The sequence below is a fragment of the Castellaniella sp. MT123 genome (assembly GCF_039614765.1).
Lineage (GTDB): Bacteria > Pseudomonadota > Gammaproteobacteria > Burkholderiales > Burkholderiaceae_B > Castellaniella.
On the sequence record NZ_CP154879.1, the window covers coordinates 571,858 to 799,626 of the forward strand.

214 protein-coding genes and 2 pseudogenes (2 of these 216 cut by a window edge) are annotated in these 227,769 nt (G+C 63.4%); 123 read left to right on the plus strand and 93 right to left on the minus strand.

Annotated features, from left to right (window positions below):
• Positions 1–1,353, minus strand: partial view of an aminopeptidase N gene (gene pepN, locus ABCV34_RS02570; RefSeq protein ID WP_345797698.1) — the 5' portion only. Its footprint begins 1,350 nt before the window's first position; only the first 1,353 of its 2,703 coding nucleotides appear in the window; the start codon lies at positions 1,351–1,353; the stop codon falls past the left edge of the window.
• 172 nt (positions 1,354–1,525) lie between these two features.
• Between pepN and ABCV34_RS02575 the strand changes: the two genes are divergently transcribed.
• Positions 1,526–2,143: a DUF4136 domain-containing protein gene (locus ABCV34_RS02575; protein ID WP_345798675.1), complete on the plus strand. Its 618-nt coding sequence runs from the start codon at positions 1,526–1,528 to the stop codon at positions 2,141–2,143.
• Between the two features lie 67 nt (positions 2,144–2,210).
• Here the strand turns inward: ABCV34_RS02575 and ABCV34_RS02580 are convergent, their stop codons facing one another.
• Positions 2,211–2,579 (minus strand): H-NS histone family protein, encoded by a 369-nt coding sequence (locus ABCV34_RS02580; protein WP_345797699.1) that lies wholly within the window; start codon positions 2,577–2,579, stop codon positions 2,211–2,213.
• A gap of 159 nt (positions 2,580–2,738) precedes the next feature.
• Here ABCV34_RS02580 and ABCV34_RS02585 point away from each other — a divergent pair, with 159 nt between their 5' ends.
• Together ABCV34_RS02585 and tldD are read left to right on the plus strand one after the other, a co-directional pair.
• The gene (locus ABCV34_RS02585) at positions 2,739–3,551 is read left to right on the plus strand and encodes a carbon-nitrogen hydrolase family protein (protein ID WP_345797700.1); all 813 of its coding nucleotides are present in this window, start codon (positions 2,739–2,741) and stop codon (positions 3,549–3,551) included.
• A 19-nt stretch (positions 3,552–3,570) separates the two neighbouring features.
• Positions 3,571–5,025 carry a metalloprotease TldD gene (tldD, locus tag ABCV34_RS02590; protein ID WP_345797701.1) on the plus strand — a complete coding sequence of 485 codons (1,455 nt, stop codon included), beginning with the start codon at positions 3,571–3,573 and terminating at the stop codon, positions 5,023–5,025.
• 21 nt (positions 5,026–5,046) lie between these two features.
• Here the strand turns inward: tldD and pncB are convergent, their stop codons facing one another.
• Together pncB and ABCV34_RS02600 are read right to left on the minus strand one after the other, a co-directional pair.
• Positions 5,047–6,276 (minus strand): nicotinate phosphoribosyltransferase, encoded by a 1,230-nt coding sequence (gene pncB, locus ABCV34_RS02595; RefSeq protein ID WP_345797702.1) that lies wholly within the window; start codon positions 6,274–6,276, stop codon positions 5,047–5,049.
• 40 nt (positions 6,277–6,316) lie between these two features.
• Positions 6,317–9,151, minus strand: coding sequence for a valine--tRNA ligase (locus ABCV34_RS02600; protein WP_345797703.1), 2,835 nt, complete (start codon positions 9,149–9,151; stop codon positions 6,317–6,319).
• Positions 9,152–9,332: 181 nt separating this feature from the next.
• Between ABCV34_RS02600 and ndk the strand changes: the two genes are divergently transcribed.
• The 19 genes from ndk (at position 9,333) to rpoD (ending at position 29,996) form a co-directional block, all read left to right on the plus strand.
• Complete coding sequence (ndk, locus tag ABCV34_RS02605; RefSeq protein ID WP_345797704.1) at positions 9,333–9,758, plus strand: nucleoside-diphosphate kinase; 426 nt, start codon at positions 9,333–9,335, stop codon at positions 9,756–9,758.
• A gap of 98 nt (positions 9,759–9,856) precedes the next feature.
• On the plus strand, positions 9,857–11,020 hold the full coding sequence (rlmN, locus tag ABCV34_RS02610) for a 23S rRNA (adenine(2503)-C(2))-methyltransferase RlmN (protein WP_345797705.1): 1,164 nt from the start codon (positions 9,857–9,859) through the stop codon (positions 11,018–11,020).
• Entirely contained in the window at positions 11,017–11,520 is a 504-nt protein-coding gene (locus ABCV34_RS02615) for a helix-turn-helix domain-containing protein (RefSeq protein ID WP_345797706.1), read from the plus strand. Before rlmN ends, ABCV34_RS02615 begins: the two co-directional genes overlap by 4 nt.
• On the plus strand, positions 11,517–12,827 hold the full coding sequence (gene ispG / locus ABCV34_RS02620; protein ID WP_345797707.1) for a flavodoxin-dependent (E)-4-hydroxy-3-methylbut-2-enyl-diphosphate synthase: 1,311 nt from the start codon (positions 11,517–11,519) through the stop codon (positions 12,825–12,827). The genes ABCV34_RS02615 and ispG overlap by 4 nt, the downstream gene beginning before the upstream one ends.
• A gap of 5 nt (positions 12,828–12,832) precedes the next feature.
• Positions 12,833–14,116 carry a histidine--tRNA ligase gene (gene hisS / locus ABCV34_RS02625; RefSeq protein WP_345797708.1) on the plus strand — a complete coding sequence of 428 codons (1,284 nt, stop codon included), beginning with the start codon at positions 12,833–12,835 and terminating at the stop codon, positions 14,114–14,116.
• Positions 14,117–14,124: 8 nt separating this feature from the next.
• Positions 14,125–14,763 (plus strand): tetratricopeptide repeat protein, encoded by a 639-nt coding sequence (locus ABCV34_RS02630; protein WP_345797709.1) that lies wholly within the window; start codon positions 14,125–14,127, stop codon positions 14,761–14,763.
• A 5-nt stretch (positions 14,764–14,768) separates the two neighbouring features.
• Entirely contained in the window at positions 14,769–15,920 is a 1,152-nt protein-coding gene (gene bamB, locus ABCV34_RS02635) for an outer membrane protein assembly factor BamB (RefSeq protein WP_345797710.1), read from the plus strand.
• Between the two features lies 1 nt (position 15,921).
• Positions 15,922–17,313 carry a ribosome biogenesis GTPase Der gene (der, locus tag ABCV34_RS02640; RefSeq protein WP_345798676.1) on the plus strand — a complete coding sequence of 464 codons (1,392 nt, stop codon included), beginning with the start codon at positions 15,922–15,924 and terminating at the stop codon, positions 17,311–17,313.
• Positions 17,310–18,386: a histidinol-phosphate transaminase gene (gene hisC, locus ABCV34_RS02645; protein WP_345797711.1), complete on the plus strand. Its 1,077-nt coding sequence runs from the start codon at positions 17,310–17,312 to the stop codon at positions 18,384–18,386. Before der ends, hisC begins: the two co-directional genes overlap by 4 nt.
• Positions 18,387–18,474: 88 nt before the next feature.
• Complete coding sequence (gene hfq, locus ABCV34_RS02650) at positions 18,475–18,711, plus strand: RNA chaperone Hfq (RefSeq protein WP_043681925.1); 237 nt, start codon at positions 18,475–18,477, stop codon at positions 18,709–18,711.
• Positions 18,712–18,894: 183 nt separating this feature from the next.
• Positions 18,895–19,998, plus strand: coding sequence for a GTPase HflX (gene hflX / locus ABCV34_RS02655; RefSeq protein ID WP_345797712.1), 1,104 nt, complete (start codon positions 18,895–18,897; stop codon positions 19,996–19,998).
• Positions 19,967–21,283 (plus strand): FtsH protease activity modulator HflK, encoded by a 1,317-nt coding sequence (hflK, locus tag ABCV34_RS02660; RefSeq protein WP_345797713.1) that lies wholly within the window; start codon positions 19,967–19,969, stop codon positions 21,281–21,283. Before hflX ends, hflK begins: the two co-directional genes overlap by 32 nt.
• Before the next feature lie 9 nt (positions 21,284–21,292).
• The gene (gene hflC, locus ABCV34_RS02665) at positions 21,293–22,183 is read left to right on the plus strand and encodes a protease modulator HflC (protein WP_345797714.1); all 891 of its coding nucleotides are present in this window, start codon (positions 21,293–21,295) and stop codon (positions 22,181–22,183) included.
• Positions 22,184–22,293: 110 nt separating this feature from the next.
• Complete coding sequence (locus ABCV34_RS02670; protein WP_345798677.1) at positions 22,294–23,460, plus strand: ATP phosphoribosyltransferase regulatory subunit; 1,167 nt, start codon at positions 22,294–22,296, stop codon at positions 23,458–23,460.
• 56 nt (positions 23,461–23,516) lie between these two features.
• The gene (locus tag ABCV34_RS02675; RefSeq protein ID WP_345797715.1) at positions 23,517–24,812 is read left to right on the plus strand and encodes an adenylosuccinate synthase; all 1,296 of its coding nucleotides are present in this window, start codon (positions 23,517–23,519) and stop codon (positions 24,810–24,812) included.
• 78 nt (positions 24,813–24,890) lie between these two features.
• On the plus strand, positions 24,891–25,451 hold the full coding sequence (locus tag ABCV34_RS02680; RefSeq protein ID WP_345797716.1) for a phosphoribosyltransferase family protein: 561 nt from the start codon (positions 24,891–24,893) through the stop codon (positions 25,449–25,451).
• Positions 25,452–25,595: 144 nt separating this feature from the next.
• Positions 25,596–25,808 carry a 30S ribosomal protein S21 gene (rpsU, locus tag ABCV34_RS02685; RefSeq protein ID WP_345797717.1) on the plus strand — a complete coding sequence of 71 codons (213 nt, stop codon included), beginning with the start codon at positions 25,596–25,598 and terminating at the stop codon, positions 25,806–25,808.
• Positions 25,809–27,701, plus strand: a complete 1,893-nt coding sequence (gene dnaG, locus ABCV34_RS02690) for a DNA primase (RefSeq protein WP_345797718.1) — start codon at positions 25,809–25,811, stop codon at positions 27,699–27,701.
• A gap of 114 nt (positions 27,702–27,815) precedes the next feature.
• Complete coding sequence (gene rpoD / locus ABCV34_RS02695) at positions 27,816–29,996, plus strand: RNA polymerase sigma factor RpoD (RefSeq protein WP_345797719.1); 2,181 nt, start codon at positions 27,816–27,818, stop codon at positions 29,994–29,996.
• Between the two features lie 123 nt (positions 29,997–30,119).
• Here the strand turns inward: rpoD and ABCV34_RS02700 are convergent, their stop codons facing one another.
• The gene (locus ABCV34_RS02700) at positions 30,120–31,949 is read right to left on the minus strand and encodes a sigma-54-dependent Fis family transcriptional regulator (RefSeq protein ID WP_345797720.1); all 1,830 of its coding nucleotides are present in this window, start codon (positions 31,947–31,949) and stop codon (positions 30,120–30,122) included.
• 303 nt (positions 31,950–32,252) lie between these two features.
• Between ABCV34_RS02700 and ABCV34_RS02705 the strand changes: the two genes are divergently transcribed.
• Both ABCV34_RS02705 and adhP read left to right on the plus strand, forming a co-directional pair.
• The gene (locus tag ABCV34_RS02705) at positions 32,253–33,779 is read left to right on the plus strand and encodes an aldehyde dehydrogenase family protein (RefSeq protein WP_345797721.1); all 1,527 of its coding nucleotides are present in this window, start codon (positions 32,253–32,255) and stop codon (positions 33,777–33,779) included.
• 23 nt (positions 33,780–33,802) lie between these two features.
• Positions 33,803–34,831 carry an alcohol dehydrogenase AdhP gene (gene adhP, locus ABCV34_RS02710; protein WP_345797722.1) on the plus strand — a complete coding sequence of 343 codons (1,029 nt, stop codon included), beginning with the start codon at positions 33,803–33,805 and terminating at the stop codon, positions 34,829–34,831.
• Positions 34,832–34,924: 93 nt separating this feature from the next.
• Here the strand turns inward: adhP and ABCV34_RS02715 are convergent, their stop codons facing one another.
• Positions 34,925–36,286, minus strand: a complete 1,362-nt coding sequence (locus ABCV34_RS02715; RefSeq protein WP_345797723.1) for a dicarboxylate/amino acid:cation symporter — start codon at positions 36,284–36,286, stop codon at positions 34,925–34,927.
• A 277-nt stretch (positions 36,287–36,563) separates the two neighbouring features.
• Here ABCV34_RS02715 and ABCV34_RS02720 point away from each other — a divergent pair, with 277 nt between their 5' ends.
• A complete protein-coding gene (locus ABCV34_RS02720) occupies positions 36,564–38,447 on the plus strand; it encodes an ATP-binding protein (RefSeq protein WP_345797724.1) in 1,884 nt (627 codons plus the stop codon).
• Positions 38,444–39,841: a sigma-54 dependent transcriptional regulator gene (locus ABCV34_RS02725; protein ID WP_345797725.1), complete on the plus strand. Its 1,398-nt coding sequence runs from the start codon at positions 38,444–38,446 to the stop codon at positions 39,839–39,841. The genes ABCV34_RS02720 and ABCV34_RS02725 overlap by 4 nt, the downstream gene beginning before the upstream one ends.
• Here the strand turns inward: ABCV34_RS02725 and ABCV34_RS02730 are convergent.
• Positions 39,817–40,740 carry a helix-turn-helix domain-containing protein gene (locus tag ABCV34_RS02730; RefSeq protein WP_345797726.1) on the minus strand — a complete coding sequence of 308 codons (924 nt, stop codon included), beginning with the start codon at positions 40,738–40,740 and terminating at the stop codon, positions 39,817–39,819. The two genes, ABCV34_RS02725 and ABCV34_RS02730, sit on opposite strands and share 25 nt — an antisense overlap.
• A 119-nt stretch (positions 40,741–40,859) precedes the next feature.
• Here ABCV34_RS02730 and pobA point away from each other — a divergent pair, with 119 nt between their 5' ends.
• Positions 40,860–42,041 (plus strand): 4-hydroxybenzoate 3-monooxygenase, encoded by a 1,182-nt coding sequence (pobA, locus tag ABCV34_RS02735; RefSeq protein WP_345797727.1) that lies wholly within the window; start codon positions 40,860–40,862, stop codon positions 42,039–42,041.
• Here pobA and ABCV34_RS02740 read toward each other — a convergent pair.
• The gene (locus tag ABCV34_RS02740; protein WP_345797728.1) at positions 42,023–43,072 is read right to left on the minus strand and encodes a helix-turn-helix domain-containing protein; all 1,050 of its coding nucleotides are present in this window, start codon (positions 43,070–43,072) and stop codon (positions 42,023–42,025) included. The two genes, pobA and ABCV34_RS02740, sit on opposite strands and share 19 nt — an antisense overlap.
• Positions 43,073–43,221: 149 nt before the next feature.
• On the opposite strand from ABCV34_RS02740, the gene ABCV34_RS02745 reads away from it, so the two are divergent.
• Positions 43,222–43,581: a protocatechuate 4,5-dioxygenase subunit alpha gene (locus ABCV34_RS02745; RefSeq protein WP_345797729.1), complete on the plus strand. Its 360-nt coding sequence runs from the start codon at positions 43,222–43,224 to the stop codon at positions 43,579–43,581.
• A 2-nt stretch (positions 43,582–43,583) separates the two neighbouring features.
• Positions 43,584–44,435 carry a class III extradiol dioxygenase family protein gene (locus ABCV34_RS02750; RefSeq protein WP_345797730.1) on the plus strand — a complete coding sequence of 284 codons (852 nt, stop codon included), beginning with the start codon at positions 43,584–43,586 and terminating at the stop codon, positions 44,433–44,435.
• Positions 44,436–44,451: 16 nt separating this feature from the next.
• Here the strand turns inward: ABCV34_RS02750 and ABCV34_RS02755 are convergent, their stop codons facing one another.
• Complete coding sequence (locus ABCV34_RS02755; protein WP_345797731.1) at positions 44,452–45,171, minus strand: alpha/beta fold hydrolase; 720 nt, start codon at positions 45,169–45,171, stop codon at positions 44,452–44,454.
• Between the two features lie 173 nt (positions 45,172–45,344).
• Here ABCV34_RS02755 and ABCV34_RS02760 point away from each other — a divergent pair, with 173 nt between their 5' ends.
• The 6 genes from ABCV34_RS02760 to ABCV34_RS02785 all read left to right on the plus strand — a co-directional run bounded on the left by ABCV34_RS02760 (position 45,345) and on the right by ABCV34_RS02785 (position 51,371).
• The gene (locus ABCV34_RS02760; RefSeq protein ID WP_345797732.1) at positions 45,345–45,860 is read left to right on the plus strand and encodes a MarR family transcriptional regulator; all 516 of its coding nucleotides are present in this window, start codon (positions 45,345–45,347) and stop codon (positions 45,858–45,860) included.
• 125 nt (positions 45,861–45,985) lie between these two features.
• Complete coding sequence (locus ABCV34_RS02765) at positions 45,986–47,035, plus strand: aromatic ring-hydroxylating dioxygenase subunit alpha (protein WP_345797733.1); 1,050 nt, start codon at positions 45,986–45,988, stop codon at positions 47,033–47,035.
• A 54-nt stretch (positions 47,036–47,089) separates the two neighbouring features.
• Positions 47,090–48,064, plus strand: coding sequence for a PDR/VanB family oxidoreductase (locus tag ABCV34_RS02770; protein WP_345797734.1), 975 nt, complete (start codon positions 47,090–47,092; stop codon positions 48,062–48,064).
• Positions 48,065–48,178: 114 nt separating this feature from the next.
• Positions 48,179–49,348, plus strand: a complete 1,170-nt coding sequence (locus ABCV34_RS02775) for an ABC transporter substrate-binding protein (protein ID WP_345797735.1) — start codon at positions 48,179–48,181, stop codon at positions 49,346–49,348.
• Between the two features lie 72 nt (positions 49,349–49,420).
• Positions 49,421–50,419 carry an aldo/keto reductase gene (locus tag ABCV34_RS02780; RefSeq protein WP_345797736.1) on the plus strand — a complete coding sequence of 333 codons (999 nt, stop codon included), beginning with the start codon at positions 49,421–49,423 and terminating at the stop codon, positions 50,417–50,419.
• A 58-nt stretch (positions 50,420–50,477) separates the two neighbouring features.
• The gene (locus tag ABCV34_RS02785) at positions 50,478–51,371 is read left to right on the plus strand and encodes a DUF1932 domain-containing protein (RefSeq protein ID WP_345797737.1); all 894 of its coding nucleotides are present in this window, start codon (positions 50,478–50,480) and stop codon (positions 51,369–51,371) included.
• Between the two features lie 73 nt (positions 51,372–51,444).
• On the opposite strand, the gene ABCV34_RS02790 is transcribed toward ABCV34_RS02785, so the two are convergent.
• On the minus strand, positions 51,445–52,359 hold the full coding sequence (locus ABCV34_RS02790; protein ID WP_345797738.1) for a LysR substrate-binding domain-containing protein: 915 nt from the start codon (positions 52,357–52,359) through the stop codon (positions 51,445–51,447).
• Positions 52,360–52,496: 137 nt separating this feature from the next.
• Between ABCV34_RS02790 and ABCV34_RS02795 the strand changes: the two genes are divergently transcribed.
• The 13 genes and pseudogenes from ABCV34_RS02795 to ABCV34_RS02855 all read left to right on the plus strand — a co-directional run bounded on the left by ABCV34_RS02795 (position 52,497) and on the right by ABCV34_RS02855 (position 63,898).
• Positions 52,497–53,639 carry a 4-oxalomesaconate tautomerase gene (locus tag ABCV34_RS02795; protein ID WP_345797739.1) on the plus strand — a complete coding sequence of 381 codons (1,143 nt, stop codon included), beginning with the start codon at positions 52,497–52,499 and terminating at the stop codon, positions 53,637–53,639.
• 58 nt (positions 53,640–53,697) lie between these two features.
• Positions 53,698–54,726 (plus strand): amidohydrolase family protein, encoded by a 1,029-nt coding sequence (locus ABCV34_RS02800; RefSeq protein WP_345798678.1) that lies wholly within the window; start codon positions 53,698–53,700, stop codon positions 54,724–54,726.
• 22 nt (positions 54,727–54,748) lie between these two features.
• Positions 54,749–55,444 carry a 4-carboxy-4-hydroxy-2-oxoadipate aldolase/oxaloacetate decarboxylase gene (gene ligK, locus ABCV34_RS02805; RefSeq protein ID WP_345797740.1) on the plus strand — a complete coding sequence of 232 codons (696 nt, stop codon included), beginning with the start codon at positions 54,749–54,751 and terminating at the stop codon, positions 55,442–55,444.
• Between the two features lie 11 nt (positions 55,445–55,455).
• The gene (locus ABCV34_RS02810; RefSeq protein WP_345797741.1) at positions 55,456–56,373 is read left to right on the plus strand and encodes an amidohydrolase family protein; all 918 of its coding nucleotides are present in this window, start codon (positions 55,456–55,458) and stop codon (positions 56,371–56,373) included.
• A 3-nt stretch (positions 56,374–56,376) separates the two neighbouring features.
• Entirely contained in the window at positions 56,377–56,769 is a 393-nt protein-coding gene (gene ligA, locus ABCV34_RS02815) for a protocatechuate 4,5-dioxygenase subunit alpha (RefSeq protein ID WP_345797742.1), read from the plus strand.
• Entirely contained in the window at positions 56,766–57,632 is an 867-nt protein-coding gene (locus ABCV34_RS02820) for a class III extradiol dioxygenase subunit beta (RefSeq protein WP_345797743.1), read from the plus strand. Before ligA ends, ABCV34_RS02820 begins: the two co-directional genes overlap by 4 nt.
• Positions 57,632–58,591 (plus strand): Gfo/Idh/MocA family oxidoreductase, encoded by a 960-nt coding sequence (locus ABCV34_RS02825; protein ID WP_345798679.1) that lies wholly within the window; start codon positions 57,632–57,634, stop codon positions 58,589–58,591. The genes ABCV34_RS02820 and ABCV34_RS02825 overlap by 1 nt, the downstream gene beginning before the upstream one ends.
• A 44-nt stretch (positions 58,592–58,635) precedes the next feature.
• On the plus strand, positions 58,636–59,811 hold the full coding sequence (locus ABCV34_RS02830) for an ABC transporter substrate-binding protein (protein ID WP_345797744.1): 1,176 nt from the start codon (positions 58,636–58,638) through the stop codon (positions 59,809–59,811).
• Between the two features lie 112 nt (positions 59,812–59,923).
• Entirely contained in the window at positions 59,924–60,784 is an 861-nt protein-coding gene (locus ABCV34_RS02835; RefSeq protein WP_345798680.1) for a branched-chain amino acid ABC transporter permease, read from the plus strand.
• A gap of 9 nt (positions 60,785–60,793) precedes the next feature.
• Positions 60,794–61,834 (plus strand): branched-chain amino acid ABC transporter permease, encoded by a 1,041-nt coding sequence (locus tag ABCV34_RS02840; RefSeq protein WP_345797745.1) that lies wholly within the window; start codon positions 60,794–60,796, stop codon positions 61,832–61,834.
• A complete protein-coding gene (locus ABCV34_RS02845; protein ID WP_345797746.1) occupies positions 61,831–62,580 on the plus strand; it encodes an ABC transporter ATP-binding protein in 750 nt (249 codons plus the stop codon). Before ABCV34_RS02840 ends, ABCV34_RS02845 begins: the two co-directional genes overlap by 4 nt.
• Positions 62,573–63,238, plus strand: a pseudogene (locus ABCV34_RS02850) (ABC transporter ATP-binding protein); the annotation flags it as partial. The gene ABCV34_RS02845 and the pseudogene ABCV34_RS02850, both read left to right, overlap by 8 nt.
• Positions 63,239–63,376: 138 nt before the next feature.
• Positions 63,377–63,898: a hemerythrin domain-containing protein gene (locus ABCV34_RS02855; protein ID WP_345798681.1), complete on the plus strand. Its 522-nt coding sequence runs from the start codon at positions 63,377–63,379 to the stop codon at positions 63,896–63,898.
• 24 nt (positions 63,899–63,922) lie between these two features.
• On the opposite strand, the gene ABCV34_RS02860 is transcribed toward ABCV34_RS02855, so the two are convergent.
• Positions 63,923–64,825, minus strand: coding sequence for a LysR family transcriptional regulator (locus tag ABCV34_RS02860; RefSeq protein ID WP_345797747.1), 903 nt, complete (start codon positions 64,823–64,825; stop codon positions 63,923–63,925).
• 128 nt (positions 64,826–64,953) lie between these two features.
• Here ABCV34_RS02860 and mdlC point away from each other — a divergent pair, with 128 nt between their 5' ends.
• The 7 genes from mdlC to ABCV34_RS02895 all read left to right on the plus strand — a co-directional run bounded on the left by mdlC (position 64,954) and on the right by ABCV34_RS02895 (position 73,733).
• Positions 64,954–66,573: a benzoylformate decarboxylase gene (gene mdlC / locus ABCV34_RS02865; RefSeq protein ID WP_345797748.1), complete on the plus strand. Its 1,620-nt coding sequence runs from the start codon at positions 64,954–64,956 to the stop codon at positions 66,571–66,573.
• A gap of 40 nt (positions 66,574–66,613) precedes the next feature.
• Entirely contained in the window at positions 66,614–68,065 is a 1,452-nt protein-coding gene (locus ABCV34_RS02870; RefSeq protein WP_345797749.1) for an aldehyde dehydrogenase, read from the plus strand.
• 9 nt (positions 68,066–68,074) lie between these two features.
• The gene (locus ABCV34_RS02875; protein ID WP_345797750.1) at positions 68,075–69,475 is read left to right on the plus strand and encodes an FAD-binding oxidoreductase; all 1,401 of its coding nucleotides are present in this window, start codon (positions 68,075–68,077) and stop codon (positions 69,473–69,475) included.
• Between the two features lie 62 nt (positions 69,476–69,537).
• Positions 69,538–70,101, plus strand: coding sequence for a TRAP transporter small permease (locus ABCV34_RS02880; protein ID WP_345797751.1), 564 nt, complete (start codon positions 69,538–69,540; stop codon positions 70,099–70,101).
• Positions 70,098–71,432, plus strand: coding sequence for a TRAP transporter large permease (locus tag ABCV34_RS02885; protein ID WP_345797752.1), 1,335 nt, complete (start codon positions 70,098–70,100; stop codon positions 71,430–71,432). The genes ABCV34_RS02880 and ABCV34_RS02885 overlap by 4 nt, the downstream gene beginning before the upstream one ends.
• A 77-nt stretch (positions 71,433–71,509) precedes the next feature.
• A complete protein-coding gene (locus ABCV34_RS02890) occupies positions 71,510–72,577 on the plus strand; it encodes a TRAP transporter substrate-binding protein (RefSeq protein WP_345797753.1) in 1,068 nt (355 codons plus the stop codon).
• Positions 72,578–72,677: 100 nt separating this feature from the next.
• A complete protein-coding gene (locus ABCV34_RS02895; RefSeq protein ID WP_345797754.1) occupies positions 72,678–73,733 on the plus strand; it encodes a TRAP transporter substrate-binding protein in 1,056 nt (351 codons plus the stop codon).
• Between the two features lie 81 nt (positions 73,734–73,814).
• Here ABCV34_RS02895 and ABCV34_RS02900 read toward each other — a convergent pair whose 3' ends face one another.
• Positions 73,815–75,005 carry a benzoate/H(+) symporter BenE family transporter gene (locus ABCV34_RS02900; RefSeq protein WP_345797755.1) on the minus strand — a complete coding sequence of 397 codons (1,191 nt, stop codon included), beginning with the start codon at positions 75,003–75,005 and terminating at the stop codon, positions 73,815–73,817.
• A complete protein-coding gene (locus ABCV34_RS02905; RefSeq protein WP_345797756.1) occupies positions 75,002–76,282 on the minus strand; it encodes an HDOD domain-containing protein in 1,281 nt (426 codons plus the stop codon). Before ABCV34_RS02905 ends, ABCV34_RS02900 begins: the two co-directional genes overlap by 4 nt.
• 246 nt (positions 76,283–76,528) lie before the next feature.
• Here ABCV34_RS02905 and ABCV34_RS02910 point away from each other — a divergent pair, with 246 nt between their 5' ends.
• Positions 76,529–77,656, plus strand: coding sequence for an aminotransferase class V-fold PLP-dependent enzyme (locus ABCV34_RS02910; RefSeq protein WP_345797757.1), 1,128 nt, complete (start codon positions 76,529–76,531; stop codon positions 77,654–77,656).
• A gap of 18 nt (positions 77,657–77,674) precedes the next feature.
• Here ABCV34_RS02910 and ABCV34_RS02915 read toward each other — a convergent pair whose 3' ends face one another.
• Both ABCV34_RS02915 and ABCV34_RS02920 read right to left on the minus strand, forming a co-directional pair.
• Positions 77,675–78,436 (minus strand): ABC transporter permease, encoded by a 762-nt coding sequence (locus ABCV34_RS02915; RefSeq protein ID WP_345797758.1) that lies wholly within the window; start codon positions 78,434–78,436, stop codon positions 77,675–77,677.
• Positions 78,433–79,380: an ABC transporter ATP-binding protein gene (locus ABCV34_RS02920; RefSeq protein ID WP_345797759.1), complete on the minus strand. Its 948-nt coding sequence runs from the start codon at positions 79,378–79,380 to the stop codon at positions 78,433–78,435. The genes ABCV34_RS02915 and ABCV34_RS02920 overlap by 4 nt, the downstream gene beginning before the upstream one ends.
• Positions 79,381–79,485: 105 nt before the next feature.
• On the opposite strand from ABCV34_RS02920, the gene baeS reads away from it, so the two are divergent.
• Both baeS and ABCV34_RS02930 read left to right on the plus strand, forming a co-directional pair.
• Entirely contained in the window at positions 79,486–80,868 is a 1,383-nt protein-coding gene (gene baeS, locus ABCV34_RS02925) for a sensor histidine kinase efflux regulator BaeS (RefSeq protein WP_345797760.1), read from the plus strand.
• Positions 80,868–81,563, plus strand: coding sequence for a response regulator (locus tag ABCV34_RS02930; protein WP_345797761.1), 696 nt, complete (start codon positions 80,868–80,870; stop codon positions 81,561–81,563). The genes baeS and ABCV34_RS02930 overlap by 1 nt, the downstream gene beginning before the upstream one ends.
• 7 nt (positions 81,564–81,570) lie before the next feature.
• On the opposite strand, the gene ABCV34_RS02935 is transcribed toward ABCV34_RS02930, so the two are convergent.
• Together ABCV34_RS02935 and ABCV34_RS02940 are read right to left on the minus strand one after the other, a co-directional pair.
• On the minus strand, positions 81,571–82,527 hold the full coding sequence (locus tag ABCV34_RS02935; RefSeq protein ID WP_345797762.1) for a c-type cytochrome: 957 nt from the start codon (positions 82,525–82,527) through the stop codon (positions 81,571–81,573).
• Complete coding sequence (locus tag ABCV34_RS02940) at positions 82,524–83,174, minus strand: c-type cytochrome (RefSeq protein ID WP_345797763.1); 651 nt, start codon at positions 83,172–83,174, stop codon at positions 82,524–82,526. Before ABCV34_RS02940 ends, ABCV34_RS02935 begins: the two co-directional genes overlap by 4 nt.
• Positions 83,175–83,355: 181 nt before the next feature.
• On the opposite strand from ABCV34_RS02940, the gene ABCV34_RS02945 reads away from it, so the two are divergent.
• Positions 83,356–83,838, plus strand: coding sequence for a C40 family peptidase (locus ABCV34_RS02945; protein ID WP_345797764.1), 483 nt, complete (start codon positions 83,356–83,358; stop codon positions 83,836–83,838).
• A 143-nt stretch (positions 83,839–83,981) separates the two neighbouring features.
• On the opposite strand, the gene ABCV34_RS02950 is transcribed toward ABCV34_RS02945, so the two are convergent.
• Together ABCV34_RS02950 and ABCV34_RS02955 are read right to left on the minus strand one after the other, a co-directional pair.
• A complete protein-coding gene (locus ABCV34_RS02950) occupies positions 83,982–84,473 on the minus strand; it encodes a Spy/CpxP family protein refolding chaperone (protein ID WP_345797765.1) in 492 nt (163 codons plus the stop codon).
• 122 nt (positions 84,474–84,595) lie between these two features.
• A complete protein-coding gene (locus ABCV34_RS02955) occupies positions 84,596–85,384 on the minus strand; it encodes a YggS family pyridoxal phosphate-dependent enzyme (protein WP_345797766.1) in 789 nt (262 codons plus the stop codon).
• Positions 85,385–85,462: 78 nt separating this feature from the next.
• On the opposite strand from ABCV34_RS02955, the gene recC reads away from it, so the two are divergent.
• From recC to ABCV34_RS03005, 10 genes and pseudogenes are all read left to right on the plus strand, one after another.
• Positions 85,463–88,996 carry an exodeoxyribonuclease V subunit gamma gene (gene recC, locus ABCV34_RS02960; protein ID WP_345797767.1) on the plus strand — a complete coding sequence of 1,178 codons (3,534 nt, stop codon included), beginning with the start codon at positions 85,463–85,465 and terminating at the stop codon, positions 88,994–88,996.
• 14 nt (positions 88,997–89,010) lie between these two features.
• The gene (gene recB / locus ABCV34_RS02965; protein WP_345797768.1) at positions 89,011–92,700 is read left to right on the plus strand and encodes an exodeoxyribonuclease V subunit beta; all 3,690 of its coding nucleotides are present in this window, start codon (positions 89,011–89,013) and stop codon (positions 92,698–92,700) included.
• On the plus strand, positions 92,693–94,813 hold the full coding sequence (recD, locus tag ABCV34_RS02970; protein ID WP_345797769.1) for an exodeoxyribonuclease V subunit alpha: 2,121 nt from the start codon (positions 92,693–92,695) through the stop codon (positions 94,811–94,813). The genes recB and recD overlap by 8 nt, the downstream gene beginning before the upstream one ends.
• A gap of 73 nt (positions 94,814–94,886) precedes the next feature.
• Positions 94,887–96,533 (plus strand): acyl-CoA synthetase, encoded by a 1,647-nt coding sequence (locus ABCV34_RS02975; protein ID WP_345797770.1) that lies wholly within the window; start codon positions 94,887–94,889, stop codon positions 96,531–96,533.
• Entirely contained in the window at positions 96,530–98,044 is a 1,515-nt protein-coding gene (locus tag ABCV34_RS02980) for an NAD(P)H-hydrate dehydratase (protein ID WP_345797771.1), read from the plus strand. Before ABCV34_RS02975 ends, ABCV34_RS02980 begins: the two co-directional genes overlap by 4 nt.
• Entirely contained in the window at positions 98,037–98,885 is an 849-nt protein-coding gene (locus ABCV34_RS02985) for an HAD family hydrolase (RefSeq protein ID WP_345797772.1), read from the plus strand. The genes ABCV34_RS02980 and ABCV34_RS02985 overlap by 8 nt, the downstream gene beginning before the upstream one ends.
• Positions 98,797–99,429: pseudogene (tadA, locus tag ABCV34_RS02990) on the plus strand (tRNA adenosine(34) deaminase TadA); the annotation flags it as partial. The gene ABCV34_RS02985 and the pseudogene tadA, both read left to right, overlap by 89 nt.
• Before the next feature lie 135 nt (positions 99,430–99,564).
• On the plus strand, positions 99,565–100,563 hold the full coding sequence (locus ABCV34_RS02995; protein ID WP_345798682.1) for an LD-carboxypeptidase: 999 nt from the start codon (positions 99,565–99,567) through the stop codon (positions 100,561–100,563).
• Positions 100,564–100,658: 95 nt separating this feature from the next.
• Complete coding sequence (locus tag ABCV34_RS03000) at positions 100,659–102,260, plus strand: ABC-F family ATPase (RefSeq protein ID WP_345797773.1); 1,602 nt, start codon at positions 100,659–100,661, stop codon at positions 102,258–102,260.
• Positions 102,261–102,331: 71 nt separating this feature from the next.
• Positions 102,332–102,922 (plus strand): YigZ family protein, encoded by a 591-nt coding sequence (locus ABCV34_RS03005; RefSeq protein WP_345797774.1) that lies wholly within the window; start codon positions 102,332–102,334, stop codon positions 102,920–102,922.
• On the opposite strand, the gene trxA is transcribed toward ABCV34_RS03005, so the two are convergent.
• Together trxA and ABCV34_RS03015 are read right to left on the minus strand one after the other, a co-directional pair.
• Positions 102,905–103,285, minus strand: a complete 381-nt coding sequence (gene trxA / locus ABCV34_RS03010) for a thioredoxin (protein ID WP_345797775.1) — start codon at positions 103,283–103,285, stop codon at positions 102,905–102,907. The two genes, ABCV34_RS03005 and trxA, sit on opposite strands and share 18 nt — an antisense overlap.
• A gap of 136 nt (positions 103,286–103,421) precedes the next feature.
• Positions 103,422–104,714 carry an NCS2 family permease gene (locus ABCV34_RS03015; protein WP_345797776.1) on the minus strand — a complete coding sequence of 431 codons (1,293 nt, stop codon included), beginning with the start codon at positions 104,712–104,714 and terminating at the stop codon, positions 103,422–103,424.
• Positions 104,715–104,822: 108 nt separating this feature from the next.
• Here ABCV34_RS03015 and tsaD point away from each other — a divergent pair, with 108 nt between their 5' ends.
• Positions 104,823–105,866, plus strand: coding sequence for a tRNA (adenosine(37)-N6)-threonylcarbamoyltransferase complex transferase subunit TsaD (gene tsaD / locus ABCV34_RS03020; RefSeq protein ID WP_345798683.1), 1,044 nt, complete (start codon positions 104,823–104,825; stop codon positions 105,864–105,866).
• Here tsaD and plsY read toward each other — a convergent pair whose 3' ends face one another.
• Positions 105,867–106,508: a glycerol-3-phosphate 1-O-acyltransferase PlsY gene (gene plsY / locus ABCV34_RS03025; RefSeq protein WP_345797777.1), complete on the minus strand. Its 642-nt coding sequence runs from the start codon at positions 106,506–106,508 to the stop codon at positions 105,867–105,869.
• Positions 106,509–106,645: 137 nt separating this feature from the next.
• Here plsY and surE point away from each other — a divergent pair, with 137 nt between their 5' ends.
• From surE to ABCV34_RS03055, 6 genes are read left to right on the plus strand one after another with little or no spacing between them, the layout of a single operon-like run.
• A complete protein-coding gene (gene surE / locus ABCV34_RS03030) occupies positions 106,646–107,392 on the plus strand; it encodes a 5'/3'-nucleotidase SurE (protein ID WP_345797778.1) in 747 nt (248 codons plus the stop codon).
• On the plus strand, positions 107,389–108,210 hold the full coding sequence (locus tag ABCV34_RS03035) for a protein-L-isoaspartate(D-aspartate) O-methyltransferase (RefSeq protein WP_345797779.1): 822 nt from the start codon (positions 107,389–107,391) through the stop codon (positions 108,208–108,210). Before surE ends, ABCV34_RS03035 begins: the two co-directional genes overlap by 4 nt.
• Before the next feature lie 13 nt (positions 108,211–108,223).
• Positions 108,224–109,075 (plus strand): peptidoglycan DD-metalloendopeptidase family protein, encoded by an 852-nt coding sequence (locus ABCV34_RS03040; RefSeq protein WP_345797780.1) that lies wholly within the window; start codon positions 108,224–108,226, stop codon positions 109,073–109,075.
• A complete protein-coding gene (locus tag ABCV34_RS03045; RefSeq protein ID WP_345797781.1) occupies positions 109,072–109,854 on the plus strand; it encodes a 3'-5' exonuclease in 783 nt (260 codons plus the stop codon). Before ABCV34_RS03040 ends, ABCV34_RS03045 begins: the two co-directional genes overlap by 4 nt.
• Positions 109,844–111,169: a 23S rRNA (uracil(1939)-C(5))-methyltransferase RlmD gene (gene rlmD / locus ABCV34_RS03050; protein WP_345797782.1), complete on the plus strand. Its 1,326-nt coding sequence runs from the start codon at positions 109,844–109,846 to the stop codon at positions 111,167–111,169. The genes ABCV34_RS03045 and rlmD overlap by 11 nt, the downstream gene beginning before the upstream one ends.
• A 25-nt stretch (positions 111,170–111,194) precedes the next feature.
• Positions 111,195–112,535: a mechanosensitive ion channel domain-containing protein gene (locus ABCV34_RS03055; protein WP_345797783.1), complete on the plus strand. Its 1,341-nt coding sequence runs from the start codon at positions 111,195–111,197 to the stop codon at positions 112,533–112,535.
• Here the strand turns inward: ABCV34_RS03055 and argH are convergent.
• Entirely contained in the window at positions 112,532–113,950 is a 1,419-nt protein-coding gene (argH, locus tag ABCV34_RS03060) for an argininosuccinate lyase (protein WP_345797784.1), read from the minus strand. The genes ABCV34_RS03055 and argH overlap by 4 nt on opposite strands.
• 84 nt (positions 113,951–114,034) lie before the next feature.
• Between argH and ABCV34_RS03065 the strand changes: the two genes are divergently transcribed.
• Together ABCV34_RS03065 and ABCV34_RS03070 are read left to right on the plus strand one after the other, a co-directional pair.
• Positions 114,035–114,373: a P-II family nitrogen regulator gene (locus ABCV34_RS03065; protein ID WP_345798684.1), complete on the plus strand. Its 339-nt coding sequence runs from the start codon at positions 114,035–114,037 to the stop codon at positions 114,371–114,373.
• 133 nt (positions 114,374–114,506) lie between these two features.
• Entirely contained in the window at positions 114,507–115,238 is a 732-nt protein-coding gene (locus tag ABCV34_RS03070) for a pseudouridine synthase (protein ID WP_345797785.1), read from the plus strand.
• Here the strand turns inward: ABCV34_RS03070 and rlmJ are convergent.
• Entirely contained in the window at positions 115,211–116,191 is a 981-nt protein-coding gene (rlmJ, locus tag ABCV34_RS03075) for a 23S rRNA (adenine(2030)-N(6))-methyltransferase RlmJ (RefSeq protein ID WP_345797786.1), read from the minus strand. The genes ABCV34_RS03070 and rlmJ overlap by 28 nt on opposite strands.
• A 9-nt stretch (positions 116,192–116,200) precedes the next feature.
• On the minus strand, positions 116,201–116,968 hold the full coding sequence (gene ugpQ, locus ABCV34_RS03080) for a glycerophosphodiester phosphodiesterase (RefSeq protein ID WP_345797787.1): 768 nt from the start codon (positions 116,966–116,968) through the stop codon (positions 116,201–116,203).
• Positions 116,969–117,251: 283 nt separating this feature from the next.
• Between ugpQ and ABCV34_RS03085 the strand changes: the two genes are divergently transcribed.
• Positions 117,252–119,207: a SurA N-terminal domain-containing protein gene (locus ABCV34_RS03085; protein WP_345797788.1), complete on the plus strand. Its 1,956-nt coding sequence runs from the start codon at positions 117,252–117,254 to the stop codon at positions 119,205–119,207.
• Between the two features lie 80 nt (positions 119,208–119,287).
• Positions 119,288–120,130 (plus strand): trimeric intracellular cation channel family protein, encoded by an 843-nt coding sequence (locus tag ABCV34_RS03090; RefSeq protein WP_345797789.1) that lies wholly within the window; start codon positions 119,288–119,290, stop codon positions 120,128–120,130.
• A 10-nt stretch (positions 120,131–120,140) separates the two neighbouring features.
• On the opposite strand, the gene ABCV34_RS03095 is transcribed toward ABCV34_RS03090, so the two are convergent.
• From ABCV34_RS03095 to ABCV34_RS03120, 6 genes are all read right to left on the minus strand, one after another.
• Positions 120,141–122,405 (minus strand): bifunctional (p)ppGpp synthetase/guanosine-3',5'-bis(diphosphate) 3'-pyrophosphohydrolase, encoded by a 2,265-nt coding sequence (locus ABCV34_RS03095; protein ID WP_345797790.1) that lies wholly within the window; start codon positions 122,403–122,405, stop codon positions 120,141–120,143.
• Positions 122,406–122,423: 18 nt separating this feature from the next.
• Positions 122,424–122,627 carry a DNA-directed RNA polymerase subunit omega gene (gene rpoZ / locus ABCV34_RS03100; RefSeq protein WP_345797791.1) on the minus strand — a complete coding sequence of 68 codons (204 nt, stop codon included), beginning with the start codon at positions 122,625–122,627 and terminating at the stop codon, positions 122,424–122,426.
• Between the two features lie 11 nt (positions 122,628–122,638).
• On the minus strand, positions 122,639–123,286 hold the full coding sequence (gene gmk, locus ABCV34_RS03105) for a guanylate kinase (RefSeq protein WP_345797792.1): 648 nt from the start codon (positions 123,284–123,286) through the stop codon (positions 122,639–122,641).
• A 33-nt stretch (positions 123,287–123,319) separates the two neighbouring features.
• The gene (locus ABCV34_RS03110; protein ID WP_345797793.1) at positions 123,320–123,652 is read right to left on the minus strand and encodes a hypothetical protein; all 333 of its coding nucleotides are present in this window, start codon (positions 123,650–123,652) and stop codon (positions 123,320–123,322) included.
• Positions 123,653–123,700: 48 nt separating this feature from the next.
• Positions 123,701–124,486, minus strand: a complete 786-nt coding sequence (gene xth, locus ABCV34_RS03115; RefSeq protein WP_345797794.1) for an exodeoxyribonuclease III — start codon at positions 124,484–124,486, stop codon at positions 123,701–123,703.
• A gap of 137 nt (positions 124,487–124,623) precedes the next feature.
• Positions 124,624–124,851 carry an excisionase family DNA-binding protein gene (locus ABCV34_RS03120; protein WP_066452519.1) on the minus strand — a complete coding sequence of 76 codons (228 nt, stop codon included), beginning with the start codon at positions 124,849–124,851 and terminating at the stop codon, positions 124,624–124,626.
• 894 nt (positions 124,852–125,745) lie between these two features.
• Here ABCV34_RS03120 and ABCV34_RS03125 point away from each other — a divergent pair.
• Complete coding sequence (locus ABCV34_RS03125) at positions 125,746–125,982, plus strand: YdaS family helix-turn-helix protein (RefSeq protein ID WP_066459935.1); 237 nt, start codon at positions 125,746–125,748, stop codon at positions 125,980–125,982.
• A gap of 69 nt (positions 125,983–126,051) precedes the next feature.
• Here ABCV34_RS03125 and ABCV34_RS03130 read toward each other — a convergent pair whose 3' ends face one another.
• From ABCV34_RS03130 to ABCV34_RS03225, 20 genes are all read right to left on the minus strand, one after another.
• On the minus strand, positions 126,052–126,537 hold the full coding sequence (locus tag ABCV34_RS03130; protein WP_084386836.1) for a cytochrome c: 486 nt from the start codon (positions 126,535–126,537) through the stop codon (positions 126,052–126,054).
• Between the two features lie 80 nt (positions 126,538–126,617).
• A complete protein-coding gene (locus ABCV34_RS03135) occupies positions 126,618–127,199 on the minus strand; it encodes a M23 family metallopeptidase (RefSeq protein ID WP_084386835.1) in 582 nt (193 codons plus the stop codon).
• 155 nt (positions 127,200–127,354) lie between these two features.
• Positions 127,355–127,594 carry an SHOCT domain-containing protein gene (locus ABCV34_RS03140; RefSeq protein WP_232305139.1) on the minus strand — a complete coding sequence of 80 codons (240 nt, stop codon included), beginning with the start codon at positions 127,592–127,594 and terminating at the stop codon, positions 127,355–127,357.
• Positions 127,595–127,604: 10 nt separating this feature from the next.
• Positions 127,605–128,078, minus strand: a complete 474-nt coding sequence (locus tag ABCV34_RS03145; protein ID WP_084386795.1) for a DUF302 domain-containing protein — start codon at positions 128,076–128,078, stop codon at positions 127,605–127,607.
• Between the two features lie 10 nt (positions 128,079–128,088).
• Positions 128,089–128,589, minus strand: coding sequence for a hypothetical protein (locus ABCV34_RS03150; RefSeq protein ID WP_066459611.1), 501 nt, complete (start codon positions 128,587–128,589; stop codon positions 128,089–128,091).
• Between the two features lie 685 nt (positions 128,590–129,274).
• Positions 129,275–129,949 (minus strand): isoprenylcysteine carboxylmethyltransferase family protein, encoded by a 675-nt coding sequence (locus ABCV34_RS03155; protein ID WP_066459612.1) that lies wholly within the window; start codon positions 129,947–129,949, stop codon positions 129,275–129,277.
• Between the two features lie 305 nt (positions 129,950–130,254).
• Complete coding sequence (gene lgt, locus ABCV34_RS03160; protein ID WP_345797795.1) at positions 130,255–131,052, minus strand: prolipoprotein diacylglyceryl transferase; 798 nt, start codon at positions 131,050–131,052, stop codon at positions 130,255–130,257.
• Positions 131,053–131,112: 60 nt separating this feature from the next.
• Entirely contained in the window at positions 131,113–132,135 is a 1,023-nt protein-coding gene (locus ABCV34_RS03165; RefSeq protein ID WP_066459617.1) for a bifunctional enoyl-CoA hydratase/phosphate acetyltransferase, read from the minus strand.
• Between the two features lie 8 nt (positions 132,136–132,143).
• Positions 132,144–133,334, minus strand: a complete 1,191-nt coding sequence (locus ABCV34_RS03170; protein WP_066459618.1) for an acetate/propionate family kinase — start codon at positions 133,332–133,334, stop codon at positions 132,144–132,146.
• A gap of 4 nt (positions 133,335–133,338) precedes the next feature.
• Positions 133,339–134,973, minus strand: coding sequence for a DUF3141 domain-containing protein (locus ABCV34_RS03175; protein WP_232305141.1), 1,635 nt, complete (start codon positions 134,971–134,973; stop codon positions 133,339–133,341).
• A 242-nt stretch (positions 134,974–135,215) separates the two neighbouring features.
• Positions 135,216–137,648, minus strand: coding sequence for a copper-translocating P-type ATPase (locus ABCV34_RS03180; protein ID WP_180984224.1), 2,433 nt, complete (start codon positions 137,646–137,648; stop codon positions 135,216–135,218).
• Between the two features lie 343 nt (positions 137,649–137,991).
• Positions 137,992–138,492, minus strand: coding sequence for a TPM domain-containing protein (locus ABCV34_RS03185; RefSeq protein ID WP_066459619.1), 501 nt, complete (start codon positions 138,490–138,492; stop codon positions 137,992–137,994).
• Between the two features lie 2 nt (positions 138,493–138,494).
• Positions 138,495–139,325 (minus strand): TPM domain-containing protein, encoded by an 831-nt coding sequence (locus tag ABCV34_RS03190; RefSeq protein ID WP_066459661.1) that lies wholly within the window; start codon positions 139,323–139,325, stop codon positions 138,495–138,497.
• A 23-nt stretch (positions 139,326–139,348) separates the two neighbouring features.
• Positions 139,349–139,981 carry a LemA family protein gene (locus tag ABCV34_RS03195; RefSeq protein WP_066459621.1) on the minus strand — a complete coding sequence of 211 codons (633 nt, stop codon included), beginning with the start codon at positions 139,979–139,981 and terminating at the stop codon, positions 139,349–139,351.
• A gap of 36 nt (positions 139,982–140,017) precedes the next feature.
• The gene (locus tag ABCV34_RS03200) at positions 140,018–141,085 is read right to left on the minus strand and encodes a cytochrome D1 domain-containing protein (protein ID WP_066459622.1); all 1,068 of its coding nucleotides are present in this window, start codon (positions 141,083–141,085) and stop codon (positions 140,018–140,020) included.
• 238 nt (positions 141,086–141,323) lie between these two features.
• Positions 141,324–143,279 (minus strand): protein-disulfide reductase DsbD, encoded by a 1,956-nt coding sequence (dsbD, locus tag ABCV34_RS03205; RefSeq protein WP_084386798.1) that lies wholly within the window; start codon positions 143,277–143,279, stop codon positions 141,324–141,326.
• Between the two features lie 33 nt (positions 143,280–143,312).
• Positions 143,313–144,284: a F510_1955 family glycosylhydrolase gene (locus tag ABCV34_RS03210; RefSeq protein WP_066459623.1), complete on the minus strand. Its 972-nt coding sequence runs from the start codon at positions 144,282–144,284 to the stop codon at positions 143,313–143,315.
• Between the two features lie 233 nt (positions 144,285–144,517).
• On the minus strand, positions 144,518–144,925 hold the full coding sequence (locus ABCV34_RS03215; protein ID WP_066459625.1) for a hypothetical protein: 408 nt from the start codon (positions 144,923–144,925) through the stop codon (positions 144,518–144,520).
• A 5-nt stretch (positions 144,926–144,930) separates the two neighbouring features.
• Positions 144,931–145,290: a hypothetical protein gene (locus ABCV34_RS03220; RefSeq protein ID WP_298016075.1), complete on the minus strand. Its 360-nt coding sequence runs from the start codon at positions 145,288–145,290 to the stop codon at positions 144,931–144,933.
• A gap of 17 nt (positions 145,291–145,307) precedes the next feature.
• Positions 145,308–145,745 carry a cupin domain-containing protein gene (locus ABCV34_RS03225; protein WP_066459632.1) on the minus strand — a complete coding sequence of 146 codons (438 nt, stop codon included), beginning with the start codon at positions 145,743–145,745 and terminating at the stop codon, positions 145,308–145,310.
• Positions 145,746–145,958: 213 nt separating this feature from the next.
• Here ABCV34_RS03225 and ABCV34_RS03230 point away from each other — a divergent pair, with 213 nt between their 5' ends.
• From ABCV34_RS03230 to ssb, 9 genes are all read left to right on the plus strand, one after another.
• A complete protein-coding gene (locus ABCV34_RS03230) occupies positions 145,959–146,645 on the plus strand; it encodes a heavy metal response regulator transcription factor (protein ID WP_066459634.1) in 687 nt (228 codons plus the stop codon).
• A 3-nt stretch (positions 146,646–146,648) separates the two neighbouring features.
• The gene (locus ABCV34_RS03235) at positions 146,649–148,046 is read left to right on the plus strand and encodes a Cu(+)/Ag(+) sensor histidine kinase (protein ID WP_066459636.1); all 1,398 of its coding nucleotides are present in this window, start codon (positions 146,649–146,651) and stop codon (positions 148,044–148,046) included.
• A gap of 54 nt (positions 148,047–148,100) precedes the next feature.
• Entirely contained in the window at positions 148,101–148,325 is a 225-nt protein-coding gene (locus ABCV34_RS03240) for a hypothetical protein (RefSeq protein WP_066459637.1), read from the plus strand.
• Complete coding sequence (locus ABCV34_RS03245) at positions 148,315–149,265, plus strand: LssY C-terminal domain-containing protein (RefSeq protein WP_345798686.1); 951 nt, start codon at positions 148,315–148,317, stop codon at positions 149,263–149,265. Before ABCV34_RS03240 ends, ABCV34_RS03245 begins: the two co-directional genes overlap by 11 nt.
• Positions 149,262–149,477, plus strand: a complete 216-nt coding sequence (locus ABCV34_RS03250) for a diacylglycerol kinase (RefSeq protein WP_084386800.1) — start codon at positions 149,262–149,264, stop codon at positions 149,475–149,477. Before ABCV34_RS03245 ends, ABCV34_RS03250 begins: the two co-directional genes overlap by 4 nt.
• Before the next feature lie 433 nt (positions 149,478–149,910).
• Positions 149,911–150,441 (plus strand): JAB domain-containing protein, encoded by a 531-nt coding sequence (locus ABCV34_RS03255; protein WP_066459643.1) that lies wholly within the window; start codon positions 149,911–149,913, stop codon positions 150,439–150,441.
• Positions 150,442–150,829: 388 nt separating this feature from the next.
• Entirely contained in the window at positions 150,830–151,012 is a 183-nt protein-coding gene (locus tag ABCV34_RS03260) for a hypothetical protein (protein WP_345797796.1), read from the plus strand.
• A gap of 90 nt (positions 151,013–151,102) precedes the next feature.
• Positions 151,103–151,909 (plus strand): DUF3560 domain-containing protein, encoded by an 807-nt coding sequence (locus ABCV34_RS03265; RefSeq protein WP_345797797.1) that lies wholly within the window; start codon positions 151,103–151,105, stop codon positions 151,907–151,909.
• A gap of 71 nt (positions 151,910–151,980) precedes the next feature.
• On the plus strand, positions 151,981–152,454 hold the full coding sequence (gene ssb, locus ABCV34_RS03270) for a single-stranded DNA-binding protein (RefSeq protein WP_345797798.1): 474 nt from the start codon (positions 151,981–151,983) through the stop codon (positions 152,452–152,454).
• 644 nt (positions 152,455–153,098) lie between these two features.
• Here the strand turns inward: ssb and mobF are convergent.
• Complete coding sequence (mobF, locus tag ABCV34_RS03275; protein ID WP_345797799.1) at positions 153,099–156,008, minus strand: MobF family relaxase; 2,910 nt, start codon at positions 156,006–156,008, stop codon at positions 153,099–153,101.
• A gap of 309 nt (positions 156,009–156,317) precedes the next feature.
• Between mobF and ABCV34_RS03280 the strand changes: the two genes are divergently transcribed.
• Positions 156,318–157,151: a DUF3825 domain-containing protein gene (locus tag ABCV34_RS03280; RefSeq protein WP_345797800.1), complete on the plus strand. Its 834-nt coding sequence runs from the start codon at positions 156,318–156,320 to the stop codon at positions 157,149–157,151.
• A gap of 189 nt (positions 157,152–157,340) precedes the next feature.
• Here ABCV34_RS03280 and ABCV34_RS03285 read toward each other — a convergent pair whose 3' ends face one another.
• From ABCV34_RS03285 to ABCV34_RS03400, 24 genes are all read right to left on the minus strand, one after another.
• Positions 157,341–158,729, minus strand: coding sequence for a HEPN domain-containing protein (locus ABCV34_RS03285; RefSeq protein ID WP_345797801.1), 1,389 nt, complete (start codon positions 158,727–158,729; stop codon positions 157,341–157,343).
• A gap of 160 nt (positions 158,730–158,889) precedes the next feature.
• The gene (locus ABCV34_RS03290) at positions 158,890–160,488 is read right to left on the minus strand and encodes a type IV secretion system DNA-binding domain-containing protein (RefSeq protein ID WP_345797802.1); all 1,599 of its coding nucleotides are present in this window, start codon (positions 160,486–160,488) and stop codon (positions 158,890–158,892) included.
• A gap of 16 nt (positions 160,489–160,504) precedes the next feature.
• The gene (locus tag ABCV34_RS03295) at positions 160,505–160,951 is read right to left on the minus strand and encodes a hypothetical protein (protein ID WP_345797803.1); all 447 of its coding nucleotides are present in this window, start codon (positions 160,949–160,951) and stop codon (positions 160,505–160,507) included.
• A 7-nt stretch (positions 160,952–160,958) separates the two neighbouring features.
• Complete coding sequence (stbB, locus tag ABCV34_RS03300; RefSeq protein ID WP_345797804.1) at positions 160,959–161,666, minus strand: StbB family protein; 708 nt, start codon at positions 161,664–161,666, stop codon at positions 160,959–160,961.
• A 4-nt stretch (positions 161,667–161,670) separates the two neighbouring features.
• Positions 161,671–162,153 (minus strand): hypothetical protein, encoded by a 483-nt coding sequence (locus ABCV34_RS03305; RefSeq protein ID WP_345797805.1) that lies wholly within the window; start codon positions 162,151–162,153, stop codon positions 161,671–161,673.
• A gap of 19 nt (positions 162,154–162,172) precedes the next feature.
• Positions 162,173–162,643: a hypothetical protein gene (locus tag ABCV34_RS03310; protein WP_345797806.1), complete on the minus strand. Its 471-nt coding sequence runs from the start codon at positions 162,641–162,643 to the stop codon at positions 162,173–162,175.
• A 432-nt stretch (positions 162,644–163,075) separates the two neighbouring features.
• The gene (locus ABCV34_RS03315) at positions 163,076–163,996 is read right to left on the minus strand and encodes a TrfA (protein WP_345797807.1); all 921 of its coding nucleotides are present in this window, start codon (positions 163,994–163,996) and stop codon (positions 163,076–163,078) included.
• A 126-nt stretch (positions 163,997–164,122) separates the two neighbouring features.
• The gene (virB11, locus tag ABCV34_RS03320; RefSeq protein ID WP_345797808.1) at positions 164,123–165,142 is read right to left on the minus strand and encodes a P-type DNA transfer ATPase VirB11; all 1,020 of its coding nucleotides are present in this window, start codon (positions 165,140–165,142) and stop codon (positions 164,123–164,125) included.
• On the minus strand, positions 165,120–166,238 hold the full coding sequence (gene virB10 / locus ABCV34_RS03325; RefSeq protein ID WP_345797809.1) for a type IV secretion system protein VirB10: 1,119 nt from the start codon (positions 166,236–166,238) through the stop codon (positions 165,120–165,122). Before virB10 ends, virB11 begins: the two co-directional genes overlap by 23 nt.
• Complete coding sequence (locus ABCV34_RS03330; protein ID WP_345797810.1) at positions 166,235–167,152, minus strand: TrbG/VirB9 family P-type conjugative transfer protein; 918 nt, start codon at positions 167,150–167,152, stop codon at positions 166,235–166,237. Before ABCV34_RS03330 ends, virB10 begins: the two co-directional genes overlap by 4 nt.
• A 27-nt stretch (positions 167,153–167,179) precedes the next feature.
• Positions 167,180–167,866 carry a VirB8/TrbF family protein gene (locus ABCV34_RS03335; RefSeq protein WP_345797811.1) on the minus strand — a complete coding sequence of 229 codons (687 nt, stop codon included), beginning with the start codon at positions 167,864–167,866 and terminating at the stop codon, positions 167,180–167,182.
• 3 nt (positions 167,867–167,869) lie between these two features.
• Positions 167,870–168,007 (minus strand): conjugal transfer protein, encoded by a 138-nt coding sequence (locus ABCV34_RS03340; protein ID WP_345797812.1) that lies wholly within the window; start codon positions 168,005–168,007, stop codon positions 167,870–167,872.
• Between the two features lie 81 nt (positions 168,008–168,088).
• Positions 168,089–168,976, minus strand: coding sequence for a type IV secretion system protein (locus ABCV34_RS03345; RefSeq protein ID WP_345797813.1), 888 nt, complete (start codon positions 168,974–168,976; stop codon positions 168,089–168,091).
• 72 nt (positions 168,977–169,048) lie between these two features.
• Positions 169,049–169,759 (minus strand): type IV secretion system protein, encoded by a 711-nt coding sequence (locus ABCV34_RS03350; RefSeq protein WP_345797814.1) that lies wholly within the window; start codon positions 169,757–169,759, stop codon positions 169,049–169,051.
• A gap of 85 nt (positions 169,760–169,844) precedes the next feature.
• Complete coding sequence (locus ABCV34_RS03355; RefSeq protein WP_345797815.1) at positions 169,845–170,228, minus strand: hypothetical protein; 384 nt, start codon at positions 170,226–170,228, stop codon at positions 169,845–169,847.
• Positions 170,229–170,418: 190 nt separating this feature from the next.
• Positions 170,419–170,994: a hypothetical protein gene (locus ABCV34_RS03360; RefSeq protein ID WP_345797816.1), complete on the minus strand. Its 576-nt coding sequence runs from the start codon at positions 170,992–170,994 to the stop codon at positions 170,419–170,421.
• Between the two features lie 104 nt (positions 170,995–171,098).
• Positions 171,099–173,528 (minus strand): VirB4 family type IV secretion/conjugal transfer ATPase, encoded by a 2,430-nt coding sequence (locus ABCV34_RS03365; protein WP_345797817.1) that lies wholly within the window; start codon positions 173,526–173,528, stop codon positions 171,099–171,101.
• The gene (locus tag ABCV34_RS03370; RefSeq protein ID WP_345797818.1) at positions 173,525–173,926 is read right to left on the minus strand and encodes a VirB3 family type IV secretion system protein; all 402 of its coding nucleotides are present in this window, start codon (positions 173,924–173,926) and stop codon (positions 173,525–173,527) included. The genes ABCV34_RS03365 and ABCV34_RS03370 overlap by 4 nt, the downstream gene beginning before the upstream one ends.
• A 3-nt stretch (positions 173,927–173,929) precedes the next feature.
• Positions 173,930–174,190, minus strand: coding sequence for a TrbC/VirB2 family protein (locus ABCV34_RS03375; RefSeq protein WP_345797819.1), 261 nt, complete (start codon positions 174,188–174,190; stop codon positions 173,930–173,932).
• A gap of 160 nt (positions 174,191–174,350) precedes the next feature.
• Complete coding sequence (locus ABCV34_RS03380; RefSeq protein ID WP_345797820.1) at positions 174,351–174,986, minus strand: lytic transglycosylase domain-containing protein; 636 nt, start codon at positions 174,984–174,986, stop codon at positions 174,351–174,353.
• A 12-nt stretch (positions 174,987–174,998) separates the two neighbouring features.
• On the minus strand, positions 174,999–175,682 hold the full coding sequence (locus tag ABCV34_RS03385; RefSeq protein ID WP_345797821.1) for a TrbM/KikA/MpfK family conjugal transfer protein: 684 nt from the start codon (positions 175,680–175,682) through the stop codon (positions 174,999–175,001).
• Between the two features lie 57 nt (positions 175,683–175,739).
• Positions 175,740–176,033: a hypothetical protein gene (locus ABCV34_RS03390; RefSeq protein ID WP_345797822.1), complete on the minus strand. Its 294-nt coding sequence runs from the start codon at positions 176,031–176,033 to the stop codon at positions 175,740–175,742.
• Between the two features lie 48 nt (positions 176,034–176,081).
• Positions 176,082–176,981 carry an Abi family protein gene (locus ABCV34_RS03395; RefSeq protein WP_345797823.1) on the minus strand — a complete coding sequence of 300 codons (900 nt, stop codon included), beginning with the start codon at positions 176,979–176,981 and terminating at the stop codon, positions 176,082–176,084.
• A gap of 151 nt (positions 176,982–177,132) precedes the next feature.
• Positions 177,133–178,449: an integrase arm-type DNA-binding domain-containing protein gene (locus ABCV34_RS03400; protein WP_345797824.1), complete on the minus strand. Its 1,317-nt coding sequence runs from the start codon at positions 178,447–178,449 to the stop codon at positions 177,133–177,135.
• Positions 178,450–178,918: 469 nt separating this feature from the next.
• Here ABCV34_RS03400 and ABCV34_RS03405 point away from each other — a divergent pair, with 469 nt between their 5' ends.
• The 7 genes from ABCV34_RS03405 (at position 178,919) to ABCV34_RS03435 (ending at position 185,005) form a co-directional block, all read left to right on the plus strand.
• Complete coding sequence (locus tag ABCV34_RS03405) at positions 178,919–179,185, plus strand: hypothetical protein (RefSeq protein WP_345797825.1); 267 nt, start codon at positions 178,919–178,921, stop codon at positions 179,183–179,185.
• 618 nt (positions 179,186–179,803) lie between these two features.
• On the plus strand, positions 179,804–181,066 hold the full coding sequence (locus ABCV34_RS03410) for an ABC transporter substrate-binding protein (protein WP_345797826.1): 1,263 nt from the start codon (positions 179,804–179,806) through the stop codon (positions 181,064–181,066).
• Positions 181,067–181,096: 30 nt separating this feature from the next.
• Complete coding sequence (locus ABCV34_RS03415) at positions 181,097–181,969, plus strand: branched-chain amino acid ABC transporter permease (protein WP_345797827.1); 873 nt, start codon at positions 181,097–181,099, stop codon at positions 181,967–181,969.
• A gap of 59 nt (positions 181,970–182,028) precedes the next feature.
• Positions 182,029–182,913 (plus strand): branched-chain amino acid ABC transporter permease, encoded by an 885-nt coding sequence (locus tag ABCV34_RS03420; RefSeq protein ID WP_345798687.1) that lies wholly within the window; start codon positions 182,029–182,031, stop codon positions 182,911–182,913.
• On the plus strand, positions 182,910–183,668 hold the full coding sequence (locus ABCV34_RS03425) for an ABC transporter ATP-binding protein (protein WP_345797828.1): 759 nt from the start codon (positions 182,910–182,912) through the stop codon (positions 183,666–183,668). Before ABCV34_RS03420 ends, ABCV34_RS03425 begins: the two co-directional genes overlap by 4 nt.
• Entirely contained in the window at positions 183,655–184,380 is a 726-nt protein-coding gene (locus ABCV34_RS03430; protein ID WP_345797829.1) for an ABC transporter ATP-binding protein, read from the plus strand. Before ABCV34_RS03425 ends, ABCV34_RS03430 begins: the two co-directional genes overlap by 14 nt.
• Before the next feature lie 124 nt (positions 184,381–184,504).
• Positions 184,505–185,005, plus strand: a complete 501-nt coding sequence (locus ABCV34_RS03435) for an SRPBCC family protein (protein WP_345797830.1) — start codon at positions 184,505–184,507, stop codon at positions 185,003–185,005.
• A gap of 62 nt (positions 185,006–185,067) precedes the next feature.
• Here the strand turns inward: ABCV34_RS03435 and ABCV34_RS03440 are convergent, their stop codons facing one another.
• The 4 genes from ABCV34_RS03440 to ABCV34_RS03455 all read right to left on the minus strand — a co-directional run bounded on the left by ABCV34_RS03440 (position 185,068) and on the right by ABCV34_RS03455 (position 188,248).
• Positions 185,068–185,748 (minus strand): hypothetical protein, encoded by a 681-nt coding sequence (locus ABCV34_RS03440; RefSeq protein ID WP_345797831.1) that lies wholly within the window; start codon positions 185,746–185,748, stop codon positions 185,068–185,070.
• 192 nt (positions 185,749–185,940) lie between these two features.
• A complete protein-coding gene (locus ABCV34_RS03445) occupies positions 185,941–186,624 on the minus strand; it encodes an ABC transporter permease subunit (protein WP_345797832.1) in 684 nt (227 codons plus the stop codon).
• The gene (locus ABCV34_RS03450) at positions 186,621–187,337 is read right to left on the minus strand and encodes an ABC transporter permease subunit (protein ID WP_345797833.1); all 717 of its coding nucleotides are present in this window, start codon (positions 187,335–187,337) and stop codon (positions 186,621–186,623) included. The genes ABCV34_RS03445 and ABCV34_RS03450 overlap by 4 nt, the downstream gene beginning before the upstream one ends.
• A gap of 95 nt (positions 187,338–187,432) precedes the next feature.
• On the minus strand, positions 187,433–188,248 hold the full coding sequence (locus ABCV34_RS03455; protein WP_345797834.1) for a transporter substrate-binding domain-containing protein: 816 nt from the start codon (positions 188,246–188,248) through the stop codon (positions 187,433–187,435).
• A 172-nt stretch (positions 188,249–188,420) separates the two neighbouring features.
• Here ABCV34_RS03455 and ABCV34_RS03460 point away from each other — a divergent pair, with 172 nt between their 5' ends.
• Positions 188,421–189,437 (plus strand): alkene reductase, encoded by a 1,017-nt coding sequence (locus ABCV34_RS03460; protein WP_345797835.1) that lies wholly within the window; start codon positions 188,421–188,423, stop codon positions 189,435–189,437.
• A 39-nt stretch (positions 189,438–189,476) separates the two neighbouring features.
• Here the strand turns inward: ABCV34_RS03460 and ABCV34_RS03465 are convergent, their stop codons facing one another.
• Positions 189,477–189,965, minus strand: coding sequence for a GatB/YqeY domain-containing protein (locus ABCV34_RS03465; protein ID WP_345797836.1), 489 nt, complete (start codon positions 189,963–189,965; stop codon positions 189,477–189,479).
• Between the two features lie 33 nt (positions 189,966–189,998).
• On the minus strand, positions 189,999–190,826 hold the full coding sequence (locus tag ABCV34_RS03470) for an NRDE family protein (protein ID WP_345797837.1): 828 nt from the start codon (positions 190,824–190,826) through the stop codon (positions 189,999–190,001).
• Positions 190,827–190,847: 21 nt separating this feature from the next.
• Here ABCV34_RS03470 and ABCV34_RS03475 point away from each other — a divergent pair, with 21 nt between their 5' ends.
• From ABCV34_RS03475 to fabB, 3 genes are all read left to right on the plus strand, one after another.
• Entirely contained in the window at positions 190,848–191,318 is a 471-nt protein-coding gene (locus tag ABCV34_RS03475) for a hypothetical protein (protein WP_345797838.1), read from the plus strand.
• 102 nt (positions 191,319–191,420) lie between these two features.
• On the plus strand, positions 191,421–191,936 hold the full coding sequence (gene fabA / locus ABCV34_RS03480) for a 3-hydroxyacyl-[acyl-carrier-protein] dehydratase FabA (RefSeq protein ID WP_345798688.1): 516 nt from the start codon (positions 191,421–191,423) through the stop codon (positions 191,934–191,936).
• Positions 191,937–191,947: 11 nt separating this feature from the next.
• A complete protein-coding gene (fabB, locus tag ABCV34_RS03485) occupies positions 191,948–193,165 on the plus strand; it encodes a beta-ketoacyl-ACP synthase I (RefSeq protein WP_345797839.1) in 1,218 nt (405 codons plus the stop codon).
• A gap of 120 nt (positions 193,166–193,285) precedes the next feature.
• On the opposite strand, the gene ABCV34_RS03490 is transcribed toward fabB, so the two are convergent.
• Positions 193,286–194,509: an MFS transporter gene (locus ABCV34_RS03490; protein ID WP_345797840.1), complete on the minus strand. Its 1,224-nt coding sequence runs from the start codon at positions 194,507–194,509 to the stop codon at positions 193,286–193,288.
• On the minus strand, positions 194,506–195,741 hold the full coding sequence (locus tag ABCV34_RS03495; protein ID WP_345797841.1) for an MFS transporter: 1,236 nt from the start codon (positions 195,739–195,741) through the stop codon (positions 194,506–194,508). The genes ABCV34_RS03490 and ABCV34_RS03495 overlap by 4 nt, the downstream gene beginning before the upstream one ends.
• A 150-nt stretch (positions 195,742–195,891) precedes the next feature.
• Between ABCV34_RS03495 and ABCV34_RS03500 the strand changes: the two genes are divergently transcribed.
• Both ABCV34_RS03500 and ABCV34_RS03505 read left to right on the plus strand, forming a co-directional pair.
• Positions 195,892–196,764: an urea transporter gene (locus ABCV34_RS03500; protein WP_345797842.1), complete on the plus strand. Its 873-nt coding sequence runs from the start codon at positions 195,892–195,894 to the stop codon at positions 196,762–196,764.
• A 47-nt stretch (positions 196,765–196,811) separates the two neighbouring features.
• Positions 196,812–198,731, plus strand: coding sequence for a chloride channel protein (locus ABCV34_RS03505; RefSeq protein ID WP_345797843.1), 1,920 nt, complete (start codon positions 196,812–196,814; stop codon positions 198,729–198,731).
• Positions 198,732–198,740: 9 nt separating this feature from the next.
• On the opposite strand, the gene ABCV34_RS03510 is transcribed toward ABCV34_RS03505, so the two are convergent.
• Positions 198,741–199,649 carry a DUF1732 domain-containing protein gene (locus ABCV34_RS03510; RefSeq protein WP_345797844.1) on the minus strand — a complete coding sequence of 303 codons (909 nt, stop codon included), beginning with the start codon at positions 199,647–199,649 and terminating at the stop codon, positions 198,741–198,743.
• Positions 199,650–199,711: 62 nt separating this feature from the next.
• Between ABCV34_RS03510 and rph the strand changes: the two genes are divergently transcribed.
• From rph to ntrC, 6 genes are all read left to right on the plus strand, one after another.
• Positions 199,712–200,458, plus strand: a complete 747-nt coding sequence (gene rph / locus ABCV34_RS03515) for a ribonuclease PH (protein WP_345797845.1) — start codon at positions 199,712–199,714, stop codon at positions 200,456–200,458.
• Positions 200,455–201,072, plus strand: a complete 618-nt coding sequence (gene rdgB / locus ABCV34_RS03520; RefSeq protein WP_345797846.1) for an RdgB/HAM1 family non-canonical purine NTP pyrophosphatase — start codon at positions 200,455–200,457, stop codon at positions 201,070–201,072. The genes rph and rdgB overlap by 4 nt, the downstream gene beginning before the upstream one ends.
• Positions 201,069–202,289, plus strand: coding sequence for a radical SAM family heme chaperone HemW (hemW, locus tag ABCV34_RS03525; protein WP_345797847.1), 1,221 nt, complete (start codon positions 201,069–201,071; stop codon positions 202,287–202,289). Before rdgB ends, hemW begins: the two co-directional genes overlap by 4 nt.
• A 309-nt stretch (positions 202,290–202,598) precedes the next feature.
• Positions 202,599–204,011, plus strand: coding sequence for a type I glutamate--ammonia ligase (glnA, locus tag ABCV34_RS03530; RefSeq protein ID WP_345797848.1), 1,413 nt, complete (start codon positions 202,599–202,601; stop codon positions 204,009–204,011).
• Between the two features lie 8 nt (positions 204,012–204,019).
• On the plus strand, positions 204,020–204,973 hold the full coding sequence (gene glnL, locus ABCV34_RS03535) for a nitrogen regulation protein NR(II) (RefSeq protein ID WP_345797849.1): 954 nt from the start codon (positions 204,020–204,022) through the stop codon (positions 204,971–204,973).
• Entirely contained in the window at positions 204,970–206,532 is a 1,563-nt protein-coding gene (ntrC, locus tag ABCV34_RS03540; RefSeq protein ID WP_345797850.1) for a nitrogen regulation protein NR(I), read from the plus strand. The genes glnL and ntrC overlap by 4 nt, the downstream gene beginning before the upstream one ends.
• Before the next feature lie 24 nt (positions 206,533–206,556).
• Here ntrC and ABCV34_RS03545 read toward each other — a convergent pair whose 3' ends face one another.
• From ABCV34_RS03545 to ABCV34_RS03555, 3 genes are read right to left on the minus strand one after another with little or no spacing between them, the layout of a single operon-like run.
• Entirely contained in the window at positions 206,557–207,336 is a 780-nt protein-coding gene (locus tag ABCV34_RS03545; RefSeq protein ID WP_345797851.1) for an ABC transporter ATP-binding protein, read from the minus strand.
• A 10-nt stretch (positions 207,337–207,346) separates the two neighbouring features.
• Positions 207,347–208,954: an iron ABC transporter permease gene (locus ABCV34_RS03550; RefSeq protein WP_345797852.1), complete on the minus strand. Its 1,608-nt coding sequence runs from the start codon at positions 208,952–208,954 to the stop codon at positions 207,347–207,349.
• Between the two features lie 55 nt (positions 208,955–209,009).
• Positions 209,010–210,053, minus strand: coding sequence for a Fe(3+) ABC transporter substrate-binding protein (locus tag ABCV34_RS03555; protein ID WP_345797853.1), 1,044 nt, complete (start codon positions 210,051–210,053; stop codon positions 209,010–209,012).
• Positions 210,054–210,295: 242 nt separating this feature from the next.
• On the opposite strand from ABCV34_RS03555, the gene ABCV34_RS03560 reads away from it, so the two are divergent.
• The 6 genes from ABCV34_RS03560 to ABCV34_RS03585 all read left to right on the plus strand — a co-directional run bounded on the left by ABCV34_RS03560 (position 210,296) and on the right by ABCV34_RS03585 (position 216,465).
• Positions 210,296–211,072: a ferredoxin--NADP reductase gene (locus tag ABCV34_RS03560; RefSeq protein ID WP_345797854.1), complete on the plus strand. Its 777-nt coding sequence runs from the start codon at positions 210,296–210,298 to the stop codon at positions 211,070–211,072.
• Positions 211,073–211,141: 69 nt separating this feature from the next.
• Complete coding sequence (locus ABCV34_RS03565) at positions 211,142–211,528, plus strand: Rid family detoxifying hydrolase (RefSeq protein ID WP_345797855.1); 387 nt, start codon at positions 211,142–211,144, stop codon at positions 211,526–211,528.
• Positions 211,529–211,551: 23 nt separating this feature from the next.
• Positions 211,552–213,615 (plus strand): ATP-dependent DNA helicase RecG, encoded by a 2,064-nt coding sequence (recG, locus tag ABCV34_RS03570; RefSeq protein WP_345797856.1) that lies wholly within the window; start codon positions 211,552–211,554, stop codon positions 213,613–213,615.
• Between the two features lie 16 nt (positions 213,616–213,631).
• The gene (locus ABCV34_RS03575) at positions 213,632–214,588 is read left to right on the plus strand and encodes a LysR substrate-binding domain-containing protein (RefSeq protein WP_345797857.1); all 957 of its coding nucleotides are present in this window, start codon (positions 213,632–213,634) and stop codon (positions 214,586–214,588) included.
• 106 nt (positions 214,589–214,694) lie between these two features.
• A complete protein-coding gene (locus ABCV34_RS03580; RefSeq protein WP_345797858.1) occupies positions 214,695–215,219 on the plus strand; it encodes a Dps family protein in 525 nt (174 codons plus the stop codon).
• Between the two features lie 124 nt (positions 215,220–215,343).
• Complete coding sequence (locus ABCV34_RS03585) at positions 215,344–216,465, plus strand: branched-chain amino acid ABC transporter substrate-binding protein (protein WP_345797859.1); 1,122 nt, start codon at positions 215,344–215,346, stop codon at positions 216,463–216,465.
• A gap of 108 nt (positions 216,466–216,573) precedes the next feature.
• On the opposite strand, the gene ABCV34_RS03590 is transcribed toward ABCV34_RS03585, so the two are convergent.
• From ABCV34_RS03590 to ugpB, 4 genes are read right to left on the minus strand one after another with little or no spacing between them, the layout of a single operon-like run.
• The gene (locus ABCV34_RS03590; protein WP_345797860.1) at positions 216,574–217,653 is read right to left on the minus strand and encodes a sn-glycerol-3-phosphate import ATP-binding protein UgpC; all 1,080 of its coding nucleotides are present in this window, start codon (positions 217,651–217,653) and stop codon (positions 216,574–216,576) included.
• A 15-nt stretch (positions 217,654–217,668) separates the two neighbouring features.
• The gene (gene ugpE, locus ABCV34_RS03595) at positions 217,669–218,511 is read right to left on the minus strand and encodes a sn-glycerol-3-phosphate ABC transporter permease UgpE (RefSeq protein WP_345797861.1); all 843 of its coding nucleotides are present in this window, start codon (positions 218,509–218,511) and stop codon (positions 217,669–217,671) included.
• A gap of 51 nt (positions 218,512–218,562) precedes the next feature.
• Complete coding sequence (ugpA, locus tag ABCV34_RS03600) at positions 218,563–219,444, minus strand: sn-glycerol-3-phosphate ABC transporter permease UgpA (protein WP_345797862.1); 882 nt, start codon at positions 219,442–219,444, stop codon at positions 218,563–218,565.
• Between the two features lie 3 nt (positions 219,445–219,447).
• Positions 219,448–220,758, minus strand: a complete 1,311-nt coding sequence (gene ugpB / locus ABCV34_RS03605) for a sn-glycerol-3-phosphate ABC transporter substrate-binding protein UgpB (protein WP_345797863.1) — start codon at positions 220,756–220,758, stop codon at positions 219,448–219,450.
• Positions 220,759–220,911: 153 nt separating this feature from the next.
• On the opposite strand from ugpB, the gene proC reads away from it, so the two are divergent.
• The 6 genes from proC to ABCV34_RS03635 all read left to right on the plus strand — a co-directional run bounded on the left by proC (position 220,912) and on the right by ABCV34_RS03635 (position 226,782).
• Entirely contained in the window at positions 220,912–221,745 is an 834-nt protein-coding gene (gene proC / locus ABCV34_RS03610) for a pyrroline-5-carboxylate reductase (RefSeq protein ID WP_345797864.1), read from the plus strand.
• Between the two features lie 210 nt (positions 221,746–221,955).
• Positions 221,956–223,074, plus strand: a complete 1,119-nt coding sequence (locus ABCV34_RS03615) for a high-affinity branched-chain amino acid ABC transporter substrate-binding protein (RefSeq protein WP_345797865.1) — start codon at positions 221,956–221,958, stop codon at positions 223,072–223,074.
• A gap of 87 nt (positions 223,075–223,161) precedes the next feature.
• Positions 223,162–224,091, plus strand: a complete 930-nt coding sequence (locus tag ABCV34_RS03620; RefSeq protein WP_345797866.1) for a branched-chain amino acid ABC transporter permease LivH — start codon at positions 223,162–223,164, stop codon at positions 224,089–224,091.
• A complete protein-coding gene (locus ABCV34_RS03625; RefSeq protein WP_345797867.1) occupies positions 224,091–225,317 on the plus strand; it encodes a high-affinity branched-chain amino acid ABC transporter permease LivM in 1,227 nt (408 codons plus the stop codon). Before ABCV34_RS03620 ends, ABCV34_RS03625 begins: the two co-directional genes overlap by 1 nt.
• Complete coding sequence (gene livG / locus ABCV34_RS03630) at positions 225,314–226,078, plus strand: high-affinity branched-chain amino acid ABC transporter ATP-binding protein LivG (protein WP_345797868.1); 765 nt, start codon at positions 225,314–225,316, stop codon at positions 226,076–226,078. Before ABCV34_RS03625 ends, livG begins: the two co-directional genes overlap by 4 nt.
• A 2-nt stretch (positions 226,079–226,080) precedes the next feature.
• Positions 226,081–226,782 carry an ABC transporter ATP-binding protein gene (locus tag ABCV34_RS03635; protein WP_345797869.1) on the plus strand — a complete coding sequence of 234 codons (702 nt, stop codon included), beginning with the start codon at positions 226,081–226,083 and terminating at the stop codon, positions 226,780–226,782.
• Positions 226,783–226,813: 31 nt separating this feature from the next.
• Here ABCV34_RS03635 and ABCV34_RS03640 read toward each other — a convergent pair whose 3' ends face one another.
• On the minus strand, positions 226,814–227,425 hold the full coding sequence (locus ABCV34_RS03640; protein WP_345797870.1) for a glutathione S-transferase N-terminal domain-containing protein: 612 nt from the start codon (positions 227,423–227,425) through the stop codon (positions 226,814–226,816).
• 267 nt (positions 227,426–227,692) lie between these two features.
• On the opposite strand from ABCV34_RS03640, the gene ABCV34_RS03645 reads away from it, so the two are divergent.
• A protein-coding gene (locus tag ABCV34_RS03645; RefSeq protein ID WP_345797871.1) for a D-2-hydroxyacid dehydrogenase crosses the window boundary here: on the plus strand, positions 227,693–227,769 show its beginning. Its footprint extends 898 nt past the window's final position; 77 of the gene's 975 nt are visible here — the first part of the coding sequence; it begins with the start codon at positions 227,693–227,695; its stop codon lies off the right edge, out of view.

Sequence of the window (227,769 nt, forward strand, 5' to 3'; positions counted from 1 at the left end):
ATGTTGCCGGACATAGATCGATTCCATGGCATTGACGAAATCGTCGCAGGTGACGGCCTGGCCGTCGTGGCGGCGAAAATACTCGTCCATGCCGGCCCGAAAGCCGGATTCGCCCAGCAGCGTGTGCTGCATGCGAATGACCTCGGCGCCCTTTTCGTAGACCGTGGCGGTATAGAAATTACCGATTTCCTGATAGCTGTCCGGGCGGATCGGGTGTGCCATCGGGCCGGCATCTTCCGGAAACTGCATCATGCGCAGCACGTGGACGTCGTCGATACGCTTGACGGCCCGGGCGCTGGCGGCTTCCGCGGCAGGCAGGCCGTCGGCCAGCATATCAGCGGAGAATTCCTGCTCGCGAAAGACGGTCAGGCCTTCCTTCAGCGAGAGCTGAAACCAGTCGCGGCAGGTAACGCGGTTGCCGGTCCAGTTGTGGAAGTACTCGTGCCCGATCACGTCCTCGATGCGGCGGTACGCGCCGTCGGTCGCGGTCGCCGGGTCCGCCAGCACGTAAGCGGCATTGAAGACGTTGAGGCCCTTGTTTTCCATGGCGCCCATGTTGAAGTCGCGGGCGGCCACCACCATGAAGCGGTCCAGGTCCAGTTCCAGCCCGAAGCGGCGTTCGTCCCAGTGCAGGGCGCGTGCCAGGCAGTCGAGTGCCCAATGGGTCTGTTCGCGGCAGCCCCGGTCGCTGTACACCTGCAGCAGGACCGAGCGGCCGCTGCGGGTGGTCTCGGTGCGTTCGATGCAGTCGAAGTCGCCCGCCACCAAGGCAAACAGATAGCAGGGTTTGGGATGGGGGTCGCGCCACAAGGTCTGGTGGCGGTCGTCGGGCAGTGTTGTTTGTTCGACCAGGTTGCCGTTGGACAGCAGGGTCGGATAGGCCTTGGGGTCCGCCCGCAGGACGACCTCGTAGCAGGCCATCATGTCCGGGCGGTCGGGAAACCAGGTGATGCGCCGGAAACCCTGGGCCTCGCATTGGGTGAAGAGCTTGTCGCCGGATACGTACAGACCCATCAACGTGGTGTTGCGCGCGGGATGGCAGAGGCTGGTGATGCTGACGGTGAAGGGCTTGCCGGATGCCGGAGGCGTCAGGCGCAGAGTTTCGTCATCGAGATAGTATTCGTTCGCACTCAGCGCGTGGCCGTCGATCTGGACGTCGATGAGTTCCAGGTCTTCGCCCTGCAGGACAATGGGCGCGCCTGGTGGAGTGTTCCTGTCGGGTTCGAAGCGCAGCACCGAGCGTACCCGGGTGGTTTGGGCATCCAGATCGAATTCCAGCCTGACCTGGGGTAGCCGATAGGGATAGGGGGTGTAATCCTGGCGATGGATCGTCTGGGCGATGTCGGTGCGCATGAGTCGTTCCGTAAGGCTTTCATCAAGCGTCCATTGTAGTCGGCTGACGGAACCCGGGAGATTCCTTTACTTCGGCGGCCTTCCGGTTTTGGAATACGGGGGGCGGGCTTTCGGAATATTTTGGCAGCGCCTATGATGAAGCTGTGAGTTTTTTCTGGATATTGTGAACGTGATGAAACGTCTGGGTGGTTTTGGGCGGATGGCGATGCAGTGGCTGGGCGTTGCATTCTTTGCATTGTCGCTGGGGGGGTGCGCCAGCGTGTTTTCCGCGCAGGTCACGCGCTACCAGCAATGGCCTGACCACACCGTGGGGGCCACCTACTGGATCGAACCAGAGGCAGCCCAGCGGAATAATCTGCAGTACCAGACATTTGCGGATACTGTGCGGGCCGCCTTGGGGCCGACGGGGCTGGTCGAGGCGCGGTCCTTGTCACAGGCGCGTTTCATTGTGCACATGGATTATGGCAGCTCGCAAGAACGCGAGTGGCGCGAACGCATGGTCGATCCGTATTTCTACCCGGGTTTTCCGGGGCCTGGTTTTCACCACCCCTGGGGATGGGGATATGGGCCGGTGACCGAGACTGTGCCGGTGGTGGTGACCCGGCTTCATCTGTCTGTGCGGATCGATGATCAGACGCAGCAAGGACGCGAGGTCTATCGGGCCAGCGCGGTCACGGCCGGCCCGGAAGATCAGCTTGGGGCAGCCATGCCGTATCTGGCTCGCGCGCTGTTCGACCGGTTTCCCGGTCGTAATGGTCAGGTCGTCCAGGTGCGCTATCCGCGTCAGTGAGGTGGATAGCGGCGGCTCGTGAAATCAGGATCCCAGGCCAACGGGGCTGGCCGGGGCGCCTGGTTTTTCAGGCGGCCTTTTCAATCAGAAAGGTGTCGCGCGACGTGCCGGCTGTTTCGGCTTCGGTGATCCAGCGCGGTGGCTTGCCGCGACCCGTCCATTCGGCGTGCGTGTCCGGGTGGCGGTATTTCGGTGGAATCACGCGCTTGGCTGCCGGAGCCGCCTTGCGGGGTGCGCCGGATGTGCGACTGGGGGCCTTGTGGTCGAATGCCGCCGCAATTTCTTCAGGGGTGATGCCATAATCACGCATCGATCGGACGATCGACGTCACAACCGGTTTGCGTTGTTTGGCCTGCAAGTTCTGCAGTTGCTTTTCGATTTTCGCCTTTTCTTTTTCCAGGCGGGTTTTCTGAGAGGCGTAGCTGGTGCGTGCCATTCATTGCTCCGTGCAGAGTTGTATTTATGGCCCGGATACTTTTATATCCGGGACGGACTCAGATTTTAAGCTGATTTTCCCCCGTTTGGGGTAATTGAATAGGTACGTGGTTGATCGAATATTGAATCGTGAATTCAAGATCGACAGAGGCGGATGAAAATGCGGGACAAGACACTTTCCGTGGCAGCGGTTCAAATGGTTTCCGGACTGTCGCTTCAGGATAATTTGAAACAGGCGGCGTACTGGATCGAACAGGCTGCCCGGGGTGGGGCCTGCCTGATCGCCCTGCCGGAATATTTCTGTTTCATGGGCCGGCACGACCAGGATAAGCTGGCCTTGGCCGAAATGCCGGGGCAGGGCCCTATCCAGGCATTCCTGTCAGAGCAGGCGCGGCACCATGCGGTCTGGCTGGTGGGGGGGACGCTGCCCCTGCGCAGCCCCGATGCGCATCGAATTTACAATACCTGCCTGGTTTTCGACCCGCAGGGAAGACCCTGCGCGCGCTACGACAAAATCCACCTGTTCAACTTCCAGCGCGGGACCGAATCCTATGACGAATCCCGGGCGATCCGTCCGGGTGACGATGCGCCCCAGGTTTTCGATCTGCCGTTCGGTCGGGTTGCACTGGGGATCTGCTATGACCTGCGGTTCCCGGAATTTTTTCGGGCGCAGGGAGACGTGCGCCTGATGGTGTTGCCGGCCGCTTTCACCTGGACCACGGGTTCAGTACACTGGGAAGTGTTGCTGCGCGCGCGCGCTATCGAAAATCAGTGCTATGTCCTGGCCAGTGCCCAGGGCGGCACTCACGAAAACGGCCGTCGCACCTGGGGGCATTCGATGCTGATCGATCCCTGGGGCGACGTGCTCAGTTGTCTGCCCGAAGGTCCGGGGCTGGCCGCCGGTACGCTCGACTCCGACCGCCTGGAGTCGGTGCGCGAGTCCTTGCCGGCCCTGCGGCACCGGGTCTTGTGATGTTTTTGGATATTGTCAGATGAAAATGATCGAACCGGGCCTGGAAGCCCTCAATACCGCCCGCTCGCTGCTGCTGGATCCCTGGGGGCTGGATGAATCCCATCTGGCCCGTGCCTTGTCCGAGATCCATACCCATCGGGTCGATTACGCCGATCTGTATTTCCAGTACAGCTGCTCCGAAGGCTGGAGCCTGGAAGAAGGCATCGTGAAGACCGGCAGCTTTTCCATCGATCAGGGGGTCGGTGTGCGGGCGATCAGCGGTGAAAAAACCGCCTTTGCCTATTCCGACAGCCTGTCGCCCGCGGCGCTGCTGTCGTCCGCCCAGGCGGTGCGCACGATCGCGCGCCAAGGATCGGGCCGGCGCCGGGTGGATGGTGGCAGCGACACGCCGCATCGTCTTTACGCGCCAGTCAATCCGGTCGATTCCCTGTCGGCCCCCGACAAGGTCGCCCTGCTCGAACGGGTCGAGGCTATGGCCCGGGCCGCCGATCCGGAGATCATCCAGGTCATGGCAGGCCTGGCCGCCGAATATGACGTGATTCTGGTGGCCGGCAGCGATGGCCGGCTGGTAGCCGATGTGCGGCCGCTGGTGCGGCTGTCCGTGACCGTGATCGCCGAACGCAAGGGGCGCCGGGAAATGGGGCATGGCGGCGGGGGCGGGCGCACGGGTCTGGCCTATTTCACGGATGATATCTTGCGGGGCTATGTCGACCGGGCGGTCCACGAAGCCCGGGTCAACCTGGAAGCCCGTCCTACGCCAGCCGGACAGATGACCGTGGTCCTGGGGTCTGGCTGGCCGGGGATCCTGCTGCACGAGGCCGTGGGGCATGGCCTGGAAGGCGATTTCAACCGTAAGGGGTCCAGCGTCTTTTCAGGGCGGATCGGCGAACAGGTGGCGTCGCGTGGCGTGACCGTGGTCGATGACGGTACCCTGCCGGATCGGCGCGGATCGCTGAACGTCGACGACGAAGGCCATCCCACGCAGCACAACGTCCTGATCGAGGACGGTATCCTGCGGGGCTATATGCAGGACTCCATGAATGCGCGGCTCATGAAGCAGGCACCCACGGGCAACGGGCGCCGTGAATCCTATGCGCATCTGCCCATGCCGCGCATGACCAATACCTACATGCTGGCGGGAAAGGCCGATCCCCAGGACATCATCGCGTCAGTGGATCGGGGGCTGTATGCCGTGAATTTCGGCGGCGGGCAGGTGGACATCACCAGCGGAAAGTTCGTGTTTTCCGCATCCGAGGCCTATGTGATCGAGAAAGGCAAGGTCACTTATCCAGTCAAGGGCGCGACGCTGATCGGCAGCGGCCCGGAGGCCATGCGCCGAATCGGCATGATCGGCCATGACCTGGCCCTGGATTCCGGCGTGGGCACGTGCGGCAAGGAAGGCCAGAGCGTGCCGGTCGGGGTCGGCATGCCGACCTTGCGTATCGATGGGCTGACCGTTGGGGGCACCGCCTAAAAACCAGGCCCCGGCGGATTTTCAGGTGCCGGGGCTCGCGGCGCCGTCCACCGCGCGCCCGAATACCTGCCGCAGGTAGGCCAGGAACGTCGCGTCGGTGCAGTGTTCCTTGCCCGGGCTATCGGCCAGTTTAGCGGTGGGCATGCCATTGCACTGGAACAGCTTCATGACGATGTTCAGCGGCTGCGGCCCCAGATCGTTCGTCAGGTTGGTGCCGATTCCGAACGCCAGCTGGACCCGGTCGGCAAAATGGCGGTAGATATCCAGCGCGCGAGGAATGTCCAGGCCGTCCGAAAAGACAAGGCGTTTGCTGGTCGGGTCGATGCGCAGGGTCTGATAATGGGCCAGGGCCTTTTCCCCCCAGGCGATCGGGTCGCCCGAATCGTGGCGCAGGCCGTCGAACAGCTTGGCGAAATACAGGTCGAAATCCGCCAGGAAGGCATCCGTACCGACCACGTCGGTGACGGCGATGCCCAGATCGCCGCGATATTCCTGTACCCAGTCCTCCAGCGCGGCCCGCTGGAAATCCCGCAGGCGGACTTTCCCGAACGCCTGGTATGACTGCAGATATTCATGGGCCATGGTCCCCACCGGCACCAATCCGTGGGATTTGGCCAGCGCGACATTGGACGTGCCGGTGATGTATTGTGGGACGGCCGTTCGCAACCGTTCCACGACTTCGGTCTGCCACACCTTGGAAAATCGGCGGCGCAGGCCAAAATCGGAAATCTGCAATGGAAAGCGCCGTGCCGGTTCGCGCGAAAAATCCCGCAGCAGTTCGATTTTCGCCTGCAGCCGGCGCCGGCCTTCTTCCAGTACGTCGTCCGCCTGATAGCGTCGAAAATAAATCTCGTTGACGATGGCCAGCACGAAGATTTCGAACCCCATGACATGCACCTGGGGACCTCGGGCGATGATGGTCAGGGAATCCCCCTGAGTGCCGATCTGAATGAAGCGGCGCTGAAAATGAAACAGCGACAGAAAATCGACGAAATCCGATTTGATGTAGCGCAGCCCGCCCAGATAATCCAGTTCGTCCTGGCGGAAGCGCAGGCTGCATAAATGATCGATCTGCCGTTCGATCTCTGGTGCCAGTTCCGCCAGTGAATGTTCGGGCCGGCTGCGGCAGATGAACTGATATTCTGCCTGGGCCGCCGGGTGACGGTGCAGCATGGCCTGCCACATCGTGAATTTATACAGATCGGTGTCCAGCAGGGATTCGATCACCGGTCGAAATTTATCGGAGCTCATGGGCATATGCCGTGACATTCAGGGGATGGGGGTGTGGGGTTCAGTCCTGCAGCCGCGTCCGCTGCGCCCTGACCCGGTCCAGTGTTTCGCCGAATTGCAGCAGGCGGGCTTTTTCCTGCTCCACGACGGCTGCGGGTGCCCGCTCGACGAAGCTGGCATTCGACAGCTTGGCGCCGGCTTTTGCGATTTCCTTTTCCAGGCGGTCGATTTCCTTGTCCAGGCGTGCGCGTTCGGCCGCGACGTCGATTTCCACGTGCAGCATCAGTTGCGTGGTGCCCACGACCTGCACCGGGGCGCCCAGGTCGGGCAGGTGGTCCACGGCCTGGACGGTGTCCAGGCGGGCGAGAGCCGTCAGATAGGGAGCCAGTTCGTCCAGGCCGGCATCCGCGCCCTGAACCAGCAGCGGGACACGCTGGCTCGGGGCCAGATTCATTTCGCCGCGCAGGGCACGGATGGCCTCGGTCAGGGATTTGAGCGCGGCCATGCGGGCGACGGCGGCGGTATCCAGCAGGGACTCCTGGGCCATGGGGTAGGGCTGGGTGCTGATGCTGGCCTCGGCGCCAGCTGCCCGGACCCCGGCGGCCACCGAGACTTTCTGCCAGAGCTCTTCCGTGATGAAGGGCATGATCGGATGGACCAGGCGCAGCAGGGTTTCCAGTACATGGATCAGGGTGCGGCGCGTGGCCGCCTGTTCCACGGCGCCGCCTGTCTGCAGGCGGACCTTGGCCAGTTCGACGTACCAGTCGCAGTATTCGTCCCAGATGAAGTGGTAGAGACGGTCGGACACCTGATCGAAGCGGTACTGGGCAAAGCCCGTGTGGACTTCCGTGATCAGTCGCTGCAAGCCGTCGATGATCCAGCGGTCGGCAAAGGACAGGTCGCCGGGCTGGGCGTGCCCCAGGTCGTGTCCTTCGACGTTCATCAGCACGAAACGGGTGGCGTTCCAGAGCTTGTTGCAGAAATTGCGATAGCCCTCGCAGCGCTTCAGGTCGAAATTGATGTTGCGCCCCAGGGTGGCATAGGCCGCCATGGTGAAGCGCAGCGCATCGGCGCCGTAGGCCGGGATGCCGTCGGGGTAATCCTTGCGCGTGCGCTTGCGGATGGTCTCGGCCTGCTTCGGGTTCATCAGGCCGGCCGTGCGCTTGGCCAGCAGGGATTCCAGGTCGATGCCGTCGATCAGGTCCACCGGATCGATGGTGTTGCCCTTGGACTTCGACATCTTCTTGCCTTCCATGTCACAAACCAGGCCGTGCACGTACACCGTGCGGAAGGGCACCTGGCCGGTATGGTGCATGCTCATCATGATCATGCGGGCGACCCAGAAGAAAATGATGTCGAAGCCCGTGACCAGCACGCTGGAGGGAAGATAGCGGGACAGGTCCGGCGTCTGCTCGGGCCAGCCCAGGTCGGTGAACGGCACCAGGGCGGATGAGAACCAGGTGTCCAGCACGTCAGGATCGCGGGTCAGCGGCCCGGCGACACCCGCCGCGCGGGCCTGACGCTCGGCGTCCTCGGCCGAGCGGGCGACGAAGATCCTGCCGTCGTCCGCATGCCAGGCGGGGATCTGGTGGCCCCACCACAGCTGGCGGGAAATACACCAGTCCTGGATGTTGTCGAGCCACTGGTTGTAGGTGGTGGTCCAGTTTTCCGGGACGAATTTCACGCGGCCGTCGGCGACGACTTCCAGTGCCACTTCGGTGATGCTCTTGCCAGGGTGCAGGCTGCCTTCGGGTGCCGGCTCGCTCATGGCGACGAACCACTGATCCGTCAGCATGGGTTCGATGACGCTGTTGGTGCGGTCGCCGCGCGGCACCATGAGCTTGTGCGGTTTCACCGCCTGCAGGAGATCCTGGGATTCCAGGTCGGTCACGATGCACTGGCGGGCCTCGTAGCGGTCCAGGCCGCGGTAGGGCGCAGGGGCCTGTTCGTCGATCTTCGCGTCCAGGGTCAGCACGCTGATCATCGGCAGGCCGTGGCGTTGGCCCACTGCGTAGTCGTTGAAATCGTGCGCGGGAGTGACCTTGACGACACCGGTGCCGAATTCGCGGTCCACGTAATCGTCCGCGATGATGGGGATCTCGCGGCCCACCAGTGGCAACGTCACGGTGCGTCCGATGAGATGCGCGTAGCGCTCGTCCTCTGGGTGCACCATGACGGCGACGTCGCCCAGCATGGTTTCGGGCCGGGTGGTGGCGACCACCAGGTGGGTCAACCCGTCGGCCGGCGTCGTCAGCGGGTAGCGGATTTCCCACATGTGGCCGTCTTCTTCCGAGCTGACCACTTCAAGGTCGGAGACGGCCGTGCCCAGAACCGGGTCCCAGTTCACCAGGCGCTTGCCGCGGTAGATCAGGCCCTGTTCGTACAGGCGCACGAAGACCTCGATCACGCCTCGCGACAGGCGATCGTCCATGGTGAAGTATTCACGTGACCAGTCGCAGGAAGAGCCCAGCCGCCGGAATTGGCCTGTGATGGTGCTGCCGGATTGCTCCTTCCATGCCCAGACTCGCTCCAGGAACTTGTCGCGACCGAGGTCGTGGCGCGATACGCCTTGTGCATCCAGCTGTCGTTCGACCACGATCTGTGTGGCGATGCCGGCGTGGTCGGTGCCGGGAATGAACACCGTATCGTCGCCGCTCATGCGGTGATAGCGGATCAGGCCGTCCATGATGGTCTGATTGAACGCATGGCCCATGTGCAGGGTGCCGGTGACATTGGGCGGCGGAAACTGGATCGCGAAGGGAGCCGATGTGTGCCCGGCCGCCGGTTCGACGTGCTGCCCGCCACTGAACAGGCCCCGTCGATTCCATTCGTCATACCAGCGGGACTCGATGTCCTGGGGTTCGAAGCTTTTGGGAAGGGAGATGGAATCGCTCATGGGTTCGGACAGCGAAAAAAACGATCATTGTAGGCGGATGCCAGGGAAACCGCGCATGGTAAAATGCACGGTTCACCGCGGGCACGGGCAAATATCCCCATCCGATGGGGCTGCGCCGCGCGGGATTCATTCTACCTTTTCATCGGGAAAGCTCCTTTCCTGTTCTACACCGGAAACCTCCATGGCTATCGAACGTACCCTTTCCATCATCAAGCCTGATGCCGTCGCCAAGAACGCAATCGGCCAGATCGTCGCCCGTTTTGAACAGGCTGGCCTGAAGGTCGTGGCGGCTCGTCTGCAGCAGTTGTCGCGCGGCGAGGCCGAGCGCTTCTACGCCGTCCACAAGGAACGTCCCTTCTTCAAGGACCTGGTCGATTTCATGGTCTCCGGTCCCGTGTTCGTGCAGGTTCTGGAAGGCGAATCCGCCATTGCCAAGAACCGCGACCTGATGGGCGCCACCGACCCGAAGAAGGCCGCGCCGGGCACCATCCGTGCCGACTTCGCCGACAGCATCGACGCCAACGCCGTGCATGGCTCCGACGCCGCCGAGACCGCTGCCGTTGAAATCGCCTTCTTCTTCCCTGAAAGCAACATTTTCGGCCGCTGATCGCGGCTTGTGTCCCGTCTGGCTCGACGCGTCGGCCGGGCGGAGCACCCCGGGTTGCCCCGGGGTCTCGAGTTCTCCTCATCTGTCGATCGTTTTCTATGTCTGGTACTGAATCCGTTCAGAGTTCCGTCAATGTCCTGGGCCTAGACCCGGCCGCCCTGGCGTCACTGGTGGCGCAGTGGGGGGGCAAGCCCTTTCGCGCGCGCCAGCTGTCGCAGTGGGTGCATCAGCGCGGGGTGGACCGGTTCCAGGACATGAGCGATCTGGCCAAAGATTTCCGGGCCCAGCTGGAAACCCATTGTGTCGTGCAGGCGCCGCCCCTGAACATCGAGAAGCGTTCGACGGACGGCACCCGCAAATGGCTGTTCGACATGGGGGCGGGCAATGCCATCGAAACCGTCTTCATTCCCGAAGACGATCGGGGCACACTCTGCATTTCCAGCCAGGCGGGCTGCACCGTCGCTTGTCCCTTCTGTTCCACGGGCTATCAGGGGTTCAGCCGCAATCTGACGACGGCCGAAATCATCGGCCAGCTGTGGTATGCCAACCGCGCCTTGCGCGATGACCCGCAGGCGGCGCGCCTGGACGGGCCGACCGATGAATCGCAGCGGGCGGTCAGCAACGTGGTCATGATGGGTATGGGCGAGCCCCTGCTCAATTACGACCAGGTCCTGGGCGCCCTGCGCCTCATGGTCGACGACCATGCCTATGGTCTGTCGCGGCGGCGCGTGACGGTGTCCACCTCGGGGGTGGTCCCGATGATCGACCGGCTGGCGCAGGATTGCCCTGTGGCGCTGGCAGTGTCGTTGCATGCCCCCAATGATGCATTGCGCGACCGGCTGGTTCCGTTGAACCGCAAGTATCCGCTGGCGGAATTGCTGGACGCCTGCAACCGCTACCTGGAATATGCCCCGCGTGATTTCATCACCTTCGAGTACATCATGCTCGATGGTGTCAACGATTCCGACGAACATGCGCGCGAACTGACCGGGATTGCCCGTCAGGTGCGCTGCAAGTTCAATCTGATCCCCTTCAATCCCTTCCCACAGTCGGGGTTGCGGCGCTCGCCAGCGGCGCGCGTGCGTTTGTTCGCCCAGCATCTGACCGACGCCGGGCTGGTGGCGACCGTGCGCAAGACGCGCGGCGACGATATCGACGCCGCCTGCGGCCAGTTGGCCGGCGAGGTGCGCGATCGCACCCGCATCAACGAACGGCTGCCCGATCGGGCACGCGTCGTCATACGCAAAAAGGAACACGGATGAGCGATTCCCCAAGTGACAGCCAGTCATGGCAGGACAGGCCAGACGGCCAGGCTATGCCGCCCGTCGGCGACACCCTGAAGACCTTGCGCGAAACCCGGGGCCTGACGCTGTCCGAGGTCTCTGCGCGCATCAAGTATTCCTCGGTGCAGCTGGGCTACCTGGAATGCGGAGACTGGGCGCGCCTCCCCGATGGCGTTCCGCTGCGAGGCCTGGTGCGCAACTATGCGCGTTTCCTGGAGGCTGACGTGGACGCCGTGCTGCGCCTGCTGGACGACGCTGTGGGGGCGGCACGTCCGCGTCTGACGGTGTCTTCCGCGGGCACGCGGCGGGCTATCCCGCCGGCCGACATGACGCCCAGGGGCGAACCTGCACACCGCACCTGGGCCTGGGTGCTGCTGATCCTGGTCTTGTTCTGCGTGATCGGCTTGTATGCCATCAACCGGGGCTGGGTCCCCGATCAGTGGCTGGCTCTTGATTGGCTGAAGGCGCTGCGCCAATGACTTCCTCTTCTGTGAATTCCGAACCGTCCGTCGCGGACCGGCGGCCCACGCGCTCAGTGGATGTACGCTGGGGCAGCCATGTGGTCCGGGTGGGCGGCGATGCGCCGGTCGTGGTCCAGTCCATGACCAACACCGACACGGCAGACCCCGAAGCCACCGCGCTGCAGGTGCGTGAACTCTGGCAGGCGGGGTCCGAACTCGTCCGGGTCACCGTGAATACCCCGGAGGCGGCTGCCCGCGTGGCCGATCTGCGCAATGCGCTGGACCGGATGAGTGTGCCCGTGCCGCTGGTGGGTGATTTTCATTACAACGGCCACAAGCTGCTGACCCAGTTCCCGGACTGCGCTCAGGCCTTGTCGAAATATCGCATCAACCCCGGCAATATGGGTGGCGGGAAGCGGCGCGACGACAATTTCGCGCAGATGATCGAGGTGGCCTGCCGCAACGACAAGCCCGTCCGGATCGGTGTGAACTGGGGCAGTCTGGACCACGAGCTGCTGGCGCGGATGATGGACGAGAACGCCGCGCGCCCTAGCCCCTGGACAGCCAACGCCGTGATGCGGGAAGCCCTGGTGGTCTCCGCCATCAGCAACGCGGAACGCGCCCAGGAACTCGGCCTGCCCGCCAACGCCGTGATTCTGTCCTGCAAGGTCAGCCACGTCCAGGATCTGATCGCGGTCTATCAGAGCCTGTCGCAGCGTTGCGATTATCCGCTGCACCTGGGCCTGACCGAGGCAGGGATGGGCTCCAAGGGCATCGTGGCATCGACGGCCGCGCTGGCCGTTTTGTTGCAGCAGGGAATCGGCGACACAATTCGCATTTCGCTGACGCCCGAACCGGGCGGCGACCGTTGCCGCGAAGTCGTGGTGGCGCAGGAAATTCTTCAGACCATGGGGTTGCGGGCTTTCACGCCGATGGTGGTGGCGTGCCCGGGGTGCGGGCGCACCAGCAGCACGGTGTTCCAGGAACTGGCCGCCAGCATCCAGGCTTATCTGCGCGCCCAGATGCCCGTCTGGAAGGCGCGGTATCCAGGGGTCGAGAACATGCACGTGGCCGTCATGGGCTGTGTGGTCAACGGCCCGGGGGAAAGCCGTCATGCGGATATCGGCATCAGCCTGCCCGGTACCGGCGAGGTCCCGGCCGCTCCGGTCTATGTCGATGGCCAGCGCACCGTCACCCTGAAGGGTGATTCGATCGCTCAGGAATTCAAACAGATTGTCGAAGACTATGTGGCACGGCGCTACGGGCAGGGCGCGGGCACGGAGCCCTCGCACCGTCCTGGCGTGGTGCCGCGTCACGCGGATTGAGTTGCATGTCCGAATTCAAGAAAGTCGCCGGCCTGACCGGCATGAAAGACACCCTGCCGCCCGAGTCGGCGCACTGGGAACGACTGGAAGCCCTGGTGCGCGACTGGTTGGCCGCATATGGCTACCAGAACATGCGCACGCCGGTGCTCGAGCACACCCGCTTGTTTACCCGGGGCATCGGCGAGGTCACCGATATCGTCGAAAAGGAAATGTATTCCTTCGTCGATCCCCTGAATGACGAGCGCCTGACCATGCGCCCTGAATTCACGGCTGGCATCGTGCGCTCGGCTATCGAACAGAACTTCCTGTATGACCGGCCGCGCCGTATTTACGCGATGGGGCCGGTGTTCCGCCACGAACGTCCGCAGCGCGGGCGCTATCGCCAGTTCCATCAGATCGACGTCGAGGCCCTGGGGTTCCCCGGTCCCGATGTGGACGCGGAACTGATCCTGATGCTGGCGCGCCTGTGGCGTCTGCTGGGGCTGAGCGACATCCGTCTGGAACTCAACTCCCTGGGGCAGGCGTCCGAACGCGCCGCGCACCGGGCCGCTTTGATTGCCTATCTGGAAAGACATGTCGACGTGCTCGACGAGGAAGCCCGTCGGCGCATGCACAGTAATCCGCTGCGCGTGCTGGACACGAAGAATCCGGCCATGCAGGATATGGCCAACGGCGCGCCGCGCCTGTTCGATTTTCTGGGGCCGGAATCGCTGGCCCATTACCAGGGCCTGTGCGCCCGGCTGGATGATGCCGGTGTAGCCTATACCCTGAATCCCCGTCTGGTGCGCGGACTGGACTACTACAACCTGACGGTTTTCGAGTGGGTGACCGATCGCCTGGGGGCCCAGGGGACGGTCTGCGGTGGTGGGCGCTACGACGGCTTGATCGAACTGCTGGGCGGTAAACCGGCGCCCGCTGTCGGTTTTGCCATCGGCATGGAGCGCCTGCTGGATCTATGGCTGCAGGATGCGCCACCGCCGACACCCGACGAGTGCCAGGTCTATCTGGTGCATCAGGGCGATGACGGGCAGCGCCGCGCGGCCCGCCTGGCGGAGGGCCTGAGAGACGCCGGATTGCGGGTACTTGTCCATGCCGGCTCGACTGGGTTTAAATCACAGTTTCGTCGCGCTGACGCCAGTGGCGCCATAGCAGCCGTCATCGTCGGCGGCGACGAACTCGTTTCGGGCGCCGCGACCGTGAAATGGCTGCGTACCGAGGCTTCCGGCGAATCTCAGCAGGAGTCGATCGCGTTCGACCAGCTGGCCCAGCATCTCAAGCAAAGGATCTGACTACAGGCATGGCATACGATCTCGAAGAACAGGAAAAAATCGACGCACTGAAGGCCTGGTGGGAACGCTATGGCACGCTCGGCATGACCGCAGTGCTGGTCGTCGTGGCCGTGTTCGCCGGCTGGCGCGGTTGGCAGTGGTACGAGTCGCATCAGGCTGGTCAGGCCATGGGCTACTACGAGGCATTGGAAACCGCTACCAGCCAACAGGGTGATGATGCGGTGACCCGCATCAAGGCCGCCAGCACGGCACTGCGCAGCGATTACGCCAGCTCCGGCTACGCCGCGCGTGGCGTTCTGGTGGCCGCTTGGGCGCTGCAGGAACGCAAGGATCTGGATGGGGCCCGCGAGCAGCTTGAATGGCTGGTGCGCGATGGTTCCGAGCCGGCCCTGCAGGCAGTGGCTCGTCTGCGTCTGGCAGGCGTCCTGCTGGCACAGAAGCAATATGAACCGGCCCTGGCCCAGTTGCAGGGGACGGCGCCCGAAGGGTTCGCCGCCCTGTATGCCGATCGCCGTGGCGACGTGCTGGCGGCCCAGGGGCATGCCGACCAGGCGGTGCAGGCCTGGCGCGACGCGCTGAAGGCCTTGGGGGCCGATCCCGCCGCGCAGATCATCCAGCTGAAGATTGACGCCTTGAACGGAGCCTGAGCCCCATGCGTACCCCTGTTCGTTTGTTTCGCGCCGCCGTCATCAGCCTGTCGGTGGTGGGTCTGGCAGGCTGCGGCCTGTTTTCTCGCACGGATGCCCGCTTCGACCCGGCGCCGCTGACCGAATACGCGCCTTCGTTGGCCGTCGCGTCCCGCTGGTCGGTGTCGATCGGCAGCGGCGGAGATTACGGTTTTTCGCCGCAGGTGGTCGGTGACACGGCCTATGCCGCTACGCCTTCGGGGGCTGTCGCGGCGCTGGATCTCGCCAGCGGGGCCGTCCGCTGGCGCGCGGGCAAGGATCCCTTGTCGGCGGGTGTCGGCACGGATGGTCGCACAACGGCCGTCGTGACCCAGACGGGGATGGTCGTGGCTTACGACGCCCAAGGCAACGAGATCTGGCGCAGCCAGGCGGCCAGCGCGGTGAACGTGCCACCGGCCGTCGGCAACGGTATTGTGGCGGTCCGCACCACCGATTACCGGGTCCAGGCCTTCGACGAATCCACGGGCAAGTTGCGCTGGAACGTCCAGCGCCCGGGTCCCGCGCTCGCCTTGCGGACCAGCATGCGCATGGCGATGGTGCCGGGCACGGTGATCGCCGGGATGCCCGGCGGCCGCCTGCTCGTGATCGATGCGGCGTCCGGTGCCGTGCGCTGGGAGGGTTCCGTGTCGCCATCGCGCGGCGCCTCGGATCTGGAACGGATCAGCGACGTCGTGGGCGAGCCCGTGACGGTCGGGCCGCTGCTGTGTGGCGTCAGCTATCAGGGCCACACCACCTGCTTCGATGTTTCGCAGGGTGGGCGCCCGATCTGGTCGCAGGAAGTCTCCTCGGCCACCGGGATGGCGACCGACGGCCAGCATATTTATCTGCCGGATCTGCGGGATACGGTCCATGCGCTGGATCTGCGCGATGGTCACGAAGTCTGGAAACAGTCCGCCCTGCTCAATCGCCGCCTGAGCTCTCCGGCCGTGGTGGGCAGCGCGGTGGTGCTGGGGGACTATCAGGGATACCTGCACTTCTTGTCGCGTGCCGACGGCAGCCTGATGGCCCGTCTGCAAGTCGGCGGTGGCCCGATCACTTCCGCCCCGCTTTCGACACCGCGCGGGGCGTTGATCCAGACGGGCAGCGGCAATCTGATGTTGGTGACCACCGGTGGCTGAACTGCATTTCAAGCCGGTGGTGGTCCTGGTCGGGCGCACCAACGTCGGCAAATCGACCCTGTTCAACCGGCTGACGCGGTCGCGCGCGGCGCTGGTGGCCAACATCTCGGGCTTGACCCGCGATCGGCACTACGGCGAAGGGCGAATGGGCGATCATCCCTTCATCGTCGTGGATACCGGCGGGTTCGAACCGGTGGCGACCCAGGGCATCCTGGTCGAGATGGCGCGCCAGACCGCGCAGGCGATCGCCGAGGCGGACGTCGTGCTGTTTCTGGTGGATGGCCGCGAGGGCATCAACGCCCACGACCATGAGATCGCCCGGCTGTTGCGCAAGGCCGGTCAGCGCGTCCTGCTGGCCGTCAACAAGGCCGAGGGCATGCGTCACCACGCCGATCTGGCCCAGTTTTATGAACTGGGGCTGGGCGATCCGCACCCCATATCCGCCGCGCATGGCGACGGTGTGTCGGCGCTGGTGGACGAGGCCCTGGGTCCGCTGCTGGTTCCCGAGCCGAGCCACTCGCTGGACGCGGATCCGCTTGCAATCACCGAGGAAGCCGAAGATGAGGCCGATGTGCCTGATCACCGGATCAAGCTGGCTATCGCAGGGCGCCCGAACGTTGGCAAGTCCACGCTCATCAACACGCTGGTGGGTGAAGAACGCGTCATCGCGTACGATTTGCCCGGCACGACGCGGGATGCGATCGAAATCGAATTCGAACGCAACGGTCGCCGCTATACCCTGATCGACACGGCGGGGCTGCGCCGGCGCGGCAAGGTCTTCGAAACTGTCGAGAAATTTTCTGTCATCAAGACGCTGCAGGCGATCGAGGCATCCAACGTGGTGCTGCTGCTGATCGATGCGCAGGCAGGCATTTCGGACCAGGATGCGCACATCGCCGGTTTCGCCACAGAGGCGGGGCGCGCCTTGGTCGTGGGGCTGAACAAGTGGGACGCGGTGGATAGCGAACAGCGCGAATGGGTGCAGCGCGAATACGAGCGCAAGCTGCGTTTTCTGTCCTTTGCGCGGGTCCTGCATCTGTCGGCCCTGAAGGGGCAGGGCGTCGGGCCGGTGCTCAAAGCCGTCGAGGCCGCCCATGCGGCGGCCTTCGCCAAGCTGTCCACACCCAAACTCACACGCACCCTGCAGGCGGCCATCGAGCAGCAACCGCCGCCGCGCAAGGGTATCTTCCGGCCCAAGATGCGGTATGCCCACCAGGGCGGGCAGAATCCGCCGCGCATCATCATCCATGGCAATGCCCTGGATGATGTCCCCGATTCCTATCGGCGCTATCTGGAAAATCAGTTCCGCGAGGCATTCAATCTGGCAGGCACGCCGTTGAGCATCGAGTTCAAATCCTCGCACAATCCCTATCTGAAGGACGCCAATCCGTGAGCACGCTCTGGAGCGATCACATCGCTGGGCTGACCCCCTACGTCCCCGGCGAGCAGGCGCGGATCCCGAACCTGCTCAAGCTCAATACCAACGAGAATCCGTACGGGCCATCGCCCAAGGCCATCGAGGCCATGCGGGCGATGCTGGACGATGACCTGCGCCTCTATCCGGACTACAAGGCGCAGGCGCTGCGTCAGGCGATTGCCAAACGCTATCGTCTGGCGGCCGACCAGGTGTTTCTGGGCAACGGCTCCGACGAGGTGCTGGCGCATATCTTCAACGCCCTGTTCCGGCGCGGTGATCGTGCCTTGTGGCTGCCTGATGTCACCTACAGTTTCTACCGGACCTATTGCCGTTTCTACGACGTGCCGCACCGGCTGATTCCGCTTGCTGACGATTTCACCCTGCGCGTCGAAGACTACACGGGTCCCGTTGACCAGGAACCGGCTGGCGTCATCTTTGCCAATCCCAATGCCCCGACGGGTTGCGCGCTCGGGCTGGACGCCATCGCGGCCATTGCCGAGGCCCGGCCGGACTGCGCCGTGGTGGTCGACGAAGCCTACGTCGATTTCGGCGCCGAGTCGGCTGCCTCGCTGATCGGCCGCTTTCCGAATCTGATGGTGGTGCATACCCTGTCGAAATCCCGCTCGCTGGCCGGCCTGCGCGTCGGTTACGCGCTGGCCTCGTCGGAACTGATCGACGGGTTGCTGCGGGTGAAGGACAGCTTCAATTCCTATCCGCTGGACCGGATTGCCATGGCCGGCGCCCAGGCGTCGATCGAAGACGAAGCCTGGTTCGACCGTACCCGGCGGGCGGTCATCGGCGCCCGAGATCATCTGGCACAGAACTTGCGGGTGCTGGGCTTCACGGTGCTGCCATCTCAGGCAAATTTCGTCTTCGCCCGTCATCGCAGCGAAGATGCCACCGTCATTGCGCAGCGCCTGCGCGACCAGGGCATCCTGGTGCGGCATTTCCAGGCACCGCGCATCGACCAGTATTTGCGCATCACAGTAGGCACACCAGAGCAGTGCGCCCGGCTCTGTGATACGCTGAAGACCGTTCTTTCCACCTGAGCGACTCAGGCTGGCGGCCTCGTGCTGCAGTGCATGATTCGCATTAAAATAACCACCCACCATAACTTCAATAACCGGAGCCTCGTCCATGAGCAACAAAGGGCAAATTCTCCAAGACCCGTTCCTGAATGCATTGCGCAAGGACCACGTGCCCGTCTCGATCTACCTGGTCAACGGGATCAAACTGCAGGGCCAGGTCGAATCCTTCGACCAATATGTCGTGTTGCTGCGCAACACAGTCACGCAGATGGTCTACAAGCATGCCATCTCGACGGTGGTGCCGGCCCGGCCGGTTTCCTTCCAGGTGGACGACTCTGCTGAATAAATCCGCTTTCAGCCCGGATCCATTCTCGCCCGCCATGCCCCCCGCATCGGCGGGCATTCGTTTTTACGCGCCGGCTAGCGCCACGAGGTTGGATCTCTTTGGGGCGCCGGGCCGCCCCAAGCCCCAAAGGGCCCCCTTGGGGGGCAGCAAGCGGGCGCCAGCCTGCGCAGCGTGGGGGCTTATATGAAATCCCTGGTCATCAGCGTCGATCTCGGCGAACCCGACTACACAGCGCATGCCGAGGAATTCCTGATGCTGGCCAGCGGGGCCGGCGCGGATATCGTCGAAGTCCTGACGGCGCGCCGTAGTCGCCCGGATGCGGCGGGTTTCATCGGCTCCGGCAAGATCGAAGAGGCCGCCGCGCTGGTCAAGGCCACCGGAGCGGAGGTCGTGCTGTTCGATCAGCCTCTCAGCCCCGCCCAGCAGCGTAATCTCGAGCGCCAGTTCGAGGTCCGCGTCGTGGACCGCGTCGCGCTCATCCTGGATATCTTCGCCCTGCGTGCCAAAAGCCACGAGGGCAAGCTGCAGGTCGAACTGGCGCAACTGCAGCATTTGTCCACGCGCCTCACCCGCTTGTGGACCCACCTCGAACGTCAGCGTGGCGGGATTGGGGTACGGGGCCCCGGCGAATCCCAGCTGGAAACCGACCGGCGCCTGATCGGCGTGCGGGTCCGGGCGCTGCGCGAGCGCCTGGATCGGCTGCAGCGCCAGCGCCTGACACAGCGTCGCGCGCGGGTGCGGGGACAGACCTTGTCGGTGTCGCTGGTCGGGTACACCAATGCCGGCAAATCGACCCTGTTCAACGCCCTGACCCGGGCCGACGCCTACGCGGCCAATCAGCTGTTTGCAACGCTGGATACGACGACACGTCGGGTCTGGATCGAGGGGGCGGGGCAGGTGGTCGTATCCGATACGGTGGGCTTCATCCGGGCCTTGCCGCCGATGCTGATCGCGGCCTTTCGTGCCACCCTGGAAGAAACCGTGCATGCCGACCTGCTGTTGCACGTCGTCGATGCGGCCAGCCCGCAGCGCGACGAGCAGGCCTTCGAGGTCAACAAGGTTCTGCGGGACATCGGCGCGGACGAGATTCCGCAGATCCGCGTCTATAACAAAATCGACATGGCTGGATATGATCCCCGGGTCGAAAGAAATGAACATGGTACGATTGCGCGAGTCTTTGTCAGTGCGCTGAAACGCAGTGGCTTGGACGGTTTGCGACAGTCGATCGCTGAATTTGGGGGGCTAACGGGAAACGATGCGCGGAATGAAACTGTTCAACCTGAATGATCCGGGCTGGGGGCGCGGTCAGCAAAATCAGGACAACGATCCCGCCAATAAACCCAATCCGTCCGGCGGTCCACCCGATCTGGACGAGGTCTGGCGTGATTTCAACAAGCGGCTGACGGGTCTGTTCGGCAAACGTGGCGGTCGTGGGCCGCGCCTCCCCTCGGGCGGCGGTCTGCCGACTCTGCCGGGGCCTTCGCCGCGCTTTATCATGCTCGTCATCATTGCGGCGATCCTGTTGTGGCTGGCCAGCGGCTTCATGGTTGTCCAGGAAGGCCAGGTGGGTGTCGTGACGCGATTCGGCAAATACACCCGCACGCTCACGCCAGGTCTGCAATGGCGCATGCCGTATCCCATCGAGGCCTCGCAGGATGTGAACATTGCACAGCTGCGTACCTTCGAAGTCGGTTTCCGCGGATCCTCGCGCAACAAGGTCCTGCCTGAATCCCTGATGCTGACCAACGACGAGAACATCGTCGACGTGCAGTTCGTCGTTCAGTACCGTCTGCGCGCCGATGGCGCGCCCGCCTATCTGTTCAACACCAGTCAGCCCGATGAATCCGTGCGCCAGGCGGCGGAAACCGCCATGCGCGAGATCGTGGGCCGCAAGCCCATGGATTTCGTCCTGTATTCGGGGCGCACCGAGGTCGCCTCCGAGGTCCACACGCTGGCGCAAAGCATTCTTGACCGCTACGAGACCGGCATCCAGATTTCGACCGTTGCCATCCAGAACGTGCAGCCGCCCGAGCAGGTGCAGGCCGCCTTCGATGACGCGGTGAAGGCCGGGCAGGACCGCGAGCGCCAGATCAACGAAGGCAATGCGTATGCCAGCCAGGTGATCCCCGAGGCCGAAGGCCAGTCCGCCCGCATGGTCCAGGAGGCCGAGGGTTACAGTGCCAAGGTCATCGGGCAGGCGCAGGGTGACACGTCGCGTTTCGACAGTGTCGTGACCGAATACACCAAGGCGCCGGCGATCACGCGCGAACGCATGTACCTGGAGACGATGCAGAACATCCTCAGTGATTCCGCCAAGGTCATGGTCGACGTGCCTTCCAGCAGCAACATGCTGTATCTGCCTCTGGACAAGATCATGCATCAGGCGGCCCGCACGACCGCTCCCGGGGGTTCGTCGGCGGTCTCGTCCGGCTCCTCGTCGAGTACCTCGGCGGCTGGCGCGGCCGGTGCGGCCCAGACGACCAGGAAACCGGCGCCACAGTCCGGCAGCCCGGCGTCGCGGGGCGTTCCGTCCGGCCTGGATTCTCTGATGACCAGCCCGTATTCGAACTAGGAGCCGATGATGCAACGTTTTTTTCCTGCCCTGGTCGGTCTGGTCCTGCTCGTGGCGATCCTGTCCTCCAGCATGTTTATCGTGCGGGAACGGGATGCCGCGCTGCTGTTCGCCCTGGGCGAGGTCCGCGAGACGATCACGCAGCCGGGCTTGTATTTCAAGTATCCGCCACCCTTCGAAAATGTGGTCTATCTGGACAAGCGCCTGCAGACCATCGAGACCCGGGATCCCGAGCGCATCCAGACGGCCGAAAAGAAAAACCTGCTGATCGATTCCTTCGTCAAATGGCGGATCGCCGATCCCCGGCTGTATTACGTGACCTTCGGCGCCAACAGCGGCGCGGCGGTCGAGCGCCTGCAGGCGCAGATCCGGGATGCCCTGAATGCGGCGGTGAACGTGCGCACCGTCAAGCAGGTGGTGTCCAGTGACCGCGACACCATCATGAAGGAAGTCCTGTCGGCCGTCGCCCAGCGTGCCAAGCCATTGGGGGTCGATGTGGTCGATGTCCGCCTGCGCCGCATCGATTTCACGCCAGAGATTTCCGACTCGGTCTATCGCCGCATGGAAGCCGAGCGCAAGCAGGAAGCCAACCGCCTGCGCGCCGGCGGCGCGGCTGATGGCGAGCGGATTCGCGCCGAGGCCGACCGCAAACGCCAGGAGATCCTGGCCAAGGCCTATGCCGAATCCCAGGCCAAGCGTGGCGAGGGTGACGCCACCGCGGCGGCCATCTATGCCAAATCCTACGGCAAGGACCCTGAGTTCTACAGTTTCTACAAGAGCCTGGATGCCTATCGCTCGGCGTTCTCCGGGCAAAACAGCACGTTGGTGCTGAGTCCCGGTTCGGATTTCTTCCAGTACTGGGATCGCGCAAAGGGTAGTACCAAGCCGGCGTCGCGCTGACGCCCAGGCGGACGGCCTGGCCACTCGTATGCCGCGCGGATCAACCAACCCGCCTACGAGAAGGAGCCAGGTCGTTTTTTTTTGGCTGATTTTGGAATGAACAGAACATGATGTCGAACTGGCTGCTGCCGGAAAATCTGTCGGACATCCTGCCCGCTGAAGCGCGCCGCATCGAGGAATTGCGGCGTGAACTGCTCGACCTGTACCGGACCTACGGCTTCGAGCTGGTGGCTCCGCCCATGGTCGAGTATCTCGACTCGCTGATGCCCGCCAAGGACGAAGCGCTGCGTCTGCGCACCTGCAAACTGGTCGATCAGCTCTCGGGTCTGACCATGGGTGTGCGTGCGGACATAACAGTGCAGGTTTCGCGTATCGACGCGCACCTGCTCAATCGGCCAGGGGTGACGCGGCTGTGCTACTGTGGGCCCGTCGTGCATGCCCGGCCTTCCGGCCTCATGTCGGATCGCGAGCTCCTGCAGATCGGCGCCGAGATCTTCGGCCACGCGGGCGTTCAGGCGGATATCGAGAGCGTGCACCTGGCACTGGAATCCGTGCGGCGCGCAGGTGTGCTGCAGCCGCGCCTGGACCTGAATCATCCGGGGGTGGGGCGCGCTTTGGTGGATGCGGACCCGGCGCTTGCCGAGGTTGCCGATACGGTGTTCGACCTACTCAGTGCCAAGGACGCACCCGGGCTCGAGGCGCTGTGTGCGGAATCCCAGGCGCAACCCGAAAGCCTGCAGGCCTTGCGGGCGCTGACAACTCTGTACGGGGATCTGTCGGTCGTCGATCGGGCCCGCCAGTGCCTGCCCGACCTGCCTGCGGTGCATGCGGCACTGGATGCCCTGCGCACGCTCTGTACGGCCTTGCCCGATGCCCCCATCGCCATCGACCTGGCCGACATGGGTGGCAATTACGGCTATCACTCGGGAGTGGTGTTTTCGATCTATGCCGCTGGCTGGCATGATGCCCTGGTGCGCGGCGGCCGTTACGATGGCATCGGCCGCAAGTTCGGGCGCGCACGGCCGGCCACCGGCTTCAGCCTGGATCTGCGCAAACTGTCCGCCGGCCTGCCCGATGCCCAGCCCGCTCAGGCGATCCGGGCACCCTGGTCCGATGATCCCGCGCTGGCTCAGGCCATCGGCACGCTACGCTCCCAGGGGCATATCGTCATCCAGAGTCTTCCTGGCGAACCGCAGCAGTTCGACGAGTTCCGGGTGGATCAGGAACTGGTATCGGCCGACAGTGGCTGGGTGCTGCGAACGGTTGCCATTCGTTAAGATGGTATAAACTTATTCGTTTCCATGGTGGCATAGTGCCGCCGCATGCAAGGCTTATGAGCAAGAACATCGTCGTGATCGGCACCCAGTGGGGTGACGAAGGCAAGGGCAAAATCGTGGATTGGCTCGCCGAGTCCGCCCAGGGCGTGGTGCGCTTCCAGGGTGGGCACAATGCGGGCCACACACTGTGGATCAATGGCCGCAAGACCATCCTGCGGCTGATTCCCTCGGGGATCATGCATCCGCACGTGACCTGCTATATCGGCAACGGCGTGGTGATCTCGCCAGAGGCGTTGCTCGGCGAAATCGCCGAACTCGAAGCGGCCGGGCTGGACGTGCGTTCGCGCCTGCAGATTTCGTCGGCCTGCCCGCTGATCCTGCCCTACCACATTGCCCTGGATCAGGCGCGCGAGGCGCGCAAGGGCGAGGGCAAGATCGGCACCACGGGCCGCGGCATCGGCCCGGCCTACGAGGACAAAGTCGCCCGCCGCGCACTGCGCATCCAGGATCTTTACGATCCCGCCGTCTTCGACGAAAAACTCGCCGAAGTGCTCGATTACCACAACTTCGTGCTGACCCAGTACCTGGGGGCGAAGGCCGTGGATGCGAATCAGGTGCGCGATCAGGTCATGGCGCTGGCGCCGCAAATCGAGCCCATGGTGGCCGATGTGTCCAGCAACATCCATATCGCCCGCAAAGCCGGCCACAACCTGCTGTTCGAGGGTGCGCAGGGTACCTTGCTGGATATCGATCATGGCACGTATCCGTTCGTGACCAGCAGCAATTGTGTCGCCGGTGCGGCTGCGGCCGGCACGGGCGTGGGCCCCCAGGCGCTGGATTATGTGCTGGGTATCGCGAAGGCCTACACCACGCGGGTAGGGTCCGGGCCGTTCCCCACAGAACTGCTCGATGACACCGGTCTGCGCCTGGCCACGGTCGGCAAGGAATTCGGTTCCGTCACGGGTCGTCCGCGCCGCTGCGGATGGTTCGATGGCGCGGCCATGAAGCGCTCGGTCATGATCAATGGCCTGACGGGGCTGTGCATCACCAAGCTCGACGTTCTCGACGGAGTCGAGCAGATCAAGATCGGCGTGGGTTATCGCTACAAGGGTCAGTTCCTGGATGTGCTGCCCTATGGTGCGCACGCCGCCGCCGAAGCCGAGCCCGTGCTCGAGGAAATGGCCGGCTGGTCCGAATCCACGGTGGGCATCACCGAATACGACAAGCTGCCGATCAACGCACGGCGCTATCTGGAACGCATCGCCGAGGTCTGCGACGTGCCGATCGATATGGTCTCGACCGGTCCCGACCGACTGGAGACCATCGTGCTGCGTCACCCATTCCAGGGCTGATCCGGTCTGGCACCGAAAACCGCAAGTCGCCTTGCGGTTTTTTGATTTCAATTCATTCGAAGACGACAGGAACACGACATGAGCATCCCGCAGAGCACCGACCGCGATCTCTGGGTGAGCTGGGAACAGTACCACGCGCTGATCGAGCATCTGGCGCTGCAGGTGCACGAATCCGGGTGGGCCTTCGACAAGATCCTTTGTCTGGCGCGCGGTGGCGTGCGTGTGGGCGACGTGCTGTCGCGCATTTTCGACGTGCCGCTCGGAATCCTGGCCACCAGCAGCTACCGCGAGGCCGCCGGCACCGTGCAGGGGCAGATGGACATCGCCCAGTTCATCACCATCACACGCGGCACACTCGACGGCCGGGTGCTGCTGGTCGATGACATGGTCGACACCGGGCTGACCTTCACCCGCGTGCGGGACCATCTGGTGCGGCAGTTTCCGGATATTTCCGAATTGCGTACCGCCGTCCTATGGTGGAAGGGTCATGCCCAGGTCTGCCCCGACTATTACGCCCAGCAGCTGCCCACCAACCCCTGGATCCACCAGCCCTTCGAGGACTATGACAGCCTGCGTCCGCATCAGCTGGAATCCTGGATCCGCAAGGGCGTTCGTACCGCATATCCAGACTCGAAGTGATGGTTTAGTGCCCTGATTCGTGATAGAATCATCTGCTGTCCATCAGGATATTCTTTAACCCAACCGTGGGTGCACCGGCCAAGTGTGCCGATCAGAAGCGTTTTCGCCGACACCCATGATTTTTACAGGCTTTCAAGGATTTACATGACGATTGTCCGCCTCAAAGAAAACGAGCCCTTCGAGGCCGCCCTGCGGCGCTTCAAGCGCACCATCGAAAAGACCGGGCTTCTGACTGAACTGCGCTCGCGCGAATTCTACGAAAAGCCCACCGCGGAACGTAAGCGCAAGCGTGCTGCCGCCGTGAAGCGCCACTACAAGCGCATCCGCAGCCAGCAACTGCCGCCGCGACTCTATTGATTGATTCCTGAATCCTTCATCCAGGAACTGCTTGCGCGCGTCGATATCGTCGACGTAGTCGGTCGGTATGTTCAGCTGCGCAAAGGGGGCGCAAACCTGCTGGGTTTGTGCCCTTTTCACACTGAAAAGACGCCGTCCTTCACGGTCAGCCCCACCAAACAGTTCTATCATTGCTTCGGCTGTGGTGCCCATGGCAGCGCGATCCACTTCCTGACCGAGCATACCGGCGCCCCGTTTCCCGAGGCGGTGCGCTCGTTGGCCGCCAGCGTCGGCATGACCGTCCCCGAAGAGCCGCGCAGCCCGCGTCAGCGGGCCGCCGAGCGCGAGCGCCGCGAAGAGGGCTCCCGTCAGCGGGACATTCTGCGGCAGGCCCAAGCCCATTACCGTGCGGCGCTCAAGCAAGCGCCGCAGGCCATCGCCTACCTGAAAAAACGCGGCCTGAGTGGCGAGATCGCTGCGCGCTATGGGCTGGGCTGGGCTGGCGCGGATCGCCGGGGCCTGGCGAGTGTGTTCGAACACTACGAGGATCCCTCGCTCATCGAGTCCGGGCTTGTCGTCGAATCCGAGGACGGGCGGCGGCACGACCGCTTTCGCGGCCGGGTCATGTTTCCGATTCACGACGGCCGCGGTCAACTGATCGGTTTTGGCGGGCGGCTGATCGAGCCCGGTGAGCCCAAATACCTGAATTCGCCGGAAACCAGCCTCTTTTCCAAGGGCAATGAGCTCTACGGGCTGCACGAGGCGCGGGCGGGCATCCGGGCCGAAGGCTGCGTCCTGGTGGTCGAAGGCTATATGGATGTGGTGGCGCTGGCGCAGTTCGGGCTGGGCAATGCCGTGGCGACGCTGGGCACTTCGACGACCGCCACGCACATCCAGAAACTGTGCCGGGCCAGCGACCGGATCATCTTCAGTTTCGATGGGGATGGCGCGGGGCGCAAGGCCGCCTGGCGCGCCCTGCAGGCTTGCCTGCCCTGGGTGGCCGAGGACGTGTCCATGCGCTTCCTGTTTCTGCCCGAAGGGCAGGATCCGGATTCCTATGTGCGGGCCTACGGCGTCCAGGCTCTGCGTGCGTATCTGGACGAGGCCTTGCCCCTGTCGCGTTTCCTGCTCGAAGAACTGGGCACGCGCCACGATCTGCGCGAGGCGGAAGGCCGGGCTGCGTGCGTGCACGAAGCCCGGCCGCTGTTTGCACAGATGCCCGACGGTGGATTTCGCCTGCAGGTCGAGCGGGAATTTGCGCAGCAGGTGAGGTTGACGCCCGATGAACTCAGCCGGATGTTGAGTGCGGGCCCGGTTGTGGCGCCGTCGGGGACGCCGGGGACGCAGCCTCCGGGCGCATCCGTCGGCTCGAAGCCCAGGGCACCCGCATCCGACGAGCCGCCCTGGCTGGCCGATGGGTCGGGACACGCGCCAAGCGAAGCCAGCACCGTTTCCCCGAGCGGCTCGCGGCGCGGACGGCGCGGTGGGGCACGCACGGTCACCCCGCTGGCACGACGGCTGTTGCGTTTGCTGCTGGCACATCCGGCGCTGGTTGACGGCCTGGGCGATCAGCAGCTTGAATTATTGGCGCATCATCCCCATCTGATCTTGGTCAGGGAACTGATTGGACTGGCCTGCGCCTGCGGTGGCCGGCACGCCGGTGCGCTGCTCGAGGCGGCGGAACCCGGTTCGGACCTGGCCCAGGCGATCCGTGATCTCTCGACCGAGGTCATGATGCAGGAATTGCCGGATCCCGAAGCCGAGTGGCGGGATGCCTTGCGACATATCGAACTGCAGGCGGTGCAGGAACAGTGCGATCGACTGATCGACGCGGGAATCGACAGCGAGACCCAGCGCCGCCGGTATCAGGACTTGAGCCGGCAGCTGGCCCGGCTGAAGGCCGGGGCAGGATGAATCTTCCTGTCAGGTGAAGTAAACTATATGGTTTTCAATAAGTTGAACGTATCGGCTGAACGGCGGCGGGACGGGCAACGGAACGGACAACGGAACGGAAACGGAACTGAGCACATGACCCAAGGAACTGGCAAGACATCTGCCGTAGCCAAGAAAACGGCTGCCAAAAAAACCAAGGCTCAGAGCGCCGAGCTCGAATCCGTGGTCAAGGCCGGCAGTGTGACGGCAGCCGCTGAGTCCATAGCGGCGACAACGGTCAAGAAAGTGGCCAAGAAGGCGGGTGAAGCGCGCGCGCCCAAGGTCGCCGGGGGGCGCAAACCCGGGCGGCCGGCCAAGAACGCCAACAACGACGGCGCGGATTTCGTCGATGACGACAGCGACGGCGGCGAGGTCATCCCCGATCTGAAGCCGTTGCCCAAGCGCGGTGGCAAGCGCGCCAAGGGCGAGAAGGAAAGTCCGTCGCGTAGCCAGATGACCCCCGAGGAACAGGAAGCCCGGCGCAACCGCCTGAAAATCCTGATTAAGCTCGGCAAGGATCGCGGCTACCTGACCTATGGCGAAATCAACGACCATCTGCCGGACGATCTGGTGGACGCCGAAGCCATCGACGGCATCATCAGCACCTTCAGCGATATGGGCATCTCGGTCTACGACCAGGCGCCCGATGCCGAAACGCTGTTGATGAGCGACAACGTGCCCACGGCCGCCAGCGACGACGACGTCGAGGACGAGGCCGAGGCTGCGCTGACCACGGTCGATTCCGATTTTGGCCGCACCACCGATCCGGTGCGCATGTACATGCGTGAAATGGGCACGGTGGAACTGCTGACTCGCGAAGGCGAGATCGAGATCGCCAAGCGGATCGAGGACGGCCTGAAGCATATGGTCATGGCCATTGCCGCCTGCCCGACCACAGTCAACGAGATCCTGGAGCACATCCGTCGCGTACGCGACGGGTCGGCGCAGATTGACGAAGTGGTCGATGGTCTGATCGACGACGAAGGCGAGGAATACGCCGGCTCCGGGGTGTCCTCGGATGATGACGACGGTCCGGCTGGCGGCATGAGCAGCAAGCAGCTCGAATACCTGCGCACCAAGGCCCTGAAGAAATTCGACCTCGTCGAGTCCTGGTTCGACAAGATGCGGGTGGCCTTCGAGACCGACGGCTACAAGTCGCCCGCCTACACCGAGGCGCGAGAAGCCATCCACTCCGAATTGATGGGCGTGCGCTTCACCGCCAAGATGGTCGAGCGGTTGGCCGACGCCTTGCGTGCCCAGGTGGCCGAAGTCCGCACCCACGAGCGCGCCGCGATGGCGATCTGCGTCAATCGCGCGGGCATGCCGCGCGCGCACTTCATCAAGGCCTTCCCGGGCAATGAAACGGATCTGGACTGGGTCGCGCACGAAGTCGCGGCCGGTTACGCGTATTCGGAAACCCTGTCGCGCCACGAACCGGCCATCCAGGAAGTGCAGCAGAAGCTCATCGAGCTGCAGCGCAGTGTGGTGTTGCCCCTGAAGGACCTGAAAGACGTCAACAAGCGCATGGCCACGGGCGAAGCCAAGGCCCGCAAGGCCAAGCGCGAGATGACCGAGGCCAATCTGCGGCTGGTGATTTCCATCGCGAAAAAGTACACCAATCGCGGCCTGCAGTTCCTGGATCTGATCCAGGAAGGCAACATCGGCCTGATGAAGGCCGTGGACAAATTCGAATATCGTCGCGGGTATAAATTCTCGACCTACGCGACCTGGTGGATCCGCCAAGCCATCACCCGTTCGATTGCCGATCAGGCGCGCACCATCCGCATTCCGGTGCACATGATCGAGACGATCAACAAGATGAACCGGATCAACCGCCAGATCCTGCAGGAAACGGGTTCCGAGCCGGATCCCGCCACCTTGGCGCAAAAGATGGACATGCCCGAGGACAAGGTCCGCAAGATCCTCAAGATCGCCAAGGAACCGATCTCGATGGAAACGCCCATCGGCGACGATGACGATTCCCACCTGGGTGATTTCATCGAGGACAATGCCACGGTTTCACCGTCGGATTCCGCACTGCACGGGTCCATGCGCGATGTGGTCAAGGAAGTCCTGGATTCGCTCACCCCGCGCGAAGCCAAGGTCCTGCGCATGCGGTTCGGTATCGAGATGAGCACCGACCAGACGCTGGAAGAAGTCGGCAAGCAGTTCGACGTCACGCGCGAGCGCATTCGCCAGATCGAGGCCAAGGCGCTGCGCAAGCTGCGCCATCCCAGCCGCGCCGACAAGCTCAAGAGCTTTCTGGAAGGCCAGTGATCCTGGTGTGATGCAGGGACGGGCCGCCTTCGGGCGGCCTGTCCATTTCCGTGACGTCTACGGGCCTGGATGATCGCCCTGGGTTCACGCGGCCCATCGTCTGCCGTGCGCTTCGTGCACGCGTCAGCCGTTCAGTTTCCGGTGCAACGTACTGCGGTGAATGCCAAGGCGGCGGGCCGCCCGGCTGACGTTGCCTTGGCAGGCCAGCAATGCCTGCTCGATGGCCTGGCGCTCCAGTGTGCGCAGGCTGGCGGCGCGATCACCGGCCGCTGCCGCCGGCGCAGCCACGATGTCGAGGCCTGCTTGCGCCGGGACGGGCACGGCGGGATCCGCCCGCGCCGTTCCCGGGAGCAGCCCGTCGGCTGCGACGGGTTCCCGATCCGGATGCTGGCAGCGCAACCGCCTCAGGACGCTGAGCAGCTCGCGGTAGTTGCCGGGCCAGGTATATCCGGCCAGCGTGGCGATCGCGTCCGCGGACAGGCATCCCCCGAGTTCCCGGTAGGCATCCCGGATGAACGTCGCCAGATCAGGCCGGTTGCGCAGGGGCGGCAGGGCAAGCGGCATGTCCTGCAGCCGGTAGTACAGATCGGCGCGGAACCGCCCCTGGGCCACCAGCGATTCGAGATTCTGGTGGCTGGCGCTGATCAGGCCGAATTCCAGGGGGATTCGCTTGTCCGATCCCAGGGGTTGGACCTCGCGTTCCTGCAGGACTCGCAGCAGCCGGGTTTGCAGTGTCAGGGGCATGTCGCCGATCTCGTCCAGGAACAGGACGCCGCGGTGCGCCTGGCGCAGCAGGCCGCGCGCCCCTTCGCGTCGCGCGCCGGTGAAGGCGCCGGGTTCGTAGCCGAACAGTTCGGATTCGATCAGGTGCTCGGGCAGCGCGGCGCAATTGATGGCCACGAAGGGCCCGGCGCGCCAGGCGCCGCCGGCATGGATATGGTGCGCCAGGACTTCCTTGCCGGTGCCGGTTTCGCCCTGCAGCAGTACGGCCAGGCCCGCGTCCAGCGCGCGGATGGCTTGGTCCAGCAGAGGGATGCTGACCGTGTCGGGGTCGGGCAGGACGCGGAGGGCCGCCGGCGGCGGGACTGCGGGAACCGGTGCCTGCCGTGGCGACACGCGCGGAGGATGCGCCAGGCGGCCCGTCATGGGGCGACCGTCGTGGCGGCGCAGAGGCGCGTCGCGGGTGTGCAGCGGTCCGTCTATCCATTGCGCGCAGGGTGTGCCGATGAGGCGCCAGTCGGTGTCCAGTGCCTGCAGGGCGGCATCGTTGGCCCCGGCAATGCGGGCGTCGTCGTCCAGCAGCAGGATGGCGTGGCTGGAGTCGTCGTCCGGCCCCTGGCCCAGACGGAAATCGAGCCGGCGCAGGGGGCTCTCGTCCAGGATCCGATCAGCGATGCCCCGCGCCATGCGCTGAACCAGGGTCAGCGAGTGGCCCCGCATGTCGTCGGCCGGGCCGGACAGGTCCAGGATACCCAGGATTTCGCCCGTAGGCGAGAAGATGGGCGCGGCGTGGCAGCTCAGGATGCTGTTGCAGGCCAGGAAGTGTTCCGCGCCATGGACGCGCACAGCGCGGCCGTCGTGCAGGGCGGTGCCGATGGCGTTGGTGCCCCGCTGAGGTTCGGCCCAGCTGACGCCGGGTTGCAGCGCGACACGGTGCGCCTTGTCCAGAAAGCTACGATTGCCGTATTCCCGGAGGATGAGACCGCTGGAGTCGGCCAGCACGACGACACCGCGGGTCGAATCGGCCAGAGCACCCAGTGCGCAGAGACTGGGCTCGGCCCATTGCAGCAGGATCCGGTGCGTTTCGAGCCGGATGTTCAGGTCGGCGCGCGGCAGCGGGTTCGGATCGGCCAGCAGGACGGGATCCAGGCTGGCGCAGCGCGCCCAGGACTGATGGATGCGGGGGGCGGCCCGTGTTCCGGGGGCCAGGGCCAGTGGCGGTGGGTTCTGCATGGGGTGTCTCCGTCCGGAAACGCGACCCTGGTGGCGCACGGTGCGCCAGGGGTGTCGCAAGATGCCGTATCGACTGTCGCAAAATGCGACAAATCCCTGTTTTTAAAGCAGCTTTCAGGCAGTATGCCATCGATGCGGCGCCTTTGAAAACCACCCTGATGGCCTAGTGTGTTGTCTGGTTAGTTCGGTCACCAGGGCACTAGGTTGGCACGATGCTTGCTTTGAATGACACATCACGACGCATCGTGACGGCGTGTCAGAGCCCGGCATCGGCCGGGCACCGCCCCATCCAAGGAGACAGACATGGATATGACCGACCTGAAGCATTTTGGCATCGACATCGGCTTTCCCTACAAGAAACACTACGAAAATTACATCGGCGGACGCTGGGTCGCGCCGGTTGCCGGCAACTATTTCGATAATCTGTCGCCGATCACCGGGCAGGTGTTCTGCGAGGTGCCCCGTTCCGATGCAGCGGATGTGGAGGCAGCGCTGGATGCCGCGCATGCCGCGCGCAAGGCCTGGGGCGAGATGGCGGTGGCCGAGCGGGCCGGCATCCTGCTGCGGATGGCCGACCGCATGGAGCAGAACCTGCGCCTGCTGGCGGTGGCTGAAACTATCGATAACGGCAAGCCTCTGCGCGAAACGATGGCGGCCGATCTGCCGCTGGCCATCGACCATCTACGCTATTTCGCCGGCTGCATCCGTGCCCAGGAGGGCGGCATCTCGGAAATCGACAAGACCACCGTGGCCTATCATTTCCACGAGCCCATGGGTGTCGTGGGGCAGATCATCCCCTGGAATTTTCCCTTGCTGATGGCGGCCTGGAAGCTTGGCCCGGCGCTGGCGGCGGGCAATTGCGTGGTACTCAAGCCAGCCGAGCAGACGCCCGCATCGATCCTGGTGCTGATGGAACTGATCGGCGACCTGCTGCCGCCGGGTGTGCTGAACATCGTCAACGGCTTTGGCAAGGAGGCCGGCGCGGCGCTGGCCTCCAGCAAGCGGATCGCCAAGATCGCCTTCACCGGATCGACGCCGACCGGCAAGCACATCCTGCACGCGGCCGCCGATAGCCTGATTCCCAGCACGGTCGAACTGGGCGGCAAGAGCCCGAACATTTTCTTCGCCAACGTCATGGATCAGGACGATGCCTTCTTCGACAAGACGCTGGAGGGCCTGAGCATGTTCGCCCTGAACCAGGGCGAAGTCTGCACCTGCCCCTCGCGCATCCTGGTGCAGGAATCCATCTACGAACGCTTCATCGAACGCGCCGTCCGGCGGGTGGAAGCCATGAAGACCGGCCATCCGCTGGATGCGGCGACCATGCTGGGGGCGCAGGTGTCGAAAGCGCAGATGGACAAGATCCTGGGCTACATCGACATCGGCCGGGAAGAGGGGGCCCGTTGTTTGACCGGTGGCGCGCGCAATGTGCCGGCCGCGGGCCTGGACCAGGGGTATTACGTCAAGCCGACGCTGCTGTTCGGAGACAACAGCATGCGGGTGTTCCAGGAAGAGATCTTCGGTCCCGTGGCCTCGGTCTCGACCTTCAGAGATGAGGATGAGGCAGTGGCCATCGCCAATGATACGGACTACGGGCTGGGCGCCGGCGTCTGGACCCGCGATGGGTCGCAAGCCTATCGGGTCGGACGTCAGATTCAGGCAGGCCGGGTCTGGACCAACTGCTATCACCTGTATCCAGCTCATGCGGCATTCGGTGGCTATAAGCAGTCCGGCATCGGACGTGAAACGCACAAGATGGCGCTCAACGCCTACCAGCAGACCAAGTGCCTGTTGGTCAGTTACAGCCCGGATGCCCTGGGATTCTTCTGATCCATAAAAAAGGAGGAGAACTGATGGAAACCACTATGAAAGCCGCCGTCGTGCGTGAGTTCGGCAGGCCGCTGACGATTGAGGAGGTTGTCGTGCCCAGGCCGGGTCCTGGACAAATCCTGGTGCAAATCGAAGCTTCAGGGGTCTGTCACACGGATCTGCATGCCGCTCACGGCGATTGGCCGGTCAAACCCAAGCCCCCCTTTATCCCGGGCCATGAAGGTGTGGGGTATGTAGTCGGCCTGGGCGCCGGTGTGCGCCATGTGAAGGAGGGGGACCGCGTCGGCGTCCCCTGGCTGTATTCGGCGTGTGGGCATTGTGAACACTGCCTGGGAGGCTGGGAGACCCTGTGCGAGACTCAGCAAAATACAGGGTATTCGGTCAATGGCGGTTTTGCCCGTTATACCGTCGCCGAGGCGGATTATGTCGGACGTCTGCCTGATAATGTTGGCTTCGTCGAGATTGCTCCAGTCCTGTGTGCCGGTGTCACCGTCTACAAGGGGCTAAAAATGACCGATACTAAGCCCGGCGACTGGGTGGTGGTTTCGGGGATCGGAGGCCTGGGGCACATGGCAGTTCAGTATGCCAGAGCGATGGGGCTGAATGTCGCGGCGGTGGATATCGACGACGGCAAGCTTGCGCTGGCGCAGCGCCTCGGGGCGGAGGTGCTGGTTAATGCGAGGAAGGTCGATCCCTCTGCCTATCTCAAGCGGGAAATCGGCGGCGCCCATGGTGTCCTGGTGACCGCTGTCTCTCCGAAGGCCTTCGAGCAGGCGCTGGGTATGACGCGGCGTGGCGGCACGATTGCCCTGAACGGTCTGCCACCGGGGGATTTCCCCTTGCCGATCTTCGATATGGTACTCAATGGCATTACGGTGCGGGGCTCTATTGTGGGAACACGCCTCGATCTCCAGGAGGCGCTTGAGTTCGCTGGCGCTGGCAAGGTCGCCGCCACGGTCGCAACCGAGACACTGGAGAATATCAATGGCGTTTTCGAGCGGATGCTCGCGGGTCGGATCGACGGACGCGTAGTGCTTGACATGACGGCGTGACCTCCCGTCTGACCGCAGAACGGCGCTCACCGCTGCGGTCTGGGCGCCATCTCCGATGATGTATCGGAGATGGCGCCCAGCGTGGCGCAATGTTCAGGCCGCTGCGCGTGTGACTTCAGTTTCAGGCGCAAGATGCAGCGGAGTGAGTGCATTGGCATCCGCTGTTGCCGTGCCGCCCGCCAGTGCCAGGTCCAGCTGGTGCTTGTCCAGTTCGCCCTCCCATCGGGCGACCACGACCGATGCTGTGGCGTTGCCCACCAGGTTGGTCAGTGCGCGGCATTCCGACATGAAGCGGTCCACACCCAGGATCAGCGCCATGCCGGCCACTGGCACCGAAGGCACGACCGACAGGGTGGCTGCCAGCGTGATGAAGCCGGCGCCAGTCACGCCGGCCGCGCCCTTGGAGCTGAGCATGGCCACCAGCAGCAGCAGGATCTGGTCACCCAGGCTGAGTGGAATATCGCAGGCCTGGGCGATGAACAGGGCGGCCATGGTCATGTAGATGTTGGTGCCGTCCAGATTGAAGGAATACCCCGTGGGGATCACCAGACCGACCACGGATTTCGAACAGCCGGCGCGTTCCATTTTCTGCATCAACGTGGGCAGCGCGGCTTCCGAGGAGCTCGTGCCCAGGACCAGCAGCAGTTCCTCGCGGATGTAGCGCACCAGCTTGAGGATGGAAAATCCGTTGTAGCGGGCCACTGCGCCCAGCACCACGACGACGAACAGCACCGCGGTGGCGTAGAAGGTGCCGACCAGCATGGCCAGGTTCAGGACGGACTCGATGCCATACTTGCCGATGGTGAACGCCATGGCACCGAAGGCGCCGATGGGTGCCGCCTTCATCAGGATCTCGACGACCTTGAAGACCGGGCTGGCCAGCGCGGTGAGCAGGTCAAGCACGGGACGCGCGCGTTCGCCGATGATGGCCAGTGCGATGCCGAACAGGATTGCCACGAACAGGACTTGCAGAATGTCGCCGCTGACGAAAGGGCTGAATATCGTGGTGGGGATGATGTTCATCAGAAAGCCCGAGATCGTGGACGCATGGGCCTTGGAGACGTAGGTCGCCACGGTGCCCTTGTCCAGCGTCGCCGGGTCGATGTGCATGCCCGCGCCAGGTTGGATCAGGTGGCTGACGAGCATGCCGATGATCAGCGCCAGCGTCGAGAACGTCATGAAGTACAGCATGGCCTTGCCGGTGACGCGTCCGACCTTTTTCAGATCGCTCATGGCGGCAATGCCGGTGGTGACAGTCAAAAAGATGACTGGCGCAATGATCATCTTGACCAGCTTGATGAAGCCGTCGCCCAGCGGCTTCATCGATTCGCCCAGGGACGGCGCGTAGTGGCCGAGCAGAATCCCCACCACGATGGCGAAGATGACCTGCACATACAGGATCTGATGGAAGCGCTGCTTCTTTGCGGGCGGCGTGCCGCTTTGGATGTCGAACATGGTCTGCGTCTCCAGACGGGTGGCCGGATGCGGTGCGATGATGGCACCGGAAACAGCCTTATTGTGAAAGAAGAGGGGTCTCCTGCCGGAGACCTTCCCTGTTCCTCCAAGCAAACCGCGTGCCAGTTTTTCAGCTTTCCCTGTCTGAAATGTATCGCTTTGATTGGACAGGTGTTTTCCCAATTTTCCAATGTCTGGATTCATGCTCGGCTGGACATGGTGTGCGGATTTCCGCTCATCAAAAAGGTAAAATGTCCGGAAATTCACCCAGGCGATGATGTCCGATCCCTCTTCGAATCCTCCGCTGGCCTCCCCTGAATCCCGGTTGGCGACGCTGTCTCCCGGTTGGCGGGTCTGGCTGGCATGCGCGCTGGCGCTGGTGGTCGTGCTGGCACTGCTGTGGGGGGCTGGCCTGTGGGCCCGGGATCGGGCCATGCGCGACCTGAGGTCGCAGGCCCAGGCATCCGCGCAACTGAGCCTGACCGCACTGGATCACAAGCTCGACAAGTTTCGCGCGATCCCCCGGATCCTGGCGCAGGATACGGCCCTGATCGATATCCTGCAGGCACCGTCGCCGGCCGGGCAGGATCGTCTGAACCGACGCCTGGAGGCCCTGGCCCAAAGCCTGGGGGCTGCCATCCTCTACGTGATGCGGGCCGATGGCGGCGATACCTTGGCGGCCAGCAACTGGCAAGAGCCGGATTCCTTCGTGGGTCATGACTATCGGTTCCGCCCCTACTACCGGGATGCCATCACGTTCGGGCAGGCGTCCCATTTCGCGCTTGGCACTATCAGCCGCGAGCCGGGCCTGTACCTGGCCCGACGGGTAGACGGGCCAGGTGGCCCCCTGGGGGTCGTGGTGCTCAAGATCGGTTTCCAGGATCTGGAATCCGTCTGGACGCGCAGTGGCATGCCCCAGTTCGTGACCGATGCACAGCGAGTCGTGCTGCTGGGCTACCCGGCGGACTGGCACTATCACGTCATCCGTCCATTACCGTCGGCGCATGCCGCACGGGTACGTGAAAGCCTCCAGTTTGGCGCGGCGCCTCTGGATCCCTTGCCGATCGATCCACCGCTCGACGACGATGCGTCGCATCCGGTTGCGCTGGTCCGCCTGACGCAGGCGCAGGCGGGGTTGCGGGCGGGAGCCCTGCTGCTGCATGTCGAACAGCCTGTCCCTGGAATGCCAGGCTGGCACCTGCATCTGTTGCGGCCCGTCTCCAGCGCGCTGGATGCCGCGGCGCTGACCGCCCGGGTCATTGTGCTGCTGGTCGTACTGCTGTCGTCGTTGGCCGGCTGGGGGTTGGCGCGGCGCCATCGACGCGCCGCGCGGCTGCTGGCCGCCCGCCAGGCGTTGGAATCCGAAGTGCGGCTGCGCACGCGTGAGCTGTGGGATGCCAATGCCAGGCTGCAGGCGGAAATGGACGACCATCGTCGCACCGAGGCCCGACTGCATGAGATGCAGGATGAGCTCGTTCAGGCCAACCGTCTGTCGCTGCTGGGGCAGGTGGCGGCGGGCGTGGCGCACGAGATCAATCAGCCCGTGGGCGCCATCCGCACTTACGCCGACAATACCGGCGAGTTCCTGCGGCGCGGCCAGCTGGATCGCGTGCGCGACAATCTGGCGGCGATTGCCCGGCTGACCGAGCGCATCGGTGGCATTACCCAGGAATTGCGCGCCTTCTCCCGCAAACGAGCGGCCCGTATCGAAGCCATTGATCTGGATGCCGCGCTGGCAGGAGCATTGTTGCTGATCGGTCCGCGCCTGGACCGTCTGGGGGTCGATCTGCGGGACCTGCGTGAGCGGCCGTCCCCCCGGGTCCGGGCTGACAGCATGCGTCTGGAGCAGGTATTCGTCAATCTGCTCTACAACGCGCTAGAGGCGCTGGAAGACTGCCAGCAGCCGCAAATCGTCCTGTCGGTGAACGCCGTGGACGGTCAGGTCAGCGTGCGGATCGCTGACAATGGCCGGGGCATCGACCTCACGACGCGCGAGCGTCTGTTCACGCCTTTCTATACGACGCGGGCGCAGGGAGTGGGCCTGGGGCTGGTCATTTCACGGGATATCGTCACCGAGTTCGGTGGCACGCTGCAGGCGCTGGAAACGGACCAGGGAGCGATTTTCGAGGTATTGCTGATGTGCGAGGAGAGCCAGACGTGAGCTCGGTCGATGTGGTGTTCGTCGATGACGATGAGGATGTGCGGGATGCCAATACGCAGGCGCTGGATCTGCAGGGAGTCGTGGTGCATCCCTGCGCGGGCGCGCGCGAGGCGTTGGATTACCTGACGCCGGATTTTCCCGGCGTGCTGGTGACCGATGTGCGCATGGCCGATATGGATGGCCTCACCCTGTTTCGCCATGTGCGGCGTCTGGATGCCGACATTCCCGTCATCCTCATTACCGGGCATGGCGACATCGAGATGGCGGTTGGCGCCATGCGCGAAGGCGCTTACGATTTTCTGTCCAAGCCCTACGCCCCCGAGAGGCTGCTGGCCGCCATCCGCCATGGCGCCGCGCAGCGTCACCTGGTGCTGGAGAATCGGCGGCTTCGGGCACAGGCCGCTCAGGTGCCGGATGCGGCGTCGATGCTGATCGGCAATGCCCCGGCGATCGTGCGTATTCGGGAACTGCTGCGCCATGTGGCCGATGCCGACGTCGACGTGCTGGTCCATGGGGAAACCGGTAGCGGCAAGGAAGTCGTCGCCCAGGTCCTGCACCGGCTCAGCCGCCGGCGTGATGGGCCATTCGTGGCCATCAATTGCGGGGCCTTGCCGGAATCGGTGATCGAGAGCGAATTGTTCGGTCATGAAGCCGGCGCGTTCACGGGTGCCCAGAAGCGGCGGGTAGGCCGCATCGAGCACGCCGATGGCGGCACCCTGTTTCTCGACGAGATCGAGAGCATGTCGGCAGCCATGCAGGTGCGCATGCTGCGGGTGCTGGAAACCCGGCAGGTCATGCCCCTGGGAACCAATGAGCACCGGGCCGTCGATGTGCGCGTCGTCGCGGCTACCAAGACCGATCTGGGGGCGCCCGAGATCCGATCCCGCTTTCGCGAGGATCTGTACTACCGGCTCAATGTCGTGACCGTGGAGATCCCGCCGTTGCGGGCGCGCCGGGAAGACATTCCGGTGCTGTTCACGCATTTCGCCGCCCGGGCCGCGCAACGCTTCAACTGTCCCGTACCGCCGGTCGATCCGGTATTCTGGCGGCATCTGATGCGGCATGATTGGCCCGGCAACGTGCGCGAACTGGCTCATGCGGCCGATCGTTATGTGCTGGGGGTGCACCGGATTGCCGACGAGGGCGGCTCCCAGGCGGATGAGCCGGCTGGCAGCCTGCCCGAGCGTGTCGACCACTACGAAGCCGAACTGATCCGCGAGGCGCTGGCCGCGCATGGCGGCGAGATCAAGGCCACGCTGGCGGCGCTGGGCTTGCCGCGCAAGACCCTGTACGACAAGCTGCGACGGTATGGTATCGACCGGCAGGCCTTTGCGCGGCCGGGCTTGCCGGATGATGCGGGCGTTGGGGATCAACCGGACGAAGCCGGGGCCTGAGCGGGCTGAGCCGATGCGTCCGCCCGCCCCTGGAGACGCTGGCGGAAGTCGCGCGGGGACGCGCCGGCGACCTTGCGAAAGAACCGCGTGAAGTGCGCCGGCTCGGAAAAACCCAGCATGTCGGAGATCTCGCCGATGGTCATCGTGGTGTAGACCAGGCTGCGGCTGGCTTCCAGCGCTAGGCGTTCATGAATCAGCTGCAGGGGGGTTTTGCCCGCGTGGGTGCGTGTCAGGAGGTTCAGGTGGGTAGTGCTCAGCCCCAGTTGCCCCGCGTACCACGCGACCCCGTGGTGCCGGCCATGTGCCTGCTCCACGAGCTCGCCGAACCGGGTGTAGTGATTCAGCCCCCGGGATGCGGGGCGGCGTGTGCCGCCATCCGGCGAGCTGCTGCGCAAGCGGGCATAGAGCAGGGTCAGCCAGGCTTCGATCCGGGCCTCGCGGAATGGCTGATCGCCCGCGTGCTGGAGATTGAGCTGGGCGCAGGCCTCATGCAGGTCGGATCCCCCGTCCGCCGCTGTGAGCCGGTGCAGCACCGGGCGGCCGGGTGGGGTGGCCAGTGATCCGAGTTGCTGGGCCAGCCGCATCAGCAGGGCGTTGGTGATCGTGATGACATAGCCGGTGCAATCCGTGTCGAATTCGAAGCCGTGGATGAACGTCTGGGGCACCTCGACGGCGGTGGGCCCCTGGATGGTGTGGCGCGCCTCGTCCAGGCTCACGGTGGCCTGTCCCTGATGCAGGTACAGGATCTGGTAGAGACCCGCATGGCGATGCGGGCGGATGTGCCAATGATGCAAGCGGCTGCGGGAAGCGATGGTTTCGCAATGCAGCATTTCCGCCAGCGGCCAGTCGGCCTGCTCGCCATAGAGCTGAAAGAGTGGGGCACGCTGAAAATGGTTCATATCGGTAATTTTATGCTTCAAAAGTCCATTCCAGAATAGTCCGGAAACGGGCACCATGGACGACATGCCCGAAAACAGGACGCGCCAAGGGGGCGCGAGGATCGGGACGGAGGAGAATCATGAAGACACAGGTCGCCATTATCGGCGCTGGCCCGTCGGGGCTGCTGCTGGGCCAGTTGCTGCATCGCTGCGGCATTGACAACGTCATCCTGGAGCGTCACACGCCGGAATATGTCCTGGGGCGGGTTCGCGCGGGCGTGCTGGAATACGGTTTCGTCGATCTCATGCGCGAGGCCGGGGTGTCCGCCCGGATGGATGCCGATGGACTGGAGCACACGGGTTTCACCCTGGCGTTCCAGGGCGACCGGCATCGGGTCGACATGCATGGCCTGACCGGAAAGTCCGTGCTGGTCTACGGGCAGACGGAAGTCACGCATGACCTGATGGATGCCCGTCGGGAGAGCGGTGCGCCGATTTACTACGAAGCGACCGACGTGCAGCTGCACGACTTCCTGGAAGGCGACAAACCCCGGGTGACCTTCCAGCACGAGGGGAAACAGCACGTGCTGGAGTGCGATTACATCGCGGGTTGCGACGGCTTCCATGGGGTGTCGCGCAAATCCGCGCCCCAGGACAAGATCCATAATTTCGAGCGGGTGTATCCCTTCGGCTGGCTGGGTTTGCTCACCGAAACACCGCCCGTCGAGGACGAACTGATTTACGTCCACAATCCCCGGGGTTTCGCGCTGTGCAGCATGCGTTCTCACACGCGCAGCCGCTATTACATTCAGTGCAGCCTGGCCGAGCATGTCGAGGACTGGTCCGATGACCGCTTCTGGACGGAATTGTCGGCACGCCTGCCCGAGGATGTCGCAGGCAAGCTGCAAACCGGCCCTTCATTCGAGAAGAGCATTGCGCCGTTGCGCAGCTTCGTTGCCGAGCCGATGCGTTTCGGCCGGATGTTCCTGGTGGGGGATGCGGCGCACATTGTGCCGCCGACCGGCGCCAAGGGGCTGAATCTGGCCTCCAGCGACGTCTATACCCTGTACCATGCCTTGCGCGGCGCCTATCACGAGAATCGCCCCGAGCTGCTGGACCGCTACTCGGAAATCTGCCTGCGGCGCATCTGGAAGGCCGAGCGTTTTTCCTGGTGGATGACCTCGCTGCTGCACACGTTTGACGAGGGCGGCTTCAACCAGCGCATCCAGAAGGCCGAGCAGGACTACTACACCAGCACGCAGGCCGGGCTGATGACGATCGCGGAAAACTACGTGGGCCTACCCTACGAACCGGTCGTCTGATCGGTTGCCGGTTCGTCCTGGGCATCGTCCGGCGGGTTGGCTCCCGGACGATGCCCCCCGGTGCCCAGGGCGCCGCGGCGGAAGTCCTTGGGCGAGACCCCAGCCAGCCGCTTGAAGAACCGGGTGAAATATCCCGGATCGGCAAAGCCTAGCGAATCGGCGATTGTGCCGATGGTGCGCGTCGTGTAGATCAGCTCACGGCGCGCCTCCAGCAGCAGCCGGTCGTGGATCAGCTGCAGTGCGGTCTTTCCGGCCAGGGCCTGGACGATGCTGTTCAGGTGTGCGGGCGTCACGCCGATGCGCCGCGCATACCAGGCCACCTGATGCTGGCGGGCGTAATGGGCCTCGATCATGTGGGCGTAGCGTGTGAGGTGCTGGCTGCCGGGGTCCGCCCCCGCCTGGGTCGCGCCCGCAGGCCGGTGGTGCTGATGGATCCAGACCAGAACGATGCCCAGCAAGGCCTCGAGCAGCGGACCGCGCTGGGGACTGCGCAGGCTGCGATATTCCTGGTCCATGCGGTGGAAGGTCAGCGCGGTGTGAGCGTCGCCGGCATCTCCCGCCTTCAGCTGCAGCGTCGCCGGATCCGTCAGGGTGTTCAGGTTCAGGCCATGGCGTTCGCACAGTGGATGCAGCAGGGCGTAGGTCAGCGTCAGGATGTAGCCGCTGGAACCTGGGCGGAAGATGAATTCATGCACGACCTGCTGGGGCACCACCACGATGTGTCCGCCGTCCGCCAGGCCCTGCTCGGAATCGTCCGGGGATGGGGGCCGGGCGACGGTTGGCCCGGCCACGAGGGTGCTGGCCTGGCCGTCCAGCCGTACGGTGACCGCCCCGGATTCCAGGAACAGAACCTGGAAGAGATCTGCGTGTTTGTGGGCGGTCACATGCCAATTGTGCAATTTCTCCTGGGCCGCAATGGTTTCGCAAAACAGCGGATCGGGTGTCGTCCAGACATTGCCGTAACCGTAGAGTTTATAGATCGGAATGGCGGTGTGGTCATGGGCGGGCGGGGCGGGCGTGAGTACCTCCATGACCGTCTCCTGATGACATGAATCCATTAAATGTACATTTTTAAAGTATAAAAATCCATTCCTGGGATGCGCCGGCTGATTCATGATGGGCCTGTCTGATTTCCCTCGGCCGATAACATCCGGTCGGGCTACTTTCAAGGAGACAAGTCATGACAGCCACTACACGACAGCGCCGGCGCAAGATCCCCGGCACGGTGATTTTCGATGGTGACCTGGCCCGCATCGGGTATGCGCTGAACCGTATGTGTTTCAGCTTCAATGCGGCGGAATGCCGGGCCGCGTTCCTGAGCGACGAAGAAGCCTACATGAACCGCTACGGCCTGTCCGAAGCGCAGAAGGAAGCCGTGCGCAGCCGGGAAGTTCTGCGCATGATCGCGGCCGGCGGCCACCCCTATTACCTGGCCAAGCTGGCCGGGATTTTCGGCCTGGACATGCAGGACATCGGCGCCCAGCAGACGGGATTGAGTAAAGAGGCCTTCCGGGCCAAACTGGCTTCGGCAGGAGCATGATCATGGCACACATCATCGGCAGTATCAGCACGTCTCACGTCCCCGCCATTGGCGGCGCCCTGGCCCGCCAGAAACAGGAAGACCCATACTGGAAACCGTTTTTCGACGGGTACGACAAGGCCCGCGAATGGCTGGCTCAAACACGCCCCGACGTCGTGGTCATAGTGCACAACGACCACGGCCTGAATTTCTTTCTCGACAAGATGCCGACCTTTTCGGTGGGGGCGGCCGACGTCTACCAGACCGCCGACGAGGGCTGGGGCATTCCCGCCCTGGTGCAACCGAAGGGATGCGTGGACCTCTCCTGGCAGATCGTCGAAACGCTGGTCGAGGACGATTTCGACATCACCACCTGCCAGGAAGCGCTGATCGACCATGCGGTATCGCTGCCGCTGGCGTTGCTGTGGCCCGAAGGCCAGGCAGCGGGCGCCTGGCCGGTGGAGATCGTGCCGGTCTGCATCAATACGGTGCTGGCACCCTATCCGTCGGCGGCGCGTTGCTATCGGCTGGGCCAGTCGTTGCGCCGTGCGATCGAGTCCTGGGATGACGACCGGCGGGTGCTGGTGATTGCCAGCGGTGGCCTGTCGCATCAGCTGGATGGCGAACGGGCCGGGTTCATCAACAGGTCCTTCGATCAGCAGTTCATGGACAGCCTGGTGGACGATCCCACCTGGATCACCCAATACACCAACGACGAACTGGTCGAGCTGACCGGCACGCAGGGGATCGAGCTGCTCATGTGGGTCGCGGCGCGGGGCGTGCTGGACGATACGCCGGTGCGCAAGCTGCATTCGCACTACCACGTGCCGATTTCCAACACGGCCACGGGGTTGGTGGTGCTCGAGCAGGCCTGATCCGGCGCGTCCTCCATCAGTCCGCCAGGGCCCAGCGCGAAAGCCAGCCCGAGATGGCGGACAAGCAGGCCGCTGGCGCCTCGAACGGTGCCATGTGGCCTGCGCCCGTCACAGCTTCCAGCGTTGCGTCGGATATCAGGTCCGCCATGTCGGCGTGCCTGGCGATCGGACTCCATCGGTCCTCCGTGCCGCTCATGAGCAGTACGGGACAGTCGATTCGGCTCAGCAGTTCCGTGGCGTCGGGCCGGTCGATCAGGGCCCCCATCTGACTGGCGAAAGAATCCGGTGTCGAGCGCAGGATCATCGTGCGCATCCTGTGCATCAGCGCCTCGTCGTCCCGAGTTTCGGGTGCGATCATGCCGGCGAGCCAGTCGGCTGCAATCGCCTCGATGCCGCAGGCCCGTGCAGCGCGCACCAGGGCGAGTCGCTTTTCGGCCTCTCCGTTGCCCAGCCCCTGGTAGCCGGTGTTCATGAGCACCAGGGCCTGACAGCGCTTCGGCGCCTGACGGGCCATTTCCAGTGCGATGCGCCCACCCATCGAATGCCCTGCCACGATTAGCGGACCGGTCGTCCGAGCCAACACATCGCGTGCCGCATCGGGCAGCGAGGTGATGCTGCTCAGGTCTGCCGCCAGGACATGGCCCAGGCGCGAAAGAGGGCCGATGAAATCGGACCAGGTATCCGCGTCGCATAGCAGGCCGTGCAGCAGGACGAAGGTGGGGCGAATGTCGTTCATAGGTATTCCGGATTGATTGGGAGCAAAAAAACAGGGAAGGGAAAGCCGGGCTCCCAGTGGGCCTGCTGGCATCCCGCTCGCGGACTGGACGATAATCGAAACTGGACGCAGGGGCGGTGTCCATTGCTGCTTTCCCTGGCCGCTTGCCCGGCGGCATCCGGCGAGAAACCCACATGTCCGATTCGATCCTGTACGAACCGCTGTATACCCAGCCTGGCCACCTGCTGCGGCGCGCCCAGCAGATTTCGGCGTCGATCTTCCATGACGAGATCGGTGCCCTCGTCACGCCCATGCAGTATGCGGTGTTGTGCGTGCTGCTGGACCATCCGGGGGTTGACCAAGTGTCCTTGGCGGGCCTGGCGGCGATCGACACGTCCACGGCGGCCAGCGTGGCGACCCGGCTCGAGGAAAAGGGCCTGCTGTCGCGTCAGGTCGATCCCGCCAATCGCCGCCAGCGTATCGTGATGCTCACCGATCAGGGCAGGGATCTGCTGCTTCTGGTCAACGATGCCATTGGTCGCTTGCACCGACGCATCTTCGAGAAATTCTCGCCCCAGGAGGAAACCCAGTTCATGGCGCTGCTGCGAAAGCTCGTGGACGTGAACAATCATCAAAGTCGGGCGCCGTTGACAGCGGCACGGTCTGCGCACGAGGGGGTGGGTGAAAACCTTGTAGTTGACAAGGTCTAGGGGTAAGCACCGATGTTGCATCGACGTCTCGAGAAATAGCATATGTCTAAACGTTCAGTGTACTGAATATTCTTTAATCAAACATCGATCCGTTCTTCTGCGGATCGCTTCGCAGGAGATGGCGCATGTTTCCCAAGAATGCCTGGTACGTAGCCTGTACACCCGATGAGATCGGTGACAAGCCGCTGGGTCGCATGATTTGCGGGCGGCCGATCGTGTTCTATCGGGGAGAAGGCGGCAAGGTCGCTGCGCTGGAAGATTTCTGTCCCCACCGGGGCGCCGCGCTCTCGCTCGGTGCCGTGGTCGATGGCAAGTTAATGTGCGGCTATCATGGTCTGGTCATGGGCTGCGATGGCAAGGCGGTGTCCATGCCCATGCAGCGGGTGGGCGGTTTTCCCTGCATCCATAGTTATCCCGTCGCGGAGCTGCACGGTTTCATCTGGGTCTGGCCGGGCGATGCGGGGCTCGCTGACGAGTCGGCCATTCCTGACCTGTTCTGGTCCGATCACCCCGAGTGGGCCTTTGGTGGCGGGCTTTATCATATCCAGAGCGATTACCGGCTGATGATCGATAATCTGATGGACCTGACCCACGAGGCTTACGTGCACGTCGGCAGCATCGGGCAGGATGAAATCGATGAATCCCCCGTCCGGACTCAAATGGAAGGCGATCAGGTGGTCACCCGCCGCGAAATGCAAGGGATCGTCGCGCCCCCGTTCTGGCAGGCGGCGATGCGGGCTCATGGCCTGGATGATCAGGCACCTGTCGATCGCTGGCAGGTGTCGCGCTTCACCGCGCCAGGTCACGTCCTGATCGAGGTCGGTGTGGCACTGGCGGGCAAGGGCGGGATCAACGCGGATCCGCGCGACAAGGTCTCGGCGATCGTCGTGGATTTCATGACGCCCGAGACCGAGTCCTCGCACTGGTATTTCTGGGGGATGGCCCGGCATTTCCAGGCGAATGATCCCGCCCTGACTGACACTATCCGCACTGGACAAGGTCAGATCTTCAGCCAGGACCTGGCCGTGCTGGAGGCCCAGCAGCGCAACCAACGGCTGTTTCCGAATCGGCGCTTGCTGGCCCTGAACATCGATGCCGGCGGTGTACGGGCGCGGCGTCTTCTGGATGACCTGGTCCGGGGCGAGGGCGAAGCCGTAGGTACCGCCGCCAATTGACCTTTTACGCGGGACACGGCATTTTTGCGGGTCCCGATATGAAACGAGAATGACATGATCACAGAATCCCTGTCCGTACGGGTGGCCAGCAAGCAACAGGTGGCTCAGGACGTCGTCAGCCTGGAGCTGGTCGATCCCGATGGAGGCCTTCTGCCGGAGTTTTCCCCGGGGGCGCACATCGACGTGCATCTTCCCGGTGGTTACATCCGCCAGTACTCCCTGCTCAACGATTGCGTGCAGCGCGGCCATTTCTTGATCGGCGTGCTGCGTGAGCCGCAGTCCCGGGGGGGCTCGGTCGCGGTTCACGATCAGGTGCGGGTGGGGGATCTGCTGCACATCAGCCCGCCACGCAATCGCTTCCCGCTGGTCCCTGCGGAGCACAGCCTGCTGTTTGCCGGCGGGATCGGGATTACGCCGCTGCTGTGCATGGCTCGTAGCCTCCAGGCGACGAGCGCGGCCTTCGAACTGCACTACAGTTGCCGCTCGCGGGGGCGCGCCGCTTTTCTGGACGAAATCCTGGGGCCATCGCTGGCCGGCCACGCACGGGTGCATTTCGATGACGAGCCGGAGACGGCCCTGGATGCGCGGGCCGTGCTGGAGCGGGCCAGGTCGCAGGACCACGTCTATGTCTGCGGGCCGTCGGGCTACATCGACTTCATCCGGACGCAGGCCCGGGAAGCAGGCGTGGACGAGTCACACGTCCACTTCGAGCGCTTCGCGCTGGATGACGTCGAGCGTCCGGTGGCACCCGCGGCGGGTGACGTCGCCTTTCAGGTCAAGCTCGCCAGTACCGGAGAGGTCTTCGATATCCCCGCTGATGAGACGGTGACCGCTGCACTGGACCGCCAGGGTGTGTTCATCCCCGTGTCCTGCGAGGAGGGGATCTGCGGAACCTGCCTGACGGGGGTGGCGGAAGGCCTTCCTGATCATCGCGACACCTACCTGACGGATGCGGAGCACGCGGCCAACGACCAGTTCACCCCTTGCTGTTCCCGTGCCAGGACCCCGATGTTGGTGCTGGACCTCTGATGCGCAGTCCGGATTGACCAGACGGCGCGTGAGTGCTCCGTCCGGTCGATTCAACAGGCTGCCGGGACCCGCGTGTTTTCCCAATTTACGAGAACGAAGTCAAAGGAGACATACGTGAAGCATTTCATAGGCAAACTGCTGGCCGCCTGCATCCTGGCGGCAACCGGGGCGGGTGTGGCTCAGGCCCAGGACCTGAAGGTCGGTCTGGTCCTTCCGCTGTCAGGGCCGTTCGCCTCGACCGGGCAGCAGATGATGAACGGCGCCCAGCTCTACCTGAAGGAACATGGTGACACTGTCGCGGGACGCCGGATCGTGTTGATCCCGAAGGATGACACGGGCGTTTCGCCGGCAATCAGCAAGCGTCAGGCACAGACCCTGCTGATTCAGGACAAGGTCGAGGTGCTGGCCGGATTTGGTCTGACGCCGGGGGCTTTTTCGGTGGCTCCGCTGGCCACTGAGGCCAAGGTGCCGATGGTCGTCCTCAATGCCGCCACATCGTCGATCACGACCAAGTCGCCCTACATCGTGCGTACGTCGATGACCTTGCCGCAGGTGGCTGCGCCTATGGCCAGCTGGGCGGTGGCCAACGGAATCCGGCGTGTGTACGTTGCGGTGGCGGATTACGGTCCAGGGCACGACGCGGCTGCGCAGTTCAAGAAGACCTTTTCCGCGGCGGGTGGGGACGTGGTCGGTGAAGTGCATACGCCGTTGACCAGCCCGGATTTTGCCCCCTATCTGCAGAAGATCAAGGACGTTCGTCCGGACGCGGTGTTCCTGTTCGTGCCCAACGGCGAACAGGGCGTGGCCTTCGCCAAGGGCTACCGGGAACGCGGCCTGTCCGAGGCCGGCATCCGCCTGCTGGCGACCGGGGATGTCGTTACAGAGGACGTGCTGGCGGCCATGGGCGATAGTGCCGTGGGCATGATCTCGGCGTTCCATTATTCCGAGGCGCACGAATCACCCGAGAACAAGTCTTTTGTGGACGCCTATGCGAAGGCCTATCCTGGCACCCGCCCGAACATGGTGGCTGTGGCCGCTTACGACGGCATGCGTCTGATCCGTGAAACCCTGTTGAAGACGGGCGGCAACGCCCAGGGCGATGCCTTCATCGCGGCGGCCGAGGGGCTGGAATGGACCAGCCCGCGCGGTCCGGTCCGGATCGATCCCAAAACCCGCGACATCGTTCAGAACGTTTATATTCGCAAGGTCGAGCGGGTGAACGGCGTCCTGCAGAACGTTGAGTTCGATACCGTTGCGATGGTCAGGGATCCAGGCAAGGAATAGCAGACCGCTATAGCTGCTAGTTCTCCCCAGGGTCTTATCTCGCCGGCGGGATTTGGGGATAATCGGGGCACTATGACGAAAAAGCGCACGATCGCCGGCATGCCGGTCTTTCCCATCGGCCTGGGGTGCATGGGCCTGAGCCACGGCTATGGTCCGGCGGTGCCGCCGGACCAGGCCGAGTCCCTTCTGCTGGGGGCGCTGGATGCCGGTGTCACGCTGTTCGATACGGCGGCGCTCTACGGCTTCGGTCACAACGAGGAACTCGTTGGCCGGGTGCTTGCGCCGCATCGCAGCCGTTTCTTCCTGGCCAGCAAGTGCGGGATCTTCCGGGACAATGGGCAACGCCGCATCGATGGCCGCCCCGAGACCCTGCGCCGCACCTGTGAAGATTCCTTGCGGCGTCTGCGTACTGACGTCATCGATCTGTATTATCTGCATCGCTGGGACAAATCCGTACCGATCGAAGACAGTGTGGGGGCATTGGCGGATATGGTCCAGGCGGGCAAGGTCCGCCACATTGGCCTGTCCGAGGTCTCTGCGAACACACTGCGCCGTGCCCATGCCATCCACCCGATCGCCGCCGTCCAGAGCGAATATTCCCTCTGGGTGCGCAACGTCGAAATCGCCGTGCTGCAGGCCTGCCGCGATCTGGACATCGCGCTGGTGGCCTTCAGCCCATTGGGTCGGGCTTTTCTGGCCGATGGCCTGCCGCCCCTGGATGCCCTGGACGAGCACGATCTGCGGCGGCGCATGCCGCGTTTCCAGCCCGAAGCCCTGCGACATAATCTGGCGCTGCTCGATCCGTTGCGGCGCCTGGCACGCGAACGGGATTGCACGCCGGGCCAGCTGGCGCTGGCCTGGCTGCTGCATCAGGGCGAGCACGTCATCCCGATTCCGGGCACGACCCGGCTGTCGCATCTGCGGGAAAATCTGGCTGCGGCCGATCTGTCGCTGGACGACGCATCGTGCGTGGAACTGGCCGCCTGTTTCCATCGCGCGCGGGTCGCGGGCGATCGCTACGGGCCGGCGACGCAGGCGGAAATCGATACGGAACAGTTTTCAGCGTCCTGACGGACCATCGACGTATCCGTGGCCGATGGCGGGCCACGGGTCAGAGGAGGATTCACTCATGCAAGCAACACATCTGGGACTGATCGGCTATGGCGAGGTCGGCGGTATCTTCTGCGCGGGGCTCGGTCCGCAAGTGGACGGAGTTCGTGCCTGGGACGTGAAACTGGCCGATCCGGCCGCTGCGGCCCCGCTGCGCGAACGGGCAGGGCAGGATGGCGTGACCTTGTGCGCTTCCTCGGCCGAGCTCTGCGCGGCGAGCACGCTGCTGGTGTCGGCGGTCACCGCGTCCAACACGGTGGCGGTCGCCCGCGAAGCGGCGGCGCATCTGCTGCCGGGCACGGTCTTTCTGGACCTGAATTCGGCGTCTCCGGGCGCCAAGCGCGAGGCCGCGGGTCTCATCGAGGCGGCGGGCGGCCATTATGTCGAAGCCGGGGTGATGACCTCGGTGCCGCCGTATGGCATCCGGGTGCCGATGCTGCTGGGCGGGCCGCATGCGGAATCGCTCGCCCGGCGGCTCGCGTCGTTTGGCATGGACGCCAAGGCGGTGTCGGCTGAACTGGGTGTGGCCTCGGCGATCAAGATGTGCCGCAGCGTCATGATCAAAGGATTGGAGGCGCTGGTGATCGAGAGCTACACCGCGGCCCGGGCCTATGGGGTCGAAGAACACGTCCTGCCAACGCTGCAGGAAACCTTCCCGTCCATCGACTGGACCGAGCAGGGGCGCTATTTTTACAGCCGGGTCGTCCAGCACGGCCGCCGTCGCGCCGAGGAGATGCGCGAGGTCGCCAATACCGTACGGGAAGCGGGCTTCGAGCCCTGGATGGCAGCGGCAACGGCGGAAAAGCAGGACTGGGTGGCCGGCCTGGCCGCGCAGGGGCTGTTCGACGGCGTACAGCCCTCGGACGGCTGGCAGGGCTATGCCGACCGTTTGATCGCTCACGCGAAGGCGTGATCCTCCTGCTGGAACGCACCCCCTGAAATGGGGTGCGGTCAGCCGGATCGTCGCTGGCGGGCCACCGGCGCCATCAAGCGGACTGGATCATCGACGCCGGATAGACTTCACCAACCGTCGAGCGGATCAGTTCCAGCATGGCTTGCTGAGTCAGTGTCGTGATGCGCCCGGCGGCCGTCGCCAGATAGAGCCGGCTGGGCAGTTCGGGCTGGGCGATGGGCCGGATGTGGTAGCGCTCGGGCTGCGACGAGGTCAGGACCGCATGTTCGGTGAGCACGGCATAGCCCACACCATCGGCGACCAGGTCCAGGATCGCCGGGACCCCGTCGATTTCCAGGCGGATGTTGGGCCGGCAGCCCATGAGCGCCATCTGCGATTCGAGCAGCATGCGCACGGTATGCGGACGGTTGGGAATGACCAGCGGAATGTTGGCCAGCGAGCGCAGTTGCACGGGCTGGTGCGACGGATGCGGGCCCAGGGGGCCGACCAGGTACAGCAGTTCGCTGGTCAATGGGCTGAGATCCAGTTCCGCCGACGGTGTCGGATTGTAGATCAGGGCGATGTCCAGCCGCCCCGCCAGCAGCCATTCCTGCATCATCAGGGACAGGCCTTCGCTGATCGAGAGGGTGGCATTGGGCAGCTGTTTGCGGAATTTTCGCGTCAGCTGCACCGTCAGCATCTTGGATGCGCTGGGTGGCACGCCCAGGGCTACCCGGCCGGCCAGTGCGCCCTGAACGCGTCCCATGTCTTCCTTGGCCCGTTCGATCTGATGCAGGATCCCCCGACAGTGATCCAGCAGCAGCTTGCCTGCTTCGGTCGTCGTGACGCCGCGGCCGTTGCGGTTCAGCAGGTTCTGGCGCAACTCGACTTCCAGCAGGCGCACCTGCCGGCTGAGCGCGGGCTGTGCGATGTTCAGGGCATGGGACGCCTGGGTGAAGCTTCCCAGTTCGGCCACGCGCGCGAAATATTCCAGCTGCTTGAGATCCATATCAGGGTTTACCCTAAAGTTCGTTATCGCACCCATTGAAGTATATCATTCCGATATAGCAGCTAGTGCTTCCATGCCCTTATTCGTGGGGGTGTCTGCGCCCATAATGAGTCCAACACAGCAACGGTGGTGATGTGATGCAAAAGCCAGTTCCGACCCTGTTCATGCGTGGAGGCACCTCGCGCGGGCCCTTCTTCCTGGAGTCCGACCTGCCGTTGGACACGGCGGCGCGCGATCGCGTGCTGCTCGCCGTCATGGGGTCACCCGACCGCCGGCAGATCGATGGCCTGGGCGGCGCGCATCCCCTGACCAGCAAGGTCGGCATCGTGCGTGCCGGAACCGTACCGGGTGTGGATCTGGAATTTCTGTTCGCGCAGCTGCAGCCGGATCGCGACACGGTCGATACCACGGCCAACTGTGGCAACATGCTGGCGGCTGTCGTCCCCTTCGGTCTCGAGCGCGGCTTGATCCAGGCGCAGGGGGACGAAACCACGGTGCGCGTGCTGACGCGCAATACCGGCATGCAATGCGACATCACGGTGCAAACTCCCCTGACCCCGCAGGGGCGTCAGGTCAGCTACGAAGGCTTGGCCCGCATCGACGGCGTACCGGGCACGTCGGCGCCCATCACCATCAATTTCCTGGATACCGCCGGATCGGTCTGCTCCAGCCTGTTGCCGACGGGCAGGGTGCGAGACCAGGTCCATGTCGAGCCGCCGGCCGGGGCCGATTTTCCCGCCTTCGATATCGATGTGACCTGCATCGACAACGGCATGCCGCTGGTGTTGTTCCGGGCCGGCGATCTGGGCTGCACCGGCCAGGAAACTCCGGCACAATTGAATGCCGATTCGGCCCTGAAAGCCCGCATCGAGGCGCTGCGCCTGAAGACGGCGCAACTGATGGGGCTGGGCGACGTCACGTCGCGCAATTATCCCAAAATGACCCTGGTGTCGGCGCCTCAGGCGGGCGGCGCGATCAACACGCGCTGTTTCATCCCCCATGTTTGTCACGAGGCGATCGGCGTCCTCGCGGCTGTCACCGTCGGCACCGCCTGCGTCCTGGAAGGCTCCGTGCCGCATGCGCTGACGCGGCTGCCCGAGGGCGCCCGCAAGGCCGTCTCGATCGAACACCCCAGTGGGGAATTCACGGTCGACCTCGAGCTGGACGCCGAAGATCCCCAGAAGGTCGTGCGTGCCGCGTTGCTGCGCACCGCACGTCTCATCATGCGCGGCGAGGTCATGGTTCCCGCCGCCGCCTGGCCCGATGCCGCACAACCCTGAACCGGGCCAGGCCGAGTCTCGTCACCACAAGGAATTTGCACACATGAGCCGAAAACCTCTGATCATCGATTGCCACGGGCATTACACGACCGCGCCCCAGGCCCTGGCGGACTGGCGCGAGCGGCAGATCGCCGGCATCCAGGATCCGGAGCACAGCCCGAAGGCCTCGGATCTGCGCATCAGCGACGACGAACTGCGCGAGAGCGTCGAAACCAATCAGCTGCGCCTCATGCGCGAGCGGGGTTCGGACCTGACGATCTTTTCGCCGCGCGCCAGCTTCATGGCCCACCACATCGGGGATTTCCAGGTCTCCAGCACCTGGTCGGCGATCTGCAATGAACTTTGCCATCGGGTGGCCACGCTGTTTCCCGATCATTTCGCAATGGCCGCGATGCTGCCGCAATCGCCCGGCGTGGACCCGGCGACGTGCATTCCCGAACTGGAAAAATGCGTGCGGGAATACGGTGCCGTCGGGATCAATCTGAACCCCGACCCGTCCGGCGGGCACTGGACGGCCCCGCCGCTGTCGGACCGCTCCTGGTATCCGATCTATGAAAAGATGGTCGAACACGACATCCCGGCGATGATCCACGTGTCCACCAGCTGTAATGCCTGTTTCCACACGACGGGCGCCCACTATCTGAATGCCGATACGACGGCGTTCATGCAGTGCCTGACGTCCGACCTGTTCAAGGATTTCCCGACGCTGCGCTTCGTGATTCCACACGGGGGCGGGGCGGTGCCGTACCATTGGGGGCGGTTCCGCGGTCTGGCTCAGGCGCTGAAAAAGCCCCTGCTCGACGAGCATCTGCTCAACAACGTCTTCTTCGACACCTGTGTCTATCATCAGCCGGGCATCGATTTGCTGACCCACGTGATCCCCGTGAAAAACGTGTTGTTCGCCTCGGAAATGATCGGCGCGGTGCGCGGCATCGATCCTGAAACCGGTCATTATTTCGACGACACCAAGCGCTATATCGATGCGGCCGGGACGCTCGACGACGCCGACCGTTTCCAGATCTACGAAGGCAATGCTCGCCGTGTCTATCCGCGCCTGGATGCCGCCCTGAAGGCCAAAGGCCTTTGATGATTGTTGGAGGACTTAAAAAATGACCACTCCCCTGAACCAGCTGGGCATCGTTCACCGGACGATTCAGCGCGCCGACGCCGCCGCTGTCGAGCACTTGTCGCATTTCGGCGTGGCAACCATTCACGAGGCCATGGGGCGCGTCGGATTGATGAAGCCCTACATGCGTCCGGTCTGGCGCGGCGCGCGGCTGTGCGGCACGGCCGTCACGGTGCTGCTGCAGCCGGGCGACAACTGGATGCTGCATGTGGCCGCCGAGCAGATCCGGCCCGGCGACGTCGTGGTGGCCGGCTGCACAACGGACAGTACTGATGGCTTTTTTGGCGATCTGCTGGCGACCTCCTTCAAGGCGCGTGGGGCGCGCGGCCTGGTGATCGATGGCGGTGTGCGTGACGTCGATACGCTGGAATCCATGGATTTCCCTGTGTTCAGCCGCGAGATCAGTTCCAAAGGGACCGTCAAGGGCACCCTGGGTTCGGTCAATGTCCCCGTGGTGTGTGCGGGCGCGGTGGTGATGCCGGGCGACGTCGTGATCGCGGACACTGACGGCGTGGTGGTGGTGCCGGCGGCGATCGCCGCCGAAGTCGCCTCCAAGGCGCAGGCCCGCGAGGATAACGAGGGTGCCAAGCGCGAGATCTTTGCTTCCGGCGTGTTGGGACTGGATTACTACAAGATGCGGGAAGGCCTGGAAAAGGCTGGTCTCAAGTACATCGACTGAGGACGAATCCGATGAGCACCACGGAAACCTTTACCAAAACCCCCGGCTGGCTGGATTATTACGATGGCCCCAGCCGTCCGCGTTTCCGGCTGCCGGCCGACGCCGTGGATGCGCATTGTCACGTCTTCGGGCCCGGGGCCGTGTTCCCCTATGCGCCGCAGCGCAAATACACGCCCTGCGACGCCCCGAAAGAGGCCCTGTTCGCGTTGCGCGATCACCTGGGGTTCGCCAGAAATGTGATCGTGCAGGCCACCTGTCACGGCACGGACAACCGGGCGCTGATCGATGCCTTGCAGGCATCGGGCGGACGGGCGCGGGGGGTGGCCACGGTGGCACAGGACGTCACCGATGCCGAACTGCGTGCCATGCATGAAGCCGGTGTGCGCGGCACACGCTTCAACTTCGTCAAGCGGCTGGCGGATTTCACGCCACGCGAGGTGCTGGCCGACATTGCTGCGCGCATCGCGCCGCTGGGCTGGCACGTGGTGGTTTACTTCGAAGCCCAGGATCTGCCCGAACTCTATGATTTCTTCACCACGTTGCCGACGACGGTGGTCGTGGACCACATGGGCCGGCCGGATGTGACCAAGCCGGTGGATGGTCCGGAATTCGGCTTGTTCGTGAAAATGATGCAGGACCATCCCAACATCTGGAGCAAGGTCACTTGTCCCGAACGGCTCAGCCAGTCCGGGCCGCCCGCGCTGAATGGCGAACAGCACCCCTACCGCGACGTGGTCCCGTTCGCGCGTCGCCTGGTCGAGACCTTTCCGGATCGCGTCCTGTGGGGCACCGACTGGCCACACCCGAACCTGAAGTCCCACATGCCGGATGACGGCCTGCTGGTGGACTACATTCCCCAGATTGCCCTGACCGCGGAGTCGCAGCGCAAGCTGCTGGTCGACAATCCTCACCGCTTGTACTGGAGTTGAGCCATGTCCCTGAACAAGCCTTATACCGACGTTCCCGGCACCACGATTTTCGATGCCGACCAGTCCCGCAAGGGCTATCACCTGAATCAGTTCTGCATGTCGCTGATGAAGGCGGAAAACCGCACCCGTTTTCTGGCCGACGAGCGGGCCTATCTGGATGAATGGCCGATGACCGAGGACCAGAAACAGGCCGTGCTGGCGCGCGACCTGAACCGCTGCCTGGAACTGGGGGGCAACATCTACTTTCTCGCCAAGATCGGCGCCACCGACGGACGTTCGTTCCAGTACATGGCGGCCAGCATGACCGGCATGTCGCAAGAGGAATACGCCGCGATGATGCTGGCGGGTGGCCGTTCCATCGACGGCAATCGGAAAATCGGAGAAAAGAAGCCATGAGCCAGACCCACGCACGCATCACGGCCAGTGTCTACACCTCGCATGTGCCGGCCATCGGCGCGGCCATCGACCTGGGCAAGACGGGCAATGACTACTGGGCCCCGCTCTTCAAGGGCTATGAATATTCCCGGCAATGGATGCGGGACAACCGGCCCGATGTGATCTTCCTGGTCTACAACGACCATGCCACCGCCTTCAGCCTGGATATGATCCCGACCTTCGCCATCGGCTGTGCGGCGCAGTTTCAGCCCGCCGACGAAGGCTGGGGCGCGCGTCCGGTGCCGCCGGTGATCGGCCATCCGGAACTGGCGGCGCATATTGCACAGTCGGTCATCCAGCAGGATTTCGATCTGACCATCATCAACAAGATGGATGTGGACCATGGCCTGACGGTGCCGCTATCGCTGATGTGCGGCCAGCCGCAGGCCTGGCCATGCCCGATCATCCCCTTCGCGGTCAATGTGGTGCAGTACCCGGTGCCGTCGGGGCGGCGTTGCTTCGAACTGGGACGCGCCATCCGGCGCGCCATCGAAACCTATGACCGGCCGCTGAACGTCCAGATCTGGGGCACCGGCGGCATGAGCCACCAACTGCAAGGCCCGCGTGCCGGCCTGATCAACCAGGACTTCGACAATGCCTTCCTGGATCGTCTGATCGCAGACCCGGCCGCTCAGGCGGCGGTCCCGCACATCGATTACGTGCGCGAAGCGGGCTCCGAGGGCATCGAGCTGGTCATGTGGCTGATTGCCCGGGGCGCCATGGCCGACGCGGCGGGCGGGCCGGCGCCGCGTGTCGCGCATCGCTTCTACCATGTGCCGGCTTCGAATACGGCTGTGGGACATCTGATTCTGGAGGAACAATGATGGCGGAACGCACACTGAAAGTCGCACTGGCCGGGGCCGGCGCGTTTGGCATCAAGCACCTGGACGGTATCGCCCGGATCGACGGTGTCGAGGTCGTCTCGCTGGTGAGCCGCGATCTGGACAAGACCCGCGAAGTGGCGCGGAAATATGGCATCGAGCACTCGACGACGGATCTGGCCGACGCGTTGTCGCGCCCCGAGATCGATGCGGTCATCCTTTGCACGCCCACGCAGATGCACGCGTCGCAGGCCATGGCCTGCCTGCGCGCCGGCAAGCACGTCCAGGTCGAGATCCCGATGGCCGACAACCTGAAGGATGCCCAGGCGCTGGTGGCGCTCGCCCGCGACAGCGGCAAAATCGCCATGTGCGGCCATACGCGCCGCTTCAATCCCAGTCACCAATACGTGCACCAGCGGGTCCAGCGGGGCGAATTCAACATCCAGCAGATGGATGTGCAGACCTATTTCTTCCGGCGCACGAACATGAACGCACTGGGCGAGCCGCGCAGCTGGACGGATCATCTGCTGTGGCACCATGCGGCGCACACGGTGGACCTGTTCGCCTATCAGTGCGGCAGTCCGATCGTGAAGGCCAATGCGCTGCAGGGGCCCATCCATCCCACGCTGGGTATCGCGATGGACATGTCCATTCAGCTGCAGGCGGCCAATGGGGCCATCTGCACGCTGTCGCTCAGCTTCAACAATGACGGCCCGCTGGGCACGTTCTTCCGCTATATCGGCGATACCGCCACCTACATCGCGCGCTACGACGAACTGATCACTGGCCGCGACGAGGCTATCGACGTGAGCCAGGTCGCCGTGTCGATGAACGGGATCGAATTGCAGGACCGCGAATTCTTCGCAGCCATCCGTGAAGGACGGGAACCCAACGCCAGCGTGGCGCAAGTCCTGCCTTGTTATCAAGTGCTGCATGATCTGGAGCGGCAGCTGGCCAACTGATCGGCCGGAGCCTTTTCCCAAAATTAACCACCAGGAGTGAGACCATGAAGTTCATCAAGACCCTCGGGGCGATGGCCTTGGCGTTGAGTACCGCCGCCGCCTTCAGCCCTGCCCAGGCCAAGGATCTGAAGATCGGCCTCGTGATGCCGATGTCCGGCCCGTTCGCTTCGCATGGCAAGCAGATCGGCCACGGCGTCGACTTGTATCTGGCCGAACATAACGGCATGCTGGGCGGGCGCAAGGTCCAGCTGATCATCAAGGACGACACCGGCATTTCCCCCGCCGTGGCCAAGCGCCAGGCGCAGGAACTGCTGATCAAGAACAAGGTCGACGTCCTAACCGGCTTCTCGCTGACACCCAACGCTTTCTCGGTCGCCCCGCTGGCGACCGAAGCGAAGGTTCCGATGGTGGTGCTCAACGCGGCGACGTCGTCCATCACCGAGAAATCGCCCTACATCACCCGCGTCTCGATGACCTTGCCCCAGGACACCGCGCCGTTGGCGCAGTGGGCCTACGCCAACGGCATCCGCTCGGTCTACACGCTGGTGGCCGATTACGGTCCGGGCCACGACGCGGAAAAGCAGTTCCAGAAGACCTTCACCAGCCTGGGCGGCAAGATCATCGGTGAAGTGCGCACCCCGGTCGCCACGCCCGACTATGCGCCGTACCTGCAGCGTATCAAGGACGCCAAGCCGGATGCCGTCTTCCTGTTCGTGCCCAACGGCGAGCAGGGTGTCGCTCTGGCCAAGGGCTTCAAGGAGCGCGGCCTGGAAAAGGCAGGCATCAAGGAACTGGCAACGGGTGACGTGACCGACGAGGACGTTCTGAACGCCATGGGCGATGCCGCGATCGGCATGATCACGTCGTTCCATTATTCGGCCGCGCATGATTCGCCGGAGAACAAAGCCTTCGTTGCCGCCTACCATAAAGCCTATCCCAACGATCGCCCGAATTTCATGGCGGTTGCCGGTTATGACGGCATGCATCTGATCGACATGGCCCTGGAAAAGACCAAGGGCGATGCCAGCGGCGAGGCGTTCATCAACGCGGTCAAGGGCATGAAGTGGGTCAGCCCGCGGGGCCCGGTGGAAATCGACCCGCAGACCCGCGACATCATCCAGAACGTCTACATCCGCAAGGTCGAAAAAGTGGATGGCGTGCTGCAGAACGTCGAGTTCGACACCATCAAGGACGTCAAGGACCCCGGCAAGCAGGGGTGATCGTTTCCCGGTCCTGGGTGGCGGTGCCTGCGCGCCACCCAGGACCGCCGCTTTCCTGACTGCGGGGACTGTGCCCGGGCCGGTGTGCAGTCCGTCTTACCCTCCAGGGTGAATCATGACTATACTTTTCGATGGCATCGCGTACGGCATGCTGTTGTTCCTGATCAGCGTCGGTTTGTCGGTGACGCTGGGGTTGATGAATTTCGTCAACCTGGCACACGGTGCATTTGCCATGCTGGGTGGCTACGCCTGTGTGATCCTGCTCAATGATTACGGGGTGCCGTTTCTGGCGACCCTGCCGGTCGCGATCCTCGTGCCGGCGATCGTGGGGGCGATTCTGGAGCGGGTGCTGTACCGGCGCCTGTATGCGGCCTCCGATCTGGATCAGGTGCTGTTTTCCATCGGGCTGGTGTTCATGGCGGTGGCGGCGGCGCATTATTTCTTCGGCGCCCAGCAGCAGCCGCTGCATCTGCCCGAATTCCTGTCCGGCCAGATCCATGTGATGCAGGGGCTGGATGTCGGCGTCTATCGCCTGTTCCTCATCTTCGCAGGCCTGTTGGTGGCGCTGCTGCTGCAGTGGTCGGTGATCCGGACTTCGTTTGGCGCGCGTCTGCGGGCCTCCGTGGACAATCAGCGCGTGGCGCGCGGATTGGGGATCGACGTCAGCCGGGTGTTCAGCCTGACTTTCGCGCTGGGGTCCGCCTTGGCGGGGCTCGGTGGCGCCCTGGGGGTCGAAATGCTCGGCCTGGACCCGGAATTCCCGGTGAAGTATCTGGTGTACTTCCTGATCGTGGTATCGGTGGGCGGCAGCGGCAATATCCTCGGATCCCTGTATGCTGCGATCCTGCTGGGGGTGGCCGACGTGGCCGGCAAGTACTACGTACCGCAGATCGGGGCCTTCATCATCTATGCCGTCATGGTGGCGACGCTGATTTACCGTCCGCATGGCCTGTTCGGCCGGGCGCACAAATAGGACTCTGACATGACGACCTCTTCCCTTCCCGGAACCGGTTCCGTGCCGCGGCGCGAGGATCTGCTCGACCGCTATCGCCGCACGGCGCACTGGAAGCCGCTGGAATACGTGTTCTGGTGCCTGCCGATCCTGGCGTATTTCGCCTTTCCCGGCAATTACCTGCTGCTCAGCCAGATCGCCATCACGGGGCTGTTCGCGCTGTCGCTGGATCTCATCTTCGGCTATGCGGGGATCATCTCGCTGGGCCATGCCGCGTTTTTCGGCGTCGGCGCCTATACCGTGGGACTGCTGGGTTCCCACGGCCTGGGAGATCCGCTGCTGGGGCTGCTGCTGGCCGCCGTCTTCGCAGGGCTGCTGGGTTTTCTCAGCAGCTTCCTGTTGCTGCGGGGCAGCGACCTGTCGCGCCTGATGGTCACCCTGGGTGTGGCCCTGATGCTCTACGAGCTGGCCAACAAGTTCACCCGCATCACCGGAGGGGTGGACGGCATGCCGGGCATCGAGATCAAACCCATCCTGGGTGTGTTCGATTTCGACATGTTCGGCCGGGTGGGGTTCATCTATTCGGTCGTGGTGCTCTTCGTGCTGTTCTGGGTGGCCCGGCGGCTGGTGTATTCGCCCTTCGGGCAGAGCCTGCGCGGCATTCATATGAACGTCCTGCGCATGCCCGCGCTGGGGGTGCCGGTGAACCGCCGTCTGGTGCAGATCTACACGATCGGCGCGGCCTACGCGGGGGTGGCCGGGGCGCTGCTTGCCCAGACCAACCAGTTCGTGTCCCTGGACGTGCTCAGCTTTCAGCGTTCGGCCGATCTGCTGCTGATCCTGATCCTGGGGGGCGCCGGCCATCTGTACGGTGGGCTCATCGGTGCCGTCGTCTTTGTCATGATCAATTATTTCCTATCCGACATGAACCCGCAGTACTGGCAGTTCTGGCTCGGCCTGATCCTGGTGCTGGTCGTGCTGTTCGCGCGCGGCGGCATCCTCGGCACGGCGCAGCAGTGGATCCGTTCCTCCCGGCAGCGGGCGCAGGCCAAAACGGAGACCTCCGCATGAATCCCGTCTTGCAAACTCACGACCTGATCCGGCGCTTCGGCGGTTTCGTGGCGACCGATCAGGTGAACCTGGCGATTGCGCCGGGCGCGCGTCACGCCCTGATCGGACCCAACGGCGCGGGCAAGACGACGCTGATCAATCTGCTGACTGGTTTTCTGGAACCGTCCTCGGGAAGCGTCTCGCTGATGGGGCGAGACGTCACCCGGATGCCGCAGCACGAACGCTGCCGGCAGGGGCTGGTGCGTACCTTCCAGATCAACCAGCTGTTCATGGGGATGACCGTGCTGGAATCGGTTGCCCTGGCGGTCAGCGAACGTCAAGGCCTGGGGACCCAGTGGTGGAAGCCGCTGTCGGCCCACGCGGAAGTGGTCGACGAGGCCGCTGCCATCCTGGAGCAGCTGAAGCTCCTGCCCGACGCCTACGAAACCACGCGCGATCTGGCCTATGGCCGCCAGCGTCTGATCGAGATCGCGCTGGCCCTGGCCCTGCGCCCCAAGGTGCTGCTGCTGGACGAGCCGGCGGCCGGGGTGCCGACGGGCGAGAGCCGCGAACTCTTCGACACCATCGCGCAGTTGCCACGTGATGTGACCATCCTGTTGATCGAGCATGACATGAATCTCGTGTTCCGCTTTGCCGAACGTATTTCCGTGCTGGTATCGGGCGCTCTGCTGCTCGAGGACACGCCCGAGGTGATTGCCCATCATCCTCGGGTCAAGGAAGTCTACCTGGGAGAAGCCCATGGCTGATTTGCTGCGGATGGAGAACGTCTGGGCCGGGTACGGTGATGCCGTCATCCTCGAGGACCTGTCCTTCTCGCTGGAGGAGGGCGGCAGCTTGGCCCTGCTGGGGCGCAACGGCATGGGCAAGACGACATTGCTGGCTACCTTGATGGGCGTGACGCGTTTGCGCCAGGGGCGGATCGTTTTCGAGGGCCGTGACATCGCTCGCGTGCCCAGCCACCAGCGGGCCCGGGCCGGTCTGGGGTGGGTACCCCAGGAACGCGATATCTTCCGGTCGCTGACGGTCGAGGAAAATCTGATGGTGGTCGCCCGGCCGGGGGAATGGACGCTGGATCGCGTCTACGACATGTTCCCTCGGTTGCGCGAGCGGCGGGCCAATCTGGGCAATCAGCTGTCCGGGGGCGAGCAGCAGATGCTCGCCATGGGCCGCGCGCTGATGCTCAATCCGAAGATCCTGCTGCTGGACGAACCCCTGGAAGGCCTGGCTCCGCTGATCGCACAGGAACTGCTGCACATCATCGACCGCATGGTCACAGAAGGCCGCATGGCCGTCATTCTGGTCGAGCAGCATGCCCGCCAGATCCTGCCCATCACCCGTCAGGCCCTGGTGCTGGAACGCGGCAAGGTCGTCTATGCGGGTGGTAGCGCCGAGCTGCTGCGGGATGGACAAGCCCTGGACCGCTGGCTGGGAGCGGGCTCGACCGAAGAATCCCCTGGCCCGGCTGTGGCGTCGCCTGTGCCGGTGCCGGCGATCGAGGTCATCCACGAGGAACATCGGGCCATCGCGGCGATTCTGAATGCCATGTCCCGCGTCCTGGAAGGCATCGAGGCCGGTCGCCTGCAGCCCGATTTCACGCTGTTGGCCACCATGGTCGAATACATCGCCGAAATGCCGGACAAACTGCATCACCCCAAGGAAGACCAGATCTTCGCGTTGTTGCGCACCAAGACCCACGAGCTCGATGCACAGCTCGATCGCCTGGAGGCCGAACACCGCGACACGGTTCCGGCGACCAGCCGGCTGGATCGGGCGCTGGTTAGCTACGTGCAGGGCGGGGCGGCGGCTTTCGGCGGATTCCGGGATGCCGTGCAGACGTATATCGCCGATGAATGGGTGCATCTGAACACCGAGGAAGGCGCCGTGCTGCCGGCGGCCAGGCGCCTGTTCAGCCCCGAGGAATGGCAGGAGATCAATGCCGATTTCGCCCGCAATGGCGATCCCTGGTCCGGTGCGGACAATCGCTACGCCGAGCTGTTCAAGCGGATCGCCAATCTGGCGCCGGCGCCGGTCGGCGTGGGCGCATCGGGCCTGGATGCGACCTGAGTCGATGCGGGCCATACCTGATAGTCAGGCGTCCTGGTAGAGCTCCAGGGCCAGACTGCGTAGCCAGCGGTGGGCCGGGTCCCCGTCCTGCCGATGGCTCCAATGGATGGGGACGTCGAATTCCCGCAGCGGAAAGTCGGCCTCGACGATCGCGTACCGTTCCGGAGGGACGAACGATCGTGCGATGTTGCGCGGAATGATGACCGCCAGGTCGCTGGTTTCGATCACGACGGGCAGGGCCATGAAGTGTTCCGTGGTCAGGCGGATGCGGTCGGCCATGTGCAGGGCTTCCAGCGCCGTGTGCGTATAGGCATGGGTGCGTACGGCGATGAATTCCAGCGCCCGGATGTCGTCGAGCGGGACGGGGGAAGGCCGCGCGGTCAGCGCGAAGGGGTGGCTGTGGCGCATCAGGATGATGTAGCGGTCCTGGAACATGACGGCCGAACGCATGCCCTGCAGCCCGGGCAGAAACCCAAAAGCCAGATCTACCCGTCCGTGGTCCAGGGCGACGCCCAGCTCCGGCACGGGCAGACGCATGGTTTCGATCCGTGCGCGGGGCGCGCGCTGGCGCATGGCCTGAATCAGCCTCGGCAGGAACTGTCCTTCGCCGATGTCGGTCATGTGCAGACGAAAGCGACGATCAGACTGTGGCGGATCGAAAGGCGCGGAATCCGTCGCCGCATTTTCCAGGACCCGCAGGGCATCGTGAATCGATAGCGCCATGCGTTGTGCCCGGGGTGTCGGCGCAACCCCGCCCGCCGCACGAATGAACAGCGGATCACCCACCAGATTGCGAAGGCGGGTCAGTCCCTGACTCACGGCGGGCTGGGTCAGGTTCAGTGCGATAGCGGCCTGGCTGACGCTGCCTACTGTGTAGACCGCATCGAAGACACGCAGCAGATTCAAATCGAAGTTTTTAATATTCATGTCTCTAATAATAGATATCTAAATCATTTTATTGATTTATATCATGGGGGCTTTCATCATGCTTCAAACCCGTGCGAAGTGGGCATGAGGACAATGCAACTGGCTGGATGAATGGCCCGGAGGATGACATGCAAGCAGACGCGGTGATAGCGCGCGTACAGGACAACGAACAGACCGGGCTGGTGCCGGTCCGCCAGGCCGTCACGGATCTGCTGCGGCAATTCGGCATGACGACGATGTTCGGCAATCCGGGTTCGACCGAACTGGGCCTGTTCCTGGATTTCCCAGCGGACTTCCGTTACGTCCTGGGGCTGCAAGAATCCGTCGTGGTCGGTATGGCCGACGGATATGCGCAGGCGACGCACAATGCCGCCTTCATCAATCTGCATTCGGCGGTGGGAGTGGGGCACGCCATGGGCGCCATCTTTACGGCGCACAAGAACCGGACTCCGCTGGTGATCACCGCGGGCCAGCAATCGCGGGCCATCCTGCCTTACGATCCGTTCCTGTTCTCCAGCCAGGCCACGGAGCTGCCCAAGCCTTACGTCAAATGGAGCATCGAGCCAGCACGCGCCGAGGACGTGCCCCTGGCGATCGCCCGGGCCTATTACATGGCGATGCAGCCGCCGTGCGGACCCGTGCTGGTGTCGGTGCCCGCCGACGACTGGGGCCGCTTGTGCGAGCCCGTGCAGGCGCGCCAGGTCAGCCGCTCGGTGCGTCCGGATCCGGTGCTGCTGGACCGGATCGGCGGCCAGCTGGATGTGGCCGGGCGCCCGGCCTTTGTCCTGGGCGCGGCGGTGGACCGGGACGGTGCCTGGGACGATGTGGTCGCCCTGGCGGAGCGTCATCGCGCCGCAGTCTGGACCGCGCCCATGTCGGGACGCAACGGTTTTCCCGAAGACCATCCTCTGTTCGCCGGCTTCCTGCCGGCAGCGCGAGAGCGCATCGTCAGCCTATTGGACGGGCACGATTTCATTCTGGCCTTGGGCGCCGCCGCCTTCACCTATCACGTCGAGGGCGAAGGGCCACACGTGCCGCCGGGCAGCGTCCTGGCGCAGATCGTGGACGACCCGAACACCTTGTCCTGGGCTCCGGTGGGCACGGCGGTGCAGGGGAGCGTGCGCCAGAGCGTGCGCGATCTGCTGGCCCGGCCGCAGCCTGCCGCGCGGCAGGATCCGCCGCGACGCGTGCCGGCCCCGCGTGCCGAGCCATCGCCGCTGATGTCCGTGGCGTACGTGCTGCAGACGTTGGCGGAAGTCCGCGCGGCCGATTCGATCGTGGTCGAGGAAGCGCCCAGTGCGCGACCGGTCATGCAGCGCTATCTGCCGATCCTGCAATCCGGAACCTTCTATACGATGTGCAGCGGCGGCCTGGGATTCGGTCTGCCCGCCGCCGTCGGGGTGGCGTTGGGCAAGCCGGGCAGCAAGGTCATCGGCGTGCTGGGGGATGGTTCCAGCATGTATTCGATCCAGGGGCTCTGGAGCGCCGCGCAGCTGGGCTTGCCCATCACGTTCCTGATTCTGAAGAACCGCAGCTATGCGGCATTGCGGGAATTCGCACCGGTCTACGGCTTTACCGCCAAGGACGCGCTGCATGGCGTCGATCTGCCCGACATCGATTTCGTCGCCACGGCCCGGGGCATGGGCTGCGAAGCCATGCGGGTATCCGAGCCGGATGCCCTGCCGGTCATCCTGCGCAAGGCGCTGGGCATGAAACTGCCGGTGCTGGTCGAGATCGACGTTGCTTGACGACTGCATATAAAAACACATTACCTTCCAGGAGGACACCATGAGCACCATTTCTCTGCTGATCCGGGGTCGGCATCGGCAAGCCAGCGGGGGCAAGACCTTCGAACGCCGCAATCCGCTCGATAGCGGTGTGGCCACGGTGGCGCCGGCCGCCACGCCCGCGGATGCGCAGGAGGCCGTGCAGGCGGCGGCCGATGCCTTTGCGCAGTGGTCCCAGACCGGCCCCAGCCAGCGACGCGCCCTGCTGAGCAAGGCTGCCGATGCACTGGAAGCCCGCGAAGCCGATTTCGTGGCCGCGATGGCGGCTGAAACGGGGGCATCGGCCCTCTGGGCCGGGTTCAACGTCCATCTGGCAGCCGGCATGCTGCGCGAGGCGGCGGCGCTGACCTCGCAGATCGGCGGCGAGGTCATCCCGTCCGACGTGCCGGGCAATCTGGCCATGGCGCAGCGCGTGCCGGCAGGCGTCGTGGTGGGCATGGCTCCCTGGAACGCGCCAATCATCCTGGGGGTGCGGGCGATCGCCACGCCGCTGGCCTGCGGTAATACTGTGGTCCTGAAGGGCTCCGAACTGTGTCCCGCCACGCATGGCCTGATCATCGAGTCCTTGCAGGAAGCCGGGATGCCCGAGGGGGTCGTGAATTTCATCACCAATGCGCCGGATGACGCGCCCGCCGTGGTCGAGGCGCTGGTGGCCCACCCGGCCACACGGCGCGTGAATTTCACCGGTTCGACCAAGGTCGGGCGGATCATTGCCGGTCTGTGCGCGCAGCATCTCAAGCCGGTCGTGCTGGAACTGGGCGGCAAGGCGCCCCTGGTGGTGCTCGACGACGCGGACCTGGAGTGCGCGGTCAATGCCGCCGCTTTCGGCGCTTTCGCCAATTCGGGCCAGATCTGCATGTCGACGGAGCGCATTGTCGTCGATGAAGCCATCGCGGATGCCTTCGTCACCCGGCTGGCCGACAAGGTGCGCGGGTTGCCGGTCGGCGATCCGCGCAAGGGGCCGGTGGTGCTGGGGTCGGTGGTGGACATGGCCGCCGTTCATCGCTGCAACGCCATGATCGACGATGCCCTGTCCAAGGGCGCGAAGCTGCTGTGCGGCGGCAAGTCGGACGACACCCTGATGCCGGCTACGCTGTTGGACCACGTGACGCCGGACATGCGGATCTATGCCGAGGAGACGTTCGGCCCGGTCAAGGCCATCGTCCGGGTCGAAGGCGAGGATGCCGCGGTCGCCTGCGCCAACGACAGCGCCTATGGCCTGTCGTCCGCTGTGATCAGTCGGGACGTCGCACGCGCCATGCGCATTGCCGGACGGATCCAGTCGGGGATTTGCCACATCAACGGCCCGACCGTCCATGACGAGCCGCAGATGCCGTTCGGCGGCGTCAAGGACAGCGGCTACGGCCGGTTCGGCGGCAGGGCGGGGATCGATGCTTTCACCGAACTGCGCTGGATCACGGTCCAGACGGCGCCGCGCGCCTATCCGTTCTGAGGATCCGCCATGACGGAAAATCTGCTCGATACGCTGCGTGCTGTCGTCGGCGCAGGCCAGTGCTTCACGGAAGGTGCCATCGAGGATCGCTTCCTGCATGACTGGATGATCAAAACGCCGCTGGGCCAGCCGCTGGCCGTGGTCCGACCGGCCGACACCGACCAGGTGTCCGCTGTCCTGCGCGCCTGCCACGCCGCCCGGGTGCCGGTGGTACCCCAGGGCGGACGCACGGGTCTGGCGGGCGGTGCCCTGCCGATCGAAGGCTGCGTCGTGCTCTGTCTGGAGCGGCTCGACGCCATCCACGAAGTCGATACGGCGGCGGCCACCATGACGGTCGGGGCGGGGACCGCGCTGGAGACGATCCAGCGCGCGGCCCAGCACGCCGGGTTCCTGTTTCCGCTGGATCTGGGAGCCCGGGGTTCCTGCCGCATCGGCGGCAACCTGTCGACCAACGCGGGCGGCAACCGGGTGCTGCGCTACGGCATGACCCGCGACCTGGTGCTGGGGCTGGAAGCCGTGCTGATGGACGGCACCGTGCTGACCCAGATGAACAAGATGCTCAAGAACAACACGGGCTATGACCTCAAGCAGCTGTTCATCGGCAGCGAGGGTACCCTGGGCGTCATCACGCGGGTGGTGCTGCGCCTGTTCCCGCAGCCGCGCAGCCGCTGCACCGCGCTGTGCGCGCTGGCGGACTATTCCGCCGTGGTCCGTCTGCTGAATCATGCCAAATCGGGTCTGGGTCCCAGCCTCTCGGCCTTCGAGCTCATGTGGCCGGATTTCTACGAACTGGTGACGACGCAGCTGCCGTCGTTGCCCACCCCCGTGTCGCATGGACATGGCGCCTATGTGCTGCTGGAGTCCATGGGGACTGACCAGCAGGCGGATCAGGCCCGCTTCGAGGCGGTGCTGGGCGAGGCCCTGATGTCCGACATCGTCCAGGATGCGGTGATCGCACAGTCCGAGGCGCATGCGATGACCCTGTGGTCGGTGCGTGATGCGTCAGGCGAGTTGCAGCGCATCTTCTGGCCGCACGCCGGCTATGACGTCAGCATTCCGACCGGGCAGCTGGGGGACTTCATCCTGGCCTGCACGCGCGCAGTGAAGCGGCGCTGGCCCGATGCGCGGACCGTGTTCTTCGGGCATGTGGGTGACTCCAACATCCATATCGGCGTCAAGGTCGATCAGGATCCCTTTCCCGAGTCGAAGATCGACGAAATCGTCTACGGCCTGGTGCGCGACTGGGGCGGCTCGGTGTCGGCCGAACATGGAATCGGCGTGCTCAAGCGGCCCTATCTCGAGTTCAGCCGCAGTCAGGCCGAACTGAGCACCATGCGCGCCTTGAAGGCCACGCTGGATCCGCTGGGTCTGCTCAACCCCGGCAAGGTCCTGCCCGAACCTGTCGGCTGACGGAGCCCCGGCCTGGAGGCCGGGGCCCTCAAAAGAAAAGACATCCGACATCTGGAGACACCATGCACACACCCTCGGCTGACGAGGCTCACGTCCCGCCCGTCCTACTCCCGGCCCAGTTCGGTCCGTATGGCCGGGCCCTGCTTCTGCTATCCAAATTCCTGGCAACCCTGGGGGGCTTGGCCTTCGTGGCGCTGGTCGGCATATCCCTGATTTCCGTCGTCGGGCGCAAGCTGCTGGCCATGCCCGTGCCGGGCGACATGGAAGTCCTGATGATGGTGGCGGCAACGGCCTCGGCTACCTTCTTCGCCTACTGCCACCTGGAAGGCGGCGATGTGAAGGTCGACTTTTTCACCGCGCGCGCCCGGCCGGGAACCGTCCATCTGCTGGACGCGTTCGGCTCGCTGCTGGTCGGGCTGTTCGGCGTCCTGATTGCCTGGCGCAGCTGGGTCGGGGCCATGTCGCTGTTCGACGCCGGCGAGACCTCGGCCATCCTGGGCTGGCCCGTTTGGCTGGCTCAGGTGGGCATGGTCCCGGGTTTCGTCCTGCTGGCGCTGGCCGGCTTTTACATGTGCGGCCTGCATCTGCAGGCATCGTGGGCCCGTCGCGCGGAGGTTCGGTCATGAGCGGCATCACCATCGGTTTCGTCATGTTTGCGGTCCTGCTGACCCTCATGGTGGTCCGCGTTCCCATCGGGATCTCCATGTTCGTCGTCGGGGCCGGGGGGTATGTCTACCTGACGGGCAGCAACTGGGCGCCGCTCATGGCGTCGCTGAAGAATCTGGCCTATGCCCGGCTGTCGAATTACGACCTCGTGGTGATTCCGCTGTTCCTGCTGATGGGGCAATTCGCCACCCACGGCGGCCTGAGCCGCAGCCTGTTTCGGTTCGTCAGCGCCTTCATCGGCCATCGGCGAGGCGGCGTGGCGATGGCCGCGGTCGGCGCTTGTGCTGGTTTCGGCGCCATCTGCGGATCTTCCCTGGCCACCGCCGCGACCATGGGGCAGGTCGTGCTGCCGGAACTGCGCCGCTACGGCTATGCCGGCAGCCTGGCCACCGGCACGCTGGCTGCGGGTGGGACGCTGGGCATCATGATCCCGCCGTCCGTGCCGCTGATCATCTACGCCATCCTGACCCAGGAATCCATTGGCAAGCTCTTCATGGCGGCGGTCATCCCGGGCCTGATAGCCATGATTGGCTACATGATCGTGATCCAGATCATCGTGCGCCGCAAGCCAGAGATGGGGCCCGCCGGCGCACGGACAGCCTGGTCGGAGCGCCTGAAGGCACTGATCCAGGTCGGGCCGGTGCTGGCGGTGTTTTTCATCGTCATCGTGGGCATCTATGCGGGGTGGGCGACGCCCACCGAAGCCGCAGCCATCGGGGCGGCGGCCTGCGGGATCATTGCGGTGGTGTCGGGCGGCCTGCGCTGGAAAGGCCTGCTCGAGAGCGCCCTGGGCACGGCGCAGGCCACGGCCATGATCTATCTGGTGCTGCTGGGAGCGGACATGCTGAACGTGTCCCTGGCCCTGTCGCAGATGCCGGCGGAACTGGCCTCCTGGGTGCAGCACAGCGGCCTGTCGCCTTTCCTGGTGATCGTGTCCATTCTGCTGGTCTATATTTTTCTGGGCTGTGTGATGGATTCGCTGGCCATGATCCTGCTGACGATTCCCATCTTCTATCCGATGGTGATGGGGCTGGATTTCTATGGCATGGGCCACGACGACAAGTCGATCTGGTTCGGGATCCTGGCCCTGATGGTCGTGGAGATCGGTCTGGTCCACCCGCCCGTCGGCATGAACGTCTACATCATCAACCGCCTGGCCAAGGACGTCCCGCTGACGGAAACCTTCAAGGGGGTCATCCCTTTCCTGGCGTCGGACTTCATTCGCATCGCGGCCCTGATGCTGTTCCCCAGTATTTCCCTGGTCCTGGTAAAGACCTTCGGGGCGCTCTGAACCATGGCCCGGCGTTCAAGGTTGCACCAACTACACATAAAGAGAAGCAATTCCCACTTATCCACGAGGAGACAAGCATGACGCAGCAGTACTTGACAACATCACGTCTTGGCAAGGCCCTGGCGGCGCTGGCTCTGGGCCTGACTGTAGCCACGGGGGCGCAGGCAGCCGATCAGGTCGTCCTGCGTGTAGCCCATTTCCTGCCGGCGACTTCCAGCGCCCAGGTGAACCTGATCCAGCCGTGGTGCAACAAGATCGCGCAGGAATCCAATCAGCGCATGGTCTGCCAGATCTACCCGGCGATGCAGCTGGGCGGCACGCCCGCGCAACTGTTCGACCAAGCCAAGGACGGCGTGGCCGACATTGTCTGGACCGTGCCGACCTACGCGGCGGGCCGCTTCGTGAAGAGCGAGGTCTTCGAGCTACCCTGGATCGCGGTGAAGGCCGAAGCCGGCAGCCAGGCGCTGTGGGAATACGTCCATCAGTATTCGATGGACGAGTTCAAGGGCGTGCATCCGATCTTCATGCATCTGCATGACGGGGCGCTGTTCCACTTTTCGAGCAAGCAACCCAGGACGCTGGAGGATCTGAAGGGACTCAAGATTCGGGCGGCGACGCGTTCGAATTCCCGCACTATCGAGGCGCTGGGTGCCGTGCCGGTGCAGATGCCGATGCCGGCCGTGCCCGAAGCACTCAGCAAGGGTGTAGTGGACGGGGTAACCGTCCCCTGGGAAAGCGCTCCGGCGATCAAGCTGTCCGAGATCTCCAACTATCACTTCGACGTGCCCGAAGGCGCCCCCCGTCTGTCGAACACGATCTTCTTGTTCGGCATGAACCAGGCCCGCTACGACAGCCTGCCGGCCGACCTGAAGAAAATCATCGACGACAACAGCGGCCTGAAGGCCTCCGCCTGGGCCGGCCGGGTCGGTTTCGACGAGATCATCCCCAAGTTCAAGGAGCAGGCCAAGGCCGCCGGTAATCGGTTCTACAACATGCCGGATTCAGAATACCGCCGCTTCGTCGAGGCCACTCAGGGCGTCAGCAAGGACTGGATCAAGACGGTCGATGCAAAGGGTGGTAACGGCGCCGAACTGCTGGCCGCAGCCCGCAACATGATCAAGGAGCATGCCGCTTCGGGGCAATGATCTCGGCACGACGACCCGCGCCACTTCGCGCGGGCCATCATCGACACCCCGGAATTCCCGCTTCCGGGCTGACGCGGGTTTTATCAAAAGGAGACACTCAATGAAACGACACCCTCTGAAACCGACAGTGCGCCTGCTGACGGGAATGGCCGCCAGCCTGATGCTGGTCGCCGCCGCTCACGCTGAGCAGATCGTCCTCAGGGTCCATCATTTTCTGCCGTCCACATCCAATGCCCAGGTGAACATGATCCAACCCTGGTGCGACAAGATCGCCAAGGAGTCGAATCAGCGACTGGTCTGCCAGATCTATCCGGCCATGCAGCTAGGCGGCACGCCTGCGCAGCTGTTTGATCAGGCCAAGGACGGGGTGGCCGATATCGTCTGGACCTTGCCGACCTACGCGGCGGGCCGCTTTACCAAGAGCGCCGTCTACGAATTGCCCTGGTTGGTGCCAAATGCTGAATCGGGCAGCCGCGCCCTGTGGGAGTTCACCCAGAAATACGCCCTGGACGAATACAAGGGCGTGCATCCGATCTTCATGCACACGCATAGTGGCACCCTGATGCATTTCGTCAACAAGCAGCCCAAGACCTTGGCGGACATGAAGGGCATGAAGATCCGCTCGGCCAATCGGGTCAATTCTCAGATGCTGGATACGATCGGCGCCGTCCCGGTGCAGATGCCTTTGCCGGCTGTCCCGGATTCGCTGGCCAAGGGGGTCGTTGATGGCGCAGCTGTTCCTTGGGAAGGTGTCCCGGCCATCAAGCTCGACGAGATTTCCCGCTACCACCTTGACGTGCCCCAGGGCAAGCCGCGCATGGGCAATTCGATCTTCCTGTTCGGGATGAACCAGGCGCGTTACGACAGCCTGCCTGCGGATCTGAAGAAGGTGATCGACGACAACAGCGGCGCCGATGTGTCCGCGTGGGCTGGCCGCACGGTCTTCGATGAGCGTGAAGCCGAGTTCATGAAGACATCCAAGGAGAACGGCAGCACGTTCCACTACATGGATGACGCCGAATACCAGAACTGGATCAAGGCGACCCAGGGCGTGCGCGACCTGTGGATCCAGGCGGTCGACAAGAAGGGCGGGAAGGGCGCCGATCTGTACGCGGCGGCCCGCAACATGGTGAAGCAGTACGCGACGCGCCAGTGATCCTCGTTCGATTCACGGCCGTGCCCCAATCCGGAATCGCGACATGACCCGATAAGCCCGGCGGGAAACCGCCGGGCTGTTTCATGAGTGCTTCCGCCGCAGGGCGAAGTGGCAGACGCCCCCCAGCACCAGCCCCCAGAAGGCGCTGCCGATACCGAGCAGGCTCATGCCGGATGCCGTGGCCAGAAAAGTGACCAAGGCGGCGTCCCGGTGTTCGGGGGCTTGCAGGGATTCATGGATGCTGGTGCCCAGGGTGCCCAGCAGGGCCAGGCCGGCGATGGCGGCGACCAGTTCGTGGGGGAACGCCGCGAACAGCGCCACGACGGTCGCCCCGAAAATGCCGGTCAGCAGATAGAACACCCCTGCCCAGACGGATGCCTTGTAGCGTTCCCGGGCGTCCGGGTCGGCATCCGGGCTCATGCAGATGGCCGCGGTGATGGCCGCCAGGTTGTAGGCGTAGCCGCCGAAGGGCGCCAGGATCATCCCGGTGACGCCCGTCCAGGAAATCAGCGGTGAAGCGGGCACACGCGCGTAGCCGTTGGCGCGCAGCACCGCCAGGCCGGGAACGTTCTGCGAGGTCATGGTGACAATGAACAGCGGCAGCGCGACCCCGATCATGGCGGACAGCGAGAACGACGGCGCCATCCAGACCGGGTGAGCCGGTGTCCAGTCCAGCCCGGCCAGGGGCAGCCCGCCTTGCAGGCTGGCGCAGACGATGCCGGCCAGTAGCGCCAGCGGCACGCTGTAGCGGGGCAGAAAGCGGCGAGCCAGCAGGAACGTGGCGAACATGGCGATGACCAGCGCCGGGCGCCCGTGCATCGAGGTGAACAGATCCATGCCAAAGCGCAGCAGGATCCCCGCCAGCATGGCCGACGCCAGGTGTCGCGGGACCCAGTCCATGATCTTCTGGAACCAGCCGGTGATGCCGCATAGGGTGATCAGCGCGGAGCTGACCATGAAGACGCCGATGGACTGGGCCAGGCCGATGTCGCCGAGGCTGGTGGCCAGCAGGGCGGCGCCGGGCGTCGACCAGGCGGTCAATACCGGTGCGCGCCAGGCCAGCGACAGGCCGATGCAGGTGATCCCCATGCCAAGTCCCAGGGCCCACATCCAGGAAGCCAGTTGGGCGTCGTGCGCGCCGGCTGCGCTGGCCGCCTGGAAAACGATGGCGACTGAACTGGTGTATCCCACCAGCACGGCAATGAAGCCGGATGACACATGCGAGATCCGCAGCCAGCCGGCAAGCCGCCCGCCGAGGCTGGACGCGGTCATGGTGCGGCGCGGGTGATGCCGTGCGCCCAGGTGAACGCCTGCTGGATCAGCGGATCGAGCTGTTCCGCGCTGACGCCCAGGGCCTGCAGCAATGGAGCCGGGTTTTCTTCGACGTCACGGTCGGACGGGAAGATCAACGTGGCCAGGCGCAGGTCGGGCCCCAGCGCGCCTTCGCGTCGCAGCAGCGCCTCGCGCACGGGGACGTCCACGCTCACCTGGGACATCAGGTCGGCCATGGAACTGCTGAACAGCTGGTCCATGATGGACAGCATCCCGGTGGTGAAGGCGGCATCCGCGCGCACGGTCTGTTCCGGGTGACGCAGCACCGACAGCGATTCCATCAGACGGGCGCGGGCACTGGCCTGGATCAGGGTGGGCGACAGGTATCCAGCCGGACGGCCGGATTCGGTGTACATCAGGGCCTGGATCCAGCGTTGCAGTTGCCGCCGGCCCAGCAGCATGATGGCCTGGTTCAGGGATTCGACTTCCTGGCTCAGGCCGTAGGCCGGGGTATTGACCATGTCCAGCAGGGTCTTGACCAGCTCGGCATCCTGCTGCAGGCAGGCCTGGATTTCGGGCGTTTCGCCCTCGCCCATGATGAGCGTGATCAGGCGCAGCAGGGTCTTCTGGCGGGGTGTGAGGGATGCGGCCGACACCAGATCGGAGGGCCATCGTCCCTGGAATAGGGTGAAACCCAACAACAGGAAATTGTCCAGGGATGCCTTGTCGGGCACGTTGGCGGCCATCAGCAGGCGGCCTGCCTGCTTGTGCTGGAAGCTCTGGCGGAAGATGTCGGCCTTTGTGCTGAAACCCGGATCGAAGCACACCACCTTGCAGAAGGGTGTCAGGGCGCTGCGCTCGGGCTGGGCGGCCAGGTCGCCGCGCATGGAGAACTTCAGGCCCCCATGCGCCAGCCCCTGCAGCGACGGGATCAGTTCCGGCGTGATTTCGAGCGATTCGGGAAATTCGATGTAGCAGCGGTTACGCGGCAGGGTCGCCGTAAAGACGTTGTGCAGCAGGGCCGGGGTGCCGTCGATCCAGTGCGGCGCATAGGCCAGAAAGTTGTTGACTCCATGCGCGCGCGCGGATTCGATCAGCGCGGCGCCGGCATCGGGATTCGAGGGGGGCTCCGTGGCCCACAGGATCTTCAATCGATAGCCATGCAGGCCGCGATTCTGATCCAGCACGGGTTCGCGGCGGATCAGATAAGGCGGCAGCGGTTCCTGGGTGTCCTCCCCGGTTTCAGGCCGGGGGTCGGACGTCAGGGTGGTCTCCATGCTTACTCCTCGACGGGGGCTTGCCGGACAGGCGAGAGGCCTTTTCAGGGCAGGCGATTCGGATCTTTTATTGTCATGGTTCGCCGGCCGTCACGGACCAGGGCGCATGACATTATAGGGAGTCGCCGGTCAGAGTGATCGGCGGGACTGACCCCATTCATGGGGTCATGGCTGGCGTTTGCGGCGGTTCGCAATCGCGTCCAGCCCCTGGACTACAATCGGGGCGTCCTCACACCGGAGAAGCTCATGCCAGGATTGCTCCCCCAAGTCGACCCGGAGGGTCTGCTGGAATATTCCGTCGTCTATACCGACCGCGCGCTGAACCATATGTCCCAGTCGTTTCAGGGCGTCATGCGGGATATCTCGCGCACGCTGAAATCGGTGTATGGCGCCCATTCGGCCATCGTCGTGCCGGGCAGCGGCACTTTCGGCATGGAAGCCGTGGCTCGCCAGTTCGCCACCGGCAAACGCTGCCTGGTGATTCGCAATGGCTGGTTCAGCTATCGCTGGACACAGATCTTCGAGGCCGGCGACATCCCGTCCGAATCCCGCGTGCTGAAGGCCCGCCCGGTGGAACCGGGCAATCAGCCGTATTTCGCCCCGCCGCCCGTCGACGAGGTCGTCGCGGCCGTGAAAGAATTCAAGCCGGACGTCGTGTTCGCGGCCCACGTGGAAACGGCATCGGGCATCATGCTGCCCGATGACTACATCCGCCGGGTCGCCGATGCCGTGCATGCGGTGGGCGGGCTGTTCGTGCTGGACTGCATCGCCTCGGGCACGATCTGGGTGAACATGCGCGACACGCATGTGGATGTGCTGATCTCGGCGCCCCAGAAAGGCTGGACGTCCTCGGCCTGCTGCGGCCTGGTGATGCTGGGCGAGACCGCCCGCCAGCGCATCGACTCCACGCAAAGCACCAGCTTCGCCTGCGACCTGCGCAAGTGGCTGGGGATCATGGAAGCCTATGAAAAGGGTGGCCACGCATACTACACGACGCTGCCGACCGATTCCCTGATCGTGCTGCGGGACGTCATGGCCGAAACCGACTCTTATGGCTACGACCGGGTGCGCGCCGAACAACAGCAGCTGGGGGATGCCGTGCGCGCCCTGCTGCGCGAGCGCGGCTTCAAAAGCGTCGCGGCACCTGGTTTCGAAGCTCCGGGCGTGGTGGTCAGCTACACCACCGACGACGGCATCCAGTCCACGCGGAAATTCGCCGAGGCCGGGCTGCAGGCCGCCGCCGGCGTGCCGCTGGCCTGCGACGAGCCGGAAGGATTCAAGACCTTCCGTATCGGCCTGTTCGGGCTGGACAAGCTGCACAACGTTCAACGTACAGTGGATACCCTGGCCCGGGCCCTGGACCGCATCCAGTAAGTCCACTCAGCGCGGCCCCTACGGCCGCAGCCGGTACCCGGTGCGGAAGATCCAGGCAACGATGGCCAGGCAGACCGCCAGGAACAGCATGGTCACCGCCAGGCTCAGCCAGACGTTGACGTCGGCTAGTCCGAAAAAACTCCAGCGAAATCCGCTGACCAGGTACACCACAGGGTTGAAGAGTGTCACTTTTTGCCAGAAGGGCGGCAGCATGTCGATGGAATAGAAGCTGCCTCCCAGAAAAGTCAGCGGGGTGACGATCAGCAGCGGCACGAACTGCAGTTTTTCGAAATTGTCGGCCCAGATGCCGATGATGAAGCCCGCCAGACTGAAGGTGAAGGCTGTCAGGATCATGAAGACGATCATGGTCAGCGGATGGTCGATCCGCAGCGGTACGAACAAAGCAGCCGTCGCCAGGATGATGACGCCCAGGATGATGGATTTGGTGGCGGCGGCGCCGACATAGCCCAGGAGAATTTCCCCATAGGAGATGGGGGCGGACAGGATCTCGTAGATGGTGCCTGTGAATTTCGGGAAATAGATCCCGAAGGCCGAATTCGAGATGCTGTGCGTGAGCAACGACAGCATGATCAGTCCCGGCACGATGAAGGCCCCGTAGCTGACGTCGCCCACGTGCTGGATGCGCGACCCGATGGCGGTGCCGAACACCACGAAATACAGCGACGTGGAGATCACCGGCGCGACGATGCTCTGCATCAGGGTGCGCCGGGTACGCGCCATTTCGAAACGATAGATGGCCTGGATGGCGCGCAGATTCATGCGGGTCTCCCGATCAGGTCGACGAAGATGTCTTCCAGCGAGCGCTGCTCGGTTTCCAGGTCGGTCACCGTCAGCCCGTTGGACTGCAGCGCAGCCATCAGGGCGGGGACCGCTTCGCCAGCCTGGGGCGATTCGTAGCGGTAGCGCAGCTGGCGCGTGTCCGTGCCGAGTTCCAGCGGCCAGTCCTGAAGGCCGGGCGGCAGCCCCGGCAGGGGGTCGCGCAGGTGCACGGTCAGGAATTTCTGCCCCAGCTGGCGCATGAGGCGGGACTTTTCCTCGACCAGCAGCAGCCGGCCGTGATTGATGATGCCGATCCGGTCCGCCATTTCCTCGGCTTCCTCGATGTAGTGGGTCGTCAGGATGACGGTCACTCCGGTCGCTCGCAGCGAGCGCACCAGATTCCACATGTCCTTGCGCAGCGCCACGTCCACGCCCGCCGTGGGTTCGTCCAGGAACAGGATCGACGGTTCGTGCGACAGGGCCTTGGCGATCATGACGCGGCGCTTCATCCCGCCCGACAGCGTGATGAGGTTGCTGTTGCGCTTGTCCCAGAGTGACAGAGCGCGCAGGATGCGTTCCAGGCCGGCGGGGTCGGGCGCCTTGCCGAACAGGCCCCGCGTGAAACTGACGGTGTCCCAGACGGTTTCGAAGGCGTCGGTGGTCAGTTCCTGGGGCACGAGCCCGATAGCGGAGCGGGCGGCCCGATAGTCGCGTACGATATCGTGACCTGCGACCCTGACTGTGCCGCTGGTGGGGTTGACCAGGCCACAGACGATGCTGATGAGTGTCGTCTTGCCGGCGCCGTTGGGGCCCAGCAGGGCGAAAATTTCCCCTGCGCGGATCGTCAGGTCGACCGCGTCGAGTGCGCGGTGCCCCGAGGCATAGGTCTTCCCGAGCTGTCGAATGGCAATGATCGGATCGGATTCATCCGGAGATGTCGTCATGAATGTCTCGTTGGCAGGCCGGTTGCTTGTCCGGTGATCCGGCGGGCGGGCGCCAGGGAACAGGACATCTGCCTGACATCATAGAGCATGGTTGGAGAAGGACAATTGCGATCCAGCATCACGTTCAAGCTGTTTCTGGCCATTCTGGCGACGTGCCTCGCGGTGGCGCTGGCCATGGGCATGGCGGTGCGCTACAGCTTCGACAGCGGTTTCGACGACTATGTCCAGGAACGCGAGCATCAGCGCCTGGATACCTTGTCCCAGTTGCTCGCGTCCGATTACGCGGAATCGGGGGGCTGGCAGTTCCTGGCGGGCCGCCAGGACCGCTGGTGGCGCAGCCTGCGTCTGTCGCGGCGCGATCTGCCCCTCGGTGAACACCCGCATGGGGCGCAGCCGCTGCGCGTCACCCTGGTTGATGCGCAGGGCGACTGGCTGGCGGGGCCGCGCGCGCGGCCTGGCGCCGACATCCGGCGGGTGCCAGTCGTGGTCGAGGGTCAAACAGTGGGCTGGCTCATGACGCCGCCGCTCGTGTCCAGAGCCGTCAACGACGAGATCGACCGCCAGTTCCAGGCCCGACAGCTACGCGCGACCTGGGTGATCGTCGGGCTGTCCGTGCTGCTGGCTGCCGTGGTCAGCCTGTTGCTGGCCCGGATCCTGCTTGTGCCGGTGCGGCGGATGGCCCGGGCCACGCATCGGCTCGCCAGCGGCGACTATCAGACACGGGTGCGTGTGGGCACGCCCGACGAACTGGGCCGATTGGCGCGGGACTTCAACCGGCTGGCGCACAATCTGGAACGCCATGAACAATGGCGTCGCGAACTGATGGCGGATGTATCGCACGAGCTGCGAACCCCGCTTTCCGTGTTGCGCGGCGAGATCGAGGCGCTGCAGGATGGGCTGCGTCCACTGGATGCGGGCGCGCTGGGGTCGCTCGCCCACGAGGTCAAGCAGCTCAGCGACCTGATCGACGACCTTTACGAATTGTCCCTGGCCGATGCGGGTGCGCTGAACTATCACATGAAACCAGTGGACCTGAGTGTCCTGGTGGCGCAAGCGGTCGATGCCGTGCGGGATCGTTTTCAGCGCGGCGGCTTGTCGATCGATGTGCGCATCGAACCGGGCCTGGCGCTGCAAGGCGATGAGAAACGGCTGTTGCAGCTCATGAGCAATCTGCTGGAGAACAGTCTGCGCTACACCGACAGCCCGGGTCAGGTAAAGATACTGGCCTGCCGGACACGCGACGCGATCGAACTGGAAATTGCCGATAGCGCGCCCGGTGTCGGGGCGGAACACCTGCCCAGGCTGTTCGAGCGTCTGTATCGGGCCGAGGCCTCGCGCAGTCGCCAGCATGGCGGCGCCGGCTTGGGGCTGGCGATCTGCCGCCGCATCGTGCAGGCGCATGGCGGGCGGATCGCGGCGTCGCCATCCGCGCTGGGTGGGCTGGCGATCCACATCACATGGCCTGCCGTCCCGGGGAAGGAGTCCTGATGAAGATTCTCGTCGTCGAAGACGAACCCAAGCTGGCCGAGGTTCTGCGCACCTATCTGGAAGCGGCGGGTTACGAGGTGCGCTGTGTGGACAATGGCTTGCAGGTCATGGATCTGGTGCGCGAATGGGAGCCCTCGTTGGTGCTGCTGGATCTGATGCTGCCCGGACGCGACGGACTGGATGTCTGCCGCGATATCCGTGGCCATGCCGCGATCCCGGTCATCATGGTGACCGCCCGGACCGAGGAGATCGACCGCCTGCTGGGTTTGGAGCTGGGGGCGGACGATTACATCTGCAAGCCATACAGTCCCCGTGAAGTGGTGGCCCGGGTGCGCGCGGTCCTGCGTCGGGTCGAAGGGGATTCAGGCAACGGCCGGGCCCGCGATGCCAAGCAGGGTTTACGGATCGAACCGGATGCCTGGCGGGCTTGTCTGGATGGGGTGAGTCTCGATCTGACGCCCGTCGAGTTTCGCCTGTTGGCGCTGCTGGCCAGCCAGCCTGGGCGCATTTTCTCGCGGGATCAGGTCCTGGACGGGCTGTATGACGATCACCGAATCGTCACGGACCGCACGGTCGACAGCCATGTCAAAAATCTACGCCGCAAGCTGGCGGCTGTGCGTCCGGGGGACGAACTGATCCGCTCCGTGTATGGGGTGGGGTATCGGCTGGAGCTGGCCGGCCAATCCCCACCCTGATGCGCGCTTATTGCGTGGATTTCGCGGGTGCGTGGCCGGTCAGACGCCCACCTGCCGGGGGCGAGTCCGCACCCAGGACCTTGCCGTTGATCTCGCGGCCGTACAGGTCGTTCTTCCCGCCGTGGTGTTCCTTGATCGTGGCCTGCAGGTCGCCCGCATAACGGGGGTCTTGGGGACGGTCGTGTCCGTCCATGTAGTAGGCCACATCCCAGGATTCCTGTTCGGTGAGGGTGCCGCCACGGCTCAGGGGCATGTTGGCGTGTATGAAGGCCGCCGCCGTGCTGACGGAATGCATGCCCGCGCCCCAGTTGAATGAATCATCACCCCACAGCGCCGGAAAGACCATGCGGCCGGTGGCATCGTGCTGGCCCTGGCCCTGGGCGCCATGGCACAGCGTGCAGTGCTGCTCGAATACCTTCTGGCCGCGGACGTAATCCGGTTCCTGGGCGGGCTTGGGCAGTGCGGGAAAGCCCTGTCCGGCCAGCTTGACGCCGGTGGGGGCGCCCTTGGCCATCCAGTACATATAGCTTTCCAGATCGACGATCGTCTGGCTGTCGGCCGCCGGCCTCTTGCCGTTCATGCTGAACTGGAAGCAGCCCTGCAGGCGTTCGGCCAACGTGTTCACGTGGCCGTTCTTGGCCCGGTAGGCGGGATACAGGACATAGGCCGCCCACATTGGCGAGGCACCCGGCTGGCGTCCAGCGTCCATGTGGCAACTGGCGCAGTTCAGGGAATTGCCCGCGTATTGCGAAGCGAATTTCCCTGTGTGCAGGAAGATGTCCTGGCCGCGTCGCACGGCATCGCCGAATGGCCCTTCTGGGATCGCGTCGGCGGGCGGTGGCGTGAACTGGGGGGCGCCTGCCGCCTTGGCCGCCGCAGGTTGAGCCGGCTGGGCTTGCTGCGCCAGCGCCGAGCCGCAGGCCAATGCGCTGACGGCCCAGATGCAGAAGGGGATCAGTTTCATGGTGTGGCTCCGGATGCCTGGGGGACCGCCGCCTGGGGCAGGCCGGCGAAATAGGTGGCGACGGCCTCGATCTGAGGTTCCGCCAGTCGTTTGGCGATGTTTCCCATCACTTGACCGGGCCCGGCGGGCCGCTGGTCATGGCGCCACAGATTGAACTGTTCGATGATGTAGGTCTTGCTCAGGCCGGCAATGGCCGGAAACTGGCTGCCGACCCCGATGCCGCCGGCCGCGTGGCACTGGGTACAGGCTGGCACCTGCTTCGACCAGTCGCCCCGGTTGGCCAGCCAGGCGCCGGTGTCCTTGCCGTCGGGGTAGGTCTGGGCCTTGGCCGCCAATTGTGCCGCGTTCCAGGGGCGGGGCAGGGACGCTGCATAGGTGGCAACCGCGTGACGCTGGGGTTCGGACAACGCGGAGGCGATGGGTTTCATGATCGGGTTCTGGCGGCTGCCATCGGCCAGAGCCTTCAGTTGTTCCTCCAGATAGGCGCCACCCTGGCCGGCCAGGTAGGGGAAATTGGCGGCGGCCGAGCCTTCGCCCCGTGCGCCATGACAGGTGACACAGGCGGGGGTGCCAGACACGCCCTGGGTGTAGATCTGCTTGCCCTGATCCAGCAGCGCGTCGGCCTGTGCGGTGGACAACGCCAACAAAGTCAGGCACCCTGCCAGCAATGGTCCCCATCGGAGGCCGCGCGTTGGTGTTCTGTTCCGCTTCATTCGTCTCCCCGGATGTTGATTGAATTGAATATATCTCGACAGTATAAGCATGGTTATTTTAGTTATTAAGCTAATTGACGCCAGCTTTGGCGCCCGTTTTCGGACCTGGGCTGTCTTGCGCAATGCGCTCGTTGGCGGCTTGTGCGTGCTGCTGGCCGCGTGCGCGGGCCCGTCAGGGTCGCGGCGGACCGAGGCCAGGATCCAGCCGATCGACCCCGCGCAGCGCACGGAGGTGGTGATGACGGCGCTCAGCCTGCTGGATACGCAGTACCGCTACGGCAGCGCCCGCCCCGTGCGGGGATTCGATTGCAGCGGGCTGGTGAAGTATGTGTTCGCGACGGCCACGCACACGGCGCTGCCGCACAATACCGATGACATCGCGCGTCTGAGCCGACCAGTGTCCCGCAGGGCCCTGCAGCCGGGGGACCTGGTGTTCTTCGATACCCTGAATCAGCCCAATTCACACATGGGCATCTATCTGGGCGATGGCCGCTTCATCAACGCGCCATCCACCGGGGGCCAGGTACGTATCGATTCGCTCGACAGTCCCTATTACCGGCGGCATTTCCAGTCGGTGGGCACGTTGTTTGCACGGTGAGCGCGCCGGCTCATCAGGAGCGTGGATGTGGTTGTCTGGCTCGGGATCGAGACGCCACCGCCTGAACGGCTCTGGCGGGCGGTTCAGGCGGTGGGTTTGAAGTGAAAAAGGGTCTGATGGCATCGCCATCAAGTGATGGGCGATCAGGGTTTCATCGGGCCTTTCATGTTGCCCTTGAGTCCACGCTGTTCGTGCCGTTCAGCCAGCTTCTGCCGCTGTTCGGGTGTCAGGACGGCGCGAACCTGGGCCATGGTCTGGGCGCGCAGCAGGGCCAGCTGACCCTGGGCCTGACCCAGTGTGTCGGCGGCTTGCTTGGCCTTGGCCTGATCGAAACTGTCGGCCTGGGTCAGTTCGCGCAGATTGCCGGCGGCTTCCTTCAGGGCCTTTTTCTGGTCGTAGACGGCCTGTTCCTGGTCGTGACGGATCTTGAAGATCTGATCCTGTTGCGCCTGGGTCAGATCCAGGCCGCGCATCCAACGGTCGCCATGGTGGTCATTGTCGTGACCAGCCTTCTGCGATGCGTGTTCCCCCCACTGTCCCTGCGGACCGGAGGCCGCTGTGGCGGCCAGCGGGGCGGCGACGATGGTGGCGGCCAGCGCCAGGGCGGAGAGCGTGCGGATCGGCGTGAAAGTCATGGTGTCTGTCCTTCTGATTCGACCGCACCCCGGTGGTGCGGCAATGAAGACAGGTTAAGCGTCGACTGCGGCGTAAAAATGGAACCATTGTGAAGAAAACGTGGATCTTGTTAGATCGTTCTTCAGGGCTTCCCGGCGGTGCCCTCTGGCCAGTAATAGCTGTCGGGCAGGGTGCGCGATCCGAAAATCGCCTGGCCAACGCGCACGGTGGTGGCGCCTTCCTCGATGGCCCATTCGAAGTCCCCCGACATGCCCATGGACAGTTCGGCGAAGGCGTCTCCCTGGGGGGCTTCCTGGCGCAGCTGATCCCGCAGGGACCTGAGCAGCACGAAGCAGGGCCTGACGTGATTTTCGTCCGAGGAAAACAGGGCCAGCGTCATCAGGCCGCGCACGCGCAGCGCGCCGTAGGCGGGCAGGGCGCGCGCGAAATCCAGCACCTGGTCGGGCGCCAGCCCGAATTTGCTGTCCTCGCCCGACGTGTTCACCTGGACGAGGACATCCAGGCTGCGACCTTCTTCTTGTAGCCGCCGGTCCAGCGCCTCGGCCACCCGGAGATTGTCCAGCGCCTGGAATTCCTGCGCGAAGCGGGCGACGAATTTGGCCTTGTTGGTCTGCAGGTGACCGATGATGGCCCAGTGCAGATCTGTCAGGTCGGCCATGGTTTCCCATTTGCCGTAGGCTTCCTGGACCTTGTTTTCCCCCAGCAGCCGACAGCCGGCGGCGTAGGCCATCCGGATGCGGGACTCGTCAACGGTTTTGCTGACGGGCAGCAGACGTACTGTCGACGGATCGCGGTCGGCCCGCGCGCAGGCCGCCTGGATGCGGTGCCGGATGTCGGCCAGGTTGGCCTGGATTTCCGCCTGGGACGATGCGGTCTGATAAGCCGGACGGATCGGGGGAACAGCGCTCATGGACAGTCTCGGGTGATGCGACGTAAGGGGATTGTAAAATGCCTTTTGTCATGCTGCTTTGAAAACGGGGAAGGGCGGATGCGCGAAGAAGGGTCGGAACTGACGCCGGGACTGGTGCTGGTGCATGGCAATCGCGCCGAGCAGCTGCGCGAGGTTCTGGTCGCCTGGATGGGCCACGACCCGCTGGCACCGCTGGAAAACGAGTCCCTGCTGGTGCACAGCAACGGTATCGCCCAGTGGCTGCGCTTGGCGTTGGCGCAGGACTTGAATGGCGGCATCGCCGCCGCGCTGGATTTCCTGCTGCCGTCGCGCTTCATGTGGCAGGCGTATCGCAGTGTCCTGGGGGCCGATGCCGTGCCCGAGGACTCCCCGCTGGACAAGAACGCCCTGGTCTGGCGCCTGATGCGCCTGCTGCCTGATCTGCTCGACCGGCCGGACTATGCCGTCCTGCAGCGATTTCTGGCCGATGATGCCGACGTGCGCAAGCGCTACCAGCTGGCCTGCCGGCTGGCGGATTTGTTCGATCAGTACCAGGTCTATCGCGCCGACTGGCTGCAGGCCTGGTCCCAGGGCGAGGCCGTGCTGAGCGATGGCCGGGGGCCTGTGCGGGAACTGCCAGATACCCAGGCCTGGCAGGCACACCTGTGGCGCGCCTTGCTCGACGACCTGGGAGGGGGGGCCGCGCCGGTCGGCCGCGCGGCGATCCACGAAGCCTTCATGACCAGGGTGCTGGATCCGGGCATGCAGGTCCGGCCGGCGGGTCTGCCGCGCCGCATCCTGGTGTTCGGCATTTCCGCCATGCCGCGCCAGACCTTCGAGGCGCTGGCCTCGCTGTCGCGCTGGGTGCAGATTCTGGTTTGCGTGCACAATCCCTGCGCGCATTACTGGGCCGACATCCAGGGGGACCGGGATCTGCTGCGCGCGCGCTTCCGGCGCCAGGCGCGCCGCCCCGGCATGGCCGATGTGCTGGACGACACAGCGCTGCATCAGCAGACGCACCCACTGTTGGCATCCTGGGGGCGCCAGGGCCGCGACTACATCGGCATGCTGGACGATTTCGACGACCCGGCCCAGCGTAGCCGCTGGGTACCGCATTTCGATGCCCTGCACCGGCGTATCGACGCCTTCCAGGACCTGCCGGGCGACACCCTGCTGGAACAGCTGCAGGACGATATCCGCGACTTGCGCCCCCTGTCCGAGACGCGGGATCTCTGGCCGGCGGTGGATCTCGGGCAGGACGCCTCGATCCGCTTCCTGGTCGCCCACAGCGTCCAGCGCGAGGTCGAGATCCTGCAGGATCAGTTGCTGGCCGCCTTCGAGGCCGACCCTTCGCTGCAGCCGCGCGACGTGATCGTCATGGTGCCCGACATCGAAATCTACGCGCCGCACATCCAGGCGGTATTCGGCCTGTACGGGCCGCGCGATAGGCGCCACATCCCGTATGCCCTGGCTGACCGTAGCCAACGGCATGCCGACCCGCTGGTCATCGTGCTCGAGCAGTTGCTGACATTGCCGCGCCTGCGCCTGGGGCTTGCCGAACTCCTGGAATGGCTGGACGTGCCGGCGCTACGGGCGCGCTTTGGCATCGCGGCCGAAGACCTGCCGCTGCTCCAGACCTGGGCGCGCGACGCACAGGTGCGGTGGGGCCTGCATGCCGGGCATCGAGCGGCCTTCGATCTGGACCAGACCGAACAGGCCGCCCATGCGCATACCTGGCGGTTCGGGCTGCAGCGTATGTTGCTGGGCTACGCCACCGGGCCGGACGCGCCGGCCTGGCAGGGCATCGAACCCTACGACGAACCCGGCGGCCTGCAGGCCGCCGCCCTGGGGGCGCTGGCGCATCTGCTGGATACGGTGGATCGCTATTGGCGCTTGCTGAACGAGCCGGCCGCTCCCCGGCAGTGGGTGGGGTATTTTCAGGCCCTGCTGGACGATTTCTTTCGCCCCCAGACCGATGCGGATGCCCAGACGCTGACCCGGTTTCGTCAGAGCCTGCAGGACTGGCTGCAGGCTTGCGATGCCGCGGGTCTGGCAGAAGCCTTGCCATCCGCGATTGCCGCCGAGCATTGTCTGGCGCAACTGGATCATGGGGGGCTGTCGCAGCGGTTCTTCGCGGGCGCCGTCACCTTCGCGACCCTGATGCCGATGCGGGCGATCCCCTTTCGTCGCGTCTGTCTGCTGGGCATGCACGACGGGGCCTTCCCCCGGGTGCGCGCGCCGTCGGACATGGATCTGATGGCCACCCATCCCCGCTCGGGCGACCGCTCGCGCCGGGAGGACGACCGCTATCTCTTCCTGGAGGCCCTGCTCTCGGCGCGCGACCAGTTCTATGTTTCCTGGGTCGGCCACAGCATCCAGGACAATGCGCAGCAACCGCCATCGGTCCTGGTGGCGCAACTGTGCGAACACCTGGACCGCGGATGGCGCCTGGCCGATGCGGCCGGCACCGTGTCGGCGGCGCTGACTTGCCAGCATCCGCTGCAGCCTTTCAGCCGACGCTACTTTCCTCTGCCATCCGAACCCGGCGATTCGCGCCTGTTCACGTATGCGGCCGAGTGGCGCGCGGCGCGATCGGGCCTGGGGCAGGTCAGGCAGCCAGCCGCGGACGCGGATCCGCTGCCGCCGCTGGTGCTGGAAACCGTCTTGCATCTAGGCCTGCTCAGAGGTTTCCTGCGGCACCCGGTCCAGATGTTCTTCCGGCAGCGCCTGCAGGTCGGTTTCGATGTGGCGGATGCGGATCTGTCCGAAGACGAGCCCTTTGCCCAGAGCGGCCTGACGCGCTGGCAGTTGTGCCAGGAACTGCTGGACGAGGTCGTTCAGGCCGATCCCGGGAACCTGCCTCAGGGGTTGGACACCGGCGACCTCGTCGACGCGCGCTTGCGGCAGATGCTGCGCCGGGGTGCGCTGGTCAGCGGCCCGTTGGGCGAGCGGGCCGCCCGGGAACTGCGCGATGCCGTGCAGCCGCCCCTGGACGAATACGCGGAAGCCTGCGCCCGATGGCCGATCGTCGTGGCCGAGACGCTGCGCATGACGAGCTCCGTCCCGGATGGCCAGGATGGGATGGCGGGCTTCGATGATGCGCTCTCCGGCTGGCGCCGGAATGCCGATGGCGCATGGTGCCGCATCCATCTGCTCGCCAGCGGCCTGATCGACAAGGACAAGCGATATCGCTTCAAGCCCCTGGTGCCGGCGTGGCTGGAGCACGTGGCGGCGCATGTGCATGGCCGGTCTCTGACGACGCAGGTCATCAGCCCCAAGGGTACGATGGTCCTGGCGCCGCTGGACATGGGGGATGCCTTGCGGATCTGGGCGACGCTGTGGGATGCCTGGCGGCAGGGCATGCGTGCCGCCTTGCCCGTCGAGATCGGCGCGGCCAATGCCTGGCTGCGCGCCGGCGCGGCGACCGATCCCGATAGCCCCGCCTGCCAGGCCGCCCGGCAATCCTATGAACAGACCGTGGAACGCGACCTGTATCTGCGGCGTGGCTATCCTGATTTCGATTGTTTGTGCCAGGGGGACGGTTTCTTTCGCTGGGCGCGGATCTTGTACGGCGACTTGTCCACCGCCCTGCCGGCGGACACCAAAAAGCGCGCCGCCCGGGAGGCCTCCTGATGCCGGCCGACAGCATGATCACACCCGATTTCATCCCCCAAGTCGATCCGTTGCGGTTCGAGCTGCGAGGCAGCCATCTGATCGAGGCCAGTGCCGGGACTGGAAAAACCTGGACGATCGCGGCGCTCTATGTGCGGCTCGTCCTCGGCCACGGAGGCCAGCCGCCGCGCCTGCCCTCCCAGATCCTGGTGCTGACCTTCACCGACGCGGCCGCGCAGGAACTGCGGGATCGCATCCGCAGCCGTCTGTCCGAGGCCGCTGTGGGGTTCTCCGCAGCCATCGGCCAGGATGCGCCCGAGCCCTTGCCCGATCCGTTCCTGCAGGATTTACGGGCAGCCCATCCCGCCGAGCGCTGGCCGGCCTGCGCGCGGGTGCTGGATCTGGCGGCCCAGTCCATGGACGAAGCCTCGATTTCCACGATCCACGCCTGGTGCGCCAGGGTGCTGAAGGAACATGCCTTCGATAGCGCCAGTCTGTTTGAGCAGGAACTGCTCACCGATCTGCGGGAATCCCAGCGCCAGGTGGCCTGGGACTACTGGCGCGCCTGCGTGGCACGCCTGCCCGCCGCCGCACTCGATGACGTCCTGGGGATCTGGCCGGGACCGGATGCCCTGGACCAGTCCCTGTCGCGGTTGCTGACTCGTGAAGGGTTGCCGGATATGGGCGAGGATGATCTCGAACAGGTCTGGTCCGCGGCCTCGGCCGAGCGTCGGGCGCAGCTGCTGGCCCTGAAGGCGCCCTGGCCGCAGGCCGTGGACGAACTGCAGGCCTGGCTGGATGCCCAGGGAAACCAGGTGAGCATCCGGGCGGATCACCGTGGTGGCTGGCTGCAGGCGCTGCGCGACTGGGCAGCCAGCCCTGATCTGGAGAAGCCGGCGTTGAGTTCCACCGCCTGGAAGGCGCTTGCGCCCCAGGGACTGGACGAGCGCTGGAAAGGTGCCGGCCCGGCCCCTGAACCGCCAGCGGCCAGCCGGGCTCTGTCGCGGCTGCAGGCGGATCTGGACAGTCTGCCCGCCGTGCGCCTGCCCGTCCAGCGGCATGCGCTGGCCTGGATGGCGGCCCGCCTGCGGCAACTGCTGGCGCGCAAGGCCGCCATGGGGTTCGACGGTTTGCTGACCGGGCTGGATGCCGCCTTGCGGGGGATGCGAGGAGAGCCCCTCATCCGGACGCTGCGCGAACAGTTTCCCGTCGTGCTGATCGACGAATTCCAGGATACGGATCCGGTCCAGTACCGGATCTTCGACCGTATCTACGACGTGGCGGATCCGGCCCCGGAGACGGCCCTGATCTTCATCGGGGACCCGAAGCAGGCGATCTACGGTTTTCGTGGCGCCGATGTGCACACCTACCTGCAGGCGGCGCGTGCCTGCGACGGCCGGGTCCAGACCCTGAACCGGAATCACCGCTCATCGACGGCGCTGGTGCAGGCGGTCAACCATTGTTTCGACCGCCACGAGGCACCCGCCGTATTCCCCACCGGGCTGGCGGATGAAACCATCGCTTTCCATCCCGTGCAGGCGCGTGGCCGTGCCGAGTCCTGGGAGATCGACGGGCAGGCGCCGTCGGCCATGACGGCTCGCTGGATCGATGTGGACCCACCCGACGGAACCCTGACGGTCGATGCCTATTGCGCGCAGGCGGCCGAATGGTGCGCCCGTCAGGTGGCCGATCTGCTGGAACTGGGGCATTGGGGGCGGGCCGGGTTCCGCTCGGATTGCGGGCTGGCCGCGGTACAGCCCGCCGACATGGCGATTCTGGTCAACGGCAAAGATGAGGCCCGGCAAATCCGCGAGGCCCTGAGCCGGCAGGGGGTGCGCAGCGTCTATCTCTCGGATCGGCGGTCAGTCTATGCGTCGGCCGTGGCCCAGGAGCTGGTCTTCATTCTGGCCGCCTGTGTACATCCCGAGGACGAGCAGGCCATCCGCGCTGCGCTGGCGACCCCTTTGCTGGGGCTGGACGTCGCCCGGCTGGCGATGCTGGGGGACGACGAATGGGCCTGGGACGGGCAGGTCGAACGCTTCCAGTCATATCATCAACGCTGGCGGCAGCGGGGCGTCCTGCCGATGCTGCGCCAGCTGTTGCACGATTTCGAGGTCCCCGCCCGTCTGCTGGCCCAAGGCCCGGATGGCGAACGCCTGCTCACCGACTGCCTGCATTTGGCCGAACTGTTGCAGCAGGCGAGCGCTCAGCTCGATGGCGAGCAAGCTGTCCTGCACCATCTGGCGCGCCAGTGCGCCACACCGGATGATGACGCCGATGCGGAGGATGCGCGCCGCCTGCGTCTGGAAAGCGACGAGAATCTGGTACGGGTCATCACCATCCACAAGTCCAAGGGGCTCGAATATCCTCTGGTGTTCCTGCCCTTCATCTGCCGGGGCCGCGCCGCTCGGCTGCAGGATCGCCCCCACCTGCTGACGGTGGATGGCGAGCGCCAGTGGATCATGCAGGCCACCGATGCGCAACGCCGCCAGTTGCTGCAGGAACAGCTGGGCGAGGAGACCCGCAAGCTCTATGTCGCGCTGACCCGCGCCCGGCATGCCGTCTGGCTGGCGCTGGCGGTGCCGGGGAAAGATCGTGTCAGCGGCATTGGCCATGTCCTGGGAGAAGACCTGCGTCTGGCCTGGAGTGATCGGGTCGCCGCCCATCCGGACGAGTTTGCCTGGGACACTTCGCAGCCGGCCGATGCGGCCGGTTCGATCGCAAGGCAGGAGGATATTTCGGACGATACCGCGGACCTGGGGCCCGCCCGACTGCTGGCTGTGCCAGCGGTGCGCCATCCCTGGTGGGTGGCCAGCTATTCCGCCCTGCATCCGACAGACGCCCAGATCGGGGCCGCCGGCTCTCGGGATGCGTCTCCCGAGACGGCGTCCGAAGACGTGTTGCGTGAGGGGCGCCGGGTGGTGGATGTGGCGGGGTGGCCACCGGAACCGGATGTTCCCCTCGCCGCTTCGGACGGTCTTTCGGGCGCCCTGTCCGGACTTCCCCGGGGTAGCGAGACGGGTACCTTCCTGCATGGCCTGCTCGAATGGGCCGCACAGCGGCGCTTCCGCCATCTGGACGGTGCGCGCGACCTGATCGCCCGTCGCTGTGCCGTGCGTGGCTGGGAAGCTCACATCGATACGCTGCACGCCTGGCTGCTGGATTTCGTCCAGACCGCCTGGACCCCCCGGGTGCCGGGCGGCCCGGTGCTGCGGCTGGATCGCCTGCGGGCCAGCTTGCCCGAAATGGAGTTCTGGCTGCCGGTGGAGCAGGTGTGGGTGACGCGGCTGGATCAGTTGATTACACAGGCCACGTTCGATGCGGCCCCCCGTCCCGCGCTGGCCGAAGACAGGCTCAACGGCCTGTTCAAGGGTTTCATCGATCTGTGCTTGCAGGGCGACGACGGGCGCTATTACCTGATCGACTACAAGTCCAACGATCTGGGTGCGCGGCTGTCGGACTATCGCCCTTCGGCGTTGCAGGCGGCCATGTGTGCGGCGCGCTATGACGTGCAACTGGTCATGTACGTCCTGGCGCTGCACCGGCAGTTGCGAACCCGGCTGCCGGATTACGATTACGAACGGGATATGGGCGGGGCGATCTATCTGTTTCTGCGGGGGCGGATGGCACCCGGCCAAGGCCTCCTGTCCCTGCGTCCGCCGCCGTCCCTGATCGAGGATCTGGATGCCTTGTTTGCCGGCCAGGAGGCCGCGGCCCATGACTGAATCCGATCAAACATACGGCGTGTCCGCCACGACGCGGTGGCCTGACTGGCTGCGGTATTCCGACGAAGAGACCTCGCGGGATCTGGATGTCGCCTTTGCCAGGCTGCTGGCGGATCAGGCGCCGCAGGCCGGCGAACCGGCATTGCGTCTGGCGATGCTGTGCAGCGCGCAGCTCGCGCAGGGGCATTCCTGCCTGGACATCCAGCCATGGTACCCGGCCCAGGATGCCAGCCGCGACACGACGGTCTCCAGCATGACAGGCAGCGACGCGGGCGGCATCGTGCGGCCTCGCTGGCTGCCACCCGACCTGGCGGACTGCCTGGCCGCGCTGGCACGGGCGCCGTTCGTCGGTGACGGGTCTGGCGACGAGCCGCTCGTGCTGCACGGAACCCGCCTGTATCTTGCCCGGTACTGGCGCGCCGGCCTGCGGATCCGCCAGACCATCGCGATGCGCCTGTCCGGGCCGTCCGAGGATGCGGCGGATCCGCGACAGGCGCGGGACTGGCTGGATCGTCTGTTTCCGGCGCCGTCGGATATGCTGGACTGGCAAAAGCTGGCCTGCGCCGTGGCGCTGCTGCGGCGCTTCAGCATCGTCACCGGCGGGCCGGGGACGGGCAAGACGACCACCGTGGTGCGCCTGCTGGCGGTGCTGCAGGGGCTGGCCCTTGCACGAGGGCGGGCGCAAGGGCTGCGCATCCGGCTCGCGGCGCCCACCGGCAAGGCGGCCGCGCGGCTCAACGAATCCATCGCCGGCAAACTGCGGGAACTGGCCGACACCGGGGACGATGCTTTGCGGGCGGCGCTGGCCTGTGTGCCTTCCCAGGTCGTCACGCTGCATCGCCTGCTGGGCAGCCGGCCAGGGACGCGTCGCCTGGCCCATGACGCGGGCAGGCCCCTGGATCTGGACGTGCTGGTGATCGACGAAGCGTCGATGATGGACATCGAGATGATGGATGCGGTGCTGGCGGCCCTGCCAGCCGATGCGCGCCTGATCCTGCTGGGGGACAAGGACCAACTGGCTTCCGTCGAAGCCGGCGCGGTGCTGGGCGAACTATGCGCCCGGGCCGAGGGTGGGCATTACTGGATGCGCACCTGCGAGCAGCTGGCCGCCCTGTCCGGACAGGATCTGCGGGCTGCGGCGCGGGACCCCGCGCTCAGCGGTGTGGAGGCCGGCCTCGCCCACTGGCCGGATGACGCGGGTACGGAACTGGATCAGGCAGTGGTGATGTTGCGCCGCAGCATGCGTTTCGGACCCGACAGCGGCATCGGGCAGTTTGCCACGGCCGTCAATCGCGGGCGGATGCCAACCGTGCGAGAACTCCTCGACAAACCGCCGGCCGATCTGCGTTGCATCCGGCATGCCGGTTCGGCAGCCAGCCATCCTGCTGACGTGGCTGGCTTCAGCGCAGAGGTGGGCCTCGCCGCTGTCGGCGAGCGAGAGGACTGGCTGACCGAGTCCGGCGTTCTTGGCACGACCGGATACCCGGCGCTGTTTACCCTGATCAAAAACCAACGCCCGCCGCGCGAGGCGCCGATGAGTCGCTGGGATGCCTGGGCCCTGTCGATCCTGGCACAACAGACCCGTTTTCAGGTGCTGTGCGCGGTGCGCGAAGGGCCTTGGGGTGTGCAGGGTCTCAATCAGCGGATCGAATCCCGTCTGCGGGCGGCCGGTCTCGTGCTGGCCGGACCCAACGCCTGGTATGCGGGAAGGCCTGTCCTGGTGCGGCGCAATCTGCCCGTCCTGGGCCTGGCCAACGGCGACATCGGTGTGGCGCTACCCGTGCCCGATCCGGGGCGGGCCGATGGCTGGACACTGCGCGTGGCTTTCGCGGGCGCGGCCCAGGGGGCAGTGCGCTGGGTGTCTCCGGCGCGCCTGCCAGCCATCGAGACCGTGTATGCGCTGACCGTACACAAGTCCCAGGGTTCGGAATTCGACCAGGTCGTGCTGGTGCTGCCCGACGTGCCAGGGCCGTTGGTGACGCGGGAACTGCTCTATACCGGTGTCACCCGTGCCCGCCGGTCCCTGGCGTTGGTGCTGCCGGGCGGTGACGCGGTCCTGCGGCATGCCGTCCTGCATCCCACCCGGAGGGCGGGTGGCGTCTGGAACCCCTGACGGGTTTGCGCCAGCGCAGGGCGCAGTTCAGTCCCGCGCCGCTAAAATGGATTTCAGTTCAGAAGGAGACACCATGACCTCGATGTACGATCAGGATCTGCCCCAGACGTCCGCCAATTTCGCACCGTTGACGCCCTTGCTCTATCTCGAGCGGGCCGCCGATGTCTATCCGTACCGCCTGGCGGTGGCGCATGGTTTGGGCGATGCGGCCATCCGTTTCAGTTGGGCGGATCTGTACCAACGCTGCCGGCGTCTGGCCAGTGCACTGACTACCCGTGGGATCGGCCGGGGTGATACGGTGGCCGTGATGCTGCCCAACACCCCGGCGATGGTCGAGGCGCATTTCGGCATCCCCATGAGCGGCGCCGTGCTGAACACCCTGAACACCCGGCTGGATGCCGCCACGCTGGCCTTCATGCTGGACCACGGTGAAGCCCGCGTCGTGATCGTCGACCGCGAGTTTTCCCGGGTCATGCGCGAAGCCCTGGCACTGCGCACGCGGGCCGAGCCGATCCTGGTCGTGGACGTGAATGACCCTCTGTACGACGGCCCCGGCGAAGCCATCGGCACACTGGACTACGAGGCCCTGCTGGCGCAGGGTGATCCTGACTTTGCCTGGGTCATGCCGCAGTCCGAATGGGATGCGATTTCCCTGAACTACACCAGCGGCACCACCGGCAACCCGAAGGGCGTCGTCTATCATCACCGGGGCGCCGCCATCAATGCCGTCTCCAACATCCTGGAATGGGACATGCCCAAGCACGCGGTCTATCTGTGGACGCTGCCCATGTTCCATTGCAATGGCTGGTGCTTTCCCTGGACCGTCGCGGCGCGCGCCGGCGTCAATGTGTGCCTGCGACGGGTGGACGCCGGTGCCATGATCGATCTCATGGTGGAACACGGCGTCACGCACTACTGCGGCGCACCGATCGTGCAGAGCATGCTGGTCAACGCGCCGCAGGCGGTGCGCGAGCGGATTCCGGCCGGCATCAGTGCCATGGTCGCAGGCGCCGCCCCGCCGGCGTCGATCATCGAAGGCATGGAATCCATTGGCGTTGACCTGACTCACGTCTATGGCCTGACCGAGGTTTACGGACCCGCCACGGTCTGCGCCAAACATGCCGCCTGGGACGCGCTGGACATCGGCGAGCGGGCGCGCCTGAACGCACGCCAGGGGGTGCGGTATCACCTGGAGAAATCCGCAGCGGTGCTCGACCCGGCGTCCATGCAGCCGGTTCCGGCCGACGGACAAACCATGGGCGAGATCATGTTCCAGGGGAACATCTGCATGAAGGGCTATCTGAAGAACCCCCAAGCCACCCAGGAAGCCTTCGCGGGCGGCTGGTTCCATAGCGGCGATCTGGCCGTCATGGATCCGGACGGTTATATCAAGATCAAGGACCGATCGAAGGACATCATCATTTCCGGCGGTGAAAACATCTCTTCGATCGAGGTCGAGGACGTACTGTATCGCCATCCGGCGGTGTTGGCCGCTGCCGTCGTGGCGCGGCCCGACGAGCGCTGGGGCGAAACACCCTGCGCCTTCATCGAACTCAAGGCCGATTCGCAGGTGACGGCCGAGGACATCATCGCGCATTGCAAGGCGCATCTGGCGGGCTTCAAGGTCCCGCGCCGCGTCATTTTCGGCGAGCTGCCGAAAACGTCGACGGGCAAGATCCAGAAGTTCGAGCTGCGTCAGCGAGCGGCCGAGGCGGAATGAATCCGCTATCCGAGGCGCCCTGCGATGCGCACGTGCTGCTCGACCCGGCGCAGATGGCCCGGGCCGACCGGGCGGCGATCGCCTCGGGAGTGACCGGTGTGCGACTCATGGCGGCAGCAGGCGCCGCCGTCGCGCGTGCCATCCGCGAGCGCTGGTCACCAAGGCCAACCGTCATTCTGTGCGGTCCGGGCAATAACGGCGGTGATGGGTTTATCGTTGCCCATCTGCTGCGTGCGGCCGGCTGGTCCGTGCGTGTGGCACTGTGGGGGAATCGCGCCGATCTGCGTTGCGACGCCGCCCGTGCGGCGCAGGAATGGGGTGGTCCCATCGAGACCGCCGACGCGAAATCCCCGCAGGGGGCGGCGCTGATCATTGATGGCCTGCTGGGAGCGGGCCTCAGCCGCGCGCCGGCAGGTGCGCTGCAAGCGCTGATCCAGGCCATCAATGCGACCGGTGTACCGGTCTGCGCCATCGATGTGCCTACGGGGCTGGACGGTGCGACCGGCCAGAGCCCAGGGGCGGCGATCCAGGCCGATCTGACGGTCACCTTCTTTCGCCGCAAGCCCGGGCACCTGCTGCTGCCGGGGCGCCTGCTGTGCGGCGAACTACGGTGCGCCGACATCGGAATCCCGGCCTCGGTGCTGGGGCCGATCGCGTCGCAGACCTGGATCAATGATCCGGACCTGTGGCAGTCGCTCTTTCCCTGGCCGCGCACCGGTGACCACAAATATCGGCGTGGACACGTCCTGGTGGTCGGTGGGGGTGTCATGCTGGGAGCCAGTCGCCTGGCCTGTCTGGCGGCGGCCCGCATCGGGGCCGGATTGGTGACGCTGGCCGTGCCACCCTCCGCCTGGGCGATCCAGGCGGGCGCACTGACGTCCGTCATGGTCGAATCCCTGCCCAACGATGGGGGGCTGGCTGACGCCCTGACCGATGCGCGCCGCAACGTCTTGCTGATCGGCCCCGGGTTGGGCCGTTCTCCGGTCGCGCAGCGTCAGGTGCTGGACTTGCTGGCCAGCGGGCGGCCTTGCGTGCTGGATGCCGATGCGCTCAGCGCCTTTGGCGACCGGCCCGATACGCTGCTGGACAGGCTGCATGCGCAGTGCGTGCTGACACCGCACGAGGGCGAATTTGCCCGCCTGTTCAGCCTGGATGGCGATAAACTGCGGCGTGCACGGGCTGCGGCCCAACGCAGCGGTGCGGTGATCGTCCTGAAAGGCGCGGATACCGTGATCGCGGCGCCGGATGGGCGCTGCGTCATCAATGACAATGCGCCGCCGACACTGGCCACCGCCGGGGCGGGGGACGTGCTGGCGGGCTGCATCGCCGGTCTGCTGGCGGGCGGCATGCCGGTCTTTGAGGCCGCCTGCGCCGCAGTCTGGCTGCATGGTCTGGCGGCCGATCGCCTGGGCTGGGGCCTGCTGGCGGAGGATCTGCCCGGCGCCTTGCCCGGCGCGCTGGAATCCCTGGCGCGCCTGGACGAACACAGAATGGATAGCACGCATGGCTGATGTCATCGCACTGGTCTTCGATTTCGACGATACACTCGCGCCAGACAGCACCTCCGGGTTTCTGCAGGAGATCGGCGTGGATCCGGACGCATTCTGGCGCGATCAGGTCGGACCTCTGCTGGATCATGAAGACTGGGATCCGGTGCCAGCCTACCTGTATCACATGCTGGAACTCTCGCGTTCCGGCGGGTATGGCCGCATTACCCGGGAACGCCTCCAGGACTGGGGGCGCCGCCTGCCGCTGCATGATGGGGTGGATACGCTTTTCGATCGGTTGCGGGCCAGCTTGCGCCAGGCGCATCCGACCGTCCAGCTGGAGTTCTATCTGATCTCCAGCGGGATCGGTGACGTCCTGCGAGGCACTCCGATCGCCGAGCAGTTCTCCGACATCTGGGCTTCGGAATTTCATTACGATGCGACCGGCGCGATCGATTTCCCCCGGCGCGTGGTCAGCTTCACCGACAAGACCCGGTATCTGTTCCATATCCAGAAGGGCATCATCGGCCCCGAATCCCGCAACAAGCCCTTCGAGGTCAACCGCAAGGTGGCCGCCGACAAGCTGAGGGTGCCGTTCGAACAGATGATCTTTGTGGGCGACGGCTATACCGACATCCCCTGTTTCTCCCTGATCCGCCGGTCGGGCGGCGTCGCTTTCGGGGTCTGGGATGCGCGCCACAAGGAAAAGCGCAGCCGGGCCTGGGGCTTCATCGAGGATGGCCGGGTCTCGAACCTGAATCAGGCGCGCTTTGATGATGCCGCCGAACTCTATCCCTTGCTCGAGGCCGCCGTGGAAAGCCTGGCCTCGAAGATCATCCTCAAGACGCGGACTTACGGTGGCTAGGAAATCCGCAATCACTGCGATCGCATCGGATCGATCCGTCGACCAGGCTTCCGTTGCTCATCCGCTGGCGGGGCACCGTCATGCGACCGGAGGCGAAGGGGCACTGGACGATGATCAGGCCATGGCGCTCGCACTGGAACAGGCCCGGCTGGCTGCCAGCCTCGACGAGGTCCCTGTCGGGGCGGTAGTACTGGATGCGCGCGGGTGCGTGCTTGCCACCGGGCACAATCGCACGATCCTGGACCGGGACCCTACCGCGCATGCCGAGATCGTTGCCTTGCGCGCCGCCGCCCGGCTGCTGGACAATTACCGCCTGACCGGCGCGCGCCTGTATGTCACGCTGGAACCCTGCGCTATGTGTCTGGGCGCCATGTTCCATGCCCGCCTGACCGAAATCGTCTACGGCGCCCCCGACCCCAAGACCGGCGCCTGCGGCGGCGTGGTGGATCTCAGCGGCCAGACGCGATTGAACCACCACGCCACGGTGCGCGGCGGCATCCGCGCGGAGGAGGGCGGCGCGCTACTGCGTGCGTTCTTTCGCGCGCGGCGCGTGGCGGCGCGCCAGCCGCTACCGGGACCGTCCTCGGCAATGACGGGAGGCCTGGATCTGTCCGGTTCTTTGCCGGGGCTTGGTGCCGCCCCTTCGCCCCAGGCTTATATTCATCAGGATTCACTGCACATGAAGAAAAACCAATCCACAGCCGTTGCGGCTTCCTCCGGAAAGAACGCGGAGCATACCCACTGGGTTTGCCAGGATGACGACGGTCACGTGCATCAGCACGAAGCCCCTTCGGGTATCTACCTGATCTCGCCCTCGGGCGCCGTGCCGGATCCGGCGGCACTCGATTTGTCGGTCGAGCGACTGAAGGCGATGGGCTATCGGGTCACCGTCGATCGCACAGCCCGAGCCGTGCACGAGCGGTTTGCCGGCACCGACAAGCAGCGTCTGGCGAGCATCCAGCGTGCCTTGAAGCAGAAGCATCCTGTGGTCATGGCGACGCGCGGCGGCTATGGCCTGAGCCGCCTGCTGCCTTTCATCGACTGGCAGGCCGTCGCCGACAGCGGCAAGACCTTCATCGGCCAGAGCGATTTCACCGCATTCAACCTGGCCCTGCTGGCGCGTACGGGCGCCGTCAGTCTTGCAGGCCCCACGGCTCTCTACGATTTTGGCGGCAAGAAAGTCGATGACCTGACCCAGGCGCTGTTCCAGGAAACCCTGTCGGGCGAGCTGGAGATCCTCAGCTTCGAATCCGCCGATGCGGATTCCGTGGATGCGCGCGGCGTTCTGTGGGGTGGCAATCTGGCCATGGTGGCGTCGCTGGTCGGCACACCGTACCTGCCTGATATCCAAGGCGGTATCTTGTTCCTGGAGGACATCGCGGAACATCCCTTCCGCGTCGAACGCATGCTGACCCAGCTGTGGCATGCCGGCGTGCTGGAAAAGCAGCATGCGATCGTTCTGGGGCATTTCACCGATTACCGGCTGGCGCCGCACGACAACGGCTACGATCTGGCCTCGGTGGTACGCTGGCTGCGCGCAACGGTGAAGGTTCCCGTCATCACGGGTCTGCCGTACGGTCACGTCCGCGTGAAGGCGACGCTGCCGGTCGGGGCTCAGGTGGGCATCGCGACCGAGGACGGCATGGCGCATCTGGTGCTGCAGGAACATTCGCACTGACGTTTTGGTTGATCCGGGCGCTGTGGTCTGGCCTGTTTCCACACCTGTTAAACTAACGGGTTGTTTTGACATCATTTTTTCCAAATCCAGCCACCGTGATCTCCACCAATAATCTCACCATCCAGTTCGGCAGCAAACCCCTGTTCGAGAACGTCAGCGTCAAATTCGGCGATGGCAACCGCTATGGCCTGATCGGCGCCAACGGATCGGGCAAATCCACCCTGATGAAGATCATCGGTGGGGACCTGGAAGCTTCATCAGGCAATGTGGCGCTCGATCCGGGCGTACGCCTGGGCAAGTTGCGCCAGGACCAGTTTGCGTTCGAAGACCAGCGGGTGCTGGATGTTGTCATGATGGGGCACGTGGAAATGTGGCAGGCCATGACCGATCGCGATGCCATCTACGCCGATCTGGAGGCCACGGAAGACGATTACATGCGCGCGGCCGAACTGGAAGGCAAATTCGCCGAATACGGCGGATATACTGCCGAAGCTCGCGCCGGCGAATTGCTGCTGGGGCTGGAAATCCCGGTCGAGCAGCATCAGCTGGCCATGCGCGAGATCGCTCCAGGTTGGAAATTGCGCGTCCTGCTGGCGCAGGCCCTGTTCTCCAACCCCGACGTGCTGCTGCTGGACGAGCCGACCAACAATCTGGACATCAATACGATCCGCTGGCTGGAAACCGTGCTTAACGGCTACGACAGCACCATGATCATCATCAGCCACGACCGCCACTTCCTGAACCAGGTCTGCACCCATATGGCGGACCTGGATTACGGCGAACTGCGCGTGTATCCGGGCAACTACGATGACTACATGCTGGCCTCCACCCAGGCGCGCGAGCGCCAGGTGGCTGCCAACGCCCGGGCCAAGGAACGCGTCAGCGAGTTGCAGGACTTCGTGCGCCGCTTTGCCGCCAACAAATCGAAATCCCGCCAGGCCACCTCGCGCCTGAAGCAGATCGACCGCATCAAATCCGAAACCGTCCAGGTCAAGCCCTCGTCGCGCCAGAACCCCTACATCCGCTTCGAGGTCAACAAGGTCCTGCACCGTCAGGCGGCTCACATCGAGGACCTGTCCAAAGCCTACGACCGGCCGATCATCCAGGGGCTTTCCACCATGATCGAGGCTGGCCAGAAGGTCGCCATCATCGGCGCCAACGGGGTGGGGAAGACCACGCTGCTGCGCCTGCTGGCCGGCAATCTGTCGCCCGATGACGGGCACGTGCGCTGGTCGGAAAACGCCGACATCGGCTACATGGCGCAGGACGTCTCGGATCAGTTCGATTCGGATCGCGACCTCTTCGACTGGATGACCGACTATCGCCAACCGGGCGACGAGGACCAATCGATCCGCTCGGTGCTGGGGCGTCTGCTGTTTTCCGGCGACGAGATCACCAAGGCGGTGCGGGTGCTGTCGGGCGGCGAAAAGAACCGCATGAGCTTCGGGCGCCTGATGCTGGGCCGGCACAACGTCATGCTGATGGATGAGCCGACCAACCACCTGGACATGGAATCCATCGAATCCTTGCAGTACGCGCTGGAACAATACCAGGGCACCCTGGTGTTCGTGTCGCACGATCGCCAGTTCGTCTCGGGCGTGGCCACCCGGGTCATCGAAATCCTGCCGGATGGCCGCTTGAACGACTACCCGGGCACCTACGAGGAATATCTGGCCTCGCAGGGCATCGAAGCCTGATTCCCGGAGCCGGTGATGCTGCGATCAGGCTCCGGTGGCTGCGGGACGAGGTCCCGCCGGGTCGGCCTGTCGTGCCTCAGGCGCTGACAGGCCCGGCCCGCCACGAAGCGGATATTCGCAAGAGCCGCTTCGTGGCCCTGGCCGCGCCCATCGATTCGGCGCAGGCGGCGCAGGCATTTCTGGACACGCATCGGGATCCGCAGGCAACGCACAACTGTTGGGCCTGGCGGCTGGGTGATCAGTACCGCTTCAATGATGACGGCGAGCCCGGCGGCACCGCGGGCCGGCCGATCCTGCAGGCCATTGAGTCACAGGATTGCGACCGCGTGGCCGTCCTGGTGATCCGCTGGTTCGGTGGCATCAAGCTAGGCACTGGCGGCCTTGCGCGCGCCTATGGCGGCACGGCCGCCGAGTGCCTGCGAGTGGCTGACAAGATTGTCCTGCGCGAGGAATACCGGGTGTGCTGTTCTTGTCCGTATTCGGACATCGACCGTGTCCAGGCCCGCCTGCTGGCGGCAGGCGCCCGGATCGAGTCTTCACGATTCGACACGGATGGGGTGGTGTGGGACTTGCGGGTGGTGAAGGAAGACGAGGCCGCCCTCCGTGCGCTGCACGCCGATCAGACACGGGGGCGGGGGGATTGGTCAGTGCGTCGTGGATGACGATTTTTCCTGTTCCGCGATCTGGGCATGGACCTGGGCCATGTCCACCGACTTTACCTGGGTGACAAGTTCTTCCAGCTGCGAGGCCGCCAGCGCGCCTGCCTGCTGAAACAGCAGCACGTTTTCCCGGAACACCATCAGGGTCGGGATGGAGCGGATGCGCAGCGCCGCCGCCAGTTCCTGCTGTTCTTCGGTATTGATTTTGGCGAAGGTGACGTCAGGGTGCTTTTCGGCAGCAGCTTCGAAGGTCGGTGCAAATTGGCGGCACGGGCCGCACCAGGGCGCCCACAGGTCGATGATCAGCGGCTTTTCGGCCTTGGTGGCTTCCTGGAAGGTTTCCTGGGTGAGTTCGATGATGCTCATGGGGACTCCGGTCGATTGATGGGCGAATGGCGGTCATCCGTCCTGATGGGCAACAGATGGGGTCAGTTTACCTTGCTTGCAAGTACCACAATTCGATCGACATGGAAGGGTCCGCAGGGACCCTTCCTGTCCTATCTCATCCCGGGAACAGAGCGTATTTGACGACGAACAGGATGGCGACCAGCAGCGTGGCCGGGTGGATGTCGCGGAAGCGGCCGGACAGGGACTTGATCACCACGTAGCTGATGAAGCCGAAGGCCAGGCCGTTGGCGATCGAATAGGTCAGGGGCATGGCCACGGCGGTGATGGCTGCCGGGACGGATTCTGTGATGTCATCCCATTTCACGTCGACCAGTTCGCGCAGCATCAGGCAGGCGACGTACAGTAGGGCGGGCGCCGTGGCATAGGCGGGCACGATGCCGGCCAGCGGCGACAGGAACAGTGCCAGCAGGAACAATACGGCGATGACCAGCGCGGTCAGGCCCGTACGGCCGCCGGCCTGTACGCCCGAGGCGCTTTCGATGTAGGCGGTGGTGCTGCTGGTACCCAGGAAAGAACCGGCGACGATGGCGCAGCTGTCGGACAGCAGGGCGCGGCCCAGGCGGCCTGGATCGTTGGGCTTGACCAGGCCTGCGCGGGTAGCGATCCCGATCATGGTGCCGGTGGCGTCGAAGACCTCGACCAGCACGAACACGAGGATGATGTGGAAGAACCCGGTGTTGAGCACACCGGCGATGTCCAGTTTGAAGAAGGTGGGTTCGAGACTGGGGGGCGCCGAAAAGATGCCCTGATACTGGGTTTGCCCGGTCACGATGGACAGGAAGGTGATGGCCAGGATGCCGATCAGGATGGCCCCCCGCACCTGCAGCGCCCCCAGAGCCGCAATGATGAAGAAGCCCAGGATGGCAAACAGTGTCGTGATGTGGGTCAGATTGCCCAGGCCGACCATGGTGGCCGGATTGGCTACGACGATGCCGGCTGTTTTCAGGGCGATGATGCCCAGGAACAGGCCGATCCCGGCGGCGATGGCCGCCCGCAGAGACGATGGAATCCCCGCCACCAGCCATTCCCGCGCGCCCGTGACGGTCAGGATGACGAAGATCACTCCGGAAATGAAGACGGCCCCCAGCGCCTGCTGCCAGGTGTAGCCCATCTGCGCGACCACGGTGAAGGCGAAAAAGGCATTCAGACCCATGCCGGGTGCCATGCCGATCGGCCAGTTGGCCACCAACGCCATGATGAGCGACCCCAGGGCCGCCGCCAGGCAGGTTGCGACGAAGACCGAGCCTTTGTCCATGCCGGTGCCTGACAGGATGTCGGGGTTCACGAAGACGATGTAGGACATCGTCAGGAAGGTGGTAATGCCGGCCAGTAATTCCGTGCGGGCATTGGTGTTGTGTTCCGTGAGCTTGAAAAGCCGTTCGAGCATGGTTTCGTCCCCAGAGGTGGAAGCCGTTGTTTTTGATTGCATGTTATGTAACGTGAGTATTCTAAGGCCCCCAAAACCCTTTTGTGAACAGCGTTACACTGTATGGCTATGCTGATCATCGGATTTGAAAGCTCCTGCGACGAGACCGGGGTCGCCGTTGCCTGCACCGAACGCGGCTTGCTGGCGCACGCGCTGCATAGTCAGATTGCGATGCATCGCGACTACGGTGGTGTGGTGCCTGAACTGGCGTCGCGCGACCACATCCGGCGTATCGTGCCGCTGACGCGGCAGGTGCTCGACGAGGCCGGCGTGCGGCCGCAGGACCTGGACGCGGTGGCGTATACCGCCGGGCCTGGCCTGGCTGGCGCCCTGCTGGTGGGCGCGGGCTTTGCCCGGGCCTTCGCCTGGGCGCGGGACCTGCCGGCCATTCCCATCCATCACCTGGAAGGCCATCTGCTGTCGCCGCTCCTGGCCGACGAGGTCCCGTCCTTTCCCTTTGTTGCCCTGCTGGTGTCGGGGGGGCATACACAGCTGATGCGGGTCGACGGCGTGGGCCGGTACACCCTGCTTGGCGAGACCCTGGATGATGCTGCGGGCGAGGCCTTCGACAAGAGCGCGAAGCTCCTGGGGCTGGGTTACCCGGGAGGGCCTGAATTATCTCGTCTGGCCCAGCAGGGGAATCCTCAGGCCTGCGCCTTGCCGCGCCCCATGTTGCATAGCGGGGATCTGGATTTCAGTTTCAGCGGTCTGAAGACGGCCGTGCTGACCCGCATGCGCGCCCTGCAGGCGGAAGGGCGGGAATCCGACCTGGCTGCCCGGGCGGATCTGGCGGCCTCGACAGAGGCGGCCATCGTCGACGTGCTGGCGGCGAAATCCTTGCGCGCTCTGCGTCAAACGGGACTGAAAACCCTGGTCGTGGCGGGGGGCGTCGGGGCCAACAGCCACTTGCGCCAGCAGCTTCGGGCGGCCATGCCGGGCCTGGGCGGGCGCGTGTATTTTCCGCCGCTGCATCTGTGCACCGACAACGGCGCGATGATCGCCTGGGCGGCTGTACAGCGGGTGCGGGCGGGCCTGGTGGACTTGCCAGCGCTGCACGATGCCGCGTTTTCCGTACGGCCGCGCTGGGATCTGCGGGACGTCTGCGTCGCCTGATTACTTCTTTTTCGATCCGATCCGGCTTTCCTTGCCAGCCAGCAGGCGCGCGATGTTTTCGTGGTGGCGCGACAACAACAGAACGCTGATGGCCACGATAACCGACGTCGTCAGCCCATCGGTGGGCCAGGCGACGTCGCCGCCCAAAATATAGTAGAACGGCGCGAACACGGCGGCGAGGATGGCGGCCAATGATGAATACCGGGTGACGACGGCCACGATCAGCCATGTCAGCGCGGTGGCCAGTGCCAGCCACGGCTGCAGTGCCAGCAGCACGCCTAGTGCGGTGGCCACGCCTTTGCCGCCTCGAAAATGCAGAAACAGGGGATACAGGTGGCCCAGGAACGCCCCCAGACCCGCCAGCGGCAGGGCGGCATCCGGCAGGATGCCCTGGTTGATCCCCCAGGCGGCCAGTACGACTGCCAGCCAGCCCTTGGCGGCGTCGCCCAGCAGCGTCAGCAGGGCGGCCAGTTTGTTGCCGCCGCGCAGTACGTTGGTTGCACCGGGGTTGCCGGAGCCGAAGCTGCGCGGGTCGCGCAGCCCCATGATCCGGCTGACGACCACGGCGAACGAGACCGAACCGATCAGGTAGCCGACCAGCAGGCTGAGGACGACGCCCCCGGGAAGAAACAGTTGAGACATGGCGTGTGAAATGATTTGAGATCGCCGAAAGCGGGAATGGCGGCCATTCTAAAGCCGTCGTGCCGTGCCGTCACTATTTTGGGGGATATCCCCGAGTACAATTCGCACCATCCGGTTTCAGACAAGTAGGGAAGGGCATGCGCATTCTGGTCACCAATGACGACGGCTATAACGCGGCGGGCATCGAGGCGCTGGTGGCGGTCCTGCGCCCGTTGGGCGATCTGACTGTCGTCGCGCCCGAGACCAACTGCAGCGGCGCATCGAATTCCTTGACGCTGCGCCGGCCGCTGTCGGTGCGCCAGGCGGCCAACGGTTTTTATTTCGTCAATGGCACGCCGTCGGATTGCGTGCACGTCGCCCTCACGGGCCTGCTGGATTTCCGCCCTGACCTGCTGGTGTCCGGGATCAACAATGGCGCCAATCTGGGCGAGGACACCCTCTACTCGGGAACCGTCGCTGCCGCATCCGAGGGTTATCTGTTCGGGGTGCCGTCTTTGGCCTTTTCCCTGGTGCAGCGCGAATGGCAGCATCTGGACACCGCGACTCAGGTGGCCCGCGAACTGGTCGAGCGGTTCCGCGATCATCCCTGGCAGTCTCCTCTGCTTCTCAACGTGAACATTCCACCGGTTCCCTACCGCGATCTGAAAGGCTTCCGGGCGACACGCCTGGGGCGCCGGCACCCCTCCGAGCCCGTCATCCGTAGTACGACTCCTTACGGGGAATCGGTGTACTGGATCGGTCCGGTCGGCAGGGCGCTGGACGGCGGGGCAGACACCGATTTCGGCGCAATCGAGGCGCAAGCCGTCTCCATGACGCCGCTGCGCCTGGATCTGACCGATCACGCTCAAACCCAGACGGTTGCCCGCTGGATGGAAGCTCGATGAGCAAGTCCCGCCATCCCCTGGACAAGACTCCGCGGATTTCGCGCAGCCCTGTGCGCGGTTCCGGGCTTGGTCCTGGCTTTTCGGTGGCCAACAGCAACACGCGCATTCTGGGGCCGCGCGCCTTCGGCGCCCCTGCGTCGCCTTTGCCCCAGGCAGGCCAGATGCCGACCAATCTGGGGTTGAATTCCGACCGCCTGCGCACTCAGATGGTCCGGCGCCTGCGGGAGCAGGGGATCGTCGATGACCGGGTTCTGGCGGCGATGCAGGCGGTCTCGCGACACGAATTCGTGGACCAGGGACTTGCCAGCCGCGCCTATGAAGACGCTGCGTTGCCGATCGGCTATGGGCAGACGATTTCCCAGCCTTGGGTAGTCGCCTATATGGTGTCGGTGATGTGCGAAGGCCGGGCGCCCGAACGGGTGCTGGAGATCGGTGCGGGCTGCGGCTATCAGGCTGCGGTGCTGGCTCAGTTCGTGCCCGAGGTCTATGCCGTTGAGCGGATCCGCGGCCTCTACGACCAGGCGCGGCTCAACCTGTCGCAGGGACGCGCCCGGGGGCGCGTGCGCCTGTCTTTCGGCGACGGCATGCAGGGCCTGGAACATCGTGCGCCCTTCGACGGCATTGTCGTGGCGGCCGCGGGCGTTAAAATCCCTGAAGTCTTGCTGCATCAGCTGGCTATCGGGGCGCGTCTGATCGCCCCCGAAGGCGCGACGCACCAAAGACTCATCCTCTTCGAGCGGACTGGTCCGTCATCCTGGCACCGGGTCGAACTCGAAGATGTCCGATTCGTACCGCTGCGTCCTGGCACGCAGACTTAAGTAGGAGAACCATATGCTCGATGGGACGCTGGTGACAGATGCTCCGTTCACCCAACCGCCAAGCACCGGGCGCATTCTGCTCTGGGCTGTCCTCTTGTCGGCCGCCGTCCTGTCGGGCTGTGCTTCGCGCTCGCAACGTGCGCCAGTGTCCGATCAGTCGAGTGCGTCGGCTGCAGCCAGCGCGGGCAGTCAGGCCGCTCGTGGCACCTATGTGGTGCGCGCGGGAGACACGCTCTACAAGATCGCCCAGGCTCACGGGATGGAAGTCTCGCGGCTGGCGCAGCTGAACAACATCAGCAATCCAACCCAGCTGTCGATCGGTCAGGTTCTGAGGCTGGATTCCGGCACGCAGCAGCCCGCGAATCATTCGACAGCGGTGGCAACACCGGTGCCGACCAAGCCGGCGGGTAATGGCGCCTCCTCCTCGTCAGGCGCTTCTGGCGGCACAGCCGAAGCCGCGGCCCCCGTCGAAGCATCGGCATCCCGCGCCAGCGACGCCACCCTCATTTCCTGGGGCTGGCCCGCCGATGGCAAGATCATCCAGGGCTTCAACGCCAACACCAAGGGCATCGACATCGAAGGCCCGGTCGGCACGCCGATCATGGCCGCCGCCGGCGGCAAGGTCATGTATGCGGGCAACGGGGTGCGTGGCTTGGGCAACCTGATCCTGTTGGGCCACAGCAACGGGTTCATCACCGCCTATGCGCACAATCAAACCTTGCTCGTGAAGACCGGGGAAACCGTGAAAAAGGGCGCCAAGATCGCCACCATGGGCCAGACCGACTCGACCTCGCCGCGGTTGCATTTCGAAGTCCGCCGCCGGGGCACGCCGGTCAATCCCTTGTCCTATTTGCCGTCCCGATGATCCCGACCCTGGTCTTCGACCTGGAAACGATTCCGGACGCCGCAGGCTTGCGGCGCCTGAATCCGCAGTGGGCCGATCTGCCTGATGCCGAACTGATCGAAGCCGCCCTGGCGGCTCGCCGCGAAACGCACGGCAACGATTTCCTGCCGCTGCACCTGCAGCAGGTGGCGGTGATCGGGTGCGCGTTTCGTGACGACCAGGGGTTTCGCGTACGCACCATCGGCCAGGCCGACGACACGGAAGCCACCTTGCTGTCGGGGTTCTTCAAGACCATTGGGCATTACACGCCCACGCTGGTCAGCTGGAACGGTTCGGGGTTCGACCTGCCCGTGCTGCACTACCGCAGCCTGATCCACGGGGTTGCGGCGCCGCGCTATTGGGATACCGGCGAAGACGATCGCGACTTCCGCTTCAACAACTACCTGAATCGCTACCACACCCGCCATGTCGATCTGATGGATGTGCTGGCGAAATTCAACGGTCGTGCCAACGCGCCGCTGGATCAGCTGGCAAAGCTTTGCGGCTTTCCCGGAAAGCTCGACATGGACGGCGGCCAGGTCTGGCAGGCCTGGCATGCCGGGGACCGCGATCACGTGCGCAATTACTGCGAGACCGACGTGGTCAACACGTGGCTGGTGTACTGCCGTTATCGCCTGATCAAGGGCGACCTGGACGCCGCTTCATATGCCGCCGAACTGGATCTGGTGCGCAACACCCTGACGGCGCTCGATGCGCCGCACTGGAAAGAATTCCTTTCCGCCTGGAATCATGCCTGCTGAACCCATTCTGTACCCCCTGGAAATCGAATCGCTGGATCTGGAAGGGCAGGGTATCGCCCACCATGACGGCAAGGTGGTTTTCGTCGAGGGGGCCTTGCCCGGTGAACGGGTCATCGCCCGCGTCACGCGGCGTAAGCCTTCCTTCGACAAGGCCCGCGTCGAACAGGTCCTGAGACCCTCGTCCCAGCGAACCCAGCCGCCTTGTCCGCATTTCGGCGTGTGCGGCGGTTGCGCCATGCAGCATCTGGAACCGGCCGCCCAGGTGGCGACCAAGCAGCGCGCCCTGGAAGACGCCCTGGCCCATATCGGCAAGGTCAGACCGCTTCAGATCTTGCCGGCTCTGCAGGGGCCGACCTGGGGCTATCGCCATCGGGCCCGTCTGTCGGTGCGGCTCGTCCCGAAAAAGGGCGGGGTCCTGGTGGGATTCCGTGAACGGGCCAGCAGCTATGTCGCCGACATCCGGGAATGCCGGGTGTTGCCCCCGCACGTGTCCGCCTTGTTGATGCCGCTGCGCAGCCTGATCGCCGGCCTGTCGCACCCCGACCGCATGCCGCAGATCGAGGTGGCCGTGGGCGACCAGGCAACCGTGCTCTGCTTGCGCCACCTCGAGCCGCTGTCTTCAGCCGATATCGAGCGGCTGCGTGAATTTGGCGAAGCCCACCGCATCGTCTGGTGGCTGCAGCCCAAGGGCCCGGAAACCGCGCATCCGCTTGATCCGGCCCAGGCGGACGCCCTGGCCTATGCGTTGCCGGCCTACGGCCTGCGCATGCACTACCGGCCCGCCGATTTCACCCAGGTCAATCCCTACATCAACCAGACGCTGATTGCACGCGCCCTAAGCCTGCTGGGCGTGCAACCGCAGGACCGGGTGGCCGACCTATTCTGCGGCCTGGGCAATTTCAGCCTGCCGCTGGCGACCCAGGCCCGCGAGGTCGTCGGCATCGAAGGCAGCGCAACCCTGGTCGCCCGGGCGCGTGAAGACGCGGCCCGTCAGGGGCTGGGCGAACGAACGACGTTCACCGAGCTGAACCTGTTCGAAGTCGATGTCGCGTGGCTTCGTGGCCTGGGGCATTTCGACCGCATGCTGATCGACCCACCGCGCGAAGGCGCGCTGGCCCTGGCCCAGGCGCTGGCCGCCCTGGCACCGGAAGAACGCCCGCGCCGGATCGTGTACGTGTCCTGTAATCCCGCCACCCTGGCGCGCGATGCCGGGATGCTGTGCCATGTGGGCGGATGGACGCTGAAGGCCGTGGGCGCAGTCAATATGTTCCCGCACACGGCGCACGTGGAATCGATCGCGGTTTTTGAACCCTAAAGAAAGTGCCCGGATCGAGCACGCCATGACGCCCACGCTGAACACCGCAAGGACTCCATTGGAAATCTGGCTGGATGCCTGGGTCCTGCCCTGGGTACCCCAGGGTGCCTGGGCCCAGGCCCTGGTGGGTGTGCTGGTGCTGGCGGGTGTGGTGTGGCTGGCGGGCCTGCTGGCTTCGCGCGGACTGGCGCTGGCCCTGGGGCGCGCCTTGCGGGTCCTGGGGCGGGACGACTGGAGCCAGGCGGTGGCGCGCCGCAGCGTCTATCGCCACCTGGGCCACGCCGTGTCCCTGTTGCTGATCGCCGCCAACATCCGGCTGCTCTCCATCGGCAGCACGCTCGAATCCTCTCTGGGGCGGCTGATCCAGGCGGTCGCCCTGATCTATGTGTTTCTGGCCTTGACCCGGCTGCTGAGCGCCTGGCAGGACGTCAACATGCTGCGGGTGCAGCAGGGCCGGGGACGCCCCATCAAGGGGTATCTTGAAATCGCGCAGCTGGCCGTCTGGGCGCTGTGCCTGGTGCTGGTGGTGTCCGTCTTGCTGGATCAGTCGCCCCTGCTGATGATTTCCGGTCTGGGCGCCTTGTCCGCCGTGCTGCTGCTGGTATTCAAGGATACGCTGCTCTCGCTGGTAGCCAGCACGCAGATGAACACCAACGACATGCTGCGTATCGGCGACTGGATCGAGATGCCCCAGGCGGGCGCCGATGGTTTCGTGATCGATATGGCCCTGCACACCGTCAAGGTGCAGAACTGGGACAAGACCGTCACCACGATCCCCACCTACAAGCTCTTCTCCGAGAGTTACCGCAACTGGCGTCAGATGTTCGAATCGGGTGGGCGGCGCATCAAGCGCACGTTGCGCATCGATGCGGAATCGGTCCGGTTCCTGGACGATACCGAAATCCTGGCGCTGCGCCGCTACCGTTTGCTGGGCGACTATCTGGCGGCCAAGCAATCGGCCCTGGAGGATGCCAACCAGGCCCTCCAGGAGGCCGCCGAGATTCCGGCCAACCGGCGCCGCTTGACCAACTTGGGTACTTTCCGGGCCTATGCACTGGCCTATCTGCAGCAGAATCCGGACATCCGCCAGGACATGACCATGATCGTGCGCATGCTCGAGCCGGACAGCCAGGGAATCCCCGTGGAGGTCTATTGCTTTTCGCGCCTGACGGCCTGGGCCGATTACGAACGGGTCCAGGGCGACTTGTTCGACCATCTGCTGGCCATCCTGCCGGAGCTGTCGCTGCGGGTGTATCAGGCGCCTTCGGGGCATGTATTCGCGCGCCTGGCCGGCGCCGCTGGCGGACCGCGCGGCGCGCCTGCGGCGCCGCCGGAAAACGGCGGCGGGGGAATGCCGGGGGACTAGGCCCGCCCGTCTGCGTCCAGGATCCGCTGTGCCTCGATGCGGACCCGTTCGGGGGCCGTGCCGCCGATATGCTTGCGGGCGGCCACCGAGCCTTCCAGCGTCAGCACCTGGTACACATCGTCATCGATCGACGCGTGGAAGCCGCGCAGCTCGTCGAGCGACAGATCCGTCAGATCGCAGCCGCGCTGTTCACACGAGCGCACCGCCAGCGCCACGGTTTCGTGGGCATCGCGAAACGGCACGCCGCGCTTGACCAGATAGTCGGCCAGATCCGTCGCTGTGGCATAACCCTGCAGTGCGGCCGCCCGCATGGCGTCGGGTTTGACGCGGATCCCGCCGATCATGTCCACGAAAATGGTGAGCGTGTCGCGGATGGTGTCGGCGGTGTCGAACAGGCCTTCCTTGTCTTCCTGGTTGTCCTTGTTGTAGGCCAGCGGCTGGCCCTTCATCAACGTCAGCAGGGCAACCAGATGGCCGTGCACACGGCCGGTCTTGCCGCGCGCCAGTTCGGGCACGTCCGGGTTTTTCTTCTGCGGCATGATGGAACTGCCGGTGCAGAAGCGGTCGGCCAGGTCGATGAAACCCACGCGCGGGCTCATCCACAGAACCAGTTCTTCGGACAAACGCGAAATGTGCGTCATGATCAGCGCGGCTGCGGCGCAGAATTCGATGGCGAAATCCCGGTCGGAGACAGCGTCCAGGGAATTGCGGCAGACCTCGTCGAAACCCAGTGTGTGGGCAACGCGTTCACGGTCGATGGGATAGCTGGTTCCCGCCAACGCGGCGGCGCCAAGCGGCAGGCGGTTGGTACGGCGGCGGCAGTCGGCCAGACGCTCGGCGTCGCGGCCGAACATTTCGGCGTAAGCCAGCAGGTGGTGGCCGAAGGTGACGGGTTGGGCCACCTGCAGGTGGGTGAACCCCGGCAGGATGGTGTCGGCGTGTGCCAGGGCCAGTGTGGCCAGGCGGCTGCGCAACTGGCCCAGCAGTTCGGTCGCCAGATCGATTTCGTGACGCAGCCACAGGCGGATGTCGGTGGCCACCTGGTCGTTGCGCGAACGGCCGGTGTGCAGGCGTTTGCCCGCGTCGCCGATCAGTTCCACGAGGCGCTTTTCGATGTTCAGATGGACGTCTTCCAGGTCCAGCGACCAGGTGAACTGGCCGTCGCGGATTTCCTGGAGGATCTGCGCCATGCCGCGCTGAATGTCGGCCAGATCGGTGGTGCCGATGACGCCGACGGCCGCCAGCATGTCGGCGTGCGCCAGGGAACCCTGGATGTCGAAGGTGGCCAGGCGCTGGTCGAAGCCGACGGATGCCGTGTAGCGCTTGACCAGTTCGGAGACCGGTTCAGAGAAGCGGGCCGACCAGGCCTGGGATTTGTTGTCGAACTGATTATGTGTGGACGGAGTATCGGACATGATGTCTGGATTATAGAGTGAGGCGTGACCTGCGCTATATTAAAGGCTTTTCAGCGGAACCCCGAGATCATGGCGCAACCCGACATGAAGCAGATCACAGCCATCGTCAAACCCTTCAAGCTCGACGAGGTGCGCGAGGCCCTGTCCGAACTGGGGGTCAATGGCCTGACCGTGGCCGAGGTCAAGGGCTTCGGCCGTCAGAAGGGCCATACGGAACTGTATCGCGGGGCCGAATACGTGGTCGATTTCCTGCCCAAAATCCGTATCGACGTGGTGGTGGCGGCCGATCAGGTCGATGGCACCATCGAGGCCATCATCCGCGCGGCCCGCACCGGCAAGATCGGCGACGGCAAGATCTTCGTCACGCCGGTCGAACAGTCCATCCGGATCCGGACCGGGGAAACCGGCGTCGAGGCCTTGTAGCGTCAGGCCGGCCCGCCGGCGTCCAATTCCATCACGCCCGCGGTGTGGGTTCCGATAGGCGGGCTCATGGGGGCGATACGATGGCGGGTGGTACGGATGCGGCCATGGGGCTCACGCTACAATGAGCACCATCATGGAACCTGTCCGAATTTCGAAATTGATGGCCCAACGCGGCCTGTGCTCCCGTCGCGAGGCCGACGCCTACATCGAGCGAGGCTGGGTCCGGGTCGATGGCCGGGTTGTGAGCGAGCTCGGCACGAAGGCACTGCCGTCGGCCCGTATCACCCTCGAGCGCCAGGCTGCCCGTCGCCAGACCGACAAGGTCACCATCATCCTGAACAAGCCCGTCGGTTATGTCTCGCATCAGTCCGATCAGGGATACCGCCTGGCCGCGTCCCTGATCCGCGCCGACACGCTGTTTCATGCGGGGCAGAGCAGGCGCGCCTTTGATCCGTCCCATGTGCGGGGGCTGGCACCCGCCGGCCGTCTGGACATCGACTCGCAGGGCCTGCTGGTGCTGACCCAAGACGGCCGGATCGCCCGCCAGCTGATCGGCGACGACTCGTCGATCGAGAAGGAATATCTGGTGCGGGTGACCGGGCGCCTGTCGGCGGGCGGCCTGGCGCTGTTGAATCACGGCCTGACCCTCGATGGGCAGGCGCTGCGCCCCGCCCAGGTCAACTGGCAGAACGACGACCAACTGCACTTCATCCTGCGCGAAGGCCGCAAACGGCAGATCCGCCGTATGTGTGAGCAGGTCGGCCTGAAGGTCGTCGGCCTGAAGCGGGTGCGTATGGGGCAGGTCGTGCTGGGCGATCTGCCGGTTGGGCAATGGCGTTATTTGCGCGAGGGAGAGCGCTTCTGAACGTTCCGTACCGGACGCTGCCGGGGACCCGGATCAGCCGGCTCGCGGGTGACCACCTGGTGTGGGATGGCCTCGTGCGGGCCTTCGGCAGCCGCGGCTCGCGCCGCGCTCGTGTCCAGACTGAAGCGCGCATGATCATCTTGCGCCAGCACGGTGCGCAGCCAGGGCAGGGCGGTGCGCAGCTCGGCTTCCAGCGTCCAGGGCGGATTCACGATGAACATGCCGCTGCCATGCAGGCCCACGCCGTCGGCTGACGGCTTGCACACCGTCAGGGATGCATTCAACCAATCCACGGGCAGCCGTTCCAGGGCACGAACCATTTCGTGTGCCTGGGTGCGTTGCACCAGCGGATACCAGATGACGAAACAGCCCTGGGCAAAGCGCTGCAGGCCGTCGCGCAGCGCCTGCAACACGTGGCGGTAGTCCTGTTTGTCTTCGTATGACGGATCGATCAGGATGAGTCCACGCCGCGGAGGCGGCGGCAGCAGGCGCTTCAGGCCTGCAAAGCCGTCCTCGCGGGCCACAGCGACCTGGCTGCGCGAGGCACGGACTTCGTGCCTGAGGGTGTCTTCCAGAACCTGGCCCTCGGTCGGGTGCAGTTCGAACAGCCGCAAGCGGTCCTGGGGGCGCATGGCATGCAGCGCCAGGCAGGGCGAGCCGGGATAACGGTTGGCCACGCCATCGGGGTTGAAATCCTGGATGGCGCGCAGATATCGTGCCACCAGTTCCGGCGGCTGCGGTGCACCCAGCAGGCGGTCCAGCCCTTCGGTGACCTCGCCGCTCTGGCCCGCCCAGTCGCCGTCCAGCGCATACAGGCCGGCGCCGGCATGCGTGTCGATGACCCAGTAAGGCGTATCCTTATGGTTGAAATAATCCAGGACCTGCACCAGGATCGCGTGCTTTAGCACGTCGGCGTGGTTGCCGGCGTGGAATGCGTGTCGGTAGCTAAACATCGGGTCAGTTTACCGGTCTTGGCCGGTTGTTTGTGGCCGGACCAGGTCCAGCGCATCGGTGAACACGGCATGGCAGCCCCATGCCAGCAGCTCGCGCGCGCGGTCCGGGTCGTTGACGGTCCAGACCGCCAGGGTCGCGCCCTGATCCAGGATGTCGCGCACGACGGCTTCATCGGCGTGCCGGGTATCGATATTCAGCCCGATGCAGCCCAGCCCGATCTGCCGGGCGCGCCAGTCGGCGGGCACCGGCCCTTCGATGAGCAGTGCGCGGGGCAGATCGGGGACGGCAGTACGGGCGGCCTCCAGCGAGGTCTCCGAAAACGAGGACAGCAGCGGCGGTAGAGCGGCCTGGGCCCACAGGCTGGCGGCGGCCTGAGCGACGGCCGTGCCGGTCTGGGTTTCGTGGCCGGTTGACGGCTTGATTTCGATATTGCTGTGCATGCCGCGCGCCAGGGTGTAGCGGGCGATCGACAGCAGGGTTGGAGCGGGTTCGCCGGCAAAATCCGGGCCGTGCCAGCTGCCGAAATCGGATCCGGCCAGTGTCTTCCAGTCCAGCCGCGCAGCCAGGCCCTGGCCGTCCGACGTGCGGTCGATGCTGTCATCGTGCAGCAGGAAAGGGACCCCGTCCTGGCTGAGCTTGACGTCGTATTCCGCCATCCGGAAGCCATGGGCCACGCCAGTGCGCATGGCGGCCAGGGTGTTTTCGGGGGCGAGCCGGCCACCGCCGCGGTGGGCGATGTAGGCGGGCCAGGGCCACGCGGTATGGGAAGTGGGCATGATGGGGGCGCTGTCAGGCAATGAAAATACAGTTTGGCCATTTTAGCGGGTTGCCCGGACGCCGGACGGGCTGATCCGCGTGCGCGGCGGCGGTCGCCTCCGGCGGCGGGATCCCGGCATCGGAGTCCTCTGGACGCTGGGGCACGGCCTTGGCGTCACGGTGTTAAACTGCGATGCATTTCCGGCCGTCGGTTCGGTCAGCCAGCCTGGGCGACAATGTTCGCCTTTTTTGTTTCGGATCGCCCCGACTGCCTGTCGGTCATCCTCAGCGGGACCTTAGCCCATGTTCGATTTCATTCGTACGCACCAGCGCCTGATGCAGCTGGTCCTTCTGATCCTGGTGGTGCCGTCGTTCGTGTTTCTGGGAATCAGCGGCTATTCCGTCGTGACGGCCGATCCGGCGGTCGCCAAGGTCGGCAAGTTGACCGTCACCCAACAGGAATTCACGCAGGCGCAGCGCAATCAGCTGCAGCAGATGCAGGAAAGCAGCCAGGGGCGCTTCGACCCGGCGCTGCTGGACAACCCCCAGGCCCGCCAGGCCCTGATGGATCAGTTGATCGATCGGAAGGTTCAGGTCGCGGTTGCGACCCAGGATCATTTCAGCGTATCGGACAATACATTGCGCCACGCAATCGCGGTTATGCCGCAGCTGCAGGTGGATGGGCAGTTTTCCTCGGACCGCTATCACGAGGTGTTGGCGTCGGTCGGCATGACGCCCCGGGATTTCGAGGCCGGACAGCGGGCCGAACTGGCACTGAATACGGTACTGGGGCCGGTGCGGGATACTGCGACGCTGCCGCAGCCGGTGCTCGACAGCCTGAAACGCGCCCTCACCGAGGAACGGATCGTGCGCCTGCGGGTGTTCCAGGCTGACGACTACCGCAAGGGCGTCACCATCAGTGCGGATGACATCAAGGCCTGGTACGAGGCCCACCAAGACGCGCTGCGCCTGCCCGAGCAGGTGTCCGCCGACTATCTGGTGCTCGACGAGGCGGCAGCGGTCGCCAGCGTGCCGGCGATCAGCGAGGCGCAGCTGAAGGACTATTACGAGCAGAACAAGGCCCGATATGTGATTCCAGCCCGGGTCAACGTCAGCCACATCCTGGTGAAACTGCCTGCCGGGGCGTCGGACGAGGCAGCCAAGGCGGCGCTCGCCACAGCCCAGGACATCGCTCGTCGGGCGCGAGCCGAGCCCGCTCAGTTTGCCGGACTGGCGCGCAAGGAATCCCAGGATGCCGGGACCGCGCGCGAGGGGGGGGTGTTGGGCTGGATCCAGCGCGGCACCTTGCCGCTGGATATGGAGCAGGCCGTCTTCGCCTTGAAGCAGGGCGGGATCTCGGACCCGGTCAAGGGGCCGGACGGCTACCATATCTTCATGGCCAATGAAGTGCAGCCTGAAAAGGGCGAGACCTTCGACCAGGCGCGCGCCAAGGTCGAGACCGAGGTTCGCCGCCAGGTGGCCGCTGACCGCTTTGCCGATATGGCCACAAAACTGACCGGCCTGGTCTACGACAATCCGTCCAGTCTGGACCCTGCCGCCAAGGATCTCGGCCTGCAGGTCGGCCAGGCCCAGGGCATTGCCAGGGATCGTCTGCTCACCACCGACGAAGTCGGTCCCAAGGCGGCGGCCGCCTCGAAGGATGCCGCCATTCTGGGGGATGCGCGGGTGCGCCAGGCGCTCTTCAGCACCCAGGTGCTGACCGACAAGCAGAACTCGGGCGTGATCGAGATTTCACCGGATACGATGGTCGTGGTGCGGGTCGGCGCGGTGACGCCTGCGCACGTCCCTGCGCTGGACAAGGTTCAGGCGCATATCCGCGCCCAACTGGAAAACGAACGTGCGCAGGCCGCCGCCGTCACCGAGGGCGAAAAGGTCCTCGCCGAGCTGCGGAAGAAGTCCTCTTCAGACGGCTTCCAGGCCCCGGTCACGCTAAGCCGGCTGGATCCGGCCGGTCTGAACAAAGTGGTGCTGGACGCGGCCTTTGCCGTGCCGCACCAGAGCCTTCCCGCCTATGGCGGTGTGTCCCTGCCGAAGGCCTACGCCATCGTGCAGGTGGATCAGGTGAAGGCAGGCACGACCGACAAACCGGCCCTGGACGGACTGGGTACTCAATTGTCCCAGCTCTGGGGCGGCGCCGAGGAAAAGGCCGTCATGGCCGATCTGCGCAAGACCCTGGGCGTGAAGATCACGGCCGAGGGCCATAAATTGATCGAGCGCGGGGAAGGCGGCTCGAACTGATTCAAATACCGCCATACGATGCCAGCGCCTGTTGATTGATTGAAACGGACGCTGGCATGTGAAAACGGTCGGCGTATGATTTGCTGGATGTCGTCGTTAATAGCCCTTGCCTGGAGCTTGACAGTGATGGACAAGAATCCCGCATACGGAAACGAAACTCCGCTCGTCAGTCTGGCTGCGCATGCGTGGCCTGCTGCCGTCTAAAAGACATTCACCGCGCCGCCATGCCTCCCATCCCTCCCATCCCTCCCATCCCCCACGCCCATGCCATAGTCCTGATACTGGATCTCGGCGGTACGTTCGTGTTCGCCGTCAGCGGCGCCATGGTCGCCGTCAGGCGTCGCCTGGATATCCTGGGGATGCTGGTTCTCGCGTTTGTCACGGGCAATGTGGGCGGCATGACGCGGGATCTGCTGATCGGTGCCGTGCCGCCGGCGGCGATCGAAAACTGGACATATCTGGTGGTTTCGGTTGTGGCGGGTCTGATCACGTTCCTCTGGTATCCGGTCACGGATCGGCTTCGTTATCACATGCTGTGGTTCGACGCGATCGGTCTGGCTTTCTTCGCCGTGTCCGGCACCGAGAAGGCGCTGGTCTATGGCATCAATCCTGCCATGGCGGCCATCCTTGGCATGCTGACGGGGGTGGGTGGCGGAATGTTGCGGGACATTCTCGTCACGGAAATCCCCGTTGTCTTGCGAGCGGATCTTTATGCCCTGGCGGCGCTGGCCGGGGGCGCCGTCGTGGTGGGCGGGCATTTGCTGCACGTCTCGCCGGTGATTTCGACACTGGCCGGCGGGGTTCTTTGCTTTTTACTGCGCTTCATGGCCATACGCCGTGGCTGGCATCTTCCGGAGGCAAGGCTGCCGACTCCACCGGGTGGGTCGGGATCCGGCCGTGATCATGATGATGAGGTGCATTGAAAGACCAGAATCAACCCTTTACTCGGACGATTTTTTGGACTTGGGGGACGTGCCGGATGGCGCGGATGACCTGAGCGAGGTGCTTGCGGCTATCCACCTGGACGGTCAGGTGCAACAGGGCGGTGGCGGCGGCCTCGTCGGGCATGGTGAGCTGGATGATGTTCGAGTCGGCTTCGGTGACTTCGGCGGCCAGGCGGCCCAGCACGCCGCGTTCGTTCAGGACCGTGATGTCCAGGCGGGTAGTCAGGTGGCGTGCCGTTTTGGCATCCCAGACGACGGGAATCCAGCGTTCGGGTTCCTTGGCCTGCTGACGCAGCGCCACGGGGCAGTCGGCCATGTGGACCACCAGGCCGTGCCCCAGACGGATGCCGCCGATGATGGCATCCCCAGGCAGCGGGCCGCAGCAGTGCGCCAACTGGACCGCCTGGCCCTCGTTGCCGTGGATGACGATGGGGGCGCTGGTCACCGAATTGAATTCATCCACCGCCATGGCAGTGGTTTCCAGCATGGCATTTTCGGGGGCGAAGCGCCGGGCGACGACGGCGGCAAGACGTTTCCCCAAGCCGATGTCGGCCAGGATCTCGGTGCGCGAGGCGCCGCCCGAGCCTTTGGCCAGGCGATCCCATTGCGGGTCGTCGTCCTTGGGATAGGTGATGCCCAACTGGTCGAAGGCCTGGTTCAGCAGGCGGCGGCCGAAGGCGATCGATTCTTCGTAGCGCTCGGTGCGCAAGTAGTGGCGGATTTCCGAGCGCGCCCGGCCGGTGCGCACGTAGTTCAGCCACTGGGCGCTGGGGCGCGAAGCCGAAGACGTCATGATTTCCACGGCATCCCCGCTGTGCAGTTCGGTGCGCAGGGGTGAAAAGTCGCCATTGATCTTGCAGGCGACCGCATGGTTGCCCACGTCGGTGTGGATGGCGTAGGCAAAATCCACCGGGGTGGCACCCCGGGGCAGGGACAGGATTTTGCCCTGCGGCGTGAACACATACACCGCGTCGGGGAACAGGTCGACCTTGACGTGTTCCAGGAACTCGCCGGAATCCCCTGTCTGACTCTGGATGTCCAGCAGCGATTGCAGCCACTGGTGGGTCCGTTTCTGCAGGTCGTTGAGCGAAGTGCCCTGTTCCTTGTAGAGCCAGTGAGAAGCCACGCCCTCTTCGGCGACGTGATCCATGTCGCGGGTGCGGAACTGGAATTCAATCGGCGTGCCGTAAGGGCCGATCAGGGTCGTGTGCAGGGACTGGTAGCCGTTGACCTTCGGGATGGCGATGTAGTCCTTGAATTTGCCCGGGACCGGACGGTACAGCTGATGCAGCGTCCCCATGGCCAGATAGCATTCCGGCAGGGTGTGGACGATCACTCTGAAACCGTAGATGTCGAGCACGTCGGAGAACGATTTTTTCTGCTCGACCATCTTTTTATAGATGCCGTACAGGGATTTCTCGCGGCCGTTGACCTCGGCATCCAGTCCGGCTGCCGGCAGCGCCGCGCGTACGGTCTCGGCGATCTTCGAGATGACCTCTCGGCGGTTCCCGCGCGCCGCCATCATGGCCTTGTGCAGGACGTCGTAGCGGTTTGGGTAGATGGCCTTGAAGCAGCGATCCTGCAGTTCGCGAAACAACGCGTTCAGACCCAGGCGATGGGCAATCGGTGTGTAGATATCGAGAGTTTCGCGGGCGACCCTGCGGCGCTTTTCGGGGGCAACAGCGTCCAGAGTCCGCATGTTGTGCAGCCGGTCGGCGATCTTGATCAGGATGACGCGAACATCGCGCGCCATCGCCAGCAGCATCTTGCGAAAGGATTCCGCCTGCTGTTCGGCCTTTGTCGCGTATTCCAGGCGTTCCAGTTTGGTCAGGCCGTCGACGATGTCGGCGACTTCGCCGCCGAATTTTTCGGCCAGTTCCTGCTTGGATATTCCCTGATCCTCGATCACGTCGTGCAACAAGGCTGCCATCAGCGAGTCGGCATCGAGTTTCCAGCCGGCGCAGATTTCAGTGACGGCGATCGGGTGCGAAATATAAGGTTCGCCGCTTTCGCGGAATTGCCCCAGGTGGGCATTGTCAGCAAAGCGGTAGGCCTCGCGGACCCGTTCGATGTCGCGTGGCGACAGATAGCCCGCGATGATCTGCTGCAGTCCTGCCAGCGATGCGATCGGACTGGGGGCGGAGACGGGCAGCGCGGCGGTGGCGTTGGGCGGTGTGCGCCGGCGCAGTCGGGGGCCTTTGCGCAGAACCGCCAGCAGTCCGGAGGATGCGCCGCGAAAGCCTGAAAACGCCATGAGGCCCCCGGGTGTCGATCAGGTGGGGACCTTGCGCAGCATCTCGGTGCCGACCTGGCCCTGGGCGATTTCGCGCAGCGCGGTGACCGTGGGCTTGTTGTGGCTCTGGATGTGCGATTCATGACCCTGGGCCAGTTCGCGGGCGCGATAGGTGGCCACCAGGGTGAGGTCGAAACGGTTGGGGACCTGCTTGAGGCAGTCTTCTACAGTGATGCGGGCCATGAGATTCCTGATCAGCTTGCGTTGGTGATGGGTTTGCGGATGCCGAGTTGCATGAACAGGTCGGCATGGCGCACGGATTGCGCGGCATAGCGCAAGCGAGCCGCCGAAACGACGTCCCGCAATTGCTGTAACGCTACGCTAAATTCTTGATTAATAATAACATATTCGCAGTCAGAGGCATGCGCCATTTCGCCCCCGGCTGCCAGCAAGCGGCGGGCGATGACCTGCGGTGCATCCTGGCCGCGTTTGTTCAGCCGGGTCTCCAGCGCCTCGATCGAGGGCGGGAGAATGAAAATGCCGATCGCCTGCGGATAGTGGTGGCGGACCTGCAGGGCGCCTTGCCAGTCGATTTCCAGGATGATGTCGGTGTCGTTGGCGATGGCCTGGGCGACGCGATCACGCGGAGTGCCATAGAAATTGCCGTGGACCTCGGCCCATTCCAGCATGTCGCCCCGGTCGCGCATCGCCTGGAAGGTTTCCACCGACACGAACCGGTAGTGTTCCTGGTCGCGTTCACCTGGCCGCGGGGCCCGCGTGGTGCAGGAAATCGACAGCGACAGGCTGGGGTCCTGGGCCAGCAGAGCGTTGACCAGGCTGGATTTCCCCGCCCCGCTGGGGGCGACCACCATGAAAATATTGCCGGCGTGCTGCCTCGTCATATCCGGGTTCCGTCAGTGTGTCGGCGCGTCTGGTCAGGACGCCACGTTTGCGGCGGGATCCTGACCCAGTTCGGCCAGCGTGTCGGCGTAGGCCTGCGGCCCGGTACACAGGAAGACGATGGCGTCGCCAGGGTTCAGGTTGAAGAGCACATCCTGGATCTGTTCGGATGCATCGTCGCCATCGTGGATGGCCGCCACGTGTACGTCGCCTTCGCTCTGGAACTGTTCGGCCGGCACCAAATCGGCCACCTGTTCGACGTCCGCGTCGCGCTGCGCGACGTAGACGCGGAAAGGCAGGTCTTCCAGGGTAATGTCCAGGATCAGCCCTTGGTCCAGATGGGCAATCAGTCGGCTGTCAAGCGGCATGGGATCAGGTGCGACGAAAAGGGCTTTTGATTATAAACGGTCCCGGCGTCAGCTCATGTCGAAGCGGGCGACCACGGGGGCGTGGTCCGACGGCTTTTCCCACCCGCGAGGTGTCTTGTCCACCACGCATTCGGTGCAGCGTGCGGCCAGATCCGGCGTTGCCAGGATGTGATCGATCCGGACGCCCATGTTGCGGCGGAACGCCATCTGACGGTAATCCCACCAACTGAAGATCTTGGGAGCCTGATCAAACAGCCGGAAAGTATCCCGCAGTCCCAGGTCGAGCAGGGATCGGAATGCCTTGCGTTCCGGTTCCGACACCAGGATGTTGCCGACCCAGGCTTCCGGGTCGTGCACGTCCGCGTCGGTCGGGGCGACGTTGTAGTCCCCCAGGATGGCCAGATCCGGGTGGCGCTCGATTTCGGCGTTCAGCCAGCGCTGCAGGGCCTGGAACCAGTCCAGCTTGTAGGCGTATTTATCGCTGCCAACCGCCTGGCCATTGGGGCAATAGGCGCTGATGACGCGCACAGGGGGGCCGGCCGGATCGGTCAGCGTGGCGGCGATGATCCGCTGCTGTGGATCGTCGTAGCCGGGGATGTTGCGCTGCACGTCCACCAGCGGCGTCCGGCTGAGGATCGCCACCCCGTTATAGGTCTTCTGGCCAGCCCAGCACGCGTGGTAGCCGATCTCCCGCAGCGCATCGTGCGGAAATTTTTCGTCGGGCAGCTTCAGTTCCTGCAGACACAGGGCATCGACCGGGTTCGCCTGCAGCCAGTCGATGACGTGGCCCAGGCGGACGTTGAGGGAGTTGACGTTCCAGGTGGCGAGTTTCATGCGATGAGTATTACTTTTGTTAATCAGATAGTTATCACATCAGCACAAGCCGCGTTTTTGCTCTAGCTACCCACCTGGCTACCCAGTTTGAACCCGGTGGGCGTTTTTCTCTGTGTTGCGTGAATACGACTATGGTATCAGCACGGCGTCTTGTTTCGCTCGATCATGGCATGGAGGCTGGTGGCGGTGATGCCGCTGGAGCGCTTGCCGATCTTGACCAGCTCCAGCTCGCCGTCATGCACCAGTCGATAGATGGTGGAGCGTGAGACCCCCAGTTTTGCCTCCGCCACGTTGATGCGGTAAAGCAGCGCCCGTGTTGCTGGGCGGTGGGGAGGGTGAGCGGTGAAGGTGCGTGCTACTGTCATAAGTCGATCCTTTCGGGATGGCTGGTAAAAATAGGGGTTCGAAAATGTAAGTACGGGCACTTTGGTAGATGCCCGGAGGGACGCCTGCCAAAGCGGGCTCGCCGGAGCCCTGGGGGCCGACCCGCCAAGATGCCGCGATGGGGGTCGGGTGCTTGGATCACCCCCGGTAGGGCCAGACGCTGGCCCGCCGGTGGCGGCTCGTCTGGATGCCGGGGACTGCGGTCTTTCCCGCTGTCGTCAAAGGATTACGTCGCCATCCCTGAGTTTGGGCATTCATATGAATGCACCGGGCGCGTCCCGTTGTGGGAAGTCCTCGCCGCACGCGGCCATCCATGCCCCACGCGAGGGGCTGGCTGTGATTGGCGGATTTCATCGGTTTTGCTTCAACCCCGATGCCTTACAGGTTGCTGCGCAGTCGCGTGCCGCGTGATCGGGCAGGGCGCAGTATTCATCGCTTGTTGCTTGTTAAAGAGCTGGTCTGCGTTGAGCAGTTAAAGCTATTGTCAGCATTTTGATTAGTTTTGTCAATAGGTAATCAGCTGATTGATTTTTCAAGCAATTCAAGGTTCTACTGGAGGGTGCTAAAGCTTAGCGAATACCACTACGAGTGGAGGATACGAGGCCAGGGCAAATTGTTTACGGCTGTTACTATCCCGCGGCAAACGAAAGATCATAAAATCGTCAGTCCCCCAGGGGGGCAGGAAAAACGCTTGGTTCAGATCGGTGCAGATTGTTTCATGCGATGAATGCCGTTTTCTGACCTGCAGTTACAAATTGACTAGCCGGTGCTGAACTTTGGCGCTGCAAAACGGCACAAATAAACAACGCGTCGTCATATCTTAATAACGAATTTATCTAATAAAATCCATGTTAAACACATGGTTATGGAAGCATATGCGGGATTTTCAGCCTGTTCGTGATGCCTGTGAAGTGATGGGCGGGATGACCCCATTGGCCAAGAAGTTAGGGTTACCTGTACAGGTAGTCAGCAGCTGGGCGGCAGGTACACGTCCGGTGCCAATCATCCGCTGTGTGGAGATCGAGGAATTGACGGGCGGTGCTGTCACTCGGAAGCAGCTGCGTCCGGATGACTGGTGGCAGATCTGGCCGGAGTTGCGGGGGGAGGATTGAATCGCATGGGTTGCAGGTGATGCGCAGCGATTGCACAAGGCAAAGCAATAGAGCATCTTCGCCGGGCACTTACTGCCTCGGTTGCAGCGTGATTTCTTTCTGTGCAGCCAGTGCTTTAGGTGGCCAGGAGCTCTTGATATAGGCCAACACCGCCGCTATATCGGGGTCGCTCAATGACTGGCCATAGGCTGGCATATCGCTCACATATCCGGGTGGCGCGGTTTTCCCAGGCACCAGGCCGTTTTTGACAATGTCAATCAAAAGCGCATCTGGATGATGCCAAGTGTGCCCTGCTTTATCGTGCGGCGGCGCGGGTAATCGTCCGTTTGGCTTGCGCGTGCGCCAGTCATTCTGGCCTTCAAGCCGTGCTCCATGGCATGCGGCACAATTATTGGTGTAGATTTGTCTACCACGGACCAAGAGTGTTTGATCGGACGGGTCAATATAAGCCAGTTTTGAACTCGATGCCGACTGGTACATGAACAGACCGGTACCGAGTGCCAAAAAACCAAGCGCACCAAGGAACACAGCGGCTTTTTTCGTGACTATTGTCATTGGAATCGTCCTTGCTCACTTTGCTGTACGGTGAATGTAGCTTGATGGACTACGATTGTTCGGGCGCCGGACCTGACGCTTCATTTTTGGGTGTGGGCGGCCAGTTGCCGCTTTTGTCGAACAGGGTCTACCGGCTGATTATTGACACGCAATTCATAGTGCAGATGGGGGCCACTGGACGTTCCGGTAGAACCGACATACCCAATGATTTGTCCCTTGTCGACATATTCGCCTTTCTCCAAACTATTTTTGAAACGGCTTTGGTGGGCGTAGACAGTAGAATAGATATTGTTATGCTCTACAAAGATCACTTTTCCATATCCGCTCTGAATGCCGATGAAGGATATCCTGCCGCGAGCTGTCGCCCGGATGGGTGTGCCTTTCGGGGCAGGGTAATCAATACCTTGGTGGCCTGCCCACTTGCCAGACACGGGATGGAATCGATAACCAAATGCCGAGCTGATGCGTGTTCGTTCGCTCAGTGGCGTGTCGAAAAAAATCTTCCGCAGATTTTCCAGCCGGGAAGTCGCTTTGTGCGAGTGTTGACCGAGTACATGAGCTGGATCATCGACGATAGAGATTTGCCTCACGCCTGATGCGGCGGCAGTGCTTGTCAAAAAAAAGCCGGCGATAAGAAACAGATTTCTTGATATGGTATACATGCCAATTCGAACGGATTAAACCGTATCTGGTGATCAAGGCAGTCCTGATCTGTTCGGTTGATACAAACGGCACTGGCCTGTAGTTTCAAGACAGGCCCTGACATCGCATGAAAGCTTTTAACTGTTTGACGAGATATCTTTGTCCTGTGCCTGGTTTATTTTGTGTGCCTGGCATCGCGATCAAGCAAGCCCTTGCGTTCTTCGTACTCGCGGGGCGTGATCTCACCGTTCGCCAGGTGGCGCTGCAGCATTTCGTGGGGCGACTCGCGCGCGCGTCTGTGCCGCCCGCTCGTACGCCCCCAGCCGTAGAACACGATGATGCCGACCAGCGCCAACCAGAAGATCCACCAGAAAAAGTGCATGCCGCCCATGAAGAAGCCGCCGTTGTAAACCATGTGCACTCCCTCAGCCCTTGGCTGCCGGGGTTGTGCTACTGGCCAGTGCAGATTTCACCCGCTCAAGCCGATCGCGCACCTCGTGGGCGATGCGCCCGACCTCGGGGTTCGAGGTCATCTGCAACACCGCAACGGGGTCCATGAAGGCAACGACCAGGCGACCGTCGGCCTCTTCACGCACGACGACGTTGCAGGGCAGCAGCAGGCCGATGTCGGGTTCAGCCTCCAGGGCGCGGTGGGCCAGCGGCGGATTGCAGGCGCCGAGGATGCGGTAGGGTCGCCCCTCGATGCCCAGCTTGGCCTTCATCGTGGCCTGCACGTCGATCTCGGTCAGGACGCCAAAGCCTTCGGCTTTCAGCGCTTCGGTGACGCGGGCGACGGCCGTCACAAAGTCCTTGTCCTGGATGTCACAGCGAAAACCATAGGGGGTGGCAGGTGGCTGTTGCGCGCTTGCTGCCGTGTGAGGGGAATTTGAAGTACTCATGGCTGATTCCTCATTTTGTTGCAGGAAGCGCCTGCAGGCGGTCTGTCATCATCTGCATCATGGACTGCATCATGTCCATACGCTGCTCCAGCATGTCCTGGCGGGTGGCCATGTCGGCCGACTTGCCCGGCGCTGCGCCTGTGCTCATGCCACTGCCCATGCCGCGGCCCATCATGCTCATGCCGCCCATGCTACCCATCATATTCATGCCGCCTTGCATGAGTTTCATCTGCTTGGCCATCAGCGCACTGTGCTCCTCGGGCGTCTTCGCGGCCAGCATTGCATCGTGCATCTGCTGCATGGCCTTCATCTGGCTGGCATAGTCGGGGGCAGTCGTGCCCGCGCGCATACCTGCGCCCGGGCTACCCGATTGCGCCTGAGCAGCCTGCGCGACGGTGTCATTTGCCGGATGATGGCTGTCGTTTTGATCGCCATTGGCAGCCCAGGCCGGGGCGGTCAGGGCTGCACTGGTCAGAACGGCAATAGATGCAAAGGTACGGAGGTAGGTCATGTTGAACTCCTGGTCAGCTAGAGACAGTTGCGACTGTCAGGGTGCGGCAGCTAATAAACAACTGACGCATGTATTGCATTGATATATGAAAGTTTAGCGAAGCGCTTATGTCGATCTGATGACACCAGCATGACAATGTCGTAATGTAATGGCGGTGCAGGCTTGGTTAGTAGGTCGTGGTCGTCAACGAGTCCCGCAGGATCTGCTCTGCCTGCCTGGATGTGTTCAAATGGCATCGTGGCCCTCGGGATCCTCCTCAAAACTCGCAGTGTGATGTGGAACGCGTGCGAGATATTCGTCATTGTCCGGTGTCCCAGCGCCGCTTGAAGAAGTTGTAGATCGGCACGTACACCATCCCGGCATACGCCCCGTACAGGAAGCTCTCCTAATGAGGATGTGGTTCGCGGCTACCGCCCGTGGCGCTCGGCGGGTTCCCTACGGCCTTTGGGTCGGCGGTCCTGTTCGCGTCGCGATCTTCGCCAGAACCCGAGCCATGGCCTCCACCATGTCCTCCATGGCACCCGTGTCCGAACAAGTGCATGGCAATGAACGCCACTCCAAACAGTACCCAGATCCAGTTCTCTGTTAGCCAAGCCATTTCCAGCTCCTTTCGTTGAGATCGTTCAGACGTCGACCTTTCGTTCTGGACAGCCGCGCAAGGCGGCGAGCGATTGGTCTTGGCATGTCAATGCCGCGGCAGTTCCTGCTCGCTGCCGCCCCTGGAGCGCTCGACCAGTCGCCGCCACTGGCCGATTCGCGGAATGAACATCGGAACGCGTCGCCGATAGGCGCGATACTCATCGCCGAATTCCGCCAGCACGCGTTTCTCCTCATTTCGTGCAAGCAGCCAATAGATCAGCACAATCACGGGAAATAGCGTCACCGAGAAGATCGTCGGCCAATGCACGACGCCCTCGCCAAAGAGGCCAATGAACAGGCCGGTGTACTGAGGGTGCCTGACCAGCGCATACAAGCCACCGGTGGCGAGACGCTTCTCCTTTTGCGCACGGTAGAGCTCGCGCCAGCCCTGGGCGAACAAACCAATGCCGACAAACAGCAAGAGATAGCCGAGCAGCATCGAGATCATCATGCCCAGCTCACCCACGCCCAGCAGCGTGGACCAGAGACTGGCGCTCAGATTTGCACTGTCTAGCCCGAAGAACCGGACCATCAGATAGATGGTGAGCGGGAAGCCGTACATCTCGGCGTACAGTGCGATGATGAATGCCTGCACGAGTCCCGCGCTGGCCCATTCACGCCAGGTCTTCGGAGCCAGGTAGCGGTAGAAGAACCAGGACGCAATCACGATCATGATCGCTGCAATGCCCCAGACGCTTGAATGAGAGATCGATTCATCCATGATGGATGTCCTTTTGAAGCGCTGTGAGGGATCGCCCTGTGTACGGTGCCAGACTCCGTTTGAAGCCGGATGTCCGAGTCTTGAGCGCGTACGACGCCGAGGAGGGTAAAGCGATGGAAAGTGGTGGCTGGTGTTTCACGTGTGTGCATCCTGTGATCGGAACGAGCAAGATATCGAGGTCGGCCGCTTATACGCGACCCACGCAACTATTGCATTGATGTATAAGAGTTTAGTGAAGCGCTCATGTCGATCGGATGACGCTGCGATGACAACTTTGCAATGTTCACCACCTCAGACTGAGACAGTCACGGCGTCAGTGCCTGGGCCGATCGTCTTGCGGCCCACCAGTAAATAAAAATTCCGAAGAGAATCATGGGTAATGAAAGTAACTGGCCCATCGACAGGCCACCCGCGAATAAGCCGAGATAGTTATCCGGCTCGCGGGTGAACTCCACCATAAATCTAAAGACCCCGTAGCCCATCAAGAACACCGCACTTGTTTGCCCGATCGGACGTGGCTTGCGTGCAAACCACCAGATAAGTGCAAACAGCGCAAAGCCTTCGAGTCCCATTTCATAGAGTTGCGATGGGTGGCGTGCGATGCCGTCCCCCGTTTGTGGAAACACCATGCCCCAAGGCACTGTGGTGGCGCGGCCCCATAGCTCGCCATTGATAAAGTTGCCCAGGCGCCCAGCAGCCAGGCCCAAAGGGATGAGTGGCGCGACAAAGTCGCCAATCTCCAGCAGTGTGCGACCGCGCTTGCGGGCAAAGATCAGCATGGCCACGATTACGCCCAGCAGACCACCGTGAAACGACATGCCGCCTTCCCATAGGTAGAGCGCCGAGAGCGGGTGGCTCAGGTACTCGCCCGGTTTGTAAAACAGTACATACCCCAGGCGCCCGCCAATCACCACGCCTAGCACGCTGTAAAAGATGATGTCCTCGAGATCGCGTAGGGTCAGGCCGCAGGGGTGATGCCGGATGCGCCAGCGGCCCAGCAGCCATGCCAGGGCAAAGCCGGTGAGATACATCAGGCCATACCAGTGGATGGCAAGTGGTCCGATTTGCAAGGCGATGGGGTCGATCTGGGGGTATTGCAGCATGGATGTGGCCCGATTAAAAGATTACCGTGGATTAGTCATGTTCCAACGTCTGGGCGTCCATCAGCACACCTCCTTGGGGCAACAAGCCGACTCGGGTTGCGGGGCACAGGGGAAGGCGGATTCCGTCTCCGGCACGATTGGGATCGGCAGCCGGATTCCCGCCCGGTACATCAGCGCCGCGACGCCCAGTCCCGCCAGGCGTGCCGCCGGCGGGTCGGCCCGAGAACTCAGCACTACCGGCACCGTCAGTCCCATGACCACCCCCGCTGCGGTGGCGCCACCGTGGTACTCCAGGTTTTTCGCCAGAATGTTGCCCGAGACCAGGTCCGGCATCAGCAGGATATCCGCTTGGCCTGCCACCGATGACTCGATCCCTTTTTCCCGGGCTGCACGTTCGGAGATGGCGTTATCAAAGGCCAGTGGCCCGTCGACCTCGGCGCCAATGATTTGCCCGCGGCGGGCCATCAGCGTCAGGCAGGCCGCGTCCAGAGTGGAGGGGATGGCCGGGTTGACGGTCTCTACCGCCGAGATTACGGCCGCCCGGGGCACCTCGACGCCGATCATGTGCATCAGTGCGATGGCGTTCTGCAGAATCTGTGCCTTGGCGTTGAGGTCTGGCGTGATATTCACCGCTGCATCGCTGATGGCGAGCAACCGTGGGTAATTGGGTATATCTACCAGAAAGACGTGGCTGACGCGGCTGCCGGGCTGGCGCAGGCCGTGCTCGCTGTCGAGCAGGGCGCGCATGAAGGCATCGGTGTGGATGTGTCCCTTCATCAGCGCGTCGGCGCGACCGGCGCGCACGAGTTCCACCCCGCGGCGGGCGGCATCCGCCTCCGAGTCCGCTTCGATCACGGAGGCCAGGTCGAGCTCCCAGCCGAGCGTGGCTGCGACCTTGGCGATCTCGACGCAGCGACCGATCAGCACCGGTTCAGCGATTCCGAGTCGTACCGCATCGCGAAGTGTTTCCAGCACTGCAGCCTGTGCCGCGTTGACCACGGCGACCCGAATCGGGTCCCCGTGCCGTGCCTGCTGCACCAGGTCATCAAGCGTGGCCAATCGTTGGACGGCGTTATTGATCATGTTTCCTTTCATTGGTTGGCATACAGGCGCTGCACGTGCCGCGCGATCATCCGTTCTTCATCGGTGGTCACGGCTTCCACCTGGACCAGGCCCTCGGCGGCGGAGATCAGCGGCTCGGGCTTGCGATTGCGCCCTGGGTCCAGTGTCACGCCCAGATACGCCAGGCCATCGCAGATCTGCGCGCGGATGTCCGGCGCGTTCGCGCCGATGCCGCCGGTGAAGATCAGCCGGTCCAGCCCGCCGAGGGCGGCGCTCAGGGCGCCGATGAAGTGGCGCGCGCGATGACAAAAGAAGTCGATCGCCTGCGCGGCCTCTGGGGTGTCCTGACGGCGCGCCAGGAGCTCGCCCATATCGGCGCTCACGCCAGAGAGGCCCAGTAAGCCGCAGCGTTGGTAGAGCAATGACTGGAGAGCTTTAGGATCGAGTCCTTGCTGCCCGGCCAGATACAGCAGGATGCCGGGATCCAGATCGCCGCTGCGGGTACCCATAGGCATGCCGCCCAGAGCGCTGAAACCCATCGTCGTCTCGACGCTGCGCCCACCGCGGATCGCCGCCAAGGAGGCGCCGTTGCCCAGGTGCGCGACGATCAGGCGTTCGTCAAGTGCCGCTGGACCGTGGCGGCGCACCACATCCTCGACGATGAATTCGTAGGAGAGCCCGTGAAAGCCATAGCGACGCACGCCCTGGGCCTCGTACTCCCGAGGCAGTCCGGTATGCCGGGCGACCTCAGGCAGGCCGTGATGAAACGCCGTGTCGAAGCAGGCGAGCTGGGGTACGTTGGGAAAATGCGCGCGCATGGCGGCGATGCCGGCCAGGTTGTGCGGCAGATGCAGCGGAGCCAATGGAATCAGCGTGTCCAGACGACGCAGCAGTGTGTCGTCGATACGCTGCGAACAGTCACAGTCCGCCCCCCCGTGGACCACTCGGTGCCCGATGCCAACCAGATTCAGCCCTTCACCTTGCTGACGCAAGATCTCGTCGAGACGCGCAATGGCTGCCGCATGATCCGCGAATCGCACGTCGTTGTTCGCGAGGACTTGTTCCCGAGCGTCCACCACGCGGAACCGTCCCTGTTCAGTGCCGATGCCGCTGGCCTCCCCCCACAACTGACGATTGAGGCCATCGGCCAGGCCGAACACGGCGAATTTCAGGCTGGATGAGCCGCAGTTGACCACCAGGATGGATGGGCGCGTCGACATTTCCTTACACTTCCTTATTGTGGGAATGGGGTGTCTCTGTCTCGCTCTTGTCGAGCCATGACCCGCCATAGAGCCCCTCGAACACCTTCTCGAAGACGCTGTCGCGAGTCGTGCCAACCTGCGTCAGTGTCGAGGCGATCGAGTCGCTCACCAATGTCTCCCATTGCCGGTAGGGGCTGCTGCTATCGACCGGCGTTGGTGTGGTCTCCACCCTCTCGGCCAGCCACTTCACCCCGCCCATCCAGGGCGCGAAGCGTTCCGAGAACATCAGCCGGCTGGTCCGTGCCGGATGCAGCTGACGCAGCATTTTGGCCGACCAGGGGGTGGTGGCCAGCCGCACCCAGGGTCCGACGAAGGTCTCGTAGAGGGCCACGTTGTGCGCGGAGAGGGCTTTTACCTGCTTGAACGCCACCGTCTGGTCAGCGTAATCCAGGTCTTCCACTCGACGCTCCTCGAAACGCACCTGGAACTCGGGCTTGTGGCAGTCCGGGTCGCCAGTGGGATTGTCGATCTTCATCTCGTAGAGCCCCGGGGCAAGCTCATTGAGGTCGCCGACACTCTCGAGGATCGCCCGGTGCTCCAATCGTGCGACCTTGGCGGACACGAAGATTCCCAGATGGCCCACGTGTGGGTTGAGCAGATAGACGATGCGCTGATCGGCGGCCTTGAGCGCCTCGGTGCTCGGATACACCGCCGGGATCCAGTTGAGCGCCTGGTGCGGCGGGGTGATGTTGTCGCCGCTGGAGGCGAAGATCACCAGCGGGTTGCGGATGCGCTTGAGGTCGACGGTACAACCGGGGCAGATTTCAAACTCACCACGCTCGATCTGGTTACCGATGAAGAGATTCTCGACAATGGCAACGATCTCTTCCTTGCTCAGGCTATAGAAGCCGGTCCACCAGCGCTCAAAATCCAGAAAGCGCTCGCGCTGGCCATCGATGTCGGCAAATAACTGGTAATCCTTCTGCCACAAGGTATTTGCGGGCTTGAGGGATTCGAAGTTGGCCGCCAGATGGGCGCCGTCAAAACGCCCGTCCCCCAGGTCCGCCAGCAGGTGCGTCATCCAGGCGCCACCCAGCAGTCCGCCGGCCAGGCGCATGGGATTGACCCCGGATTCGCCAGACCAGTAAGACAGCGGTGAGCCGTTGAGTACCGCCGGTCCGACCAGACCTACGCAATCAGCCGAGAGCAGCGCAATGGCCCAGCCCGCCTGACAGTTGCCGTAGAGCACCGGTGGCTTGCCTGGATGCCGCTCGGCCAGCGTCTCGACGAAGCGTCGCAGGACATGCAGTACGTCTTCCAGCGTCTGCCCGGGCATGGGCTCCGGAAAGAAGATCACGAAGTAGACCGGGTGCCCCTCGTGCAGCGCCATGCCCACTTCGGAGTCTTGTTTGAAACCGCCGATGCCCGGGCCATGACCGGCGCGCGGGTCGACGATCATCACCGGCGGCTTGGTCTCGTCAAGGCAGTCTTCCAGACAGTCTTCGCCGACCCGGGTGATACGCAGCAAGGCATAGTTGGCGGGGCGCTCCAGTCGGCGGCCGTCCAGGATCATCTCGTAGTCGAAGTCGAGCAGTGGCGGCATGCCGGCCTGCTCATGCTCGAGCATGTTGTCGGCACGCTGGCGCAGGGTGTCCATGTAGCGCACGCCGCGCCGCCAGAGGTCGGTCTGGTAGGCGAGTAGTTCCGCTGCGGGATTGCTTGGAATGGTGGTGTGTTCGAACGCACGGGCAGGCTTCTGGTCGGCCGCCGTCTGGGAGGAAGCGGGTTGACGCTCGCGAGGAGCTTTACGCACCGCAGGGGTTTTGACTGTCGATAGTTTGGCATTCATTGTGGCTTACCTCGCGGTGTGCAAATCTGATTTAATTAAGGTGGCCTGGATCAAATCTTCTCGCGGCGCAGGCGCAGCGCATTCAAGACCACCGACAGCGAGGAGGCGGTCATCGCAAAGGCGGCAAACATGGGTCCGATCAGGATGCCGAAGAACGGGTAGAGGATCCCGGCGGCGATCGGCACACCCGCGCCGTTATAGATCAGTGCAAAGAACAGGTTCTGCCTGATGTTGCGCATGGTGGCCAGCGCCAGCTTGCGGGCGCGCACGATGCCATCGAGATTGCCCTTGACCAGGGTGAAACCCGCGCTTTCGATCGCCACATCGGCGCCGGTGCCCATGGCGATGCCGACATCGGCCTGCGCCAGCGCGGGGGCATCGTTGACCCCGTCGCCCGCCATCGCCACCCTGCGGCCTTTGGCCTGCAGCTCGCGGATGATGCGCGCCTTGTCCTCGGGCAGCACGTCGGCGCGGATTTCATCGATCCCCAGGCGCGCGGCTACCGCCTTCGCGGTGCGCTCGTTGTCGCCCGTGGCCATGATGATGTGAAAGCCCAGTTTGTGCAGTGCCTTGAGGGCATCGGGCGTGGTGGCTTTCACCGGGTCGGCGACGCTGACCAGCCCTGCGATGGCGCCGTCGAGCACCACGAACATGACCGTCTCGCCCTCGTCGCGGCGAGCGTTGGCGACGGCGGCCAGTGGGCCGCCATCGAGGCCCAGCTCGGCCATCAGCCTGGCATTGCCGAGCGCCACCTGGTGGCCATCGACCACACCTTTGACGCCCATGCCGGTCACCGCCTCGAAATCATCGGCCTTGCCCAATTCGACTCCGCGCTCCTCGGCGCCGGCGACGATGGCGTCGGCCAGCGGGTGCTCGGATCCTATTTCCAGCGTCGCCGCCAGCCGCAGCACCTCGGTCTCGTCGTGCCCGGCTTCGGGCAGCACGGCGACGAGCTTGGGCTTGCCTTCGGTCAGGGTGCCGGTCTTGTCGACGATCAGCGTGTCGACCTTGGCGAAGCGCTCCAGCGCCTCGGCGTTCTTGATCAGCACCCCCAACTGCGCACCGCGCCCGGTGGCCGTCATGATCGACATCGGCGTGGCGAGCCCCAGCGCGCAGGGGCAGGCGATGATCAGCACCGCCACCGCCGAGACCAGCGCGTAGGCCAAGGCCGGCACCGGCCCCCAGATCGCCCAGGCGATGAAGGACAAGACCGCAACGCCAATGACCGCGGGGACGAACCAGCCCGCCACCTGGTCGGCGAATTTCTGGATGGGCGCGCGCGAGCGCTGGGCATTGGCCACCATCTCGACGATCTGGCTGAGCGTGGTATCGGCACCGACCCGGGTGGCTTCCATGATGAGGCTGCCGGTACCGTTGATCGTGGCACCGGTGACCTTGTCGTCCTTGGTTTTTTCCACCGGAATTGGCTCACCGGAGATCATTGACTCGTCGATGGCAGAGCGGCCCTCGAGCACCATGCCGTCCACCGGCACCTTGTCGCCGGGGCGCACCCGCAGGTGATCGCCCACCCGCACGGCTTCCAGGGGGATTTCTTCCTCGGTGCCGTCAGCGCGGATTACCCGGGCGGTCTTGGCGGCCATGTCCAGCAGCGCGCGGATCGCCTTGCCGGTGCCTTCACGGGCACGCAGCTCCATGACTTGGCCAAGCAGCACCAGGGCAACGATGACTGCCGCGGCCTCGAAATAGATTCCGACCTGGCCGCTTACGGGGTCGCGAAAGCCTTCCGGGAAGATGCCCGGCACCAGCACCGCGACGATCGAGAAGAGATAGGCCGCGGCGACCCCCATGCCGATCAGGCTGAACATGTTGAGGTTCATGGTGCGAAACGAATTCCAGCCGCGCACGAAAAATGGCCAGCCCGACCACAGGATCACCGGGGTGCTGAACACGAGCTCGATCCACATCGAGGTTCGTTCACCGAAGAAGTCGCGAATCGCCGTGAGGCCCAGATAAGGAGCCATCGCCAGCACTAGCACCGGGATCGTGAGGACGGCCGCGACCCAGAAGCGGCGGGTGAAATCCACCAGTTCGGGATTGGGCCCCTCGTCGCCGGCCGCGGCGGATTCCAGCTCCAGGCCCATGCCACACAGGGGACAGGCGCCGTGCGTGGTCTGCCGCACCTCGGGGTGCATCGGGCAGGTGTAGACCGCACCGACATAGCCGGCGGGCACCTGGTCGTACTGGCCGCCGCGAACCGGCGCAGCGGTTTCATGGCCGGCTTGATGGGCGTGCCCGTGCCCGTGACCATGGCCATGACCCTTGTCATGGCGGGACTGCGCCTGTGGCTCGCCGCTTTGCACGGGCACCAGGTGCATGCCGCACTTCGGACAGTCACCGGGCTGATCGGAGATCACCTCGGGGTGCATCGGGCAGGTGTATTGGGTAGAGGTGGTGTATTGGGCAGCCCCTTGTTTACCGTGCTGCGCGTGTTCGGGTCGTTTTATGGGCTGCTGCTGAGTCATGGAGTCGTCTCCGTTACTGTGGGTAAGGCGGTGGCACGTACGGTCCTGTTTCGCGTAACCAATATTGCGTTGCCGTCTACACAAAAATCGTTGATGCATAAGATCACGCTGGCGCCTGGCATTGGGCGCTAATAAGCAACCCACGCAGCTATTGCATTGATATATAAGAGTCTAGCGAGGTGTTCATGTCAATCAGATGACACCATCATGACAATTCTGTAATGTCATGGTGGCGCAAGCTTGGTTGGTGCATCGTGACCGGTGACCGTCAGTGAGCCGAGACCCCATGATTTGATGACTCGTCTGGGCTGCCTTTGCGATTGATGCTCTTGCCCTGGCCGTGTCATCGCAGTACCGCTGGTTCATCGGGCAACTCGTTTGCGTATTGGCCACTGGCCGGGAAGTGTGTTACCAAGTGTTGTGTCACCATCCGGATACCATCCACCACACCACTTTCGAACTCGAATTGTTTGAAGGCGGATTCCATCTGACGGCACACCGCATTCCATTCGCCCTGGCTGACCTTCTCGTGAATGCCCCGGTCCGCCACGATCTCTACCGCGTGATCGGCGAGCAGCAGGTAGATCAACAAGCCGTTATTGTGTTGGGTGTCCCACACCCGAAGCTGCGAGAACAGCTCGATTGCCCGTTCACGGGCCGACTGTGCGTGCAACAGCGCGCGAAACTCCAGCGAACCCTCGATCGCGATGCGGATCTCGCCGTCGTGCCTGGCCTCGCTATCCTTGATCGCCCGCTCGATCGCCACCATTGCACTGCGGGGGAAGCACCGCTGGACATACCAGTCGGTTGTCAGCAGGTGACACACGATGCGCGGGCTCTTCATGGTCACCACCTGCCCGAGGCGCCACCGCCACCGAAGCCACCACCACCGCCGCGAAAGCCGCCGCCACGATGACCACGGCCGCCGCGGTATAGACCCCCCAACCCGTGCAAGGCCCGGCCGCCACCCATCAAGGTGAACAGCAGCGCCGCGATGGCCGAAAAAAGCGCGATCGATAGCGCACCGACCATGAGCCATGCCACCGCGCCCACCACACCGCCCGTGACGACAGCACCCGGTACCCTACCTATCGTCGAGCGCAGCAGACCGCCCAGGGCGAGGGCCACGATGAAGAGAACAGGGCCGTAGCGCTGGATGTCACCCTGGGGGGCAGGGCCCCTGTCTTCTGGCGCTGGCAAGGCCTCGCCGTCGACAGTGCGGATAATCTGCCCAACCCCGGCGGCGATGCCGCCGTAGAAGTCCTGCTGCCTGAATCGGGGCAGGATGAGCTCGCTGATAATGCGCCCGGAGGTGAGATCAGTGAGTGCGCCTTCCAGACCATAGCCGACCTCGATGCGCACTGTGCGGTCGTCTTTGGCCACCACAAGAATCGCGCCGTCGTCGACTTTTGCGCGTCCCGGTTTCCATTGCTCGGCAACACGCAACGAGAACTGCTCGATCTGCTCGGGTGCAGTCGATGCGACGATCAGCACCGCGATTTGTGTGCCTTTCCTGGCCTCGAAGTCGGTCAGCGCCTGCTCCAGCGTGGCCTTCTGCTCAGTGTCCAGGGTCTTGGTCTGGTCGATGACGTGCCCCGTCAATGGGGGCACGGGCACTTGCGCTATGGCAAGCGCGCTCCAGACGAGCGAACTGGCCAGCAGCAGGGCGCCGACAATCCGGCCTACCGTCTCGCCAATGGTCACCGCACCGCCCCGGACGTTGCCGGTATCGCACCGCCGACCGGTTTCTCAAAGCTGACGTTGGGTGGCTTTGCTATTTCCTTCTCGTTTTCGACAGTGAAGTTGGGCTTTTCCTTGTAGCCAAACAACATTGCAGTCAGATTGGAAGGAAAGGTTCGTACCGTCACGTTGTAGTCTTGCACGGACTTGATATAACGGTTGCGCGCTACGGTGATGCGGTTCTCGGTGCCTTCCAACTGTGCCGACAGGTCGCGGAATCCCTGGTTGCTCCGCAGGGCCGGGTAGTTCTCGGAGACAGCCATGAGCCGCGACAAGGCGCCCGTCAGCTGGCCTTGCGCCTGCTGGAATTTCTGGAACGCTTCGGGGTTGTTGAGCAGCTCGGCAGTCGCCTGAATCGAGGTGGCCCTTGAGCGTGCCTCGATCACTTGCGTCAATGTGCTCTGTTCGAAATTTGCCTCGCCCTTGACCGTGTTCACCAGGTTGGGGATCAGGTCCGCGCGGCGCTGATACTGATTGACCACTTCTGACCAACTCGCCTTGACTTGCTCGTCTGAACTCTGGAATGTGTTGTAGCCGCAGCCGGCCAGGCTCAGAGCCAGTATCGCCGCAAAAATGGCCTTCAGTATCCGCATGTTCGGGTCTCCATGTGAGAGAGCTGGGAATGGGGCTTACGGGATGGACCGATAGGTAATGCCGTTGGGATTGGGCCCCACCCGGTATGTGGCGACAACCTCCTGTGTGCTGGTGTCTATCGCGCTGACCGTGTCGTCCTGATTGTTTGTGACAAAGACAAAGCCCCCCTCACTGCTGGCGACAACCCCATGGGCGCCCATGCCCGTGGTCACCGTGGCTTGAACGCTTTGGCTTTTCACATCAATGACAGAGACCGTGTTGTCGGGCTCGCTCTCGCTGCCCTGATTGGCGACGTAAACCTTGCTGCCATCCGCGGTTGTGTATAGCTGGATGGGATTGCGGCCAACCTTTATGCGATTGAGCACCTGTCTGGTGACGGTGTCGATGATCGCCACACTATTTTCATCCCGCAGCGATACATAGACCTGTGCTCCATCAGGCGTAAAGGCAACTTGAACCGGGGCCTTGCCAACAGGGATGCGTGCGGATTCTTTGAGATTTTGGGTATTTATGACGGATACGTTGTTATCGGTGACGTTGGCGACATACAGTTCTTGCCCATTGGGGCTCAGACGCAAGCCGTGAGGAAACGCTCCGGTGGGAATCTCGGCGATGATTTTCTTGTGCTGAATGTCAACGACCGAGACCTGATTGGCCTCGGAGTTGGTGATATAGGCACGATCACCCTTTTCGCTTGTCACAACATGGGCAGGGTGACCGCCTGAAGGCAGCGTCGCCAATGTCTTGTCGATCTGGCCGGCATCGATCAATAGTAATTTGGCGTCGTTACCATCTTCAGAACTGGCGTGCGTATCGGTCTTCTCACCAGCTTGGTCATTGCCCATACCGTGCCCGGCCATACCGGTCATCGCCGGCATGCCAACGGCAAGAACCGTCTTTCCATCAGGGGAGATCTGGACATTATGCGGGATGACGGATACCTTCGCCGTGTGTACGGCGCCGGTACGCAAGGTGATCTCGCTCACGGAGCCGTCGCCTTCATTGGCGCTGTACACAACGCCGTTCGGTAGCGTTGCCGCCTGGACCGCCCCGGCAGCCAGCGTGAGGGCAATCGAAGCAAGAAGAGGGTGTATTTGAAGCATTGTCGGATCTCCGGTTCGAAACGGTTGTAACCATTGAAAGTCATGTCATTGAAAGCAGCAGTGCTGCCCATCGATCACTGTATCGATCCATCCCTGACGGATTGATGACGCGCTAATTACAATCTTGTAATGTGGCGCGATTCACGTGTTTTATCGACATGCGAGGCGTCCCGGCGCCGGGCAGACTGCCCGATGCGCAAGGGTTACGGCACAATGCGACGGTTCTGGAAGAACCCAATCAAAGCGGGATGGCCGAGTCCAGCGACTTCAGGAATTGTTTTGGCGATTGGAAGCCGATGACTTGAAAGTCGATTTCTTTGCCTTTCCTGTCAAAGAAAAGGATCCCGGGAGGCCCAAAAAGTGCAAAACGCTTGAGTAGCGCTTGATCATCCGCATTGTTTGCCGTCACGTCAGCTTGCAGCAGGATGACGTCCTTCAAGCGCCCCCGGACTCGCGGGTCGGTAAAGGTGAAACGATCCATTTCCTTACACGATATACACCATTCCGCCCAAAAATCGAGCATCACGTAACGGCCGTCTGCCGCCTGCAATTGTGACTCCAGGTCAGCCAGATTCTTGATGGGCCTGAATGTAATCTCGGTTGCAGCGCTGCCTGCTGGCGTGGTGGTGTTTACGCTCCTGAGGGCAGCCAAGGGCTGCAGCACATCTCGGCTGCCCGAAAGGCCGCCGATGAGTAGCGCGAGGCCGAGTGTCAAGGCAATGATCCCAATACCTTTTCCGAAACGCATATATCCTGCCGAGCTCGCAGGCAAGGGGTCCAAGGCCCTGAGATACATCGCCGATATGATGAGCAGAATGGCCCATAAGAACAGATGCACCACGGCGGGGATGACTGGGGAGACGAGGTAAATGGCCACGGCCAGCAGGGTCACGCCAAAGAAATGCTGGACGGATTTCATCCAGGGGCCGGCTTTTGGCAGCAAGGCGCCGGCGCTTGTGCCAAAGATCAGGAGTGGCACGCCCATGCCGATGGCGAGCGAGAAAAGCGCCATGCCGCCGACCACGGCGTCACCCGTTTGCCCAATGTACAGTAGCGCACCTGCCAGGGGCGCAGCCACGCACGGCCCCACGATCACGGCAGACAGCACGCCCATCAGAAAGACGCCAAACAGCCTGCCGCCTGGTGTGCGGTTGGCTGCGCGCGTCAGGCGGCTTTGAATCGCAGCGGGCATCTGCAACTGGTAAAAACCGAACATGGATAACGCAAGCAATACAAAGACTGTCGCGAAGCCGCCCAGGACCCACGGGTTTTGCAGATAGGCCGATAGCATCGTACCGGCAAGTCCAGCCGCAATGCCCGCCAGCGTATAGGTCATTGCCATGGCGAGCACATAGACCAATGAGAGGCCAAAGGCCTGGCGTCGCGTGGCGTGGTGGCCCTGTCCGACGATAATCCCCGACAGAATCGGGATCATGGGAAGCATGCACGGGGTGAACGCCAGGATCAGGCCAAAACCAAAGAATGCGGTAACCAGTGCCCACGCATTGCCTTGTGCGAACAAATTACCGATTACGCTGGTCTCTGATAGGCTGGTGTTGGATCGCGGTTCACGGATATCGGTCGCAGCGGCTGGCGCCGTGGGAGCCGTGCGAGTAGAAGCAACGGAGGCATTGGCCTGGGCCAGTGGCACCGTGAGCGTCTTCTCGATGGGCGGATAACAAACACCTGAGGGATCATTGCAACCCTGATAGGATGCGAACAAGGTCAGGGATTGCCGGGCCGCACTGTCAGCCGGCCGGTCCAGGGCAATGACGGCTTCTACGGGCTCGTAATAGACCTCTTCTTCCCCGAAGGTTGGGTCGTCTTTGAGCTTGCCGGAGGGTAACGATGTGCTGGCAATCGTGATGTCCGGAGAATCCGGCAGGCTGAACGCAATCCGGCTACGGTACAAATAATAGCCCTTGGCGGGGGTCAGTGTGGCGACAAGCGTGTTGAAATCCCGCGCCACGACCGAAATCTGAAATGCCTTCTCGGGTGGCAACAGCCCTGGCTCGGAGGACGACCCATCAAAAAGACCGGTTATCGATTTGAAAAGACCTTTTGAAGGGGTGAAGACCTGTGTTTGCGTACTACTAGAGCCAGGCGAAGCGTCACGGGGTGGTTCGTGGCTGGCGCCGTATGCCCACGATGAGACCAGCAAGAGTAGGGTGGCAATCAATCGTGTCACGTTCACAGCAAGCGTCCATCATTCAAAGCATTCTGCGTCTTACTTATCAAGCGTCGTGCCATATTTCGCAATCTGCGTCCAGGTCGCACCACGATCTTGAGTGACATAGGCATTACGTTTGAAGGTGGCGATCGCGAGATCGTCGTGGCGGGCAGGGTTCTGGGCAATGAACGCCACGGCGTCTTCGTCCAGTGCGGGAAGCTTGATCTTTTCATTGGCCTCACCGTCCTTCAGGCTCATGCGAGTCAGCATGGGGGAATTCGCATAACTGCTGACCCAAAGGTGCTCTCCATCCAGATCGAACCACTGCGCGAGCACCTGAGTGTTCCCGACCCGCGGTTCAAAATGGTTGCCTGCATCGCGCGACAGGTACAAGCCGTCGGCAGCGCCCACGGCCACGATATTGGCATCATTGGGGTGCACCGCCAGGCTGTTGATTTTAGTTTTCAGGCCATCGGCGGCTGCCTGCGTCCAGATCAGACCGTCTGTCCGGGTCATATACAGGCCAGGCTGGCGCATCCGGGTGTTGGGACGATAATTCAGAACATAAACCGCATTGGTTTCGTAGCTGGTGGCCAAGGTGTGGAAATCGGACTCGCCTTCCAGGCTCAGTTGCTGCCAGGTTTTACCCGCATCGGTGCTTTTGATGAGACCGAACGGGTTCACCAGATTCGAGCCAGCCGCGGGATGGCCGCTGCTGTAAAGCGCGTCACGGGTGGCCGCGAACCCCATGTAATCATGCTCGGGCCCGGGCATTTTTGCCCATCGTCCTTCCGCATACGCCGCAATGCCGTAATGGCTCGGGATGAACAGCTGTTGACCGTCCGCACTATAGGCAAGCCCGTGCACGTGCGCGAGTTCAACCGGCGCTGTCTGGGCCGAAACCTTTGTACTTTGCGCATCGGCCGTGGCTGGCTGCGTGCCGGCGACTGCGACGCCAGATCCGCCCAATGTCAATAGTGTGGCGAAGCTTGTTGCCGCCAGAGCGGTAAAAATTGTTTTAGAACGCATCACGTGATATCCGTTAGTCCGAAATATTCTTCCATGAGTTTGTCATGGGTCCAGATTGCCGAGGTCACCATGAATGGGCGACAAGCAGGACATTTTATCGTTCCCTTGCTTGCAATCGGATGACGCCTTCATTACAACTTTGTCATGTGAGGGCATACACATACGCATACGGTACGTAGGGGCATACGGCGTGCGCGTGCCCTGCCTTGAACTCCCGGTTTGGGGGCAATGCTTTACGAATACCACCGCAGGAAGGCGGCCGCAGTCAGTGCGACGATAGCCAGCACGGCCAGGGTTTGCCAGACCATCGTGGCGCGTCGGCCCGTGTACAGGTCACGCGCGCGCAGCGATACGGCAATAAGCACAAACGCGGTGATGGCGCACACGATCTTGACGGTCAGCGCCACGATGGCAATGCCGTGAATGTCGGGCAGCTGGCGGTAGAAGTAGAGACTCACCAGCCCAAACAAGGTGCCGCTGGCGATTTGTACTGCCCACCCCGACAAGGTCAGCCACAGTACGCCGCGCTCACGTGCAGGCTGGCCGGTGATCAGGCGATAGAGCGGCGCAGCCACCACGACCACTGCGCCAAAGTTGTGGCCAACCTGGGTCAGCGCGTAGACAAGGTTTTGCCAGTTCAAAGCACTTATCCGACCTGAATGCTGACGCAATCCTCGGCGCCGGTAGCGACGTGAGCCCGGTTGGCCACCTGGATGCAGATGGCGTGCTTTCCTGGTGACAGGTCCATACCGTCGAGCGTGAAACTGCCCTTGAGCTGGCGTGTTTGTCCCACCAGTTCACCGTCCACGTAGACGTGCAGATGGTCCACTTGGGGGCCAGGCGCAGCGCTAAAGACGAGTTCGTCCGGATTTTTAACCTTGAGTGTCACACCATCCTTCAGCGAAGCGGCCGAGACAGCCCCTTCAGCGCCCAGGCTGGGGGCCGCCAGCAGTGCCGATCCCGAGACCAGAGCGGCAAACAATGCTATTACGCGAAAAGATATCATGCGGATTCCAACATTCCTTATTGACCCTTGGGCGTATCCCAGATGACGAAGTCATGGTCATTGCTGTCGGCAACGAAGATGGCCAACAGCTTTGCAGGTTCGGTGTCGCTCGCGTTTTCACTGACAACGTGGTGATCACCCGGCTTTTCGGTCCAGCTCTCGCCCGCGTGAAAGACCATCTCCTGGCCGTCGTTGACCTTGCTGCGAATGGCACCGGACAGGACGTAGGCGAGAATGAATGCAGCGCCGTGGCGGTGTGGTGGAGATTTTACCCCCGGTGCGTAGTCCACTATGACTCCGGTCAGTGATTTGCCCGGAGCGTTTGCGATGGGCTGCTGGAACGCTTGTGTGATGGCCTGGCCCTGCTGAGCAGGCTCGGCCGCCAGGACTGCAGGGCTTGCACTGGCTAGAAAAGCGGCTGCTGAGATTGCCAAGCTTAAAATTCGTATCCTCATTTTCCTTACCTCTTGCTCCTGGCTTCACGTGCTCCGAGCTTGAGGATAGGCGTTTTTTATTGAAAAGGCACATTACAATTTTGTAATCCGTCTGTCATCCTGCTGTCAGTCGCAGGTCAGTAGAGTGTTATATGGGCCCGGACGATGTCGGGTCAGGGTGTTGGCCGCAAGTCGGGTGTGGCACAGAAGCGCGTTGCAGGAGCGATCACCGATATGAAACTGCTCATTGTTGAAGATGAGATAAAAACCGGCGACTACGTGCGTCAAGGCCTGGTGGAATCCGGTTTTGTGGTCGATCTGGCCCGCACGGGTCTGGATGGGCGCCATCTCGCCCTGACGGAACTCTATGACTTGATCATTCTTGACGTCATGCTCCCGGACGTTGATGGTTGGCACATCTTGCAAGCCTTGCGCGAGGCGAAGTTGTGTACCCCGGTGCTTTTTTTGACTGCACGCGATAGCGTAGAGGATCGTGTCAAAGGACTGGAACTTGGGGCCGACGACTATCTGATCAAACCCTTTGCATTTTCGGAACTGCTCGCCCGGGTGCGTACCTTGCTGCGTCGGGGGGCCGCGCCGGTGTTCAATGACCAGTTGCAGGTCGCGGACCTCGTGCTGGACATCCCGCGCAGGCAAGCCCGGCGCAAGGACGTGCGCATCACTCTGACAAACAAGGAGTTCGCGCTTCTGGAGCTTCTGGTGCGGCGCCAGGGCGAGGTCTTGCCGCGCTCCCTCATTGCCTCGCAGGTCTGGGATATGAATTTTGACAGCGACACCAATGTGATCGATGTGGCCATTCGCCGTTTGCGTGCCAAGATCGATGAGGCATTTGAGCCCAAGCTCATTCATACCGTGCGGGGCATGGGCTATATGCTCGACATCGGTGGCAAGGTCGGCTGAACCGTGACGCACCGCCCCGCCTCTCTGGCACTGCGCCTGACTTTGTCCATTGGGGCCGTCATTACGGTGGTCCTGCTGACGTTCGGATGGGTGGTTGAGCGCTCCATCAGCGATCATTTTGCCCAACAGGATGTCGACGAGCTCAACGCGGTCGTTCAGGCCCTGCAGCAATCGTTGTCGGCCTCTCCCATAGACGAAGCGCCAGCAGCGCTTCGGCGCCGGCTGGCCGCTGCCGTGTCGGGACATCATGATGCCGAGTACAGAATATCGGATGCGAGCGGTGCCGTGATCTACGCAACGCCTGGTTCGGCCCTTGACAGGTTTTCCCGCTTGCCACCGTCGGGAAACAAGGTGGATATCGGGTCGGTAAGAATCTGGCAAGATGATGGTCGGACGTATCGAGGGGCGGTCGTACGGCTTGTGCCGCACGCGGCTTCAGCCAATACACCCTGGACCGTTACCGTTGCGACAGGCATCGATTTTCACCTACGCTATTTCCGGAGCTTTCGCGATTATCTGAGGTTGATAACGCTTGCTGCCGCTTTGATTGCCATTTTGGCCATCTGGTTCGCGGTGTATCAGGGCCACGCGCCCATACGACGAATCAGTCGGGAAATGCGGCGCATCAAATCCGATCAATTGTATATTCGGCTCGCACCGGAGGCTGTGCCGGCGGAACTGACGGAGCTTGCGATATCGTTCAATGACATGCTTGACCGCATCGAAAGCGTCTTTCGCAGGCTTTCCAACTTTTCGGCAGATATTGCCCATGAAATGCGCACCCCCATCACCAACTTGATGACTCAAACAGAAGTTGCGCTATCCCAGGTGCGTAGCGTCGAGCAGTATCGTGAAGTCCTGTACTCCAATCTGGAAGAATATGAGCGCATGGCCAAAATGGTGAGCGACATGCTGTTTCTGGCGCAGGCCGATAATAAATTGCTCAAACCGGAAATGGTTGCCGTTGACCTCGCTGACGAAGTGCGCGGCTTGTTTGACTACTTCGAGGCCTGGGCCGAGGAGCGCGCTGTGGCGCTCATCCTGGCCGGCCCGGATGTGTGCGTGCAAGGCGACCGCCTGATGATCCGCCGCGCCTTGAGCAATCTGCTGTCCAACGCGATTCGCCACACGCCGAAGGGCGCCGCCGTCAGGGTCTCGATAAGCGCGACCGATGACACCGGGGTGCTGCGCGTGCAGAACCCGGCATCCGCAATATCGCCCGAACACCTGCCTCATCTTTTTGACCGATTCTATCGGCCCGATAGCTCCAGGCAGCGCGGTGAGGACGGCGCCGGTCTTGGCCTGGCCATCGTCAAGTCCATCGTTGAGGCGCATGGCGGTTCAGTGAGTGCCTCATCGTCGGAGAATCTGATCACATTCGAGATGATATTGCCCACTTGAGGCCGTCTCGAAGACTGAGATCGATCGTAATTAATTCTTGTTGCAGGAGTCGCAATGAAAACAACTTCTCTGGAGCGGAGTCTGCTGAAGGTGTATCGGCAGGCTGTCCGTCAAGATAACTGGATCGTCGCCGAGCATCTGCTGGCCGCCATTGAAGCGTGTGCACCGCCTGAATATGCGATGACCGACGCCGTGGCCGAAGCTTACTTCGCGTTGCTGACCGTCGAGGCGACTCCACCCCAACAAACACCGGCGACAAGATCAATGCCTGGTACTTGACCTTCACTGTCATTTTCAGAAGGCGGCCGCTGCGCTTGTCCTCCTGGTCGGCTTGAGCCGCATCATGCTCGGCGTGCACTATCTGAGTGACGTCTGGGCAGGTTACCTGGTTGGTGCACTTTGGCTTATTGTGGGCATCAGCCTGACGGAATGGCTGAGTGCAGGCGGGCAAATTGCTTGGAATACACCAACCGAACGCCGCCGAAAAACGGCGGCGTTCGGCCTAGTCGCCATCGCGGCCGCCGGGTTCGTTACCTATGTCCACACTCGCACGCTGCCAGCCCCGCCTCCCGCGGCGAAAACAGTCATCCAGGTCAATCGTCCATTGGACGAAATGCTGCGTGCTCAAAAACTTGCGAGCACATCGTCTCTGCTCGGCGCGTCTGAACAACCGCTATCGTTTGCCGTCGTCACACCAAGCGCGGAGGCATTGTCCGCTCTTCTGAGCCGAGCAGGCTGGTTCCCTGCCGACAGTCCGGATCCGAAAAACCTGCTGCGCCTTGCCCGACAGGGTCTGGACTACACCACGGCACCGCTCGCGCCGGCGTTCTGGAACAACCGTGTCAACGATCTGGCTTTCGAACGGCCGATTCAGAATTCGCAGGATAAGGCGGTCGCCACCGTCCGACTATGGCAAACCCCTTTTCGTGTCGGTCCGAACCAGATCTTTGTGGGGGTGGCGCGGACATATGATGGTATCCGCTGGGGCATTCTGCACACGGTCTCGCCCGATGTGGATGCGGCAGCCGAGCGATTCGTCGAATCGCTCAAACAGTCCGGACGACCGCTCACGATCTGCCAACGCGCGTTGACCGCCCCGATGACGGGCTCGTACCTGATGGGCGACCGTTTCTTCACACGGGGACAGCTATGGCTGCTCGATCCGGGTGGCCACACCGATGCCGCAGATATCTGCGGCGCTCACGGGTCGAGGCAATGAAAAACCAGTCGTTCCCGAAAAAAGTCCGCAATGCGCTCTCCGGCATCGGTTTCGCGTGGGCTGAAGAACAAAATTTTCGCGCGCAGGTGGTTCTCGTCGCGGTCGTCTTTGGCGTGTTTTCCATTGTTCGGCCAGCCGCGTTTTGGTGGGCACTTATCGTGCTATGCGTCGCGTTGGTACTCGCTGCGGAGTTGGCGAACTCGGCCATCTAGGCACTGACCGACACCGCCATGAGACCCAGATTTATTGATAACTCGAGGTGCTCTAAAGTCAGACCGTCCTCCGTCCAGTAGCGGCGCTCGCCGCGCGGCCGGTATCCGCTGTCCATCTTCACGGCGCGGGCAGCCATTGCCCTGATCTCGCCGCCTAAAACGCCGACTGTATCACTGTGCTCCTTCCTGCAAGGGGTGTGCTTCGCCGGGTACTCACCCGGTCCCTTCGTCTCTCTTCGTTCTCCTTCGGGCTGCGGCTTGCGTGCCCGCCCCTTTCCGGTCGTCCCTGCGTGATCCAGCGCGGCAAGGCGACGAACTCACGGCAACGGTGGCACTCCGGGCCAGACGTAGGTCTGCGGACACCGCAAAACCTACGAAAGGCTCGGAATCTTCGGCCCCGGTAGCCGGTTAACCCAGAAAGGAGAAAGCACCCATGAAGACGAACAGCATTGCCGCGCTGAGCTATGACAACATGAATGACGCACACCCCCTGTATGTGCGCAGCCCCAACGGCCGCTACAAGCCCGCCACGGATGATCAGATCCTGGCCGCTGGCCGGATCGCGGCCGAAAGCTTGATTCCCGCGACCGACATGATGGGAAATCCGGACCGGGTGGCGCAGTTCTTTCAATCGAAGCTGGCTGGGTTGGGCCATGAATGCGCCGCGTTCCTGTATCTGGACACACAGCTGAAGCCCATCCGATACATTGAACAGGGCAATGGGACGCTGAACCACGCCAGCATCTACCCGCGCGAGATCGTGAAGACGGCGCTTCGGCTCAATTCGGCCGCGCTCATGATGGCCCATAACCACCCCTCGGGTCTGGCTGAACCCAGCCCGGCGGATCTGGCCCTGACGCGGCAGCTGAAGCAGGCGCTGGCCTTGATCGATGTGCGGTTTCTGGATCACATCATCGTGAGCGCCACTGAGACCACGTCGCTGGCCTCGCGCGGGCAGATGTAAGGCATGGGGCAGGGCGGGGATCCGTCCTGTCCTGGTCGCCTGGCTGATTGAGCCTGATCATCGGCCAAGGCGGCAGATGGCATGATCGGTTGATCATGAGGATGGGGGCATTCAGCCGGCCCCTGCCGTGCGTCTGGGGTCGCCCGCCAGGGGCCAGGAAGTAGTGCAGTGCCACAACGACAACACCGACCGGGTCAGGGTGCCCCGGTCGGTGTTGTCATCTGGTGCCGATGGCAAGGGTCTCTGCGGGAATGCGGGCCATGGCCCAGTCAGAGCCCCGAGGGTGCGGGGCTGGGGGCGCTTGCCGCGCGGCTGCCGTGTGGGGTCATCGCTTGGGGATCGGGCCGTGATCCCGTCTTCCGTGACTCCCGCCGCCTGAAACGCCGACGTGTACCACTTCCGCTTCTCTCTGCAAGGGGTGCGCTTTGCCAGGTACTCACCCGGTCCCTGCGCCGGTGGCTTCGGGCTGCGGCTTGCGTGCCTGCCCCTTTCCGCTCTGCGCTGCGTGGTCCAGATCGGCACGGCGACGGAACTCACGGAAGACGGCGGCAAGACCGGAAAACCAGCGTAGACCCCACACGGCAGATTGTCGTTCCGGCTCAAGAATCTTCGGATCCGGTCAGCTGAAAAGCAGTTCAACCCTTGTTTTGGAGATCAGACCATGAACACTTTTGAGGCCAAGCAGGCAGCCCGTACGGCCCGCTATGAAACCTGCGCAGGGCAGGCACATGCGCAATCCGATGCGGTCGCGTCCCAGGCCAGCCGCATGGCCGATGCCATCCCCATGGGCCAGCCCATCCTGGTGGGGCACCATTCGGAACGATCCGACCGCCGGTACCGGGAACGGATCAGTCGAGGCTTTGAAAAGTCTTTCGATCTGCGGAAAAAGGCCGAACACTACGCCGACAAGGCCGCTGCAGTGGGCAAAGGCGGGATTTCCAGCGACGACCCGGCCGCTATCGAGAAACTGCAGGCCAAGCTGGCCAGCCTGCAGGCGATTCAGGAAACGATGAAGGCGATCAATGCCATTTTGCGCCGCCATGCGAAGGCCGGCGCCGATGCGCAGGTGGCCGCCCTGGTGGATTCTGGCCTGACCTACGAAGAACGCGCCCGCGAGCTGGTGACGCCCGACTATGCCGGTCGGACCGGCTTTGCGCCATATCAGCTGCAGAACAACAATGCCAATATCCACCGCCTCATGGCCCGCATCAAGGAGTTGGAATACGCGGCCGAGCGCACCGAGACTGAGCAGGCAGGCAACGGCTATACCTACCGCGAGGATCCGCAGGAAAACCGCGCCATGTTCCTGTTTGACGGCAAACCCGCCAAGGACACCCGCGACGTGTTGAAGCGCCACGGCTTTCGCTGGAGCCCGACACGCAGCGCCTGGGTGCGCCAACTGACGGGTAACGCCCAATGGGCCGCCAAGGATGTGATCCGCCACCTGGACGAATTGAACCAGGCTTGACCACCTTATCCGCCCTGGGCCGGATCCCGGCCTGGGGCATCCCCCCAGACTTTCAATATTGGAGAATCACCATGGCATCATTGAACCGCGCGACCCTCATCGGCAACCTGGGCAAGGACCCGGAGATCCGCTACACGCCTGACGGTGCCGCCGTCTGCAACGTGTCGATTGCCACCACCAGCACCTGGCGCGACAAGGCCAGCGGCGAGCGCCGCGAAGAAACCGAATGGCACCGCGTCGTGTTCTACGGCCGACAGGCCGAGATCGCAGGCGAATACCTGAAGAAGGGCCGTACCGTGTTTGTGGAAGGGCGCTTGAAGACCCGCAAATGGCAGGACAAGGACAGCGGCACCGACCGCTACAGCACCGAGATCATCGCCGACCAGATGCAGATGCTGGGCGGACGGGATGACGGCCCGGCGGGTGAGGCGAAGGCGGCGGCCGCAGCAGGCAGGGCGAAGGGACGTAGTGGGCAGGTTCCGACACGCGCGCCAGCCCCGGCGGCTGGATCCGCCGCGCTGGAAGAGTCGGATATTCCGTTCTGAGAGACTGCATGAGCCCGGCCGGGTGATCCTGGCCCTGTCCCGCATGGCACCCTGGCCCGGCTTTGTCCGGGCCTTGTTGTGTTCTGGCCTGGTGGCTTTTGTGGGCTGCTGCTGGTGGGCCTGGTGGTGGCCATTCTGGATCCGCTCTGTGCATCTTGTGGCCTGCCTGATGCTGATGTCTGGCCCCGTTCCCAGGCTTCGCCTGGGGCCCTGTGCTGTGACGCTGCCTGTCCGGTTTCCGGTCAGGCTGGGCCGTTCAGTCCCCAAATTCGCTGCGCTTCTTTGTGGCCTTAAACGTCCCACACATGACGCACCCCTAGCGGGGTGAGAAAAATCTTTGTGGATCAATGGCTTGGCGGAAACAGGCCGGTTTTGGTGATGTAGGACAGATAGGGCACTGGAATGGCGCAAGCCATTGATCCAGCGGGGAGGACGGCGGCTACGACTGTGGCCGAATAGCGCGTAGACATTTTGGCCGAGACAAGAAGTTTCATGTCGGAGCCATGCGGGATACGCCACGGATACAAACCAGATGCGCGATGGAGCCAGAGCGGCTACAGCTTCGGGACGAGAGAGGGATACTTCGGAGGCAATTAAGGGCCATTCTGGGGGCATCCGGCAGGCTGTTTGAGAGCAGAAAGGCGTCAACTGATCTCCATTGAAGGTTCTGCCTCCTGTTGCTGGGCTGCATCGGGCCCCTGCAGGTGCAGAGTGGGGCTCTCGACTTGTGCCGGGGCCAGGTCATGCGCCAGCCCCTTGACCCCCAGCCGGTCCACCCGTTCGGGCAGCTTGTCGGCATCATCCGTGAACACCACAACCTCGTGCCGCTCGCGCGAGATGCTGACGTAGTACGTATCCTGGGCCGTGGTGCGGCTGAAGCTTTCCGCGTTGTACAACACCCGGTCGCAGGTCAGGCCCTGGGCGCTGTGCGCCGTGGTGGTGTAGGCATAGTCCAGGTGCAGCGGTCGGTCGGTGGGCAGGGTGATGTGGCGACCGCCAGCCTCGATGGTGACGTTGCTGGCCTCAATGGAGACGACCCGCGCCAGCTGGCCGTTGACCAGGTCACGCTGGGCATCGTTGCGGGTGATGCGCACCTGGTCGCCCACGGACAGTTCGGATTCGTTCAGGTGATAGACCGAGAGCTTGCCCATGGTGCGGGGAATGAGCTCGATGGGCTCAGGCTTTGATGCGCCAGGGTTCACCGCCTCTACTGTGATGCGGTCATGACGTGAGATACCGGTCACCCGGTACAGCTCGCCACGCTTCAGGCCGCACTGGTAATCACGTTCGGGCACGACAATATCACCCACGGTGTAATACCGGGCGACACTGCGCTCGGCGCGCGTGGTGTCGTGGCGGGCGAGCAGCTGGCAGCGCTGGCCCTTGCCCTCCAGGCCACGCAGGGCGTGGATGCGGGCATTGATTGCCTGGCGCGAGGCGTTGGTGCCGGTCACGACAAGGGTGCTGGCCTGCTGATCGGCGGGCAGCCCCACATAAGCCTGGGCGATGGCTTCATACCGGGCCGAGCTGTCGCGGGTCTTCTGACCGTGTTCATCGACACTGAACTGATCCTGGATGGTCAGCACGCGGTCCAGCAGGGGCAGGGACCGGCTGGCCTCACCACGGGCGGCCAGCTGCACCGCCTGGCGCAGCCGTTCGGATCGCTGGCGCTGGATGTCGCCCATGAGCACCGTCTTCATGCCGTGTTCCTGCAGCATGGCAAAGGCGCGGCCCGCCTCGATGGCCTTGGTCTGGGCCGTGTCGCCCAGCAGCACCACCTTCGCGCCGGTGAGCTGGATGAGTGCCAGCAGCCTGTCCATCTGGCGCACGGGCACAACCCCGGCCTCGTCGATCACCACCACGGTCTGCGGGCCCAGTTGGCTGGTAAAGGGCCGCTTGTCGCGGGCAGCCAGGACCGATGCCACCGTATTGGCCGGTACGCCATCCTTGCGCAGATTGCGAACCATGCCGCCATAGGGGGCGAGCGCCACCAGGCTGTGGCCCTGCTGCTGCAGGATGGCCTGGGCGTTTTGCAGGGCAAAGGATTTGCCCGTACCGGCCAGGCCCTGGATGCCGCTGATCTGATCGGTGTCACTGGCAATCAGCATTACGGCTTCGCGCTGGCCTGGGGTGAGCCGTTCATCCAGTCCGGCCTCGGCCACAGTGCTGGCGATGGGGGCCGGCCAGGCACGGCGGCCGTTTGCTTCAGCTGCCAGAATGCGGGATTCCGCCTCATAGGCCTTGCGTGTGGCGTAGCGGGGGCTTTCCATCAAGAGCCGTCCTTGGGTGATGGCCTGATCGACGATCTGCAAGGCGGATTCATGCGAGGCCCCGCGCAGGCGCACGACTTCGGCCGCCCAGCCATCGCGGGTCATGGGCGCTGCCTTCATGTCCTGCGTGCTGCGATAGTGCGGGGCCTCCTGGATCAGTGTCCCTGCCTGTACCCGCGCCCGAATGGCCGACTGAATGGCGGTGATGTCCGTATGACCGCCCGCGTGGCGCACGGCGCTTTGCAGTAGATCGGCCAGCGGCATGACGGATTCGCGCTCGGCCAGGTGCTGGATCGCCCAGTCCAGCGATGCCTGGGCGACCAGGTCGGAGGTCTTGCTGGTTTCCCTGGTGTCCTGCCGTGGCTGGATGGTCGCCTGCAGACCTGCCTGGTCAAACCGCATACCGATGGCTTGGGCTGCTGCCTGCCATTGCTGCTGCAGCTCGGCCCGGCTGTAGGCCTGAGTCTTCTGCTGCCGGTGGGCGAGGGTGATGCCCTGGCGCAGGGCGTGTGGGGCCTGATCACGGCTGGTGCCGCGTGCGGTGAGCTCCGCTGTGATGCCCGTGCTGCGCTTGCTGAAGAATTCGATCTGCTCCCGGCTGATGTGGGCAAGCTCGATATGGTTCTTCTCGTGGCGCACGGCATAGCCTAGTGCCCGGACATTGTGCTCCAGCGTCGCCTGGTAGATGGAGTCGGTCACCCGCAGCAGTTGGAAGATCTGTTCGTTGGATAGCGCCACCCACTGGCCGTCGGCCCGTTGCGTCAGGTTCATCAGCAGCGCGTGGACGTGCAGATGCGGGTCCGGCGCGGCTTCTTCCGTGGGGCGTGCCGTTTCGTGGCGAAACTTGGCAATGATGAGGTTGCCCGTGTGCTCCACCCGCGACTTGCCGTTTTCCTTCTTGCGGCCCATGGCCAGGTGCTGTTCGACGTAGGTCAGGGCCGTGGCCACGGCGTCATCGTTCGCCTGGATCAGACGCTCGTCGCCACCGATCAGCGCCTGCAGCGTGATGCTTTTGGGGGCACCGAAGGTCAGATCCAGTGCCGCGCGGGCCTTGGCGTCCTTGCGCACGGATTGACTGGCCGTGATGCCATGGCCAAAATCACCCTGCAGCATGGCTTTGAACCGGGCAGGGTCGATGGCGCCGACTGCGCCCAGGCGTCGGGCACCTTCGCCTTGCCAGGTTGCGGCGCTGCCGTCTCGGCTGTAGTAGTCGTCAGCCTGGTCGGCGTAGTAGTGGGTGGCGAGGGCCGCACGGGCCCGATAGATCTGGCTGTGCGAGATCATGGGGTGCTCCGGGAAATGGGGGGAGTGGTAAAAGATCAGCCAGCAGGCGCGAAAGGCGCGCCAGTGCTGGCTGTTGGGGGGAAGGGCGGGGGGATTACACAGGGTTTTCCACAGGAAATGTGGATTAACACGGTCAGCTTTCGGCCAAGAACGGTCAGTCATTACATCCGTAGATTTTTAGGTTTGACTAAAAAACGGCAGAGGGTATTGCGCCAGTGAGCCGGACTGAAGTCGATCTGTTTAGGCGATCAATCGTGTTCGTTGAGCTGACGTCTATTTCTATTTAGCCCTTTGAATTGAGAGAGAGTTATGTTTTCACAGCAAGAATTGCTTCAGGCATTTGGTGATCCCTACACAAATAAACTGGTGGAGAGATTGCATAATTTCGCTTTTATTCCGGATGAGCTAATAAGTCGTATTGCAACGGAGGCACTTTCCCAGAACTGGGGAAATAATAATTTTGTATTAAAGAAATACTTGGCTGTTCATGTGGCATGGAGTATCGAACAGGGGCGTTTTACATTGGGCCAAAATCAATTCTATGTTACTGCCGGACACTTGCAAACGAGGTATGGAACTCCTTTGTATCTAGCATTTGCCCCAAATAGAAATCAGGGCAGGGAGCCGTATTACTTAGTAACTGTCGGCTCAAATATATCTGCACCACAGTTGCCCATTGCGCCTGAAATGCCGCATGCTCCAGAATTGCCGCCCGGATCAGAAATTGTAATGATGCACGATCACATTTTGGGAGATAATGCAGATCGTTTTCCTTGGCTTTCTCAAACTCCAAGGGTGGCACAAATGTGTGCAATTTCAGGTGCAATTCAGTGGTCAATAAATCGCGGTCTACATCTTCCCTACTGGTATTTTGGAAGAATGAGCTATGTTGTACCACTATATTTGCAATCACGTGAGGACATCACTGCTGCACCAGATCTAATTGCACCAGTTCAAGTAAATCCCGATAGTCTTCTTGTGCGAACCGTCTTGTCACCCTATATGCCATATGCAAATGCTAGGGTCGCAGTTCGGAGGCACGACCAACTTCCGCACTGGCTAATTGCGGCATGGGATGCTCATGCAGCTCTAGCAACGGAGGCAGAAATAGAGAACCCGGAAGGTGACAATGAGCAGGGCTAACAAGGCGCTCAAGGTAGCTCCAGTCAGCGCATTTGCTTCGCAAATTGTATGCGCTGCCTTCCGCTACCACTTTTATTAGGAAATCTTTCGCTGTCCGCTCTGGGTCGAAAACGGCCACTTATCAATGACCGGCTTCGACCCATAGCAGACAACCACTAACGCCTCAAACATCAGCGCAGCTTTGATTTGTTAGATTTCTTCTAACTTTCGTTTCAGTGGATAGCAGTTTTTAACCACTTTGTTAATTTCTTCATCCGTAAAGCCAATAACCTTCAAAAAATGTAAGTTGAAAATCACTTCCATCTTCATACAAAGAACCCAAAGATCTCTACCCTTTGCTGACTCAGCATGTAAATTTTCACTGTAGTGAGTTAGATAGTTTCTTGTGTCCACTATCTTTCTTAGGAGCTTGCTTCTTTCTTTACTTGTTCCAAGATGATCTTTGAATGGCTCAATTATCTTCTTTATTCTTTTTCCGAGATTAATTTCGTTGCCATTCATTAATCTTCCCTTGAGCCAATCAAGATGTTCCTTTGGGCATCCTTTAAGGATTTCTGAAACTAAGGCTTCATAGGACTCTTTACCCATTAACGTTTCACTGCTGGTTCTTCTGTGATATGTTTCAAGCCCTTGCGCTAAAGCTAAAAATTTACCGTCAAGATATTTTTGAGCTCCGGCTTTAGTGGAAAAATATAACCCCAGTGCAGGGGATAAATATTCGTAAGAATTTAGCCAGTTATTAAAAACTTGTTGAGCATTGGTTTTAATCGCACCAAAATTGAACAGCATGTCGTGCCAGCTTTTTTTGGGTGTCTTCTCAGAAAATGGAATGCTTTGATAGTAGATTGAAATTGGAACAGGGTATTTTTTATCATCGCCACCATCACGTAGTATATCGGGTGTCGTTGCTGAAACACTTTTAAGGCTGACAATTTCATCCATCGCAAAACACATAAGATTCGTTATTTTGAAGGCAATGGATGTGAAATCGCCCAAATCACGTAATTCTTCTGACTCAAGCCGAAAATAAGCACGTTGAGTAATCTTGGCCTCTGTCAAGTTTGGGAATCCCGGAAGGGTATATGCAAAGCAAATCTCAAGCTTCATTCCGTTGCTTAGTTCTATGCTTATTTTTTCCGGTGGTTCATAGCTGATCGTTGCTTTTCTTGTGTTCCAGTCGCTATCTACGTTAATACCGCTTATTCCAACCCACTCATCCAAGCAATCGACTGAAAATGAAAAAGTATTGAAAGATACTTTTTCATCTTGATCCCAAGCTGCGCCACCCAACACCTTATTTACTAAAATTTTTGACTTGGAAATTCCGCCAAAAGCAAAATTCTTTTTGGTATAGAAGCAGTCATCAAGTGTTACTAAACCATCTTTTTCAACATGGCCAATAATTCGGCTTAAATCATGATCGTCGCTCAGAGATTTCATACCCTCATCGAAGTGCCCGACTATTTCCAGCTCTATCCTCCCTCCATCGTCGATTGACAATATCCCCGGAATTTTACTTTCCTCCTTCTTGGGCAACCAGAAGTACCCAGTTTTTTTGTATTCTTCTTCAATTCTCATGACAAGGCCCAATCAAATCTAACGACCAAACTAAGCCCACCGCAATATGCGGGTCGGCTTGAGCGCCGGGTTAGACCCAGCGCAAGAAAAAAAAAGTGACCGTACAAGCCACTGACTGCAAAAAGCCAAGGATCAAATGACTGCTCATGGCCGATAGCGGTCACTTCCCACCCTGGAATGGCGCAACGTGCCCATTGAGCCGCTGGAACGGCATCGCCACCCGGGCCACTGGCAATTCCCCTGCCAACGCCACATACCCCTCCAGCACAGGCAACGCCTGAATCTGCGCCGCCGTCACCACATCCTCCACTGTCCGATCCATATTGTCCGACGTATTCCGGTGATCGACACTGCGGCTGACGCTGTATTTTGGCCGTTCGACCTCATGTTTGCCAAGGCTTTCACTCATGTCGCGGGCGGTCTGCGGGTCGGTACGGGATCCGCCCAGCACGACCAGGTTACGGAAACTTGCCCGGATGGTGGTGGCCATAGTGCGCCCGTACAGATGTTCCAGCTGGGACGTGCTCTGCAGGCCTGCGACGATGCGTAGCCCATTCTTGCGACCTTTGGTCAGCCCTGCTTCCAGTGACGGCAAGGCTTCCAGGCTGGCCAGTTCGTCAATGAACAGCCACCAGCGTCTACCGGTGCCTTCGGGCATGGACAGAATCGAGGTGATGAAAACATCGGCCCAGGACGACACCAGGGGCCGCATGGAGCTCATCATGTCTTCACGCCAGTTGATGTACAGGTTGCCACCGTCGGGTTGGTCCAACCAATCGCGGATGGAGAAGGGGCCTGGTTTCATGCTGGTGTGTTCCGATAGCTTGTTGGACAGCACGAACCGGGCTGACGACAGCGCCTTGCTGGCCTCGCTGGAGCCGACGAACAGGGATTCAGCCAGGGTGCCGTCCAGGAATTGCTTCAGCACCTTCGGATCCTCGATGGTGCACAGGCGAAACAGATCCATGATGCTGGCCTCGGTGCCTTGCAGTTGGTGCAGCTTCTTTGCGGTTTCGCGCAGCAGCAGCCGCCCGAAATCGTTCCATTCCTCAGCGTTCTTGTCCTGGCTCAAGGGCACCAGAGAGTGCGCCAGGCGTTTCCAGTCGTAGTCGGCACGGACTTCGTTGAAAAAGGACCAACCCTCGCTTCTGGCGTCGTAGGGGTTGAGGATCACGTCGCCGGGTTGCCAGAATTTGCTCAGCAGATCGCCATTGGGGTCGATGATAATCATGCGGTCGTTGCGCATGGGCGGTTGGCCTGGCAGATGCTGTCGATGGCTGCGGGACCGTGCCAGCACGGACGCCGCCATATTGCGCAGCAGTACCGATTTGCCGGACCCCGTGGCACCGCTCACCAGCAGGTGCAGATTTTCATTGGCAGTAGGCATGGGGATGCCTGCTACGTCGATCTGCTGTTTGCCAGGTTCTGTGCAGAGCTTTACCAGGTGTTTGGCCGTGGTCATTCGGGTGCCGCGCACGAAGCGCTTGTAGGCGGCCCCCTCGAAACCTTCGGTTTTCGCGGTGCGGCCGATAAAGAGGATCAAGGCCAGGGCCAGAATAAGGCCGACACCCAGCGCCCCGTAGAGTAGGGGGTAACCAGGGGTAAGCTTCACGAAATGCCAGGCCACCTGGCGATTCCAGTCGCGCCAGGTGATGCCGCTGCCGTAGGTGGCGGCGGTTATCCAGGCCCCGATGGGAAAGAGCGCCAGGGAAAAGGCGGCAATGCGCCGCCGGGTGATGGGGGAGATCAAGGTAGACATGGGTGCCTTCGTGGAATCATGCGATCAGCCACTGGCCCAGCGCCAGACCTGCCAGTAACCCGCCCAGCACACCGGCGGCACCACCAATGACCGTAGCGATGAGCGCCATGCGACGGCCAGCGTGGTGCGTGATGCGGGCACACTGGGCCGTCTCCTGGGTCAGGTGATCCAGCCGGCTTTCGGTCGCATCCAGCATGGCCCGGATGGCCTGCTGGTGCTGCTGGTGGATGGGCTTGGCGGTGGCTTCCAGCGAGGTTACGAGATGCCGGGCCAGTTGCTGGGGCAAAACCTGCTGGGTATCGGCCACGGCCTGGATCTGCTGTTGGGTAGCATCCAGGCTGGTGCTGACCGTTTCGAGCCGGTCCACGAGGCTGGCGACTTCGCCCAGCACGTCGTGGTACAGCAGATCGAGCTTCGTGCGGGCGTGGCCCGGAGCCGGGCCTGGGGTCTGGGGTGCGTGCATGGCGGGATCAGGCAAAGAGCGCGGCAAAGGCTGCATTCATCTGCCGATCCACAGGCTGGGCCAGGGCGCGCAGGGCGTGCCGGTTACTCAGCTGGGAGATCCGCGCATGGTCGCTGCGGTCGGCGGCCTTCAAGAGCGCCCGGTAATCCGTCTGGTCGGCCAGCACGTCAGCCAGCGTGGTGCGCAGATCGGCCAGCAGCTCGAAGACTTCGTTCTCAAAAACGGCCGCCTTGGGGTTGGCCTGCACTTCGCCCGTTTTGGCCGCATAGGCGAGGATCGAGGGGAATTCATCCTCTACGCTGGATTCCACTCGGTTGAACAGGATGCGCACACGCTCGGGATCCACACCCAGCTCGGCCAGGGCGGCCACGGTCTTGATGGTTTCGCGCTGGGCCTTGCCGGTGTTGATGACCGGCAGCACGAAGCAGCTCATTTCCTCGTGTGCCCCTTCGTAGCGCATCATGTGGTTCAGAAAATCCTCGATGTTGCTCGCCCCCACGTCCACGATGGCATCGTCACGGGTGAGCAGTTCTCGAAAGAGCCTGCCGAAGTGTTCGCCGCGTAGTTGATCGACTTCCAGGCCCAGGTCTGCGCCGGTTTCGTTGGTGGACTCCACGGCAAAGATCTGGGCGCCATTCATGCGGGGGGCCAGCAGGTGAGAGGCGACGACGGTCTTGCCGACCGATCCGGTGTAGTTCAGGACTGCGACTTTCATGGCTTCATTCCTTGTCGTGTTGGGTTTCGGTGTCTTGCGATGCCTTGGTGCGGTTCGCCAGGCCTTCGCGGCGCAGGGCATCGAGGTCGATGCGCATGTCGCGGATCTTGCGTAGATCCCCCGGGGTCTGGATGCGGCTGGGCCGCCCCTGGATGGCGTCCAGCGGTGGTGCGGTGGGTTTGGCAGCGTGTGCCGTATCGGGCTCGGCTGCCGGTGTGGTGGCCGCCTGATTTGCCTCTTCGGCGGCCAGCCGCCTGGCCCTGCGCCAGCGGCGCAGCGTGGTGATGTAGGTGTTGTGCCGCACTGGCAGGCCTGCGGCGGCCAGATCCTCCATGATGGCCGCGTGTGGCACGCCTGCAGCCACCTGGGGCTCGATGAGCGGGTAGAGCGCCCGCAACTTGGCGGCCTGGCGCAGACGCGGATCCAGGCTTTCCAGCACAGCACGGTAACGGGCGATGGGATCGGGTTTGAGCGGGTTGTCAGTCATGAAAGGCCTTGGGGTGAGGTCAGTGATGTAGAGCTGGCAGCACGGCGGCTTGCTTGCCGTCCAGCCAGGCCAGGCCTGCAGCGTGGGCTTCGTCGTAGGCGCATTGGTCGTCGGCAAAGCGCACGGACTGGCCACGGGCGGGGAAATGCCCGCAGCCGACTTCCTGGTTGTGATCGAGCAGGCGCAGCAGATAGCCCTCGCCGTCGCCTTCACGCGGCACGATTTCGAACGAGAAGCGCAGCCGGGCCTGGGCCAGCTCCATCTGGAACTGCCGGGCAACCGTCGGGATGCGGGCAGCCCAGTCGCCGCCGATGCGATCCAGCGCGTCGGCGATACTGTAGCCACGTTCCTGCAGCCAGTCGCCGCGATTCAGCACCAGGGCGGCGGTCAGCGCTTCGCCCAGGCTGAGCGCTCCGATGCCTTCACGGGCAGCTCGATGGGCGATGGCGAGCAGCCGGGTGTCGAGATTTGCGTGTGGGTTCTGGGGCATGAGAACTCCTTGGCCCTGCGGGTTCAGGGCGGTGATGGGGGAATGGGTGAGGTGTGGCCCGAGTGGGCTGGTGTCGATCACTTGCTGACCGATGCAGCCGCCAAAGCGGCTGCGCTGCGTGGCAGGCTGAGATGGCGTGGGGATGAGGTGATCAGGCTGGACGGCAGACGAACTTATCCACAGACCGCTTCTGGTAGAGATAAGGTAGAAGAAAGGTAGAGCATGATTTGGATGGCTGAAAATCCGCATGAATGCTGCGTTTCAGCACTTGATCCCGCCTTCTTATTACGACGAAAACGCCTTCTTATTACGATAAAGCGCCTTATTATTACGATGCGCCCGCCTTCTTATTACGATGGCCGTGGTCGCTTATCCACAGGCTGATTTCAACCGTTTTCTGGTCCTGGTTTCAGGCCTTCGAGCGCCTTGTTATTACGATGCTGACCGGCCGTTATTTCGGACCCAGCTGGCGACTTCCCGGCCTTTTTCCAGTCCGATCTGGGGGCTGGCGATCAGGTTCAAATCAGCCAGTTCTTCCAGGGCTTTGAGCAAGGCGGCACGGAAGTTTCTCAGGTGCCCGGTGTGATGCGCCCGATCCTTCAGCCACTGCAGGCTGTAGCGCTGCTGCGTATCGGCGGAGGTGGCGATCAGTCGCTGCAGGCTGCGGGCGAGATTGCCGCGCAGTTTCTGGCGTGTCTCCCAGTCGATCAGGGCATATTCCCGGTTGCCGAAGATCTGTGCCCAGCGTGGGTCGATGACCAGGGTGTAGACGCCGTCTGCGTAGTCGAAGCCGCCCATCATGGGCAGTACCCGGCAGGCCGGATGCATGCCAAAGCTGTATTTGGCCGATCCATCTGGCCGCCTAGCTTCGATGCACAGGGTAAAACGGGCCAGATCCTTCATGCCTTCGTGCAACCACTGGTAGCTGGCCCCACTGGTATTGCGTCCAATCCCGCGCAGGAAATCTGCGCGGTTCACGATGGGCTGTTGGCCTGCGGGGCAGGTGGCTTGCAGGTACATGGCGTGCATCCAGATGTCGGCATGGTCTTCGGATAACTGCTCGCCGCTGCCCGTGATCTGGATATTGCGGGCCGACAGAAAGACGGTTTCCTTGTGCATGATGCTGGCCCCGCGCCGGATGGGCGCGAAGATGCCAGAGCGGGCGATATGGTTAGGGATGGCACGGGATGCCTCGGAAACGCCGGGCACGACGAAGGGCCGGATATCGAGCCCTGCGGCAGGTGAATGGGTTTTGGCTTCTGCTGCCTTACGGTGGGCAAAGCGCATGGCGTCTTCAAGGCGCTTGGCTGCGGCAGCTGGGGATCGGGTCAGGTGGCTGGTGTGGGTCAGCATGAAGAAAGCTCCAGACAGGCCCGGATAAGGCCTGCCTGGTCGTGTGCAGCGCCTCACACGGGTACAGGGGAATAGGGCCAGCAGACGGGGCTGCGTGGCCGTGAATGATGAAAAGGACGGGGTGCCTTACCCAGGCCCAGGCCGTCGCGGCTCGAACCACAGTTCCTTCAGCCGGAACCGTTCGAAATACAGCACGATGTCCACGGTCTGGCGCAGGAATGCCTGGATGGTGGCCAGGTCCAGATTGCCGCCCGTGGGCGACTGTTTGATGAGCACGGCCAGCCGTTCGAACGTGTCGGCTGCGCCGTTCGCGTGCGTAGTGGTCACTGACCCCGGATGCCCGGTGTTCAGCGCCGCCAGATAATCCCAGGTCTCGGGCCCGCGCAGCTCAGCCAGAAAAATCCGATCTGGCGATAAGCGCATGCAGGCCGCCAGGCTGTCGGTGGCCGAGACCCGCCCGCGTGTGCCGCCGTACATCAAGTGGATGCAGTTGCGGTGGCGCGGCAGGATGAGCTCGTGCACGTCCTCGATGGTGATGAGCCGTTCATCGACGGGCACCCGGTCGATGAGCGAGCGGGCAAAGGTGGTTTTGCCCGACCCCGTGGCCCCGGCCACGACCAGGTTCTTGCGCGCCTGAATGGCCGCGTGCAGGAAGGCGGGGATGTCGCCAGCGGATTTGAGCGCCATGAGCTGCTGGTCCGTCGCAGACAGGCCACCTGCTTCGCGTTGCGCAGCGATGTCCTCGACCGTATCGAATGCCCCCTGCGCCTGCAGTTCATCCAGTGTGAAGGCCGCCTGGGTGTGCTTGCGGATGTTGATGGCCATCGTCCCGTCCAGGCAGGCTGGGGGCTGCACGATCTGGCCGCGTTCGCCGCCCGGCAGCAGCACCGACAGAATTGGTGCTTTGGCCATGTGGTTGTAGGCCGCCAGGGCCGTGGCCAGGGCTTCCAGATGCGGATAGGTCAGCATCTCGCAGTCATGCAGCTGCCAGGCACCACGGACACGGGTGTAGATTTCGCCCGCCCGCACGATGGCGATTTCCGTGACGGCGGGATCGGCCAGGTGGGGGGCGAGCGGCCGCAAAAAGGTGTTGACCGCAATCGCCCGGTCAAAGGGCAGCGGCTCAGGGGATGGGTTCAAGGTCATAGACTTGGCTGAAGTCCAGGTCACGCGCGACCATGATGCCGATGCGCGTGCCCTGGTTCTTGTAGAGGGTTGGGGGGATGTCGAGTGACTTTTCCAGGATCTTGGCGACGACCTCCTGGCCGCCTTCGCGGGTGTTGTCAAAGCGGATGTTGTTGCTGCCAGACTGCCCTTGGTTGGCCGCCCAGCTGCCGAAGTCTCCGACCAGCGACAGCAGGATGGCGTTGCCAAAGCGCTGCCAGAAATGATTGTCGATATGGCCATCCAGACCAGCTTCGCCCAAGGGGCCGGTGCCGAGTGACCCAAGATTGACGATCACGCCTGCCGGAGTTTCCAGCCGGTTCCAGGTGACGAAGGCGCGGGCCTGGCCCTGCACGATCCCGCCGGACTGGTAGCCCGTGAACTTGGTGCCTGCGTCGATCAGTTTCACCTTGCCGTTGGTGCTCATCACGTCGTGGGTGGCTAGACACGTCAACAGCCCCGCCTGGGTGCTCACCAGCTTGGTTTGCAGCGTGCAGTCGATCATGGTGCCCTGGGTGAGCAGGAAATTGCGGTTGCCCAGTTGGCCTGCGACAGAAGGGGCGAGCTCCAGCGGCCGCAGCTTGTCGGCTAGGGGACCGGCATCGGCAAGCGGCCCGCCGGGACCAGTGGGGTGGCTGGCTGCAGCGCCGCCATCGGTGGAACCGGCATTCAGGGGGCTCGCGAGCCTGCGCTGGGCGACTTCATCGACGGGCGGCGGTGCGGCAGGCATGGGCGGCGGCACATAGTAGGTGTGGCTTGGTTCTGCGGCTGGAGGCGGTGCTTCTGGCTTGATTGTTGGGGCCGGGCGTTCGACCTTGGGAGCTGTCAGGCGGTTGGTGATGCCGCTTTGATCGGCCTCCAGGCCGGTGGTGTTGGCCTGCTCGGTATCGCGGCTCCAGGCCTTGAGCAGCACGCCTGCTGCCACGGCGACGGCCACGAGGATGGTGAGCCACAGAAAGGCCCGCGCACCGCGTGGGGCGCTGTGGCCGGTAGCGCCCAGGTCCAGGGGCTCGCGGTGCAGGGGTTCACGCTCCAACGGCTCGCGCTCCAGCTTCGGGTGGGGTTGTTCATCGTTCATGGGGTATTCCTTGCTGGGCTCACTTCTCGAACCCGGAAAGAGGGCACGGGCATGCTCGAGGATTGGCTGCTTACTGCCTGTGATTCGACCGACTGGGACCGTGAAGATTGACCCTTGATCCGCCGCTTGACCGTTGGCGATGTCGTCCCGGTATGCGCCGGTGGCGGCGTTGCGCCATAGGTCTCGTTATGGATGGCGAGCACCAGATCGCCCAAGCGCAGATGCCACAGGGTCGAGGTGCGGTGCAGTACCAGGGTGCGGTCGTCGGCCATGTGGAAGTTGGTGATGACTTCCTGGCCGTCGGGTGTGACTCGATAGACCGCTGGAATATCTGCACCGGGGGCAAATTGCAGCCAGGTCTGGCGGCCATCGTCCCAGGCGTGGACTGGGGCAATCGCCGCGTCGCCGCTTCGGGTGTAGGCCAGCCAGTTAACGCGGGTGGGGGTCGCCTGTAGGGATCGCTTGATGGCAGCTTGCTGGGCAGCCTGGTCGCGCTTGCGGGCTTCGACGTCTGGATACCGGATGACGAGCTTATAGAGGGCCGGAGCGCTGCGGCTGTCGCTGTAGGACAGCCGGAAACTGTAATCGCGCTGGTCAGTCACCACGATCAGATTGGTGTTGGCGTCCTCGGCCGTGGGCTTGAAGAACAGGTGATTGTCCTTGTAGGTGAAGGCATAGGCGCTGCTGTCGCCAAAGACGTGATAGACGTAGTGTTCGTCTGGGGCCAGCACGATGTGGGTGGCCACACCGATTACGGCGTCCAGCTGGATCACGTCGGCCGGGTTGTAGTTCACAGTGCGCACACGATGGTCCAGACGCGAGGATCTGGGGGTTTCCAGGGCCAGGGCGGGCCCTGCAAGCGCCAGGCTCAGCATCAGGGCCAGTGCCTGGCGGCTGGGGAAGTGGTCAAACATGGGATTTCCTTCTGATGCGGTCTGACGTCAACGCGAGAGATCAGCGGCCAGGTCGTAGCGCGTTACCTGAAAGCCCAGCGGATTGCGCCGGGCCACGGCTTCGGTGAGCGGCACATCGGCGTACTGGTAGGCCATGGTGGCGATCAGGTGGCGTACCTTGTTGGTCTCGCCCGTGGTCACGTCGCGCTCGGTCTTGGAAAAGCGCACGATGGCGGCCTGGTTGGCCCCGAGCGTAATGGAATGCACCTGCACATCCACCGTGCCCTGGGTGCCCAGGCGGGTGGTGACGGCCTCGGGGCCTTCAAAGCGTTTGCCGTAGGCCGTCTGGATGGGCGGCGAAGACAGCAGGGCGCAGGTATCGAATTGCTCCTGAATGGTCTGCCAGCTGTAGCCTTCGCAGTTCAGCACATAGCTGTTCAGGAAATACTTGGCGATGCGCTGGCCGTAGTCCTCCAGCGGCTGGCCCAGACGGCTGACGTGCTCGATGCCGCCGGTGGCGTCGTCCACGCGCACCACATACATTTCGGGCGGCTGCTTCAGGGGCGTGAGGCCCAGCACCGCGCCCACGGCTACCAGTGCCAGGGTGCCAGCGGCGAGCGCCACCTGCCAGGCCCGTTTGCGACTGGCAATGAGCTCGCCCAGATGATCGCGTTCCAGGCCTCGGGATCGCTCCAGGTAGGCAGCGATGTCTTCAGATTTGAGGGTGTCGGCCATGGTTCAGGCTCCGTCAAACGAGGGTGGTGTGGCGTTCACTGGCACGCGGGGAGAATCGGCGGGCTGCGGCGGCTGGGGCGCGTGAAAGGCGCAGCCAGCCAGCAGCCCTGTGAATACCAGGACGGCGATGAAGGATTTCATGGGTACAGGGCTCCTAGCCTGCCGGGGTGCGGCAGGCGGATCAGAGGTGGGAGGGCCGAACCAGCGGCTGGCCGGAAGGGATTACTTGGCGCGGGGGCGCAACATGCTGCGCAGGCGCAGCACCGAGAAGGCTCCGTGGGCAGCTGCACCGATACCCAGACGAGCGCCGAAGCCGTTGGACAGGCCAGCGGCCAAGCCGGGGAGCATGATCATGACGACCAGGCTGGCGATGCCGACCAATACCTGAGCACCAAAGAGCGACAACACATCAGTAATGCCTTTTTCGGTTTCGGTGGCGATCATCTGGATGAGTTGGATATTTATCTGCAGCAGCAGCCCGAAGATGAGGCCTGCCAACAGTGCCAGAAACACGAAGTTCAAGGCCTGAGAAACCCAGCTGTTGAACAATGGCTTGGTGGGCTCAAACAGGGTGGCCGCAATGAAAATGGGCCCGGTGGCCACGACCAAAGCCATACCGACCTTGCAGACGACGATGATGACCATGATGATGCTGCCTACCATGGCCGAACTGAAGCTCACCAGCGTGGCCAGAATGCTGACCAGCACTTCACGGGTCGATGGCATGAAGTTGTACCAGGGCTGTTTGCTGGCGCCCATCATGGCGTTGGATGCTTCGCCTGTTTCCTGCTGCAGCTTGTCCACTTCTTCGGCCACGCTGCCAGTGCCCAGGGCAAGCTGGGTCACGTCGTCTGGCAGAGCGACCATGGCTTTGGCAATGTCGTTCTGGTACAGCCCACCGGCACCAAAGAACAAGGAAATGATGACCACCAGGATGGCCTTGCGAAAGAACTCGGTGACGGTCATGCCGCCCTGTCCGCGCATCAGGGCAAAGGCGTAGATCACGAACTGCAGGGTAAGCCCCACGACGATGACCGGCATCAGGGCCTCGAACAGGGCCTGCATAGGGCCGTTGACGGCATCACTCAGGACGTTTTCTGTCTGGCTCATCACCCACTGTGCAATGTTGTCGGCATCTGAAGGCGGTGTGACGGAAGTTTCAAATCCGGCCATGGTCTTGCCTTATGGTTGTGGGTTTACGGCGTCGCCTTCGCTCTTGCCCGATTTGTTGCCGAACCATCCGCCATAGACGCGTTCTGCACGGGCCTGCAGCAGATGACGTTCAGCTTCCAGCTGCTGGGAGGCCAACTGGATCCGCACCTGTTCGGCCTGGATATTGGCCTGTTCGATCTGGATGCGGGCCTGCAGTTCTGCAATTTCCTTCGGGTTGGTGGTCTGATTGATTTTGTCCTGCAGGGCATCCACATTGGCCAGGCGTCGGGTCATCGAATCGTAGGCGCGTTCGCTCATGGCCTTGGACGTGGCCTCGATGTTCAGGGCCCGTTTGGACAGGGCCTGGCGATCCTCCTGAAAATTGACGGGGGCCATCACTTGATCGGTGATCCGGTCCACATCCCCGTCCAGGCTGGATCCACCGGAGCGGTCGAGCAGATCCTGGGCGCTATTGGGCAGGGCCGCACGCAGCTGGTTGCGGATATCCGGGTTGCCAACCACGTTGCCGTAGCCACTGGACTGTGTGAAGGCAGCCAGCTGGCTTTTGGCGGTCGCCAGTTGTTCGGTCAGGTTTTTCAGCTGGTCTCGGGCGGTGAGCAACTGTTCCTGTAGCTGGGCGATGGTGGCGGCGTCGATGGTGGGGATGCCACTGGCGTGGGCTGGGCTCATGAAAGCAGCGGACAGGGCAATGCCCGCCGCAAGCAGCTTGCAGCGTGTCATGGGAACTCCAAGGAAAGATGGGCAGCAGACGCTACCCAGGAATGGGCCTGTCCTTTCAGGTAGGCCCATCAGGTTGGCTGGTAGATCAGCTGCGCTTTTTCGTCAGCTCGGCTTCGTACTCGGCCTGGGTAATGCGTTTGGCCGTTGTGCCATCCGTGGTGATCTGATCGGAGGCTTCGTCATAGGCAATGTGTTTGGTGCCTGCCACGACCAGAATATTGTCAGCATCACCAGGCGTCGCTGGAGCGGTGTGAACCCGGTAGCCAACCTTGCCGATGTTGTTCCAGCCGTTCACGGTGAACAGCAGGCTGTCGCCATTGCGCTTGATGTGGATGAGGGTGGGCGGATAACGCCCCAGGTCGGTCAACCAATACCCCACGAACTTCTCCCCATCCGGTTCCGTCTTGCATCCGCCCAGGAAGGTCAGCAGGGTGGCGCCGGCGGTGGCAATGAAATGTCGTCGATTCATGGGGTGTCCTGTGGTGATGGGTTGGTAGGGTTCGCCTGGTGCCGCTTGAAGGTGGCCCAGGCATCGGCCACGCTGCAGGCGGGCCCAGCTTTTGTAAGCCAGGTCGCGCGCTCTGTCGGTTTCAGGATGTTCCACCAGGCCATGCCCATCGCTTCGTCAGCGGTGGGTGGCCGGTCAAGGTTTGCAGGGGTCATAGACATAGGTCGGGGCCCTCCTGTTCATGCGTCGGTGCCTGTAGTTGCAGAGGGTGATCGAAGCGCACGCCGATGAGATCGGCAATCCGCTGGATGTCCGACGGTTCTGGCCGATGGCCATTCACTTCGTGGATGTGCAGGCTGTAATACTTGTGTACACCTTGCCCGAAATACTCCTGATCTTCGCGCGGGGTGCTGGATGAAAACCAGAGATACGGCGTGTGGCGGGGATCGGAGGCAGAAGCCAGGTCCAGGCCGTAGTCCTGGCCGATGCGCTGCAGCGTGTCGGTATCGACCGTTTCGCGCTCGATTTCAGCGGTGCCTTCGCTGAATTGGCCTGCCTCTCGGTCTTCAGGTGTCCAGCGTTCGCCATAGATCGAAATCAGGAAGCGTTCTCCGGGGTGACCTGATTTTGGTTCGGAGTCAGGTAGGCCGATACGGTCATAAAAGGCGGGGTCGTGCTGGTGGTGATCCTGCGCTGATTGAAGATCGTTTTGTTTCGACTGTTCCAGATCCCGGCGGTGCGACTCGTTCGCGCGCAGCCGATCCTGAGCATGGGATTCATGCTTCATGGTGTGGTTTCCTTGTGTGGGACGCGTGCGGCGATCATCTTCGTGGCGTCACGAAAATGGTCTGGGTGGTTTTTTGATGGCGGCCTGACTTGGGCCTGGATTGCCTAACGGTGAGTCTGTCGAACGGCCGCAAGATAGACCGGCAGCCAGGCAGCGGGGTCCGAACCCGCCTGGGCCACGGCCTGTTCTGCAATTTCGGCCATATCAGGGCTGCCGGAGAACACCAGCAACTCGTCTTCGCAGCCGGACAGGTCCAGCTGCGCCACGGTGACACTCGCCCCCTGCTTGACCAGGAATTTGCGGCTGGCTTCGCCCAGGCTTTGCAGCAGGGCGAATTCCGCAGGTGTGAGCCCGAAGCCTTCGATGTAATCGCGGGCGCGGGCCTTGGGGTTGGGCAAGAGGATGAGCGTCGCGGTCTGCTGCACCAGGGACGGCCCCACCGGGTTTTCGGTGATGGCCCCCGGTTCCTGGGTAGCAAAGGCAAGCACGCCGTTCTTTTTGCGGATCGTGCGGCTCGCGTCCTGCATGGACTCCTGAAAGTGCGCGTCCTTTAGGGGGTGCTGGCACTCGTCGTACAGATTGATGATGCGCCGCCCGTCGTGCAGGGCGTCGATCCGATGCTTCAGATACAGGGTGGCGGCCCCGCGCACGTCATCATCATCCAGCAGTTCGGTCAGATCAAAGCCAAAGATTGCAGGCTTGCCGCTCGCGGCCTCCAGATCCAGGTGATCGCCGGGATTGTCGAACACCCAGCCGTATTCCCCGCCCTGACACCAGGGGGCGAGTCGCGCATGGATGGTGCTGTGCGACTCGTCTTCGCTGTAGGGGTTCGGAAGCAGGGTGTTCAGGGTTGAAAACGTGCGTGCTGGCCGGTCGATAAGCGTCACCAGCTGCTGCACGGCCTGGGTGATATCGGCCCGCTGGCGAGTGCTGACCGCTTCGCCCCGGCGTTCGGCCAGGTAGACGACCAGGCGCACCATGAAGGCGACATTGCCCTTGGTGGGCTCCATCTGAAACGGGTTCCAGCCGGTCGCTTCGCCCAGGCGGATGTTGAAGTAGCGCCCACCCAGGGCCATGATGAGCACCTGCATGCCCTGGTCCTTGTCCCAGACCACGCAGGCAGCCCCGAATTTCTGCGCCTGGGTCAGCAACATGCCTTGCAGCACGGTTTTGCCGGTGCCTGTCATGCCGATGATCAGGGTGTTGCCCGGGCGGCGTTTGCCGGTTTCGTCCAGGTCTTCCGTGGAGGCATGGAAGTTGAAGAAAAAGGGCGATCCCGTCTGTGTTTTCAGCATGGTGACGGCTGGCCCCCAGGGATTTCCGGCAGGCTTGCCCGTCAGTTGGTTGTGCAGGCTGGAAAAGCACAGGAAATTCAGGGAGGTCACAGGCACGGGCCGAGGCCGCCAATGCCAGTTGCCCGGCAGTTGCGCCCAGAACCCGGCTTCCAAGGCCCGGTCCAGGGGCCGGAAGCCTACGGCGTCTTCGGCCAGGGCGGTGGCCGTCTGCGCCAGTGCCTGACGCACACTGTCTGCCGAGATGCCATACACCAGGAGGGTGGCATGGTGATCCCCCAGGCCCAGACGGGCCGATGTCAGATCGTCCATCACTTCGGCCAGTTGCGTGACCTGACTGACCGAATCGTCACCTGAGTCCACAAGCAGCTTGTGGTGTTTCTTGACGAGTTTCTTGGCGGCGGCTCCTGTGTGACTGCCCCAGGATTGCGTCAGCACAAACTCATGGGGCAGGCCCAGCAGCCGGTCCAGGTGGCCCGGTTTGGTGGCTTCCGGGTAGTCGCGCAATTCCATCATGCCAAAGAGGCGTGACCCGGCGACAGTGCGCAGTTCGCCCAACTCGCCGTGGCGGCCAAAGATGGGACGGGCCTGCGGCAGGGTTTCGCGCAGCCGTTCCCGGCTGATCGGCACGGGCCGATGGGTGCCCGACAGCAGGAATCCCAGAAATTCAGCCGTTTCGCTGAACGCCAGCCCCTGGCGATCCACGATGCCGAGGATCTGCGGATCGTAGCGGTACAGGCCTGCGGTCAGTGCCCGCACGGCGCTGTCCAGGCGCTCGATGGATTCATCCTGCCAGTGAGCCAGGCGTTTTGCATCCGCCTTTTCCAGGCTGGCGAAGGTGCCCAGCACAGGGTCTGCGACGGGGTGAATCAGCACACTCAGGTACAGGTCATTGACCATTAGCCCCGCGGTGTCGAATGTCGCCCGGTAGGCCGCATCAAATCGGGTGGCGAAAGGTTGTGCAAACGTGCTGTCGGGATATTCCGTCACACGCCTGCGGATGATGTGAGAATACAGGCCGAGCGAGCCCATGGGTAGGCCGCGCAGCACATTGTGCAGGGCCTCGATCCAGTCTGTCAGTTCAGCCTGGCCGTAGGCGTCCGGTGCCCGACCAGCGACCTTGATGACCGCCAGGTATTCGTGGTTGTCGCAGGCAATGATGCGGTCGGTGACATGGTGGGAATAGGGCAGATAGCGGGAAACCAGCCGTTCATCAACGGCCAGTGCGGTGGCTGCGGTCATGGCAGAGTCCTTCGGGAAAGCAAACGGCGCCAGGGCCGGTTGCGGTGGTAGCCCTGCGGGGCATAGCTGGAACCGCGCCAGAATTGCTGCTGGCGATTCGTGCGACGGGTCTTGAGTTCCAGCCAGAGGATGTCGATGGCTTTGTCGTCATCGCGGGTGAGCATGGCCAGCGTGGGCATCACGACCAGCAGTAGTCCCCACCAGGCCAGCCCGGCTGTCATGGCAATGATGGCCACGCATGCGAACGCGCCGAGCATCAAGGTGGTGGGGATGCCCATGAAGGTCGCCTTGCGGCCCAGGCCCTTGAACACGGGATAGGTGTTCGGGGGCTGATGGTCGGGAGACTGGTCTGTGTGGCCGGTGCGGGCGGCGCGTGTGCTGCTGGTGCGGATCGCCATGGCTTACTTCCAGAGCAGCACAACGAGTTCGGCTGCGGACCCGGCCAACAGCACGCCAATGCCCCAGCGGATGGCGTCATCCTTTCGCATGACTTCCGCCGAATACAGCACGAAGATGATGACGCCGATGATGACGGCGGCAATCGGCAGAATGATGTCCAAATTGTCTTTCAGGGTTTGCAGGGTGGTTCGGGCGCGAGACAGGCCGCCCAAAGACTGCGCCCATGTCGCGTGACTGACCGTTGCCAGTATCCAGAGTGTCACCAGCCTGTCCATGAAATGTCGCGGTCTTGTCTGGGGTGTGAGGTGTGGCAAATTCTGCATGGCATGACTCCTGCCCCAGACGCCGGCAGGCGTGTTGGGGTGTGGGGTGGGAAAAGAAAGGGGGAGGCTGCGGGCCGCTGGATGCGGTGCTGCGGAGGGATCAGTGGGCCGGTGGCTGAAAGCCATCGGCGATGGGATGTGCTGTGAAGCCGTCCGGGGTGCCAGGTGGCTGGGTGGGTGTCGGGGCTGGTGCGGTATCCGGGCTGTCCGCCGTGGCGGGTTGCGCGTCGTTAGCGGATGCCGCATCGTCTGGGTCTGACTTGAGGGCCGGGACCACGATGCCCGCCTGAGCCAGTACCTTGCCCACATAGCCATTGGCAAAGCCCCGCGTGAGGTTGCCGGTGTTGTAGCAAGACAGTGCCGCCCGCAAGGCTTGTTGCGGGTGACGATGGTGGCGCAGCGCCCTGGCGTAGCAGGTGGATAGCACGGTCTGGGCAGCGGTCAGATTCTTGCAGGGATCGAAAACCGTTGTGCTGTCCAAGCCCAGCCAGTGCCAGTTGCGCACGTTGATCTGGCCCAGGCCTGCGTCGAAATCCACGCCTTGGGCCATCAGGTCTTGCGCGGTGCGCTGGGCTTCTTCCAGGGTGCCGGGTTGCTGGATGAAGGCCTGGCGCTTGCTGTTCACCCCAATGGCGTATTGCCGTGCGCCCGACTCGTGGCGAATCAGTGCGTCCAGCGTGACCGGGTGAATGTGTGGTGCGCAGGCAAGGGCGAGGGAGGCCAGGGCAGAAAGCATGGCGCGGCCCCTTTAGAAACCGGCCCTGTGCCTGGGATCGGACAATGAGAAATTCCAGCCTGCTGCCCATTGGCCGTTGTGATCCGCGTCCCATTTCGCCTGGGCCGCGTCATAGTCCACGGCCTTGACCCAGCGCCCGCCCATGCTCGGGCGACCGACATAGCGGATGGACAGTTCATAAGTCCAGGCGTGATCGTTGTAGGCCACGCACCAGGCGGGCAACTGCGTCAGCGTCACGGTGGGCAACGGCTGGACTTCGTAGATGGGTTCCCGGGTGCTGGTGGATGCGTCGTATCGGTAGCCGCGCAGCCGCCATTTGTAGGCGGTGTCCGCGTAGCTGCGATTCAGATAGTCGGCATCGCATTTGCCTGCCCCGTGTGAAATGGTGTTCACCCGGTCGGCCATGCCGGATTCCGTGGCAGCAGGGCATTGCGCCAGGAAGGCGCGACGGGCGGCGACCGTCGCACCCCAATCCAGGCCATGGCGGTTGTATTTGAGGATGCCGAAATAGTGATCCAGTGATAGGCTGCATTCGCCTGGACGCAGGCTGGACGACAGGCAGAGCGTGGCTTCGCAGGCCAGCCGGGGGATGCCGGTCAACGGATCAGCGTCGGCGGTGCCGGAGGCATGGGCGAGGGGAGCCAGGACGCAGGCAAGCGCCAGCGTCCTGGCCCGCAAAGCGGGAAGGGTGTGCATGGGGAGATTTCCTGGGGAGAAGGGACAGCGGTTGGCCGAAGGGTGGCCGGGGAGGGGTTAGCGGCGTCGCAGCAGTGTTTGTTGGGCCAGGGCGATGTGTTCGGGCTTGGCCATGGCCCGCACCAGATGGGCGGTTTCAACCGCAGCGGTGCGGGTGTCGCGGAGCTGGCCCAATTCGGCCACGATCTGGCGCAGCAACGCCAGTTCTTCCTGTAGCGTGTCGTCGGCAGCTAGACGGCGGCGGATGTAATTGGACAGTGACAGGCCGGATATGGCCGCTGCTTCGCCCAGACGCGCAGCATGAGCCGAGGTCACCCGGATGCGGATGACTTCGGAGAGAGGTTCATTCATGGTGATTTCCAGGAAGAATGGAGCGATTCGGCCTGACCATCGCGCTGGCTACTGCCAGAGGGATAGCTGCTCCCATCGTGGTGGGAAGCCCATGGCCCGGGTGGGTGGCTTGTGTTGCTCGATCAGGGCTTTTAGCCGTTGCCTCCAGCTATGGTGCGGGGCGACGATGTCCATGCAGTGCAGCAAGAGCGTCAGCGTGTTGTATATCTTGCGGGAGCCTGGCTGGAACTGATGCAGCAGGTTTTGGGGCTTGGTCTTTGGAATCAGCGGGGTGATGGTGAACTCCCGGTTCCATAGGCGGCTATGGTGTGCGCAGGTGTTTCGCACCATCGTCAGGTGGTGCAACCAGGAACCCAAGACCTTCTCATTGACGGCGTAGACTGATGCAATGGCGCTGCGAGTCTGCATGGGTTTGAGATTGCCGTACCAGCGCGAGAGCAGCCCCAGGGACATGACCTCGCAGACTGCCCAGGCCGGGGGCAATTTCTCCGAATACGTTGCCAGCAGGTGTCTGATGAACACTTCATCGGACCTTTGAACCTCTTTTTCCAGTTTCGTAAGGTCGGATTCCCAACGGCCTCGGTTTGCGGCCAATCCGGCGTCCAGGTACGCATGGGGGCCGTGTCGCTGGGAGACTTGGTAAGCCCATTGGCTGCGGATCGAAACTTCAATGCGTTCTATTGCATCCAGCACCAGCAGGCGTAGGCTGCGGTCGAACAGATATAGGTTCAGAACGTCCGTGAAACGGGTGCCCGGGATGAAGGTATGGGGCGTGTGGGTGGCCTCAAAGGGCAACCAATAGGCGCTGAGCCTGTAATAGTTCAGGTGCTGTAGGTAGAATTCCGCTGCCGCATGGTCATCAACGTCCATTCCGCGCCGTTCGAGGATGGCTACCTGTTCGGCATAGGTCGTTGCCGGTTTGGCGAAGGGAAGAGGATGGCGTGTCATTGCAGGCCCATCCGTCTGCTTATTGCTGTTTCGCGGGCCAGAAATGAGTAACCCGCCGGTTTGAGGGTGTACTTTCGTACATAGCCTTGGCGGGTCTTGTCACCGTTAATTATACATGCTTCGGGTGACGAAAGGAATTCCAATTTTGGGTTCATGCGTGGGTCCCGGCGAATTTTCTGAACTGGATGATATTGCTGATCGTGGGCTTGGATGCCTGGGGGGATGACGTTCCTGTCTCGCAGGCAATCAGAAAATCCGCCCACATGGCCAGCGCCTGCCGCCGCTCGGGGATTTCTTCGCGGACATCGTAGATGGCCTCCATGCCTTTGAGCGTGTGGTTCAGCGCGATTTCCGAGATTTCCCGAGAAACACCCATGTTTCTCAGGTGCCCCTTGGCGGTTGATCGGGTGTCGTGTGGCGTAAAGTGCCTGATCGGAATGTCCTGGCGGTCAAAGGCACGTTTGAAAGCGGCCCACAGGGTTGTGGTTCCAACGTGGATGTCTCCCTGGTGCTTGCGCCGCCGTCGCTCCTGACGGGCTGGCAGCAGGTAGATGGATTCGCCGGACAGGTTAATCAGCGCTTCAAACCAGGCGGCAACGGCAGGCACGATGGGAACCAGGAATCCTTTTCTTGTTTTGACCGCCTCATCTGGAATCCACCAGACGCCGCGATCCAGAAACAGATCCTCTTTTTTGGCGCTTGCCAGTTCGATGCCACGCACGCAGGTGGCGAGCAGGATACGGAAGGCCAGTGCGTTTTCTATGCCAATGATGTCGATATCCGGCAGCAATGCCCGGAGCTCATTTTCTTGCAGCATGATGCGTTGGCGAACTGGAGGGCGTGGTCCCATGATGGCCGACAACCGAATCCCTGTGCAGGGGTTTGCCGGAATCAGCATCTGGCCGCAGGCATGATCAAAAAGCATGGATGCCGAGGTCAGGATGCGTTTGCTGACGGTCCAGGTGCGCTTTGCTTCTACGAGCATCCCCACGATGTCTATGGATGTGACGGATGAGGTCAGTCGGGAGCCTAGGTGGGGCAGGATGACTTGCTCATAGTCAGACTTTCGATACTCGATTGTGTCCGCCGCGTAATCTGGTTCAACCAGAACCTTGTCCTGATAGTCCTTCACCAGTTCACGGATGGTCCAATCGGCTCGAACCCGTGTTTTCTCGGATTGTTTTTCGATGGCTGGATCATTACCGCCATCAATGGCTGCACGGTGTTTTCCTGCAAGAATCCTGGCTTCTCGCAATGAGATGTCGGGATAGTTGCCCAGCGTGAGTTCACGCCGTACAGCCTGACCGTTGTGGCGGGTGCCCAACCGGTAGCGCAGTACCCATGTCGCGGTACCGGAACCAGAGAGCGTGAAAGTCAGCCCGCCGCCATCAGATCGGGCGACGGGTTTGCGTTGCGCCACCCAGTTGCGAAGCTGGATGTCGTTGAGTTTATTCGTTGAATTTGCCAAGACTGCCCCTGGCTAGGTGTTCCTGGGTAGCTAGCGATCTGAATCGCTGCTAGCTACCCACCTAGCTACCCGGAAAGGGTGTGATGCCAGGGGTCATCATGGCATGCTCAGAAGCTGAAATTCAAGACGTTGTAGTTAAATAACAGCATGTTAGGAACGTATTGGCGCAACTTGAGACGCTAATCCGAAGTGCAGGTGGCGAGTTTCATTCGATAAATCTGTTGTTAATCAAATGGTTATCACATCATCACACGCCTGCTTTTCAGGCTAGCTACCCAATTTGAGCCTGGTGGGCGGTTTTTCATCGTGTTGCGTGAATACGACTATGGTATCAGCACGGTGCCTTGTTTCGCTCGATCATGGCGTGCAGGCTGGTGGCCAAACTCGCCAACAAGCTGGACGGCACCACCCAGTCGGAGCCTCCGCTTCAAAGCCTGTGACTACAATGGAGGCTCATATAAGGAGTCTTATGTTGGAATTTCAGCCCGGAGCACGGGCGTATCTTTTGAAGATTCATGCCCTGTCCGCAGATGGGGACGGCAATGAAGTGTTTGTAGGTATGACACTCAAGGAGTCGGTTTGGTACCAGCTCTACCTTGAAGAATCATTTAACGGAGAAACCGATCGCACTGACGGTTCGCAAGAAAGGTATCTTGCCCTACACGACAAGCACGAGGACGCGCGACAGACCGTGATAGCTGACGAATCGCATTCTCACAAGCCGATCGTGCAGTAGCTGCTGCGGTCCTCCACAGAAAATCCCCGCTCGATGGCGGGGATTCGTTTTTTCAGGACGTAAGAGCTCGGACGTATTGTCTCGTTTTCTGTCCCGCTTTTCCAGACCCAATGTCCCGCAAGCGAGACACGGAGTACTCCGCAGCTGCTCCAGACACCTCTGCTGCCCGTACAATCAGCGCCGCGTCGTACTCGACGAGCGCGTCCAGTACCCGCTTCACGGCTTTCCGCGTAGCCGCTTTTTCGGGAGGAGGTCAAAGACATCTGTGCGTGGCCGTCTGGTGTGTGGCTCCTTCCTTGCAATGACAGTCTCGCGCCATCTAACTAGACTCGAGCATCGCCCGCCGCCGCTAGGGGATTTCTGCGCTTCTTTAGCCGGTCATGATGACACCTCCGACCGCAGTCCGCGTGATGTCGATAACCTCGTTAACCACCACGGCCACGAGAAGAGACTAAATGTCTGTTAGCGATCTGCCGGATTGACATACCCGTTACCCCGACGTATAAAAGTTTGACATTTGTAGTGTTTGGAGGACTTGGTGCGCGTTTGACAAATCATCTGGCAAGCCCTGGCGATGTGGTTTGCACCAGCTTGCTGCTTTGAAGGAGGAGCTTTTCAATGAGCGATTTTCACAGCAGTTCAAATGGAATCAGTCGCCGCGCGGTGCTGAAGATGGCGGCGACGGCCGGGGTCGCGGTGATCTCGTCGCCTCGCCTGGTGTTTGCGCAGGGTGACCAGCCCGTCAAGCTCGGGGTCGACAACCCGCTGACCGGAACCTACTCCATCACCGGCCGGAATGAACTTCACGGCATGGAACTCGCCGTCGAGGAGATCAACGCCAAGGGTGGCATTCTGGGTCGTCCCGCCAAGCTGATCGTAGAGGATTCCACCAGTGGCGATGCCGGGGTCGCGGTCCAGAAGGCCCGCAAGCTGATAGAACGCGACAAGGTCGATTTTCTGGTGGGCAACGTCAATTCCGGCCTGACCATCGCCATGTCCGCCGTCGCTTACGAAAAGGGCGTGTTCATGATGGATCCGGGCGGCCACGCCGACCCGATCACGGGCAAGAACTGCCACTGGAACGTCTACCAGGTAGATCCGTCCACCACCTTGCTGGTCAACGCAATTGCACCGTCCCTGGTCCAGCGTTTCGGCAAGAAATTCTATTTCCTGGTCCCGGACTACGCGTTCGGCCACGGGCTGCTATCCGCTTATAAGGAAAATCTGAAGAAGCTGGGCGCGACCAATCTGGGGGCGGATCTGATTCCGTTGGGGACGACGGAATACTCCTCGTATCTGATCAAGGCGCAGGCTGCCAATCCGGACGTGATCGTGATCCTGCAAAACGGCGAAGACCAGACGAACGTCTTGAAGCAGGCGGTCCAGTTCGGCCTGGACAAACGCTTTCACATCGCCGGTGCCAATGTCGAACTCGAAACGCTGGAAGCTTTGCCGCCCAGCTCCCGCATCGGCAACTGGGTAATCGAGTGGTACTGGAACCAGCCGGACGTCCCGCACGTCAAGGAATTCGTCGACGCCATCAAGAAAAAAACCGGTCGCGTGCCGACGGCCCGGACCTGGTTCGGGCATACGGCCATCCATGCCTGTGCGCTGGCCGCCAACACGGCGAAGTCGCTCGAACCGATCAAGATGGCGCGGGCGCTCAACGGTTTCACCCTGCCGCCCGAAGTCGCCCTGCAGCCGCATCCCGCCACGTTCCGCGCGGACCAGCATCTGCTGATCGGTACGCTGTGGGCCGGCCATGCGCAAGCCGAGGGCAGCGCGCCCGACGATTTGTTCAAGGTCGACGTCGTCATCGACAGTAAAACCATCGCACCGACAGTCGAAGAGACCGAGTGCAAGATGACCTGGCCGTCCTGATCCACACGCCGACTCTAGGGAGGGGAGAGCGTGACCCAGTTGCTGCTGTTCAACGTGTTCAACGGGCTGGTCATCGGGGCGTTCTATGCCCTGATGGCCCTTGGCCTGTCCCTGATCATCAATCTGACCAATGTCATCAATTTTTCCCATGGCGGTTTTCTGGCGCTGGGCGCGTATTTCGCCTACACGCTGGAACCCTATCTGGGCTTCTGGGGGGCGCTGATCGTTTCGCCGTTCTGCGCGGCGCTGATTGGTGTGATCGTCGAACGGATCCTGATCCGGCCCCTGTACAGTCGGGATCCCCTCTATAGCCTGTTGCTGACCTTCGGGCTGGCCTTCGTGCTGGAAGACACAGTGCGCTATATCTGGGGGGCCCAGGGTCTGCCGATGAAGGTACCCCAGGTACTTCAATCCTCGCTCAGCCAGACCCTGTTTTTCCTGACCGGATACCGGGTATTCATGGTCGTGCTGGTGGCGGTGGCCGTGGCCATTCTCTTCCTGATCCTCAAGAAGACCCGGCTGGGCATGCGCATCCGCGCGGGGACTCTGGACCTGGAAATGGTGTCGGCACTGGGTGTCGATGTGCGCATCCTGCGCAATCTGAATTTCGGGCTCGGGATCTTTTTTGCCGGGCTGGCGGGGGTGCTGGCCGCTGGAATGCTGGGCCTGACGCCGACCATCGGCGACCAACTGATCATGCCCAGTTTCGTGGCTGTGATCGTCGGGGGCCTGGGCAGCCTGGTGGGCACGCTGTTCGGGGGCATCCTGATCGGCGTGGCGACCGGCGTCGTGACCGTGTTCTATCCCTCCGCGTCCGAGGCCACCATCTACGTCATGATGGCTCTGGTGCTGCTGGTCCGGCCGCATGGCCTCTTTGGTGAAGAAGGCGGAACGAAACTGTGAACCAGTCCTTGAGTACGCGTATTGTCACCCTGGTGATCCTGTGGCTGGTGCTGCTGTCCATGCCGTATTGGATCGGATACGTCGGGGGGTATACCGATCTGGCGTCGCGTCTGCTCATCATCGGTCTGGCGGCGATGGCCACCAATCTCCTGGTGGGGCATTCGGGGGTCATGGCGTTCGGGCACGCCGCCTATTTCGGGCTCAGTTCCTACACCACCGGCCTGATGATCAAATATCTGATTCCGAGCACTCCTGTGGGCTTTCTGGCGGGCATCATCGTGGGCACGCTGGGGGGCGCCATCATAGGATTCCTGCTGGCGAGACTGCGGGGCATCTACTTCGCCCTGGCCACCATCGCGTTCGGCCAGGTGTTTTTCTTCATCGCGTTTCGTTGGAATGCCGTCACCGGCGGGGACAACGGCCTGAGCTTTCAGCGCCAACCGATCGATCTGGGATTCCTGCAGCTCAATCTAGGCTCCAGCCGCGTCTACTACTATGTGGCGCTGGCCGTGTTCGCCGTCTGTGCCGCCTTGATGGCGGTGGTCCTGCGCTCGCCGTTTGGCCGCACACTGCTGGCCATGCGCGAGAATGAGCGCCGCGCCCGATTCCTCAGCATTCCGGTCAACCGTCATCTCTGGATGGCTTATATCGTGTCCTGCTTCTTTGTCGCCGTCGCCGGCTCGCTCTACGGGATGCTCAACAATTTCGTCAGCCCCCATGACCTGCACTGGACACAGTCGGGTGATTTCGTGCTGATGGCGGTCATCGGCGGCATGCGGTCGTTCTGGGGGCCCTTGCTGGGGGCAGCGATCTTCGTGGTCGCCCAGGATTATCTGTCCAGCCTGACCGGAAACTGGATGTTCTTCATCGGCATGCTCTTTGTGCTGGTGGTCCTGTTCCTGCCGCGTGGCATCGCCGGGCTGCTGCAGCGGAGGACATCATGAGTCTGCTCGAGGTGCGCCAGGTATCGCAGCATTTCGGCGATCTGGTGGCGGTCAGGGACGTGTCGTTCGCGGTCGAACCCGGGGAGCTGCATGCGATCATCGGACCCAATGGTGCCGGGAAGACGACATTTTTCAACATGATCAGCGGTTTCTACCGGCCGACCCGGGGGAATATCGTCTTCGATGGCACGGACGTCACGACGTTGCCGCCCTATGCCCGCGTGGCGATGGGTATGGCGCGGACCTTCCAGATCACCGAGGTTTTTCCCGAGCTGACCGTGCGCGACAATCTGCGCATTGCGGTGGAGGTCACGCAGGGCTTGCGGATGAAGATGTTCAGTACGCGGGCGCAGACCCGGGCGAGCAACCTGCGCATCGATGAATTGCTGGAAACGGGCGGGCTGACGGCCAATGCCGATCGTTATGTGGGCGAATTGTCGCACGGCGACCAGCGCTCGACCGAAATCATGATGGCGCTGGCCCTGAAGCCAAAGCTGCTGCTGCTCGACGAGCCGGCCGCCGGCATGGGCAACCAGGAAACCTATGATACGGCGCGGTTGATCCGCCGGCTGCACCGGACCCAGAACCTGACCATCATCCTGGTCGAGCACGACATGCGGGTGATTTTCAATCTGGCCGACCGCATCACGGTGCTGACCGAAGGTGAGATCCTGGAGCAGGGCACGCCCGACGAGATCGCGGCCAGCGAGAAAGTGCAGGTCGCCTACCTGGGGGAAAAGCATGAAGGCGCTTGAGGTCCGCGAACTCAATACCTATTACGGCAAGAGTCATATCCTCAAGGGTGTGGATCTCGAGGTCGGCGAGGGCGAGTTGGTGACGCTGCTGGGCCGCAACGGCGCCGGCAAATCCACCACGCTGCGCAGCATCATGGGCCTGACGCCGGCCCGGGCCGGGCACATCCGGGTGTTCGGCGCGGATTCCACGCACCTGGCGCCGTTTCGCATCGCCCGGTTGGGCGTCGGGCTGGTGCCCGAAGGACGGCGCATTTTCGCCAATCTGACCGTCGACGAGAACCTCAAAGTTCCGGTCGATCAGCCCGGGCACTGGAACATCCCTCGCGTCTATGAATTGTTTCCGCGCCTGGCCGAGCGCAAGTCCCACAAGGGCAAGCAGCTCTCCGGCGGCGAACAGGAAATGTTGTCGATCGCGCGGGTGTTGCTGCTCAATCCCCGCCTGCTCTTGCTCGATGAGCCGTCCCAGGGACTGGCGCCTCTGATCGTGCGTCACGTGCTCGACGTGATCGTGGCGGCCCGCAACGCAGGAACGTCTGTCCTGCTGATCGAGCAGAACGTGCGCGCCGCGATCGGCATTGCCGATCGCGCCTATGTGCTGGATCGGGGCGCCATCACCTACAGCGGGGTCGCCGCCGAGTTCGGCCAGGACGAGGCCCGCGTTCAGGAACTCGCGGGCGCCAGTGCGCAGAAGTGGGATTTTCCGGACGATTGACCGCCTGGCCATCAGCGATTGATATCGGTCAGCCACGCGGAGGTTCGAGAGGCGAGGGGGCTTGTGTGCGGCCTTGAAGATGGTAAAACAGGAATTTAGTCATTCTTGATGAAGAAATACCGCCATGAGCGAAAATGATTTCCACCCGGGCAGCATCCGCCGTCTGGACGACGTTGTCGAAGGCCAGCTGCAACGTATCATCGAACATCCACCGGCTGATGTCTGGCGCATGCTGACCGAACCGCAGCGCCTGGCACAGTGGCTGGCGCCGGGGTCGGTCGAACTGCGCCGCGGCGGGGCGGTGCGCATCGACTTCGCCGACAGCGGGACGCTGATCGAAAGCACCGTGCGCGCACTGGAACCGGGGCACCTGCTGGAATATTCCTGGAGCAGCGGCTCGCAACCCGAACGTCCCTTGCGCTGGACCCTGGATGCTGTCGAACGGGGTACGCAGTTGACGCTGACGGTGCGCCTGCCCGCCGACGAGGACATCGCCAAGGCCTGCGCGGGATTCGAGGGCCATCTGGAAATGCTGGTGGCCGCCCTGGAAGGCGTGCCGGTCCATTTCCCGGTGGAACTGTACCTGCAGGCCCGCAAGGCCTATCAGGCGATGCTGGCGGCTTAGCGGCATCACATTGATCCACGCCGGATCATATCGCGGCGCCAGCCGCAATTTTCACGCAATTTTCAGTGTCTTAGCAGCCCCTGCAGCCCCTGCAGCAGGTTCTGCGGGTTCGTGGGCTGGGCCGGCAGCGCAAATTGGCCGGCAGGGGGCTCCTGGCCCGAAATCGACTTGAGTGCGAAATCCTTGCCCAGACGCAGGATGCCACGGCGGTTCGCGGGCAGGGAGCCGGTCAGTTTTTCGGCCATGGAGGATCCGAACAGGGTCTGCATGGTGTTCAGATAGGTTTCGGTCATGTTCACGACCAACGGATCATTCGTCAGGACCGCGTCCGTCGGGTGGGTCTTGCCCTGGGTGTCGGTGACGTTCAGCCGGTAGACGCGTCCCCGGATGCCCGCGACGGTTTCGGTCTTGCCGGTGTCCTGGATCGAATCCACGCGATCGGGCAGGTACTGGTTGGGCCGGGTCTGCGCGATGGCGCCAAGTCCCCGCAGCAGCCCGCCGATCTCCATGACCACCGGGGTCTGGCCCCGGTACGATACCGAGTATGCCTTGCCGTCGCGCACCAGCATGTAGTCGTTGGCGTTCTGTTGGCCGACGCGCACGGCCCCCTGGGTCTGCCAGGCCAGTTTGGAGGTCTGGCCCCCCGCCTGCACGACCGCGGTGCCACCGGCCCGGACGGATAGGGGGATCAGAGCGGACAGGAGAGAGATCCCGATGAATGCGCGAAGCAGGTGTAAAGGCATGAGGGACTCCTGGTGATGATGGATCCGTGCGCCAGCGCTGGCGGCGCGCGAGTGTGTCGATTGCACAGCCGCTATTGTGCAATGGCGGGGACGTGTGCCGCTGTGTGCAAGGGTAACCCGGCCTTCCCGGCGTCATTCGGTATCCACCGGAACGAGCGGGCGTGGTGGCGGCGCGGGATCGGGCGGAAGGGTTCAGTCCCGGGCCTGGATCCTCAGTCCCCGTTCGACCAGCCAGGCGCATCCCAGCAGCGTGACGTTGATCGCCAGATACAGCAGACCCGCGATGATGAAGGTTTCGACGATCAGGTAGCTTTGGCTCATCAGGCGCCGGGCGAAACCGGTGAGCTCCATGACCGCGATGGTGGATGCCAGGCTCGTGCCCTTGATCGCCAGCACCAGCTCGTTGCTGTAGGCCGGAAACGCCTGGCGGATGGCCAACGGGAAACGAATGCGCCGGAATACCTGCAGGCGGCTCATGCCGCAGGACAGGGCAGCGTCGATCTGGCCGTTTGGCACCGATTGCAGGCCGCCCCGGATCGCTTCGCTCATGTAGGCGCCGCTGTTCAGAGCGATGGCCAGGATGGCACAGCGGGCTCCATCGCTGAACAGCCACCACAGGGCCGGCTGGTCATGCACGAAATCCAGAGTGCCGATACCGTAATACAGCAGGAACAGCTGGATCAGCAGGGGCGTTCCGCGAAACACGGTGCTGTAGGCGAAAGCCAGGCCGGCGACGAGACGACGTGTCGAGGTTCGCATCAGCGCGGCCCCCAGGCCCAGCAGCGAGGCGAACAGGATGGCGAGCAGGCCGATGCGCAGCGTGATCCAGAATCCCTCGAACAGGACCGGTACGGCCTTCTCGAACAGTTCGATCATCGTGCGGCCCCCTGCATGCCCCGGCCGAAATGCCGTTCGGCCCAGACGAACATGCCCTGACTACAGACCCCGATCAGAAAATACAGGATCCCGGCCAGGAGATAGAGCGTCAGGGGCGCTCGCGTGGCGGCGGCGCCCAGGACGGCGGCGCGCATCAGTTCCACGAGGCCGACCAGCGAGATCAGCGCCGTGTCCTTCAGGGCGTTCTGCCAGACGTTGTTGGCCCCGGGCAGCGCATACCAGAGCAGTTGTGGCAGCGTGATGCGCCACAGGCACTGGCGTCGGTCCATGCCGATGGCGCGGGCTGCTTCGATCTGTCCCGGATCGATGGCCTTGAAGGCGCCACGGAAGACTTCGACGCTGTAGGACCCGGAAATCAGGCCGATAGCCAGGATGCCGACCAGCACGGGAAAGACCGTGCTCATGAGGTCGTCCCAGTTCAGCCAGTCCGCCAGGTCGGCGGCGGGCTGGACAGTGCCGAAAAACAGCAGATAGATGATGAGCAGTTCGGGAACGCTGCGTACGATCAGGGTGTAAAGGCCGATCGCGCCGCGCGCCAGCCAGCCGCCGCCAGCCTTCAGGGCCGCGCCGGCAATGCCGATTGCCATGCCAAGGCAGATGCCGCACAGACTGATGAACACGGTCATGCCGGCACCGCGCAATAGCAGGGTGCCCCAGCCGGCGCTCAGAATGTCGTGCAGGGAAGAAATCATTGAATCAGTCGGCCTGGATTCGCGCCATCGCGCCGGGCCTGTCAGGGTGCAAGGCAAACCAGCCCCGGGAGGGGCTGGCTCTGGTCATGCGGATTTTATTTGCAGGCGGCGTAGTTGGAAAGATCGACGCCGAACCATTTCTGGCTGGACTTCTTGATCGTGCCGTCCTGGATCAGTTCGCACAATGCCTTGTCGACCTTGGCCTTGAGCTGGGTGTTGCTCTTGTTGATCCCGGCACCGATGCCCTGGCCCAGGATGTCGGGATCGGCGCTGCTTTTCACAACATAGTCGGCCAAGGCGAATTTTCCCTGGCCAGCGGCCTTCAGGAACTGGCTTTGCGGGGTGACTTCCGAGAACGTGGCATCCAGCCGCCCGGCGGACAGATCGATCTGCATCTGGTCCTGGGTTTCGTAGGTCTTGAGCTTCAGGTCCGGCGCGTGCTTCTGCAGGAAGGCGCCCTGTGTGGTGCCGCTTTGCACGCCCACGGTCTTGCCGGCCAGGCCCTGCAGCAGGGTCTTCTGATCGGTGGCCTTGAGCAGCGGGCTGCCGGCCGGCAGCACGAATGCGGAGTCCTCGGTGGCGTAGGGGATGCTGAAGGCGATGACTTTGGCGCGATCGGCCGTCACCGACATGCCCGAGATCACCAGATCGAAGCGGTCCGCCTGCAGCGCGGGGATCAGGCTGTCGAAGGCCTGCACCACAAAACGGCATTTTGTATCGAGCTTTTTGCACAGGGCCTGGCCGACGTCGGCGTCAAAACCGGTGACCTTGCCTTGGGCGTTCACCATGCTCCAGGGCGGGTAGCCGCCTTCGGTGCCGATCTTCAGGGTGGCTGCCGGGGCAGCTGTGGCCAGGCCCGCGAGGCCCAGGGCGGCGCAGAGCGCCACCTGTCGTGCAAGGGATGTCACCATGGACAGGATCCTTTGAGATGAGGTCCGAAAAGGAGCAATAGTAGTATATCGAGGTGGGTTCGAGGGCGTCCAGATCCCGGTTGTCCGTGGGGTTGTCCAGGGCATAGCATAGTCAGCTGGATTAAAATCTGGTAAAAACCCTGATGGATTTTTACAGTAAACGTCGCTTGACATGACTAGCTTGTTCGATCCGTTGCAACTGGGGGATGTGCCACTGCGCAACCGCATCGTCATGTCGCCTTCCGCCTGCCTGCGTCCGGCGCCGGGACGCATCCCGAGTGATGCGCTGAGGGCCTATTATGCCCAGCGGGCCTCCGCCGGCCTGATCGTGACCGAGTCGGCTTCCGTGTCTCCGCTGGGGGCGGGATATCCCGATACACCCGGCATCTGGAATTCCGATCAGGCTCAGGGCTGGCGCCGGATCACCGAGGCCGTCCATGATCGGGGCGGCCGGATCTTTCTGCGCCTCTGGCATGCCGGCCGGGTATCCAATCCCGAATTCCTGTCCGGCGAGATGCCGGTGGCCCCTAGCGCGATCGCCTGCGCGGTTCCGGTATCGTCCGATCGAACGGATACGCCGGATTACGTGGTGCCGCGCAGCTTGCATCCCGACGAGATCCTCCGGATCGTGGCCGATTTCGATCAGGCGGCGCGGTATGCCCGGCTGGCCGGGTTCGACGGGGTGGAAGTCCATGCCGGGGACGGCTATCTGATAGACCAGTTCCTGCACGATGGTTCGAACTGCCGGCGGGACGAGTATGGGGGTAGCGTGGACAACCGCAGCCGGTTCCTGCTGGAAATCGTCGATGTCTGCATCGGTGTCTGGGGTTCGGGGCGCGTCGGCGTGCATCTGTCGCCGCGCGGCGATCGGCATGACATGCGGGATTCGGATCCGGCCACCCTGTACCGGCATGTTGCCCAGGAATTGGACAAGCGCCGCCTGGCGTTCATCTGCGTGCGCGAACATGCGGGCGCCGACGCGCTGACCCCCGTGATCCGGCAGGCGTTTTCCGGTGCGCTGATCCTCAATGAAGGCTATGACGCCGAGTCCGCGCGGCAGGCGATCGAAACAGGGTGCGGCGAGGCCGTGGCATTTGGCAAGGCCTTCGTCAGCAACCCGGATCTGGTGCAGCGGCTGGAAGCCGGCCTGCCCCTGCGGCCCGACATCGAGATGATACCGGTGGTCTGAGCGACGCTAGTGCAAGGGTGGCCGACCCGGGGATCGGTGTCAGCATCGCTTCGGGTCGTGAGTCAGCCAGCCAGCCAGGCGGGCCTTGACCTGGGCGGAAACGGCGGCCATGTCGGCTCGGCCGGCCAGCGCGGGTTTCAACTGGCCCATGATGGCACCCATGGCCGCGCCGCCCTGCAACCCCTTGGACTGCGCCTGCGCGATGGCGGTGTCGATGGCGGCCGCGATTTCCTCGGGGCTGGCGCCCTGGGGCAGGAATTCCTTCAGAATTTCCAGTTCCGCGCGTTCCTGGGCGGCACTTTCCGCACGGCCGGCCGATTCGAAGGCGGTGATCGATTCACGGCGCTGCTTGGCCTGTTTTTCGATGATGGCGATGATCATCGCATCGTCGGGCTCGATGCGTTCGTCGACCATCTTTTGCTTGATGGCCGCCTGCAGCAGGCGCAGGGTGCCCAGGCGGGTGCTGTCGTGCGCGCGCATGGCCGCCTTGACGGCGTCGGAAATCAGGCTGGCAAGGCCGGTGCTCATGGATGTGTCCTGTCGAATTGGGAAAGCCGTATTTTAACGCGCGGACTCGGATTCGGCCCCGGACGGGCAGGGGGCGGAGGGCAGTCCAGCCATGGTCGGCACGCGCCAGTCTTGTCGGCCGGTCGGCAAACCGGCCGCATCGTAGCTGAGTTCCGAAAACAGCGCGTGGCCGTCCGCTCCGGCCACGATGATGGTGGAGCAACGGGTGCCGTAGTCCGGACTGATGATGAAGGGGCTGCTCAGCAACTGCTCGCGCGCCAGGGAAAGCCCGGTTTCTGGCAGATCCCGGGTATCGGCCTGGGTGGTGTCGTGCAGCAGAGCGAACACCTGTTCGGGATCCTGCACCCATTGATCGGCGGGCAGCGTATCCAGCGTCGCCCGTAGCCGCCTGGCTTTGGGCCAGGGGGTGTCCAGCAGATGGTTCGACAGGACGTAGTTGCCCTGTCTCAACCGGCGGGGCGCTCCGGCGGGATCGCGGTTGCACAGGTACCAGACGTCGCCGGGAGCGCCCACGATCAGATTGAATCCCGCCCAGTCGCCCGCGTGACGGGCGATCGCCCGGACGTGGTCGGCGGCGCTATCCGTGCCCAGCAGGTAGTCGCGCACCAGGACGCCGCGCGACGGTGCGCCGGACGGAACCGGCAGACCGGGTTCCCGATAGTTGGTCAGCAGAGCGAAGCGCCCCCCCGCCGTCCAGCCCAGCCAGGTACCCCCCGCCGTCAGATCGCGTCCGGCAATGACGCCTGGGCGCTCAGGCCAGGGGCCGGCAGCCATCGTGGGCCGGACATGGAACTCGTCCCGATTGGCGGCGATCCGCAGAGGCCAGTCCGGGTGGCCGATCGAGAGGTAGGCGATACACATGACTCACAATATACTCGCCCCATGGAAAAGACTGGAACGCATCATCGCGCCCTGGCGCACGGCATCGGGCTGCTGGCCGTATGCCTCGCGGGCTGGCTGTCCTGCGCCGCGGCATGGGCGGCGGATCCCGCCTGGACGCGCGACCGGACCAGCACGGGCCTGCAGTCCACCAACCGCGCAGTGGTGGTTGAGTATCAGCCCGGCGCGACGGATCCGCCGGTTCCTGGTGATGCTCGAATCACTCGCGTCCATGCGTCCAGGGCTTATGACAGCCCGGCACAAGTCTTGACGGATCTGTGCTGGGGATCGGAACGTGGCCCCTGCGTGCGGCTCAATGGCACGCAGCTGAATACCGGGGCCTTCGATGGCCGGTTGGCGGCGGGCCCCATGCTGCTGGTGCACCGGGTGGTCCGGTGGGCAGGCGGCACACCGCCGCTCTTCATCCGGGGAACGGTGACGGTCTGGTATGCCACCGGCCGGTCCCTACGGTGATCCGCGTATCGGACCTCAGTTATACTATCAGGCTTATCTAATTCAAAGGCTTGCGTCACCGCGCCTGGTGGGGCGTCAGGCGGATTGCTCATTTCACAGAACATCATGCAAAAAACCAGTTACAGCTACGAAGAACTGCTGACATGCGGGCGTGCGGAACTCTTTGGTCCTGGCAATGCCCAGTTGCCGCTGCCTCCCATGCTGATGTTCGATCGGATCGTGCACATCGATGATCGTGGCGGGTCTCACGACAAGGGCGAGATCATCGCCGAACTCGATATCCGTCCCGACCTGTGGTTTTTCAATTGCCACTTTCAGGGCGACCCGGTCATGCCGGGATGTCTGGGTCTGGACGCCATGTGGCAGCTGGTCGGGTTTTTTCTGGGCTGCTGCGGTGGCCAGGGGCGCGGCCGTGCGCTGGGCGTGGGCGAGGTCAAGTTCACGGGGCAGGTCTTGCCGACCGCCCAAAAGGTGCGCTATCACATCAATATGAAGCGCGTGATGATGCGCAAGCTCGTCATGGGGTTTGCCGATGCGCGCATGGAAGTCGACGGCCATGAAATCTATGTGGCCCATGACCTGCGGGTGGGGCTGTTCACTCGTACGGACAATTTCTAGGAGGCTCGATTATGCGTCGTGTGGTCGTCACCGGCATGGGCATTGTGTCCAGCCTGGGCAATAACCAGTCCGAGGTGCTCGACAGCCTGCGTGCGGGTCGTTCGGGCATCACGTTTCAACCCGAATACGCTGAACAGGGTCTACGTTCGCATGTGGCGGGGTCCGTGCATCTGGACGCGCTGGAAAAGATCGATCGCAAGCTCAGCCGCTTCATGGCCAACGGTCATGCCTATGCGTGGCTGGCGATGCAGGAAGCCATTCAGGATGCCGGCCTCACATCGGATCTGGTGTCCAACCCGCGCACCGGCCTGATCGTTGGCGCCGGCGGCGCGTCGCATTCCTCGATCAATGACGGTATCCAGACCCTGCATGAAAAGGGCGTGCGCCGGGTGGGGCCCTACATGGTGACCAAAGCCATGGCCAGCGGCGTGTCCGCCTGCCTGGCCACCGGCGCCCAGATCAAGGGCGTGAACTACTCCATCAGTTCGGCGTGCTCCACCAGCGCGCACTGTATCGGCAATGCCGTCGAGCAGATCCAGCTCGGCAAACAGGACATCGTGTTTGCCGGCGGGGCCGAGGAAGAGCACTGGTCCCTGTCCTTCATGTTCGACGCGATGGGCGCGCTGTCCACGCGCTACAATGACACCCCGGAACGCGCTTCCCGCACTTACGATGCCAACCGTGATGGTTTCGTCATTTCCGGCGGCGGCGGGATCCTGGTGGTCGAGGAATACGAACACGCCAAGGCGCGCGGCGCCAACATCCTGGCGGAAATCGTCGGCTATGGCGCCACCTCGGACGGCTACGACATGGTTGCGCCCTCGGGCGAAGGCGCTGAACGCTGCATGCGTCAGGCGCTGGCCGATGTCCGCACCCACATCGATTACATCAATACCCATGGCACCAGTACGCCGGTGGGCGACGTCAAGGAACTCGAAGCCATCCGGGCCGTTTTCGGTGACAACCTGCCCTGGATCGCCTCGACCAAATCGCTCTCGGGTCATGCGCTGGGCGCGGCCGGCGTCAACGAGGCCATCTACACCCTGCTGATGATGAAACATGGTTTCGTGGCGGCTTCCGCCAATATCGAAACGCTCGATCCAGCGGCCGAAGGCATGAATATCCTGCTTGAACCCCTGGCCAAGGCCGACATCCAGACGGCGTTGTCGAACAGCTTCGGGTTCGGCGGCACGAACGCCACGCTGGTGTTTTCCCGCGCGACCCTCTGATTCGCCGGCACCGGGGGCTTTCGCCTGGACGGGTACCAGGCGTCCCCCAAGTTTTTAAACATCGGCCTGCCGCCACCAACGGCAGACCGATGTCGTTTCCGTCCGCCTCGGACGCCCGCCTCAGGCGGCAGCCGGTTTCGGGGATTCGGGGATGGATCTGGCCTGAACCAGCGCGTTGCGTCCCGCTTGCCACCCAGCCAGCGCGGTGCACAGACCCAGAGCGCCCAGCAGGCCTGCGGCAGCCTGGAAGCCTCCTGTCCAGGCGTACAGCACGCCGATCAGTAACGGGCCGCTGGCCGCCAGCACGTATCCCGTGGCCTGGGCCATGCTGGACAGATGGGCGGCCACGTGCGCATCGTGTGATCGCAGCACGATCAGCATCAGTGCCAGCGCGAACAGACCGCCCTGACCGATGCCCTGGATGACGGCCAGGGGCCAGATGGCCCAACGCGGACCCAGCACCATCCCGATCAGGGCAAAAGTGGCGACCACGGTCAGGCCGACCGCCAGCCCCCGCTGGTCGCGCCATCTGGAGGCCAGCAGCGGGGTCAGCAGGCAGGACGCGACCTGCAGCAGGATCGAAACCGAAGTCACCAGCCCGGCTTCGGTGCCGCTCAGCCCCCGGTCGCGCAATATGGGCGCCATCCAGCCCAGCACACAGTAAGCCAGGGCGGATTGCAGCCCCATGAACAGGGTCACGGCCCAAGCCAGCCGGTCGCGCCGCAGCCCTTGGACGGGCAGGATATGGCGGCCGTTCGTATGGTGAGATCCCGCCCGCCAGGCCACGGGCGACCAGGCGAACAGCGCCAGGATTCCGGGTACGGCCCAGATCGCCAGGCTCAGCGTCCACTGATCACCGAGCTTGTGCATCAGGGGCAGGGTGGTGGCGGCCGCCAGCGCCGCGCCGCCCACGAGGCTCATGGTGTAGAGGCCGGTCATCAGGGCAGCGCGGTCGGCGAAGTCGCGTTTGACCAGGCTGGGCAGGAGCACGTTGCCCAGGGCAATGCCGGCGCCCGCCAGCGCCGTCCCCAGAAATAGCCCCACGGCGTCGAAGGCGCCGCGCAAGGCGGTGCCGGTGGTGATGAGCAGCAGGACCAGCAACAGTGTGCGCTCGATGCCGATGCGCTGGGCGCAGCGTGGCGCGAACGGTGCAAAGATCCCCATGCACAGGACGGGCAGTGTGGTCAGATAGCCGCTTGCCGCCGCGCTGAGTCCTAATCCTCGGCTGATATCCGGCAGCAGCACCGCCGTACTGGGAAAGAGGGGGCGAAGATTGGCGGCCAGCAGCAACAGGCTGGCTGCCGTCAGCCAGCGGCCCCAGGTGCTGACGCGCGCGCCGCTCATGCGCGACCGCGCCGCATGTCGGGCAGGAAGAAGGCAGTGATTCCCAGCAGTGGCAGGAAGGCGCACACGTGGTAGACAAAAGAGATGCTGGTCGCGTCGGCCAACCTGCCCAGCGCCGCAGCGCCGATGCCGCCCATGCCGAAGGCCAGGCCAAAGAAAAGCCCCGAGACAGTGCCTGTCTTGCCCGGCATGAGTTCCTGGGCATAGACGAGGATCGCCGGAAAGGCCGAGGCAATCATGACGCCGGCGCAAAACACCAGGATCAGCGTCCATTGCAGATTGACGTAAGGAAGCGCCAGGGAAAAGGGCGCCGTCCCCAGGATCGATCCCCAGATGACGCGCTTGCGGCCGATATGGTCGCCCACCGGCCCGCCCACCAGGGTCCCGGTGGCCACGCCCACCAGGAAGACAAACAGGGAATACTGCGCCTGCTGGATTTCCAGGCCGAAACGGTCAATCAGGAAGAATGTGAAGTAGCTGGTGATCCCGGACAGGTAGAAGTACTTGCTGAAGATCAGCAGCAGCAGGATGGAGACCGCCCCCCGGACCTGGCGCGGGGACAGCCCGTTGTCGGTCTTGCGCAGGGAACTGCGCCCCCGGCTGCCGGTCAGATTGGCGGCATACCAGCGGCTTACCCCAAATAGAATGCAGATCCCCACGAGGGCTGCCAACGAGATCCAGGCCACACTGCCCTGGCCTCGGGGTACGATCAGCAGCGCGGCAAGCAGTGGCCCGATCGAGGAGCCGATGTTGCCACCGACCTGAAAGATCGACTGCGCCAGGCCATGGTGTCCGGCCGAAGCCATGCGGGCCACGCGCGAGGATTCCGGGTGAAAGACCGACGATCCCGCCCCCACCAGCGTCGCTGCCAGCACCACGAGTGGAAAATTCCAGGCCTGGGAGAGCAACAACAAGCCACAGCAGGTGAATCCCATACCAACGGGCAGCGAATAGGGCAGCGGACGGCGGTCCGTGAAACGCCCGACGAAGGGTTGCAACAGCGAGGAGGAAAACTGGAAGGCCAGGGTGATGATCCCGACCTGGGCGAAGCTGAGGTCGAAGCGCCCCTGCAGCACGGGATAGATCGCGAGCAGCACCGACTGCATCATGTCGTTGAGCAGGTGGGTCACGCTGATGGCACCCAGCACCGGAAATGCAATACCGGGCTGTGGCTGGGCGGGTTCGGGCTGGATGAGAGGAACAGCGGAGGCTGGCGCGAACGAATTTTTCATGAGGGATCCGGATGGCGCGGAAATTCGGCGGCTTTGCACCAGATGTTTCATTGTACGCTGTGTTCCGTATAGGCTTTATGCGCCGCCTCGTCACAATGACAGCTCGCTTGGGAGTACGATCCGGGCATTCCGAACGGCCCTGATGAGTGTATGGTTTGCCTGTCCGATTGCCTGCGTGTTGGCCGCATTTTCCTACGAGGGGTGGGGCAGGTGTTCCTGCAGCGCAGCGCCTGGGCCGGCATCTGCTTCCTTGGCGCGGTCGCATGGCAGTCCGGCCCGCTGGCGCTGGCCTGCGGGCTGGGCACCTGGGTGGGTACCCAATGGGGGCTGCGGTATGGCACGCGCGAGGAATGCGAGGACGGTCTGCACGGCTACAACGGCGCGCTGGCGGGCATCGGCGTCCTGGTGGTCCTGCCGCCCGGACCTCTGGCCTGGGGGCTGGTGGTGGTTTTGGCCTGGCTGGTCACCTGGCTGGCCCAGGTCTGGCGCCGGCACGGGCCGCTGTCGCCCTATACCGCGCCGTTCATTCTGGCAACCTGGCTTTTGATGATCATCGCATCGGCGGCTGGCTGGCCGGCCCCTGTGGCCGGAACATCGGCGGTCATGGGTGATGGCCTGATGGCCTGGGCACAAGGGACGTTGCGAGGGGTCGGTCAGGTCATGTTCCTGGATGACCTGGGGGCTGGTGCGCTGTGTATCCTGGGCCTGTCCCTGTCGAGGCCGGGGGCGGCGCTATGCGCCGTCCTGGCGTCGGCGCTGACACTGTTGGCCGCGTTGGCAGCCGGCTTTCCCGGCGATGCCGCCTCGCTGGGGCTATACGGCTTCAATGCCGTCCTGACGGCCGAGGCCCTGCGTCAGGCCCTGCCGGGTCGCTGGGGGGCGCTGTGTCTGGGTGTCCTCGCCAGCCTGGGCCTGATGCGTGGTTTTCAGGTGCTCGAGCTGCCTTCCCTGACTGCCCCGTTCGTCCTGGCGACCCTGCTGGTGCGGCAGTTGTCGCGCACACTCAGCTTCTTTAAAGCTTGAATCTCCATAATGACAGGTTTCCCTGATGCCTGGGGCACCTTAGATTCATGTCCGAACCGTCTTCTTCGATCGTCGATTCCAGTGCTTCCCGGTTGCAGGAACAGAGTCAGTCGGGCGGTCTGCCCGTGGCGCCCGACCTGGGCCTGAGCCTGGTCCAGGTCCGCATGCCGCGAGACGTGACGCGGTTCGACTGGCGGCTGCTGCGCGTGATCGCCGTGTCCGTCGCGCTCGGGTTCGTGGCGGCACTGGTGGCCTGGGCGCTGATGCTGCTGATCGGCCTGATCACCAACTTGAGCTTTTATGGTGTCTGGTCCACGGCATTCTCCTCGCCGGCGGGCGCGGTGCCGCGCCTGGGTGCCTGGGTCATCGCGGTGCCGGTCGTGGGCGGGCTGATCGCCGGGGGCATGGCGCGCTGGGGCTCTAAGGCCATTCGCGGACACGGCATTCCCGAGGCGATGGAACAGGTTCTGCTCAACGAGTCCAGGATCCCGACGCGCATCACCCTGCTCAAGCCGCTGTCCTCGGCGGTGGTGATCGGCACGGGGGGGCCGTTTGGCGCCGAAGGACCGATCATCGCCACCGGCGGTGCCCTGGGTTCGCTGATCGGTCAACTGATGAAAGTCACCGCCAGCGAACGCAAGGTGCTGCTGGCGGCGGGCGCGGCTGCCGGGATGGCAGCCGTCTTTGCCGCGCCGATTTCCGCCGTCACCCTGGCCGTGGAGCTGCTGCTGTTCGAGCTGCGTGGGCGTTCCCTGATCCCGGTGGCGCTGGCCTGCGTGACGGCGACCGGCATGCGCGATCTGCTCATGGGATCCACGCCGGTGTTCCTGATGGATACCGTGACCACCCCGGGAGGCGGCGCACTGGCCGCCTACGTGTTGATCGGCGCCCTGATCGGGGTGATCAGCGTGGCGGTTACCCACCTGGTCTATGCCATCGAGGATGGCTTCGAGCGCCTGCCCGTGCACTGGATGTGGTGGCCCGCGCTGGGTGCCGTGGTTGTGGGCGTGGTGGGTTGGGTCGCGCCGCTGACCCTGGGCGTGGGCTACACCAATATCGAGGACATCCTTAATGGCCGGCTGGCCATGGGGGCGCTGGCCTGGCTGTGTGTGATGAAGTTCATCTCCTGGTCGATCTGCCTGGGCAGCGGTACCTCGGGGGGCACCCTGGCTCCGCTGTTCACGATCGGCGGAGCGCTGGGGGCGATGCTCGGGCTACTGCTGGCGCACGCCATGCCCTGGCTGGGCATCGATCCCCGTATTGCCGCCCTGATCGGGATGGCGGCACTGTTCGCCGGTGCCTCGCGCGCCCTGCTGACCACGGTGATCTTTGCCCTGGAAACCACGGGTCAGCCGGCTGGGCTGCTGCCGCTGCTGGGCGCCTGCACCGCAGCCTATCTGATTTCGGTCATGATGATGCGCAACACCATCATGACCGAAAAGATCGCGCGGCGCGGTGTCCGGGTGCCGTCGGAATACAAGGAGGACTACCTGGAGCGGATCCTCGTGGGGGCCGCTTGCGCCCGGGATGTGGCGACGTTGCGCGCCGGGCAGACAATCGGTGAAATCCGCCGCTGGATCGCCCAGGGTGGGAAAGGCACCCAGCACCAGGGTTATCCGGTGCTGGATGCGCAGGATCGCGTCCTGGGGATTCTGACCCGGCGCACGTTTTTCGATGCCCAGTGGTCGGATCAGGCCCGCCTGGGCGATCTGATCCACCGCCCGCCGGTCGTCATCACGCCCGATCACACGCTGCGGCAGGCGGCCGACCACATGGCGATCGAGAATGTGGGGCGCCTGCTGGTGGTGGACGCCGATGATCCGACGCGCATGCTGGGGATACTGACCCGGGGTGACGTGATTGCCGCGCATACGCGGCGAATTCGGGAAAACGCCCGGGTGCGCCGCGAGATCAGCCTGCATACCTGGCGGCGAATGCGTGCGCGCCGCCGCCGTGCGCGGGGTTGAACAGGGCCGTTACTCGATGTTCTGCGCCTGTTCGCGCATCTGTTCGATGAGCAGCTTCAAATCGATGGCCGCCTGAGTGCCCGACAGGGCAGCCGCCTTCGAGCCCAGCGTGTTGGCTTCGCGATTCATTTCCTGGAAGAGAAAGTCCAGGCGTTTGCCGCTGCCGCGTGCCGCCGACGCGTGGTTGCCTCCCAGGATGTCGCGCAATTCCTGCAGATGGGACCGCAGCCGGGTGAGTTCCTCGGCCACGTCCACCCGCAGCCCGAAGAGGCTGGCTTCCTGGGCGATGCGCGCCGACAGTTCCGCGCCGCCGATGGCGGCGAATCCGTCGGGGCTGGCGGCCATCAAGGCTTCGCGCAGCCGCTGGGCGATACGGTCCTGGTGTGCCTGCACCACCGTGGGCAGTTCGCCTTCGACCTGTTGGACGATGGCCGCGATCTCGTCGGCCATTCCCAGCATGGCCTGGGCGAGGCGCGCGCCTTCGCGCTCGCGGGCGGCCTGGAATTCTTCCAGGGCCTGTAAGCACGCCTGTTCGCACAGTGGCATCCAGTCGTCCGGATCCAGACCGCTGCGCGCCAGCCCTTCGCGAGGCAGCTCCGCCAGGGTCGGTGCGGGCAGATCGGGGATATAGCGCCGCGCCCAGGCGAGCTGTTCGGCCAGCCCCTGGACGGCCAGCGCGTCGATTGGGCGCAGGGCTTCACGTTCGGTGACGCTGTAGCTCAGTTTGATCTCGACTTTGCCACGCAGGGCATGGCGGGTGGCGAGTTCGCGGACCTGGCCCTCGGCGAAGCGCAAGTCCTCGGGAATCCGCAGGCTGAGGTCCAGGAAGCGGTTGTTGACGCTGCGGACTTCGACGGCCAGAGCGCCCTGTTCGGCTTCCAGGCGGCTTGCGCCATAAGCGGTCATGCTGCGGATCATCGGCGTGGCCTCTTGATTCTCTACAATAGGGGATTCATTGTAGTCCGCCCGGAGTTCCGTTCATGACCCATCCCGCCCGCCCGGCCGCTCGTCCCTCGGGACGCGCCGCCGATGTCCTGCGTCCCGTCCAGCTGTTGACCGGTTATACGCGCCATGCCGAGGGTTCGGTGCTGGCCTGCATGGGCGACACCCAGGTGCTGTGCACCGCCAGTGTGCTCGAGAAGGTACCGCCCTTCCTGAAGGGCAAGGGACAGGGATGGGTGACCGCCGAATACGGCATGCTGCCTCGGGCCACCCACACCCGGGGCGAACGCGAAGCCGCCCGCGGCAAGCAAAGCGGCCGCACCCAGGAAATCCAGCGCCTGATCGGCCGCAGCCTGCGCGCCGTCTTCGACTTGCAGGCCCTGGGCGAGCGAACACTACAGCTGGACTGCGATGTGCTGCAGGCCGACGGCGGCACGCGTTGCGCCAGCGTCACCGGGGCCTGGCTGGCCGCCGCTCTGGCGGTGCGCGGCCTTGCTGCGCGGGGTCTGTTGGCCGGCAATCCGTTGCGGGGACAGGTGGCTGCCGTCTCGGTGGGCCTGGTCGGTGGCGTACCCGTGCTGGATCTGGATTATCAGGAAGATTCCGGCTGCGACACGGACATGAACGTGGTCATGACCGGCGAGGGCAATTTTGTCGAAGTTCAGGGAACGGGCGAGGGCGGCAGTTTCCGCCGTCAGGAACTCGATGACCTGCTGGATCTGGCCGGCACCGGAATCCGCCAACTGATCCGGGCGCAGGCCCAGGCTCTTGAGGCCGCGCCATGAACCGTGTCGTCCTCGCCTCGAACAATCCTGGCAAACTGAAGGAATTTTCCGCCAGTCTGGCCGCAGCCGGGATCGAGATGGTGCCGCAGGGCGCGCTCGGCGTACCCGAGGCCGAAGAGCCCTTCGGTACCTTCGTCGAGAATGCTCTGGCCAAGGCTCGTCACGCCAGCCGGCTCACCGGTCTGCCGGCCCTGGCAGACGATTCCGGCCTGTGCGTCCGTGCCCTGAAGGGCGAACCTGGCGTGCATTCGGCGCGCTATGCCACGCAGGCGGATGGCACCCGCTCGGACGCGGCGAACAATGCCCGGTTGGTGTCCGAGATGGCCGGGCAGGCGGATCGTCGCGGCTGCTACGTTGCGGTGCTCGTCTACATCCGCAGTGCCGATGACCCGCGTCCCATCGTGGTCGAGGGCAGCTGGGAAGGCGAGGTCCTGCCCGAACCGCGAGGCGCCAATGGCTTTGGCTATGATCCGTATTTCTATCTGCCGGACCTGGGCGTGACTGCGGCTGAATTGCCACTGGAACGGAAAAACAGGCTCAGCCACCGCGCGAGTGCCCTGCGTGCGCTGCTGCAGGCCCTGCGTGACGAATATCAGAATCGGGATGCATCATGAAAAAGCTGGTGCGCGTTCCGCAATCCGATCACCGTGATGATGGCCGCCCGGGTGTCCGGGGGCGGCAGGGCCTGGCGGCGCTGCCGCCGCTGTCCATTTACGTGCACGTGCCCTGGTGCGTGCATAAATGTCCCTATTGCGATTTCAATTCACACGAACGCACGGGTGAACTCCCCGAAGAGGATTACCTGCGGGCGTTGCAGGCAGATCTGGAACAGGCCTTGCCCGATGTCTGGGGGCGCCCTGTATCGACCGTGTTTTTCGGCGGCGGCACGCCCAGTCTGCTGTCGGCCGATGCCATCGACCGGATCATCGGTATGTTGCGCTCCATGCTGAACCTGCCGCCCGATGTCGAGATCACCCTCGAGGCCAACCCGGGGACCGCCGAAGCCGGCCGGTTCCAGGGGTATGCGCAGGCTGGGGTCAATCGCATTTCCCTGGGCATCCAGAGCTTCGACGACGACAAGCTGAAGCGCCTGGGCCGGATTCACGATGCCGCCCAGGCCCGGGCAGCCATCGGAATGGCCCAGCGCGCCGTGGACCGCGTCAATCTGGACCTGATGTTCGCACTGCCGCAACAGACCCTGGCCGAATGCGAACGGGATGTTCGCGAAGCCATCTCGTTTGGCACCGGCCACCTGTCGCTATATCACCTGACGCTCGAACCGAACACCGTGTTCGCCAAATACCCGCCCCGGCTGCCGGATGACGAACTGAGCGCCACCATGCAGGACCAGGCGGCCGAACTGGCCGAGTCCGCCGGGTTCGAGCGCTACGAGGTGTCCGCCTATGCGCGGCCCGGCCAGATCTGCCAGCACAACCTGAACTATTGGCAGTTCGGCGATTACCTGGGAATCGGTCCGGGGGCCCACTCGAAGATCTCGTTCCAGGACCGGATCACGCGGCAGGCCCGGGCCCGGATGCCCGATGCCTGGATGCGGCTGGTGCTGGAGGGCGAGGGCCGGCATGTCGTCGAGCGCCGCGAACTGGATCACCAGGACCTGGGTTTCGAATTCATGCTCAACGCGCTACGCTTGAAGCAAGGGGTCGAAGGCGGACTCTTCATCGAGCGCACTGGGTTGTCCCTGATGTCCGTCTTGCCCGCCATGCGTCGCGCGGTGGATCGTGGACTGCTGGAACCAGGCCTGGAGCGCATCCGGGCCACGGCTCAAGGCTGGCGTTTCCTGAACGATCTGCAGATGGAATTCCTGGCTTGATCGCGGATATCGCCTGGCGGCCGTTTGCGTTGCCTGACGCGCTGTGATGCACCATTTTGTGGCGACAATCCGGATCAGCTGCCCTACAATATGCACCACTATGGTGCATATTGTGCTTCAAGCGGTGCAGCCTCAGTTGCACCGTGCTCCTTCACAGTGCCATGATGCACCCGCCTTACCCTCGAAGCACGCTCGACCGAAAACTGGCACGAGGTTTGCTTATCTTGTCATCGAGGACGCACGCCGCGTCATCGAGAGCAACGTCTCTGGCTTGATCTTCCTTACACACATTTTGGCGCAGGAGCCTGTATGTCCACCCCCGAAAACGTCGTCCAGATGATTGCCGAACGCGAAGTGGCGTTCGTGGATTTCCGCTTTACCGACACCCTAGGTCGGGAACACCATCTGACGGTCCCCGCCAGCCAGGTGGATGAAGACCGCATGGAGTCCGGTGTGGCGTTCGATGGTTCGTCCCTGCCTGGCTGGAAGGGCATCGAGGCCTCCGACATGATTCTGGTTCCCGACGCCGGCACCGCGCGTCTGGACCCCTTCCGCGAGGAAACCACGCTGATCCTCACCTGCGACGTGGTCGAGCCTTCCGATCTGAAAGGATACGACCGTGATCCTCGCTCGCTGGCGCGCCGCGCCGAGGCTTACCTGAAATCCAGCGGGCTGGGCGATACCGCCTACTTCGGGCCGGAACCTGAATTCTTCGTCTTCGACGGCATCAGCTGGAAGTCCGACATGTCCGGCAGCTTCGTGAAGATCCATTCGAACGAAGGCGCCTGGTCCAATGCCGATGACGCCAATGGCACCAACCTGGGCTATCGCCCGGCGATCAAGGGCGGCTATGTGCCGGTGCCTCCCGTCGATTCCTTCATGGACATGCGCTCCGAAATGTGCCTGCTGATGGAGCAGATGGGTGTGCCGGTCGAGGTCCACCACCACGAAGTCGCCAATGCGGGCCAGCTGGAAATCGGCACACGCTTCAGCACCCTGGTGCAGCGCGCCGACTGGACCCAGACCATGAAATACGTGATCCGTAACGTGGCGCATGTCTACGGCAAGACGGCCACCTTCATGCCCAAGCCCATCGTCGGCGACAATGGCTCGGGCATGCACGTGCACCAGTCCATCTGGAAGGAAGGCCAGAACCTGTTCGCCGGCAACGGTTACGGTGGCCTGTCGGAATTCGCGCTGTATTACATCGGCGGCATCATCCACCACGCACGTGCGCTCAACGCGATCACGAATCCGTCCACCAATTCCTACAAGCGCCTGGTGCCGCACTACGAGGCCCCGGTGAAACTCGCCTACTCGGCGCGCAACCGCTCGGCCTCGATCCGGATTCCCTACGTCAGCAACCCCAAGGCCCGCCGCGTCGAATCGCGCTTCCCGGATCCTCTGGCCAATCCGTACCTGGCTTTCTCGGCCCTGATGATGGCCGGTCTGGATGGCGTGCAGAACAAGATCCACCCGGGCGATCCGGCCGACAAGAATCTGTACGACCTGCCGCCCGAAGAAGACGCGAAGATCCCGACCGTATGTTCTTCGCTCGAACAGGCGCTGGAATCTCTGGACCGCGACCGCGAATTCCTGACGCGTGGCGGGGTGTTCAGCAACGACCTGCTGGATGCCTACCTGGATCTGAAAGCCAACGAGCTGGATCGTTTGCGCGTCACGCCGCACCCCGTCGAGTTCGACATGTACTACACGCTCTAGATCGGGTCATGGACACGTCCGGCTTCGAGCTGCTGCGAACGGCAGTGTTGCTGCTGGACGAGTCACAGCAGATCCGTCACGTCAACGGGGCAGCCGAGGAGCTCCTCGGCCTGTCCCGTCGTCAGCTCGTCGGACAGCCCGCTCACCCGTATCTGCAAACCTATGCCAGCGTCCTGAAGACTCCGCTTCAGGGGCCGGAATGGGCCTGGCTGATCGAGATTCCGGTCCACCAGGCGCTGCGGTTCGAAGACCTGCAGCAGGCACGCGCCGGCCAGGCCGCCCAGCGCGAAACCCTGCGCAATCTGGCGCACGAGGTGCGCAACCCGTTGGCGGGCTTACGGGCAGCCGCGCAGCTGCTGGAGATGGAGCTGACACGCGATGACTTGCGGGAATTTACCCGGGTCATCATCGACGAGGCCGATCGTCTGGCGGATCTGGTGGCGCGCCTGGTGTCTCCCCAGCGTCAGGGGATCGAGCCCCGGAAATTCAACATCCACGAGATCTGCGAGCGCGCGCTGGCGCTGGTTCAGCTGGAGTTCGGCGAACGCATCGAGCTGGTGCGGGACTACGATGCGTCGGTTCCCGACATTCGGGCCGACCGCGACCGGCTGATGCAGGCCCTGCTGAATGTCGTGCGCAATGGCGCCCAGGCGTTGACGGAATCCACAGAGACCCGATCCCCGGTTCTGCGGCTGCGAACCCGCATCGTTCACCAGCCGGCGCTGCTGCGCGGCCAGCATCGCATGGGCCTGATGATCTCCGTCATGGACAACGGGCCGGGCGTGCCGGACGACTTGCGCGACAAGCTTTTCCATCCGCTGGTGACGGGGCGCGCGCAGGGAACAGGGCTGGGTCTGAACCTGGCGCAGGAATGCCTGCAGGCGCATGGTGGCCTGCTGGAGTTCGACTCGCAGCCGGGATACACCGAATTCCGGCTGTTATTACCACTGGATGCGCCATGAAGCCGATCTGGATCCTGGATGACGAGCCTGCCATGCGCTGGGTCCTGGAAAGGGCGCTGGACAAGGCCGGCTGGCCGGTGCGCTGCTTTGCCGAGAGCGCGGCCTTGCTGGCTGCCGTCGACGGCCTGGATGAGGCCAACGATCTCCAGGCGCCCGCCGTGCTGGTGTCCGACGTGCGCATGCCGGGTCCTGACGGACTGTCCGTGCTGGCCACGGTCCGCGAACGTTTGCCGCATCTGCCCGTCATCCTGATGACGGCCTACACCGATCTGGAAACCACCGTCGCGGCGTTCACGCAGGGGGCCTTCGACTATCTGGCCAAGCCCTTCGACATCCAGACAGCCGTCGATCTGATCGTGAGGGCGGCGCAGGCCGGGCCGGCCTCCGATGGGGTGCCGGCGCCGACACCGGTGGATACCAAGCCGTCGGCCGAGGACGCGTCGCGCGCCGGTGCGCCATCGGTCCTCGAAGGCGGCATGATGCCCTCGCGCTCGCCGGCCATGCAGGAGGTCTTCCGGGCCATCGGCCGGCTTGCCTTGTCCAGCGCGACGGTACTGATCACCGGCGAGTCCGGCACCGGCAAGGAACTGGTGGCTCGCGCCTTGCATCAGCACAGCCGCCGGGCGGATGGCCCCTTCGTGGCCGTGAACGCGGCGGCCATTCCGCGTGATCTGCTGGAGGCCGAACTGTTCGGCCACGAGCGGGGCGCCTTCACCGGGGCCGTGCAGATGCGCAGAGGGCGATTCGAGGAGGCCGACGGCGGCACCTTGTTTCTGGACGAGATCGGCGACATGCCGGCCGAGCTGCAGACCCGCCTGCTGCGCGTGCTGGCGGAAAACAGCTTTTATCGGGTGGGTGGCAGCCGCTCTGTCCGGGTGGACGTGCGGATCGTGGCGGCGACCCATCAGCCGCTGGAACAGCGCGTGCAGGCCGGACTCTTTCGCGCCGACCTGTTCCATCGCCTCAACGTGATCCGCTTGCGCCTGCCTCCCTTGCGGGCCCGACGCGAGGACATCGCGTCGCTCGCCCGCCATTTCCTGATGCGCAGCGCGGCCGAGCTGGGCGTTCCGATGCGCTCCCTCAGCGCCGAGGCGCTGCGATTCCTGGAGCGCTTCGATTATCCGGGCAACATCCGTCAGCTGGAAAATATCTGTCAGTGGCTGACGGTGATGACGGCCAGCCCGCTCGTTCGCGCCGGCGATCTGCCTCCGGAGATCCGGGATGCCGCTTCGGACGGCACCGATGAGCCGCCCGCGGATGCGCAGATGGCGGGCACCGTCCACGCGCAGCCGGCTGCCGGACAGGACACCGGTACACCTGCCGACTGGCGGGACGCGTTGGCCGCCGACGTACGGCAGCGACTGCGGCGCCGCGAACCGGACGTGATGGAAACTCTGCGGCGTGATTTCGAACGGACCTTGCTGGGCATGGCCCTGCGCCATGCAGACGGACAACGGGGACGCGCGGCCGCCTGTCTGGGGATCGGCCGCAATACCTTGACCCGAAAATGCCAGGAACTGGGCCTCGAGGGCCCTCAGGATCCGGAACCGAAGTCCTGAAATCCGGACTACGCAACCGGCTTTTCAGGCTGCGGATGGCGCCCCGCGCAGACAGGCCTGCGCGCGTTGGGCGAGCAGTGCCTCACGATGGATGAAGGCTGCGATTTCGGGTGTGGCTGGGTGATGGTGCATGCCATAAGGGGTATCCCACTGGACGAGCCGGCCGTCCTGCAATACACCGATCTGGTCAGCAACGGCAAATGCTTCTGCCTGGTTATGGGTCACGACCAGGGCGGTGCGTCCGGTAGCCTTGAGCAGATCGCGCAGCTCGAATGCCAGCCGCTCACGCGCATCGATATCCAGGTTGGAAAAGGGTTCGTCCAACAGCAGCAGGGCGGGTTCCGGCGCCAGCGCCCGGGCCAGCGCAACGCGTTGCTGCTGTCCGCCGGACAGCTCGTGGGGATAGCGGGTGTCCATACCCGCCATGCCGACCAGGGCCAGCATCTCGCGGACGCGCCGTTTGCGTTCGTCGTGCGGTTGCCTGCGCAGGCCGAAGCCCACGTTGGTGGCGACGTCCAGGTGCGGAAACAGCGCGTAATCCTGAAACATCATGCCCACCCGGCGATGCTCGGGTTCAATGCTGCCACTGGGGCCCGACAGCAGGCGGCCATGCAGGCGGATCATCCCCTGATCCAGGGGTTCGAAACCCGCGATGGCCCGCAGTACGCTGGTCTTGCCGCAGCCGGACGCGCCCAGCAGGCAGGCGATCTGACCGGTTTCCAGCGAGAGGTTCAGATTCTTCAGGACCGTGTGCCGCCCGCCGCCGGCGGGGTAGCTCAGGGAAACACAGTTCAATTCAAGCATGTCAATAACCTCAGGATGCCGGGCGGTCGAGCAGACGGGCCAGGATGATCACGGGAATCAGGCCGGCCGCGACGATGCCCAGGGCGGCGATGGCGCCTTCCTCGTAGGTGCCGCGGGCCGCCTCTGCGTACAGCCAGGTCGCCAACGTATCGAAATTCATGGGCCGTAGCAGCAGGGTGGCGGACAGTTCCTTCATCGCATCCACGAAGACCAGCAGCGCCGAGGCCGCCAGGGCCGGGCGCAGCAACGGCAGGTGGACACGCCGCAGCGTGCCGTGGATGTTCTCGCCCAGCAGGCGGGCGGCTTGCTCGAATGACGGCGGGATCCGGTCGAGCCCCGCTTCCAGGGTGCCCACCGGGATCGTCAGGAAGCGGATCACGTAGGCCAGTGTCAGCGCCGCCGGGGTGCCCAGCAGGATCAGCCCGGTGGGGTCCAGACCGCTTGCCTCACGCAGCAGGGACAGGCCACGCTCCATCGCCATCAGAGGGAACAGCAGGCCGATTGCCAGGACGGTGCCCGGCAGCGCGTAGCCCAGGGTCGCCAGCCGGGGGACCCCCCGTAGCCAGTCGGGGGCGTGGTGCATGATGCGTCGGCTCCAGACGACGATCAGTCCGATGCCCAGGGTGGCGATGGTGGCAACGGCGGATACGGCGAGTGTTTGCCCGCCGGCATGCAACAGGGCGGGCGAGGGCAACTGGCCGGCGCCCACGCGTTCGAGCGCGAGTGCGAGCAGGTAACCGGCAGGCGCGACAAAGCCGACCACGATCGGCGCCAGGCCCAGTGCGGTTGCCAGCCATCCGGCCGGGCCGTGCAGGCGGCGTCGATGAATCGGCGCGCCGCGCCGCCCGCTGGTGTAGCGCAGGCGTCGGCGTCCGTGACGCTCGACGGCGATCACGATGGTCACCAGCGCCAGGGTCACCAATGCGATCTGTGCCGCGCCCGCCAGGTCCGAGCGGGTCACCCAGGTGGTATAGACCGCTACGGTCAGCGTCTGTATGCCCAGGAACTCGGAGGCGCCGATGTCGTTCAGCGTTTCCAGCAGCACCAGGCAAAGACCGACGGCGATGGCTGGCCGGGCCATGGGCAGGGCCACGCGCCGGAAGGTGGCCCAGGGGCCGTGGCCGAGCAGGTGGGCGGCCTCGATCAGGTGTGCGGCCTGATTGGCGAACATGCTGCGGGTTGTCAGATAGACGTAGGGGTACAGCACGAAGGCCAGCAGCACGATTGCCCCTGGCAGGCTGCGCAAGTCCGGTAGCCGGAATTCCCGGGGACTCGAGTAACCCAGCAGGGCGCGGACCGTCTCCTGGACCGGACCGATCGGGTGCAGGATGTCGAGATAGGCGTAGGCGACGATGTAGGTGGGGACCGACAGCGGCAACAGCAGACCCCAGGACAGGACTGCGCGTCCCGGAAAGTCGTAGGCCGTCACCAGCCAGGCGCCGCCGACGCCCAGAGCCGTGGCCAGCAGACCGACGCCCGCCAGCAGCAGCAGGGTCTGGCCCACCACACCTGGCAGCACGAACTGCAGCAGGTGGCCCCAATGCGTCCCGGCACCCTGGGTGGCTTGGCCGATGAGCGCCAGAACCGGGGACAGCACCGCCAGCGCAGCTGCGGCCATGCCGGCATGCCACGGCCAGGCCCTCGAACGCGGGAATGCCGGCACGAGGAAACGCCTACTGGCCAAGGCCGGCCCGGTCGACGAGCTCGCTGGCCTGTTTCCGATGGCGGGCGATTTCAGTCAGGGGCAGGGTATCGATATGCAGCGGTCCGAAGCTCTTGACCGTCGGGTCCAGTTTCACGCCAGGTTTGACCGGATATTCGTAGTTGGCCTGGGCGTAGAGACTCTGAGCCTTGTCGGAGACCAGGTATTCCAGCAACTGGACGGCCTCGGTGCGGTGCGGTGCGTGGCGCGCCACCGACGCGCCGGAAATATTCACGTGGGTGCCCTGGGAATTCTTGAAGGTCGGGCGGATCACACGGATTGCGTCGCCCCAGCGGCGGGCATCGGAGCCTGGGGCCGCATTTTTCATGTGCCCGGCGTAATAGGCGTTGGCGATGCCGACGTCGCAGATCCCGCCCAGGATGTCGCGCGCCACGTCGCGATCGCCACCGGTGTCCGCGCGTCCCAGGTTGGCTTTGACGCCGCGCAGCCATTGTTCGGTCGCCTTGACACCGTCATGGGCGATCATGGCGGCGATCAGCGCGGTATTGTACGGATGCTGGCCGGAACGGATGCAGACCTTGCCCTTCCAGTGCGGATCGGCCAGGTCTTCGTAGTTGAAGGTCTGTACGTCCAGATCCTTTGCGACGTAAGCGACCCGGTCGCGTAGCGACAGGGTGAACCACTGACCGTCGGTCGCGCGCAGATTGGCCGGAATCGCGGCGTCCAGCACGTTGGACCGGACTGGTTGGGTCACGCCCGCGTCGACCAGATCCAGCAGGTTGCCGATGTCCACCGTCATCAGGACGTCGGCCGGCGACTGCGCGCCTTCGGCACGGACTCGCTCCAGCAGGCCATCCTTGACGAACACCGTATTGACCTTGACCCCCGTGTCCGTCGAGAATGCCGCCAGCAGGGGCTCGACCAGTTTCGGTTCGCGCGACGTGTATAGATTGACTTCAGCGGCCAACGCGACGCTACCGATCAGCAGGGACGTGGTTGCGGCCAGCAGGGGCAACCGGCGCGTGAAGAACTGGAGACGTGAACGAGGTGTCATGATGGGAAGGTTCCGGAAGGAAGAGGGCTGAAATTAAATTAAATGATAATGATTCTCAAAAGTAATGCGAAAAGTTAACATGCTGCGAATCTGAAGGCAAGCTGAACACGCTAAAATGAGTCCCGCCGCAGCCGAAATTTGCGTCAGATCAAGAAACCCCTGTCTTCGACACGGGATTTTCTTGCATTTCTCCACCCACGCCGTACCATTTCCCTGTCATCCGAATTTTCAATTTCCCCCCCATGGCCGCATTCCTTTCCGAGCAAGTCCTCAGCGTGCATCACTGGAACGACACGCTGTTTTCCTTCAAGACCACCCGTGATCCCGGTCTGCGCTTCCATAATGGCCATTTCGTGATGTTGGGGCTGGAGGTCGAGGGCAAGCCGCTGATGCGGGCCTACAGCATCGCCAGCGCCAACCACGAGGAAAACCTGGAATTCTTCAGCATCAAGGTCCCCAATGGGCCCCTGACATCGCGGCTGCAGCACCTGCAGCCGGGCGATGCCGTGTTGGTCAGCCGCAAACCGGTCGGCACCCTGGTCGCCGACGACCTGAAGCCCGGGCGTCATCTTTATCTGTTCGCCACGGGGACGGGGCTTGCCCCGTTTCTCAGCATCATCAAGGATCCCGAGGTCTACGACCGGTTTGAGAAAATCATCCTGACGCATGGTGTGCGCTTCATCAGCGAACTGGCCTACGACGATTACATCCGGCACGAACTTCCCCAGGACGAATTTCTGGGCGAAATGGTACGCGACAAGCTGATCTACTATCCCACCGTCACGCGTGAACCCTACGTCCATCAGGGCCGTCTCACGACCCTGGTCGAAAATGGCCAGATCTTCAAGGATATCGGCCTGCCGCCGCTGGACCCGGCGACCGATCGCGCCATGATCTGCGGCAGCCCCGCCATGCTGACCGATATCCGCGCCATGCTGGATGCGCGCGGCTTTGTCGTGTCGGCCGGGGTGGGCGAGCCCGGTGATTACGTCTACGAACGCGCATTCGCCGAGAAATAACCAGCCTTTTATTTTTTGCTATTGATCGGTACACTCTGATAGTTACGAAAATCATTCAGGGATGCGATCATGAGCAAGGAAATCATTCACACCGAATCGGCCCCTGCGGCGGTTGGCCCGTATTCCCAGGCGGTCAGCGCGTCGTCGAGCCGGTTCGTCTTCCTGTCGGGCCAGATCGGGCTGGAACCCGGCACGGGTGAATTGGTATCGGAAAACTTCGAAGGCCAGGTGCGGCAGTCCTTCGCCAACATGCAGGCGGTGATCGAGGCGGCGGGCGGCACGCTGGAAAACGTCGTCAAGCTCACCTTGTTCCTCACCAATCTCAGCAAATTCGCCAGCGCGAACGCGATCATGGCGGAGATCATTCCGCAGCCTTATCCGGCCCGCTCGACGGTCGGGGTCGCCAGCCTGCCCAAGGGCGCCCAGTTCGAGGTCGAGGCCGTTCTGGCTCTCTGATCCCACCGACCCGGTCATTCGTCATGGTCTCCGCGGGGGCCTATTCCGGCACGCCAAAGCGTCCGGGCGCGTCCGTCTCCGGCACCCGGCGCCTGTTCGAGCGCCTTGGGCTGCGGACGGCGGCCGACTTCGTCGTTCATCTGCCGCTGCGCTACGAAGACGAAACCCGTATCACGCCGATCGCGCAGGCTAGGCCGGGCGGGCATGCCCTGTTCGAAGGCGATATCGTGGATAGCGAAATGCGTCTGCGCCCCCGGCGCGAGCTCCAGGCCACGCTGTCCGACGGCACGGGCCGGCTGCACCTGCGCTGGCTGCATCTGTATCCGGGCCAGCAGGCGCGGCTGAGCGCGGGGCGCCGCGTGCGGATTCGCGGCGAAGTGCGGGCGGGATTTCATGGCCTGGAACTGGTGCATCCGCTGGTCACCGAACCTGGCACGCGCCTGCCCGAGACCCTGACCCCCGTCTACCCGACCACACAGGGCCTGTCGCAGGCCAGCCTGCGCAAGGCAATCGCCCGCGCGCTGGATGAAGCGGATTTGCGCGACACGTTGCCCGAGCCGGTGCGCGAGGCCTACGATCTGGCGGACTTTGCCACCTCGCTGCGGCTGCTGCATCATCCGGGCCCCGACATTTCCCTGGATCTATTGGCCGGGCATGACCACCCCGCCTGGCGGCGTATCAAATTCGATGAATTGCTGGCCCAGCAACTGGCCCTGGCCGACGCCCGCGCGGCGCGCCAGGCCCAGCGGGCGATTGCGTTGCAGGGGTGTGGCGATCTGCCGGAGCGCCTGCTGGCGGGGCTGCCTTTCCAGCCCACCGGGGCGCAGGCGCGCGCCATCGCCGAGATCCGGCGAGACCTGACGCTGTCCCATCCCATGCATCGTCTGCTGCAGGGCGACGTGGGCAGCGGCAAGACGCTGGTGGCGGCGGTCGCCGCGGCTCAGGCCATCGATGCAGGCTCTCAGGTGGCCGTGATGGCACCGACCGAGATCCTTGCCGAACAGCTCTGGCGCAAGCTTTCCGAGTGGCTGGTTCCTTTGGGCGTGCAGGTGGCCTGGCTCACCGGAGCCCTGCCGGCCTCGACCCGGCGGCAGGCCCTCGCGGCGATTGCTTCCGGCCAGGCCAGGCTGGCGGTCGGTACCCAGGCGCTGATCCAGGACAAGGTCCAGTTCCAGTCCCTGGGCCTGGTCATCAGCGACGAACAGCATCGTTTCGGGGTCGGGCAGCGCCTGGCCCTGAGCCGCAAGGGCGATCAGGCCACCCGGCATCCTCATCAATTGAGCATGAGCGCAACCCCCATTCCGCGCACCTTGGCGATGGCCTTTTTTGCCGATATGGACGTCTCGGTGCTCGACGAACTTCCGCCGGGGCGCACACCGGTACGCACACGGCTGTTCGCCGACCAGCGGCGCGACGAGGTCCTGTCGCGGGTGGCCGGCGCGGTGCGCGAGGGACAGCAGGCCTATTGGGTGTGCCCGCTGGTCGAGGAAAGTGAAGCGCTGCAGCTGCAGACTGCGGTGGATACCTGGCAGCATCTGCGCACCGAACTTCCCGATCTGCGTATCGGGCTGATGCACGGGCGCCTCTCGGCCCAGGAGAAAACCGATACGATGACCGCCTTTCGCGGGGGTGCGATCGACCTGCTGGTCAGCACGACCGTCATCGAGGTCGGGGTGGACGTGCCCAATGCCAGCCTGATGGTGATCGAACATGCCGAGCGCTTCGGTCTGGCGCAGCTGCATCAGTTGCGCGGCCGGGTGGGGCGTGGGCAGCGTGAATCCACCTGCGTGCTGCTCTATCAGCCGCCGCTGTCCGCCGTGGCGCGCGAGCGTCTGCGGGCCCTGTACGAAACCACGGATGGCTTCGAGATCGCCCGCCGGGATCTGGACCAGCGCGGGCCAGGCGAACTGCTGGGTCTGCGCCAGTCGGGTCAGGCGCTGCTGCGATTCGCGGATCTGAATGCCGACGAAGGGTTGCTGGATCTGGCGCGAACCGCCGCCGCCTGGCTGGCGAAGGATTTTCCGGAGCACGCCAGGGCGCATCAGCAGCGCTGGATGTCCGGCGCCGTCCAGTATCTGCGCAGTTGAAATCAAAGGGACACCGATGACTCTGACCGAACTGAAGTACATCGTGGCCGTGGCCCGCGAACGCCATTTCGGGCGGGCCGCCGAGGCCTGCTTCGTCAGCCAGCCCACGCTGTCCGTGGCGATCCGCAAGCTCGAGGAAGAGCTGGGCATCGTCCTGTTCGAGCGCGGAGGCGCCGAGGTGGGGATCACGCCGATCGGCCTGCGGGTGGTCACGCAGGCGCAAAAGGTCCTGGAAGAGGGGGCCAATCTGCGCGAGATTGCCCGTCAGGGTCATGATCCGCTGGAAGGCCCGCTGCGGGTGGGCGTCATCTATACCGTTGGACCATACCTGCTACCCCATCTGGTGCCGGAGCAGATCCGGCGCGCCCCCCAGATGCCGCTGCTGCTCCAGGAAAATTACACGACCCGTCTGCTGGAACTGCTGCGCCAGGGCGAGATCGATTGCGCCATCGTGGCCCTGCCGTTGCCGGAATCGGGCTTTGCTCAGTGCGCCCTGTATGACGAACCTTTTTATGTCGCGCTGCCGCACAATCATCCGTGGGTACACGAAAAGCGTATCGCCTCGCAGCGCTTGAAGGAAGAGACGATGCTGCTGCTGGGTGCCGGACACTGCTTCCGGGATCAGGTTCTGGAGGTCTGTCCCGAACTGTCCCGCTATTCGGCTTCCAGCGAAGGCATCCAGCGAACCTTCGAGGGTTCCTCGCTGGAAACGATCCGCCATATGGTTGCGGCTGGCATCGGGATCACGGTCATGCCCGCCAGCGCCATCGGCATGCAAGGGGCCGAAAGCAAGCTGCTGCGCTTCGTGCCGTTCGAGCCGCCGGTGCCGGATCGCCGCGTGGTGCTGGTCTGGCGCAAGAGCTTTCCCCGTCTGGCCGCCATCGAGGCGCTGATTCAGGCAGTGCGGGCCTGCCACATACCGGGCGTGACCATGCAGGAAGAGGCCATCTCGATCATGGCGGGCGCGGACTGAGCGGCTCGGCCGGCCTTAAGCAGCTGGCGTGGCTTGCGCCGCCTGAGCGGTGGCGGGCGCGGGTGGACATGCTATCCTGACATGGCCTTTATTCCTGGAGTGCTTCATGGCCAAAGCCGTCAAAAAGACCAGTTCCAAGAAAACCCCCGTCATTTCCTCCGGCCTTCCGATCGACATCGGCATTTCCGAGAAAGACCGTGCAGCCGTCGTGGCCGAGTTGTCCCGGACGCTGGCGGATACCTATACCCTGTATCTGATGACGCACAACTTCCACTGGAACGTGACGGGGCCGATGTTCAGCACCCTGCATCAGCTGTTCATGACCCAGTACACGGAGACCTGGCAGGCACTGGACGCTATCGCCGAACGCATCCGCGCACTGGGCCATTACGCGCCAGGCACCTATGCGGAATACGCGCGCCTCAGTTCCATCCAGGAACCTGGCTCGGTGCCGTCGGCGGAAGACATGCTGCGGTTGCTGGTGGCCGGCAACGAGTCCGTGGCCAAGACCGCCCGCGAGGCCTTCAAATGCGCCGATGCCGTCAATGATCAACCTACCGCCGATCTGCTGACGCAGCGGCTGGATGTGCACGAAAAGAACGCCTGGATGTTGCGCAGTTTGCTGGCCTGACGCCGCTCCCACACGCCGCCGTGCTGCTTTTGCAGAGCCGGATTTCGGGAAAACCCCCGTACGGGACATGATCCTCCCCACGGGGGTTTCGTGTATTCTTTCTGGGTCTTTCACAGGAGGTTTTATGAACATTCGCTTGACGCCAATGGTCGCCGCACTGGGGCTGGCCGCTGGCATGATGATGTCTTCCGCGGCGAGCGCTGATACGATCAAGATCGCCATTGCGGGGCCTTATACCGGGGCATTGACGCAGTATGGCGACATGGTCAAAGAAGGTGTCGACACAGCAGTCGAAACCATCAACGCCGCCGGCGGCGTGCTGGGCAAGAAACTCGAAATCGTCGTGATGGACGACTCCTGCGAACCGAAGCAGGGCCCCGTGGTAGCCAACCGTGTGGTCAATGAAAAGATCCATTACGTCGTGGGCCACGTGTGCTCCGGCGCGACGATCGCCGCTGCCCCCGTCTACAACAACGAAGGTATCGTGATGGTCTCGCCATCGGCAACTTCGCCCGCCGTGACGGATGGCAAGAACTACGACATGATCTTCCGCACCATCGGCCGTGACGACCAGCAAGGCCCCGCGGCTGCGGAATTCATCGCCCAGAAGATCAAACCCAAGGCCGTGGCCGTGCTGCACGACAAACAGTCGTACGGCCAGGGCATTGCCACCGCCGTGAAGAACAACCTGGAAAAGGCGGGCGTGAAGGTCGTCATGTTCGAGGGCATCAACGCCGGTGACAGCGATTATTCCGCCGTTATCACCAAACTCAAATCCTCCGGCGCCGACTTCGTGTACTACGGCGGCTATCACCCGGAAATGGGTCTGCTGCTGCGCCAGGGCGCCGAACAGGGCCTGAAGGCCAAGTTCATGGGCCCGGAAGGCGTGGGTAACCCGGACATCAACGCCATTGCCGGCCCTGCCGTCGAAGGCATGCTGGTGACGCTGCCGGCCGACTTCACGTCGAATCCCGCCAACGCCTCCGTGGTCAAGGCCTTCAAGGACAAAGGCCGCAATCCGGGTGGCGCCTTCCAGCTGACCGCCTATTCGGCCGTGGATGCCATCGTGGCCGGTATCAAGGGCGTCGGCAAGGACGACCCGTCCAAGGTGGCCGCCTGGTTGCACAGCAACACCGTCAAGACCCCGATCGGCGATATCGCCTGGAACAAACAGGGCGATCTGAAGTCCTTCAAGTTCGACGTGTTCACCTGGCACGCCAACGGCTCGAAGACCGTCTATCAATGATCAGTCAGCGGGCTGGTTGATCCAGCCCCATGATTGAAGGCGTGATTCAAAGCATCGGGGCCCCGTAAAAGGGGCCCCGATGCTTTGGCCGAGTGGTCCGCGCGGCCGTCAGTCGCCGATGCGCTTGCCTGTGCCGGCGTCGAACCAGTGGGCGGGATGCTGCCCGTCGGGGCCCAGGGTGATGGTATCGCCGTTCTTCAATGGCCGATCCCGTGTCTCGGTCACGGCGCAACGCAGCACCAGGGGCTGTTCACCCCAGCGGGCATGAATCAGTTGCTCGGAACCCAGCACCTCGACCATGTCGACCCGGGCCTGCAAGCCAGGCGCGCCCAGACGCAGGTGTTCCGGGCGCAGGCCCAGGATGCCCCGCGAGTTGGTACCGGCCGCCATGGGTACCCGGACGGGCAGTGTGGCGCCATCCGGCCCCAGGGCGCGGCCCTGGGCATCGATATCCACATTGAGCAGATTCATGGGTGGTAACCCGATGAAGCCTGCGACAAAGACCGTGGCGGGGTGCTCGAAGACCTCGGCGGGGGTGCCGATCTGTTCCGGGATGCCCTGATTCATGACGATCATGCGATGCGCCAGTGTCATGGCTTCCACCTGATCGTGGGTGACGTACAGACTGGTGGTCTTCAGGCGCTGATGCAGCTTCTGAATCTCCAGGCGCATTTGCACGCGCAATTTTGCGTCCAGATTCGATAATGGTTCGTCGAACAGGAAGACGGAGGGTTCCCGCACGATGGCGCGGCCCATGGCCACGCGCTGGCGCTGGCCGCCCGAGAGCTGGCGTGGCCGGCGATCCAGCAGGTGATCGAGTTCCAGGATGCGCGCCGCGTCTTCCACACGGTGACGGATTTCGGCCTTGGGCAGATGGCGGATCTTCAGGCCGTAGGCCATGTTGTCGAAGACGCTCATGTGGGGGTAGAGCGCGTAGTTCTGGAACACCATGGCAATGTCGCGCTCGGCGGGTTCCAGGGTGTTGACCACGCGATCGCCGATGGAGATCTCGCCGTCGGTCACGGATTCCAGGCCGGCGACCATGCGCATCAGCGTGGATTTCCCGCATCCTGAAGGACCGACGATGACGACGAATTCGCCGTCATGGACTTCCATGTCGATGCCGTGAATGACGGCCACACCGCCCGGGTAGGTCTTGCGCACATTGCGAAAGCTCAGGGTTGCCATGAGAAAACGTATGTCCTATTTTTCTGTGTCGACCAGGCCCTTGACGAACCATTTCTGCATCAGGATGACCACAGCGGCTGGCGGTACCATGGCCAGCAGGGCGGTCGCCATGACCAGGTTCCATTCCGTGACGCTGTCGCCGCCGGCGATCATGCGGCGGATGCCCACGACCACCGGGTACATGTTTTCCTGGGTTGCGATGATCAGCGGCCACAGGTACTGGTTCCAGCCATAGATGAACTGGATCACGAACAGCGCCGCGATGCTGGTGCGCGACAGCGGCAGCAGGATGTCCTTGAAGAATCGCATGGGGCCCGCGCCATCGATGCGTGCGGCTTCGACGAGCTCATCGGGGACCGTGAGGAAAAACTGCCGGAACAGAAACGTGGCCGTCGCCGATGCGATCAGCGGCAGGGTCAGGCCCGCATAGCTGTTGAGCATCCCCAAGTTGGCGATCACCGCGTAGGTGGGTGCGATACGGACTTCGACGGGCAGCATCAGGGTGATGAAGATCATCCAGAAGCACAGCATGCGGAACCGGAAGCGGAAATAGACGACCGCGAAGGCCGACAGCATGGAAATCGCGATCTTGCCGATGGCGATGGCCAGCGCCATGAAGGTGCTGATCCACAGCATGCGGCCTACCGGGGGCGTATTGATGGCCCCGCCTGTCAGGACTGTCCAGTAATTGCCGAGAAAGTGCGAACCCGGGATGAGCGACATGGGTGCCTGGGCGACTTCCTGAGCGGTCTGCGTCGAGGCAACGAACGCGACATACAGAGGGAAGGCGATCACGACCACGCCCAGAATCAGGACGGCATGGGACACCAGGTCCAGCAGCGGCCGGCGCTCAACCATGTTCGACCCTGCGGGAAAGGGAGGGGATGATTTTCGAACGAATGCGGCGCATCAATAGTTCACCTTGCGATCGACGTAGCGGAACTGCACGACCGTCAATGCGATGACGATCAGCATCAGGATGACGGATTGGGCACCCGAGGAACCCAGATCCAGACCCTTGAAGCCAGCGTTGTAGACCTTGTAGACCAGGATGTCTGTGGCATGGCCAGGGCCGCCCTGAGTGACCACGTCGATCACGGCGAAGGTGTCGAAGAAAGCGTAGATGAAATTGATCACCAGCAGGAAGAAGCTGGTGGGAGACAGCAGGGGAAATACGATGGTCCAGAACCGGCGCGCGGGGCCGGCGCCATCGATCGCGGCGGCTTCGATCAGGGATCGGGGAATGGACTGCAGGCCCGCCAGAAAAAACAGGAAGTTGTACGAGACCTGTTTCCAGACGGCGGCGAAGACGATCAGGGCCATGGCGTCCCCGCCATCCAGGCGGGGATTCCAGGACAGCCCCAGGCGCAGCATACCGACGGCCAGGATCCCGACCGAAGGCGAGAACAGGAACAGCCACAGCACACCGGCCACTGCGGCGGCGACAGCGTAGGGCCAGATCAGCAGAGTCTTGTAGATGGCGGCACCACGCACGACACGGTCCGCCATCACGGCCAGCAGCAGCGAGATCCCCAGGCCAAAGAACGCTACCAGTGCGGAGAACCAGGCCGTGGTACGCAGAGACGCCAGGTAATCCGCACTGCCGAACAGGTCGGTGAAATTGGCCAGCCCCACGAATTGCGAGGACAGGCCAAAGGGGTCTTCGACGCGAAACGACTGCCACATGGCCTGCCCGGCCGGCCAGAAAAAAAACACCAGGGTGATGGCCAGCTGGGGCGCCAGCAAGAGCCAGGGCAGGGTCCGATGATGGAAGACGACGCGTTTTTCCATCGATTACTTCATGCTCTTTTCAAAGCGCTCAAGCAGGGCGTTGCCTTCGGTGGTCATCTTTTTCAGGCCGGCGTCCGGGGTGGTATTGCCCGCGAAGATCTGTTCCATGGTGGCGTCTTCGATGTCGCGGATCTGCGGCAGGTAGCCCAGCCGGATCCCGCGGGAGTTGGTGGTCGTGTTGGCGTTCAACTGCTGGACGGCGACCTCGGTGCCGGGGTTCTTTTCATAGAAGCCGGACTGCTTGGTCAGATCGTGGCCGGCTTTGGTCACGGGCACGTAGCCCGTGCCCTGATGCCAGGCGGCGGCCTGTTCGGGGCTGGACAGGTATTTGAAGAATTTGATCACGCCCTTGTAGGTGGCGTCGGACTTGCCCGAGAACACCCACAGCGAAGCCCCGCCGATGATCGAGTTCTGCGGAGCGCCCTTGACGTCGGGATAGTAGGGCAGGGTCGACGTGCCGAAGGCGAACTTGCCTGTCTTGATGATGGAGGCCCGCATCCCGCTGGAGCCGGTGTACATACCGCATTTGCCGGATGTGAACAGCGCATTGCCCGCGTCGCCGCGCCCGCCATAGGTGAATTCGCCGTCTTTGGACATCTTGGCCAGGAAGGTCAGGTGTTTCTGGAACAGCGGGCTGTCCAGCAGCAACCGGGCGCCCAGGCCGCCAAAGCCGTTGTCCATCGAGGCGTAGGGTACGTTATGCCAAGCGGCGAAATTTTCCAGCTGGATCCAGGCCGGCCAAGCCGTGGAGTAGCCGCATTCCATGCCGGCCGCACGCAGCTTTTTGGCGGCAGCCGCCACCTCGGGCCAGGTCTTGGGCGGGGTTTCGGGATCCAGGCCGGCGGTTTTGAAGGCGTCCTTGTTGTAGTACAGCACCGGGGTGGAGCTGTTGAACGGCATGGACACCAGCTTGCCGTCCGGCGAGGAATAGTAGCTTGCCACAGCGCCCAGGAAGGCCTTTGGATCGATCGGATCACCGACCTTTTCCGACAGCGCCTGGACAGGCTGGACCGCGCCCTTGGCGTACATCATGGTGGCGGTGCCGACTTCGAAGACCTGCAGGATGTCGGGGGCGTTGCCGGCACGGAAGGCCGCGATTCCGGCGTTCATGGATTCGGCGTAGGCGCCCTTGTAGACGGCATGCACCACATAATCGGATTGGCTCTTGTTGAAGGCCTGGGCAATGGCGTCGACGCGCTCGCCCAGAGGGCCCTCCATGGAATGCCAGAAGGTGATGTCGGTGGCGGCGTGAGCCAGGCCAGTGCTGGTGATCAGCGCAGCCAGAATCGTCATGCGAGAGAATGCGGATGCCATCTGAGTTCTCCTGTGGAATGCCCCCGGAACCCCCCCGGTCGGCGAAGTGGGGGATTGTAGGCAGGTATTGTGACCAGTTCATGTCGGCTTTGACAATCCCGGTTTGCCAAGGGGTCTTCTGCGGAAGCGGGCGGGATCGTACAATGGCAGGCTATGAAAAACACACTCTCTCTTGCACTGATCGGCGGGGGCAATATGGCCAGCGCCCTGGCCAGCGGGCTCATCGGGCGGCGCTGCGCCGCCGCCGACGTTCACGTCATCGACCCGGGGGACGATACGCGGTCCCGCTGGGAAGCATTGGGCACGACGACGGCCACAGCACCGGATGCCCGGTTGTCGGAATGCCGTGTCTGGTTTTTCGCCGTCAAGCCGCAGGTCATGGCCGAGGTCGTGCGCCAGTGCCAGCCGTGGTTGCGTCCCGATACGCTGGTGATCAGCATTGCCGCCGGTATTCCGGGGTCGGCCATCGCCGGCTGGCTGGGTTCGGGCTCTGTCCCTTATACCCGGGTCGTGCGCTGTATGCCCAACACCCCGGCCCTGATCGCCGCCGGCATGACCGGCATGACAGCTCTGTCCGGGGTCGACGATCCGGATCGCGTGCTGGCCGAAGAGCTGCTGCGCGCCGTGGGTGATGTGCTGTGGGTGGCTGACGATGCCGCGATCGATGCGGTGACCGCCGTGTCGGGTAGCGGCCCCGCCTATGTGTTCTTGTTTCTAGAGGCCCTGATCGCCGCTGGCGTCGAACAGGGCCTGACCCCCGAACAGGCACGTCAGCTGGCGCTGGCCACCTTCCATGGTGCTACCCAGTTGGCCACGCTGTCGCCGGATTCGCCGGCGGTGCTGCGCGAACGGGTAACCTCCAAGGGCGGCACGACGGCGGCCGCGCTGGCGGTGTTCCAGCAGCATGGTCTGACCGACATCATGCGCGAGGCGGTCTCGGCGGCGGCGCGTCGGGCAGGCGAACTGGCCCGTGAATTCTCCCGCTGATCCCGGGTCACCGGACGGAAGCGGCGAGATGACCTGTGTCATGTCACAGGTGGTCATCAGGGATTAACCGTAGTGACACTCCGGACCCAAGTCGTCAGAATACGCCTGCCGCTCAGGGCAGAAGCAATAAACCAAGGCTTACCGTCCTGGCTTGAAGCCCCCGATCGGGGGCTCTTTCAGCCAACGGCGCCTCTACCGGAGACATTACGAATGAAGTTCACCTTGCGCATCACTCCCGTCATTCTGGCGTTTGGCGCCCTGTCGCTCGCGGCAGGCGCTCAGGCCGATACACTGAAAATCGGCATCCCCCAGCCGATGACCGGCCCCAATACTCAGTACGGCGATCAGATCCAGGCCGGCGCGCTCACGGCCATCGATGCGCTCAACGCCGCCGGCGGCATCAAGGGCATGAAGATCGAGCCCCTGTTGATCGATGATGGCTGCGAACCGAAACAGGCCGTGCCCGCCGCCAATCGCGTGGTCAACTCCGGGGCGAAATTCGCCGTGGCGCACGCCTGCTCGGGCACCACGGTTCCCGCAGTGAACGTCTATGAACAGGAAGGCATCGTCGCCATCACCCCGGGCGCGACCTCGCCCCTGGTCACCGACACGATCAAGCCGCATTTCTTCTTCCGCACCATCGGTCGTGACGACCAGCAGGGTCCGTTCGCCGCCGACTATATCGCCAAGCAGCTGAAACCCAAAAAGGTCGCGATCCTGCACGACAAGCAGACCTATGGTTCGGGCTTGGCCAACCAGGTCCAGAAGACGCTGGAAAAGGATGGCGTCAGCGTTGCCCTGTACGAGGGCATCAACGTCGGCGACAGCGACTATTCGGCCGTCATCTCCAAACTCAAGGCCCTGGGCCCTGACCTGATCTACTTCGGCGGCTATCACCCCGAACTGGGCCTGCTGCTGCGCCAGGCGCGCGAACAGGGGCTGAACACCCAATTCATGGGGCCTGAAGGGGTTGCCAACAAGGATCTCGTCGCCATCGCCGGCCCGGCGGTCGACAAGCTGCTGGTCACGCTGCCCGCGGACTTCACCAAGATGAAGGGCAACGATCAGATCCTGGAAAACTTCAAGAAATACAAACGCAGCCCGGATGGTGCTTTCACCATGCCGGCCTACGCTGCTGTCCAGGTGCTGGCCGACAGCATCAACGCGGTGGGCGCCGACCCGGCCAAGGTCGCCGACTACATGCACAGCCACAGCTTCGACACCGGGATCGGCAAGGTCGATTACGATGCGAAGGGCGATCTCAAGCGCTTCGAGTTTGCTGTCTATCGCTGGGATGCCAAGGGCAACCTGACCCAGATCCAGCCCTAAGCCGTTCGATGGGCTCCGGTGCACGCCGGAGCCGTTTTCCTGGCCGGGCCGACAGGCCCGGCCGTCATTCAGTGAATCCCCGCCATTATGTCCGACCTGCTTCCTCTATTGACGCAACAGCTGTTCAACGGCTTGTCGCTCGGCGCCATCTACGCGCTGATCGCGATCGGCTACACCATGGTCTACGGCATCATCGGCATGATCAATTTCGCCCACGGCGAAATTTACATGATCGGTGCCTACGTCGGTCTGGTCACTTTATCCGCCATCGGCATCAATAGCGGATTGCCACTGCCCGTGATGGTGCTGATCATGCTGGTCATGGCGGTGCTGGTCACGGCCGTCTACGGCTTTGCCGTCGAAAAGATTGCGTATGCGCCCTTGCGCAACAGCCCCCGCCTGGTGCCGCTGATCTCCGCCATCGGCATGTCGATCTTCCTGCAGAACTGGGTGGCGACGGGGCAGGGCGCGCGCGACATGGCCGTGCCGGCCATGATCAACGGGTCGATCGACTTCACACTCGGCAGCAGCGATTTCACCGTGACGGCGCCATACTCCCGCATCCTCATCATCGTGGTGACCGTCCTGATGATGATCGGGCTGACGCTGTTCATCAAATATTCGCGCACCGGCCAGGCATCGCGCGCCTGCTCTCAGGACCTGCATATGGCCAACCTGCTGGGCATAGACACCAGCCGGATCATTTCCTATACCTTCATGATCGGCGCCATGCTGGCGGCGGTCGGTGGGGTGCTGATCGCTTTGGCGATCGGTAAACTCAATCCCTTCATCGGTTTCATCGCCGGCATCAAGGCCTTTACGGCAGCGGTGCTGGGCGGGATCGGCAGCATCCCTGGCGCCATGCTGGGCGGGGTGCTGCTGGGGCTGGCCGAAACCTTCGCGGCGGCTTTCATCTCCTCGCAATACAAAGACATCGTGGCGTTTTTGCTGCTGGTCTTCATCCTGATGTTCCGTCCCACGGGGCTGCTGGGCAAACCCGAGGTGGAAAAGGTCTGATGATGAAGAATGTCAAAAACTCAATGATCGCCGCCATCCTGGCGGGCGTCATCATCGCTCCCATCTATGGCCTGCAGATCCTGCGCCGTGGCCAGGAAACCTATCTGCAGCCCGACTGGAAGATGATCTTCGGCGGCATGGTGCTGGTCTTCCTGGTCCAGATGCTGCGCCCGCTGCTGAAACAATCCAAGTCGAACGCCGCGCCGCGTTTCAGGATGCCTGCCTTCTCGGACAAGGCCCGCCACAAGGCGATCATCGTGTTGATCCTGTTTGCGCTGGTCTGGCCGTTCTTCACCGGCCGGGCACAGGTCGATATCGCCACACTGGTCCTGATCTACGTCATGCTGGGCTTGGGGCTGAACATCGTGGTTGGTTTTGCCGGGCTGCTGGATCTGGGCTTCGTGGGTTTCTATGCCACCGGCGCCTATACCTATGCCTTGCTCTATCACTGGGCGGGCTGGGGGTTCTGGCAGGCACTGCCCTTCGCCGGGCTGATGTCGGCCTTCTTCGGCTTTATCCTGGGCTTTCCGGTCCTGCGGCTGCGCGGCGATTACCTCGCGATTGTCACGCTGGGTTTCGGCGAAATCATTCGCCTGATGCTCATCAACCTGTACAGCTTCACCGGCGGGCCGGACGGCATTTCGGGGATCCCGAAGCCGTCGTTCTTCGGCTATCAGATGGTGCGCCGCACCACCGATGGGTCGCCCACATTTCATGATTTGATGGGCTGGACCTTCAACAGCCAGGACGTCGTGATCTACCTGTACCTGATGGCCCTGGTGCTGGTCTTGTTCACGCTGTATTTCACCAGCCGGCTGATCCGCATGCCGATTGGCCGCGCCTGGGAGGCCCTGCGTGAAGACGAGATCGCCTGCCGGTCCCTGGGCATGAATCCCCGCAACATCAAGCTTTCCGCCTTCACGATGGGTGCCATGTTCGCGGGCTTTGGCGGCGCATTCTTTGCCGCCCGCCAAGGCCTGGTCAATCCCGAATCCTTCACCTTCATCGAGTCGGCCTTGATCCTGGCGATCGTGGTGCTGGGGGGCATGGGTTCCCAGGTCGGGGTGATCCTGGCAGCCGTGTTGCTGACCGTGGTTCCTGAACTTGCCCGCGAATTCGCGGAATACCGCATGTTGATCTTTGGTCTGGTGATGGTGGTCATGATGGTCTGGCGCCCACAAGGCCTGCTGCCCGTGAAACGTCCGCAAGTGGAATTGGAATCATGAGTGAATCTTTGTTGAAGGTCAGCGGACTGACCATGCGGTTCGGCGGCCTGCTGGCGGTCGATCAGGTCGAATTCGAGGTCCGCAAAAACGAGGTCTTTGCCATCATCGGGCCTAACGGCGCGGGCAAAACAACCGTCTTCAATTGCGTTGGCGGGTTCTACAAACCTTCCACCGGTGCGATCGTCATGGACGGCAAGTCGATCAATGGCCTGCCCAGCCACAAGGTCGCGCGACACGGCCTGGTGCGCACCTTCCAGAACGTGAGGCTGTTCAAGAACCTGACGGTGCTGGAAAACCTGATGGTGGCCCAGCACACCCTGATGGAAACCGGCTTGCTGCAGGGGCTGCTGAAACTGCCGTCATTCCGGCACTCGGAAATCGCCGCCAAAAAACGCGCGGTGCAGTGGCTGGACTTCATGGGCATCCGCCAGTACGCCAACCGCGAAGCCGGCAATCTGGCCTACGGCCACCAGCGCCGGCTGGAGATCGCCCGCTGCATGATCACCCAGCCGCGCCTGCTGATGCTCGACGAGCCGGCGGCCGGCCTGAACCCCCAGGAAAAGCGGGATCTGTCGGCCTTGATCGACCAGTTGCGGCGCGAATATGGCGTTGCCGTGCTGCTGATCGAACACGACATGAGCCTGGTCATGGGGGTGTCGGACCGCATCCTGGTCATGGAACACGGCAAGCCCATCACCACCGGCCTGCCCGAGGAAGTTCGCGCGGATCCTCGTGTCATCAAAGCTTATCTGGGGGAATGACCGTGCTCAAACTAGAAAATATCAGCACGTTCTACGGTGCCATCCAGGCGCTCAACGACGTCTCGGTCGAAGTCAATCAGGGCGAAATCGTCACCCTGATCGGCGCCAACGGCGCTGGCAAGACAACGCTCCTGATGACCGTCTGCGGCAATCCGCGGGCACGGTCCGGGCGCATCACCTTTCTGGGCGAGGACATCACCGAACAGCCCACCCATACCGTGATGCAGCAGGGGATTGCCATTTCCCCCGAAGGGCGTCGCGTGTTTCCGGATCTGACCGTCGCCGAAAATCTCAATATGGGGGCATTCTTCCTCGACAAGACCCAGACGGAAGAAAGCATGGAGCATATCTTCGATCTGTTTCCTCGCCTGAAGGAACGCGCCAATCAGCGGGCTGGGACCATGTCCGGTGGCGAACAGCAGATGCTGGCCATCGGTCGGGCGCTGATGACTCGCCCGAAGCTGTTGCTGCTCGACGAACCGACCCTGGGTCTGGCGCCGCTGATCATCGCGCAGATCTTCGACATCATTCGCAAAGTCCGCGAAGAAGGTGTGACAGTCTTCCTGGTCGAACAGAACGCCAACAAGGCGCTGCAGGTGGCCGATCGCGGTTATGTGCTGGAAACCGGCAAGGTGGTGCTGGCCGATACCGGGGCGAACCTGCTCAGCAACGACGAGGTCCGGAAGGCGTACCTGGGGGCGTAGTGGGGGGGCGCCCCGCAGGGGCTGTTTCGCTTCAGGCCAATCCCTGTGCTTTCAGGGCTGCTTGGACGCCGGGGTCGGCCTGCATGCGCTTCTGGAAGCGACGCAGGTCTCCCATGCCGGGCAGGGCGATCTGTTTGGCGTCGGCCCACATCAACAACACGAACAGATAGGGGTCGGCAAGCGAACGCTGGCCGGTGAGCCAATCGCGTCCCTTGAGCTGATGATTGGCGATGGCGAAGAAGCTCTTGATCTTTTCGGCGGCCTTGGCGGCCAGCACTTTGCCTGCGGCCTCGTCGCCGCCGCTGAAGTAGGGGGCGGCAAACAGCAGGCCAAAAGTGCGGTGGATGTCCGAATTGCACATGCTGAGCCAGCGGCGGGTTTCGGCGCGGGCGCGCGGCGTGTCGCCGACCAGCTTGGCTTCGGGGTGCAGTTCCCCCAGGTAATCGAGGATGGCGGCACTTTGGGTCAGTACGAAATCGCCGTCGACCAGTGTTGGTACCGCGCCGGTCGGATTGAGTGCCAGATAGGCAGGTTCCTTGGTCTGTTCGGGGGGCAGGCGTTCCGTCTCATAAGGTTTGCCAATCCATTCCAGAACGATATGGGTGGCAAGCGGGCAGGCGCCCGGGAAGTAGTACAGTTTCATGTGACTTCCGTCGAAAAAGAGGGTAAGTGTTTACCGTCGTGTTATACCACCTGACGATGGCGGGGCGGCGATATCCGGCGGCGTGCTCGCGGGTATCCGGGCGCACGCGACGACCAGGTTCCGGCTGCTGAAGCCGGGGGCTTGATCGCCCAGGTGTTCGCAAGCCTACGGGAATCGATGCGAGTCATCGGGCCACAGGTTCGTCGGGCTGGGCATGGGGTAGACTTACAGTAGCCGGCACAACAATATTCGGGGAGAAGCTCGTACATGGATCCGCTGCGCATCGTTTTTCTGGACCGGGATACCTTGCCGGAGTCGATCGACCTGCCTCCCCCGCAGGTCCC

Excerpts from the sequence above, each read along its gene's own strand:
- rpsU (WP_345797717.1), top strand. The coding sequence starts at position 25,596 with ATGACGATTGTCCGCCTCAAAGAAAACGAGCCCTTCGAGGCCGCCCTG.
- ABCV34_RS03585 (WP_345797859.1), top strand. The coding sequence starts at position 215,344 with ATGAACATTCGCTTGACGCCAATGGTCGCCGCACTGGGGCTGGCCGCT.
- ABCV34_RS03495 (WP_345797841.1), bottom strand. The coding sequence starts at position 195,741 with ATGAAAAATTCGTTCGCGCCAGCCTCCGCTGTTCCTCTCATCCAGCCC.
- ABCV34_RS02630 (WP_345797709.1), top strand. The coding sequence starts at position 14,125 with ATGGCATACGATCTCGAAGAACAGGAAAAAATCGACGCACTGAAGGCC.
- ndk (WP_345797704.1), top strand. The coding sequence starts at position 9,333 with ATGGCTATCGAACGTACCCTTTCCATCATCAAGCCTGATGCCGTCGCC.
- ABCV34_RS02910 (WP_345797757.1), top strand. The coding sequence starts at position 76,529 with ATGCCAGGATTGCTCCCCCAAGTCGACCCGGAGGGTCTGCTGGAATAT.
- ABCV34_RS03440 (WP_345797831.1), bottom strand. The coding sequence starts at position 185,748 with ATGCCTTTACACCTGCTTCGCGCATTCATCGGGATCTCTCTCCTGTCC.
- hflK (WP_345797713.1), top strand. The coding sequence starts at position 19,967 with ATGCGCGGAATGAAACTGTTCAACCTGAATGATCCGGGCTGGGGGCGC.
- ABCV34_RS03430 (WP_345797829.1), top strand. The coding sequence starts at position 183,655 with ATGAAGGCGCTTGAGGTCCGCGAACTCAATACCTATTACGGCAAGAGT.
- ABCV34_RS03040 (WP_345797780.1), top strand. The coding sequence starts at position 108,224 with ATGCTCGATGGGACGCTGGTGACAGATGCTCCGTTCACCCAACCGCCA.
- glnL (WP_345797849.1), top strand. The coding sequence starts at position 204,020 with ATGGACACGTCCGGCTTCGAGCTGCTGCGAACGGCAGTGTTGCTGCTG.
- ABCV34_RS02935 (WP_345797762.1), bottom strand. The coding sequence starts at position 82,527 with ATGAAACTGATCCCCTTCTGCATCTGGGCCGTCAGCGCATTGGCCTGC.
- ABCV34_RS03195 (WP_066459621.1), bottom strand. The coding sequence starts at position 139,981 with ATGCGGATACTGAAGGCCATTTTTGCGGCGATACTGGCTCTGAGCCTG.
- ABCV34_RS02680 (WP_345797716.1), top strand. The coding sequence starts at position 24,891 with ATGAGCATCCCGCAGAGCACCGACCGCGATCTCTGGGTGAGCTGGGAA.
- ABCV34_RS03120 (WP_066452519.1), bottom strand. The coding sequence starts at position 124,851 with ATGACAGTAGCACGCACCTTCACCGCTCACCCTCCCCACCGCCCAGCA.
- ABCV34_RS02820 (WP_345797743.1), top strand. The coding sequence starts at position 56,766 with ATGAGCCAGACCCACGCACGCATCACGGCCAGTGTCTACACCTCGCAT.
- glnA (WP_345797848.1), top strand. The coding sequence starts at position 202,599 with ATGTCCACCCCCGAAAACGTCGTCCAGATGATTGCCGAACGCGAAGTG.
- ABCV34_RS03170 (WP_066459618.1), bottom strand. The coding sequence starts at position 133,334 with ATGTCGACGCGCCCATCCATCCTGGTGGTCAACTGCGGCTCATCCAGC.
- ugpE (WP_345797861.1), bottom strand. The coding sequence starts at position 218,511 with ATGGTTGAGCGCCGGCCGCTGCTGGACCTGGTGTCCCATGCCGTCCTG.
- plsY (WP_345797777.1), bottom strand. The coding sequence starts at position 106,508 with ATGTCTCAACTGTTTCTTCCCGGGGGCGTCGTCCTCAGCCTGCTGGTC.
- ABCV34_RS03265 (WP_345797797.1), top strand. The coding sequence starts at position 151,103 with ATGAACACTTTTGAGGCCAAGCAGGCAGCCCGTACGGCCCGCTATGAA.
- rpoD (WP_345797719.1), top strand. The coding sequence starts at position 27,816 with ATGACCCAAGGAACTGGCAAGACATCTGCCGTAGCCAAGAAAACGGCT.
- ABCV34_RS02890 (WP_345797753.1), top strand. The coding sequence starts at position 71,510 with ATGACGCAGCAGTACTTGACAACATCACGTCTTGGCAAGGCCCTGGCG.
- ABCV34_RS03335 (WP_345797811.1), bottom strand. The coding sequence starts at position 167,866 with ATGGCCGACACCCTCAAATCTGAAGACATCGCTGCCTACCTGGAGCGA.
- ABCV34_RS02810 (WP_345797741.1), top strand. The coding sequence starts at position 55,456 with ATGAGCACCACGGAAACCTTTACCAAAACCCCCGGCTGGCTGGATTAT.
- ABCV34_RS03410 (WP_345797826.1), top strand. The coding sequence starts at position 179,804 with ATGAGCGATTTTCACAGCAGTTCAAATGGAATCAGTCGCCGCGCGGTG.
- lgt (WP_345797795.1), bottom strand. The coding sequence starts at position 131,052 with ATGCTGCAATACCCCCAGATCGACCCCATCGCCTTGCAAATCGGACCA.
- ABCV34_RS03365 (WP_345797817.1), bottom strand. The coding sequence starts at position 173,528 with ATGACCGCAGCCACCGCACTGGCCGTTGATGAACGGCTGGTTTCCCGC.
- ABCV34_RS03185 (WP_066459619.1), bottom strand. The coding sequence starts at position 138,492 with ATGAAGAGCCCGCGCATCGTGTGTCACCTGCTGACAACCGACTGGTAT.
- ABCV34_RS02575 (WP_345798675.1), top strand. The coding sequence starts at position 1,526 with ATGAAACGTCTGGGTGGTTTTGGGCGGATGGCGATGCAGTGGCTGGGC.
- ABCV34_RS03290 (WP_345797802.1), bottom strand. The coding sequence starts at position 160,488 with ATGTCTACCTTGATCTCCCCCATCACCCGGCGGCGCATTGCCGCCTTT.
- ABCV34_RS03145 (WP_084386795.1), bottom strand. The coding sequence starts at position 128,078 with ATGAGTACTTCAAATTCCCCTCACACGGCAGCAAGCGCGCAACAGCCA.
- trxA (WP_345797775.1), bottom strand. The coding sequence starts at position 103,285 with ATGAGCATCATCGAACTCACCCAGGAAACCTTCCAGGAAGCCACCAAG.
- ABCV34_RS02745 (WP_345797729.1), top strand. The coding sequence starts at position 43,222 with ATGACAGCCACTACACGACAGCGCCGGCGCAAGATCCCCGGCACGGTG.
- ABCV34_RS03360 (WP_345797816.1), bottom strand. The coding sequence starts at position 170,994 with ATGAAGCATGAATCCCATGCTCAGGATCGGCTGCGCGCGAACGAGTCG.
- ABCV34_RS03045 (WP_345797781.1), top strand. The coding sequence starts at position 109,072 with ATGATCCCGACCCTGGTCTTCGACCTGGAAACGATTCCGGACGCCGCA.
- rlmD (WP_345797782.1), top strand. The coding sequence starts at position 109,844 with ATGCCTGCTGAACCCATTCTGTACCCCCTGGAAATCGAATCGCTGGAT.
- ABCV34_RS03130 (WP_084386836.1), bottom strand. The coding sequence starts at position 126,537 with ATGACAATAGTCACGAAAAAAGCCGCTGTGTTCCTTGGTGCGCTTGGT.
- ABCV34_RS03085 (WP_345797788.1), top strand. The coding sequence starts at position 117,252 with ATGTTCGATTTCATTCGTACGCACCAGCGCCTGATGCAGCTGGTCCTT.
- ABCV34_RS02705 (WP_345797721.1), top strand. The coding sequence starts at position 32,253 with ATGGATATGACCGACCTGAAGCATTTTGGCATCGACATCGGCTTTCCC.
- ispG (WP_345797707.1), top strand. The coding sequence starts at position 11,517 with ATGACTTCCTCTTCTGTGAATTCCGAACCGTCCGTCGCGGACCGGCGG.
- ABCV34_RS03620 (WP_345797866.1), top strand. The coding sequence starts at position 223,162 with ATGTCCGACCTGCTTCCTCTATTGACGCAACAGCTGTTCAACGGCTTG.
- ABCV34_RS03200 (WP_066459622.1), bottom strand. The coding sequence starts at position 141,085 with ATGCTTCAAATACACCCTCTTCTTGCTTCGATTGCCCTCACGCTGGCT.
- ABCV34_RS03125 (WP_066459935.1), top strand. The coding sequence starts at position 125,746 with ATGCGGGATTTTCAGCCTGTTCGTGATGCCTGTGAAGTGATGGGCGGG.
- ABCV34_RS03345 (WP_345797813.1), bottom strand. The coding sequence starts at position 168,976 with ATGAGCCAGACAGAAAACGTCCTGAGTGATGCCGTCAACGGCCCTATG.
- rlmJ (WP_345797786.1), bottom strand. The coding sequence starts at position 116,191 with ATGTTTAGCTACCGACACGCATTCCACGCCGGCAACCACGCCGACGTG.
- ABCV34_RS03435 (WP_345797830.1), top strand. The coding sequence starts at position 184,505 with ATGAGCGAAAATGATTTCCACCCGGGCAGCATCCGCCGTCTGGACGAC.
- ABCV34_RS03295 (WP_345797803.1), bottom strand. The coding sequence starts at position 160,951 with ATGCACGCACCCCAGACCCCAGGCCCGGCTCCGGGCCACGCCCGCACG.
- ABCV34_RS02580 (WP_345797699.1), bottom strand. The coding sequence starts at position 2,579 with ATGGCACGCACCAGCTACGCCTCTCAGAAAACCCGCCTGGAAAAAGAA.
- ABCV34_RS03380 (WP_345797820.1), bottom strand. The coding sequence starts at position 174,986 with ATGCTTTCTGCCCTGGCCTCCCTCGCCCTTGCCTGCGCACCACACATT.
- adhP (WP_345797722.1), top strand. The coding sequence starts at position 33,803 with ATGGAAACCACTATGAAAGCCGCCGTCGTGCGTGAGTTCGGCAGGCCG.
- virB11 (WP_345797808.1), bottom strand. The coding sequence starts at position 165,142 with ATGACCTTGAACCCATCCCCTGAGCCGCTGCCCTTTGACCGGGCGATT.
- ABCV34_RS03640 (WP_345797870.1), bottom strand. The coding sequence starts at position 227,425 with ATGAAACTGTACTACTTCCCGGGCGCCTGCCCGCTTGCCACCCATATC.
- ABCV34_RS03035 (WP_345797779.1), top strand. The coding sequence starts at position 107,389 with ATGAGCAAGTCCCGCCATCCCCTGGACAAGACTCCGCGGATTTCGCGC.
- ABCV34_RS03110 (WP_345797793.1), bottom strand. The coding sequence starts at position 123,652 with ATGCCGCTTGACAGCCGACTGATTGCCCATCTGGACCAAGGGCTGATC.
- tsaD (WP_345798683.1), top strand. The coding sequence starts at position 104,823 with ATGCTGATCATCGGATTTGAAAGCTCCTGCGACGAGACCGGGGTCGCC.
- ABCV34_RS03580 (WP_345797858.1), top strand. The coding sequence starts at position 214,695 with ATGGCCAAAGCCGTCAAAAAGACCAGTTCCAAGAAAACCCCCGTCATT.
- ABCV34_RS03425 (WP_345797828.1), top strand. The coding sequence starts at position 182,910 with ATGAGTCTGCTCGAGGTGCGCCAGGTATCGCAGCATTTCGGCGATCTG.
- hflC (WP_345797714.1), top strand. The coding sequence starts at position 21,293 with ATGCAACGTTTTTTTCCTGCCCTGGTCGGTCTGGTCCTGCTCGTGGCG.
- ABCV34_RS02860 (WP_345797747.1), bottom strand. The coding sequence starts at position 64,825 with ATGAATATTAAAAACTTCGATTTGAATCTGCTGCGTGTCTTCGATGCG.
- ABCV34_RS02845 (WP_345797746.1), top strand. The coding sequence starts at position 61,831 with ATGAATCCCGTCTTGCAAACTCACGACCTGATCCGGCGCTTCGGCGGT.
- ABCV34_RS03165 (WP_066459617.1), bottom strand. The coding sequence starts at position 132,135 with ATGATCAATAACGCCGTCCAACGATTGGCCACGCTTGATGACCTGGTG.
- hemW (WP_345797847.1), top strand. The coding sequence starts at position 201,069 with ATGAAAAAGCTGGTGCGCGTTCCGCAATCCGATCACCGTGATGATGGC.
- ABCV34_RS03280 (WP_345797800.1), top strand. The coding sequence starts at position 156,318 with ATGTTTTCACAGCAAGAATTGCTTCAGGCATTTGGTGATCCCTACACA.
- ABCV34_RS02855 (WP_345798681.1), top strand. The coding sequence starts at position 63,377 with ATGTCCCGCGTCCTGGAAGGCATCGAGGCCGGTCGCCTGCAGCCCGAT.
- ABCV34_RS03500 (WP_345797842.1), top strand. The coding sequence starts at position 195,892 with ATGGTTTGCCTGTCCGATTGCCTGCGTGTTGGCCGCATTTTCCTACGA.
- ABCV34_RS02585 (WP_345797700.1), top strand. The coding sequence starts at position 2,739 with ATGCGGGACAAGACACTTTCCGTGGCAGCGGTTCAAATGGTTTCCGGA.
- gmk (WP_345797792.1), bottom strand. The coding sequence starts at position 123,286 with ATGACGAGGCAGCACGCCGGCAATATTTTCATGGTGGTCGCCCCCAGC.
- livG (WP_345797868.1), top strand. The coding sequence starts at position 225,314 with ATGAGTGAATCTTTGTTGAAGGTCAGCGGACTGACCATGCGGTTCGGC.
- ABCV34_RS02950 (WP_345797765.1), bottom strand. The coding sequence starts at position 84,473 with ATGACTTTCACGCCGATCCGCACGCTCTCCGCCCTGGCGCTGGCCGCC.
- recC (WP_345797767.1), top strand. The coding sequence starts at position 85,463 with ATGCGCGAAGAAGGGTCGGAACTGACGCCGGGACTGGTGCTGGTGCAT.
- ABCV34_RS03135 (WP_084386835.1), bottom strand. The coding sequence starts at position 127,199 with ATGTATACCATATCAAGAAATCTGTTTCTTATCGCCGGCTTTTTTTTG.
- ABCV34_RS03230 (WP_066459634.1), top strand. The coding sequence starts at position 145,959 with ATGAAACTGCTCATTGTTGAAGATGAGATAAAAACCGGCGACTACGTG.
- ABCV34_RS03575 (WP_345797857.1), top strand. The coding sequence starts at position 213,632 with ATGACTCTGACCGAACTGAAGTACATCGTGGCCGTGGCCCGCGAACGC.
- ABCV34_RS02995 (WP_345798682.1), top strand. The coding sequence starts at position 99,565 with ATGAAGAAAAACCAATCCACAGCCGTTGCGGCTTCCTCCGGAAAGAAC.
- ABCV34_RS03385 (WP_345797821.1), bottom strand. The coding sequence starts at position 175,682 with ATGCACACCCTTCCCGCTTTGCGGGCCAGGACGCTGGCGCTTGCCTGC.
- ABCV34_RS02930 (WP_345797761.1), top strand. The coding sequence starts at position 80,868 with ATGAAGATTCTCGTCGTCGAAGACGAACCCAAGCTGGCCGAGGTTCTG.
- ABCV34_RS02920 (WP_345797759.1), bottom strand. The coding sequence starts at position 79,380 with ATGACGACATCTCCGGATGAATCCGATCCGATCATTGCCATTCGACAG.
- ABCV34_RS03065 (WP_345798684.1), top strand. The coding sequence starts at position 114,035 with ATGAAGCAGATCACAGCCATCGTCAAACCCTTCAAGCTCGACGAGGTG.
- ABCV34_RS02870 (WP_345797749.1), top strand. The coding sequence starts at position 66,614 with ATGAGCACCATTTCTCTGCTGATCCGGGGTCGGCATCGGCAAGCCAGC.
- ABCV34_RS03240 (WP_066459637.1), top strand. The coding sequence starts at position 148,101 with ATGAAAACAACTTCTCTGGAGCGGAGTCTGCTGAAGGTGTATCGGCAG.
- ABCV34_RS03555 (WP_345797853.1), bottom strand. The coding sequence starts at position 210,053 with ATGACACCTCGTTCACGTCTCCAGTTCTTCACGCGCCGGTTGCCCCTG.
- ntrC (WP_345797850.1), top strand. The coding sequence starts at position 204,970 with ATGAAGCCGATCTGGATCCTGGATGACGAGCCTGCCATGCGCTGGGTC.
- ABCV34_RS02790 (WP_345797738.1), bottom strand. The coding sequence starts at position 52,359 with ATGGATCTCAAGCAGCTGGAATATTTCGCGCGCGTGGCCGAACTGGGA.
- ABCV34_RS02825 (WP_345798679.1), top strand. The coding sequence starts at position 57,632 with ATGGCGGAACGCACACTGAAAGTCGCACTGGCCGGGGCCGGCGCGTTT.
- ABCV34_RS02985 (WP_345797772.1), top strand. The coding sequence starts at position 98,037 with ATGGCTGATGTCATCGCACTGGTCTTCGATTTCGACGATACACTCGCG.
- ABCV34_RS03625 (WP_345797867.1), top strand. The coding sequence starts at position 224,091 with ATGATGAAGAATGTCAAAAACTCAATGATCGCCGCCATCCTGGCGGGC.
- ABCV34_RS02700 (WP_345797720.1), bottom strand. The coding sequence starts at position 31,949 with ATGCAGAACCCACCGCCACTGGCCCTGGCCCCCGGAACACGGGCCGCC.
- recB (WP_345797768.1), top strand. The coding sequence starts at position 89,011 with ATGATCACACCCGATTTCATCCCCCAAGTCGATCCGTTGCGGTTCGAG.
- ABCV34_RS03305 (WP_345797805.1), bottom strand. The coding sequence starts at position 162,153 with ATGACTGACAACCCGCTCAAACCCGATCCCATCGCCCGTTACCGTGCT.
- ABCV34_RS02780 (WP_345797736.1), top strand. The coding sequence starts at position 49,421 with ATGACGAAAAAGCGCACGATCGCCGGCATGCCGGTCTTTCCCATCGGC.
- ssb (WP_345797798.1), top strand. The coding sequence starts at position 151,981 with ATGGCATCATTGAACCGCGCGACCCTCATCGGCAACCTGGGCAAGGAC.
- ABCV34_RS03220 (WP_298016075.1), bottom strand. The coding sequence starts at position 145,290 with ATGATATCTTTTCGCGTAATAGCATTGTTTGCCGCTCTGGTCTCGGGA.
- ABCV34_RS02905 (WP_345797756.1), bottom strand. The coding sequence starts at position 76,282 with ATGGAGACCACCCTGACGTCCGACCCCCGGCCTGAAACCGGGGAGGAC.
- ABCV34_RS03455 (WP_345797834.1), bottom strand. The coding sequence starts at position 188,248 with ATGGTGACATCCCTTGCACGACAGGTGGCGCTCTGCGCCGCCCTGGGC.
- ABCV34_RS02740 (WP_345797728.1), bottom strand. The coding sequence starts at position 43,072 with ATGGAGGTACTCACGCCCGCCCCGCCCGCCCATGACCACACCGCCATT.
- ABCV34_RS03370 (WP_345797818.1), bottom strand. The coding sequence starts at position 173,926 with ATGGCGATCCGCACCAGCAGCACACGCGCCGCCCGCACCGGCCACACA.
- ABCV34_RS03420 (WP_345798687.1), top strand. The coding sequence starts at position 182,029 with ATGCCGTATTGGATCGGATACGTCGGGGGGTATACCGATCTGGCGTCG.
- ABCV34_RS02975 (WP_345797770.1), top strand. The coding sequence starts at position 94,887 with ATGACCTCGATGTACGATCAGGATCTGCCCCAGACGTCCGCCAATTTC.
- ABCV34_RS03545 (WP_345797851.1), bottom strand. The coding sequence starts at position 207,336 with ATGCTTGAATTGAACTGTGTTTCCCTGAGCTACCCCGCCGGCGGCGGG.
- ABCV34_RS02785 (WP_345797737.1), top strand. The coding sequence starts at position 50,478 with ATGCAAGCAACACATCTGGGACTGATCGGCTATGGCGAGGTCGGCGGT.
- ABCV34_RS03250 (WP_084386800.1), top strand. The coding sequence starts at position 149,262 with ATGAAAAACCAGTCGTTCCCGAAAAAAGTCCGCAATGCGCTCTCCGGC.
- ABCV34_RS02830 (WP_345797744.1), top strand. The coding sequence starts at position 58,636 with ATGAAGTTCATCAAGACCCTCGGGGCGATGGCCTTGGCGTTGAGTACC.
- ABCV34_RS02750 (WP_345797730.1), top strand. The coding sequence starts at position 43,584 with ATGGCACACATCATCGGCAGTATCAGCACGTCTCACGTCCCCGCCATT.
- ABCV34_RS02730 (WP_345797726.1), bottom strand. The coding sequence starts at position 40,740 with ATGAACCATTTTCAGCGTGCCCCACTCTTTCAGCTCTATGGCGAGCAG.
- ABCV34_RS03340 (WP_345797812.1), bottom strand. The coding sequence starts at position 168,007 with ATGAAATCCTTCATCGCCGTCCTGGTATTCACAGGGCTGCTGGCTGGC.
- ABCV34_RS03140 (WP_232305139.1), bottom strand. The coding sequence starts at position 127,594 with ATGGTTTACAACGGCGGCTTCTTCATGGGCGGCATGCACTTTTTCTGG.
- ABCV34_RS02880 (WP_345797751.1), top strand. The coding sequence starts at position 69,538 with ATGCACACACCCTCGGCTGACGAGGCTCACGTCCCGCCCGTCCTACTC.
- ABCV34_RS02980 (WP_345797771.1), top strand. The coding sequence starts at position 96,530 with ATGAATCCGCTATCCGAGGCGCCCTGCGATGCGCACGTGCTGCTCGAC.
- surE (WP_345797778.1), top strand. The coding sequence starts at position 106,646 with ATGCGCATTCTGGTCACCAATGACGACGGCTATAACGCGGCGGGCATC.
- virB10 (WP_345797809.1), bottom strand. The coding sequence starts at position 166,238 with ATGAACGATGAACAACCCCACCCGAAGCTGGAGCGCGAGCCGTTGGAG.
- ABCV34_RS03055 (WP_345797783.1), top strand. The coding sequence starts at position 111,195 with ATGACGCCCACGCTGAACACCGCAAGGACTCCATTGGAAATCTGGCTG.
- ABCV34_RS03155 (WP_066459612.1), bottom strand. The coding sequence starts at position 129,949 with ATGGATGAATCGATCTCTCATTCAAGCGTCTGGGGCATTGCAGCGATC.
- tldD (WP_345797701.1), top strand. The coding sequence starts at position 3,571 with ATGAAAATGATCGAACCGGGCCTGGAAGCCCTCAATACCGCCCGCTCG.
- ABCV34_RS03095 (WP_345797790.1), bottom strand. The coding sequence starts at position 122,405 with ATGGCGTTTTCAGGCTTTCGCGGCGCATCCTCCGGACTGCTGGCGGTT.
- ABCV34_RS03450 (WP_345797833.1), bottom strand. The coding sequence starts at position 187,337 with ATGATTTCTTCCCTGCACGACATTCTGAGCGCCGGCTGGGGCACCCTG.
- ABCV34_RS02955 (WP_345797766.1), bottom strand. The coding sequence starts at position 85,384 with ATGAGCGCTGTTCCCCCGATCCGTCCGGCTTATCAGACCGCATCGTCC.
- hfq (WP_043681925.1), top strand. The coding sequence starts at position 18,475 with ATGAGCAACAAAGGGCAAATTCTCCAAGACCCGTTCCTGAATGCATTG.
- mdlC (WP_345797748.1), top strand. The coding sequence starts at position 64,954 with ATGCAAGCAGACGCGGTGATAGCGCGCGTACAGGACAACGAACAGACC.
- hisS (WP_345797708.1), top strand. The coding sequence starts at position 12,833 with ATGTCCGAATTCAAGAAAGTCGCCGGCCTGACCGGCATGAAAGACACC.
- ABCV34_RS03070 (WP_345797785.1), top strand. The coding sequence starts at position 114,507 with ATGGAACCTGTCCGAATTTCGAAATTGATGGCCCAACGCGGCCTGTGC.
- ligA (WP_345797742.1), top strand. The coding sequence starts at position 56,377 with ATGTCCCTGAACAAGCCTTATACCGACGTTCCCGGCACCACGATTTTC.
- recG (WP_345797856.1), top strand. The coding sequence starts at position 211,552 with ATGGTCTCCGCGGGGGCCTATTCCGGCACGCCAAAGCGTCCGGGCGCG.
- ABCV34_RS03390 (WP_345797822.1), bottom strand. The coding sequence starts at position 176,033 with ATGAATGAACCTCTCTCCGAAGTCATCCGCATCCGGGTGACCTCGGCT.
- ABCV34_RS03285 (WP_345797801.1), bottom strand. The coding sequence starts at position 158,729 with ATGAGAATTGAAGAAGAATACAAAAAAACTGGGTACTTCTGGTTGCCC.
- recD (WP_345797769.1), top strand. The coding sequence starts at position 92,693 with ATGACTGAATCCGATCAAACATACGGCGTGTCCGCCACGACGCGGTGG.
- ABCV34_RS02765 (WP_345797733.1), top strand. The coding sequence starts at position 45,986 with ATGTTTCCCAAGAATGCCTGGTACGTAGCCTGTACACCCGATGAGATC.
- ABCV34_RS03180 (WP_180984224.1), bottom strand. The coding sequence starts at position 137,648 with ATGACTCAGCAGCAGCCCATAAAACGACCCGAACACGCGCAGCACGGT.
- ABCV34_RS03615 (WP_345797865.1), top strand. The coding sequence starts at position 221,956 with ATGAAGTTCACCTTGCGCATCACTCCCGTCATTCTGGCGTTTGGCGCC.
- rpoZ (WP_345797791.1), bottom strand. The coding sequence starts at position 122,627 with ATGGCCCGCATCACTGTAGAAGACTGCCTCAAGCAGGTCCCCAACCGT.
- ABCV34_RS03315 (WP_345797807.1), bottom strand. The coding sequence starts at position 163,996 with ATGCTGACCCACACCAGCCACCTGACCCGATCCCCAGCTGCCGCAGCC.
- ABCV34_RS03510 (WP_345797844.1), bottom strand. The coding sequence starts at position 199,649 with ATGATCCGCAGCATGACCGCTTATGGCGCAAGCCGCCTGGAAGCCGAA.
- pncB (WP_345797702.1), bottom strand. The coding sequence starts at position 6,276 with ATGAGCTCCGATAAATTTCGACCGGTGATCGAATCCCTGCTGGACACC.
- ABCV34_RS03405 (WP_345797825.1), top strand. The coding sequence starts at position 178,919 with ATGTTGGAATTTCAGCCCGGAGCACGGGCGTATCTTTTGAAGATTCAT.
- ABCV34_RS03465 (WP_345797836.1), bottom strand. The coding sequence starts at position 189,965 with ATGAGCACCGGCCTTGCCAGCCTGATTTCCGACGCCGTCAAGGCGGCC.
- rph (WP_345797845.1), top strand. The coding sequence starts at position 199,712 with ATGACCCATCCCGCCCGCCCGGCCGCTCGTCCCTCGGGACGCGCCGCC.
- ABCV34_RS03355 (WP_345797815.1), bottom strand. The coding sequence starts at position 170,228 with ATGAATCGACGACATTTCATTGCCACCGCCGGCGCCACCCTGCTGACC.
- bamB (WP_345797710.1), top strand. The coding sequence starts at position 14,769 with ATGCGTACCCCTGTTCGTTTGTTTCGCGCCGCCGTCATCAGCCTGTCG.
- ABCV34_RS02670 (WP_345798677.1), top strand. The coding sequence starts at position 22,294 with ATGTCGAACTGGCTGCTGCCGGAAAATCTGTCGGACATCCTGCCCGCT.
- proC (WP_345797864.1), top strand. The coding sequence starts at position 220,912 with ATGAAAAACACACTCTCTCTTGCACTGATCGGCGGGGGCAATATGGCC.
- ABCV34_RS03150 (WP_066459611.1), bottom strand. The coding sequence starts at position 128,589 with ATGACCTACCTCCGTACCTTTGCATCTATTGCCGTTCTGACCAGTGCA.
- ABCV34_RS02755 (WP_345797731.1), bottom strand. The coding sequence starts at position 45,171 with ATGAACGACATTCGCCCCACCTTCGTCCTGCTGCACGGCCTGCTATGC.
- rlmN (WP_345797705.1), top strand. The coding sequence starts at position 9,857 with ATGTCTGGTACTGAATCCGTTCAGAGTTCCGTCAATGTCCTGGGCCTA.
- ABCV34_RS03470 (WP_345797837.1), bottom strand. The coding sequence starts at position 190,826 with ATGTGTATCGCCTACCTCTCGATCGGCCACCCGGACTGGCCTCTGCGG.
- ABCV34_RS02795 (WP_345797739.1), top strand. The coding sequence starts at position 52,497 with ATGCAAAAGCCAGTTCCGACCCTGTTCATGCGTGGAGGCACCTCGCGC.
- ABCV34_RS03505 (WP_345797843.1), top strand. The coding sequence starts at position 196,812 with ATGTCCGAACCGTCTTCTTCGATCGTCGATTCCAGTGCTTCCCGGTTG.
- ABCV34_RS02720 (WP_345797724.1), top strand. The coding sequence starts at position 36,564 with ATGTCCGATCCCTCTTCGAATCCTCCGCTGGCCTCCCCTGAATCCCGG.
- ugpB (WP_345797863.1), bottom strand. The coding sequence starts at position 220,758 with ATGGCATCCGCATTCTCTCGCATGACGATTCTGGCTGCGCTGATCACC.
- ABCV34_RS03475 (WP_345797838.1), top strand. The coding sequence starts at position 190,848 with ATGGAAAAGACTGGAACGCATCATCGCGCCCTGGCGCACGGCATCGGG.
- ABCV34_RS02600 (WP_345797703.1), bottom strand. The coding sequence starts at position 9,151 with ATGAGCGATTCCATCTCCCTTCCCAAAAGCTTCGAACCCCAGGACATC.
- ABCV34_RS02675 (WP_345797715.1), top strand. The coding sequence starts at position 23,517 with ATGAGCAAGAACATCGTCGTGATCGGCACCCAGTGGGGTGACGAAGGC.
- ABCV34_RS03350 (WP_345797814.1), bottom strand. The coding sequence starts at position 169,759 with ATGACACGCTGCAAGCTGCTTGCGGCGGGCATTGCCCTGTCCGCTGCT.
- ABCV34_RS03210 (WP_066459623.1), bottom strand. The coding sequence starts at position 144,284 with ATGCGTTCTAAAACAATTTTTACCGCTCTGGCGGCAACAAGCTTCGCC.
- ABCV34_RS03015 (WP_345797776.1), bottom strand. The coding sequence starts at position 104,714 with ATGCTCGAACGGCTTTTCAAGCTCACGGAACACAACACCAATGCCCGC.
- ABCV34_RS02615 (WP_345797706.1), top strand. The coding sequence starts at position 11,017 with ATGAGCGATTCCCCAAGTGACAGCCAGTCATGGCAGGACAGGCCAGAC.
- ABCV34_RS02900 (WP_345797755.1), bottom strand. The coding sequence starts at position 75,005 with ATGACCGCGTCCAGCCTCGGCGGGCGGCTTGCCGGCTGGCTGCGGATC.
- ABCV34_RS02840 (WP_345797745.1), top strand. The coding sequence starts at position 60,794 with ATGACGACCTCTTCCCTTCCCGGAACCGGTTCCGTGCCGCGGCGCGAG.
- xth (WP_345797794.1), bottom strand. The coding sequence starts at position 124,486 with ATGAAACTCGCCACCTGGAACGTCAACTCCCTCAACGTCCGCCTGGGC.
- ABCV34_RS03590 (WP_345797860.1), bottom strand. The coding sequence starts at position 217,653 with ATGGCAACCCTGAGCTTTCGCAATGTGCGCAAGACCTACCCGGGCGGT.
- ABCV34_RS02760 (WP_345797732.1), top strand. The coding sequence starts at position 45,345 with ATGTCCGATTCGATCCTGTACGAACCGCTGTATACCCAGCCTGGCCAC.
- ugpQ (WP_345797787.1), bottom strand. The coding sequence starts at position 116,968 with ATGCCCACTTCCCATACCGCGTGGCCCTGGCCCGCCTACATCGCCCAC.
- ABCV34_RS02895 (WP_345797754.1), top strand. The coding sequence starts at position 72,678 with ATGAAACGACACCCTCTGAAACCGACAGTGCGCCTGCTGACGGGAATG.
- pobA (WP_345797727.1), top strand. The coding sequence starts at position 40,860 with ATGAAGACACAGGTCGCCATTATCGGCGCTGGCCCGTCGGGGCTGCTG.
- argH (WP_345797784.1), bottom strand. The coding sequence starts at position 113,950 with ATGTCCGATACTCCGTCCACACATAATCAGTTCGACAACAAATCCCAG.
- ABCV34_RS03255 (WP_066459643.1), top strand. The coding sequence starts at position 149,911 with ATGAAGACGAACAGCATTGCCGCGCTGAGCTATGACAACATGAATGAC.
- ligK (WP_345797740.1), top strand. The coding sequence starts at position 54,749 with ATGACCACTCCCCTGAACCAGCTGGGCATCGTTCACCGGACGATTCAG.
- ABCV34_RS02715 (WP_345797723.1), bottom strand. The coding sequence starts at position 36,286 with ATGTTCGACATCCAAAGCGGCACGCCGCCCGCAAAGAAGCAGCGCTTC.
- stbB (WP_345797804.1), bottom strand. The coding sequence starts at position 161,666 with ATGAAAGTCGCAGTCCTGAACTACACCGGATCGGTCGGCAAGACCGTC.
- fabB (WP_345797839.1), top strand. The coding sequence starts at position 191,948 with ATGCGTCGTGTGGTCGTCACCGGCATGGGCATTGTGTCCAGCCTGGGC.
- ABCV34_RS03310 (WP_345797806.1), bottom strand. The coding sequence starts at position 162,643 with ATGCCCCAGAACCCACACGCAAATCTCGACACCCGGCTGCTCGCCATC.
- ABCV34_RS02885 (WP_345797752.1), top strand. The coding sequence starts at position 70,098 with ATGAGCGGCATCACCATCGGTTTCGTCATGTTTGCGGTCCTGCTGACC.
- ABCV34_RS02875 (WP_345797750.1), top strand. The coding sequence starts at position 68,075 with ATGACGGAAAATCTGCTCGATACGCTGCGTGCTGTCGTCGGCGCAGGC.
- ABCV34_RS03330 (WP_345797810.1), bottom strand. The coding sequence starts at position 167,152 with ATGTTTGACCACTTCCCCAGCCGCCAGGCACTGGCCCTGATGCTGAGC.
- mobF (WP_345797799.1), bottom strand. The coding sequence starts at position 156,008 with ATGATCTCGCACAGCCAGATCTATCGGGCCCGTGCGGCCCTCGCCACC.
- ugpA (WP_345797862.1), bottom strand. The coding sequence starts at position 219,444 with ATGGAAAAACGCGTCGTCTTCCATCATCGGACCCTGCCCTGGCTCTTG.
- rdgB (WP_345797846.1), top strand. The coding sequence starts at position 200,455 with ATGAACCGTGTCGTCCTCGCCTCGAACAATCCTGGCAAACTGAAGGAA.
- ABCV34_RS03445 (WP_345797832.1), bottom strand. The coding sequence starts at position 186,624 with ATGATCGAACTGTTCGAGAAGGCCGTACCGGTCCTGTTCGAGGGATTC.
- ABCV34_RS02915 (WP_345797758.1), bottom strand. The coding sequence starts at position 78,436 with ATGAATCTGCGCGCCATCCAGGCCATCTATCGTTTCGAAATGGCGCGT.
- ABCV34_RS03395 (WP_345797823.1), bottom strand. The coding sequence starts at position 176,981 with ATGACACGCCATCCTCTTCCCTTCGCCAAACCGGCAACGACCTATGCC.
- ABCV34_RS03175 (WP_232305141.1), bottom strand. The coding sequence starts at position 134,973 with ATGGACACCCTGCGCCAGCGTGCCGACAACATGCTCGAGCATGAGCAG.
- ABCV34_RS03490 (WP_345797840.1), bottom strand. The coding sequence starts at position 194,509 with ATGAGCGGCGCGCGCGTCAGCACCTGGGGCCGCTGGCTGACGGCAGCC.
- ABCV34_RS03225 (WP_066459632.1), bottom strand. The coding sequence starts at position 145,745 with ATGAGGATACGAATTTTAAGCTTGGCAATCTCAGCAGCCGCTTTTCTA.
- hflX (WP_345797712.1), top strand. The coding sequence starts at position 18,895 with ATGAAATCCCTGGTCATCAGCGTCGATCTCGGCGAACCCGACTACACA.
- ABCV34_RS03560 (WP_345797854.1), top strand. The coding sequence starts at position 210,296 with ATGGCCGCATTCCTTTCCGAGCAAGTCCTCAGCGTGCATCACTGGAAC.
- ABCV34_RS03565 (WP_345797855.1), top strand. The coding sequence starts at position 211,142 with ATGAGCAAGGAAATCATTCACACCGAATCGGCCCCTGCGGCGGTTGGC.
- ABCV34_RS03460 (WP_345797835.1), top strand. The coding sequence starts at position 188,421 with ATGACTAGCTTGTTCGATCCGTTGCAACTGGGGGATGTGCCACTGCGC.
- ABCV34_RS03550 (WP_345797852.1), bottom strand. The coding sequence starts at position 208,954 with ATGGCCGCAGCTGCGCTGGCGGTGCTGTCCCCGGTTCTGGCGCTCATC.
- ABCV34_RS02770 (WP_345797734.1), top strand. The coding sequence starts at position 47,090 with ATGATCACAGAATCCCTGTCCGTACGGGTGGCCAGCAAGCAACAGGTG.